Source organism: Pseudohalioglobus sediminis, from assembly GCF_008370495.1.
In the GTDB taxonomy this organism is placed as follows: Bacteria; Pseudomonadota; Gammaproteobacteria; order Pseudomonadales; family Halieaceae; genus Halioglobus.
Genome location: NZ_VTUX01000005.1, coordinates 1 through 225,809, shown reverse-complemented (window position 1 = coordinate 225,809; position 225,809 = coordinate 1). Strand labels below are relative to the sequence as shown.

The 225,809-nt window shown below is 59.4% G+C and carries 221 protein-coding genes, 1 tRNA gene and 2 pseudogenes (1 of these 224 running past the window's edge); 105 read left to right on the top strand and 119 right to left on the bottom strand.

Annotation, left to right across the window (positions count from 1 at the left end; all coding sequences use genetic code 11):
- Positions 1-85, top strand: partial view of a M90 family metallopeptidase gene (locus F0M18_RS12325; RefSeq protein ID WP_149611745.1) — the 3' end only. 737 nt of this gene lie to the left of the window's left edge; 85 of the gene's 822 nt are visible here — the last part of the coding sequence; its start codon lies beyond the left edge, outside the window; its stop codon occupies positions 83-85.
- Between the two features lie 50 nt (positions 86-135).
- Here F0M18_RS12325 and polA read toward each other — a convergent pair whose 3' ends face one another.
- Positions 136-2,850 carry a DNA polymerase I gene (gene polA, locus F0M18_RS12320; protein WP_149611744.1) on the bottom strand — a complete coding sequence of 905 codons (2,715 nt, stop codon included), beginning with the start codon at positions 2,848-2,850 and terminating at the stop codon, positions 136-138.
- 11 nt (positions 2,851-2,861) lie between these two features.
- Entirely contained in the window at positions 2,862-3,077 is a 216-nt protein-coding gene (locus tag F0M18_RS12315) for a hypothetical protein (protein WP_149611743.1), read from the bottom strand.
- A 124-nt stretch (positions 3,078-3,201) separates the two neighbouring features.
- Between F0M18_RS12315 and F0M18_RS12310 the strand changes: the two genes are divergently transcribed.
- Complete coding sequence (locus F0M18_RS12310) at positions 3,202-3,510, top strand: hypothetical protein (RefSeq protein ID WP_149611742.1); 309 nt, start codon at positions 3,202-3,204, stop codon at positions 3,508-3,510.
- A 15-nt stretch (positions 3,511-3,525) separates the two neighbouring features.
- On the opposite strand, the gene F0M18_RS12305 is transcribed toward F0M18_RS12310, so the two are convergent.
- From F0M18_RS12305 to F0M18_RS12290, 4 genes are read right to left on the bottom strand one after another with little or no spacing between them, the layout of a single operon-like run.
- Entirely contained in the window at positions 3,526-4,200 is a 675-nt protein-coding gene (locus tag F0M18_RS12305; RefSeq protein WP_149611741.1) for an SCO family protein, read from the bottom strand.
- The gene (gene cyoE, locus F0M18_RS12300; protein ID WP_149611821.1) at positions 4,197-5,096 is read right to left on the bottom strand and encodes a heme o synthase; all 900 of its coding nucleotides are present in this window, start codon (positions 5,094-5,096) and stop codon (positions 4,197-4,199) included. Before cyoE ends, F0M18_RS12305 begins: the two co-directional genes overlap by 4 nt.
- A gap of 7 nt (positions 5,097-5,103) precedes the next feature.
- Positions 5,104-5,763, bottom strand: coding sequence for a hypothetical protein (locus tag F0M18_RS12295; protein ID WP_149611740.1), 660 nt, complete (start codon positions 5,761-5,763; stop codon positions 5,104-5,106).
- Positions 5,760-6,521 carry an SURF1 family protein gene (locus F0M18_RS12290; protein ID WP_149611739.1) on the bottom strand — a complete coding sequence of 254 codons (762 nt, stop codon included), beginning with the start codon at positions 6,519-6,521 and terminating at the stop codon, positions 5,760-5,762. Before F0M18_RS12290 ends, F0M18_RS12295 begins: the two co-directional genes overlap by 4 nt.
- Before the next feature lie 84 nt (positions 6,522-6,605).
- Between F0M18_RS12290 and F0M18_RS12285 the strand changes: the two genes are divergently transcribed.
- Positions 6,606-6,860 (top strand): DUF2909 domain-containing protein, encoded by a 255-nt coding sequence (locus F0M18_RS12285; protein ID WP_149611738.1) that lies wholly within the window; start codon positions 6,606-6,608, stop codon positions 6,858-6,860.
- A 216-nt stretch (positions 6,861-7,076) separates the two neighbouring features.
- Here the strand turns inward: F0M18_RS12285 and F0M18_RS12280 are convergent, their stop codons facing one another.
- Genes F0M18_RS12280 through coxB form a run of 4 tightly spaced genes read right to left on the bottom strand, consistent with a single transcriptional unit; the run spans position 7,077 to position 11,399 of the window.
- Positions 7,077-8,045, bottom strand: a complete 969-nt coding sequence (locus tag F0M18_RS12280; protein WP_149611737.1) for a cytochrome c oxidase subunit 3 — start codon at positions 8,043-8,045, stop codon at positions 7,077-7,079.
- Positions 8,046-8,085: 40 nt separating this feature from the next.
- Positions 8,086-8,643, bottom strand: coding sequence for a cytochrome c oxidase assembly protein (locus F0M18_RS12275; RefSeq protein ID WP_149611736.1), 558 nt, complete (start codon positions 8,641-8,643; stop codon positions 8,086-8,088).
- A 14-nt stretch (positions 8,644-8,657) separates the two neighbouring features.
- Entirely contained in the window at positions 8,658-10,238 is a 1,581-nt protein-coding gene (gene ctaD / locus F0M18_RS12270) for a cytochrome c oxidase subunit I (protein ID WP_149611735.1), read from the bottom strand.
- A gap of 15 nt (positions 10,239-10,253) precedes the next feature.
- Positions 10,254-11,399, bottom strand: a complete 1,146-nt coding sequence (coxB, locus tag F0M18_RS12265) for a cytochrome c oxidase subunit II (protein ID WP_149611734.1) — start codon at positions 11,397-11,399, stop codon at positions 10,254-10,256.
- A gap of 320 nt (positions 11,400-11,719) precedes the next feature.
- Here coxB and F0M18_RS12260 point away from each other — a divergent pair, with 320 nt between their 5' ends.
- Together F0M18_RS12260 and F0M18_RS12255 are read left to right on the top strand one after the other, a co-directional pair.
- On the top strand, positions 11,720-13,054 hold the full coding sequence (locus tag F0M18_RS12260) for an MATE family efflux transporter (RefSeq protein WP_149611733.1): 1,335 nt from the start codon (positions 11,720-11,722) through the stop codon (positions 13,052-13,054).
- A gap of 90 nt (positions 13,055-13,144) precedes the next feature.
- A complete protein-coding gene (locus F0M18_RS12255) occupies positions 13,145-13,777 on the top strand; it encodes a hypothetical protein (RefSeq protein ID WP_149611732.1) in 633 nt (210 codons plus the stop codon).
- On the opposite strand, the gene F0M18_RS12250 is transcribed toward F0M18_RS12255, so the two are convergent.
- Positions 13,774-14,028, bottom strand: a complete 255-nt coding sequence (locus F0M18_RS12250; protein WP_149611731.1) for a YheV family putative zinc ribbon protein — start codon at positions 14,026-14,028, stop codon at positions 13,774-13,776. The two genes, F0M18_RS12255 and F0M18_RS12250, sit on opposite strands and share 4 nt — an antisense overlap.
- 71 nt (positions 14,029-14,099) lie before the next feature.
- Between F0M18_RS12250 and F0M18_RS12245 the strand changes: the two genes are divergently transcribed.
- Positions 14,100-14,663: a gamma carbonic anhydrase family protein gene (locus tag F0M18_RS12245; protein ID WP_149611730.1), complete on the top strand. Its 564-nt coding sequence runs from the start codon at positions 14,100-14,102 to the stop codon at positions 14,661-14,663.
- A 34-nt stretch (positions 14,664-14,697) separates the two neighbouring features.
- Here the strand turns inward: F0M18_RS12245 and aroE are convergent, their stop codons facing one another.
- The 5 genes from aroE to F0M18_RS12220 form a co-directional block, all read right to left on the bottom strand.
- On the bottom strand, positions 14,698-15,534 hold the full coding sequence (gene aroE / locus F0M18_RS12240; RefSeq protein WP_149611729.1) for a shikimate dehydrogenase: 837 nt from the start codon (positions 15,532-15,534) through the stop codon (positions 14,698-14,700).
- Positions 15,535-15,536: 2 nt separating this feature from the next.
- Complete coding sequence (gene hemF / locus F0M18_RS12235; protein WP_149611728.1) at positions 15,537-16,445, bottom strand: oxygen-dependent coproporphyrinogen oxidase; 909 nt, start codon at positions 16,443-16,445, stop codon at positions 15,537-15,539.
- A 66-nt stretch (positions 16,446-16,511) separates the two neighbouring features.
- Positions 16,512-17,051, bottom strand: a complete 540-nt coding sequence (locus F0M18_RS12230; protein WP_262500940.1) for an L-threonylcarbamoyladenylate synthase — start codon at positions 17,049-17,051, stop codon at positions 16,512-16,514.
- 115 nt (positions 17,052-17,166) lie between these two features.
- Positions 17,167-18,072 carry a DNA-processing protein DprA gene (gene dprA, locus F0M18_RS12225; protein WP_149611726.1) on the bottom strand — a complete coding sequence of 302 codons (906 nt, stop codon included), beginning with the start codon at positions 18,070-18,072 and terminating at the stop codon, positions 17,167-17,169.
- Positions 18,073-18,173: 101 nt separating this feature from the next.
- Entirely contained in the window at positions 18,174-19,205 is a 1,032-nt protein-coding gene (locus F0M18_RS12220; RefSeq protein ID WP_149611725.1) for a LysM peptidoglycan-binding domain-containing protein, read from the bottom strand.
- 275 nt (positions 19,206-19,480) lie between these two features.
- Here F0M18_RS12220 and def point away from each other — a divergent pair, with 275 nt between their 5' ends.
- The 5 genes from def (at position 19,481) to F0M18_RS12195 (ending at position 25,171) form a co-directional block, all read left to right on the top strand.
- On the top strand, positions 19,481-19,987 hold the full coding sequence (def, locus tag F0M18_RS12215; RefSeq protein ID WP_149611724.1) for a peptide deformylase: 507 nt from the start codon (positions 19,481-19,483) through the stop codon (positions 19,985-19,987).
- Between the two features lie 6 nt (positions 19,988-19,993).
- Positions 19,994-20,956, top strand: a complete 963-nt coding sequence (fmt, locus tag F0M18_RS12210; protein ID WP_149611723.1) for a methionyl-tRNA formyltransferase — start codon at positions 19,994-19,996, stop codon at positions 20,954-20,956.
- Complete coding sequence (gene rsmB / locus F0M18_RS12205) at positions 20,956-22,248, top strand: 16S rRNA (cytosine(967)-C(5))-methyltransferase RsmB (RefSeq protein WP_149611722.1); 1,293 nt, start codon at positions 20,956-20,958, stop codon at positions 22,246-22,248. Before fmt ends, rsmB begins: the two co-directional genes overlap by 1 nt.
- Positions 22,249-22,345: 97 nt before the next feature.
- A complete protein-coding gene (trkA, locus tag F0M18_RS12200) occupies positions 22,346-23,719 on the top strand; it encodes a Trk system potassium transporter TrkA (RefSeq protein WP_149611721.1) in 1,374 nt (457 codons plus the stop codon).
- A 3-nt stretch (positions 23,720-23,722) separates the two neighbouring features.
- Positions 23,723-25,171, top strand: a complete 1,449-nt coding sequence (locus F0M18_RS12195; RefSeq protein WP_149611720.1) for a TrkH family potassium uptake protein — start codon at positions 23,723-23,725, stop codon at positions 25,169-25,171.
- A 322-nt stretch (positions 25,172-25,493) separates the two neighbouring features.
- Here F0M18_RS12195 and djlA read toward each other — a convergent pair whose 3' ends face one another.
- Together djlA and F0M18_RS12185 are read right to left on the bottom strand one after the other, a co-directional pair.
- On the bottom strand, positions 25,494-26,282 hold the full coding sequence (djlA, locus tag F0M18_RS12190) for a co-chaperone DjlA (RefSeq protein WP_149611719.1): 789 nt from the start codon (positions 26,280-26,282) through the stop codon (positions 25,494-25,496).
- A gap of 75 nt (positions 26,283-26,357) precedes the next feature.
- Entirely contained in the window at positions 26,358-27,251 is an 894-nt protein-coding gene (locus tag F0M18_RS12185) for a lysophospholipid acyltransferase family protein (RefSeq protein ID WP_149611718.1), read from the bottom strand.
- 91 nt (positions 27,252-27,342) lie between these two features.
- Here F0M18_RS12185 and glyQ point away from each other — a divergent pair, with 91 nt between their 5' ends.
- From glyQ to rmuC, 4 genes are all read left to right on the top strand, one after another.
- On the top strand, positions 27,343-28,293 hold the full coding sequence (glyQ, locus tag F0M18_RS12180; protein WP_149611717.1) for a glycine--tRNA ligase subunit alpha: 951 nt from the start codon (positions 27,343-27,345) through the stop codon (positions 28,291-28,293).
- A gap of 3 nt (positions 28,294-28,296) precedes the next feature.
- Complete coding sequence (gene glyS, locus F0M18_RS12175) at positions 28,297-30,375, top strand: glycine--tRNA ligase subunit beta (RefSeq protein ID WP_149611716.1); 2,079 nt, start codon at positions 28,297-28,299, stop codon at positions 30,373-30,375.
- 2 nt (positions 30,376-30,377) lie between these two features.
- Positions 30,378-30,935: a D-glycero-beta-D-manno-heptose 1,7-bisphosphate 7-phosphatase gene (gene gmhB, locus F0M18_RS12170; RefSeq protein WP_149611715.1), complete on the top strand. Its 558-nt coding sequence runs from the start codon at positions 30,378-30,380 to the stop codon at positions 30,933-30,935.
- Positions 30,936-31,037: 102 nt separating this feature from the next.
- Positions 31,038-32,540, top strand: coding sequence for a DNA recombination protein RmuC (gene rmuC / locus F0M18_RS12165; protein ID WP_149611714.1), 1,503 nt, complete (start codon positions 31,038-31,040; stop codon positions 32,538-32,540).
- Positions 32,541-32,733: 193 nt separating this feature from the next.
- Here the strand turns inward: rmuC and F0M18_RS12160 are convergent, their stop codons facing one another.
- Positions 32,734-33,078, bottom strand: coding sequence for a UrcA family protein (locus F0M18_RS12160; protein WP_149611713.1), 345 nt, complete (start codon positions 33,076-33,078; stop codon positions 32,734-32,736).
- Between the two features lie 262 nt (positions 33,079-33,340).
- A complete protein-coding gene (locus F0M18_RS12155; protein ID WP_262500930.1) occupies positions 33,341-33,736 on the bottom strand; it encodes a DUF3127 domain-containing protein in 396 nt (131 codons plus the stop codon).
- Positions 33,737-34,101: 365 nt separating this feature from the next.
- Here F0M18_RS12155 and F0M18_RS12150 point away from each other — a divergent pair, with 365 nt between their 5' ends.
- From F0M18_RS12150 to arsJ, 4 genes are read left to right on the top strand one after another with little or no spacing between them, the layout of a single operon-like run.
- Positions 34,102-34,389, top strand: a complete 288-nt coding sequence (locus F0M18_RS12150; protein ID WP_394349406.1) for a metalloregulator ArsR/SmtB family transcription factor — start codon at positions 34,102-34,104, stop codon at positions 34,387-34,389.
- Positions 34,390-34,433: 44 nt separating this feature from the next.
- Positions 34,434-35,477, top strand: a complete 1,044-nt coding sequence (arsB, locus tag F0M18_RS12145; RefSeq protein WP_149611711.1) for an ACR3 family arsenite efflux transporter — start codon at positions 34,434-34,436, stop codon at positions 35,475-35,477.
- 1 nt (position 35,478) lies between these two features.
- Entirely contained in the window at positions 35,479-36,483 is a 1,005-nt protein-coding gene (locus tag F0M18_RS12140; protein ID WP_149611710.1) for an ArsJ-associated glyceraldehyde-3-phosphate dehydrogenase, read from the top strand.
- 9 nt (positions 36,484-36,492) lie between these two features.
- Complete coding sequence (gene arsJ / locus F0M18_RS12135; protein WP_149611709.1) at positions 36,493-37,716, top strand: organoarsenical effux MFS transporter ArsJ; 1,224 nt, start codon at positions 36,493-36,495, stop codon at positions 37,714-37,716.
- Between the two features lie 124 nt (positions 37,717-37,840).
- Here arsJ and F0M18_RS12130 read toward each other — a convergent pair whose 3' ends face one another.
- On the bottom strand, positions 37,841-38,743 hold the full coding sequence (locus tag F0M18_RS12130) for a DUF302 domain-containing protein (protein ID WP_188109700.1): 903 nt from the start codon (positions 38,741-38,743) through the stop codon (positions 37,841-37,843).
- Between the two features lie 296 nt (positions 38,744-39,039).
- On the bottom strand, positions 39,040-40,035 hold the full coding sequence (locus F0M18_RS12125; protein WP_149611707.1) for a helix-turn-helix domain-containing protein: 996 nt from the start codon (positions 40,033-40,035) through the stop codon (positions 39,040-39,042).
- Positions 40,036-40,153: 118 nt separating this feature from the next.
- Here F0M18_RS12125 and F0M18_RS12120 point away from each other — a divergent pair, with 118 nt between their 5' ends.
- The gene (locus tag F0M18_RS12120) at positions 40,154-40,993 is read left to right on the top strand and encodes a TauD/TfdA dioxygenase family protein (RefSeq protein ID WP_316838568.1); all 840 of its coding nucleotides are present in this window, start codon (positions 40,154-40,156) and stop codon (positions 40,991-40,993) included.
- On the top strand, positions 40,990-41,958 hold the full coding sequence (locus tag F0M18_RS12115; RefSeq protein ID WP_149611705.1) for a sterol desaturase family protein: 969 nt from the start codon (positions 40,990-40,992) through the stop codon (positions 41,956-41,958). The genes F0M18_RS12120 and F0M18_RS12115 overlap by 4 nt, the downstream gene beginning before the upstream one ends.
- Before the next feature lie 372 nt (positions 41,959-42,330).
- Here F0M18_RS12115 and F0M18_RS12110 read toward each other — a convergent pair whose 3' ends face one another.
- Genes F0M18_RS12110 through F0M18_RS12100 form a run of 3 tightly spaced genes read right to left on the bottom strand, consistent with a single transcriptional unit; the run spans position 42,331 to position 45,355 of the window.
- Entirely contained in the window at positions 42,331-44,151 is a 1,821-nt protein-coding gene (locus tag F0M18_RS12110; RefSeq protein WP_149611704.1) for an arylsulfatase, read from the bottom strand.
- The gene (locus F0M18_RS12105) at positions 44,151-44,540 is read right to left on the bottom strand and encodes a DUF4345 domain-containing protein (protein WP_223177976.1); all 390 of its coding nucleotides are present in this window, start codon (positions 44,538-44,540) and stop codon (positions 44,151-44,153) included. Before F0M18_RS12105 ends, F0M18_RS12110 begins: the two co-directional genes overlap by 1 nt.
- Positions 44,541-44,566: 26 nt before the next feature.
- Complete coding sequence (locus tag F0M18_RS12100) at positions 44,567-45,355, bottom strand: DUF302 domain-containing protein (RefSeq protein ID WP_188109699.1); 789 nt, start codon at positions 45,353-45,355, stop codon at positions 44,567-44,569.
- A gap of 299 nt (positions 45,356-45,654) precedes the next feature.
- On the opposite strand from F0M18_RS12100, the gene F0M18_RS12095 reads away from it, so the two are divergent.
- Positions 45,655-46,536: a LysR family transcriptional regulator gene (locus F0M18_RS12095; RefSeq protein WP_188109698.1), complete on the top strand. Its 882-nt coding sequence runs from the start codon at positions 45,655-45,657 to the stop codon at positions 46,534-46,536.
- Between the two features lie 15 nt (positions 46,537-46,551).
- On the opposite strand, the gene gyrB is transcribed toward F0M18_RS12095, so the two are convergent.
- From gyrB to dnaA, 4 genes are all read right to left on the bottom strand, one after another.
- The gene (gene gyrB / locus F0M18_RS12090) at positions 46,552-48,969 is read right to left on the bottom strand and encodes a DNA topoisomerase (ATP-hydrolyzing) subunit B (RefSeq protein ID WP_149611701.1); all 2,418 of its coding nucleotides are present in this window, start codon (positions 48,967-48,969) and stop codon (positions 46,552-46,554) included.
- Positions 48,970-49,018: 49 nt separating this feature from the next.
- Positions 49,019-50,116 carry a DNA replication/repair protein RecF gene (recF, locus tag F0M18_RS12085; protein ID WP_149611700.1) on the bottom strand — a complete coding sequence of 366 codons (1,098 nt, stop codon included), beginning with the start codon at positions 50,114-50,116 and terminating at the stop codon, positions 49,019-49,021.
- Positions 50,117-50,158: 42 nt separating this feature from the next.
- On the bottom strand, positions 50,159-51,265 hold the full coding sequence (gene dnaN / locus F0M18_RS12080; protein WP_149611699.1) for a DNA polymerase III subunit beta: 1,107 nt from the start codon (positions 51,263-51,265) through the stop codon (positions 50,159-50,161).
- An 88-nt stretch (positions 51,266-51,353) separates the two neighbouring features.
- Entirely contained in the window at positions 51,354-52,790 is a 1,437-nt protein-coding gene (gene dnaA, locus F0M18_RS12075; RefSeq protein ID WP_394349403.1) for a chromosomal replication initiator protein DnaA, read from the bottom strand.
- A gap of 555 nt (positions 52,791-53,345) precedes the next feature.
- Here dnaA and rpmH point away from each other — a divergent pair.
- The 8 genes from rpmH (at position 53,346) to F0M18_RS12035 (ending at position 60,405) form a co-directional block, all read left to right on the top strand.
- Complete coding sequence (rpmH, locus tag F0M18_RS12070; protein WP_149611697.1) at positions 53,346-53,480, top strand: 50S ribosomal protein L34; 135 nt, start codon at positions 53,346-53,348, stop codon at positions 53,478-53,480.
- 14 nt (positions 53,481-53,494) lie between these two features.
- Positions 53,495-53,878 (top strand): ribonuclease P protein component, encoded by a 384-nt coding sequence (rnpA, locus tag F0M18_RS12065; RefSeq protein ID WP_149611696.1) that lies wholly within the window; start codon positions 53,495-53,497, stop codon positions 53,876-53,878.
- Entirely contained in the window at positions 53,878-54,105 is a 228-nt protein-coding gene (gene yidD / locus F0M18_RS12060) for a membrane protein insertion efficiency factor YidD (RefSeq protein ID WP_149611695.1), read from the top strand. Before rnpA ends, yidD begins: the two co-directional genes overlap by 1 nt.
- A gap of 15 nt (positions 54,106-54,120) precedes the next feature.
- Positions 54,121-55,818 carry a membrane protein insertase YidC gene (gene yidC / locus F0M18_RS12055; RefSeq protein ID WP_149611694.1) on the top strand — a complete coding sequence of 566 codons (1,698 nt, stop codon included), beginning with the start codon at positions 54,121-54,123 and terminating at the stop codon, positions 55,816-55,818.
- 47 nt (positions 55,819-55,865) lie between these two features.
- Positions 55,866-57,248: a tRNA uridine-5-carboxymethylaminomethyl(34) synthesis GTPase MnmE gene (gene mnmE, locus F0M18_RS12050; protein WP_149611693.1), complete on the top strand. Its 1,383-nt coding sequence runs from the start codon at positions 55,866-55,868 to the stop codon at positions 57,246-57,248.
- A 458-nt stretch (positions 57,249-57,706) separates the two neighbouring features.
- A complete protein-coding gene (locus F0M18_RS12045; protein ID WP_149611692.1) occupies positions 57,707-58,723 on the top strand; it encodes an aminoglycoside phosphotransferase family protein in 1,017 nt (338 codons plus the stop codon).
- 15 nt (positions 58,724-58,738) lie between these two features.
- Positions 58,739-59,764, top strand: a complete 1,026-nt coding sequence (locus F0M18_RS12040) for a tyrosine-protein phosphatase (RefSeq protein WP_149611691.1) — start codon at positions 58,739-58,741, stop codon at positions 59,762-59,764.
- Between the two features lie 80 nt (positions 59,765-59,844).
- Entirely contained in the window at positions 59,845-60,405 is a 561-nt protein-coding gene (locus tag F0M18_RS12035) for a gamma-glutamylcyclotransferase (protein WP_149611690.1), read from the top strand.
- Here the strand turns inward: F0M18_RS12035 and trhA are convergent.
- From trhA to F0M18_RS12020, 3 genes are all read right to left on the bottom strand, one after another.
- Positions 60,393-61,022, bottom strand: coding sequence for a PAQR family membrane homeostasis protein TrhA (gene trhA, locus F0M18_RS12030; RefSeq protein ID WP_149611689.1), 630 nt, complete (start codon positions 61,020-61,022; stop codon positions 60,393-60,395). The two genes, F0M18_RS12035 and trhA, sit on opposite strands and share 13 nt — an antisense overlap.
- A 171-nt stretch (positions 61,023-61,193) precedes the next feature.
- A complete protein-coding gene (locus F0M18_RS12025) occupies positions 61,194-61,784 on the bottom strand; it encodes a DUF924 family protein (protein ID WP_149611688.1) in 591 nt (196 codons plus the stop codon).
- On the bottom strand, positions 61,785-62,510 hold the full coding sequence (locus F0M18_RS12020) for a TetR/AcrR family transcriptional regulator (protein WP_149611687.1): 726 nt from the start codon (positions 62,508-62,510) through the stop codon (positions 61,785-61,787).
- Positions 62,511-62,641: 131 nt separating this feature from the next.
- Here F0M18_RS12020 and F0M18_RS12015 point away from each other — a divergent pair, with 131 nt between their 5' ends.
- The 5 genes from F0M18_RS12015 (at position 62,642) to F0M18_RS11995 (ending at position 70,244) form a co-directional block, all read left to right on the top strand.
- Positions 62,642-64,456, top strand: a complete 1,815-nt coding sequence (locus F0M18_RS12015) for an acyclic terpene utilization AtuA family protein (RefSeq protein WP_149611686.1) — start codon at positions 62,642-62,644, stop codon at positions 64,454-64,456.
- Positions 64,457-64,480: 24 nt separating this feature from the next.
- Positions 64,481-66,103 (top strand): acyl-CoA carboxylase subunit beta, encoded by a 1,623-nt coding sequence (locus F0M18_RS12010; protein WP_149611685.1) that lies wholly within the window; start codon positions 64,481-64,483, stop codon positions 66,101-66,103.
- A gap of 48 nt (positions 66,104-66,151) precedes the next feature.
- Positions 66,152-66,958, top strand: coding sequence for an enoyl-CoA hydratase/isomerase family protein (locus F0M18_RS12005; RefSeq protein ID WP_149611684.1), 807 nt, complete (start codon positions 66,152-66,154; stop codon positions 66,956-66,958).
- Positions 66,959-67,002: 44 nt separating this feature from the next.
- Entirely contained in the window at positions 67,003-68,994 is a 1,992-nt protein-coding gene (locus tag F0M18_RS12000; protein WP_149611683.1) for an ATP-binding protein, read from the top strand.
- A 107-nt stretch (positions 68,995-69,101) separates the two neighbouring features.
- A complete protein-coding gene (locus F0M18_RS11995; RefSeq protein ID WP_149611682.1) occupies positions 69,102-70,244 on the top strand; it encodes an acyl-CoA dehydrogenase family protein in 1,143 nt (380 codons plus the stop codon).
- A 29-nt stretch (positions 70,245-70,273) separates the two neighbouring features.
- Here the strand turns inward: F0M18_RS11995 and F0M18_RS11990 are convergent, their stop codons facing one another.
- Complete coding sequence (locus F0M18_RS11990) at positions 70,274-71,425, bottom strand: acyl-CoA dehydrogenase family protein (RefSeq protein ID WP_149611681.1); 1,152 nt, start codon at positions 71,423-71,425, stop codon at positions 70,274-70,276.
- Positions 71,426-71,594: 169 nt separating this feature from the next.
- Here F0M18_RS11990 and F0M18_RS11985 point away from each other — a divergent pair, with 169 nt between their 5' ends.
- Positions 71,595-72,785, top strand: a complete 1,191-nt coding sequence (locus tag F0M18_RS11985) for a TMEM143 family protein (RefSeq protein ID WP_262500929.1) — start codon at positions 71,595-71,597, stop codon at positions 72,783-72,785.
- Positions 72,786-72,813: 28 nt separating this feature from the next.
- Positions 72,814-73,947, top strand: coding sequence for an acyl-CoA dehydrogenase family protein (locus F0M18_RS11980; RefSeq protein ID WP_149611680.1), 1,134 nt, complete (start codon positions 72,814-72,816; stop codon positions 73,945-73,947).
- A gap of 5 nt (positions 73,948-73,952) precedes the next feature.
- Here the strand turns inward: F0M18_RS11980 and F0M18_RS11975 are convergent, their stop codons facing one another.
- Both F0M18_RS11975 and F0M18_RS11970 read right to left on the bottom strand, forming a co-directional pair.
- The gene (locus F0M18_RS11975) at positions 73,953-75,794 is read right to left on the bottom strand and encodes a M2 family metallopeptidase (protein WP_149611679.1); all 1,842 of its coding nucleotides are present in this window, start codon (positions 75,792-75,794) and stop codon (positions 73,953-73,955) included.
- A 145-nt stretch (positions 75,795-75,939) separates the two neighbouring features.
- On the bottom strand, positions 75,940-77,934 hold the full coding sequence (locus tag F0M18_RS11970; protein WP_149611678.1) for a sodium-translocating pyrophosphatase: 1,995 nt from the start codon (positions 77,932-77,934) through the stop codon (positions 75,940-75,942).
- Between the two features lie 229 nt (positions 77,935-78,163).
- Between F0M18_RS11970 and F0M18_RS11965 the strand changes: the two genes are divergently transcribed.
- Positions 78,164-79,003, top strand: coding sequence for an alpha/beta hydrolase (locus F0M18_RS11965; RefSeq protein WP_149611677.1), 840 nt, complete (start codon positions 78,164-78,166; stop codon positions 79,001-79,003).
- 8 nt (positions 79,004-79,011) lie between these two features.
- Here F0M18_RS11965 and F0M18_RS11960 read toward each other — a convergent pair whose 3' ends face one another.
- Positions 79,012-80,319: an alpha/beta hydrolase gene (locus F0M18_RS11960; RefSeq protein ID WP_149611676.1), complete on the bottom strand. Its 1,308-nt coding sequence runs from the start codon at positions 80,317-80,319 to the stop codon at positions 79,012-79,014.
- A 199-nt stretch (positions 80,320-80,518) separates the two neighbouring features.
- Here F0M18_RS11960 and mnmG point away from each other — a divergent pair, with 199 nt between their 5' ends.
- The 15 genes from mnmG (at position 80,519) to F0M18_RS11885 (ending at position 95,429) form a co-directional block, all read left to right on the top strand.
- The gene (mnmG, locus tag F0M18_RS11955) at positions 80,519-82,420 is read left to right on the top strand and encodes a tRNA uridine-5-carboxymethylaminomethyl(34) synthesis enzyme MnmG (RefSeq protein WP_149611675.1); all 1,902 of its coding nucleotides are present in this window, start codon (positions 80,519-80,521) and stop codon (positions 82,418-82,420) included.
- Positions 82,401-83,051, top strand: coding sequence for a 16S rRNA (guanine(527)-N(7))-methyltransferase RsmG (gene rsmG, locus F0M18_RS11950; protein ID WP_149611674.1), 651 nt, complete (start codon positions 82,401-82,403; stop codon positions 83,049-83,051). The genes mnmG and rsmG overlap by 20 nt, the downstream gene beginning before the upstream one ends.
- A 29-nt stretch (positions 83,052-83,080) precedes the next feature.
- Positions 83,081-83,881, top strand: a complete 801-nt coding sequence (locus F0M18_RS11945; RefSeq protein WP_149611673.1) for a ParA family protein — start codon at positions 83,081-83,083, stop codon at positions 83,879-83,881.
- Positions 83,882-83,893: 12 nt separating this feature from the next.
- The gene (locus tag F0M18_RS11940) at positions 83,894-84,787 is read left to right on the top strand and encodes a ParB/RepB/Spo0J family partition protein (protein WP_149611672.1); all 894 of its coding nucleotides are present in this window, start codon (positions 83,894-83,896) and stop codon (positions 84,785-84,787) included.
- 140 nt (positions 84,788-84,927) lie between these two features.
- Positions 84,928-86,961: a TonB-dependent receptor gene (locus F0M18_RS11935; RefSeq protein ID WP_149611671.1), complete on the top strand. Its 2,034-nt coding sequence runs from the start codon at positions 84,928-84,930 to the stop codon at positions 86,959-86,961.
- Between the two features lie 274 nt (positions 86,962-87,235).
- Complete coding sequence (locus F0M18_RS11930) at positions 87,236-87,619, top strand: ATP synthase subunit I (protein WP_149611670.1); 384 nt, start codon at positions 87,236-87,238, stop codon at positions 87,617-87,619.
- A gap of 28 nt (positions 87,620-87,647) precedes the next feature.
- Complete coding sequence (atpB, locus tag F0M18_RS11925) at positions 87,648-88,532, top strand: F0F1 ATP synthase subunit A (RefSeq protein ID WP_149611669.1); 885 nt, start codon at positions 87,648-87,650, stop codon at positions 88,530-88,532.
- A gap of 49 nt (positions 88,533-88,581) precedes the next feature.
- Positions 88,582-88,809 carry a F0F1 ATP synthase subunit C gene (gene atpE, locus F0M18_RS11920; RefSeq protein WP_009020576.1) on the top strand — a complete coding sequence of 76 codons (228 nt, stop codon included), beginning with the start codon at positions 88,582-88,584 and terminating at the stop codon, positions 88,807-88,809.
- A 72-nt stretch (positions 88,810-88,881) separates the two neighbouring features.
- Positions 88,882-89,352 carry a F0F1 ATP synthase subunit B gene (locus F0M18_RS11915; RefSeq protein ID WP_149611668.1) on the top strand — a complete coding sequence of 157 codons (471 nt, stop codon included), beginning with the start codon at positions 88,882-88,884 and terminating at the stop codon, positions 89,350-89,352.
- Positions 89,353-89,365: 13 nt separating this feature from the next.
- Entirely contained in the window at positions 89,366-89,902 is a 537-nt protein-coding gene (locus F0M18_RS11910) for a F0F1 ATP synthase subunit delta (RefSeq protein WP_149611667.1), read from the top strand.
- Positions 89,903-89,924: 22 nt separating this feature from the next.
- Positions 89,925-91,469: a F0F1 ATP synthase subunit alpha gene (atpA, locus tag F0M18_RS11905; protein ID WP_149611666.1), complete on the top strand. Its 1,545-nt coding sequence runs from the start codon at positions 89,925-89,927 to the stop codon at positions 91,467-91,469.
- A gap of 6 nt (positions 91,470-91,475) precedes the next feature.
- Positions 91,476-92,339 carry a F0F1 ATP synthase subunit gamma gene (atpG, locus tag F0M18_RS11900; RefSeq protein WP_149611665.1) on the top strand — a complete coding sequence of 288 codons (864 nt, stop codon included), beginning with the start codon at positions 91,476-91,478 and terminating at the stop codon, positions 92,337-92,339.
- Between the two features lie 64 nt (positions 92,340-92,403).
- Positions 92,404-93,801 carry a F0F1 ATP synthase subunit beta gene (gene atpD / locus F0M18_RS11895; protein WP_149611664.1) on the top strand — a complete coding sequence of 466 codons (1,398 nt, stop codon included), beginning with the start codon at positions 92,404-92,406 and terminating at the stop codon, positions 93,799-93,801.
- Positions 93,802-93,830: 29 nt separating this feature from the next.
- Entirely contained in the window at positions 93,831-94,259 is a 429-nt protein-coding gene (locus F0M18_RS11890; protein ID WP_149611663.1) for a F0F1 ATP synthase subunit epsilon, read from the top strand.
- A 294-nt stretch (positions 94,260-94,553) separates the two neighbouring features.
- Positions 94,554-95,429, top strand: a complete 876-nt coding sequence (locus tag F0M18_RS11885; RefSeq protein WP_149611662.1) for a patatin-like phospholipase family protein — start codon at positions 94,554-94,556, stop codon at positions 95,427-95,429.
- Here the strand turns inward: F0M18_RS11885 and aguA are convergent.
- The 3 genes from aguA to F0M18_RS11870 all read right to left on the bottom strand — a co-directional run bounded on the left by aguA (position 95,407) and on the right by F0M18_RS11870 (position 98,211).
- Entirely contained in the window at positions 95,407-96,495 is a 1,089-nt protein-coding gene (aguA, locus tag F0M18_RS11880) for an agmatine deiminase (protein ID WP_149611661.1), read from the bottom strand. The genes F0M18_RS11885 and aguA overlap by 23 nt on opposite strands.
- Positions 96,492-97,373, bottom strand: a complete 882-nt coding sequence (gene aguB, locus F0M18_RS11875) for an N-carbamoylputrescine amidase (RefSeq protein ID WP_149611660.1) — start codon at positions 97,371-97,373, stop codon at positions 96,492-96,494. Before aguB ends, aguA begins: the two co-directional genes overlap by 4 nt.
- A gap of 97 nt (positions 97,374-97,470) precedes the next feature.
- Positions 97,471-98,211, bottom strand: a complete 741-nt coding sequence (locus F0M18_RS11870; RefSeq protein WP_149611659.1) for a TrmB family transcriptional regulator — start codon at positions 98,209-98,211, stop codon at positions 97,471-97,473.
- Positions 98,212-98,340: 129 nt separating this feature from the next.
- Between F0M18_RS11870 and glmU the strand changes: the two genes are divergently transcribed.
- Together glmU and glmS are read left to right on the top strand one after the other, a co-directional pair.
- Positions 98,341-99,711 (top strand): bifunctional UDP-N-acetylglucosamine diphosphorylase/glucosamine-1-phosphate N-acetyltransferase GlmU, encoded by a 1,371-nt coding sequence (glmU, locus tag F0M18_RS11865; protein WP_149611658.1) that lies wholly within the window; start codon positions 98,341-98,343, stop codon positions 99,709-99,711.
- Between the two features lies 1 nt (position 99,712).
- Positions 99,713-101,542 (top strand): glutamine--fructose-6-phosphate transaminase (isomerizing), encoded by a 1,830-nt coding sequence (glmS, locus tag F0M18_RS11860; protein ID WP_149611657.1) that lies wholly within the window; start codon positions 99,713-99,715, stop codon positions 101,540-101,542.
- 507 nt (positions 101,543-102,049) lie between these two features.
- On the opposite strand, the pseudogene F0M18_RS11855 reads toward glmS, so the two are convergent.
- Positions 102,050-103,195 (bottom strand): annotated as a pseudogene (locus F0M18_RS11855) (IS3 family transposase).
- Between the two features lie 798 nt (positions 103,196-103,993).
- Here F0M18_RS11855 and F0M18_RS11850 point away from each other — a divergent pair.
- From F0M18_RS11850 to F0M18_RS11830, 5 genes are read left to right on the top strand one after another with little or no spacing between them, the layout of a single operon-like run.
- Positions 103,994-104,692 (top strand): SHOCT domain-containing protein, encoded by a 699-nt coding sequence (locus F0M18_RS11850; protein WP_149611656.1) that lies wholly within the window; start codon positions 103,994-103,996, stop codon positions 104,690-104,692.
- Between the two features lie 28 nt (positions 104,693-104,720).
- Positions 104,721-105,161, top strand: a complete 441-nt coding sequence (locus F0M18_RS11845) for an excinuclease (protein ID WP_149611655.1) — start codon at positions 104,721-104,723, stop codon at positions 105,159-105,161.
- A 26-nt stretch (positions 105,162-105,187) separates the two neighbouring features.
- Positions 105,188-106,405 carry an NAD(P)/FAD-dependent oxidoreductase gene (locus tag F0M18_RS11840; protein WP_149611818.1) on the top strand — a complete coding sequence of 406 codons (1,218 nt, stop codon included), beginning with the start codon at positions 105,188-105,190 and terminating at the stop codon, positions 106,403-106,405.
- A 50-nt stretch (positions 106,406-106,455) separates the two neighbouring features.
- Positions 106,456-106,863, top strand: a complete 408-nt coding sequence (locus F0M18_RS11835; protein ID WP_149611654.1) for a hypothetical protein — start codon at positions 106,456-106,458, stop codon at positions 106,861-106,863.
- 57 nt (positions 106,864-106,920) lie between these two features.
- Entirely contained in the window at positions 106,921-107,355 is a 435-nt protein-coding gene (locus tag F0M18_RS11830; protein ID WP_149611653.1) for a hypothetical protein, read from the top strand.
- 55 nt (positions 107,356-107,410) lie between these two features.
- Here the strand turns inward: F0M18_RS11830 and F0M18_RS11825 are convergent, their stop codons facing one another.
- The 17 genes from F0M18_RS11825 to F0M18_RS11745 form a co-directional block, all read right to left on the bottom strand.
- On the bottom strand, positions 107,411-108,631 hold the full coding sequence (locus tag F0M18_RS11825; RefSeq protein ID WP_149611652.1) for a beta-ketoacyl-ACP synthase: 1,221 nt from the start codon (positions 108,629-108,631) through the stop codon (positions 107,411-107,413).
- A gap of 10 nt (positions 108,632-108,641) precedes the next feature.
- Entirely contained in the window at positions 108,642-109,370 is a 729-nt protein-coding gene (gene fabG / locus F0M18_RS11820) for a 3-oxoacyl-ACP reductase FabG (RefSeq protein WP_149611651.1), read from the bottom strand.
- Positions 109,367-109,825: an ApeP family dehydratase gene (locus F0M18_RS11815; RefSeq protein WP_149611650.1), complete on the bottom strand. Its 459-nt coding sequence runs from the start codon at positions 109,823-109,825 to the stop codon at positions 109,367-109,369. Before F0M18_RS11815 ends, fabG begins: the two co-directional genes overlap by 4 nt.
- Entirely contained in the window at positions 109,815-110,996 is a 1,182-nt protein-coding gene (locus F0M18_RS11810) for a beta-ketoacyl-ACP synthase (RefSeq protein ID WP_149611649.1), read from the bottom strand. The genes F0M18_RS11815 and F0M18_RS11810 overlap by 11 nt, the downstream gene beginning before the upstream one ends.
- Entirely contained in the window at positions 110,980-111,465 is a 486-nt protein-coding gene (locus F0M18_RS11805; RefSeq protein WP_149611648.1) for a hypothetical protein, read from the bottom strand. The genes F0M18_RS11810 and F0M18_RS11805 overlap by 17 nt, the downstream gene beginning before the upstream one ends.
- Positions 111,465-113,507: an MMPL family transporter gene (locus F0M18_RS11800; RefSeq protein WP_149611647.1), complete on the bottom strand. Its 2,043-nt coding sequence runs from the start codon at positions 113,505-113,507 to the stop codon at positions 111,465-111,467. The genes F0M18_RS11805 and F0M18_RS11800 overlap by 1 nt, the downstream gene beginning before the upstream one ends.
- A gap of 187 nt (positions 113,508-113,694) precedes the next feature.
- Positions 113,695-114,246, bottom strand: a complete 552-nt coding sequence (locus F0M18_RS11795) for a LolA family protein (RefSeq protein ID WP_149611646.1) — start codon at positions 114,244-114,246, stop codon at positions 113,695-113,697.
- Positions 114,243-114,659, bottom strand: a complete 417-nt coding sequence (locus F0M18_RS11790) for an acyl-CoA thioesterase (RefSeq protein WP_149611645.1) — start codon at positions 114,657-114,659, stop codon at positions 114,243-114,245. The genes F0M18_RS11795 and F0M18_RS11790 overlap by 4 nt, the downstream gene beginning before the upstream one ends.
- A complete protein-coding gene (locus F0M18_RS11785) occupies positions 114,652-116,202 on the bottom strand; it encodes an HAL/PAL/TAL family ammonia-lyase (protein WP_149611817.1) in 1,551 nt (516 codons plus the stop codon). Before F0M18_RS11785 ends, F0M18_RS11790 begins: the two co-directional genes overlap by 8 nt.
- Positions 116,202-117,131 carry an LpxL/LpxP family acyltransferase gene (locus F0M18_RS11780; protein ID WP_149611644.1) on the bottom strand — a complete coding sequence of 310 codons (930 nt, stop codon included), beginning with the start codon at positions 117,129-117,131 and terminating at the stop codon, positions 116,202-116,204. The genes F0M18_RS11785 and F0M18_RS11780 overlap by 1 nt, the downstream gene beginning before the upstream one ends.
- Positions 117,124-117,864, bottom strand: coding sequence for a glycosyltransferase family 2 protein (locus F0M18_RS11775; protein ID WP_149611643.1), 741 nt, complete (start codon positions 117,862-117,864; stop codon positions 117,124-117,126). The genes F0M18_RS11780 and F0M18_RS11775 overlap by 8 nt, the downstream gene beginning before the upstream one ends.
- A gap of 5 nt (positions 117,865-117,869) precedes the next feature.
- Positions 117,870-119,543, bottom strand: coding sequence for an AMP-binding protein (locus F0M18_RS11770; RefSeq protein WP_188109697.1), 1,674 nt, complete (start codon positions 119,541-119,543; stop codon positions 117,870-117,872).
- Complete coding sequence (locus F0M18_RS11765) at positions 119,518-120,099, bottom strand: COG4648 family protein (RefSeq protein ID WP_149611641.1); 582 nt, start codon at positions 120,097-120,099, stop codon at positions 119,518-119,520. Before F0M18_RS11765 ends, F0M18_RS11770 begins: the two co-directional genes overlap by 26 nt.
- On the bottom strand, positions 120,096-120,347 hold the full coding sequence (locus F0M18_RS11760; RefSeq protein ID WP_149611640.1) for an acyl carrier protein: 252 nt from the start codon (positions 120,345-120,347) through the stop codon (positions 120,096-120,098). The genes F0M18_RS11765 and F0M18_RS11760 overlap by 4 nt, the downstream gene beginning before the upstream one ends.
- Positions 120,344-120,622 (bottom strand): phosphopantetheine-binding protein, encoded by a 279-nt coding sequence (locus tag F0M18_RS11755; RefSeq protein ID WP_149611639.1) that lies wholly within the window; start codon positions 120,620-120,622, stop codon positions 120,344-120,346. The genes F0M18_RS11760 and F0M18_RS11755 overlap by 4 nt, the downstream gene beginning before the upstream one ends.
- Positions 120,619-121,386: a lysophospholipid acyltransferase family protein gene (locus F0M18_RS11750; protein WP_149611638.1), complete on the bottom strand. Its 768-nt coding sequence runs from the start codon at positions 121,384-121,386 to the stop codon at positions 120,619-120,621. The genes F0M18_RS11755 and F0M18_RS11750 overlap by 4 nt, the downstream gene beginning before the upstream one ends.
- The gene (locus F0M18_RS11745; protein ID WP_262500938.1) at positions 121,383-122,003 is read right to left on the bottom strand and encodes a beta-ketoacyl synthase chain length factor; all 621 of its coding nucleotides are present in this window, start codon (positions 122,001-122,003) and stop codon (positions 121,383-121,385) included. Before F0M18_RS11745 ends, F0M18_RS11750 begins: the two co-directional genes overlap by 4 nt.
- A gap of 246 nt (positions 122,004-122,249) precedes the next feature.
- On the opposite strand from F0M18_RS11745, the gene F0M18_RS20185 reads away from it, so the two are divergent.
- Both F0M18_RS20185 and F0M18_RS11735 read left to right on the top strand, forming a co-directional pair.
- On the top strand, positions 122,250-122,885 hold the full coding sequence (locus F0M18_RS20185; protein WP_149611636.1) for a 4'-phosphopantetheinyl transferase family protein: 636 nt from the start codon (positions 122,250-122,252) through the stop codon (positions 122,883-122,885).
- 682 nt (positions 122,886-123,567) lie between these two features.
- Positions 123,568-125,727, top strand: coding sequence for a TonB-dependent receptor (locus F0M18_RS11735; protein WP_149611635.1), 2,160 nt, complete (start codon positions 123,568-123,570; stop codon positions 125,725-125,727).
- Here the strand turns inward: F0M18_RS11735 and F0M18_RS11730 are convergent.
- On the bottom strand, positions 125,724-127,583 hold the full coding sequence (locus F0M18_RS11730; RefSeq protein WP_149611634.1) for a hypothetical protein: 1,860 nt from the start codon (positions 127,581-127,583) through the stop codon (positions 125,724-125,726). The two genes, F0M18_RS11735 and F0M18_RS11730, sit on opposite strands and share 4 nt — an antisense overlap.
- A 194-nt stretch (positions 127,584-127,777) precedes the next feature.
- Between F0M18_RS11730 and F0M18_RS11725 the strand changes: the two genes are divergently transcribed.
- The gene (locus tag F0M18_RS11725) at positions 127,778-128,176 is read left to right on the top strand and encodes a SirB2 family protein (RefSeq protein WP_149611633.1); all 399 of its coding nucleotides are present in this window, start codon (positions 127,778-127,780) and stop codon (positions 128,174-128,176) included.
- A 26-nt stretch (positions 128,177-128,202) separates the two neighbouring features.
- On the opposite strand, the gene F0M18_RS11720 is transcribed toward F0M18_RS11725, so the two are convergent.
- Both F0M18_RS11720 and F0M18_RS11715 read right to left on the bottom strand, forming a co-directional pair.
- Positions 128,203-128,562 (bottom strand): hypothetical protein, encoded by a 360-nt coding sequence (locus F0M18_RS11720; protein WP_149611632.1) that lies wholly within the window; start codon positions 128,560-128,562, stop codon positions 128,203-128,205.
- A 67-nt stretch (positions 128,563-128,629) separates the two neighbouring features.
- Positions 128,630-129,823: an SPOR domain-containing protein gene (locus tag F0M18_RS11715; RefSeq protein WP_149611631.1), complete on the bottom strand. Its 1,194-nt coding sequence runs from the start codon at positions 129,821-129,823 to the stop codon at positions 128,630-128,632.
- A gap of 171 nt (positions 129,824-129,994) precedes the next feature.
- Here F0M18_RS11715 and uvrD point away from each other — a divergent pair, with 171 nt between their 5' ends.
- Positions 129,995-132,148, top strand: coding sequence for a DNA helicase II (uvrD, locus tag F0M18_RS11710; protein ID WP_149611630.1), 2,154 nt, complete (start codon positions 129,995-129,997; stop codon positions 132,146-132,148).
- Between the two features lie 15 nt (positions 132,149-132,163).
- The gene (locus F0M18_RS11705) at positions 132,164-133,327 is read left to right on the top strand and encodes a TRAP transporter substrate-binding protein (protein WP_149611629.1); all 1,164 of its coding nucleotides are present in this window, start codon (positions 132,164-132,166) and stop codon (positions 133,325-133,327) included.
- Between the two features lie 303 nt (positions 133,328-133,630).
- Here F0M18_RS11705 and F0M18_RS11700 read toward each other — a convergent pair whose 3' ends face one another.
- The 3 genes from F0M18_RS11700 to F0M18_RS11690 are packed head-to-tail and all read right to left on the bottom strand — an operon-like array spanning position 133,631 to position 135,961.
- On the bottom strand, positions 133,631-134,023 hold the full coding sequence (locus tag F0M18_RS11700) for an acyl-CoA thioesterase (RefSeq protein ID WP_149611628.1): 393 nt from the start codon (positions 134,021-134,023) through the stop codon (positions 133,631-133,633).
- A 19-nt stretch (positions 134,024-134,042) separates the two neighbouring features.
- Positions 134,043-135,410: a TRAP transporter large permease gene (locus F0M18_RS11695; protein WP_149611627.1), complete on the bottom strand. Its 1,368-nt coding sequence runs from the start codon at positions 135,408-135,410 to the stop codon at positions 134,043-134,045.
- Positions 135,407-135,961: a TRAP transporter small permease subunit gene (locus F0M18_RS11690; RefSeq protein WP_149611626.1), complete on the bottom strand. Its 555-nt coding sequence runs from the start codon at positions 135,959-135,961 to the stop codon at positions 135,407-135,409. The genes F0M18_RS11695 and F0M18_RS11690 overlap by 4 nt, the downstream gene beginning before the upstream one ends.
- A gap of 54 nt (positions 135,962-136,015) precedes the next feature.
- Here F0M18_RS11690 and yaaA point away from each other — a divergent pair, with 54 nt between their 5' ends.
- Both yaaA and F0M18_RS11680 read left to right on the top strand, forming a co-directional pair.
- Positions 136,016-136,801 carry a peroxide stress protein YaaA gene (gene yaaA / locus F0M18_RS11685; RefSeq protein WP_149611625.1) on the top strand — a complete coding sequence of 262 codons (786 nt, stop codon included), beginning with the start codon at positions 136,016-136,018 and terminating at the stop codon, positions 136,799-136,801.
- A gap of 13 nt (positions 136,802-136,814) precedes the next feature.
- Complete coding sequence (locus F0M18_RS11680) at positions 136,815-137,411, top strand: DUF938 domain-containing protein (RefSeq protein ID WP_149611624.1); 597 nt, start codon at positions 136,815-136,817, stop codon at positions 137,409-137,411.
- A gap of 3 nt (positions 137,412-137,414) precedes the next feature.
- Here F0M18_RS11680 and F0M18_RS11675 read toward each other — a convergent pair whose 3' ends face one another.
- The 3 genes from F0M18_RS11675 to F0M18_RS11665 are packed head-to-tail and all read right to left on the bottom strand — an operon-like array spanning position 137,415 to position 140,008.
- Positions 137,415-138,554, bottom strand: a complete 1,140-nt coding sequence (locus F0M18_RS11675) for a GNAT family N-acetyltransferase (RefSeq protein ID WP_149611623.1) — start codon at positions 138,552-138,554, stop codon at positions 137,415-137,417.
- Positions 138,555-138,574: 20 nt separating this feature from the next.
- Positions 138,575-139,435: a 4-hydroxybenzoate octaprenyltransferase gene (ubiA, locus tag F0M18_RS11670; RefSeq protein WP_149611622.1), complete on the bottom strand. Its 861-nt coding sequence runs from the start codon at positions 139,433-139,435 to the stop codon at positions 138,575-138,577.
- A gap of 30 nt (positions 139,436-139,465) precedes the next feature.
- The gene (locus F0M18_RS11665) at positions 139,466-140,008 is read right to left on the bottom strand and encodes a chorismate--pyruvate lyase family protein (RefSeq protein WP_188109695.1); all 543 of its coding nucleotides are present in this window, start codon (positions 140,006-140,008) and stop codon (positions 139,466-139,468) included.
- 271 nt (positions 140,009-140,279) lie between these two features.
- On the opposite strand from F0M18_RS11665, the gene F0M18_RS11660 reads away from it, so the two are divergent.
- Both F0M18_RS11660 and F0M18_RS11655 read left to right on the top strand, forming a co-directional pair.
- Positions 140,280-141,650: an FAD-dependent oxidoreductase gene (locus tag F0M18_RS11660; RefSeq protein WP_149611620.1), complete on the top strand. Its 1,371-nt coding sequence runs from the start codon at positions 140,280-140,282 to the stop codon at positions 141,648-141,650.
- Positions 141,651-141,660: 10 nt separating this feature from the next.
- Entirely contained in the window at positions 141,661-142,212 is a 552-nt protein-coding gene (locus F0M18_RS11655) for a DUF1415 domain-containing protein (protein ID WP_149611619.1), read from the top strand.
- Here the strand turns inward: F0M18_RS11655 and recG are convergent, their stop codons facing one another.
- The 7 genes from recG to F0M18_RS11620 all read right to left on the bottom strand — a co-directional run bounded on the left by recG (position 142,213) and on the right by F0M18_RS11620 (position 149,601).
- Positions 142,213-144,279 carry an ATP-dependent DNA helicase RecG gene (gene recG / locus F0M18_RS11650; protein WP_149611618.1) on the bottom strand — a complete coding sequence of 689 codons (2,067 nt, stop codon included), beginning with the start codon at positions 144,277-144,279 and terminating at the stop codon, positions 142,213-142,215.
- Between the two features lie 7 nt (positions 144,280-144,286).
- Positions 144,287-145,186 carry a hydrogen peroxide-inducible genes activator gene (locus F0M18_RS11645; protein ID WP_149611617.1) on the bottom strand — a complete coding sequence of 300 codons (900 nt, stop codon included), beginning with the start codon at positions 145,184-145,186 and terminating at the stop codon, positions 144,287-144,289.
- Positions 145,187-145,188: 2 nt separating this feature from the next.
- The gene (locus F0M18_RS11640; protein ID WP_149611616.1) at positions 145,189-145,572 is read right to left on the bottom strand and encodes a RidA family protein; all 384 of its coding nucleotides are present in this window, start codon (positions 145,570-145,572) and stop codon (positions 145,189-145,191) included.
- Positions 145,573-145,590: 18 nt separating this feature from the next.
- Positions 145,591-147,711 carry a bifunctional GTP diphosphokinase/guanosine-3',5'-bis pyrophosphate 3'-pyrophosphohydrolase gene (gene spoT / locus F0M18_RS11635; RefSeq protein ID WP_149611615.1) on the bottom strand — a complete coding sequence of 707 codons (2,121 nt, stop codon included), beginning with the start codon at positions 147,709-147,711 and terminating at the stop codon, positions 145,591-145,593.
- Between the two features lie 29 nt (positions 147,712-147,740).
- Positions 147,741-148,007 (bottom strand): DNA-directed RNA polymerase subunit omega, encoded by a 267-nt coding sequence (rpoZ, locus tag F0M18_RS11630; protein ID WP_149611614.1) that lies wholly within the window; start codon positions 148,005-148,007, stop codon positions 147,741-147,743.
- A gap of 94 nt (positions 148,008-148,101) precedes the next feature.
- Positions 148,102-148,719 carry a guanylate kinase gene (gmk, locus tag F0M18_RS11625; RefSeq protein WP_149611613.1) on the bottom strand — a complete coding sequence of 206 codons (618 nt, stop codon included), beginning with the start codon at positions 148,717-148,719 and terminating at the stop codon, positions 148,102-148,104.
- 12 nt (positions 148,720-148,731) lie between these two features.
- Positions 148,732-149,601 carry a YicC/YloC family endoribonuclease gene (locus F0M18_RS11620; protein WP_262500927.1) on the bottom strand — a complete coding sequence of 290 codons (870 nt, stop codon included), beginning with the start codon at positions 149,599-149,601 and terminating at the stop codon, positions 148,732-148,734.
- A gap of 114 nt (positions 149,602-149,715) precedes the next feature.
- Between F0M18_RS11620 and rph the strand changes: the two genes are divergently transcribed.
- Positions 149,716-150,438, top strand: a complete 723-nt coding sequence (gene rph / locus F0M18_RS11615; RefSeq protein ID WP_149611612.1) for a ribonuclease PH — start codon at positions 149,716-149,718, stop codon at positions 150,436-150,438.
- Positions 150,439-150,568: 130 nt separating this feature from the next.
- Here rph and F0M18_RS11610 read toward each other — a convergent pair whose 3' ends face one another.
- Positions 150,569-151,333, bottom strand: a complete 765-nt coding sequence (locus tag F0M18_RS11610; protein WP_149611611.1) for an exodeoxyribonuclease III — start codon at positions 151,331-151,333, stop codon at positions 150,569-150,571.
- A 280-nt stretch (positions 151,334-151,613) separates the two neighbouring features.
- On the opposite strand from F0M18_RS11610, the gene pyrE reads away from it, so the two are divergent.
- Together pyrE and F0M18_RS11600 are read left to right on the top strand one after the other, a co-directional pair.
- Positions 151,614-152,255 carry an orotate phosphoribosyltransferase gene (pyrE, locus tag F0M18_RS11605; protein ID WP_149611610.1) on the top strand — a complete coding sequence of 214 codons (642 nt, stop codon included), beginning with the start codon at positions 151,614-151,616 and terminating at the stop codon, positions 152,253-152,255.
- Between the two features lie 36 nt (positions 152,256-152,291).
- Positions 152,292-152,990, top strand: coding sequence for a hypothetical protein (locus tag F0M18_RS11600; protein ID WP_262500926.1), 699 nt, complete (start codon positions 152,292-152,294; stop codon positions 152,988-152,990).
- Here F0M18_RS11600 and slmA read toward each other — a convergent pair whose 3' ends face one another.
- The 4 genes from slmA to coaBC all read right to left on the bottom strand — a co-directional run bounded on the left by slmA (position 152,991) and on the right by coaBC (position 158,543).
- Positions 152,991-153,638, bottom strand: a complete 648-nt coding sequence (gene slmA, locus F0M18_RS11595) for a nucleoid occlusion factor SlmA (RefSeq protein ID WP_149611609.1) — start codon at positions 153,636-153,638, stop codon at positions 152,991-152,993. It lies immediately after the preceding gene.
- Between the two features lie 104 nt (positions 153,639-153,742).
- The gene (gene argB, locus F0M18_RS11590) at positions 153,743-154,648 is read right to left on the bottom strand and encodes an acetylglutamate kinase (protein WP_149611608.1); all 906 of its coding nucleotides are present in this window, start codon (positions 154,646-154,648) and stop codon (positions 153,743-153,745) included.
- Between the two features lie 20 nt (positions 154,649-154,668).
- Entirely contained in the window at positions 154,669-157,266 is a 2,598-nt protein-coding gene (locus F0M18_RS11585) for a phosphomannomutase/phosphoglucomutase (protein ID WP_149611607.1), read from the bottom strand.
- Between the two features lie 77 nt (positions 157,267-157,343).
- Entirely contained in the window at positions 157,344-158,543 is a 1,200-nt protein-coding gene (gene coaBC, locus F0M18_RS11580) for a bifunctional phosphopantothenoylcysteine decarboxylase/phosphopantothenate--cysteine ligase CoaBC (protein WP_149611606.1), read from the bottom strand.
- Positions 158,544-158,644: 101 nt separating this feature from the next.
- Here coaBC and radC point away from each other — a divergent pair, with 101 nt between their 5' ends.
- The 5 genes from radC to F0M18_RS11555 all read left to right on the top strand — a co-directional run bounded on the left by radC (position 158,645) and on the right by F0M18_RS11555 (position 161,252).
- Positions 158,645-159,319: a RadC family protein gene (gene radC / locus F0M18_RS11575; RefSeq protein ID WP_149611605.1), complete on the top strand. Its 675-nt coding sequence runs from the start codon at positions 158,645-158,647 to the stop codon at positions 159,317-159,319.
- A gap of 207 nt (positions 159,320-159,526) precedes the next feature.
- Positions 159,527-159,763: a 50S ribosomal protein L28 gene (gene rpmB, locus F0M18_RS11570; protein WP_149611604.1), complete on the top strand. Its 237-nt coding sequence runs from the start codon at positions 159,527-159,529 to the stop codon at positions 159,761-159,763.
- An 11-nt stretch (positions 159,764-159,774) separates the two neighbouring features.
- Positions 159,775-159,930: a 50S ribosomal protein L33 gene (gene rpmG / locus F0M18_RS11565; protein ID WP_149611603.1), complete on the top strand. Its 156-nt coding sequence runs from the start codon at positions 159,775-159,777 to the stop codon at positions 159,928-159,930.
- A gap of 102 nt (positions 159,931-160,032) precedes the next feature.
- Complete coding sequence (gene mutM, locus F0M18_RS11560) at positions 160,033-160,845, top strand: bifunctional DNA-formamidopyrimidine glycosylase/DNA-(apurinic or apyrimidinic site) lyase (protein WP_149611602.1); 813 nt, start codon at positions 160,033-160,035, stop codon at positions 160,843-160,845.
- Between the two features lie 56 nt (positions 160,846-160,901).
- Positions 160,902-161,252: a hypothetical protein gene (locus F0M18_RS11555; protein ID WP_149611601.1), complete on the top strand. Its 351-nt coding sequence runs from the start codon at positions 160,902-160,904 to the stop codon at positions 161,250-161,252.
- A 14-nt stretch (positions 161,253-161,266) separates the two neighbouring features.
- Here the strand turns inward: F0M18_RS11555 and coaD are convergent, their stop codons facing one another.
- Together coaD and rsmD are read right to left on the bottom strand one after the other, a co-directional pair.
- Positions 161,267-161,752 carry a pantetheine-phosphate adenylyltransferase gene (gene coaD / locus F0M18_RS11550; protein ID WP_149611600.1) on the bottom strand — a complete coding sequence of 162 codons (486 nt, stop codon included), beginning with the start codon at positions 161,750-161,752 and terminating at the stop codon, positions 161,267-161,269.
- A gap of 41 nt (positions 161,753-161,793) precedes the next feature.
- On the bottom strand, positions 161,794-162,381 hold the full coding sequence (gene rsmD, locus F0M18_RS11545) for a 16S rRNA (guanine(966)-N(2))-methyltransferase RsmD (RefSeq protein WP_149611599.1): 588 nt from the start codon (positions 162,379-162,381) through the stop codon (positions 161,794-161,796).
- A gap of 318 nt (positions 162,382-162,699) precedes the next feature.
- Here rsmD and ftsY point away from each other — a divergent pair, with 318 nt between their 5' ends.
- The 7 genes from ftsY to trmB all read left to right on the top strand — a co-directional run bounded on the left by ftsY (position 162,700) and on the right by trmB (position 168,942).
- Entirely contained in the window at positions 162,700-163,836 is a 1,137-nt protein-coding gene (gene ftsY, locus F0M18_RS11540) for a signal recognition particle-docking protein FtsY (RefSeq protein ID WP_262500937.1), read from the top strand.
- A complete protein-coding gene (gene ftsE, locus F0M18_RS11535; protein ID WP_149611597.1) occupies positions 163,833-164,498 on the top strand; it encodes a cell division ATP-binding protein FtsE in 666 nt (221 codons plus the stop codon). The genes ftsY and ftsE overlap by 4 nt, the downstream gene beginning before the upstream one ends.
- Entirely contained in the window at positions 164,495-165,463 is a 969-nt protein-coding gene (gene ftsX, locus F0M18_RS11530; RefSeq protein WP_149611596.1) for a permease-like cell division protein FtsX, read from the top strand. Before ftsE ends, ftsX begins: the two co-directional genes overlap by 4 nt.
- Before the next feature lie 172 nt (positions 165,464-165,635).
- A complete protein-coding gene (locus F0M18_RS11525) occupies positions 165,636-166,757 on the top strand; it encodes a hypothetical protein (RefSeq protein ID WP_149611595.1) in 1,122 nt (373 codons plus the stop codon).
- A gap of 127 nt (positions 166,758-166,884) precedes the next feature.
- Complete coding sequence (rpoH, locus tag F0M18_RS11520) at positions 166,885-167,739, top strand: RNA polymerase sigma factor RpoH (protein ID WP_149611594.1); 855 nt, start codon at positions 166,885-166,887, stop codon at positions 167,737-167,739.
- A 128-nt stretch (positions 167,740-167,867) separates the two neighbouring features.
- A complete protein-coding gene (locus tag F0M18_RS11515) occupies positions 167,868-168,245 on the top strand; it encodes a DUF423 domain-containing protein (RefSeq protein ID WP_149611593.1) in 378 nt (125 codons plus the stop codon).
- A gap of 1 nt (position 168,246) precedes the next feature.
- Complete coding sequence (gene trmB / locus F0M18_RS11510) at positions 168,247-168,942, top strand: tRNA (guanosine(46)-N7)-methyltransferase TrmB (RefSeq protein ID WP_149611592.1); 696 nt, start codon at positions 168,247-168,249, stop codon at positions 168,940-168,942.
- Between the two features lie 30 nt (positions 168,943-168,972).
- Here the strand turns inward: trmB and hemW are convergent, their stop codons facing one another.
- The 8 genes from hemW to F0M18_RS11470 form a co-directional block, all read right to left on the bottom strand.
- The gene (hemW, locus tag F0M18_RS11505) at positions 168,973-170,103 is read right to left on the bottom strand and encodes a radical SAM family heme chaperone HemW (protein ID WP_149611591.1); all 1,131 of its coding nucleotides are present in this window, start codon (positions 170,101-170,103) and stop codon (positions 168,973-168,975) included.
- Positions 170,104-170,107: 4 nt separating this feature from the next.
- On the bottom strand, positions 170,108-170,704 hold the full coding sequence (gene rdgB, locus F0M18_RS11500; protein ID WP_149611590.1) for an RdgB/HAM1 family non-canonical purine NTP pyrophosphatase: 597 nt from the start codon (positions 170,702-170,704) through the stop codon (positions 170,108-170,110).
- Between the two features lie 5 nt (positions 170,705-170,709).
- A complete protein-coding gene (locus tag F0M18_RS11495) occupies positions 170,710-171,150 on the bottom strand; it encodes a DUF4426 domain-containing protein (protein ID WP_149611589.1) in 441 nt (146 codons plus the stop codon).
- A 7-nt stretch (positions 171,151-171,157) separates the two neighbouring features.
- Positions 171,158-171,748: a methionine biosynthesis protein MetW gene (metW, locus tag F0M18_RS11490; RefSeq protein WP_149611588.1), complete on the bottom strand. Its 591-nt coding sequence runs from the start codon at positions 171,746-171,748 to the stop codon at positions 171,158-171,160.
- A complete protein-coding gene (gene metX, locus F0M18_RS11485; RefSeq protein ID WP_149611587.1) occupies positions 171,748-172,896 on the bottom strand; it encodes a homoserine O-succinyltransferase MetX in 1,149 nt (382 codons plus the stop codon). The genes metW and metX overlap by 1 nt, the downstream gene beginning before the upstream one ends.
- Complete coding sequence (locus tag F0M18_RS11480; RefSeq protein WP_149611586.1) at positions 172,893-173,480, bottom strand: YggT family protein; 588 nt, start codon at positions 173,478-173,480, stop codon at positions 172,893-172,895. Before F0M18_RS11480 ends, metX begins: the two co-directional genes overlap by 4 nt.
- 5 nt (positions 173,481-173,485) lie before the next feature.
- Positions 173,486-174,307, bottom strand: coding sequence for a pyrroline-5-carboxylate reductase (proC, locus tag F0M18_RS11475; protein ID WP_149611585.1), 822 nt, complete (start codon positions 174,305-174,307; stop codon positions 173,486-173,488).
- A gap of 138 nt (positions 174,308-174,445) precedes the next feature.
- Entirely contained in the window at positions 174,446-175,138 is a 693-nt protein-coding gene (locus tag F0M18_RS11470; RefSeq protein ID WP_149611584.1) for a YggS family pyridoxal phosphate-dependent enzyme, read from the bottom strand.
- 153 nt (positions 175,139-175,291) lie between these two features.
- Between F0M18_RS11470 and F0M18_RS11465 the strand changes: the two genes are divergently transcribed.
- Positions 175,292-176,326 carry a type IV pilus twitching motility protein PilT gene (locus F0M18_RS11465; RefSeq protein WP_149611583.1) on the top strand — a complete coding sequence of 345 codons (1,035 nt, stop codon included), beginning with the start codon at positions 175,292-175,294 and terminating at the stop codon, positions 176,324-176,326.
- A 38-nt stretch (positions 176,327-176,364) separates the two neighbouring features.
- Complete coding sequence (locus tag F0M18_RS11460; RefSeq protein WP_149611582.1) at positions 176,365-177,510, top strand: PilT/PilU family type 4a pilus ATPase; 1,146 nt, start codon at positions 176,365-176,367, stop codon at positions 177,508-177,510.
- 8 nt (positions 177,511-177,518) lie between these two features.
- Here the strand turns inward: F0M18_RS11460 and ruvX are convergent, their stop codons facing one another.
- The 4 genes from ruvX to gshB all read right to left on the bottom strand — a co-directional run bounded on the left by ruvX (position 177,519) and on the right by gshB (position 180,430).
- Positions 177,519-177,923: a Holliday junction resolvase RuvX gene (gene ruvX / locus F0M18_RS11455; protein ID WP_262500925.1), complete on the bottom strand. Its 405-nt coding sequence runs from the start codon at positions 177,921-177,923 to the stop codon at positions 177,519-177,521.
- Positions 177,924-177,940: 17 nt separating this feature from the next.
- Positions 177,941-178,531, bottom strand: a complete 591-nt coding sequence (locus F0M18_RS11450) for a YqgE/AlgH family protein (RefSeq protein WP_149611580.1) — start codon at positions 178,529-178,531, stop codon at positions 177,941-177,943.
- A gap of 62 nt (positions 178,532-178,593) precedes the next feature.
- Complete coding sequence (locus F0M18_RS11445; RefSeq protein WP_149611579.1) at positions 178,594-179,460, bottom strand: energy transducer TonB; 867 nt, start codon at positions 179,458-179,460, stop codon at positions 178,594-178,596.
- A 13-nt stretch (positions 179,461-179,473) separates the two neighbouring features.
- Positions 179,474-180,430, bottom strand: a complete 957-nt coding sequence (gene gshB, locus F0M18_RS11440; protein WP_149611578.1) for a glutathione synthase — start codon at positions 180,428-180,430, stop codon at positions 179,474-179,476.
- 132 nt (positions 180,431-180,562) lie between these two features.
- Here gshB and F0M18_RS11435 point away from each other — a divergent pair, with 132 nt between their 5' ends.
- Positions 180,563-181,801 (top strand): alpha/beta hydrolase, encoded by a 1,239-nt coding sequence (locus F0M18_RS11435; RefSeq protein WP_262500936.1) that lies wholly within the window; start codon positions 180,563-180,565, stop codon positions 181,799-181,801.
- Between the two features lie 82 nt (positions 181,802-181,883).
- Here the strand turns inward: F0M18_RS11435 and F0M18_RS11430 are convergent, their stop codons facing one another.
- The 6 genes from F0M18_RS11430 to F0M18_RS11405 all read right to left on the bottom strand — a co-directional run bounded on the left by F0M18_RS11430 (position 181,884) and on the right by F0M18_RS11405 (position 187,489).
- A complete protein-coding gene (locus F0M18_RS11430) occupies positions 181,884-182,270 on the bottom strand; it encodes a VOC family protein (protein WP_149611576.1) in 387 nt (128 codons plus the stop codon).
- 1 nt (position 182,271) lies between these two features.
- A complete protein-coding gene (locus tag F0M18_RS11425; protein WP_149611575.1) occupies positions 182,272-183,003 on the bottom strand; it encodes a 16S rRNA (uracil(1498)-N(3))-methyltransferase in 732 nt (243 codons plus the stop codon).
- A gap of 12 nt (positions 183,004-183,015) precedes the next feature.
- Positions 183,016-183,849, bottom strand: coding sequence for a methylenetetrahydrofolate reductase [NAD(P)H] (gene metF / locus F0M18_RS11420; RefSeq protein ID WP_149611574.1), 834 nt, complete (start codon positions 183,847-183,849; stop codon positions 183,016-183,018).
- Between the two features lie 9 nt (positions 183,850-183,858).
- On the bottom strand, positions 183,859-185,250 hold the full coding sequence (gene ahcY / locus F0M18_RS11415) for an adenosylhomocysteinase (protein WP_149611573.1): 1,392 nt from the start codon (positions 185,248-185,250) through the stop codon (positions 183,859-183,861).
- A 103-nt stretch (positions 185,251-185,353) separates the two neighbouring features.
- Positions 185,354-186,514 carry a methionine adenosyltransferase gene (gene metK, locus F0M18_RS11410; RefSeq protein WP_149611572.1) on the bottom strand — a complete coding sequence of 387 codons (1,161 nt, stop codon included), beginning with the start codon at positions 186,512-186,514 and terminating at the stop codon, positions 185,354-185,356.
- A 15-nt stretch (positions 186,515-186,529) separates the two neighbouring features.
- Positions 186,530-187,489, bottom strand: coding sequence for an ArsR/SmtB family transcription factor (locus tag F0M18_RS11405; RefSeq protein WP_262500924.1), 960 nt, complete (start codon positions 187,487-187,489; stop codon positions 186,530-186,532).
- Between the two features lie 267 nt (positions 187,490-187,756).
- Here F0M18_RS11405 and tkt point away from each other — a divergent pair, with 267 nt between their 5' ends.
- The 5 genes from tkt (at position 187,757) to F0M18_RS11380 (ending at position 194,173) form a co-directional block, all read left to right on the top strand.
- The gene (gene tkt, locus F0M18_RS11400; RefSeq protein ID WP_149611570.1) at positions 187,757-189,760 is read left to right on the top strand and encodes a transketolase; all 2,004 of its coding nucleotides are present in this window, start codon (positions 187,757-187,759) and stop codon (positions 189,758-189,760) included.
- A 14-nt stretch (positions 189,761-189,774) separates the two neighbouring features.
- A complete protein-coding gene (locus F0M18_RS11395) occupies positions 189,775-190,785 on the top strand; it encodes a type I glyceraldehyde-3-phosphate dehydrogenase (protein WP_149611569.1) in 1,011 nt (336 codons plus the stop codon).
- 12 nt (positions 190,786-190,797) lie between these two features.
- Entirely contained in the window at positions 190,798-191,967 is a 1,170-nt protein-coding gene (locus F0M18_RS11390; protein WP_394349402.1) for a phosphoglycerate kinase, read from the top strand.
- Between the two features lie 31 nt (positions 191,968-191,998).
- Entirely contained in the window at positions 191,999-193,063 is a 1,065-nt protein-coding gene (gene fba / locus F0M18_RS11385; RefSeq protein WP_149611568.1) for a class II fructose-bisphosphate aldolase, read from the top strand.
- A 150-nt stretch (positions 193,064-193,213) separates the two neighbouring features.
- Complete coding sequence (locus F0M18_RS11380; protein WP_149611567.1) at positions 193,214-194,173, top strand: alpha/beta hydrolase; 960 nt, start codon at positions 193,214-193,216, stop codon at positions 194,171-194,173.
- On the opposite strand, the gene F0M18_RS11375 is transcribed toward F0M18_RS11380, so the two are convergent.
- The 3 genes from F0M18_RS11375 to F0M18_RS11365 all read right to left on the bottom strand — a co-directional run bounded on the left by F0M18_RS11375 (position 194,166) and on the right by F0M18_RS11365 (position 198,153).
- A complete protein-coding gene (locus tag F0M18_RS11375; RefSeq protein WP_149611566.1) occupies positions 194,166-196,418 on the bottom strand; it encodes an ammonia-forming cytochrome c nitrite reductase subunit c552 in 2,253 nt (750 codons plus the stop codon). The genes F0M18_RS11380 and F0M18_RS11375 overlap by 8 nt on opposite strands.
- Positions 196,419-196,481: 63 nt before the next feature.
- A complete protein-coding gene (locus F0M18_RS11370; protein WP_149611565.1) occupies positions 196,482-197,558 on the bottom strand; it encodes an MJ1255/VC2487 family glycosyltransferase in 1,077 nt (358 codons plus the stop codon).
- A 1-nt stretch (position 197,559) separates the two neighbouring features.
- Complete coding sequence (locus F0M18_RS11365) at positions 197,560-198,153, bottom strand: phosphatase PAP2 family protein (protein ID WP_223177974.1); 594 nt, start codon at positions 198,151-198,153, stop codon at positions 197,560-197,562.
- Positions 198,154-198,293: 140 nt separating this feature from the next.
- On the opposite strand from F0M18_RS11365, the gene F0M18_RS11360 reads away from it, so the two are divergent.
- Positions 198,294-198,995 (top strand): glutamine amidotransferase-related protein, encoded by a 702-nt coding sequence (locus F0M18_RS11360; RefSeq protein ID WP_149611564.1) that lies wholly within the window; start codon positions 198,294-198,296, stop codon positions 198,993-198,995.
- Between the two features lie 38 nt (positions 198,996-199,033).
- On the opposite strand, the gene F0M18_RS11355 is transcribed toward F0M18_RS11360, so the two are convergent.
- The 4 genes from F0M18_RS11355 to F0M18_RS11340 form a co-directional block, all read right to left on the bottom strand.
- A complete protein-coding gene (locus tag F0M18_RS11355) occupies positions 199,034-199,408 on the bottom strand; it encodes an STAS domain-containing protein (protein WP_149611563.1) in 375 nt (124 codons plus the stop codon).
- Between the two features lie 18 nt (positions 199,409-199,426).
- Entirely contained in the window at positions 199,427-201,778 is a 2,352-nt protein-coding gene (locus F0M18_RS11350; protein ID WP_188109694.1) for a SpoIIE family protein phosphatase, read from the bottom strand.
- Between the two features lie 8 nt (positions 201,779-201,786).
- Complete coding sequence (locus F0M18_RS11345; protein WP_149611561.1) at positions 201,787-202,236, bottom strand: VOC family protein; 450 nt, start codon at positions 202,234-202,236, stop codon at positions 201,787-201,789.
- 87 nt (positions 202,237-202,323) lie between these two features.
- Positions 202,324-203,814, bottom strand: coding sequence for an FAD-dependent oxidoreductase (locus tag F0M18_RS11340; protein WP_188109693.1), 1,491 nt, complete (start codon positions 203,812-203,814; stop codon positions 202,324-202,326).
- 191 nt (positions 203,815-204,005) lie between these two features.
- Between F0M18_RS11340 and rdgC the strand changes: the two genes are divergently transcribed.
- Genes rdgC through selD form a run of 3 tightly spaced genes read left to right on the top strand, consistent with a single transcriptional unit; the run spans position 204,006 to position 208,244 of the window.
- Complete coding sequence (rdgC, locus tag F0M18_RS11335; RefSeq protein ID WP_149611559.1) at positions 204,006-204,911, top strand: recombination-associated protein RdgC; 906 nt, start codon at positions 204,006-204,008, stop codon at positions 204,909-204,911.
- Positions 204,912-204,924: 13 nt separating this feature from the next.
- Positions 204,925-206,010, top strand: coding sequence for a tRNA 2-selenouridine(34) synthase MnmH (gene mnmH, locus F0M18_RS11330; RefSeq protein WP_262500935.1), 1,086 nt, complete (start codon positions 204,925-204,927; stop codon positions 206,008-206,010).
- Positions 206,010-208,244: a selenide, water dikinase SelD gene (gene selD / locus F0M18_RS11325; RefSeq protein ID WP_149611557.1), complete on the top strand. Its 2,235-nt coding sequence runs from the start codon at positions 206,010-206,012 to the stop codon at positions 208,242-208,244. Before mnmH ends, selD begins: the two co-directional genes overlap by 1 nt.
- A gap of 22 nt (positions 208,245-208,266) precedes the next feature.
- On the opposite strand, the gene F0M18_RS11320 is transcribed toward selD, so the two are convergent.
- From F0M18_RS11320 to F0M18_RS11310, 3 genes are read right to left on the bottom strand one after another with little or no spacing between them, the layout of a single operon-like run.
- Positions 208,267-208,761, bottom strand: a complete 495-nt coding sequence (locus tag F0M18_RS11320) for a GNAT family N-acetyltransferase (protein WP_149611556.1) — start codon at positions 208,759-208,761, stop codon at positions 208,267-208,269.
- Position 208,762: 1 nt separating this feature from the next.
- The gene (locus tag F0M18_RS11315) at positions 208,763-209,344 is read right to left on the bottom strand and encodes a DUF2238 domain-containing protein (protein ID WP_149611555.1); all 582 of its coding nucleotides are present in this window, start codon (positions 209,342-209,344) and stop codon (positions 208,763-208,765) included.
- Between the two features lie 4 nt (positions 209,345-209,348).
- Positions 209,349-209,774 (bottom strand): potassium channel family protein, encoded by a 426-nt coding sequence (locus tag F0M18_RS11310; RefSeq protein ID WP_149611554.1) that lies wholly within the window; start codon positions 209,772-209,774, stop codon positions 209,349-209,351.
- A 204-nt stretch (positions 209,775-209,978) separates the two neighbouring features.
- On the opposite strand from F0M18_RS11310, the gene F0M18_RS11305 reads away from it, so the two are divergent.
- On the top strand, positions 209,979-210,452 hold the full coding sequence (locus tag F0M18_RS11305; protein ID WP_149611553.1) for a hypothetical protein: 474 nt from the start codon (positions 209,979-209,981) through the stop codon (positions 210,450-210,452).
- 346 nt (positions 210,453-210,798) lie between these two features.
- Here F0M18_RS11305 and F0M18_RS11300 read toward each other — a convergent pair.
- From F0M18_RS11300 to mutY, 3 genes are all read right to left on the bottom strand, one after another.
- Positions 210,799-210,874 (bottom strand) — tRNA-Phe (locus F0M18_RS11300).
- Positions 210,875-210,970: 96 nt separating this feature from the next.
- A complete protein-coding gene (locus tag F0M18_RS11295) occupies positions 210,971-211,243 on the bottom strand; it encodes an oxidative damage protection protein (RefSeq protein ID WP_149611552.1) in 273 nt (90 codons plus the stop codon).
- Between the two features lie 4 nt (positions 211,244-211,247).
- Positions 211,248-212,309 (bottom strand): A/G-specific adenine glycosylase, encoded by a 1,062-nt coding sequence (gene mutY, locus F0M18_RS11290; protein ID WP_149611812.1) that lies wholly within the window; start codon positions 212,307-212,309, stop codon positions 211,248-211,250.
- Positions 212,310-212,466: 157 nt separating this feature from the next.
- Here mutY and hisB point away from each other — a divergent pair, with 157 nt between their 5' ends.
- Genes hisB through hisF form a run of 4 tightly spaced genes read left to right on the top strand, consistent with a single transcriptional unit; the run spans position 212,467 to position 215,230 of the window.
- On the top strand, positions 212,467-213,060 hold the full coding sequence (gene hisB, locus F0M18_RS11285; RefSeq protein WP_149611551.1) for an imidazoleglycerol-phosphate dehydratase HisB: 594 nt from the start codon (positions 212,467-212,469) through the stop codon (positions 213,058-213,060).
- Between the two features lie 9 nt (positions 213,061-213,069).
- Entirely contained in the window at positions 213,070-213,720 is a 651-nt protein-coding gene (hisH, locus tag F0M18_RS11280) for an imidazole glycerol phosphate synthase subunit HisH (RefSeq protein WP_149611550.1), read from the top strand.
- The gene (gene hisA, locus F0M18_RS11275) at positions 213,714-214,451 is read left to right on the top strand and encodes a 1-(5-phosphoribosyl)-5-[(5-phosphoribosylamino)methylideneamino]imidazole-4-carboxamide isomerase (RefSeq protein ID WP_149611549.1); all 738 of its coding nucleotides are present in this window, start codon (positions 213,714-213,716) and stop codon (positions 214,449-214,451) included. Before hisH ends, hisA begins: the two co-directional genes overlap by 7 nt.
- Positions 214,452-214,456: 5 nt before the next feature.
- Entirely contained in the window at positions 214,457-215,230 is a 774-nt protein-coding gene (hisF, locus tag F0M18_RS11270) for an imidazole glycerol phosphate synthase subunit HisF (RefSeq protein WP_149611548.1), read from the top strand.
- A gap of 75 nt (positions 215,231-215,305) precedes the next feature.
- Here the strand turns inward: hisF and F0M18_RS20115 are convergent.
- From F0M18_RS20115 to gpmI, 4 genes and pseudogenes are all read right to left on the bottom strand, one after another.
- Positions 215,306-215,932 (bottom strand): annotated as a pseudogene (locus F0M18_RS20115) (divergent polysaccharide deacetylase family protein); the annotation flags it as partial.
- A 148-nt stretch (positions 215,933-216,080) separates the two neighbouring features.
- Positions 216,081-217,397: a S41 family peptidase gene (locus F0M18_RS11260; protein ID WP_149611546.1), complete on the bottom strand. Its 1,317-nt coding sequence runs from the start codon at positions 217,395-217,397 to the stop codon at positions 216,081-216,083.
- An 89-nt stretch (positions 217,398-217,486) separates the two neighbouring features.
- The gene (locus tag F0M18_RS11255; RefSeq protein ID WP_149611545.1) at positions 217,487-218,599 is read right to left on the bottom strand and encodes a murein hydrolase activator EnvC family protein; all 1,113 of its coding nucleotides are present in this window, start codon (positions 218,597-218,599) and stop codon (positions 217,487-217,489) included.
- A gap of 56 nt (positions 218,600-218,655) precedes the next feature.
- The gene (gene gpmI / locus F0M18_RS11250) at positions 218,656-220,212 is read right to left on the bottom strand and encodes a 2,3-bisphosphoglycerate-independent phosphoglycerate mutase (protein WP_149611544.1); all 1,557 of its coding nucleotides are present in this window, start codon (positions 220,210-220,212) and stop codon (positions 218,656-218,658) included.
- A 236-nt stretch (positions 220,213-220,448) separates the two neighbouring features.
- Here gpmI and F0M18_RS11245 point away from each other — a divergent pair, with 236 nt between their 5' ends.
- Genes F0M18_RS11245 through secB form a run of 3 tightly spaced genes read left to right on the top strand, consistent with a single transcriptional unit; the run spans position 220,449 to position 221,651 of the window.
- The gene (locus tag F0M18_RS11245) at positions 220,449-220,868 is read left to right on the top strand and encodes a rhodanese-like domain-containing protein (protein ID WP_149611543.1); all 420 of its coding nucleotides are present in this window, start codon (positions 220,449-220,451) and stop codon (positions 220,866-220,868) included.
- 5 nt (positions 220,869-220,873) lie between these two features.
- A complete protein-coding gene (gene grxC, locus F0M18_RS11240) occupies positions 220,874-221,137 on the top strand; it encodes a glutaredoxin 3 (protein WP_149611542.1) in 264 nt (87 codons plus the stop codon).
- A gap of 40 nt (positions 221,138-221,177) precedes the next feature.
- Positions 221,178-221,651, top strand: coding sequence for a protein-export chaperone SecB (gene secB / locus F0M18_RS11235; protein WP_149611541.1), 474 nt, complete (start codon positions 221,178-221,180; stop codon positions 221,649-221,651).
- Between the two features lie 54 nt (positions 221,652-221,705).
- On the opposite strand, the gene trmL is transcribed toward secB, so the two are convergent.
- The 4 genes from trmL to F0M18_RS11215 form a co-directional block, all read right to left on the bottom strand.
- A complete protein-coding gene (gene trmL, locus F0M18_RS11230) occupies positions 221,706-222,170 on the bottom strand; it encodes a tRNA (uridine(34)/cytosine(34)/5-carboxymethylaminomethyluridine(34)-2'-O)-methyltransferase TrmL (RefSeq protein WP_149611540.1) in 465 nt (154 codons plus the stop codon).
- Between the two features lie 32 nt (positions 222,171-222,202).
- Entirely contained in the window at positions 222,203-223,606 is a 1,404-nt protein-coding gene (gene ntrC / locus F0M18_RS11225) for a nitrogen regulation protein NR(I) (RefSeq protein ID WP_149611539.1), read from the bottom strand.
- A complete protein-coding gene (glnL, locus tag F0M18_RS11220; RefSeq protein ID WP_149611538.1) occupies positions 223,599-224,660 on the bottom strand; it encodes a nitrogen regulation protein NR(II) in 1,062 nt (353 codons plus the stop codon). The genes ntrC and glnL overlap by 8 nt, the downstream gene beginning before the upstream one ends.
- Before the next feature lie 278 nt (positions 224,661-224,938).
- Positions 224,939-225,478 carry a DUF4124 domain-containing protein gene (locus tag F0M18_RS11215; protein WP_149611537.1) on the bottom strand — a complete coding sequence of 180 codons (540 nt, stop codon included), beginning with the start codon at positions 225,476-225,478 and terminating at the stop codon, positions 224,939-224,941.
- A 92-nt stretch (positions 225,479-225,570) separates the two neighbouring features.
- Between F0M18_RS11215 and F0M18_RS20060 the strand changes: the two genes are divergently transcribed.
- Positions 225,571-225,809, top strand: a 239-nt coding sequence (locus F0M18_RS20060) for a hypothetical protein (RefSeq protein WP_223177973.1), incomplete at its 3' end; no start/stop codon positions are given.

Genomic DNA, 225,809 nt, shown 5'->3' with positions numbered 1-225,809 from the left:
GGAGTTGCAGCGCTTGCGGCCTGAATTGTTCGAGGAGCTTGCCGAGTACTACCGGGTGGATCCCCGGAAGTGGCAGCAACAGTGAACATGCGAGCTAACAACGCGCGTCCGTTGCGTTGCGCAGTTGTTACCGGGCTAGTGCGCCTCGTCCCAGTTGTCCCCTACGCCCGCCTCCACCAGCAAGGGCACCGATAGTTCAGCCGCGTTCGACATCAGCCGGCACAATTCCCCACTGACCGCGTCGACCTCTGCGCTGGCGACTTCCAGCACCAGTTCGTCATGTACCTGCATGATCATGCGCGCGTCCGCCCCACCCTGCTCCAGCCATTCATCCACTGTCAGCATGGCGCGCTTGATGATGTCTGCTGCCGTGCCCTGCATCGGAGCATTAATCGCAGTGCGCTCTGCGGCCTGCACGCGCATCTTGTTGCGTGCATTGATTTCAGGCAGGTACAGGCGGCGGCCAAACAGGGTCTCCACGTAGCCCTGTTCTTTTGCCACGGCGCGGGTGCGATCCATGTAATCCGCAACCCCGGGATAGCGATCAAAATAACGGTCTATATATTCCTGCGCCTCGTTGCGGCCAAGGTGTAACTGTTTGGCGAGGCCGAAAGCAGACATACCGTAGATCAGGCCAAAGTTGATGGCCTTGGCCTTGCGGCGCTGCTCGGCGTTAACCTCTTCCACGTCGATTTCAAACACCTCTGCCGCCGTGGCCCGGTGCACGTCCTGGCCGCCGCGAAACGCGGTTAACAGGCCGGGGTCGTCCGACAGGTGCGCCATGATACGCAACTCAATCTGTGAATAGTCGGCGGCCACGATTCGGTAACCTTCGGGAGCAATAAACGCCTGCCGGATACGGCGCCCTTCCTGGGTGCGAATGGGAATGTTCTGCAGGTTGGGATCAGACGAGGACAAGCGGCCGGTGGCAGCCACCGCCTGGTGATAGGAGGTGTGGACGCGTCCGGTCTGCGGGTTCACCATCTCCGGCAACTTGTCGGTGTAAGTGGATTTCAGCTTTGACAGGCTGCGGTACTCAAGCAGCAGCTTGGGCAGCGGGTAATCCAGCGCCAGCTCCTGCAGTACATCCTCTGCCGTACTGGGCGCGCCTTTGGGCGTCTTCTTGATAATCGGTAGCTGCAGCTTTTCAAACAGTATTTCACCGAGCTGCTTGGGAGACCCGAGGTTGAATTCCTGGCCCGCCAGATCATAGGCCTCGGATTTAAGTTGCTCCATGCGCTGGCCCAGCTCGCCGCTCTGGCGGTGCAACAGCTCAGTGGACACCAGGGCGCCCTGTCGTTCTATTTTTGAGAGCACCGGTACCAGCGGCATTTCGATACTATCGAATACAGACACCAGGCTTGTTTCGGCGGCCAGCTTCGGCCACAGCGCCTGGTGCAGCCGCAGTGTGACATCGGCATCCTCGGCTGCGTAGGGCCCGGCCTCCTCTACCCTGACCTGGTTGAAGGTGAGCTGCTTGGCGCCCTTGCCGGCAACGTCCTCGTAATGAATGGTACCGTGGCCCAGGTACTTGAGGGCCAGGCTGTCCATGTCATGACGTGTCGCGGTGGAATCCAGCACATAAGACTCGAGCATGGTGTCAAAGCGAATGCCGCGCAGCTGGATACCATGGTTGGCCAGCACGCTGGCATCATATTTCAGGTTCTGCCCCACCTTGAACCGCTGCGGATCCTCCAGCAGCGGCTTCAGCTGGGCCAGTACCGCGTCCCGGTCCAACTGCTCCGGAGCCCCCAGGTAGTCATGGGCCAGGGGCACATAGGCCGCACTGCCCGCCTCCACCGCGAAGGACACGCCGACTATTTGCGCTTCCATGTAGTTGAGGCTGGTGGTTTCGGTGTCAAAGGCAAACAGCTCGGCCTGCTTGAGCTTTTCAAGCCAGCCATCCAGGGTGGCCTGGTCCGTGACGATGTCGTGGTCCAGCTCGGGCTGCTCCACGGACGGCGCCTCCCCCTCCCCCAGCAACTCTTCCAGCCAGCCGCGAAATTCCATGCGCGTGAACCAGTCGACAAGGGCCTGCTGGTCCGGGTCGGCGTTGGCAAGCGTGTCCGGCGCCAGCTCCAGATCCACATCGGTCTTGATGGTCGCCAACTCCTGCGACAAAAACGCATTGTCCTTCTCGGCCTCCAGTTTCGGCGCCAGGGTCTTGGCCCCGCGGAACGACAGCTCGGCCACCTTGTCGAGCGCAGCGTAGATATCATCGAGCCCACCGAGGCCCTTTATCAGGCCCAGGGCCGTCTTCTCGCCCACACCGGCAACACCGGGAATGTTGTCAGCCTTGTCCCCCATCAATGCCAGAAAGTCCACGAACAGGCGCGGCGGAAAACCGTACTTTTCCTCAACCGCCGCTTCATCCATCACCGAATCGGTCATGGTGTTGACCAGCGTGGTGTGCTTATCCACCAGCTGCACCATGTCTTTGTCACCGGTGGAGACCACCACGTCCCTGCCCTGCTCGCTGGCCTGGCGTGCGAGCGTGCCTATGACATCGTCCGCTTCGACACCTTCCACGCAAAGAAATGGCAGACCCATGGCCTGTACGATGGCGTGTATGGGTTCGATCTGCTCGCGCAGTTCATCCGGCATGGGCGGTCTGTGTGCCTTGTACTCGGGGTAGATGTCACTGCGAAAGGTTTTGCCCTTGGCATCGAATACCGCGACTACCGGCGAATCCGGATACTGGCTCACCAGCTTGCGCAGCATACTGACCACCCCGCGCACGGCCCCGGTATGGGTGCCATCGGAGGTGGTCAGCATGGGTAACGCGTGGAAAGCGCGGAAGACATAGGAGGAGCCATCGACAAGAACGATGGGCGCACTTTGCTTGGACATAGGGTCAATAATCAGAAACAGAACGGAAAGAATGCATCGCCGCCCGTGTTGGCGCCGATACCGATATACCCCGGATTAAAGCCGATCCCGCCGTAAATTGCCACGCAGCGGGCCAACTGTCGGCGGGCTGCACCGCTGTTGAAGCCCGGTGTTACCTGCACCATGCGTTCGATAATAGCGCCCCTCGACACCACGCGATAGCAACAGATAAGCGAAAAAGGCTGCACAATAGCGGTGCCTTACCAGCATTTAACGAATAGTAAGCCGCGCCCTGCCCCTCCCGAGCTGGTGAATGATCCGACTGTGTGTTACCGCCGTAACTAACGGTAACAATTTATCGGAGTACGCAAAATGAAAACGATCGCAACAACCGCCCTGGCCGCCGTTGCCCTGTCAGCCGGCCCCGCCGTCATGGCCGCCGAATACACCGGCGTTGACGCCATCGCCTCTGCGGGCGCGGAGGGTTCTGCCCTCGACAACGTGGGCTATGGCGCCAGCCAATACCAGACGCAGTACGAGATCGGCGATATCCTCAGCGCCGTGACAGAGGATATTGCCCAACAGCTGAGCGCGTTCCTCGGCCGCAACCTGTATGCCCAGGAGCCAGAGCAGACTGCGAAAAGCCTGTCCTCAGAAGATACCTTAGTAAGCGCTTACTAAGCCGTAAAGGCCCTATTATTGGGCCTTATCCCAGAGCACCCGCGCAGATCGATAGGTTACTTTCATTTTTGCCTGATCGAGCGGGGTCTTGAAAAAGCCGTGATAGTCACCTCGAGGATTAATTAGTACCACATTGGCACTGTGGTCCACCAGGTAGTTCTCATCCTGCCCCGGGACCTTGCGAAACGGCGTGTTCAGGGCTGTGGCAAAGCGGTGTATATCCAGGAATTCGCCGGTCACACCCACAAAATCAGCGTTGAAAAACGGCACATATTCGGCGAGTTTTTCCACTGTATCGCGTGCCGGATCCACCGACACCATCACCACCTGGGTGTCCTCTGCTTCCGTACCCTCCAGATCCGACATGAACTGGTCGAGGAAGGACATGGTGGTCGGGCAGATATCCGGACAGTAGGTAAATCCGAAGAACACCAGGCTCCATTGGCCTTCAAAGCGAGCGCGATCAAATAGCTTGCCATGGTGGTCTACCAGCTTTATTTCCCCGAAATTTCTCGGCGTTTCCAGCAAATAAAGGCCATTTGCCTTCATTTCAGTCACCGTCATTACTCGCGGTTGCTGGATTCGATAGACGAAACCGGCGACGATGACGGTCATAAACAGCAGGATCAGGGCGACCGTCAGCTTGATATTGCGCGACTGGCTCGCGCGCGGGTCTGTGTTGGCAGTCATAGGGTACTCACCGGAAACAGGTAGTGATCAACCAGCATGACCACGAACAGGGCCATGAGGTAAATGATGGAATACTTGAAGGTCTCCATGGGGGCACCTGGATTCTTTCCACGCATGAGTTCGATTGCCCAGTAGAGAAAGCCACCGCCGAGCACAACGGCGCCAAGCAGGTACAGTGGGCCGCTCATGCGCGTGGCGTACGGTAGCAGGGTGATCAGGAACATGATGATGGTATACAGCAGTATCTGCAGCTTGGTGAATGCCACGCCGTGGGTCACCGGCAGCATGGGTATGCCCACGGCCGCGTATTCTTCACGGCGGTGAATGGCCAGGGCCCAGAAGTGCGGCGGGGTCCAGGCGAAAATTATCAACACCAGGAGGAGGGCGTGCCCGTGGATTTCGCCGGTGACGGCGGTCCAGCCGAGCAGGGGAGGGGCCGCACCAGCGAGCCCGCCAATAACAATATTCTGCGGTGTGGCGCGCTTGAGGAACATGGTGTAAATGAAGGCGTATCCCACCAGCGACGCCAGGGTTAACCAGGCGGTAAGCGAATTGATAAACACCACCAGGATAATCATGCCCAGGCCACCCATCACCAGGGCAAATACCGCCGCATGCGCGTTGCTGACACGACCGGTCGCCACTGGTCGGTTGTGCGTCCGCGTCATTTGCTGGTCCACGCGCTGGTCAACCAGGTGATTCACGGCGGCAGCCGCCCCCGCGCACATGGCAATACCCAGGTTCCCCAGTATCAGGACATCCAGGGGCACCATCCCTGGTACCGCCATGAACATGCCGATGGCGGAGCAGAGAATCATCAGCAACACCACGTTGGGCTTGGTCAGCTCCTTGTAGTCGCGCCAGGTGGCTTTTTCGGTTTGCTGTACATCTGCCATGGCGAAATTACTCACTGGAGTTCTTCAACAGGAACTTGAGGTCGGAGATCACATCCTTGTAATGAATGTCGCCATTGTAGGACATCATCACCCAACCGGCAGGATCAATCAGGAACCAGGTGCTGTCGTCCGCCAGTTGTTCAGGAAACAGGGAAGTATAGCTGCCGGGCGCCAGGGTCAGGGCCAGCAGGCCGCGGTGCTCGATGGCGAGAAACTCGTTGAAACCGGCCGTAGCGGGGCGCTGGTCACTCATTTCCGTTACCGCCAGGCGCGAGTCCGCCGGCGCGCTCTCACTGAGATACAGCCGATCAATACGATTGAATTCCTTGCCCATGGCCATGTGGATCTGCCGGGTGAGATAAAGGTTGCGCTCACAGGCGGTGTCACAGTCGGGGCCAAGGTTGGCCACTGCCAGGGTCCACTTGCGCGGCAGGTCGGCATACTTGATCACCGCGCCTGTATCCTCGCGCAGGGCCACGTCATCCAGCTGTCGCGGCGGCTGGATCAGCGTGCCCTGGTTGGCGGTGCCGAGAGCGCCTACCAGGTCGAGGTCACCATTGATCACGAAATACCATAACCAGGTGGCCGCCAGAATCATGGTCAGCGGTATACCGGCGATCGTCAGAAGGACCAGACGATTGTTCCTGGTCTGCTTGTCATCACTCATAAATCACTCTTGCCAGAACGACTGCCCCGCAGCAGCGCCCAGATGTTGCTGCTCCTAAGCAGGTAAATCAATGCCAGTACGGCGGCCATGGTGAACCACTGCACGGCATAACCAATATGCTTCTCCGGACTGACATTGATTACCTGCCAGTCCACTGCCAGTGTCCCCGCCTGGCCCGCATCGATGCGCACGGGGTAGGGGAACAGGTCTTGCCCTTGCTGACCCAGCGCGACGGCAATTTTATCCATTTCCACGGCCTGAATCTGCTTGGGCCAGCCGGCTGCCAGCGTTTCGTCCGCCAGCAGGTAGGGGTCACCCGGCGCGACATAGACGTGCCCGGTGATACGCACTTCGCCGCCGACTTCCGGGACTTCTGTAGCCCGCTGCCGGCTGGGATCTGCCGGCACCCAGCCCCGGTTCACCAGTGCCGTGCCACCATCCACCAGGTCGAACACAGCGACTACCTGGTTGCCGTACTTACCCTGCCACATGCGGTTATCGAGCAGGAAATACTCACCGGGGCGATAACTGCCGTGCAGTTCGATCGGCCGGTAGGCGAGGGCGGCTGCGGGCTCCTCGCGGAGCACCGACGCAGGGGCAGGTGCGCGGGCCTGCTGCGACTCATAGGCCATGGCCAGCGACCGCTTGTCCTCAGCACGCTGCATCTGCCAGAAGCCGAGGGAGATCAGCAACGGCAGCATCAACAGCGTGAACAGGGTGATGCGCCATTCAAAATCAAATTCCAGACGCCGGGTCATAGACGTCCTTTTGTCGCGAGCCTGCGACCCCGGTCTGGTTTATACTGGGCCCAAGCCCGCGGGTTCAACACCAGAGGTATTCCCTTGTTAAAAGCTTTGATCGTCATCCTGATGCTGGCCCTGGTGGCCAGCCTGGGAAGCGGATTTTACTACCTGATGCTGGATCAGGGGGATAAAACCAAGCGCCGTACCTTTCATTCCCTTGGCGTGCGCCTGACGCTGGCTGTCACCCTTATGGGGCTGATCATTTACGGTGTCGCCAGCGGACAACTGGGCCACCGCAACCCGTGGGATGGCGGGCCCATACCCATGTCTGGCAAAGCACCCGAAAAAGAATAGGCATTGCACTCGCAACCGCGACCCCGCGCTATTCCCGCCGCTGACGAATCATCGCCAGCGATACACTTCCGTTACTCTCCCGGGGTCGGGCGCTAACTGCCCGAATCACCACCCCCAAGACGCGTCATCCCCGCGCAGGCGGGGATCCAGGGTGACTTTCAACGGTCACTGGATCCCCGCCTGCGCGGGGATGACGTTATCGTCTAGCCGTTACCGCTACAGAATATAAACAAACAGGAACAGGAACACCCAGACCACGTCCACAAAGTGCCAGTACCAACTCGACGCTTCGAAACCGAAGTGATCATCTGCGGTGAAATGCCCCTTCAGGCTGCGCATCAGCTGGATCGCCAGCATGGTCATACCCATGAACACGTGGAACCCGTGGAATCCTGTCAGCATGAAGAACGTCGAGCCATAGATGCCGGAGTTCAGCGTCAGGCCGAAGTGCGCATAGGCCTCGTAGTACTCATAAAACTGCACGCAAATGAAGATAAAGCCCAGGGCAACGGTGATGCCAAGCCACAGGTTGAACTTCTTCTTGTTGCCATCGAGGATACCCATATGAGCCAGGTGGCAGGTAAAGCTGGATGACAGCAGGATGATGGTGTTCCAAAGCGGCAACCACTTGTACCAGGCAGCTGCATCAGAAAAAGCCATGGTGGTTTCAGCTGAAGTGAAAGAGCCATTATTGGCAATAGGCTGGCTCGCTGCGCCCCCGACAGCCTCTTGGGGTGTCAGCGCCATGGGCCAGTTGTATTCAAACCCCTCCCAAAGCAACCCGTTCATGCGGCCGCCTTCACCTTCACCAGCAAGCCAGGGGCCTACCAGGGTGCGCACATAAAACAGGGCGCCGAAGAAAGCGAAGAAGAACATCACTTCAGAAAAGATAAACCAGAACATGCCCAGCACGTAGGACTTCTTGAGCTGGGCGCTATTCATGCCGGCGATGTTTTCCCTGATCGCCTGGCGGAACCAGGCAAACAGTACCGCCATAAACCAGAACAGGCCGACGATCAGAATGGTCCATGAACCACTGGTGATGCCGTCACCGAAAGTCTTGTCGTTCATGACGCTGGCGGCGCCAAAAATGGACAGGATCAGGCCAATGGTGGCCATTACTGCCATTTTGCTCTGCTCAGGTACGTAATACTTTTCGTACTCGGTAGAGGTCGGATTACTCATTTTATTTCTCCGTTAGTTCGCAGGCTCCCCCACCTGCGCCTCAGCGTGCGGCTACGCCGCCCACCATATCTGTTACATCAAAAATCGTGTAGGACAGCGTGATCGTGCGGATATCCCGAGGCAGGTCCTGGTCCACGATAAACTGCAGTGGCATCTCCGCTGCGCTGTCACCCTGCAGCGGTTGATGGTTGAAGCAGAAACACTCGGTCTTGTGGAAATACTCTGCAGCCCTGGCCGGAGATACGCTGGGTATCGCCTGCGCAATCATGGCATCAGGTAGCGGGTTGCGGGCGTGGAACACCGTATCGTTTACCGCTCCCGGGTGCACCTTCATCATGGTTACACTGGGGCCGAACTCCCAGGGCATACCTTCGTTGTTGGTAGCTACAAACTGGATCGTGATCTCCCGGCTCTCGTCCACCCCGGCCTGGACCGAGGTGTACGCTTCGCCGGAGGTCTTGCCGTTGATGCCCAGGGCATCGCAAAGCACATCGTACAGCGGCACCATCACCACAAATACGAACGCGAACATGCCCACCGCTACCGTCGCCAGTTTGACGACGGTATCGATGGTCGGGTTTGCGCTAAGCCGGATCACTGTCCTACCTCCTCTCAGGAATGTGCATGCGCCGGATCAATTTTCGGCGGTGTTTCAAAGGTGTGGTAGGGCGCCGGTGTCGGTACCGTCCACTCCAGGCCTTCTGCACCGTCCCATACTTTCTCTTCTGACGTCGGCTTGCCGGACACGATGGTGGCAATCACGTTGTACAGGAACAGTATCTGCGAAGCGCCATAAATGAAGGCGCCGATAGAAGACATCATATTGAAGTCTGCGAACTGCAGGGCGTAATCCGGAATACGGCGCGGCATGCCTGCCAGTCCCACAAAGTGCTGCGGGAAGAAGGTCAGGTTGAAGCCGATGAACGAGATCCAGAAGTGGGTCTTGCCCATGGTCTCGTTATACATGCGGCCACACCACTTCGGCAGCCAGTAGTACACCGCAGCCGTCATGGAGAACACCGCACCCGCAACCATTACATAGTGGAAGTGGGCAACCACGAAGTAGGAATCGTGGTACTGGAAATCAGACGGCGCAATGGACAGCATCAGCCCGGTGAAACCACCGATGGTGAACAGCACCAGGAAGCCCATGCAGAACAGCATTGGCGTCTCGAAGGTCAGGGCGCCACGCCACATGGTAGAAATCCAGTTAAACACTTTCACGCCGGTAGGCACGGCAATCAGCATGGTGGCATACATGAAGAACAGCTCACCCGCGATCGGCATACCCACGGTGTACATGTGGTGTGCCCAGACAATGAATGACAGGAACGCGATCGACGCGGTGGCATAGACCATGGAGTCGTAACCGAACAGCGGCTTGCGCGAGAAGGCCGGGATAATCTGCGAGACCACACCGAATGCGGGCAGGATGATGATGTACACCTCGGGGTGCCCGAAGAACCAGAAAATATGCTGGAACAGTACCGGGTCACCGCCACCCGCCGCGGAGAAGAAGCTGGTGCCGAAGTGAATATCCATCAGCATCATCGTAACCGCCCCGGCCAGCACCGGCATCACTGCAACCAGCAGGAAGGCAGTGATCAACCAGGTCCAGACGAACAGCGGCATCTTCATGTAGGTCATGCCCGGAGCGCGCATGTTCATCACCGTGGCGATGATATTGATAGAGCCCATGATCGAGGACAGACCCAACACGTGGATGCAGAAAATGAAGATGGTCACCGACGGCGGCGCATAGGTGGTGGACAGTGGCGCATAGAAGGTCCAGCCAAAGGCCGGCGCACCGCCTTCCATGAACAGGGTAGAGGCCAGCAGCAGGAACGCAGGTGGCAGAATCCAGAAACTCCAGTTGTTCATGCGTGGCAGGGCCATGTCCGGAGCACCGATCATCATCGGGATCATCCAGTTGGCCAGACCAACGAAGGAGGGCATGATCGCCCCGAATACCATGACCAGGCCGTGCAAGGTGGTCATCTGGTTGAAGAAGGCGGGGTCTACCAGTTGCATGCCGGGCTGGAACAGCTCGGCACGAATGATCATGGCAAAGGCGCCGCCAAGAATAAACATGGCAAACGAGAACCACAGGTACATGGTTCCGATGTCTTTATGGTTGGTGGTGAAAAGCCACCGGCTGATACCCTTCGCAGGGCCGTGATGATGATCTCCCATCGTTAACTCCTCCGATTAGCCTTTCTTGAAGTTGAATACGTCAATGGGCTGTACCATATCGCCCATATTGTTGCCGAAAGCATTGCGTTGGTAAGTGATTACCGCCGCCATATCAACGTCGTTCAACTGTCCGCCGAATGCCTGCATGGCTGTGCCGGGTACGCCGTTCACACCGATATCGAGGTGACCGCCCAGTTCGCCGGTGGCAATAGCACTGCCGGCAATCGCGGTACCCACACCGCCTTCACCGCCGGCGCCGTGGCAGGCAAGGCAATTACGGTCGTAGACCGCCTTGCCGCGCTCCATCAGCTCATCGAGTGTGAAGGTCTGCGCCATCAGCTCTTTGATCTGCGCCGCCTCGGACTGCTTGGTACCCAGCCACTCGTTGTACTCGTCCTTGCTCACCACGTTCACCACGATGGGCATGAAGCCGTGATCCTTGCCACACAGTTCGGCACACTGGCCACGGTAGACACCTTCCACGGTAGTGCGCGTCCAGGCTTCATTGATGAAACCGGGAATGGCATCTTTCTTGACCGCCAGTTCGGGCACCCACCAGGAGTGGATAACATCGTTCGCGGTTACCAGGAAGCGCACCTTGGTATCAGCGGGCAAAACCAGGGGCTCATCCACTTCCAGCAGGTAGTGTTCGCCTTTCTGCTCGGTATTGTAAATTTCGCTCTGGCTGGTGCGCAGGTTACTGAAGAAGCTGACGTTCTCGCCCTGCTCGTTCAGGTACTCGTATTTCCACTTCCACTGGTAGCCGGTGATCAACACGTCCATCTCGGCGTCGTCGTTGTCGTAGATGTCCAGCAGGGTCGACGTGGCTGGAAAAGCCATGCCGATCAGAATGAAGAAGGGGATAATAGTCCAGGCAATCTCCACCTTGGTGCTCTCGTGGAAGGTCGCGGGCTCATGGCCCCTGGACTTGCGGTGGGCGTAAATTGAGTAAAACATCACCCCGAATACGCCGATACCGATGATGGTGCAGATGCCGAGGATGATCATGTGCAGGCTGTAGATTTCCTGGCTGACCTCTGTCACGCCAGGTGACATGTTGACCTGATTGACCTCGCCGCCGGCCGCCAGGGCAACCGCACTTACCAGCATCAGCACAGGACCGAGCGCGAGCCTGAACAGCCGCTTCGCTTCAAAACACATTTCCCGTGTCTCCATTACTTTGTGATTAGATTCCCCACAGCCGGTTTTTTTATCCTCTGGCCCGCTCCCTGCTTTGGACTCTTAATCCAGCAGGAAACGCCCTGATTACCCCGGGTCGGGGAGGGCGCGCGTGCAGACAGGGTATGGATTACCGGCTGACTGTATTTGCCTGGGAGTGCGACAATCCGACGCACCCGACAAAACGCCGAAAGTATAACCGCAGTCATTGACAATTCCCAAGTATTTAGTGCCCACTGGAATGCGCTCACGCCTGTTGTGGCGCGGCCTCTCCGGCATCTCCCTGCCCAGATGATCAATATATGGAAGCCAATAAACAACTGGACCACAAAATCTGGGGCATAGCCTGGCCGGCCATTCTGGCCAATATCTCCATACCTTTATTGGGGCTGGTTGACTCAGCCATACTGGGCCACCTCGATAACAGTGTTTATCTGGGCGCGGTAGCCATCGGCGCGGCGCTGCTCTCCTTCCTCTACTGGGGATTCAGCTTTCTGCGCATGGGTACCACCGGCCTGGTGGCCCGCGCGGAGGGCGCCGGCGACGGGTATGGTTCTGTATTGGTACTCGCGCGGTCGGGAGCCCTGGCGCTGGCTATTGCCGCACTGGTGCTGCTGCTCCACCGGCCCCTGTTGCAGGCGGGACTGGCACTGATGTCGCCAGATGCCTCGTTGCAGGGACTGGCAGCGTCCTACGCCAATATCCGCATTTTCAGCGCACCTGCCGTACTGGTTACCTACACCGTCATCGGGTGGTTTATCGGCAGGCAGAACACGCGTTGGCCGATGCTGATCGTAATCACCACCAATGGCGCCAACATCCTGCTGGATTTCTGGCTGGTCATGGGGCTGGGGCTGAATAGCGACGGCGCGGCCCTGGCCACGGTCATCGCCGAGTACCTGGGCTGCGCCATCGCGCTCTTTGCCGTTTGGCGACAGCTTCCCGTGATTGATACTGCCCTTCTTGTAAGCGACTTAAACAATGTAAGTGCTTACAAACAACTGCTGCAAAGCAACCGCCATCTATTCGTGCGCACTTTGAGCCTGTTGTTCAGCCTGGCCTTTTTTACCGCCCAGAGCGAGAATTTCGGCAGCGAAACCCTGGCCGCCAATACCCTCATGATCCAGCTGCTGATGATGGCCGCCTATGGCATGGATGGCTTTGCCTTCGCCGCGGAGGGCCTGTGCGGACAAAAACTGGGAGCCCGTGACCTGGGCGGATTTTACTTCGCCGTGAGGCGCTGCGCGCTGTGGACACTGCTCGCCGCAGCGCTGATGAGCGCGGCCCTGCTGTTGCTACAGGGGCCGCTGGCAAACCTGCTCACTAGCCTGGATTCTGTTAAGGAACTTATGCTGCGATTCTTCCCGTGGCTGATCATACTGCCACTGGCGGCCGGCCCCAGTTACCTCCTGGACGGCGTTTTTATCGGCGCTTCGGAAACCCGCCACATGATGACTACCATGCTGTGCAGCGTAGTGCTGGTTTACCTGCCCCTGTGGTACGCCACCCAGGGCCTCGGCAACCATGGACTGTGGTTGGCATTTACCGCCTTCAACCTCGCCCGCGGCGTCACCCTGGGCTACTGTTTCGTGCGCCTCAGCCGGAGTCAGCAGTGGCTATCGGCCCGGGGCGAGTGAATACTCCTTGCGCCAGGCCTAGCTAATTCGCCTGTTTGTACTAGCCTGAATTCTAACCCCCAGGGCCCACCAGCCAAGCCGGGCGACAACATGACCATAGCGGGCATCAGGACAGTCATCGACGCCGCACTCGAACACGAGCGCGCAACGGGCGCCTTTCGCCAGCTACTCACCCAGCGCCTGCCAGCCTTACGGGAAAAACTGTTACTGCCAGAGCCCGACCCTGTCGACGCCCTGATGACGTTTGTCGTCAACTACACCGAAAGCGTACCCGGAAGCCTGAACCTGGTGACCGCGGTCAGCAAGCGTCTGGGATTTTTCGACTATGCCGCGCCTTTCCTGCACATGGCAGAGGACTATTTCCTGCGTCCGCCGGACGAGTTGCCAGATGACGGGGGCCTGGAAGCGCTGCTGGATGAATCATTTCTCGCCCATCGCCTGCTGGAGGAAGTAAACGATCACCATATACGCCATCTGCAACGGCCGCTACTGCCGCTGGATATGACGGAAGCCAACCTGATCGTGCACTACCTGCTGGGCGATGACTTTGCCACCCGCCTGGAGCACCTGGTGCAATTTACGGCGGCGCAGCACCTGGAAAAAGAATATGTCTGGTCGCGAGTGAAGGCGCTGCCCGGGGTGGAGTCCAGTGCAACGGCGCTGGTCTCGAGCCACTCGCTGACCGACGCCAACACGGCCATCCGGTTGCGCCTCGCCTCCTAGTCTTCCTTTTTACGGGGGTCGATCAAGGTTACCGTTTCTGCCGGGGTTTCTACACGGCGCGCTGCGGCACGGCTGACGCGCGTCGGCAACTCCTGCACGCCCCCGTCTTGCGGGCGCGCCTCACTGAAGTCACAGGCGACACATTCTCTGGTCTGGGTATCCATGTCGACGATAATCTTGTCCATCTCACCACAACGGGGACAGACAGCACCGGCGATAAACCGGCGGCGGTTTGCGGGGGGGCTTTTCATGGTCATCCGAGCTGGTCACTGGTGAACAGGATGGCTATTGTAGCAGCCTGATCTGGCATGGAGAGAAATACGTGAAGCACTACACAAAAGGCAGCCTGCGCTCCTTCGGCGCCAGCACACCACGGCTAGGTGAGCGCGTGCTGATCGACCCCAGTGCGGTGGTGCTGGGCGATGTCACCCTGGCTGACGATGTTTCCATCTGGCCACAGGTTGCCGTACGCGGCGACATGCACTGCATCACGGTAGGAGCGCGCACCAGCGTGCAGGACAACAGCGTACTGCATATTACCCACGCCGGACCCTACAACCCGGAAGGCTACCCCCTGCACATTGGCGCTGATGTCACCATCGGGCACGGTGCAATGCTGCATGGCTGTACGGTAGGGGACCGGGTGCTGGTGGGTATGGGCGCAATTGTAATGGACGGTGCCGTGGTAGAAAGTGATGTTGTTATCGCCGCGGGTGCCCTGGTGACGCCCGGCAAGCGCCTTCGCAGCGGCTACTTATACGCGGGCAGTCCCGTGCGGGAGCGACGTGAGCTGAGCCAGAAAGAGATGGATTATTTCACCTACGTAGCCGGCAACTACGTAAAACTCAAAGACCAGCATATAGCGGAACTGGAGCGTGACAGCTGACCCTGGCGCAGCTACCAGGCGTAGCGGGGCGTTATCAGGCCGACTCCATCGACTGGCGAATCCGGGCAATAACCGACTGCGTTTCCGGCCGTTGCCCACGCCAGATATAAAACGATTGCGCGGCCTGTTCTACCAGCATGCCGAGCCCATCCGACACAGCCCAGGCAGCGTGGTGGGCAGCCCAGCGCATAAAAGGGGTGGGTTCAGGGCCGTACACCATGTCGTAGCAACAACTGCGCTCGGTCAGCACAGAGCTGGGCAGGTCGGGCAGTTCCCCGGCGAGTCCGGCACCGCTGGCGTTAATCACCAGGTCAAACTGGCGCGCGCCGATAATCCCGTAGCCACCGCCCTCCACCGGACCCAGGTCTGAAAAAACCGTCGCCAGTTGCTCCGCGCGCGCCGCCGTGCGATTAACAATCACCAACAAGCCGGGGCGCTCACGCAACAATGGTTCCAGCACCCCTCGCACCGCGCCGCCAGCGCCGATAATCAGCACCTGTCGCCCCTGCACCATCCAGCCGAGGTTGGCCACCATGTCCCTGACCAGCCCGACACCATCAGTGGTGTCACCTTCGATAACGCCGTCGTCCGCCAGGGTGAGGGTATTCACCGCTCCCGCGCGCTGGGCGCGCTCGCTGAGCCGCCCGGCAAAACGGAACGCATCTTCCTTAAAGGGCATGGTGATATTGAGGCCCTTGCCGCCGCCGGCGAAAAAATTACTCGCCGCACGTTCAAAATCGCCGGTTTCCACGCGCACTGCGCGGTATTGCATCGACTGCCCACACTGGCTGGCAAACGCGGCATGAATCGCCGGTGATTTGCTGTGCTTGATGGGGTTTCCAAATACAGCGTACTTGTCCTGGCTGGTCACACTCAGGCCTCGGCCAACCAGTCACGGTCTTGCAGGTAGTACTCCGTCAACTCGGCTTCCGCCGTGCCCGAATCCGGTTGGTAGTCGTAATCCCAGCGCACCAGCGGTGGCAGGGACATCAGGATGGCTTCGGTGCGCCCGCCCGACTGCAGTCCGAACAGGGTACCGCGGTCAAACACCAGGTTGAATTCAACATAGCGACCGCGGCGGTAAAGCTGGAACTGGCGCTCGCGGTCACCGTAGGCGGTGTCTTTACGCCGGGCGACGATAGGGCGATAGGCATCGATATAGGAATCGCCCACCGCCCGCATGAATGCGAATGAGGTGTCAAAATCCCATTCGTTGAGGTCGTCAAAAAACAGGCCGCCAATGCCGCGCGGTTCCTGCCGGTGCTTAAGGTGGAAATAGTCGTCACACCAGGCCTTGAACCGGGGATAGACCTCCTCACCAAATGGGGCACAGGCGTCCCTGGCCACACGGTGCCAGTGCACGCAATCCTCGCGGTTGCCGTAGTAGGGCGTGAGGTCGTAGCCACCACCGAACCACCAGATGGGCGCTGCACCTTCTTTCTCTGCCACGAACAGTCGCACATTGGCGTGCGAGGTCGGCACGTAAGGGTTGCGCGGGTGAATGACCAGCGACACACCCATGGCCTGGTAACTGCGCCCGGCCAGTTCCGGGCGCGACGCGCTGGCAGAGGGGGGCAGGTTGGCGCCCATCACGTGAGAAAAATTCACCCCCGCTTTTTCGAACACGGCGCCGTCGCTCAGCACGCGGCTGCGGCCACCGCCGCCCTCTTCACGCTGCCATTCGTCGACAATGAAGTCTGCGCCACCGTCTTCGGCGGCGAGCGCTGTACAAATAGAGTCCTGGAGTTGTAGAAGGTAGGATTTGACCTGGTCGATCTGCATGCCGCTGCCTGTTTCATTCTCGGAGCGGCAGCATTATACGCACTCGCGCAGGCTAACAATAGGCGCTCAGGCGCGAATGACGCGCCCCGTCTTCAGGTCCCGAATCTGGCTCGGGCGGCCGGCGGCGCCCACGGCTCCGGGCAGCAGGCCATCGAGTTCACCGCCGAAATAACGCAGCACCTGAAACCCGCAGCGAGCGGGTTGCGCACCGGCCGGGTTCGCCGAAGTGGAGACCAGGGGCCCGCCGAAAGCCCGGCAAAGCGAACGTACCACAGGGTGGCTGCTCACCCTCACCGCAACGGTATCGAAGGCGCCATGAATCCACGGCTGGACACGGTTCCGGTGCGGCACCAGCCAGGTGTTGGGGCCCGGCCAGGAATCGTCAAGCAACTGCCGCTGGTCAGCGGGCAATTCGGAAATCAGGAACCCCAACTGGCTCACGCTGGCAGCAACCAGGATCAGGCCTTTCTCCACCGGACGCCCCTTGAGCTGCAGCACGCGTGCAACAGCCTCATCGTTCTCGGGATCGCAGGACAAACCCCACACCGCTTCCGTGGGACAGGCAACCACACCCCCTGCCTGCAGGGCGCTGGCGGCCGCGCGCAAACGCAAACTGGATGGTTGGTAGGCCAGGGCAAGTTCTCCTCAGGTGGCGATGCTGGCTGCTGCCGGGTCAGCGCGAATGTATACAAAGCCCCCGGGCTTGGCAAGCTGGGTTGCGCTAGCGGGTGCGGGCATAGCCGCCGGGACAACGGGCTACCAGGCCGCGCATTTCCAGCGCGGATAACTGCGCCAGCAGCTCTCCCGCCGCCACGCCGCTGGCGGCGACCAACTGGTCCACACTAACAGCCTCGTACCCGACATAGTCCAGTATCTGCGGCTGGTCCGCAGCGGGTTCCTCGTCCCCGGCCGACTCCAGCGACAATGACAATTGCAGATCGTACAGGGACTGCAGTTCTTCCAGGATGTCTTCCACACTGAGCACCATCTTGGCGCCGTCACGAATCAGCTGCAGGCACCCCGCGCCCCCCTTGTGGGCGACCGACCAGGGCAGGGCAAATACCTCCCGGCCCTGTTGCGCGCCCGTATTGGCAGTAATCAGGGAACCGCTTGGCAGCGCGGCCTCCACCACCAGCACGCCTAGGGAAAGCCCACTGATGATGCGATTGCGCTGCGGAAAGTTGGCTGGCAGGGCGGGCATACCCGGCGGAAATTCGCTGACCAGGCAGCCCCGCGCGGCAACGTCTTCCCCCAGTGACCGGTGCCGCCGTGGATAGAGCTGGTCAATGCCGGTACCCAGCACCGCAATGGTCGGCCCGCCCACCGCCAGCGCCCCCTGGTGGGCGGCGCCGTCAATTCCCAGTGCCAGGCCGCTGCAAACTCCCAGTCCGGCGCGGGCGAGGGCACTGGCAATCTCCCGCGCCAGCTTCAGGCCGACCGCGGTGGCGCGCCGCGCGCCCACCATAGCCAGCTGCGGCCTTTGCAGCAGCGAGGGGTCGCCGCGCACGTATAGCCGTTGCGGGGGATCATTTATGGTTTTCAGGAGCGGCGGATAGCGGGGGTCCGCAAGGGGAATAACATCAGCGCCGACTGCCTCCAGGGCAGCCTGTATATCGGCAACACTCATACATCATCCTTGACGTGGTGTCCGTGGGTTGCCGTCCGGGGCGACAGCAGGGCTGCCGCGCACCCGCACGGTATCGCTTCCTGCGATACCGTATTAGTGAATCAGGGGTTCTTGACCTTGTCGAGCACCTTTAACGGCCTATTTGACTTCAAAACCAGCGCGTAACTCGCCTTCTCGAAGGACTCAAATACCATCGCCAGGCCGGCGCGGACATCAGGCAACAACACGTTTTCCTGGGCCACCTGGTCGAACACCAGCTCACCTGACTGGTAGATAGCCAGCACATGGCCTACTTCCACACCATCACGCAGGCCCTTGTTGAGCACCACGATGTCGGTGGTACCGATCTGGGTGACACCGCCGTCGACAGCAATCATAAAGCCATCTTCAATCTCGACTTCCGGGGCACGTGGATGGAAGGTGGCATCGATCACGCGCTCATCCATTGGCAGCAGGCGATCCGTGACCCGTACTTCCTCGGTGACACGGTTGATCTCCAGCTCGGTTACCTTGGCCTTGTTGGAGCTGAGCAGCTTGGCGTTGCCGATATCCTGGGCCTGGTAACCCAGCAGCTCTTCGGTGATCGGGTCGCGGTAGGTGTCACCGGCGCGGTAAATGCCGTAGGTGCGCTCACCATCGGGGAAGGGTCCGCGGCCATAGACAATGTCGCCCGGGGCGCTGATCAGGTGGCCTTTGTCTCCGGAGACAATATAGGCAGAGTTGTTAATGTCATCCGCAGCCAGGATGCGGTGGCGCAACAGGAATGCCCCGATCTGGTCCAGCGGGATAAGCGGTATCGCCAGGTCAAGGGGTGTCACGCGCATGCTGGGATCAAGCTTGACGTCACGGCCACGACGCAAGCGCAGGCGTGGCTGGCCGTCCACCCAGACCAGGTACAGTTCATCACCGGGATAAATCAGGTGCGGGTTGTCTATCTGGGGGTTCACGTCCCACAGTTCAGGCCACAGCCAGGGCTCCTGCAAGTACATCCCGGAGATGCCCCAGAGGGTGTCGCCCTTCTGGACGATATATGTCTCGGGTACGTCTTCCTTGAGTGCCACCGCTGCCTGGAGGCATGCGCTGAACACCAGCGAAGCCCAAAGCAACCCGATAGAAAGTGACCTTATTTTCATTTTTCCGTCCCTGCCTGGCCATTTTTATGCGCTGCCGGCTATCTACCCGATACCGACACAAACACCCCAGTGGGCCGGCTTTAACCCGCTGGCGATGCCTGTCTGGGACAATCACCCGGGCGGCAAGCCTGCAAGCCACCACTGGGCACCCCTTATTCCCAGACAGTATAATAGCCTACAGTGTGCTGCCGCGATCTGCCGCTGGCAAGCCAAAAAGTTACTTTTCCCGCACCTGGTGGCGGCCCCTGAAACTTCTTAAAAGAGCACCGTACGACATGGCTGTACTGGACATACTGGAATTCCCCGACCCCCGGTTGCGCACCGTGGCCAAACCCGTGGCCACGGTGACAGACGCGCACCGCGCGCTCATCGATGACATGTTTGAAACCATGTACGCAGCACCCGGTATCGGCCTCGCAGCCACACAGGTCAATGTGCACGAACGCATTCTGGTGATCGACATCTCTGAACAGCACGACGAGCCGCGCGTGTTCATCAATCCGGAAGTGGAAGTGCTGGATCCGGAACTGGGGCAATACGACGAGGGCTGCCTTTCCGTGCCGGGCTTCTATGAGACAGTTGAGCGCCCCCAGCGTATCCGCGTGACCTCACTGGACCGGGCAGGGGAGAGCCGCACCGAGGAACTGGACGGCCTGCTGGCGATCTGCCTGCAACACGAGATCGATCATCTCGACGGGAAACTGTTCGTCGATTACCTGTCCCCCCTGAAGCGCAATCGTATTCGCAAGAAGCTGGAGAAAGACCAGCGCCGCAGAGCCTGATTCGCGATGCCACTAAAACTCATCTTCGCCGGCACACCCCACTTTGCCGCCACACATCTCAGCGCTCTCATTGATAGTGAGCACCAACTAGTCGGCGTCTACACGCAGCCCGACAGGCCCGCTGGCCGGGGCAAGAAACTGCAGGCCAGCCCGGTAAAGGTCATGGCGGAAGCGGCCGGCATCCCGGTATTGCAACCCGCCTCCCTGCGCGATACCGAAGCCCAGAAAGAGCTGGCCGCACTGCAGGCCGATGCACTGGTGGTCGTGGCCTATGGCCTGATCCTGCCCGCGGCCGTGCTGCAGGCGCCCCGCCTCGGGTGTATCAATGTCCACGCCTCCCTGCTGCCGCGCTGGCGCGGGGCTGCGCCGATACAACGAGCGATTGAAGCGGGTGACAGCGAATCCGGCATTACCATCATGCAGATGGATGAGGGCCTGGATACCGGAGACATGCTGGCCAGCGCGCGCTGCGAAATCGCACCGCAAACAACCAGCGCCAGCCTGCATGATACCCTGGCCGAGCTGGGCGCACCGCTGCTGTGCGAGGTACTCGCGGACCTGCCCGGCTGGCAGGCGCGGGCAGTACAGCAGGATGACGACGCGGCCACCTATGCCGACAAGATACTCAAATCAGAGGCCGCCGTAGACTGGAGCCGACCCGCAGTGGAACTGGACCGCTGTATCCGCGCCTTCAACCCTTTCCCGATCTGTTTCACCCACCTGCAGGACAAACGCGTCAAGATCTGGCGCGCCCGGCCCGCCGGCACCGCGCCGCTACCCGAACCACCCGGCACCATTCTGCAAGCCGGGCGCGACGGCATTCTGGTTAGCTGTGGCGAAGGCCAGCTACTCATCGAGCAGCTGCAACTGCCGGGGTCGAGACCAATGGAGGTCGCCGAAGTCCTCAACGGCAATGCCGACATGCTCACCCCCGGCACCCGCTTCGCCTCCCCGGTAAGCGCTGAATAATGGCGCTGGATACCCGCGCCGCCGCCGCCCGCCTGCTGGCCGAAGTCATGGCAGGCAAGTCACTGAACCAGGTACTGCCAGCCGCGCTGGACACGGTGGCAGCGCGTGATCGCGGCCTGCTGCAACAGCTGTGCTACGGAACCCTGCGCCAGGCACCCCGGTTGCAGGCCATACTGCGCCAGTTGCTGGACAAGCCACTGCGCGACAAGGACCGGGATGTACAGGGCCTGTTGTTGTGCGGCCTGTACCAGCTGGAAGACACACGCATACCGGATCACGCTGCCGTCTCGGCGACAGTAGCCGCCACCCGTGCGCTGAAAAAACCCTGGAGCAAGGGTTTGTGTAACGCGGTGTTGCGCCGCTTCCTGCGCGAACGGGACGAGCTGGTTGCCGGGCTTGACGAGGCCGCCCGTGCAGCCCACCCGGCGTGGCTGTATCGCGCTATCGGCACGCAATGGCCAGCACACCAGCAGCAGATCATTGCCGCGAACAACAGCCAGCCGCCGCTGACACTGCGTGTAAACAGCAGGCAAATCCAGCGCGAGGCCTACCTGCAATTACTGGCGGAGAAGGGTATTGAGGCCCAGGCCGGGGCGCTGTCTGCCGAGGCGGTGTACCTGCACAGGCCGATGGATGTGGCAGACATCCCGGGTTTCGGCGAAGGCCTGGCCAGCGTGCAGGACGAAGCCGCGCAGCTGGCGGCTTCCCTGCTGCCGGTGCGCCCGGGGGACCGCGTACTCGACGCCTGTGCCGCCCCGGGGGGCAAGACCTGCCATTTACTGGAGCGCTATCCTGAAGTCGGCGAAGTGGTCGCTGCGGACGTGGATGCCACGCGTTTGCAGCGCGTGCAGGAAAACCTGCAGCGACTGTCGCTGCAGGCTGAACTGCTGACCATGGACGCCGCAAGCCCGATCGCAGACCTGCCCCACGCGGGCTTTGACCATGTGCTGGTTGACGCGCCATGCAGTGCCAGTGGTGTGATCCGGCGCCATCCCGATATCAAGCTGCTGCGGCGGAAACAGGATATTGCGGCCATGGGCGCGCAGCAGGTGGACATCCTGCACGGTCTCTGGCCGCTGCTGAAACCCGGCGGCCTGCTGCTGTACGTGACCTGTTCCATACTCGAACTGGAAAACAGCGAAGCCATCGCGACCTTCCTCGGCCAGCGCGATGACGCCCTGCTGCTGGATACCGATGCGCCCTGGGGCGAGAAAGTCCGCTGCGGCAGACAGCTGCTGCCCCGCGAGGGCGGCCCCGACGGACTGTTTTTTGCCCGCCTGCAGAAACGCTGACCGGGACCGTGCTTTGTGCACTATTCCCTGCGGCGGCCCTTACAATGTGCAGGGCTTTTCTTTATTGTTTCCCGATAGTTAGCTGAGCCCGCAAGCAATGAAGATCATAATTCTGGGAGCCGGCCAGGTCGGTGGCACACTGGCCGAGCACCTGGCCAATGAGCAGAACGATATTATTGTCGTCGACACCGACGGCAGCAAACTGCGGGCCCTCCAGGACCGGCTGGATATCGGCACTGTGGCCGGTGGCGCCTCCCACCCCAACACCCTGTTCAAGGCCGGCGCCGAAGACGCCGACATGCTCATCGCGGTAACCAACTCCGATGAGATCAACATGATGGCCTGCCAGGTTGCCCACACCCTGTTCAACACACCCACGAAGATTTCGCGCGTGCGCTCGCCCAACTACCTTGCCCACCAGGAGCAGCTGTTCAACCGCGATCATGTCCCGGTGGATGTAATCATCGGCCCGGAGCAACTGGTCACCAAGAATATTGAGCAGTTGATCGCCAACCCCGGTGCACTGCAGGTCCTGGACTTCGCGGAGGGGCGGGTACAGCTGGTCGCGGTGCGGGCCTACCACGGCGGTCCCATCGTGGGGCATGAACTGCAGGAAATCCGCACGCATATGCCCAAGGTGGACACCCGGGTCGCGGCTATCTTCCGCCAGGATCGCCCGATCATCCCCGAAGGCGACACCGTGGTCGAAGTAGACGACGAGGTGTTCTTCATTGCCGCCAGGGAGAATATACGCGCGGTGATGTCCGAACTGCGCCGCGTCGACAAGCCCTACAAGCGGGTCATGATCGCCGGCGGCGGCAACATCGGCGCCACGCTGGCGCAATCGATAGAAAGCAAGTACCAGGTCAAGGTGATCGAGCAATCCTACAAGCGCTGCCGCATCCTGTCGGAACGGCTGCGCCACACCATTGTCCTGAATGGCAGCGCCTCTGAACCACAGCTGCTGGCGCAGGAGAACATCGAAGCCAACGACGTGTTCTGTGCCCTGACCAATAACGATGAATCCAACATCATGATGTCGATGCTGGCCAAGCGCATGGGCGCCAAGAAAGTGATCACGCTGATTACCAATCCGGCCTACGCCGAACTGGTTGGTGATGAAATCGATATCGCGATCTCCCCACAGCAGATCACCATCGGCAGCCTGCTGACACATGTGCGCAAAGGCGACATCAGCAATGTGCACTCACTGCGCCGGGGCGCGGCGGAGGCTATCGAGGTCACCGCCCACGGCGACCCCCATTCCTCCAAAGTGGTGGGGCGACGATTGGATGAAATCACCCTGCCGGACGGCGTGACCATTGGTGCCATCGTGCGCGGGGAAGAGGTGCTCATCGCCCACAGCCACGTCGTGGTGGAGACCGACGACCACGTTATCCTGTTCCTGGTGGACCAGCGCAAGATCAACGCGGTGGAAAAACTCTTCGCCGTGGGCTTCGGGTTCTTCTGATCGATGCATATCTCGGTCTCACTGCGCATACTTGGCATCCTGCTGATGCTGTTTTCGAGCACCATGCTGATACCGCTGGTGACGGCGCTGATCGCCGAAGACAACACGGCAGATGGCTTCCTGTCAGCCCTGGGCATTACCTTCTTCTCCGGGCTCGCCATCTGGGTACCGGTGATGCACGCCCGGCACGAGCTGCGTATTCGCGACGGATTTCTCATTACCTCCCTGTTCTGGACCGTCCTCGGTTTGTTCGGGTCACTGCCTTTCATACTCACCGAGAGCCTGCAGCTGACCACAACGGAAGCGATTTTTGAGTCTATATCCGGCCTGACCACCACCGGAGCCACGGTAATCGTGGGGCTGGATTCGCTGCCGGCGTCAATCCTGATCTACCGGCAGCTGCTGCAGTGGATGGGCGGCATCGGCATCATCGTGGTCGCTGTGGCGGTGCTGCCCATGCTGGGCATCGGCGGCATGCAGCTCTACAAGGCCGAAACACCGGGCCCATCCAAGGACAGCAAGCTGACCCCGCGCATTACCGAGACCGCCAAGGCGCTTGCCACGGTATACATCACGCTCACGGCGGTGTGCGCGCTGGCCTACTGGGCCGCAGGCATGACCCCTTTCGACGCCATTGCCCACGCCCTGTCGACAGTAGCCATTGGCGGTTTCTCCACCCACGACGCCAGCATGGGTTACTTTGACAGCAACACCATTTTGATGATTTGCAGCCTGTTCATGTATATCTCGGCGATCAACTTCGGCCTGCATTTCATTTTCTGGCGTCGGCGCAACATCGCACCCTATCGCAAGGACTCCGAGACACGGTTTTTCTCGGGCGTATTACTGATCTGTATTGCCATCACCTGTACCTACCTCATCCTCAGCGGCACGCTACAGCCGTCGGACGGCGTGGTACACGGTATTTTCCAGGCGGTTTCCATCACCACCACCACAGGGTTCGCGACCCAGGATTTCGCCCACTGGCCCTCCTTTCTCCCGGTGATGCTGCTGATGTTTTCCTTCATGGGAGGCTGCGTGGGGTCGACCGGCGGCGGCATGAAAGCCATGCGCCTGATGCTGATCTACAAGCAGGGCGTGCGCGAGCTGAAACAACTGGTGCACCCCAATGCCGTGATCCCGCTAAAGGTCGGAAGGCGCCGCGTGGAGGCGTCAGTGGTGAGCGCGGTGTGGAGTTTCTTTGCCGTATACACCACCTGTTTTATCGTCATCATGCTGCTGTTGATGGCCACCGGGCTGGACTTCACCACAGCGTTCTCTGCGGTGGCGGCATCCATCAACAACCTCGGCCCCGGCCTGGGCGAAGTGGCCGCTAACTACGCCTCTATAAGCGATACCGCAAAGGGTATTCTCTGTTTCACCATGCTGCTGGGACGCCTCGAGGTATTCACCCTGCTGGTGTTATTCACGCCGATGTTCTGGCGGATCTAGGGGGTTCTGCCAGCGCGGCCCGTGGAACTCCATTACGATGAGAGCCCATTGCCGCCAGGCTGTGCCTCACCATAGATATCGCTAACGTATGCAGGCCCTTCGCCGGGCCATGCGTTCCGGAACAATCAGGCCACCGCTGTTTGCGCAGCCGATTCGCCGGGGGCTTTCCGCCGTGGATGTCTGAGGGCGCTTAGCGGTTGCGCCCAGCAACCGCTGCCCGAGTTACGCGGCGGCCCAAGAAGCGGCGGAGCTTGTGGCCGTGCCGGAACGCATGGCCCGGTGGAGGGCCGGTTAGCTGATCCTGAAACCAGCGTGGCGCAACCTAACCACCACGCGACTTCTTGATCATTTCATAAGCCGCCTGGATCTCCTGCGAGCGCTCCGTGGCCAGTTTGACCATATCCTCGGGCACGCCCTGGGCGATCAGCTTGTCCGGGTGGTGCTCACTCATCAACTTGCGATAGGCGCGTTTCAGGCCCTTGTCGTCCACGTCCGCCGAAACCCCCAGCGCCTCGTAGGCGTCTTCCAGGCTGGTACCCGGCTGGGCGGCGTAACCGGCCGAGCCATGGAAATGATCCTGCGCCTGTGCCATGCGCAGGAACTGGGCCAGCTCGGCGGCGCTGAACCCCAGCAGGGTGGCAATGCGCTGCAGGGCGGCCTGCTCCGCATCGTCTATCCGGTGGTCCGCAAGGGCCAGGGAGATCAGGAAGAACAGCAGTGTCTGGCACAGCTGGCGCTGGCCCCTGGTTATTTCAATAAAGGCCGCTGCCGCAGGTTCCGGCTGGAAATCCGCCGCCGCGCCGCGTTGGAAAAACTCGATCGCCCGCTTGCGTTGTTCAGCGTTGAGCCCCATTTGCGTGAACACGGCTTCAGTGTGGGCAATTTCCTGTTCCGAAATCCGCCCATCCGCCTTGGCCAGGAACCCGGAGAGGAGGAACGTGGTTTCGAAAAAGCTCTGCTTGATGCGAGCGATATTCTGGGGTGACGCAAACTTCAGGGTCTGCATCAAGCCGTTATCAAACAGGTGGCCGACAATCACACCCAGGATCAGCCCGATCGGCCCGAGAACCAGCAGGCCAATAACACCGCCGATGAGTTTTCCGTAGAACAAGTGACAGCTCCTTACTGGGGCCAGCCGCACTGATGCCAGCCGCAGAGATTCAGGGTTGTGTTAACAGGCGCGCGATCACAGATCGTCGTAGACACCGGGCCCCTGCTTCGGGCGCACGCGAAAACGCTTGTACTCCCATTGGTACTGTTCCGGGCAATGCGCAACACACTGCTCAACGCCGCGATTCATGGCCGCCAGTGAAACCAGCACATCCTCGTCATAGATCGCGTCTTCGGCAGGAAAATAGCGCACTGCGAAGCCCGCACTGACGCGCTCGGCCATGCCAAAAACTGCCAGCGCCCCGGTGCGTCGAATCATGTTACTGGCGAGCGTAGGCGTAAAGCAGGGCACGTCCATAAACGGCACATTCTCGCCCGAGTTTACGTCACCCGGCGCCTGGTCCGGCAGAATGCCCGAGATGTCGCCACCCTTTACGCTCCTCAACAGGCGCACCAGGCCGCGACTGTCTGTGGGTACCAGGGTCGCACCACTGCGCTGCCGGGCGCGCTCAATCAGGGGCCCCAGGGCCTGGAGCTTCGGTGGCTCGTAGAGCGAGACTGTATTGCCCAGGATGCCCAGGTGCAGGCCGACAATCTCCCAGTTGCCGATGTGCGGCGCCAGCACAATAACACCTCGACCCTCGGCCTGTGCCGCGGTGATCAGCTCCGCACCCTCCACCGACTTTACCAGACCCTGTACATAGTCCCACGGACGCAGCCACACATGGCCCATTTCAGCAGCCAGTTCCCCGGTGGCACCGAGGCTGCGGCGGGCCAGGGCCTGCTGCTGTGCGGGCTCGAGATGGGCGAAGGCGAGTTGTATATTGCGCTCGGTAACCTTGCGGCTGCGCCCGCCGAAGGGCCAGTACAGGCGCACCGCACCGCGGCCGAGCGCCCGCGCCCAGGACAGGGGGAGCAGGGCGCAGCTATGCAGTAGCAGCTTGATAAGCGCTGCCTTGAAGCTATCCATGGGTGAAATTCACAATCAGGCCAAGCGCGTATTATGCCGCCAAAAGAGCCTGTATAATAGCCGCCCTTCGCAGCGACCGCACGGACACAACGTGGCTGATACACAGAACAAACTACTTACATTTCAGGAGCTTATCCTGAGGCTCCAGCAATTCTGGGCAGACCAGGGCTGCGTCGTCCTGCAACCCCTGGATATGGAAGTGGGCGCGGGGACATTCCACCCGGCCACTTTCCTGCGCGCGGTCGGGCCTGAAAGCTGGAATGCCGCCTATGTGCAACCCAGCCGCCGCCCGACAGACGGTCGCTACGGCGAAAACCCCAACCGGCTGCAACACTACTACCAGTTCCAGGTTGTCATGAAGCCCTCACCGGCGGACTTCCAGGAGCTCTACCTGCAGTCATTGCAGGCGCTGGGTGTTGATACCGCCATACACGATGTGCGCTTTGTCGAAGACAACTGGGAGTCACCCACACTGGGCGCATGGGGACTGGGCTGGGAGGTGTGGCTCAACGGCATGGAGGTCACCCAGTTCACCTATTTCCAGCAGGCGGGCGGCCTCGAATGCTACCCGGTCACCGGCGAAATCACCTACGGCATCGAACGTATCGCCATGTACCTGCAGGGCGCAGACAGCATCTACGACCTGGTATGGGCTGACGGGCCATCGGGCACCGTGACCTATGGCGATGTCTTCCACCAGAACGAGGTAGAGATGTCGCGCTACAACTTCGAGGAAGCGGACGTGGAGCAACTGTTCAGCTTCTTCGATCACTGCGAGAAAGAGGCTCTGCGGCTGGTAGAGAAAAACCTGCCGCTACCCGCCTATGAGATGGTGATGAAGGCTTCCCATACCTTCAACCTGCTGGATGCGCGCCACGCGATCTCGGTCACCGAGCGCCAGCGCTTCATCCTGCGGGTACGCACACTGGCGCGCGCCGTGGCCAAGGCATATTTCGATGCGCGCGCGGCCCTGGGCTTCCCACTCGCAGACGAATCACTCCGCGAAGAAGTCCTGGAGCGTATACAGGCGGAGGCCAAGTAACAGATGACTACAGAAACCCTGCTGATTGAACTGGGCACTGAAGAGCTGCCCCCAAAAGCGCTGAAGTCCCTGGGCCTGGCCTTTCGCGACGGCATTGTTACCGGTCTGGCCGGCCGCGAGCTCGGCCACGGTGAAGTGCGCTGGTTTGCCTCGCCGCGCAGGCTGGCGGTGCAGATCGCTGCCGTGCAGGTGCGCGGCGCAGACAAGGACATAGAGGTGCTGGGCCCGCCCGTGGATCGCGCCCGCGACCAGGACGGTAACTGGACGCCGGCCGCTGCCGGCTTTGCCAGGAAGCAGGGCGTGGAGGCGGACGCGCTCGAGGTTATCGATACACCCAAGGGTGCGCGACTGGGCCTGCGCAAAACCGAAGCCGGTGTAGCCACCAGCGATTGCCTGAATGACATCATCCACGAAGCCATCGCTGCACTGCCAATACCCAAGCGCATGCGCTGGGGCGCCAGCCGGGTGGAGTTTGTGCGACCGGTACACTGGGTCGTGGCGATGCTGGGAGAAAAAGCCGATCATGGCCTGGTACTGGGCCTGCCCACTGGCAACACAACGCGGGGTCACCGCTTCCACTCCAGCGGCGACATCGTGCTGGAAAAACCGGAAGACTATGAGCAGGCGCTGGCCGACGCCAAAGTGGTTGCCAGCTTTGAACAGCGCCAGCAGATGATTCGCGACCAGGTCGAGGTCGAAGCCAGCGCACTTAACGCCCGGGCGGTAATCGATCCGGACCTGCTCGACGAGGTAACCGGGCTGGTTGAGTGGCCGGTGGCGCTTACCGGCTCCTTCGAAGAACGTTTCCTGGAAGTACCAGCCGAGGCGCTGGTATCGTCCATGAAGGAACACCAGAAGTACTTCCATCTGGTCGATGAGGAAGGCAATCTCAAGCCTAACTTCATTACCCTTTGCAATATCGAGAGCGAGGACCCGGTGCAGGTCATTGCCGGCAATGAGCGGGTTATCCGTCCACGCCTGGCCGATGCCGCATTTTTCTTCGAGACCGACAAGAAAACACCGCTTTCGGCGCGCGTGCAGAAGCTCGAAAGCGTGGTGTTCCAGCAGAAGCTGGGCACTGTCGCCGACAAGACCCGGCGCGTACAGCGGCTGGCGGGGGCGCTGGCCCTGAAAATCGGCGCCCCGGTGGAGCAGGCGGAACGCGCCGCACTGCTGGCCAAGACTGACCTGGTCACGGAAATGGTGTTGGAGTTTTCCGACATGCAGGGCATCGCCGGCTCCTACTACGCACTGCACGATGGCGAGGCTGAGGACGTTGCCGCCGCTATCGCACAGCAATACTGGCCGAAGTTCGCCGGTGACCGCCTGCCCCAGAGCGGCGTGGCCTGTGCCCTCGGCCTGGCAGATCGACTCGACACGCTGGTGGGCATATTTGGTATTGGGCAACCGCCGACCGGTTCCAAGGACCCCTTCGCCCTGCGCCGGGCATCACTGGCGGTATTGCGCATCATCGTGGAGAAAGGCCTGGACCTTGATCTGCGTGATTGTCTTGAACTCGCCGCCGGCCAATACCCTGACGGCGTGCTGGCCGATGGCACGGTTGCGCAGGTTCTGGATTACATGATCGAACGCTTCCGCGCATGGTTCGAGGAAGACGGCATCGCGGTGGAAGTATTCCGCGCCGTGGCCGCCCAAAAGCTGAGCAGGCCCCTGGATATACAGCGCAGGGTCCTGGCCGTGCACGCCTTCAGCCAGTTGCCGGAGGCCACCGCTCTCGCGGCTGCCAACAAACGCGTCTCCAATATCCTGGGTAAGCTCGACCCCTCGCACCCCTTTGGCAATGTGAGTACTGACTTACTGGCTGAAGCAGCAGAGAAGGACCTGGCGGTGCAGCTTCAGTCACTGTCTGCCGTCGCCGACGGCCACCTGCAGCAGGCCGAATACCGCGAGGCACTGGCCAGCCTCGCCGCTTTGCGCGCGCCGGTAGACCAGTTTTTTGATGATGTGATGGTTAACGCCGAAGACCAGGCGCTGCGCAATAACCGGCTCAACCTGCTCAAACAGTTGCGCGACCAGTTCCTTGCAGTGGCGGACATCTCCCAGCTGGTAGTCAGCAAGTAGCCATGCCGCTGCTGATCCTGGACCGGGACGGTGTTATCAACCACGACTCGGAAAACTATATTCGCAGCCTGGCTGACTGGCAGCCTGTCAAAGGGAGTGTGGAGTCGATCGCCCGGCTGAGCCGTGCCGGCTTTAGAGTGGTCATCGCCACCAACCAGTCGGGGCTGAGCCGGGGCTACTTCACGCTTGACGACCTGGAAGCCATCCACCAGCACCTGTGCCAGTTGGTAGAAGAGCAGGGCGGTACCGTGACCGGTATTTTCTACTGCCCGCACCTGCCGGACGAGGGCTGTGCCTGCCGCAAACCCGGCACCGGCCTGCTCGATGCCATCGCCGCTGAAACCGGGGAGTCAGTCAGTGGCTGCTACTTCGTCGGCGACAGCCTGAAAGACCTGCAGGCGGCGAGGGCGCGCGATTGCCAGCCGGTTCTCGTGCTCACCGGCAAAGGCGAAGCAACCCTGCAACAGCTGCAGGCGGGAAATGCGGCACTGCGGGACCCGCAATCAGTGCCTGTCTACAATGACCTGGCCGAGTTCACCCGCGCTATTCTCAACGACTGATCCCTGCGAAAACACGACAGGTGAGCGAATGCAGCTCACTTTTATGCCGCTATGTAGCCCCGGTTTGCTTTAAACTGGCAACAACACCATACGGGGCAGGGCATGACAGACGCACAAATCCAGCAACTTCTTATTTTCGGCGCCATCGCGCTTGGCGGGTTCGTCTTCGGCCTGCTGGCTGGCATCTTGCGCGGGCAGGGCGTCAGCGAGAAATTACGCCAGCAATTCCAGCAAGACAATGAAAGCCTGCAACTCGAACTGGCCACGACCAACCGCGAAGTGACCGCCCTGGAAGTGGAACGGGAGCAACTGCGATACCGCCTGCAGGAAAAAGGGGAACAACTGCAGCGCCTGCAGGATGAGGCGGAACAGCAGAACCGGCGCTACCAGGACCTGCGCAGTGAACACGTGCGCCTGCACACGCAGCAGGAGGAGCGAGAGGAGCAACACCTGGACCAGCTCAAACTGCTGAAAGAAGCCAGGGACAACCTGAAGCAGGAATTCGAACTGCTCGCCAACCGTATTTTTGAAGACAAGGGCAAACACTTTACCGCAACCAGCAAAGACTCGCTGGAGGCCCTGCTCAAGCCCTTCCGCGAGCAGATCAGCGGCTTCCAGAGTCGTATCAACGAGGTGCATACCGAGTCGGTCAAGGGTCACAGTGCACTGGAAGCGGAAATCAAGAAGGTGCTGGAAGTTGGCCTGGAGATGAACACGCAGGCCACCAACCTCACCACGGCCCTGAAGGGCGACAAGAAAACCACCGGCAACTGGGGTGAAGCACAACTGGAGCGCACGCTGGAGCTCGCAGGTCTGTTACCGGGAGATCACTACGACGCCCAGTCCAGCTACACCGATGCGGAGGGCAAACGCCGCCTGCCTGACTTTATCATCAAGCTACCCGACAACAAGTGCCTGGTGATAGACAGCAAGGTATCCCTGGTCGACTACGAGCGCGCGATTTCCGCCGAGACAGAAGAACAGCGCGCCGACGCCCTCAAGGCCCATGCACTGGCGGTGCGTCACCACATTGATGACCTGTCCTCCAAGGACTACAGCAACCTCTCCGGGCTGGACAGCCCCGACTTCGTGCTCATGTTCATGCCGGTCGAGCCCGCCTACATCGAGGCCATGAAATACAATCGCGACCTGTTCAACTACGGCTACCAGAGGCAGGTGGTGATGGTGTCGCACACCACGTTGATGCCCATCCTGCGCACCGTTGCCAACCTGTGGATGATCGACCAGAGTAACCGTGAGGCCAGGGAAATCAGTACCCGGGCGGGCGAGATCTACAACCAGGTCTGCCTGGTTGCAGAGCGACTGCAAAAGCTGGGCAATACACTGAAGTCAGCGAACAATCACTACAACCAGACGGTAAAGGGCCTGGCCGGACAGCAGGGGCTGCATGGCAAGGTGGAGCGCTTTCGACAACTGTCCAGCAAGGCCAGCAAGAACCTGGGCGAGCTGGAACCGATACACGCCGATATCGAGCTGGAGCGGCTGGAAGCGATCGAGCTTGCACAGTCGGCGCCAGCAGAGGAAGAGGCCGCTGCCGACAAGGTAAAACTGGAAGTGATCAACAACGAGGATAGCGCATCCTAGCCTGTCGGTGAGTAGTCACACGCTATCACCCGATTGCGAGTAGCGGTAAAGCCTATCCATGAGCTGGACAGGTTTCGAAATGCTTGCAATACCCTTCAAAGCTTCAAATGGTGAACCAGGTAAAGGGGCACTGCCTCCGCAAGCAGTGCCCCGAGTTGACCACCACCAGGGGTTGTAGTGGTCGGCAAGTACATCAGTCGATACTGGCCACCTGCGCAGACTCGATCTGGCCCATGGCCTGTGCAACAGCGCGGTCATAGCACTCCCGGTTGTCCGCAGCACGACGCAGGCTGCCCAGCTTGCGGTAGTCCAGATCACCACAAACCTGTTCGGCCGCTCTTTCCACGCGTTTTACGACGGCCCTGCGACCATCTACCGTAGCCAGCTCTGAGCGGTGGAAGGTCACAGCCGCGGACGGCAGTGCCTTGCTTCGAACGATGGTTTCAGTAAGGCCATCGGCGCTGGCATGCAGGGGCGCAGCCGCTGCCATGGTCAGTACCGAAGCGGTCAGGACAGACTTGATCATGATGTTTTTCATACTATTTCTCCCTACACATATGTTGTCGGCTTCTTGCCGTGTTGTCAGCCAGCTCAGCACCCGCTGCGCCGGTGTTGGGAGTTAAGTTAGGAAAAAACGGTAAGGGGCGAAACCGTGATTCGGCCAATAGCGGGGCAGCGGCGACGAATGCACCCGCCAGTGCGACGAGTTGCTGCCACCGGCACTGGAAAAGTGCCCGCCATCGGCAAGGGGGAAGGGCTCGCCGGGTGCAAGCCGCCAGCGATCTTCAGCGGAAAGTTACTCAGAAAGGAATATCGTCGTCCGGCACGTCAGCAAGCGCAGGTCCGGGACCAGCGCCCGCCTGTTCGCCAGCGACGACCACCTTCCAGCCCTGCAGGTTGTTAAAATAGCGGCCGTTGTATTCGCGACCGCGGATATCAAACGATACCGTCACTTCCTGCCCGGGCTGCAGATTGTCCAGTAACGCGACCTTGTCCTGAACGAACTCCAGATTGATTTCCTGGGGATATTTGCCATCTTCGACAATGACCACCATTTCACGTTTGGTGAAACCGCTGTCAAAGGTTTTGGGTTCCTGGAGTAGTTTGATCTTTCCCGTCAGCTCGTATGCCAATGACTCATCCTCTGGTGCGGGCTGGCGGGCCCGGTTGATTGCAGGTTTCAGCAGCAGGCGCACGCCGGCATCCCATGGCCTGCTGTTCCAGCGATGTGGAGTGCACGTTCGCCGAAGCCAGGCGTACGCATCCGCCTTCACCGACGCCGCGCGCTACTATAACAAATACGCAGCACTGGAGGAGCACAGGGACCCGCCGCAGCCTGGCAGCAGCGTGCCGCGATCAACACGCACCGGGAGCCAGGCCGCCACTTGATATATACGGAATCTGATATATGCTCTATTCCATATATTTTTGCTCGACACCTCGCGACCAGGGAGATAATCCGCATGTGTGTATCCGCTCAGCCTCACTGGCAGGTGGTGGCCTCTTGAACCCCGTCCAGTTCTACAAGTGTCTGGCCGACGCAACCCGCTTGCGCTGCCTGATGTTGATCGAGCATGAACAGGAACTCTGCGTCTGTGAATTAACCGGGGCGCTGGACGAAATACAGCCCAAGATATCCCGTCACCTGGCGCAGCTGCGCAATTGCGGCCTGCTTGTCGACAGGCGACAGGGGCAGTGGGTGTTCTACCGCATCAACCCTGAGCTCGAGCCCTGGGCCGCTGCGGTGATCGCCGAAACCCTGGCCAGTAACAAGACAATAATTGGAGACAATCTCGCCGCGCTGGAGCGGATGGGCAGTCGCCCGGCGCGACGGGAAGCCTGCTGTTAGGCCCCACGGGGCGCGCTGTTGATTACAAAACCCGGGAGCAAGTCATGGGATTATTCGAACGCTACCTCAGTATCTGGGTAGGCCTGTGCATACTCGCGGGGGTACTGCTCGGTAATGCCGTACCCGAGGCCTTTGCAATCGTGGCACGGCTGGAATATGCCCATGTGAATCTCGTCGTCGCCGTTTTTATCTGGGTGATGATCTACCCGATGATGGTGCAGATTGATTTCAGCGCTGTCAGGGATGTCGGCAAGCGGCCCAAAGGCCTGGTGCTAACCCTGGTCATCAACTGGCTGATCAAGCCGTTTACCATGGCGGCGCTGGGCTGGTTGTTTTTCCGAGTGGTATTCGCGCCCTGGGTTGACCCACAGTCGGCCTCTGAATACATCGCCGGGATGATACTGCTCGGCGTGGCGCCATGTACTGCCATGGTCTTTGTCTGGAGCCAGCTGACGGAGGGGGATCCAAACTACACGCTGGTGCAGGTCTCGGTAAACGACATCATCATGGTGTTCGCTTTTGCGCCTATAGCCGCGTTTCTGCTTGGCGTGAGTGATATCCAGGTACCGTGGGAGACCCTGCTGCTATCGGTTGTATTGTATGTGGTGCTGCCACTGGTCGCCGGTGTTGCCACCCGCCGTTTCCTGGAACAGCGGGGCGACGGACACACTACGGAGGCGTTTGTCCGCAGGCTGAAACCCTGGTCGGTCGTCGGCCTGCTGGCAACAGTGGTACTGCTGTTTGGTTTCCAGGCAGAGAACATTATCACGCAACCCCAGACCATACTGTTGATCGCGATCCCCCTGTTGCTGCAAACCTATGGCATTTTCTTTATTGCCTACAGCGCCGCCAGGGTCCTGAAACTGCCTCACAATATCGCCGCCCCGGCCTGTCTTATCGGCACCTCGAATTTCTTTGAACTGGCGGTCGCCGTCGCCATTTCCCTGTTCGGGCTGCACTCGGGGGCAGCCCTGGCGACGGTGGTGGGGGTTCTGGTGGAAGTGCCCGTGATGCTGTCGCTGGTTGCCATCGCCAACAACAGCAGGGGCTGGTTTAACACGACGCAGCAAAACCTCCAGGAGAATTAGCATGCCGGTAAAGGTAGGAATCAACGGTTTCGGCCGCATGGGACGACTCACGCTGCGCGCTGCATGGGGCGATAGCGATTTCCAGTTTACCAGGGTGAATGACCCCGCCGGTGGCGCCGCGACCATGGCGCACCTGCTCAACTTCGACTCCGTTCACGGTAAGTGGTCAAGCGAGGCGGCGAGTGAAGGTGACACCATGTTGATCAATGGGCAGCGCATCGTCTGTAGCAGCAATCATGCAATTGCGGATACAGACTGGTCTGGCTGTGACGTGGTTATCGAGGCGTCCGGCAAGTTCAAGACTCAGGCCGCGCTACAGGATTATCTGCAGCAGGGCGTTCAACGCGTGGTGGTCACGGCGCCAATCAAGGAAGAGGGCGTGGTTGATGTGGTGATGGGCGTGAACCAGCACCTGTTCGACCCGGCGCGGCATGCCATTGTCAGCGCGGCGTCCTGTACGACCAATTGCCTGGCACCGGTGGTGAAGGTCATCCACGAGGGGCTGGGCATCAAACACGGTTCAATGACGACCATCCACGACATCACCAATACCCAGACCATACTTGATGCGCCGCATAAGGACCTGCGTCGCGCCAGGGCCTGCGGTATGAGCCTGATTCCCACCACCACCGGCTCGGCAACGGCAATAACCCATATTTTTCCTGAGCTGAAGGGCAAGCTGAACGGGCACGCCGTGCGTGTACCACTGGCGAACGCGTCGTTAACTGACTGCGTCTTTGAGGTACAGCGCAGCACCAGTGTCGAGGAGGTCAACGGCCTGCTGCAGCGTGCCGCCGAGGGAGAACTCGCCGGCATCCTCGGCTACGAGGAGAGGCCCCTGGTCTCCATCGACTATCGCACCGATCCCAGGTCCAGCGTGGTGGACGCGCTTTCCACCATGGTGGTCAATGAGACCCAGGTGAAGCTGTACCTCTGGTACGACAATGAATGGGGATACGTGAACCGGACTGTTGAACTGTTGCGGCTGGTTAGCGGTCGCGGATAAGGCCTGGCCATGAAGCGGTTCTCCTCCCTGTCACCCGATGTGCGCCAGTACCTGCTGGTGACGGGAAATTACTGGGCCTTCACCCTGACCGATGGCGCGCTGCGCATGCTGGTGGTGCTGCACTTCCACCAACTGGGGTACAGCCCACTGCAAGTGGCAATGCTGTTCCTGTTCTACGAGGTGTTCGGTGTGGTCACCAATCTCGTGGGCGGCTGGCTGGGTGCGCGTATAGGCCTGAATGCGACCATGAACACAGGCCTCGCGCTGCAGGTGATCGCACTCGCCATGCTGTTGGTTCCCGGGCCCTACCTCACGGTAACCTGGGTTATGGGCGCCCAGGCCTTGTCGGGCATCGCCAAGGACCTGAACAAGATGAGTGCCAAGAGCTTTATCAAGTTATTGGTGCCCCGGGATGCGCAGGGATCTCTGTACCGCTGGGTGGCCCTGCTGACGGGATCGAAAAATGCCTTGAAAGGGGTGGGGTTCTTTCTCGGCGGATTGATGCTGGCGTCCTGGGGGTTTCGCGGTGCCGTGTTTGCCATGGCGGCGGTGCTGGCAATGGTATGGCTTTTCAGCATGTCGGTGCTGAAAAAAGACATCGGCAGGTCTTCCGCAAAACCCAAATTCAGCCAGCTGTTCTCAAAAAGCGAAGCGGTCAACCGCTTGTCCGCTGCGCGCCTGTTCCTGTTTGCAGCCAGGGATGTCTGGTTTGTGGTGGCTTTACCCGTGTATCTATCCGCAACCATGGGCTGGGACCACTGGGCAGTTGGCGCATTTCTGGCCTGTTGGATCATCGGCTACGGTTTCGTGCAATCCCTGGCGCCGAGGTTTACCAGCGGGCCTAGCGGCAGGGTGCCCGATGGCCACACTGCCTTCTGGTGGGCGTCGGCGCTGGCACTGGCCACCGCGGCTATAGCCCTGGCCCTGTCCTTCAACTTTGGCGTTCCGCTCAGCCTGCTAGCCGGCCTGCTACTTTTCGGCGTACTGTTCGCCATCAATTCCGCCCTGCACAGCTATCTCATCGTCAGCTACGCCAGCGAGGAGGGCGTATCACTGGACGTGGGTTTCTATTACATGGCTAACGCGATGGGTCGACTATTCGGCACCGTCTTATCCGGCTGGGTGTTCCAGGTCTCAGGCCTGGCTGCGTGTTTGTGGATATCCGCCACGCTGATAGCAGTATCGGCAACGATAACATTAGTACTGCCGCGGCAACCGGTAGCGGGTGAGTGAGTGTTCGCTATCAATGTGGTTGAGAGCGCAGAGGGCAGAGCGGCCGTCTTCTCCCAAGATTGACGCGTGGCCGGCTCGAAGCGATCCCGCCATACGTGCGACCTTGTTAAGCTGCCGGCAGGTTTTACTCAATTGCAAGAGCGTCACTAAACGTCTTGGTAAGTCGATAATTGATGACGCGCAGGGCCAACGCTTTCTTTGTACCTTGCCGGTCGGCAAGCGCCAGTAAGTCGTTGAAGGAAAGCTTTATTTGTCCCGAGGCGCCCTCCCAGATCAGAAACTTCTGACAGAATCCATCGAGGCCAAGTGTCGGAGCCTCTGCCATCGCCTTGCCTCCGGGCCCGGGGGCGCCGAACAGGATCATATAGGCGGGGGCAATATCAATGCCCAGCTCACGTGCATTGGCCCGGAAATCTACCGTGCCGAAATGCACAGTATCGCTCTGCGCGTTAATTGCGGCAGTTACCCGTTCGATCGTTTCTTCGTAGCCATAGGGGCTGGTGATGGTAATGATTCCATCAGGGTCCATTGCATCGTTGGAGAATGCGGCAATAGCCTCTGGCTCAATGCCGTTGATAGCAGCATCCACATTCTCGATGTATCTGGCTTTCAGCGCCCTCGAGGAACCGGGATCGAGATGATAGCGGGACAGCAAGTAATCGAAGCTGTTGTAGATAATTTTGCTGGCGCCATCCGAAACGGCTTCAAAGGCGAGCACCCTCAGCGGTAGGTCTAAAGCCACCAGAGGGTTTTGCTGAATCAGATCAGCCTCGAGTTGCGCATCGGAGAAGATAAGCACTCTGGCCGGCGGCATGAAGGAACCTGCTTCCTGAGCCAGGCGGGAGTGGTCAATGTCGACGATTTTTGACAGCGTGGCAGAGGCTGCCAGATTTTCATCGATCCGGCTCACCAGCTGGTCGGTCTCGAGGTAACGCCCGGGTGATATCGGTTCCGGGTTACCGCAACCCGCCACGACCAAAGCAAAGCCGACTGCCAACAAAAAGCGAAGAGGCCTGTATTGACTCATATTGCAGACCTTACGCGTCAAATTGGAAATTAGCCTGGTTACGCAGCGAGAGACCGGTGAACAGTCAGGGTGACTCGTCGCAGCACTGGTGGAATTCATCATCAATCAATACAGTAAACTACCTTGGTAATTATTTTCATGGCCCTTCACCAAGTATGAGCGAGAAACGAAGAAAGCTTTTTTCTCACGGTATTTGCTCCAACCCGGAAGGTCTCAGGGTATTTGGTAAAGCAAGCTTCCAGCAAGGGTTTAGTTCAGACCATGCCCTCAACGCTAACCTTCGCCAGCAGCCGCTTTCATAGAACCGCTCTCTCCTGTTGCCTGAATCGGCCTGGTGTCATACCTGTCCAATTCCTGAACGCCCGATTGAATGCGCTTTGATCGGAGTAACCGAGTAAAAAAGGAATTTCAGACAGCATCAGTGAAGTCCGCGATAAATAGCGACGGGCGAGTTGTTCTCGAACAGCATCAACTAGTGCCTGGTAAGACAGATTATATTCCACCAGCCTGCGTTGTAAGGTTCGGGTGGACAGATTCATTCCCTTAGCAACTTTCGGCAGGGTTGCGCCACCCTCTGGAATCGACTTCAACAACACCGATTGCAGGCACTTCAGGAAAGGATCGTCGGCACCCGCCACACTGGAAAACGCGATCTGCTGTTGCTGGCGCATCGTACGGAAGTTTTCTGGCAGCCCCCCCAGGCTGGACCGGTGAATCGTATCGGCATCAAAAGTTAACCCTGGATACGTTGAGTTAAACGTGATTGGGCAGCCGAAAAATCGTTGAAAAGTAGCGATGTCGCCTGGCTCATCACCGGTCAGAGAGACAGACAAAAGGTCACAACCCCCGGGGAAGCGCTGACGAAAAAAAGTAACCAGCGCCGTCAAGCCGACTTGCACAAACGCAGCGTTATCATTGCCGAGCTGGTCAGGCCAGGCGAGCGTCCAACCCGCATCATCTCGCGATAGCTCCGCGAAATTGACACCATAAAAGTGTCGCTCACAGAGCAGGTATGTCTCCAGTGCGTCTGCAAGGTTATCACTATTGAGCAGCAGGTAACCTAGAACACCGGCATGTGTGACTTGAACTTCGGAGCCAATCTGCAGCCCCACAGGCTCGCCGGGACAAAGTTCTTCTGCCTGTTTCAGTAAATCGCGCCAGTCCTCAACACTCACAGTCTCTTGTTGCGAGGCCAGCGCCAGCCTTGTCTCCAGGCTTTCGCAGACAATCCCCCTACGCACCATCCACAGGCGAAGAATCTGGCTGAAACTACCTGATATTCGAATCACCATGTGCCCAGAGCCTACTGTCGTAATATGTATAAACAATGGCGTAGTATGTCAATCAACAGCTGTGTGGTCTACCTATCATTTGAAGTGAACGTAAAAGGAAGGGATCAATATTATGGGTATGACGATAAGACTCAGCGGCCAGGCCTTTGGCGCAACCGTAACCGGTGTGGATTTAAGCAAGCAGCTTGCGGATTCCCTTGTTACCGATATTCGCCAAGCGTGGGTTGAGCACGGTGTTCTCGCCTTTCCCAATCAGTCTCTCAGCGATGATGACCTGGAGCGCTTCACGGCTTATTTTGGCGATTTCGGTGAGGATCCTTTCGTACAACCAATACCTGGCCGAAAGCATATCATCGCCATTCAACGCAAGGCAGACGAGACATCCTCTATATTTGCGGAGGCATGGCACACCGATTGGAGCTTTCAAAGCACTCCACCTGCTGGCACCTGCCTTTACGGGATTACAATTCCCGAATCCGGCGGAGACACGCTGTTTGCCAACCAGCACATGGCGCTTGATGAAATGCCCTCGACCTTGAGGGCCAGGATTGAGGGTCGCTATGCCATCCATTCGGCCGCGGGGGGTTATGCTCCCGAGGGTTTGTACGGTAAAGCGGATGAGGGGTCGGGTCGCAGTATGCGGGTAAAAGCCTCCGAAGCTGCCAGGGACTCCCTTTTACACCCACTGATAAAGGTACACCCGGAAAGTGGCAGGGAGAGCCTGTTCGGCTGTCTCGGCTATATCGTCGGTATAGAGGGTATGGAGCAGGATGCGGCCTCAGACCTCCTGCTGGAGCTTCACCAATGGCAAACCAGCGAACACTTCCAGTACCGCCATAAGTGGTCGAGCAACATGCTGGTCATGTGGGACAACCGCAGCGTGCTTCACCGGGCAACCGGGGGATATGAAGGCTACGACCGTCTGTTACACCGCACGACCATCGGGAGCCGGCCATGATTTCGGAGCGTTTTGGCGAGGCAATGCTCACTATTCAGAATTTGGTCGCCGCCCTGCCAGCCAGCCAATTACTGACACTCTCGGCACTACCCATCATTCTGCTGCTGGCAACCGTCGAATGGTTTCATTTCCGGGAAACTGACATTTTCGAAGTTCGAGATTCAGCGGCCAGTATCGCCATGGGGGCTATGTACGTTCTGATCGCTGAAGGGGTCATGGTTGTAGCGCTGGTCTTGCCAGCCTATGAGTGGCTATATCAATTCCGGTTGCTTTCACTCGAACTGACAGCGGCCAGTTTGATGATCCTGTTCCTGTTAGTGGACTTTTGTTTCTATCTCTTCCACCTGGCCGCACACCGGGTGCGCTTCTTGTGGGGAGTACATGAAGTGCACCATGCATCGGAGCATTTCAACTATACGGTCGCTTTCCGCCAGAGTGTTCTTTACGCCGTGGTCGGTGTTTACGTCTTCTTCATCCCAGCGGTACTACTGGGGTTCACGCCTGAATCCGTATTGCTGATGTTAGCTGCAAACCTGGTATTCCAGATCTTTCCGCACACCCAATGGTTTGGGCGATTTCCAAAGCCGATCGAATGGATGTTCAACACGCCTTCCAATCACCGCGTACATCACGGCAGGAACCCTGGCTATGTGGATCGCAATATGGGGGGCGTTCTCATGATCTGGGACCACTTGTTCGGGACTTATGCCGTGGAGTCCCCCGATGAACAGGTTGAATATGGCGTCGTAAGCCTGATTAACTCAACGCCTGGGTATAACCCGATTAAACTGACATTTCGGGAATACGCCCGCATGTTCAAGGACGCATCCAGGCCAGGGCCACTAAGCCTTCGCCTGAAGCACCTTTGGGCCCCCCCGGAATGGGAAAGGCCTGCCATCGCCCCCGAGCGTGATCAACAAAACCCGGGGACACAAAGCCCCCGGCAACTGCGTCATTTATCGTGAGATGATTTTCAAATAGCGTGAGAACCAATACCACTGTTGGTTCTCATCATAAATGAAAATTTAGAAATCGCTAAGACATTGATCTTGCTACAGCTTTATCAAATTGGGGTGAGAGGAAAAAGCGGCGATTTTCTCGCGATATTTGCACCAATCCGCCCATTCTCATGCTATCTGACAAAACCTATTTAACTCAGGGAGTTACAAACGACTGCTGACTCCCCGGGAATCGGCCGTTTCACCATCTAGTCGTGGGCCTGATCGGGGATACTTACAATACCAGTACCCGACCAGGACCTCTGATCACAGCTTCCGCCACCTATCACCGCCATGCGCCCCATGGCCTCGGCGGTGATAGATTAAACAACAGAGAATTTAGTGACCCAGTTCCTTCTGCGGGTTCCAGTCTTCCCTGACGTCCTGAATTTGCCATTTCTGCGCATAGGCTTCATAAATTTCGACAAGCTCAGCCAGCTCTCCAGGCATGTCAGCTTCGAGTGGATTACTTTCAGAAGGGTCGTTTCGCAGATGGTACAGGTGCCATTTTCCATCGCCCCACATACCGGTACGCACTTTTATCGCTTTGTAATCGCCGCGAACGACATAGGCATTGCCAAATAGCTCAAAGGCAGTCCAGTCTTTAGGGCCATAGACTGTCTCAGCCTCGCCGTCTAAGTAATCGACCATGCTTTTGCCGGTTGGCGGAATGATGTCCCGACCCTTGTACCGGGTCATTGGATGCTCAACTCCTGCATACTGAAGTATGGTCATAGGTAGGTCTTTCACCGACACAAAAGTATTGGACACTTCACCCTGCCGGTTGAATTTTTCTCCGTGGGACCTGGGCGGGACCACAATCAACGGGACGCGAATGCCGCCCTCGTCGATAAACCACTTCCACCACTGAAGCGATCCAGTCGTTGCGTTAGCCCACTCTATGCCAATCTGCCAATTGGAGTTGCCGTGGCCCACATCGGCGATATCCTGGCTGAAGTGCTTTTCCATCCAGCCACTGAGGGCGGGGTTACCCAGCTCGCCAAAGGCATCAGTGCCCTCAGGGCCGTTATCCGTCATATAAACGATTAATGTATTGTCCAATTCACCCGTTTCACGCAGCCAGTCCATGACCCGGCCAATATGCCTGTCCTGCGATTCGATCATCGCGGCATAAGTCGCAAAAATCCTGGCCTGGAGTTTTTTGTCGTCATCACTGAGGCTGTCCCAGGGCCGGGTGATGGGGTTTTTGGCCGGCAATTTGCTGTCCTTGGGCAGAATACCGGCGTCAATTAGCTGCTGCATTCGCTGGGCTTTTAGTCCATCCCAGCCCAGCTCCAGGTATTGCTCGTAGTATCGCTCCGCCAGGCCGCCCGGTGCCTGAATGGGCAAATGCGCGGTGGTAAATGCCAAATAAGCGAAGAACGGCTTGCCGGCGCGGCGAGACTGTTCCATGAAACCAAGCATCTTGCCGGTATAGAGGTCGTCAGAGTAAATACCCAGGGGCCGCTCAACGGGTTTTCCGTCTTCAAAGTAGGGCATGTCAATCATGGGTGGAATCTGGCCCGCTTTGGCGGCTTTCTGCGAATCCGGGTGAGCCATATTGGGGAGCATGTCGCCGCTGTTCCAATGGTTAGAGCCGCCAGCCAGAATGCCATAACTATGGGTGAAGCCCATTTCATGTGGGCCGCGACCGCCATGCTGCCCACCCAGGTGCCACTTGCCGGTCTGGTAGGTATCGTAGCCGGCATCCCGCAACAGCTCCTGAATGGTTACCGCTTTTTCGGTCAGGTACCCTTCGTAACCCGGCTTACCTTTGGCTTCGGGGTAGACCGCGTAATCAAAGCTGGCCAGGCCAATTTCGATATTGTTATTACCGGTGAGTAGTTGCGAGCGGGTGATCGAACAAACCGGGCTCGCATGAAAGTTTGAGAACCGAACACCGTGCCTGGCCATCATATTCAATGAGGGCGTGTGAATTTCTGAGCCAAAGGGGCCGATGTCACCGAGCCCCATATCATCGCCCACCAGCAACACAATATTAGGGGGCTTGCCTGCCTCATCAGCGGCGGCAAGCGTTGCCGGCGTGGAAACAGAAAGCAATGCCACAACGCAAGCTGATGCCAGGCCGGTGTAGGTAAGGCTCTTCTTCATGTTTAGTTCCTGAGAGTTTTGTAACAGAAAATTAAGTTTTGGCAGCATTAGCCAGTGGGCAGACCCTTGGCTAGCTTGTAACCAAGCAATGCAAATCCCACTTCCAAAACGAGGTAGATCACAAGGGGGGCTGCCGGGATACCATCAACCAGCAGGCTTAGGAATCGCCCCATGGCCAAACCGCCCATGAACACGACCACGCTGCAGAGAGCGGCAAACCGGAGGGGCTCTCGAGTGGCTCCCAGGATCCAGAAAATCACCATCGCCATATACAGCCCCATCACCGCTCTGAAGATGTGGGTAATATTGACTGAATCGATCTCGACGCCGTACAGCATAGGCACCGTAGTCGCTGGTACAAGGCCATATGCAAGTGCAATCGGTGTCAGGCCGGCAGCTGCAACCAGGAGGAATACTCTTTCTTTACTGATGCTCATTACCTCTATTGGTCCACTTTCCGACACTAATTCCCCGCAAGCGCGTCACCAAACGTTTTCTTTAGTCGAAAGTTGATAACTCGCAGGGCTATCGTTTTTTTCACACCCTGCCGCTCGGCCAGGGCCAGCAAATCGTTAAATGAAAGCTTGATCTGCCCAGACGCATCCTCCCAGATCAGGAACTTCTGGCAAAAACCATCCAGGCCAAGCGTCGGCGCCTCGGCCATCGCCTTTCCACCAGGCCCTGGGCCGCCAAACATTATTAAATAGGAAGGCGCTATCTCAATGCCCAGGTCGCGGGCGTTAGCCTGGAAATCCACCGTCCCAAAGTGCATGGTGTCGCCCTGTGCGTCGATGGCTACATTGATACGTTTTACGGTTTCTTCAAAGCTATAGGGGCTCGAGATCGTAATAATTCCGTCTGGGCTCATGGTATCGCTGGGGAATGTGGATACGGCTGTCGGTGCAATACCGTTGATAACAAAATCCAGATTCGCGGAGTACCTGCCCCTGAGCTTGGCTACGGAGCCTGAATTAAGTTGATAGCGCGACTCAAGGTAGTCGAATGTGTTGTAGATGACTTTACTGGAGTTATCGCGACTATCCTCAAACGCCAGCACTCTCAAAGGTAGATCCAGAGCGACCAGTGGGCTCTGTTTTATCAACTCAGACTCTAGTTGCGGATCACTGAAAATAAGCACCCTGGCCGGGCGCATCGGTGAACCCGCTTGATGGCCAAGGCGGGAATGGTCTATATCAACCACTTTGGACACTTTTGCAGACGAGGCCACGTTCCTTTCCATCAGGCTGACCATCCGATCTGACTCTATGTAGCGTTCACCCGCTATTGGCTCTGAGTCACCACACCCGGCAACTAACAGGACAGTACCAGCCATAATGAACCAGCGAGTGGACCAACTAGTAAACCTATTAAAAATGTTCCGACTTCCTCTAAACGTTGGGGTATTGGCAGGGCGGTTCCCGTTGAACCGAAAGGTTACCGCTCTCGCCAGAGTATGCTGATGGTATCAATGAACTACAACATGGTTTCAGTAAGTGTAATATTGATTTCGTATTTTGTAACGAAAAGAGACCAATGCTATCCAGAGACACTTTGAGTGCACTTATCTCACTCGCCACTATTGGTAATTTCAAAAGCACTGCCGCTACGTTAGGCGTACCGCCGGTCAAACTAACACGACTCGTGCAGCGCGCAGAGGAAGACTGCGGCTTTCAAATATTCCACCGCAGTAGAGTTGCAACTACTCTTACGAGTAGAGGAAAAAAACTACTGGCAGCTTGCAAAGAACTGGATCTCGCTGCGGCTGACTTTGAACACAAACTTGAGCAAATCAGGGGAAAAATCAATGAGGAGCTGAAGATCTCCTGTGGACCTCTCGCTACTCATACCGTTTTGCTGCCAGTACTTCGGGCCCTTTTGAAGGACAGGCCTGATATTACCGCAACCGTGGCAGTTACTGCTCACCGCGAACCGATTCAACAGCTGCGAGCTGGGGAGATCGATCTTTTCATAGGCGACCTCACGCACACCACAGCCTTTGATGATATCGAAGTTATGGTTCTGGAGAAGCGAGAGATAATATTCGTAGCGCGGCCAGGTAACCCGGTACTCAGTGGTGGTCCCTATTCATTGGCCGAGCTGCTGCACAAATCGCTCGCTTTGCCCCATATACACCGGTACTGGCAAACTGCATTTAACGACGCCTTAAAAGAGGCGGGGGTACCCGAACTTCCGAAAGTTCCACAAATAGAGTGCGATGACTACCAGACACTGATCTCTCTGGCCGCGACCACAGATATCATAACAGCGGGCACGCAAGAACAACTGGAGGAAGCACTAGCTTCGGAAGTACTGGCTCGAATCAGCATGACAGCTAGAATTCAATACAACATTTGCTGTGCATGTCGCGACCCTCAGGCCGCCGAAGCACTGAAGCTGGCCTGGCAGGCGATCGCTGAAAATTACCAGGCATAACTCCGACTTCAATCGCTACACGTCGAGGTTTGCCACCGACAGGGCGTTCTCCTCGATAAAGTCCCGCCGCGGCTCCACATGGTCACCCATCAGGGTGGTAAAGATCTGGTCCGCGGCGATGGCGTCTTCAATTGTCACCTGCAACATACGCCGCGCATCCGGGTCCATGGTGGTTTCCCACAGCTGGTCCGGGTTCATTTCACCCAGGCCTTTGTAGCGCTGGATACTGTAGCCCTTGCGCGCCTCATTCATCAGCCAATCCAGGCCCTCGGCGAAATGCTGGGTATGCAGTGTCTTTTCGCCGCGCTGGAAATAACCTTCTTCTTCTATCAGGTTGTTGAGTGTATTGCCCAGTTCCACCAGGCTGCGGTACTCACCGGAGGAGAAGAATTCATGGTGGTATTCGGTCTCGCTTTCGACACCATGGGCCATCAACTTCACCACAGGGTAATACAACTGCCTCTCCTGGTCCTTCCGTACTACAACAGAGTAGGCGTTGGTGCTGGCCGCCGAGGTTTGTAAGCGCTCACTTAACATAGCTGCAAAGGCATCCACCCGGGTTTCGTCTTTCAGATCCTCCGCCTTGATGGAATCGCCATATACCATTTCCCAAAGTACATCCGGTGCGTACAACCGCGACAGCCGGTCAATGGTTGCAGCAACCTGCCGGTACTGCTGCACCAGGCCCTGCAGGCTTTCGCCGGAAATTGCCGGCGCATCGGGGTTAACATGGATCGAGGCACTTTCCAGCGCGGACTGGGTCAGGTACTGGTTCAGCGCCTCATCATCTTTCAGGTACTGGTGCTGCTTGCCGCGGGCGATCTTGTACAGGGGAGGCTGGGCAATATACACATGACCACGCTCTATCAATTCGCGCATCTGGCGGAAAAAGAACGTCAGCAGCAATGTGCGAATGTGTGAGCCATCCACGTCTGCGTCGGTCATGATGATGATGCTGTGGTAACGGAGCTTGTCCGGATCGAACTCCTCCTTGCCGATGCCACAGCCCAGGGCCGTAACGATGGTACCCACCTCGGCAGAGCCCAGCATCTTGTCGAAGCGGGCTTTCTCAACGTTCAGGATTTTACCCTTCAGCGGCAAGATCGCCTGGAACTTCCGGTTGCGACCCTGCTTCGCGGAACCGCCCGCGGAATCACCCTCTACCAGGAATAGCTCAGACAGGGCAGGGTCCTTTTCCTGGCAGTCCGCCAGTTTGCCCGGGAGCCCGGCAATATCGAGTGCGCCTTTGCGACGGGTCATCTCCCGTGCCTTGCGCGCAGCCTCGCGTGCCCTGGCCGCGTCCAGCATTTTGCCTACAACCGATTTCGCTTCCTGCGGATTCTCCAGCAGATAGTCACTGAAGCGCTTGTTCATAGCCTGCTCTACCGCAGTCTTTACCTCGGACGAGACCAGTTTGTCCTTGGTCTGGCTGGAGAATTTGGGATCAGGCACTTTCACCGAGATGATGGCGGTGAGACCCTCGCGGGCATCATCGCCCGTGGTGGAAACCGCTGCTTTCTTGGCCAGGCCCTCGCGCTCAATATAGCTGTTGAGGTTACGGGTCAGTGCCGCACGAAACCCTGCCAGGTGCGTGCCGCCATCGCGTTGGGGGATATTGTTGGTATAGCAAAGGATGTTTTCCTGGAATGAGTCATTCCACTGCAGGGCCACCTCAACACCGATGCCTTCTTCGGTATCTAACTGAAAATAAAAGGGTTTATTAACGACTGTCTTGTTCTGGTTGAGAAAATCGACAAAGGCATTCAAACCGCCCTCGTAGTTGTACAGCTCTTCCTGTCCGGAGCGTTCATCTTTCAGCGCAATACACACTCCTGAATTCAGGAATGCCAGCTCTCGCAGCCTCTTGGCCAGTTGATCGAAGTGAAACTCGATATTGGTAAAGGTTTCAGCAGAGGGATGAAAGCGCACGGAGGTGCCAGAGGTTTCGGTTTCACCAATTACAGCCAGTGGGGCGTCAGGGACGCCGTGCCGATACACCTGCTCATAGAGCTTACCTTCGCGACGAATGGTCAGCGTCAGCTCAGAGGACAGGGCGTTGACCACGGATACACCCACACCGTGCAAACCGCCGGAAACCTTGTAGGTATTATCGTCAAACTTACCGCCCGCATGAAGAACCGTCATAATCACTTCAGCGGCTGAAACCCCCTCATCGTGCATCTCCGTAGGGATTCCGCGGCCGTCATCACCCACAGTAACGGACTCATCCGGGTGAATAACGATATCGATACGGCTACAGTGACCCGCGAGGGCCTCATCTATAGAGTTATCCACCAGTTCGAACACCATGTGGTGCAGCCCTGTGCCGTCGTCGGTGTCGCCGATATACATACCGGGCCGTTTGCGAACGGCATCCAGGCCCTTGAGCACCTTGATGCTGGATGAATCATAGTTCTGTTCTGTATCGCTCATGAATAACTCTCGTATTCGCTTTTATTGATAGGCAGGTCGTCTCACAGACCTAAGGTTGTGAGACGCTGCCATGTTCCACGTGAAACATCGCCGTTTCCGACAAATCCTGCTCTGGCCATACGGCCTCGATATCCCGCTGGTGCACACACGTGATAAAGACAGACGCCTTCATTGATGCGAGCAGTTTGCACACCAGTGCGCTGTGCTCGCCATCCAGTTCCGATGGCAGGTCGTCAACCAGGTAGGTACAACGACCCCGATCAGCTTCCGACATCAGTTGGCCCTGGGCTAACTTCAAGCCACACACCACCAGCTTCTGTTGACCCCTGGATAATGTCTCCGACGCCAGGTGACCATCTATCTGTATCCGCACATCAGCGCGCTGTGGGCCCACGTGGGTATATCCCTGCTCCAGATCCACGGCCAGGCTGTTATCCAGGGCGCCCTGAAAATCCAGGCTTTTGTCCCAACCGCGCCGAAAACGTAATTCCAGACCAGTGAGAGAGGGCGCCAATTGGCTCATAATCGCCTTGAATCGCGGCGTCAGTAGCTTGAAATAGGCTTCCCGGTACTTACTCAGGGCCTCGCCGGAACGCGCTAACTCGCGCGTCCAGACAGGCAGATCGTCAGTGGGCATTTTATCACGGCGTAGCAGCTTGTTGCGCTGTTTTATGCTGCGCTGAAAACGCTGCCATTGCTCAAAGAAGCGATGTTCCACGTGGAACACGCCCCAGTCGAGATACTGCCTGCGCGCACCCGGTGACCCGGTCAAAAGGTCAAAACTGTCTGCGTTAATGACCTGCAGGGGCAGGTATTCCACCAGTTCAGCAACTGTCCTGACGGGCGCGCCGGCAACCTTGATCTTCACGTCTCCGGATCGACTCCGTTGCACACCCAGCGTGGTGTTGCCCGGCGCCAGCGCACCGAACACCGTACAATCCTGCTCACCATGCGTAATGAGTGCTTTAGCCCCGCCCCGAAATGAACGGGCCATTCCCAATAGGTGTATGCTTTCCAGGATGCTGGTTTTGCCACTGCCATTCGCGCCATGGAAGACGTTTACCCGCTTCAGCTGGTCGAGCCTGACACGGTGTAAGTTGCGGACATTGTTAATATGCAGCCGCGATAGGCTGGCTTCAGATGACATCAGCGCAAGTGTCGGTGCAGCTCAAAGCCTGGACGCCCCTGTTCAGAGGCGCATTGGCATCACTACGTACACGGAATCTCCTTCATCGGATTCTTCCAGAAGGGCGCTGCTGTTAGGATCAGATAAAGACAACTTGATCTGCTCACCGCTCAAAACCGCCAGCACATCCAGCAGGTAGCTGACGTTGAAGCCGATTTCCAGCGACTCACCCTGGTACTCTACCGGTACCGTTTCCTCGGCCTCTTCCTGTTCCGGGTTATTCGCCACTATATCCAGGCTGTTATCCGTCAATTTCAGGCGCACACCACGATATTTCTCATTAGAGAGGATCGCGGCACGGGTGAATGCCTGACGCAGCTCAAGGCGTGACCCCACCACGATCTTGTTGGGTGCACGAGGCAGCACGCGTTGGTAATCGGGGAATTTTCCATCTACCAGCTTGGAGGTGAAAGTAAACTCATTTGTGGTCGCGCGGATGTGGTTGCTGCCAATGACAATGGCAATATCGTCTTCCTCGTCCATCAGCAGGCGCGCCAGCTCCAGCACCCCTTTCCTCGGCAGGATAACCTGGGTGTCACCGTTAACATCCACCTTCTCGGGAAGGGTGCAAAGCGCCAGGCGGTGGCCATCGGTGGCGACCACTCGCAGCTGCTTATCCTTCAGCTCCCACAGCATCCCGTTCAGGTAATACCTGACATCCTGCTGGGCCATGGCAAAACCGGTTCGATCAATAAGCCGTTTCAGCTGACCCTGCTTGATAACAAGCTGGTGTGTGCCCATGGAGTCTTCAACGTTGGGAAATTCACGTGCGGGCAGGGTAGAGAGGGTGAAGCGGCTGCGGCCTGACCTGACGGTGACTTTGCCATCTTCCGCTGCGAAGCTTATTTCACTGCCCTCGGGCAATGACTTGCAAATATCGACGAGCTTGCGTGCAGGCACCGTCAACTCGCCCGACTCGCCAGCGCCGTCTTGCAGTTGCACCCGTCCTACCAGTTCGACTTCAAGATCGGTCCCTGTGAGGGATAAGCGGTCACCATCGAGTACCATCAACACGTTGGCCAGTATAGGCAGGGTCTGGCGGCGTTCGACCACCCCGGCAACCAGATTCAGGGGCTTGAGTAGTGCGTCCCGCGAAACAGTGAACTTCATATGCGTTGTTATCCCTCAACACGAGCAAGAGCACCCCGTTGGAGCACCCTGGTAAATAAAACAAAAACTCCTTTCCCCCAACTAACCCTCAGGTAGTGAGTGATCGCAGCAGATTCTTGTAATCTTCGCGAATATCCGAGTTGGTTTCACGAAGTTCCTTGATTTTACGACATGCGTGAAGAACTGTCGTGTGATCTCTTCCCCCAAAGCTATCACCGATCTCAGGCAGACTGTGATTGGTCAATTCCTTGGCCAATGCCATGGCCACCTGGCGGGGACGCGCCACCGATCGGCTGCGGCGCCGGGACATCAGGTCCGCGACCTTGATCTTGTAATACTCGGCGACGGTACGCTGGATGTTGTCCAGGCTAACCTGCTTGTCCTGCAGCGCTAGCAGGTCCTTGAGACTCTCCTTGATCAGCTCTATGTCAATTTCCTTGCTCGTGAAGTGAGCGCTTGCTATCACTCTCTTCAAGGCGCCCTCGAGCTCGCGAACATTTGACCGGATGCGCTGGGCAATAAAGAAGGCCGCGTCAGGCGGCAGGTTAATACGCGCCTGGGTCGCTTTCTTCATGAGGATAGCGACTCGGGTCTCCAACTCAGGCGGCTCCACAGCCACGGTGAGGCCCCAACCAAACCGTGACTTCAGCCGCTCTTCAAGACCATCGATTTCTTTTGGATAGCGGTCACAGGTCAGGATCATCTGCTGGCCGCCTTCAAGCAGCGCATTGAACGTGTGGAAGAACTCTTCCTGCGAGCGATCTTTCTTGGCAAAAAATTGGATGTCATCGATCAACAGCGCATCAACAGAACGGTAGTAGCGCTTGAAGTCACTGATAGCATTCAGTTGCAGAGCCTTGACCATATCGGCCACAAAGCGTTCTGAATGCAGATACACAATCTTGGCATCGGGTTTCTGAGCCTTCAGGGCGTTCCCCACCGCGTGCATCAGGTGGGTCTTACCCAGACCCACCCCGCCGTACAAGAACAGCGGGTTGTAGGAATCACCGGGATTCTCCGCCACCTGCCGGGCAGCAGCGAGCGCCAACTGGTTGGACTTACCCTCCACAAAATTATCAAATGTATAGCTGTCTACCAGGTTCTGCTGATGTTGCAGCGAGCCATCTATTTCAGCCTGCCGGCGAGGGTTGGCAACTGCAGCCGGGCGCGCTGGAGCTGGCTGGCTGGCTGCCAGGTGCTGTGTACGCCTGTACTGACCCACCGCGGTGCCGGATACCGCAGGCGGCATGTCCGTTGGCGGTGGCGAAGAAATGGCCTGCGCAGCTGGTGGCGAAAAAGCAGGCTGCGCTGCACCATTATGCTGGCCGATCTCCAATACCACTTCTACCGGTTGACCGGGCTCAAGTTCAGCCATCAGTTCGTTGATACGTGCGGCGAACTTGTCAGAGACAAAATCCTTGATAAAGCGGTTGGGTGCAAACAGCGTCAGAGAGTGGCCGTTTGCCTGTGCCTGTAATGGCCTTATCCAGGTGTTGAATTGTTGAGAAGGCAGTTCATCCTGCAATCTATCGATACAGTGCTGCCAAGATACGCCAGGCAAAATTTTCCCCTCAAGACAGGTTTGGAGGCCTGCCTTTTACTCATTTCGTCTGCAATGAAGTTATTGTTTCCACCAGCCAGGTACTTTCTTGACCGGAGGCAAGATAATACCCTCGCTCAGGCTACTTATCCACAAATATTTTAGCGCGCACCTTTTCATTATTTATTATATATTTCAATATGTTATCTATTAGATGTTCGTTTTCTATCCAGCCCGGTGAAATCTTTTTGGGATAAGATTTTCTGTGGATATCCTGTACATAAATTATGCAGAATATGTGGGGCGATGGCGCCAGGCCAGGCGCAGCAAGGCGTTGCTCTGATCCGGCCCCTGGCGCAGTGCGTCTCGTGTTCAATACCCGGGTCGAGGCGCAAAACTACCGTAATCAATGGCGAAAAAGGTCGCACCCAGATTGAATTACTCTCGACGTTTCAATAGAATACCTCACCTTTTTTTGGCCGGGGAGCTTTCCACAGCGGAAACCTCTGGCCCAGACAGTCAACTATTTGGAATATCGTCATGAAAAGAACATTTCAGCCCAGCGTGCTCAAGCGCAAGCGCACTCACGGTTTTCGCTCTCGCATGTCCACCAAAGGTGGCCGCGCCGTACTCAACCGTCGTCGGGCCAAAGGCCGCAAGGTCCTGTCCGCTTAAGGAAGCTGCCCTGGGTGAGCGCCGACGCAAGTTTTGGCAAAGCCAGGCGCTTGCTCAACGCGAAAGACTACAGCCGTGTATTTGACGGCGCCGAGGCCAAGGCCTCGCATCAGCATCTCCTGCTACTGGCACGCTGCAACGACGAACCCGGGCACCGCCTGGGTTTAGTAATAGCCAAGAAAAACGTCCGTTTAGCCGTGCAGCGCAACAGGGTGAAACGGGTAGCGCGGGAAGTTTTCCGGCAGTTGCCCGACTCCGAACCCCACCTGGACGTGGTTTTACTCGCCCGCCGCGGCCTCGATCAGTTGGATAATGCTCAGCTATCAACTATATTGCGGCAGCAGTGGCAGAAACTGACTCGCCACGTCGCCCAACCCAGCCAGGACAACTTACCCTGATGCGTCGCTTCTTTATATTCCTGATTACCTGCTACAAGGTACTGCTGAGCCCTTTTCTGGGTAACAACTGCCGCTTCTACCCCAGTTGTTCCAGCTATGCCCAGGAAGCGATCGCGACACACGGTGTTATAAAAGGTAGCTGGTTAGCAACCAGGCGCCTGTCAAAATGCCACCCCTGGCACGAAGGGGGTGCGGACCCGGTCCCCCCCTGCAGCCACTCACACTAAGCCACAGATATCACTATGGATTTGCAACGCTCATTGCTTATTGGCGCTATCGTCTTACTGTCCTTCATGCTGCTCACCGAGTGGGTAGCCTTCAAGGACGAAAAGTCTGCGGCTACGGAACAACAGGCCACGCGACTGATCAACGCTGACCAGCCCCAGGCAGAAACAATAGAACTGCCAGACACAGCCGATATACCGCCGGCGGCAACCGAGGATATCCCCAGCGTCCCCGGCGCAGCAGACCAGGACAATGAAGTCGCCAGCGTCCCGACCGCGAGTAGCCGCCTGGTAGAGGTCTTTACTGACAGCCTGCAACTGGCGATCGACCTGCAGGGCGGGGATATCATCGAACTGGCTTTACCGCGTCACCTGGCTGAGTTAGACACACCCGATGTGCCTTTCGTATTACTGGAGCAAAACCAGACCCGTACCTACATCGCACAAAGTGGACTGATAGGCCCCGATGGCATAGACGGACAGCAACGCGCTACCTTTACCAGTGCAACCAGCCGCTACAGCATGCAAGAGGGCGAAGACACATTGGTTGTCGATCTGCTCTGGGAAGGCGACACCGGCGTCAAAGTGACCAAGCGCTTCACCTTTACCCGCGGTGACTATCTTATAGAGATCGATTACCTGGTAGAAAACAACAGCGCTGAGCGTTGGCAGGCTAACCTGTTCGGCCAGATCAAGCGCGACAGCACCGTGGCCCCCGCAGGCGATTCCGGCATGGGCATACAGCCCTTCCTGGGCGCAGCCATCACGCAGCCGGACGAACGCTTCACCAAGTTCAGCTTTGAAGACATGCGCGAAGAGCCATTCAAGGAACAGTTGCCCGGCGGCTGGATTGCGATGCTGCAACACTATTTCCTGAGTGCCTGGATTCCCAAGGCAGAGCAAACCCACACCTATAGCACGCGGGTGACCAGTTCCGGTTTCAATATTGCCGGCTTCACCAGCCCCGCGCTGGTTCTTGACCCCGGCCAGTCTGGCAAAACCGGCGCGGCATTCTATGCCGGACCCAAGGACCAGTACCGTCTTGCGGAAATCTCGCCCTACCTGGACCTGGTGGTCGATTACGGCTGGTTGTGGTGGATCGCCCAGCCCCTGTTCTGGTTGCTGAACAAGATCTTCGCGCTGGTCGGCAACTGGGGGGTCGCTATCATCCTGTTGACGGTGGTCGTCAAGGCCGCCTTCTTCAAGCTGTCGGCTACCAGCTACCGCTCCATGGCGCGTATGCGCAAGGTGCAACCCAAGATGCTGGAGATCCGCGAGGAATACGCGGATGACAAGCAGAAGCAGTCACAAGCCATGATGGAGCTCTACCGCAAGGAAAAGGTCAATCCCATGGGAGGTTGTCTGCCTATCCTGGTGCAGATGCCCGTCTTTATCGCCCTGTACTGGGTACTGATGGAGAGCGTTGAATTGCGCCACGCTCCCTTCATGCTATGGATCGATGACCTCTCGGTGATGGATCCGTATTTTGTATTGCCGGTATTGATGGGCGCCAGCATGTGGTTCATGCAAAAGCTCAATCCCCCCCCCACAGACCCGATGCAGGCCAAGATCATGCAATGGCTGCCCATCGTGTTTACCTTTTTCTTCCTCTGGTTCCCGTCGGGCCTGGTGCTGTACTGGGTGGTGAACAACCTGCTGTCCATGGCACAGCAATATGTGATTACCCGGCAGATCGAGAAAGGCGAGGTAGCCTGATAACCATGCCCCGTTTCCCAATGTAAACGGGGCGCTATACTGGCGCCATGCAAACCTCTACGGCCCTGGACACAGATACCATTGTTGCGATCGCCACCGCGCCTGGCCGGGGCGGTGTTGGTATTCTCAGGCTATCTGGAGAGCAAGCACTTACTATTGGTGAAAGCATTTGTAAAAAGGGCCTTTCGCCAAGGCACGCGCACTTCAGCCAGTTCCACAATGCGCATGGCGAGCCACTGGACTCGGGTATAGCCCTGTATTTTCCAGCCCCCAATTCCTTCACCGGAGAAGAGGTTGTAGAACTTCAGGGTCACGGCGGGCCAGTCATCCTCGACCTGCTGCTGAAGGTCTGCACCGAGCATGGCGCCCGGCAGGCGCGCCCCGGTGAATTCTCCGAACGCGCTTACCTCAATGACAAGCTGGACCTGGCCCAGGCGGAGGCCATCGCCGACCTCATCAACAGCACCACGGAGCACGCCGCTTTAAACGCGAGCCGTTCCCTGCAGGGTGCCTTCTCTAAAAAGATTGATGAACTGGTAGCGCAGGTCACTCGCCTGCGCGTGTACGTGGAGGCGGCGATCGATTTCCCGGAAGAAGAGATCGACTTTATTGGTGATGGCGCGGTGCGCTCCCAGTTGCTGGGCATCATGGAACAGCTGCAGGCTGTCACCAGAGAAGCTCGCCAGGGCACGTTGATACAGGAGGGTATGAAACTGGTGATCGCCGGGCGCCCCAATGCGGGTAAATCCAGCCTGCTCAACGCCCTGTCCGGGCAGGACACGGCTATCGTGACTGCCATTGAGGGCACCACCCGCGATGTATTGCGCGAGCATATCCAAATAGATGGCCTGCCCCTGCATATCGTTGATACAGCAGGGCTGCGCGACAGTGGCGATGTGGTTGAGCAGGAAGGTATTCGTCGCGCATGGCAGGAAATCGTGTCTGCTGACCATATCCTGCTGGTTGTCGACGGCTCCACCAATGACCAGGCGCAGGCGGAGCCCGACGTTATCTGGCCCGAGTTCCGCCACCAGCTGACGCGGGATATACCGCTTACCATCGTCAGGAATAAATGTGATATCAACGGCAAAAAACCCTCTATTGAGGAACGCGACAACAGCTGCGTAATAGACCTGTCGGCGAAGACGGGCGCAGGTATGGCGCTGTTGAAACAGCATCTCAAGCAATGCATGGGATACAGCGAGAGCACTGAGAGCCAGTTCAGTGCACGCCGGCGTCACCTGCTGTCGCTGGAGAAAGCTGGAACTTCCCTGGAAGCGGGCAGGGCACAACTGGAGAACGCCGGCGCCGGCGAACTCCTGGCGGAAGACCTGCGAGACTGTCAGCAACACCTCGGTGAGATCACCGGCGCCGTGAGCTCAGACCAGTTACTCGGGGAAATCTTTTCCAGTTTCTGTATCGGTAAATGAGCTATCGGGTATAAACAGGGCACCCACGGTTTTTCCACAGGCTGCTCGATCAGTTCAGCTCCACCCACACCTTATCAATACCCTGTGTACAGGCAGCAGGCTCTTCAGCGTATGCCTGCAGTAGCTACTGTGTTTGACATGCACAACGCGGGGGCAAGTCGTGGGTAAACTGGGGCTGAAACAGGGGGCTCAAGCAGCCAGCTTATGGAGCCTAAAGTTATCTCCAATTAATACAGGCTGGCCACAGTGCTTTTCAACGTCAGGCCAAGGCTTTATATGCCTGCTTATACTTCACGCAAATAATTGATTTGATAAGGAATAGTTGGCTTTCCCACAGGCAATGGCGCCCCTAATAATTACAACAACAATAATCCTTATATACATACATAATATATATTTACTTAATTACTTATATTAAACAGCAACAAGACGCTGCCACCGGTAACAGGGCTGAACCATTGTTAACTCCGCTTGATGACCACCAAGAACACCTGGGCAAGATCTGTGAGCACTTTTCCCTGGGAGAGCCGCAACAGGCGCTTGAATCTGTGGCCGGGGGATTCCACCACCGGATGTGGCAGTTACAAACCGACCTGGACACCTTCGCTATCAAGCAGCTGGCTGATGACATAGACCTGGAAGACGCCAACGCCATACGCCAGTTTGAATTGACAGAGTCAGTAGCCGAGGCCTGCTCCAGTCACGATGTACCCGCGGTGTTTGCGCGCAAGGTGGATGGCCAGTATCTCCTCAAGCTCCAGGACCAGGCCTATCTCGTGTACCCATGGGTCACGGCAAGTGCGCTGGCGCGAGAGGACATAACACCCGGCCATGTTGACCAGGTAGCGGCAATTTTTGCCAGGATACATCGAGCCGACCTGCAGGTACCCGGACTCGTTGCAGAGCAGAAAGAACTGCATGAACAGGAAAAAATAGAAGCGCTGGTAGAGTTTGCTCGCAGCAGAAACTCCAGTCGCAGCAGCGAATTGCAGGAATACCTGTCCCTGTTCAAGAACCTGGTTGCCCGCCATAACGTGGCCGTGGATGCGCTATCGAACCACACTGTCGTCAGCCACGGCGACCTCGATCACAAAAACATTCTATGGATATCTTCTGACGAGCCATTGCTGATAGACTGGGAATCCGCCAGACCGCTTAACCCGACCCACGAAGTTATCCTGGAGGCGCTGGATTGGAGCGGCATCACCATGGACTTCAATGAATCACTTTTTGACGGTTTTATCCGTTCCTACCTTCGCGCCGGCGGCGATGGGCGTTTCAACGAGGTGGAAGCCGCTTTCGACTGTGTGCTGGGGGACTGGGTGAACTGGCTCATGTACAACGTGGGTCGTTCCATAGAACTAAGCGACGCAGCACAGCGCCAACTCGGACAGGAACAGGTAGATCTCGCCCTTGCCACGATCCTGCGCCTGGAAAAGCTGGTGCCAAGACTGCTGCGTAAACTCAGAAACTAAGCACGCACCGACACCATGTTTGACCTGAATGCCTGTCACGTTGAGCGCAATCTCGATGGAGACTACGAGATTCGCTGGGCGACCAAGGCGCCCGGCCAGCGCGTGTCTGTCTACATGAGCGATGATGCCGAGTTTTTTTACCGTGGTGAGCACCCCGGCGCCCCGGTGCTGCAAACCAGCGACCAGCACGCATTGTTATCCAATCCGGATAAGTCAGTGCGTCACTACTTTTACCTCGAGGCGGAGAACGGCGACGGTGCCATCCTTGCAGAAAGAAAACTCAGTCTCTCGGGCACGCCGAATTTTCGAGACCTCGGTGGTTATGAAGCGGCCTGCGGTCGCCGGTTGAAATGGGGAAAACTCTACCGCTCCAGCAAGCTGTCCACCCTGACCGAAGCAGACATGCACTACGTTCGCAGGCTGGGTCTCACCCTGGTTTGCGATTTTCGCCAGATTGTTGAGCAGGAACTTGACCCCACCTTCCTGGGACACGACAGTGCACATGACTACGCCAGCCTCCCGGTCACGCCGGGTAGTCGCAGTAATTTCATGGAAAACCTGCACCAGGGCATTATTGCGGTCGATGACGCGGCCGAATTTATGCAGGAGATGAATCGAGACCTGGTGGCCAACCAGATGCCGCAGTACGCGGAAATGTTTCGCCTTATCCTTGCCGGTGATCGACCGACGCTGATCCACTGTGCTTCAGGGAAAGACCGCACCGGCTTTGGCGCCGCCCTGATCCTGGATGTGCTGGGCGTCGATGAAGACGCCATCGTGGAGGATTATCTGCTCACCAATCGCTACCTGCCCATCGATCAGGAGGTAGAACGCCTGGCCAGCGAATTTACCGACCAGGCCGGAGAGGGGGTGCCCGCAGAGGTGCTGCGCTCACTGATGGAGGTGCGCCCGGAGTACCTGCATGCCTGCTTTGCAGAGATTCGTAAACACTACCGATCAAAAGAACACTTTTACTCCACTGCCCTGGACCTGGATGAGGCCAAACGCGACCTGCTCAAGCAGCGCTACCTTCACCAGTGATTTTCCGGAACCGCCCTGGCGATAGTGGCGCGCGTTATCAAGGCCGCGATGGTAGAGACCCGCACAGGAGATAGCCCCCAATGACGTTAAAGGTGAAACCACAGCGCAGCCTCTCCGAACCGACCTGGGTGTTTGGGTATGGTTCGCTGATATACAAAGTCGACTTCCCCTATCTGCGACGGGAAGTTGCCAGCATTCGCGGTTGGAAGCGCCGTTTCTGGCAAGGCTCTCACGACCACCGCGGTACACCTGAATCCCCCGGTCGCGTGGTTACCCTGATTCCTTCTCCCGGCGTTATTTGCAGGGGCGTCGCCTACCTGGTGGAACACCGGGTCTTTGAACACCTGGATTATCGGGAAAAGAACGGTTACCAGCGTGAACCCGTTACCATTACCCTGGCAGCTGAATCCTTACAGGTACCGGGCATGCTGTATGTCGCCGACCAGGATAACCCCGCTTTTCTCGGACCGGCGACGATGCCGCAACTGGCTCAACATATTGCTGCCGCCCATGGCCCCAGTGGCAGTAACCGTGATTATGTACTGCAACTGGCTGATGCGCTCAATGAACTGGGGGACGATGACCCTCATGTCCATGAACTGGCGCTGCTTCTCGCCGCAACACCGTGTCACCTCAGGTAGCCAACGACAGCAACAAAGTGGCATGCGGAACCCACCAGCACAAACAGATGCCAGATTCCGTGCGCGTGATTGAGCCAATTCACTTTGTCCAGTAGATAAAAAATAATACCTGTTGTGTACGCCATGCCCCCCACAAACAGCCACCAGAACCCGGCTGTCGGAAGCAAAGACCTGAGACTGGCCATGTCGAGCGTGCACGCCCAACCCATACCCAGATAAATGATAACCTGGATGATCTTGACGACTCTCCCAGAAAACACCAGTTCAGAGATGATGCCGACAATAGCCAGGGTCCACACCAGTGAAAGAATCAACTGGCCGCTACCGCTGCGCATGCTGACAAGCATAAACGGCGTATAGGTGCCCGCGATTAGAAGATAGATCGAAACATGATCCAGTACCTGGAATACGTTCTTCAGTCGAGGCCCCTGGAAACTGTGGTACAGCGTCGACATGGTATACAGCAAAACCAGTGTCAGTCCGAAGGTAGTGAAGCCTACGATGATTCTGGGATCACGTGTCTGGATCCCCGTGGCCAGTAGCGCACCCAGAGCGATCAGGGCCAGTACGGCGCCGACCAGATGACTGATGCTGTTCAGTCTCTCACCGTAGTACATACAGAGCGCACTCCCGTTTACGCGTTTAGGCAGAACTTAGTACATGCAGAGAGAATACAGCAATTGCCGGCAACGAAACCCGCACCAGCACGGGCAGTATTCCTGGCTCGTGCCTGGATTGATAAAAATACCTGGTGTCAGTTGGGGTGCCGGGTTCTCGCGGATACTGTGTCAGCCGAACTCGCAGCCGGTGCCGACGACAAAGTAGGCTTCACCCGGTGTGCTGCTGCGTCCGAGGACAGTGTTGCGCAGGGGGAAGCGCCCGAACTGGCGAATAATCTCCCGGCGACGTTCAGCGATGTCGCGAAATGCTTGCAGCAATTCGCGTTCGTCGTCCCCGTTCTCGGTTTCAGCCTGTGTAAACCAGGCCAGGGCGGCATCGTGCCAGGACAGTTCTTCTGTGTTGCCGAGCGTCATAGCCAGTGCAATCTGTTCGATGAGTTGTAATTGCCTGCGCTTGTCACTGACCAGCACCGGGCCAGCTATCTGCGCTGCAGCCTGGTGCGCGGCATAGGTCCGGGTGCTGTGTCCGAACAGTTTGCGGGTGATCTGGTCCAGCACGATCACGGTGGCGGCCGTGTTAGGCATATCGCGTGCGCCGTCCGGCTGTTCCAGCAGGGTTTCCACCAGGTCGCCGAAGCGTTCGGCCAGTGTGCCATCGTCCACCTGGTACCAGGCGTTGAATCGCGCCGCAGCGGGCAGGTCGGGTTGATCGATGTGTTGATGCCAGTAAGGCAGTATTTCAGCGAGGTATGCAGACATTCAGGGCACCGCTTTTTCCAGACGCATGGCGACAGCTTCGAGTCGTTCCAGTGTGTCATGCAGGGGTTTATCTGCAACCATATCACCTGCCGTACCCGTGCCGACCTGCATGCTTTGCCATAACGGTTCAACGATCGCCTCAACATAGGCGGCGACCTGGTTGTTGTTGTATTTCCGACCCATCAGCGTACGCATGCCGTATTCCAGGCCCCCGAAGAAGAGGTCGCGTATGGCGGACAGTTCCAGGTCGGGGCGGATGTAGCCCCGCTCCATACCTTCACGAATAACGTTGTCAAAGACCCGGGTGTAACGGTAGTTAAACTCATGAATAGGAGAATTACGGTAGTCCTTGTAGTAGTTCCTGTCCACGGCCAGGTACACCTGTATCAGGCGCATCATCAGCGCCTGGTTTTCCATCAGCGCGCGCAGGTGATTCTTGGCCAGCAGCAGCAGGCGCTCCCGGGTGCCCATGACTTCGTCGGTGACGGTTCTCGCCGATGCTGTCAGCTGCTCGTAAAACTCGTCGAGTATGGCCAGCAGCAGTGCGTTCTTGGTGCTGAAATAATGGAACAGGGTACCCTCGGAGACACCGGCCGCTGCGGCAATCTTGCGAGTGGAGGTGCCGTGGAAGCCTTCCTCCGCAAACAGGCTGGTGGCCGCATCAATGATGTCGGCCTCACGCTGTTCGAGCCGGGTACGTGACTTGTTCTTATCCGCTTTCTGCATGAGCACCCTGTCAGGCTTTTTCGGACGGCCTGGAAATTATTTGAGCGTTACTTGATAATAATATAGTATCGCAATAGCTTTCAATGGGCGACGGTTTTTCACCCTCGCTGTTCACAGTAAAGGTTGGGTCTATGCAAGATAGCATCTGTGTCGGCGGTGCATCCGGTTTTTGGGGTGACGCGGCCCTTGCCACGCCGCAACTGCTGGCATCCGCTGAACTGGACTATCTGGTTTACGATTACCTGGCCGAAATTACCATGTCGATTATGGCGCGCGCGCGGGCGGCGGACGGCAATATGGGTTACGCCACCGATTTCATAACCGCGGTACTGAAACCCAACCTGAAACAGATCGCTGACCAGGGCGTGAAGGTGATTGCCAATGCCGGAGGCGTCAATCCCCGTTCCTGCGCCGAGGCGGCGAGGGCACTGATCAGGGAGCAGGGCCTCGATCTCAGCGTTGCGGTAGTGTTGGGTGATGACCTCACGCACCGGGCCGAACAGTTCGCTGCCGGCAACGCAGTGGAGATGTTTTCCGGTGATGACTTCCCCGACCCTGAAAAAATCGCCAGCATCAACGCTTACCTGGGCGCCTTCCCGATAGCCCGGGCGCTGGATACGGGCGCGGATATTGTTATTACCGGCCGCTGTGTTGACAGCGCCGTGACGCTGGGCGCCTGTATCCATGCTTTTGGCTGGCAGCGGGATGACTACAACAAACTGGCCCAGGGCAGCCTGGCCGGCCACCTGCTGGAATGCGGCACCCAGGCAACCGGCGGCAACTTCACTGACTGGGAAACGGTTATCGACAGCCTCTCCGAGGCCGGTTACCCCATGGCGGAGATCGATGCGGCGGCGAACGTGGTGATTACCAAGCCGCAGGGAACCGGCGGGGCGGTGACTGTGGGCACCGTGGCGGAGCAGATGCTCTACGAGATCGGCAATCCGCAGGCTTACCAGTTACCGGACGTGGTCTGCGACTTCAGCCAGGTCGAATTGCGCCAGCTGGCAGCAGACCGTGTAGCGGTGTCCGGTGCCCGCGGTCTCGGGGCGCCTGCAGATTACAAAGTCAGCGCGACCTTCGCAGACGGTTTTCGCGCCGGCAACGTCTGGACCATGTATGGTCGCGATGCGGATACCAAGGCACAGCGATTTGCCGAGTCCGTGTTCGATCGCTCCCGGGCGATACTCGCCCGCGCGGGCCTCGACGATTTTACGGAGACATCCATAGAAGTGATTGGCGCCGAATCCCACTTCGGTGCAGCGCGTCAGGTCGGGCGTGTGCGTGAGGTGGATGTCAAAATTGCGGCCAGGCATGCCAGCCCTAAGGGTGTGGCGATCCTGCTTAAGGAGATGGTGGGTATGGCGCTGACCGCGCCACCCGGACTGACCGCTTTCGCCGGCGCCCGGCCAAAGCCTTCGCCGGTGGTACGCCTGTTTTCCATGTTGTTACCAAGGCGTGAAATCGCCGTCACAGTGGAAACCGAAACATCAAGTATCGTCGTTGATGAATCTGAAGTAAGTATTTACAAACATCAGGAAGCCCTGCATGAGGCACCTGAAGCTCTCACAGGTGACGATGCTGTGAGTGTCAGCCTGGAAGCGCTGGCATGGGGTCGCAGCGGCGATAAAGGCAGTAAGGCCAATATCGGGATCATCGCCCGCCACCCGGAATTCGTGCCCTATATTGCTGCGCAATTGCCGGCGCAGCGTGTGGCCGAATACTTCAGCCATTTCCTGGCGCCGGGCCAGGGCACGCCGGTGGAGCGTTTCTTCCTGCCGGGCAGCCATGCCTTCAACTTCCTGCTGCACGACGTGCTGGGGGGTGGCGGCATCGCCAGCCTGCGCACTGACGCCCAGGGCAAGGGTTATGCCCAGTTGTTGCTGACGGAGCCGGTACAGGTACCGGCCGAGCTGGCCCACCGATTCAACCTGAACACCCTCTGAAACGGGGCCCTTGAGGACGATTCCATGACGCAATTCCAATCCCGCGTAAACCCGAATTCCGAGGCCTTCCGCAGGAACCGTGCGGACATGCTCGACGCGATTGGGACCCTGCAGGATGTGGTCGGGCGGGCCGCAGCCCTGTCGGACAAAAGCCTGCCGCGGTTTGAGAAGCGGGGACAACTACTGCCGCGCGAGCGGCTGGTACGCATACTGGACCCGGGTATGCCGTTCCTGGAACTGATGAACATGGCCGGTTTTACCGTGGACACAGCCGACCGGGAGCAGTCGATTCCCGGCTCCAGCACCATTGTCGGTATCGGTTATGTGGGCGGTGCCCGCTGCATGGTGATGGTGGATGACTCCGGTATCAATGCCGGGGCCATGACCGCCCTGTCCACCAAGAAGGCCAACCGGGCCATGGATATCGCGCGCGAGAAAAAACTGCCCTTTATCCACCTGGTGGAAAGTGCGGGTGCCAACCTGCTCGAATACGAGGTGGAAATGTGGATTGATGGCGGTGGCGTCTTTGCTCGGCTGGCGCGGCTGAGTGCCGCCGGCGTGCCCACGTTTGTTGTCCTGCATGGTGCCTCCGCCGCCGGTGGCGCTTACATGCCGGGCATGAGTGACTACGTGATCGGCGTGAAGGGTAACGGCAAGGCCTACCTGGCCGGCCCGGCACTGTTGAAAGCCGCCACCGGGGAAGAAGCCAATGACGAGGAACTCGGTGGAGCGGAGATGCATTCCAGGGTATCCGGGCTGGTGGAGTATCTGGCCGAGGACGACGCTCACGGCATCGCCATCTGTCGGGAACTCGTCGATCGACTGGAGTGGAACCGCCTGTGTCCGCAGCTACCACCACAGGATTTTGCCGAACCTGTTTACGATATCGACGAACTGGCTGGTGTCGTGCCTGCAGACTACCGCCAGCCCTACGATGTGCGGGAAGTGGTTGCACGCGTGGTCGACGGCTCCGATATCCTGGATTTCAAGCCGGGTTATGGTCCGGCCACGGTGTGCATGCAGGCAAAAGTGTACGGTATGCCGGTCGGCATCATCGGCAACAACGGCCCCATCGACAATGCCGGCGCCACCAAAACAGCCCAGTTTATCCAGCTTTGCGACCAGGCCGACATACCGCTGGTGTTCCTGCAGAACATCACCGGCTACATGGTGGGCACCGAGGTGGAGCAGGGCGGCATGATCAAGCACGGCGCTAAAATGATACAGGCGGTTACCAATACCCGGGTGCCGCGCATTACCTTCATGATCGGCGCCAGTTTCGGCGCCGGAAACTACGGTATGTGCGGACAGGGCTACAACCCGGATTTCATTTTCAGCTGGCCCAACATCAATGTCGGGGTGATGGGGGGCGAATCCGCTGCCAGGACCATGTCCCAGGTGATGCTGGCAGGCGCAAAGCGCAAGGGCATCGAGATTCCCGATGAGGTCATCGAACAGCAGGAAGCGCAGATCATTGCCCATTTTGACAAGCAGTCCGATGCGTTCTACACCTCCGGTCGCATGCTCGATGACGGCATTATCGACCCACGCGATACCCGTAAAGTGCTCGGTTTTGTGCTGCAGACCTGCTGGGAAGCGCGCCAGCGCAAAACCCATCCCAACACCTTTGGTGTCGGTCGCATGTAGCCGGGCCCGGCCACTCGCCTGAACCGAAAACCCGCCACGAGGAGCGCTATGCTACCCAACGTCAACCATATCCTGCTGCAACAGGATGCCGATACCCTCACTATCTGGTTCAACCGGCCGGAGGTTCGCAACGCCTTGTCAGCGGAGGTCGCTGACGACCTGGCCCGGGTGCTGGAGGCCCTGCCCGGCGAGGCGGATATTCGCTTCGTAATCCTGCGCGGCAAGGGCGGGGTGTTCTGTGCCGGTGGTGATTTGAAGATGTTCAAAACCGTGTTCCAGGGCGAGTCCTCGCGCGAGGATATCGTGCGTTTCAACGCCGACTTTGGTCGCCTGATGAAGGCGATCCATACCCTGCCCCAGTTGTTTATCGTGTTGATCGAGGGTGCTGCAATGGCCGGAGGTCTTGGTCTGTCCTGCCTGGCAGACGTGGTGGTGACCACCGCTGATGCCCGGTATGCCCTGAGCGAGGTAACTCTGGGTATTCCGCCGGCACAGATCACCCCGGTCGTCATCAAGCGCATTGGTGAATCGGAGGCACGGCGGCTGTTGCTCACCGCGGCGTCCTTCGATGGTGAGGAAGCCGGGCGCCTGGGGTTTGCCCACTTTGTGGTCGACGATACTGCCGCGCTGGATGCCAGGGCGGCGGAACTACTGGCCCAGGCCCGCCGCGGCGCGCCGGCCGCGATCGCCGCCACCAAGAAAATCATCAATGCCACCGCGCAACTGGATGGCGACGCGCTGGTGCGTTTCGCTGCCGAACAGTTCGCCGATTGCATGCTGGGAGATGAAGCGAAGGAAGGGCTGAGCGCATTCGCGGAAAAGCGCAGGCCCGAGTGGAGCGTTCAGGAGCGATAAAAAAGCACCGGTTCCCCGCTGCGCGGGGACGAAGAGGAAAGACTATGCAACATTTCGACAGCATCCTGGTGGCCAACCGCGGTGAAATTGCCGTGCGGGTGATACGCAGTGCACAGCAGCAGGGCTACCGGGCCATCGCCGTATATTCCGAGGCAGACGCCACAGCGGCACACGTACAGATGGCCGATGAGGCGGTGCTGATTGGTCCCGCTCCCGTCCGGGAATCCTACCTGGATATGGACAGGATTCTCAGTGCCGCCCGCGCCACGGGTGCGCAGGCGATTCACCCGGGGTACGGGTTCCTGTCCGAGAATGCGGCCTTCGCGCAGGCCTGCGCCGATGCAGGCATGGTGTTCATTGGCCCAACAGCGGCGTCAATTGAAATAATGGGCAACAAGGCCGCCTCCAAGCGGCGCATGCTCGAGGCGGACGTACCCTGCGTTCCCGGTTACCAGGATCCGGACCAGTCTGACCAGGCCCTGATTGCCGCCGCCCATGACATTGGTGTGCCGATCATGGTCAAGGCGGCGGCCGGCGGCGGTGGCCGCGGCATGCGCCTGGTCGAAGACCTGGACGAGCTTCCGGTCGCGATTGCTTCCGCCCGGTCCGAGGCGGAGAGTGCATTCGGCTCCGGAGAACTGATTCTTGAGAGAGCGGTACTGCGCCCGCGCCACGTCGAGATCCAGGTGTTCGGTGATCAGCATGGCAATGTGATTCACCTGGGTGAGCGGGACTGTTCCGTGCAACGGCGTCACCAGAAGGTGGTCGAGGAGGCGCCCTGCCCGGTGATGACCCCGGCCCTGCGTGACGCCATGGGGCAGGCGGCGGTCAACGCCGCCAGGAGCATTGACTATGTTGGCGCCGGAACCGTGGAATTCCTCCTTGATGCCGAGGGTCAGTTCTACTTCCTGGAGATGAACACGCGCCTGCAGGTGGAACACCCGGTAACGGAGATGGTCACGGGCCAGGACCTGGTGGCGATGCAATTTCACGTCGCCCAGGGTTATCCCCTGCCACTGGCCCAGGAGGAGGTCACGCTTGCCGGCCATGCCATCGAGGTGCGCCTGTACGCCGAGGACAGCAGTAACGATTTCCTGCCCGCGACTGGTAAGGCCCATGTATGGTCACCGCCGGTCGGTGAGGGCATTCGCGTGGATCACGGCCTGGTACAGGGCCAGGACATCTCGCCATTTTATGACCCCATGGTGGCCAAGATTATTGCCTGGGGTGAGGACAGGCACATTGCGCGCCGCCGTCTGCTGCGCGCCCTGCAGGCCACTACCTTGTTCGGCCCAGCCAGCAACCGTCAGTTTTTAATTGATGTTCTGGGTAAGCAAGTATTCGCTAACGGTGAAGCTACCACTGCATTTATCGGCGAGAATTTTTCCGCAGAGACGCTCGCGGCACCCGCTGCCTGTGCCCGGCAACAGGCGATCGCCGCCTGCCTGATGTACAGGGCGGCGCAGGAACGTTCCGCTGGTGCCGCCTTGTCCTGCCTGCCTGATGCCAGGGGCTTCAGCGGCCTGCGCGCATTGCGTAATCACTTCCGTTTTGATGTGGCGGGCAGCGATGTAGACCTCTTCGTTGAGGAAGTGGCAGCGGATGACTACCGCGTCGAAGCCGGTGGTGAGCAAGTGGAAGTGGCCTGGCTGAAGCAGGAGGACAACAGGGTACGGCTGCGCCTGGACGGCGTGGAACTGACGGTGCCCTACTGTCTGCCGGAGACCGGCGTTGCCATCGTGCAATTGCGGGGTCGTGAAGTGCAACTGACCAACCAACTGGCTTTCTCCCGGGCCGATGAGAGCACCGGCGGCAGCGGGCTGATAACCGCCCCCATGCACGGCAACCTGCTGCAGGTGCTGGTAAGTCCCGGGGACCGGGTGGAGGCTGGCCAGGATGTGGCGGTGATGGAGGCCATGAAGATGGAGCACCGGCTGAATACACCGGTTACCGGTGAGGTGGTTGCGGTGCACGCCAACACTGGCGCCCAGCTTGCCACGGGTGCGGTGGTGTTGGAAATAAGCGCTGAACAATGAACCCGGTTTCGGCGGCAGTCTTCCCGGGATGACCCGGGCTGCTGACCTGATAGCAGCTGCCCCGGTGCCGCTGGACAGGCAGGCCCGGCAACAAGGAAAAAACCAGCATGCAAAACCCTTTTGAAACGGAAGAGCGCCGCGCTTTTCGCGAGACCATCAGGCGCTACGTGGAGGCCGAGGTCAAACCCCATGCGGACGAATGGGACGAGGCCGGTGATTTTCCCTGGCGGGTTCACGAGGAACTGGGGGCGTTGGGCTATTTTGGGTTTGGCATCTCGGATGAGTACGGTGGACTGGGTTTTGACGACGCCTTTATGCGAGCGGCAGCAGCCGAAGAACTGGCGCGCTGTGGTGCCACCGGGATCTGGGCCGGGGTAGGTGGTCGCAGTATTTCGCTGGGGCCCTTACAGTCGCTCGCCAGCGAAGAAATCCGCTCGCGTCTGCTTGAGGATATTGTGCTCGGTCGCAAGGGCTCGGCCCTGGCTATTACCGAGCCCGGTGGAGGTTCGGATGTTGCCAACCTGCAGACGACAGCCACCCGCGATGGCGATGAATATGTACTCAACGGATCCAAGACCTTCATTACCGGCGGGATGAAGGGGGACTATTTCGTGGTGGGCGCCCGCACCGGCGACGCCGGCCTGCTGGGCATTTCACTGTTCTTCGTAGAGTGGGGCACGCCGGGGTTCAGCCGCACATCACTGGATCGCAAGATGGGTTGGTGGGCTTCCGACCAGGCGACGCTGTATTTCGACGACTGCCGCGTGCCCGCCGCCAACCTGATGGGCGCGGAAAACCGGGGCTTCGTGGCCATCATGGAAAACTTCAATTTCGAACGCCTGTCACTGGTGGCGGGTGCAGTCGGCATGATGAAGACCTGCCTGGAGGAATCCATTGCCTACGCCCGCGATCGACACACCTTCGGCAAACCCTTGCTCGAGCACCAGGTGATTCGTCACAAGATCGCCGATATGTCAGCGAGGGTTGACCAGGTCGAATCCTATATGAACATGATCTGCTGGCAGATCAACGAGGGGGCCATGCCGGTGGCGGAAATCTGCAAGGCCAAGTTTGCCGCCACCAGGGCGCTGGAATTTTGCGCCTCTGAAGCGATGCAGATTTTCGGTGGTGCGGGCTACCTGCGCGGTAACCCGGTTGAGCGCATTTATCGTGAGGTAAAAGTGTTCGCCATTGGCGGTGGTTCAGAAGAAATCATGCGCGACCTCGCGGTGCGCCAGATGGGGCTCTGACGGCGCTACCCTGCCACCGCGGCCGCCGGCTAGCGCTTCGCGGTGATGCCCATGGTCTTGCCGATAATATTGAGCATAACCTCGTCGGCGCCACCGCCGATTGAGGTCAGGCGCATATCGCGCATGGCGCGGCTGACCGGGTTCTCCCACATGTAACCCTGCCCGCCCCAGAACTGCAGGCAGTCACTGGGTATGGTGCGGGTGAGCTGCCCACACTTGAGCTTGGCGTATGACGCCTGCAGGGTGGGGTCCTCGCCGTTGACGTACATCTCGCAGGCGCGATAGGTCATGGCGCGCAGCGCTTCCACCTCCATCTGCATTTCCGCCAGGCGCATGTAGATGTACTGGTTATCCAGCAGCGGCTTTCCGAAAGCCTCGCGCTGGCTGGTGTACTCCACGGTCTGGTTGATACATTGCTCCAGACCCTTGATGGTCATGGCCGCTCCGCAGATGCGCTCCTCCTGGAACTGCATCATCTGGTAGGTGAAGCCCTTGCCCTCCTCGCCAATACGGTAGGATTGCGGCACCACCACGTCGTCAAAGAAAAGCTGTGCGGTGTCTGAGCTGCGCATGCCCAGCTTGTTCAGCCGCGGCGAGTGCGAAAACCCGGGGGTGTCAGTGGGCACCACGATGAGGCTTTTGTTCTGGTGCTTCTGGTCATCCGAGGTGTTGGCAAGCAGCACGATGAAGTCCGCCTGGGTGGAGTTGGTTATCCACATCTTGGTGCCGTTGATCACGTAGTCGTCGCCGCGTTTGCGGGCAGTGGTCTTGATTGCCGCTACATCCGAGCCCGCATGGGGTTCGCTGACACCGATGCTGCAAACCATGTCGCCGGCCACGGCGGGCGCCAGGAATTGCTGCTTGAGTTCCTCTGAGCCGAAGCGCGCCAGCGCCGGCGTCGCCATATCGGTTTGCACACCGACGGCCATGGGGATAGACCCGCAGCCGGTCAGGCCCCACTCTTCCATTGCTACCAGGCTGTAGCTGTAGTCCAGGCCCAGGCCGCCGTACTCGGCCGGTTTGTTGATACCCAGCAGGCCGAGGTCGCCGGCTTTCTTGAACAGTTCATGCGCAGGGAAGATACCTTCCTCTTCCCATTGGTCCACGTGGGGATTGACCTCTTTCTCCACGAACTGTTGTACGGTGCGGCGGATCTCGTTGTGCTGGTCAGTGAACTGCATGAACTGGCAACCTCTGTTTCCCTGTTGAATACGATGCGAATCTGGCCACTGAGTATAACCAAGCTATTCTTGAGTAGCACTTTAATTTACCCCGGGGTGACGACATAATAGGTGCAGAATCCCCCGCGGGCTTCTACTCTTCTGGTCACCCCATCACCGGCGGTTATCCATGGCAGAATTTCCCAGGCTGCGTTTTATTCCCTTTCGTCGCTCTGACCTGTTACAGATGTGTCTGGCCGATGGGGCACTGGATAAAGGCAAAGCTGAGCAGTTCAGACAGGCCAGCGAGCGAATCGAGGGCCACTTCCAGCGCGAATTCCATGGCATCAAGCAACAACTCAAGGACGCGTACGGGCCGCTGGATCCAGATGCTGACACCCGCACGGTGCAGGGCTTTCGCGACCAACAGGCGGTAGACCGGCTTGGTGAAACCCTTGAGCGGGTGCTGGACCGGGCCAACTACGAAAAAGTGAGCCGCGAACAACTACAGCGTGCATTTGACAGCGCTTCCCTGTTCCAGCTGAAACTCTATGTGGACCTCGATGATTTCGAGGAAGCCCTGCTGTATACCCGTGGTGCCACGCCCAGCGAGGAAGAGGTGAAACACTTTTTCGGGCTCTGGCGCAAAACAGTAAAGTTCATCAAGTTCGAGCGCGTGGTGCTGTTTATCCGCTTTCGGGACGACGTGGATACGGAGAGCACGCTGGGGGGATGCCAGCCCGGCTCAACCATGCTCAAGCTGTTCCAGAATGTACCCGGTGCAGATGTGGAGATGCTGTTTCCCAATACCCGTGTGGGTATGCGGTTGATAGACAAGCTGCTCATTGGTGTGCCCGCGCTGGTCAGTGGTGGCGTGGTGATGACGACCAAGCTGGGCGCGACACTGGTGCTGCTGGGTTCCCTGTTCGGCTTCTGGCTGGGTATGCATTCAGACCCGGTAAGGCTCGACAAGGCCGCGGTGCTGGCCCTGCTGGCCGGTCTCGGCGCGCTCGGGGGTTACCTGTGGAAACAGTATTCCAACTTTCGCAATCGCAAGTTGCGTTTCACCCAGGCGTTAACGGAAAACCTGTACTTCAAGCTGCTGGACAACAACGCCGGGGTGATTTTCCGGGTACTCGATGAAGCCGAGGAATCCGAGTGCAAGGAGAGCCTGCTGGCCTACCGCTTCCTGCTGGCAGGTGACGGGCCTGTGTCCGCAGCAGAGCTCGATGCGTCGATAGAAAACTGGTTGCTACAAAACTGGCAGTGCCGACTCGACTTCGAGATAGATGATGCGCTGAATAAACTTGAATACCTGGGGCTGGCATGCCGCAGGGGCGATGTCTGGCAGGCCATGCCTGCAGACAGCAGCGCTGCCTAGTGCGAACCCCGAACCGATTGGAGAAAGCATGAACGAAGAACTGCAGCTGTTTCGTGAAAATGTGCAACGTTTTGTCACCGAGGAAATCTGCCCTGACTATGCGCGCTGGGAGCGCGATGAGATAACGCCCCGCGAGATATGGAACAGGCTGGGTGACCAGGGCCTGCTTTGTGTCGACATACCCGAGGCCCACGGTGGCGTGGATGCGGACTTTCATTTCTCGGCGGTAATCATGGAGGAGTTTTGCCGGGCCAATGTCGGCGGCATTGGTGGGTCCATGGCGGTGCACTCCGATATCGTGGCGCACTACCTGCTCAATAACGGTACCGAGGCACAAAAGCAGCGCTACCTGCCAGCGATGGTGAGTGGAGCATGCGTCGGCGCCGTGGCCATGACGGAACCCGGTGCCGGCAGTGATTTGCAGGGTGTGCGCACCAGCGCTCGCCGTGACGGCGACGACTACATCATCAACGGTTCCAAAACCTTCATCACCAATGGCCAGCATTGCGACATGGTGATAGTGGTGGCGCGGACCAACCTGGACGTGCCCGGCGCAAAAGGCACTACATTGTTTATCGTCGATGCAGATACCCCGGGGTTCCAGCGCGGGCGCAACCTGGAAAAGATCGGCCTGCACGCCAGCGATACCTCCGAACTGTTTTTTGAAGACGTGCGCGTGCCGTCCAGTGCCATCCTCGGTGAGCTGGATCGCGGTTTTATGGTGCTGATGGGCGAACTGCAGCGCGAGCGCCTGATCCTGGCTATCGGCGCGGTCGCCGCGGCCGAGGGGGTGTTGGCGGAAACCACAGAATACGTGAAGCAGCGCGAGGCCTTCGGTGCGCCCATCGCCAGGATGCAGACGATTCGCCATAAACTGGCGGAAATCGCTACCGATATTCGCGTGAACCGCGCTTTCGTTGACGAATGTATCGAGCTGTTCAGGCAGGGCCGGCTTGATCCCGCCACCGCCAGCATGGCCAAGCTGTCGACCACGGAGATGCAGTGCAGGGTGGCTGACAGCTGCCTGCAGCTGCATGGTGGCTTTGGCTACATGCGGGAGTACGGCGTGTCGCGCGCCTTCGTCGATGCCCGGGTGCAGCGAATCTATGGCGGTACCAGTGAGATCATGAAAGAACTGATCAGTCGCTCGGTGCTGGAGTAAGCATTTCAGGGCCCCGGTGATGGACGCGCTGTCGCCGCTTGCTGCCATCCGCACTGGCGCCCTTTGTTCTGTTCATCCAGCCAGGTCTTGAGTGGCGCAAAATAGTTGAGCATGGCCCGGGGATCGACATCCCGCTCGCCGGTGAAGGCCTCCAGCGTATCCTGCCAGGGGCGACTGGTGCCCGCTGCCAACATCTTGTTCAGTGTGTCACCCGCAGCCTGGCTGCCGTAAATGCTGCACTGGTGCAGGGGGCCTGCGAAGCCCGCCAGTTCGCACAGGCGCTCATGGAACTGGAATTGCAACAGGTGCGCCAGGAAATAACGACTGTAGCTGGTATTGCCGGGAATGTGGTATTTCGCCCCGGGGTCAAAGTTGGCCTCGCTGCGGGCGACGGGGGCGGAAACGCCCTGGTACTGGCGGCGCAGCTGCCACCAGGCTGAGTTGTATTCCTCGCCGCCGACCTCGCCCGAGAACACCTGCCAGCGCCACTTGTCCACGACCAGCGCAAAGGGCAGGAAGGCGACCTTGTCCAGCGCCATTTTCATCAGCGCGGCGATCTGAGTCTGCTTGTCGGCCTTGGGCGCAGAATCGAGCAGGCCGATCTGGTGCAGGTAGGTGCCGTTGATCGAAAGCGCAATTGCATCGCCCAGGGCCTCATGGAACCCGGGATTGGCGGCGCCACGATGGAAATAGTTCAGGTCCTTGTAGGCGCGCTGGTAATAGTTGTGGCCCAGTTCATGGTGCACGACTTTTACTTCGTCTTCGGTGAGCTGGATACACATCTTGATGCGCAGGTCATCCTGCATATCCACGTTCCAGGCGCTGGCATGGCACACGACCTCCCGGTCTGCCGGCCGGGTAAACATGGAGCGCTCCCAGAAAGTGTCCGGCAGAGGCTCCAGTCCCAGGGAAACGAAGAAGCCCTCGGCCATTTTGACGATGTCGATTGCATCCATCTCACGCTCGGCGAGAATGGCTGTCAGGTCGAAGGGCGCTGCAGTTTGGCTACCCATAACGATGTCTTCGATACCCGACCAGTTCTGTGCCCACATATTGCCGGTGAGGTGCGCGGGGATGGTGCCATCCCCAGGTGTGTTTTCTGCACCATAGTATTCCGTGAGTCGGGCCTGCACGTGACACTGCAGGGCCTCGTACAGCGGTTTGGCCTGTTGCCAGTAGCGTTCTATCGCGGCCGCGAAGTCGTCGCCGCTCATGTCGTAGCGCGAGCGCCAGTAGTCGCCGAGGTCGTCGAAACCGAGATCGCTGGCGCCGGCGTTAGCCAGCTCTACCTGCTCACGGTAGAGCTGGCGCATGGGTGGTGACACCTCGCGCCAACCCTGCCACAGCGCCAGCTGCTCGGCGGGGTCGCGGCTGCTACGCAGGATCCGCTCCATCTCGCGCAGGGACAGGCACTCGCCGTTGTTATCGCAGTAACTGCCTGTGGCGTAGAGGTTTTTCAACTCGGCCCCGATTTCCAGCAGCCTTGCAGTGGCGGCGGGGTCCGCAGGCGAGGGCAGGTTGGCGGTCTGCCGTACTTTGTTGAGATCACGTCGGGTGCTGTCGCTCAGCCCCGGTTTGCCCAGCAGTGCATGAGCCTGTCGGGCCTGCGCCACCCTGGTGAGTTCACGTTGCTTGCCGGTCTCGATCACCATTTGCTGGGTATCGTGGGTAATGTAGGTATTGAAGATCCACCGGGCGCGTGCGGCCGGCAAGGCCACAGCGGTGGCTTCATCCCTGGCCTCCAGAAAGAATGCGCGCGCCTCCGCTTCGTGCTGGTTGGCGGCCAGGGCGAGTGGCGCACCGGCAGACAGCGTGACAACGGCCAGTGCGGTTCTGAACAGGTACATTGCGGGTCTCCGTGGATGCTGTGGCCGTTACAGATGCGTAACCGGGCCGGATACGGGTAGAACGCACAACCGGCCAAAAGCCTCAGCGCCCGGCGAGACTTACCGCCGGCATAGCGGGGCGGCAGCTTCGCTGCGCCCGCTGCGGTTACAGCATGGGGGCGATAACCAGGCTGACGATGGCCATCACGTTGATCAGGATATTCATCGACGGGCCGGAGGTATCCTTGAACGGGTCACCGACGGTATCGCCCACTACCGTGGCCGCGTGGGTGTCGGAGCCCTTGCCGCCGAAGTTGCCTTTCTCGACGAACTTCTTGGCGTTGTCCCAGGCGCCGCCGGCGTTGGCCATCATCAACGCCATCAGTACGCAGCCCAGCAAGGCCCCGCCGAGCATGCCGCCCAGCGCCTGCGCGCCGAGGCCAAAACCGACGATGACCGGGGTGACCACGGCGATGGCACCGGGCAGGATCATGCGCCTGAGCGCAGCGGAGGTGGCGATGTCGACACAGCGCGCGGTATCCGGCTCCGCTTTCCCCTCGAGCAACCCGGGTATCTCCCGGAACTGGCGACGGATCTCGGTGATCATGTCAAAGGCGGCCTCGCCCACAGCGGTCATGGTGATGGAGGCGATAAGAAAGGGCACGGTGCCACCGATAAACATACCCACCAGTACGATAGGGTCGGAGATCTCCAGGCTGAAGCCCGGATTGTTGACCTCTACGGTCTCGACAAAGGCGGCAATGATCGCCAGCGCCGCCAGCGCGGCAGCGCCAATGGCAAAGCCCTTGCCGATGGCTGCGGTGGTGTTGCCGACCTCGTCGAGGCCATCAGTAATCTTGCGGGTCTCCTCACCCATGCCGGCCATTTCCGCGATGCCGCCAGCGTTATCGGCGACCGGCCCGTAGGCGTCAATAGCCATGGTGATGCCCACGGTGGCCAGCATGCCCACGGCGGCAATGCCTACGCCGTAAAGCCCGGACAGGGAAGTGGAAACGAAGATGATGGCCGCCAGGAACAGGATCGGCAGCACCACGGACTGCATGCCGACGGCCAGGCCGGTGATCATTACCGTGGCCGGGCCGGTCTCTCCGGACTTGGCGATCTTCTGCACCGGTGATGACCCGGTGTAGTACTCGGTGATAAGGCCGATCAGCACACCGCCGACGGCGCCACTGACCACGGACCACCAGATATGGGCCTCAAGCCCCATCCCCCCGATCAGGAACCAGGCCATGGCCACGAAGATCACGGGCGCCGCCAGGGTGCCGGTGCGCAGGGCGGTTTCCGGCGCCGCATTGCTGCGGGCGCGAACGATGCCGATGCCGAACAGTGAGGCGATAAGCCCGATGCTGGCCAGCGACAGCGGCAGGAACATCATTGCGCCCTGTTCCTCTGCACTGATGGCCATGGTGGAAGCGATGGCAATACAGGCGATCATTGAGCCACAGTAGGACTCAAAAATATCAGACCCCATGCCGGCGATATCACCGACATTGTCGCCCACGTTGTCTGCGATCACGCCGGGGTTGCGCGGGTCGTCTTCAGGTATGCCTGCTTCGACCTTACCCACCAGGTCTGCGCCGACGTCGGCGCTCTTGGTGAAGATACCGCCGCCCACGCGGGAGAACAGGGCCACTACCGAGGCGCCCATGCCGAAACCGTGAATGGCGTGCGCCGTATGCGGGTCGCCGCCAAAGTACCAGTACAGCGTTCCCAGCCCGACCAGCCCCAGTGACGCCACGCACAGGCCCATGATGGAGCCGCCGTAGAACGAGATGGAGAGGGCCAGGTCCTGGCCGTGGTTGTGTGCCGCCACGGCGGTGCGCACATTGGCCTTGGTGGCGGCGAACATGCCCAGGAATCCGGCCGTGGCTGAAGACAGGGCGCCGGCGAGGAAAGCAATGGCCGTGTTGATTCCCAGCGGCGATATCACAATGCAGGCCAGCAGCACCGAGGCAAAAATACCGAGCATCTTGTATTCACGCTGCATGAAGACCATGGCGCCCAGGTGAATCTGGTCGCCGATGTGTTTGACTGCCCCGTCGCCGTGATTGTGGCGAATCATGATGTGATAGATGACGAAGGCGACGACCAGACCGGCCAGGCCAAGCAAGGGGGGTACCACATGATACTCAGACATAAGCTGACTCCATGTTGATTATTATTTGATCTTGCTGCTGCCATGCTACAGGGGAAGTCCTCACCCTGACAAGCGGCCGGGAAGCTACTCTTCGCTACAGTTTTGCCGCGGGTGTTGCTGTGCAGCCTGTGTACGTGGTTTCCGCACGTCAGTTGCACTATGCTGGGCCGGTCGCTGATTGCGGCGGTGATGCGCCGGCAGTTTGCGGCCCGGGACGAGGAGAGTAACGATGCAGCATAAAGATGGCAGTTTTGAGGGCGCGGCCGGACATTCGATCTATTACCAGCAGTGGACACCGGACACGGCACCGAAAGCGGTGCTGCTCATCGTGCATGGGGCGGGAGAGCACAGTGGCCGCTATGCAGGCCTGGCTGCGCATTGCTGCGCCGCCGGCTATGCGGTGGTAGCCCAGGACCACATTGGCCATGGCAAATCCGATGGCAGCTATGGCCACATGGAGGAGTTCCAGCACCATATGGAAACGCTGGAGATGTTTCGCCAGCGTATGGCGGAACAGTTCCCGGAGCTGCCCGTGATCCTGCTCGGCCACAGTATGGGAGGGCTGATCAGCGCCTGTTTCCTGCTTTCCCACCAGCGTGAATTTGCCGGTTGTGTATTGTCCGGCCCCGCCATCAAGACGGAGATGGAACCCGGGCTCATACAGAGGTTGCTGATTCAGCTGCTGTCCCGGTTGACACCCTCGATGGGGGTGATGCAGCTGGATCCGGCCGGGGTCAGCCGCGACCCGGCCGTGGTCAAGGCCTATTGTGAAGATCCGCTGGTGAATCACGGGAAGATGTCGGCGCGTTTTGTCTCGGAGCTGTTCGCCGCGATGGCGGAAATCCAGGCCAGGGCCGCGGAGATTGAACTGCCGATATTGATCATGCACGGTGCCGCAGATGTCATGACCGCGCCGGACGGATCCAGGTTCCTGTATGACGCAGTGAGCTCAAGTGACAAGACACTCAAGCTGTATCCCGGCCTGTACCACGAGATTTTTGCGGAACCGGAACGCGAGGAGATCTACGCCGAGCTCACTGACTGGTGTGATCGACGCCTCGGCGGTTGAACGCCGACTCAGTCGGTGCTGGTTTCTCCTGCGTTTGCCTGCTCCGGGTCCTGGTCCGTGTCCTGGGTCTTCCCGGCCCGGTGTTCGGCCAGCGCCCACTCCAGGAAGCGGTGCACCCCGTCTATGGTGTGCTCGGTGCGCAAAGAGTGAAAGATTTCCCAGGCGTGTTCGGCGCCCGGCATTTCCACGTAGACCACCGCCTGTTCCGAGGTCTCCCTGAGCTTGTCGGCAAATACTCGCGCATCCATCACCGCAGCCAGGGTATCGTGCGTGCCGTGTAGCAACATGAAGGGCGGTGCCTCCTGGTGGATCTGGGCAACCGGTGAAGCCAGGTCCCAGAGCGCCGGATTGTCTTCCAGCGTTTCATGCAGCACCTTGCCGCTGAGGAATTTCTGGTAGATCTCCTTGTTGGGGTGCTGGTTGTAGCGCACGAGGAAATCGTAAACACCGTAAAAAGGTACGGCTGCCTGCAGCGAGGTATCCGTGTCCGGGTGATCTTCCTGCAACTCCTTGCGGTTTGCAGTCAACCCCATAAGGGCAGTCAAGTGGCCCCCGGCTGAGCCGCCGGTGACGGCCACGAAGTCCGTATCCATGCCGTATTCGGCACCGTTTTCACGAATCCAGCACAGGGCCTTCTTGCAGTCGGTGAGGTGGGTGGGGAAGGAAACGCTGGGGCTCAGCCGGTAATTCGCCGCCACACAGATCCAGCCCTTGCTGGCCAGGTGATACATCAGCGGCAGGGCCTGGCTGCCCTTGTCCCCTATCATCCAGGCGCCGCCGTGGATTTGCAGTAGTACCGGGCAGCCACCTTCCGGCAGCACACGCGGGCGGTAGATGTCCAGTTGTTGACGCACGCCGGCCGGGCCATACGGAATGTGCTTGATGACCTCGACATCCGGGTGCCCCCAGCCAACCGGGTTGCGCCAGTCGCTGAAGGTAACCCTGTTGCGGAATTCCTCGCGCCGCTCGGCGGGTACCGCTGCCCGGTAGTCGTGGCCGAGGCCACTGACCAGGGCGGACTCAACCGTGGCCTCGGCCTTGGTTGACTTCCATATCGCCCAGACCAGGCCGGCCCAGGTGATCAGCAGCACCGTCAGCGCCAGGTTGCCCAGTGTTGAATCCAGGGCACCTCCAAGGCAGAACAGTAGCGCCAACAAGGCCTGGAACGGCAGCCATATCCAGGCCAGTTCCGTTGCCAGCAACGCGGTACCGAAAGTGACCCAGGGCACGGCCTTGCGCGGCACTGCCCGCGGCGCGAAGACCGTAATCATTGAAACGAGGTTGAAGATCGCCAGAAGAGCCAGCAGCCAATCCATAGCAGTATTACCTTAAGTGGGTATGCGAGCGAGGCCGCGGGCTTGCACTCCCGCGGCTGTCGCCACTGTACACAAGGCGGCGGGCGCTTGTCCAAAACCCACGCGGTGGCATTTTTGCGGGTGAACATTTTTTGAACACCGCCCCGGCCGCACGTATAATCGCCCACCCAAATTCGTGCCGGCAGGTGAGGCCAGTACCGTGGAATTCAAACAGCAGTTCGATGTAATCGTAGTCGGTGGCGGACATGCCGGTACCGAGGCCTGCCTGGCGGCGGCTCGCATGGGTTGTCGCACCCTGCTGTTGACTCACAGCGTGGATACGCTGGGCCAGATGTCCTGCAACCCGGCCATCGGCGGTATTGGCAAGAGCCACCTGGTGAAGGAGGTGGATGCCCTGGGGGGCGCCATGGCGCGGGCCACGGATCGCGCCGGTATTCAGTTCCGGGTCCTCAACTCGCGCAAGGGACCGGCGGTGCGTGCCACCCGGGCGCAGGCCGATCGCGTGCTGTACCGCAATGCTATCCGCGAGATCCTGGAGCGCCAGGAAAACCTCTTCATCTTCCAGCAGCCTGTGGACGACCTGCTCATTGAAAATGGCGTGATTGCCGGCGCGATCACCCAGATGGGGGTGATATTCCGGGCGCCGCGGGTGGTGCTGACCACCGGGACCTTCCTCGGTGGCAAACTGCACATCGGTATGGAAAACAGCGCCGGCGGGCGCGCCGGTGACCCGCCCTCCATAGCCCTGGCCTCGCTGCTGCGGGAAATGCCGTTTCGCGTGGAGCGGCTGAAAACCGGGACACCACCGCGCATTGACGCGCGCAGCGTGGATTTCACCGGGCTGCAGGAGCAGTGGGGTGACGAACCCATCCCGGTGATGTCCTTCCTGGGCAGCGCAGAGGAACATCCGGAGCAGCGTTGCTGCTGGATTACCCACACCAACGAGCGCACGCATGACATCATTCGCGCGGGCCTCGATCGCTCGCCACTGTTTTCCGGGGTTATTGAGGGTGTCGGCCCGCGTTACTGCCCCAGTGTCGAGGACAAGATACACCGCTTCGCTGACAAGAATTCACACCAGGTGTTTATCGAGCCCGAGGGCCTGAGCACCCCGGAGCTGTATCCCAACGGCATCTCTACCAGCCTGCCCTTCGACGTGCAGATCGACCTGGTGCACTCGATCAAGGGCTTCGAGAACGCCCACATTACCCGCCCGGGTTACGCTATCGAATACGATTTCTTCGACCCCCGTGACCTGCAGTATTCGCTGGAGACCAAAGCCCTGCCCGGCCTTTACTTTGCCGGCCAGATAAACGGCACCACGGGTTACGAGGAGGCGGCTGCGCAGGGCCTGCTGGCCGGCCTGAACGCAGCTTTGGCGGTCAAGGGCGAGCAACCCTGGTGCCCGCGCCGTGATGAAGCCTACATCGGGGTGCTGGTCGATGACCTGATCACCATGGGTACCATCGAGCCCTACCGGATGTTCACCTCCCGTGCCGAACACCGGCTGTTGCTGCGTGAAGACAACGCCGACCTGCGCCTGACCGAAACCGGCAGGGCACTCGGCCTGGTCGGGGATGCGCGCTGGCGCCGCTTCGAGGCAAAGCGCGAGGCCATTGCCCGCGAGACGGAGCGCCTGGCCGCGACCTGGATTCACCCCGGCAGCCCGGAAGCGAAGGCACTGGAACCCAGGCTGACCAGTCCGATGAGCCGCGAATACTCGCTGGCGGACCTGCTCAAACGTCCCGAGCTGGAATATGGCGACATCGCCTCCCTCAAGGGCGCCCCGGTGGACGATGAGCAGGCGGCCCAGCAGGTCGCGATCCAGGCCAAGTATGCCGGCTATATTGACCGGCAGCAGGATGAGATCGAGCGCCTGCGGCGTCATGAAAACACACCATTGCCCACCGACCTCGACTATGCGCAGGTCGACGGGCTGTCCAATGAGGTCAGGCAGAAACTGGCCGAGGCGCGACCGGACACGCTGGCCCGCGCGAGCCGAATCCCGGGTGTCACCGCCGCTGCTATCTCCCTGCTGCTGATCTATCTGAAGAAGCGCGGGGCCCTGTCGTCGTCGGGCGATGCACGCAAGCTGGCCTGAGTTGGACACAACATGCGAAGAACAGTTGGCGAGCGGCTGCGCCCGGCTTGGCCTGGAGCTTCCTGCCGACACGCGGGCGCGCCTGCTCGACTACCTGCAGATGATGGTGAAATGGAATCGGGCCTACAACCTCACGGCGGTGCGTGATCCCGAACAGATGGTAACGCGCCACCTGCTGGACAGCCTGGCGATCGCGCCTTACCTGCGTGGCCAGCGCCTGCTCGACGTGGGTACCGGTGGCGGCCTGCCCGGCGTGCCCATGGCCATCGTCTTTCCGCAGCGCGAATTTCACCTGCTGGACAGCAATGGCAAGAAAACACGCTTCCTGTTTCAGGTGAAAACTGCGCTTGGCTTGGCTAATATGACGGTCCACCAGGCGCGTGTGGAGTCATTCCAAAGCGACGCGCCATTCGACGCGGTGCTCTCGCGGGCATTTGCCTCGCTGGCAGACATGGTTTCCGGCTGCCGCCACCTGCTAGCGGATACAGGGCACTTTTTCGCCATGAAGGGTGCGTATCCGGAAGCGGAGCTGGCCGCGATCGCAGAGCTGTGTTCTGTGGAGGCGATACACCGCCTGCAGGTGCCGGGGCTGGACGAGCAGCGTCACCTGGTGGATATGACATTGCGCTGATTGGCGCAGCAAGCTGACCAGGGGAAATTGTGGCAAGAATCATCGCAATCGCGAACCAGAAGGGCGGGGTCGGCAAGACGACCACCTGCGTGAACCTTGCCGCCTCCCTTGCCGCGATGAAGAAGCGCGTGCTGCTGGTTGATCTCGACCCACAGGGTAACGCCACCATGGGCAGCGGCATCGACAAGTACGGCGTCGACCGCAGTATCTACGATGTGCTGGTGCACCGCGCCCCCGTTACCGAGGTCATTCTGCGCGCCGGCGACAGCAATTTTGATGTGCTGCCGTCGAACAGCGACCTCACCGCGGCAGAAGTCGAACTGATAGAGGTGGAGCACAAGGAGCGCCGTCTGCGGGCTGCGCTGATCGAGGCATCCGCACAATACGACTACGTGCTTATCGATTGCCCGCCCTCGTTGAACATGCTCACACTGAACGCACTGGTGGCAGCGGATGGCGTAATTATCACCATGCAGTGTGAGTATTTCGCGCTGGAAGGCTTGTCCGACCTGGTGCGAACCATCGGCCAGATAGCCGAATCGGTGAATGCCGGGTTACAGATCGAGGGCATCCTGCGCACCATGTACGACCCGCGCAACAGCCTCACCAATGAGGTCTCCAACCAGTTGCACAGTCATTTCGGCGACAAGGTCTACCGCACTGTGGTGCCGCGCAATGTGCGCCTCGCAGAGGCACCCAGTCATGGCGTACCGGCCATGTACTACGACAAATACTCCCGCGGCGCCAAGGCATACATGGCCCTGGCGGGGGAGATTATCCGGCGGGAGGAAAAACTCGCGCAGCAGGCGGCCCCCGTGGCCGTGGAATAAGGGAGAGCCAATATGTCCAAGAAACGTTCCCTGGGCCGCGGGCTGGATGCGCTGCTGGGCGCCAGTGCTGCCGCCAGCCAGGCGGCGGAGGCATCTGAAGCGACCGTGGCAGAGGCTGCCTCCGACCCGGATAAAGTGCTCAAGGAGCTGGCCGTGGACTTGATCCAGCGCGGCAAGTACCAGCCGCGCAGGGACATCGAGCCGGAATCGCTGCAGGAACTGGCAAACAGCATCAAGGCGCAGGGGGTGATGCAACCCATCGTGGTGCGCCCTGTTTCCGATCGCAAGTACGAGATTATTGCCGGTGAGCGTCGCTGGCGAGCCACACAGCTGGCCGGCCTGGACAGCATCCCGGCGGTGATCCGCGATGTGCCGGATGAGGCCGCCATCGCTATGGCCCTGATAGAGAACATACAGCGCGAGGACCTCAACCCGATTGAGGAGGCCGTGGCACTGCAGCGACTGCAACAGGAATTCGAGTTGACCCAGCAGGAGGTCGCGGATGCGGTAGGAAAATCACGCTCCACGGTAACCAACCTGTTGCGCCTGATGAGCCTGCAGGAGGACGTGCGGCGGCTGGTCGAGCACGGCGACCTGGAGATGGGGCATGCGCGTGCCCTGCTGGCCCTGGACGGAGGTGAGCAGTCCCTTGCCGCCGGCCAGGTCGTGGGCAGGGGCATGTCGGTACGCCAGACAGAAGCGCTGGTGCGGAACCTGCTCGCCGCCAAGGACAAGCCCAGGGAACAGAAGACACTGGATCCCAACATACGCCACCTGCAGGATGACCTGTCGCAGCGCCTGGGCACTAAAGTGCAGATCCAGCATTCGGCCAAGGGCAAGGGTAAGTTGGTGCTTGCTTACTCCTCGCTGGATGAACTGGACGGCATCCTGGCCCATATCAAGTAGAGCGGGCGGCAGAGCCCCACGCTGCGATCTGGCTCCCGGCCTGGGGGCATTGGCAGGCGGGCCATGAGCAGCGCCATCCAATACGCTGGTCCGGGATCAGCAAAACCAACTCCAACTACAAATACAGACGCAGTAACCTGATGAATCGATCTACCCCCCTGTTCTTGGTCCTTGTCGCCACAGCGGCACAGGTAAACGTGAGTGCCCATGAGTTGGAGGAAGTGGTCGTGCAGGGCAGGAGCCTGGTCCTGATCAACCAGGCGCGCAGCGCGTCCGAGGGCAGGGTGGGTCAGGCCGACCTGGAAATACGCCCGCTGTTGCGTACGGGCGATGTGCTGGAAGCCGTGCCCGGTATGGTCGTCACCCAGCACAGCGGCTCGGGGAAATCCAACCAGATGTTCCTGCGTGGTTTCAACCTTGATCACGGTACCGACTTTGCGACCTGGGTAGACGGTATGCCGGTCAATATGCGCTCGCATGGCCATGGCCAGGGCTATACCGATATCAACTTCCTGATCCCGGAAACCATCCGCACCGTGGATTTCGTCAAAGGGCCGTACCACGCAGAACTGGGTGACTTTTCATCGGCAGGCGGTGCCCATATCCGCACTGCCCAACGCCTCAGTGATGTCGAGGCCAGGGTGCAGGTGGGAGAGAATGGTTTCCAGCGCCTGCTGGCCATGGGCGGGCTCGATCTGGGTGCCGGCAGCCTGAGCGCCGCACTGGAGGGCCAGGCCTACGATGGTCCGTGGACGGATATCGAAGAGGACGTGAGTAAAGTCAACGGCTTGCTGCGTTACTACGAGGGCGATGACAGCAACAACTGGTTCGTCACCCTGATGGGCTACGACAACAGCTGGAATTCAGCAGACCAGATTCCCCGGCGCGCAGTGAACTCGGGCCTGATCGATGAATATGGGTCGCTGGACGATACCCTGGGCGGGGAATCGAGCCGTTACAGCCTGTCTGCCGGGCTGCAGCGCCAGACGGCCGGGGGCAGCCAGCAGTTGTCTGCCTACGCCATCGATTACCGCATGCAGCTCTGGTCCAATTTCACCTATCTGCTGGACGACCCGGAACGGGGCGACCAGTTCGAGCAACTGGATGACCGCCGTATCTACGGCGCGACATGGCACCAGCACTGGGGCAGCGGATCCTTACTGCAGCACCGCGCCGGCGCCCAGCTGCGCCACGACGACATCAACGAGGTCGCCCTGTTTCACACCGATCGCCGTCAGCGTCTCGGCACTACCCGGCGTGATGCGGTGGAGGAAACCAGCCTCGGGCTCTACTACGAACTGGACTGGGCGCTGGCTGAGCGCTGGCGGCTGGTCAGCGGCCTGCGTGGGGACTACTACCACTTCGACGTGGATTCCGACCTGGCCGCCAACAGCGGGTCTGATTCGGATAGCATACTCAGCCCCAAGGCCAGCCTGATCTATACGCCCGACGACACTCGCGAATACTATCTCAGCGGGGGGTTGGGCTTTCATTCCAACGATGCCCGCGGCACCACCATCAGTATCGATCCCGCTTCCGGGGAAGCGGTGGCGCCGGTGGACCCGCTGGTGCGCTCGCGCGGCGCCGAGTTCGGTTTGCGCAACGACTGGTGGGGCGCGGGCAACAGCGCACTTGCCGTCTGGTACCTGGAGCTGGACTCGGAGCTGCTGTTCGTGGGGGATGCCGGCACTACCGAGGCCAGCCGCCCGAGCCGTCGCTGGGGGCTGGAGCTGACGAACTTCTGGCGTATCAACGCGGTCTGGCAGCTCGAGCTCGACCTGGCCTGGACGCACGCCCGCTTCGACGATAGCGCGCCCGAGGGCGATTACATTCCCGGCGCCGTGCAATGGGTTGCCAGCGGGGCACTCAGTGCGCGCTATCCTGCAGGCTGGTTTGGCTCATTGCGACTGCGCCAGTTCAGTGGTGCGCCGCTGATAGAGGACAACAGTGTGGAGTCGGATGGCTCCGCGCTCGCCAGTCTCGCCCTGGGCTGGGAAGGCCAGCGCCTGCGCGTGCAGCTCGATGCGTTGAACCTGTTTGATTCCGACGACCACGATATCGACTACTACTACGCTTCGCGGCTGCCCGGTGAGCCCGCGACGGGGGCGGAAGACGTGCACTATCACGTATTCGAGCCGCGCCAGCTCCGCCTTTCCGTGGGCTATCGTTTCTAGGTGCGGCGCGCCTGCCAGTCACTGGCCGGGGCGCCGCAGGTACATTATCTAGTGGCTAAAAAACAGCCAGCCACTAAATAGGCGATTGCCGTGGCAAAGCGAGGCAAAAAGCGCAAAAACTGCAGTGATCGTGCGGGTAAATGCGGCGTATTTCTTCGCTGGATAACGACCATAGTCTGGTTGAACCTGCCCACTATTGCCCCTATAATGCGCGCGCCCTGATCGAGGATGAAACCCGTGAGGCTATTGGATAGGGGAGTAAGACGAGGCTGTCATGCCCGGTGCTGAGATAGCACGACCTCCAGTCCACCGCATCACCCTGGCGCAACTGGTGCTTCTTGTTGGTATATGCCTGCCACTGTTTGCATATGACAAGGTAGTGGCCTGGTCACTGGGAGCGGGGGCGTTAATCGCCATCATTCCTCAGGCCTATTTTGCGCAGCTGGCTTTCCGCTGGCGTGGCGCAAAATCAGCCAGGGCTATAGCCCGGTCCAGCTACGCTGGGGAAATTGGCAAGTTTTTGCTGAGTATCGCCGGGTTTGCCGTTGTCTTTGCGACGGTTCGGCCCATAGACGGCCTGGCAGTATTCATCGGTTACCTGGTGATGCTGGTTATTCAGATTTTTGGTAGCTGGTTGTTGCTCACGCGCAACCAGTGAAAGCAACATAGACGCAAGAGTTCTATAGATGGCAGCTTCAGGCGAAACCCAGACAATCTCCGAATACATTGTCCACCACCTGACTAACCTGACGTACGGCAAGCTTCCGGGCGGTTTTGAGCGCTATGACGGCTCCATTGTGCCGGACGGCGGCGTTTGGACCATGGCCCATGGCGGCGCCGAGGCGGCGGCCATGGGGTTCAATGCCATCCACGTTGATTCCATGATGTGGTCTATCGGCCTTGGCATCGTTTTCTGCCTGCTGTTCCGATCGGTCGCCAAGAAAGCCGAAGCCGGCGTTCCCAGCGGGCTGGTCAATGCAGTAGAGATGATCGTCGACTTCGTAGACGGCACCGTCAAGGATACCTTCCACGGCCACAACAAGCTGGTCGCGCCTCTGGCCCTGACAATCTTCGTCTGGGTCTTCCTGATGAACCTGATGGACCTGGTGCCGGTTGACCTGGTGCCGCATACCCTGATGTTGCTGGGTGTCGAATACCAGAAAATCGTGCCATCCACCGACCCCAACATCACCATGGGCATGGCCGTGGGTGTGTTCATCCTGATGCTGTATTACTCGATCAAGGTAAAGGGATTCGGTTTCGTGAAAGAACTGACCCTGAATCCCTTCAATCACTGGATCTTCATTCCTGTGAACCTGTTCATGGAAGTGGTTGGCCTGCTGGCCAAGCCCTTCTCACTCGGCCTGCGTCTGTTCGGAAACATGTACGCCGGCGAGATGATCTTCATTCTGATTGCAGCCCTGTTCAGTGCCGGTATTGCCTGGATGGCACCCGCGGGTCTGCTGCAGATTGGCTGGGCGATTTTCCATATCCTGGTAATCACCCTGCAAGCATTTATCTTCATGGTGCTGACGATTGTGTATCTCAGCATGGCTCATGAAGATCATTAATTAACTGTAACTCAACCTTTTGGTTCTTTACTTACTCTAGGAGAAACTCATGGAACTGATCTACGTTGCTGCCGCCATCATGATGGGACTGGGTGGTCTTGGTGCCGCTATCGGTGTTGGCCTGTTGGGCGGAAAGCTGATCGAAGGCTCTGCTCGCCAGCCTGAACTGGCGCCGAAACTGCAGGTAACCTTCTTCCTGGGCGCTGGCCTGGTAGACGCGATCCCCATCATCGGTGTTGGTATCGCCATGTACCTGATCTTCGTTGTTGCAGGTTAATAGAGACATTGTTTAACGGAGCCCTGCCACCGCAGATGGCTCCCAACAACAACAACCTGTGAGGAGAAGAGCGTGAATATAAATCTTACGCTTATCGGGCAAATGATCGCGTTTGTCGGCTTCGTGTGGTTTTGCATGAAGTATGTATGGCCGCCGATTATGGCCGCCATGGAAGAGCGCGAGCAAAAAATCGCTGATGGCCTGGCTGCCGCTGACCGCGCCAGTCACGACCTCGAACTGGCCAAGGAAAAGGCGGTAGAACGCCTGAAGGAAGCCAAGGAAGAGGCCGCTGGCATCATCGACGCCGCCAACAAGCGTGCCAACCAGTTGGTAGAAGAAGCCAAGGAAGCTGCGGTTGCGGAAGCAGACCGGGTCAAGGCTTCTGCGCAGGCTGAGATTGAGCAGGAGACCAACCGCGCGCGTGAAGCATTGCGCAGCGAAGTTGCCACCCTTTCTCTTGTCGGTGCCGAAAAGGTCCTGGGTGCTTCGATCGACCGTGAAGCACACAAAGAGCTGGTAGACCAGCTGGCCGCAGAGCTGTAATCGCGAGGGAGCTATGGCTGAACTAAGCACACTGGCACGCCCCTACGCCAGGGCAGCTTTCGAGTATGCCCGCGAGCACAATTCGCTGGCGCAATGGCTGGAGCAACTGGGTACGGCTGCGGCCGTGACCCAAGCTGAAGGCATGGAGTCTGTGCTGGACAATCCGTCCATCACCGATGAAAGGCAGGCACAGATCGTCAACGACGTCTGTGGTGACGCCATCGGCGCCGAGGTAAAGAACTTCATTACGATTCTTTCCTCCAACAAGCGCCTGTCGCTATTGCCGGAAATTCATGCCCAGTTTGACCTGCTCAAGTCCAGCCAGGAAAAGTCCGTGGATGTCGAGGTGATTTCCGCCTTTGACCTGGACGACGCCACCGCAGAGCGGTTGGCGGCAGCACTGGGCAAGAAACTCGAGCGCGAGGTGAAGGTGAGCACATCCACCGACAACAACCTTCTGGGTGGCGTATTAATCAGGGCCGGTGATCTGGTGATCGATGGCTCCTTGCGCGGCAGGCTGAACAAGCTGGCCGAAGCAATGAATTCCTAGAATTAGGATTGAGGAACAGAGCATGCAGCAACTGAATCCATCTGAGATTAGCGAGATCATCAAGTCGCGCATCGATTCGCTCGATGTGTCTTCTGAGGCTCGCAACGAAGGCACCGTGGTTTCCGTATCCGACGGTATCATTCGTATCCATGGTCTCGCCGAAGTGATGTACGGTGAGATGATCGAATTTGAGGGCGGCATCTACGGTATGGCGCTCAACCTGGAGCGTGACTCCGTTGGCGCGGTAATACTGGGTGACTACAAGAGCCTGGCCGAAGGCCAGAGCTGTCGCTGTACCGGCCGTATCCTGGAAGTACCGGTCGGCCCGGAACTGCAGGGCCGCGTGGTAGACGCACTGGGTAACCCCATCGACGGCAAGGGCCCGGTCAACGCATCCCTGACCGACGCCCTGGAAAAAGTGGCGCCGGGCGTTATCGCCCGTCAATCGGTTGACCAGCCGGTGCAGATCGGCCTCAAGGCCGTTGACTCCATGGTGCCCATCGGTCGCGGCCAGCGTGAGCTGATCATTGGTGACCGCCAGATCGGTAAAACTGCGATCGCGGTTGACGCGATCATCAACCAGAAAGACTCCGGCATTAAGTGTATCTACGTGGCGGTAGGCCAGAAGGCCTCCTCCGTTGCCGCGGTAGTGCGCAAGCTGGAAGAGCACGGCGCCATGGACCACACCATTGTGGTCGCTGCGACTGCTTCCGATCCCGCTGCCATGCAGTACCTGGCACCGTTTGCCGGTTGCACCATGGGCGAGTACTACCGCGATCGCGGTGAAGATGCCCTGATCATTTACGATGACCTGACCAAGCAGGCCTGGGCCTATCGCCAGATCTCCCTGCTGCTGCGTCGTCCTCCCGGTCGTGAAGCTTACCCCGGTGACGTGTTCTACCTGCACTCCCGTCTGCTGGAGCGCGCGGCCCGTGTTAACGCTGATTACGTCGAGAAATTCACCAACGGTGAAGTGAAAGGCCAAACCGGTTCACTCACAGCACTGCCGGTTATTGAAACCCAGGCTGGTGACGTGTCTGCCTTCGTACCGACCAACGTGATCTCCATTACCGACGGTCAGATCTTCCTTGAGGCCGACATGTTCAACGCGGGTATTCGCCCGGCAATGAACGCCGGTATCTCCGTATCGCGTGTAGGTGGTGCGGCCCAGACCAAGATCATGAAGAAGCTGTCCGGTGGTATTCGTACCGCACTGGCGCAGTACCGTGAACTGGCGGCGTTCTCGCAGTTTGCTTCCGATCTCGATGATGCCACCAGGGCCCAGCTGGACCTCGGTGAGCGAGTTACCGAGCTGATGAAGCAGAAGCAGTATTCACCCCAGTCCATCGCCGAGATGGGCCTGGTGCTCTACGCTGCCAACGAAGGCTATCTCGAGGACGTGGAAGTGGCCAAGATCGGTGACTTCGAGGATGCGCTGTTGTCCTACATGCACGCAGAGCACGGCGACCTGATGAAGAGCATCGTGGAAAGCGGTGATTACAACGACGAGATAGAAGGCACCTTCAAGTCTGCTATCGAGAAGTTCAAGTCGACTCAAACCTGGTAAATCGTTATGGCAGCCGGAAAAGAAATCCGCACCAAGATCTCGAGTATCCAGAGCACGCAGAAGATCACCAGCGCCATGGAAATGGTGGCGGCGTCGAAAATGCGCAAGGCTCAGGAACGTATGCAGCTGGGTAAGCCCTACGCCCGCCGTATGCGCTCCGTGGTTGGTCACATCGCGAACGCTGCACCTGAGTACCAGCACATGTACATGGAGCAGCGTGAAATCAAGCGTGTTGGCTACATCGTTATATCCACCGACCGCGGCCTCTGTGGCGGCCTGAACATCAACCTGTTCAAGGCAACCGTGAAGTCCATGAAGCAGTGGAACGACCAGGGCATTGATATCGACCTGTCACTGGTCGGCGCGAAAGCCACCGCATTCTTCAACAGCTATGGTGGTAACGTCACCGCGGCTGTGCGTGACCTCGGGGAAGAGCCCTCGGTCTCGGATCTTATCGGTGGCGTCAAAGCCATGCTGGACTCTTACGAGGAAGGCAAGATCGATCGCCTGTTCCTGGTAAGCAACCATTTCGTCAATACCATGACTCAGGAGCCGACAGTTGAGCAGTTGCTGCCGCTGGAAGCAAAAGAGTCCGACGATATGAAGCACCACTGGGATTACATTTACGAGCCCGACGCCAAGGAGTTGCTGGAAGGCCTGCTGACCCGTTATATCGAGTCCCAGGTTTACCAGGCGGTAGTGGAAAACGGTGCCTGTGAACAGGCGGCACGGATGATGGCAATGAAGAACGCCACTGAGAATGCCGGCGAACTGATCGACGACCTGCAGCTTATTTACAACAAAGCGCGCCAGGCGGCGATTACCCAGGAGCTGTCCGAAATTGTTGGCGGTGCCGCGGCGATCAGCTAAGCGGTACTGATTGGGCCCCGCGGGGTCAGTGAAAGAATTTGATTTTGAAATAGAGGATCCGAACATGAGTAGCGGACGAGTCGTACAAATCATCGGCGCGGTAATCGACGTGGAATTCCCACGTGACGCCGTACCGCAGGTATACGATGCACTGAAGATCACCGAGAAAGATACCACTCTGGAAGTACAGCAGCAGCTGGGCGATGGTGTGGTGCGTGCAATTGCACTGGGTTCTTCAGAAGGTCTTTCCCGCGGTCTCGCGGTAGAGAACACCGGCGCACCGATTTCCGTGCCTGTCGGCCAGGAAACACTGGGTCGCATCATGGACGTGCTGGGCAACCCCATTGACGAGTGTGGCCCCATTGGTGAGCAAGAGCGCGCGCCGATTCACCGCGATGCTCCTGCCTACGATGAGCTGGCTGCAGCGGAAGAACTGCTGGAGACCGGCATCAAGGTGATCGACCTGGTATGTCCTTTTGCCAAGGGCGGCAAGATCGGCCTGTTCGGCGGTGCCGGTGTTGGTAAGACCGTTAACATGATGGAGCTGATCAACAACATTGCGATTCAGCACTCCGGACTGTCGGTTTTTGCCGGTGTAGGTGAGCGTACTCGTGAGGGTAACGACTTCTACTACGAGATGCAGGAATCCGGCGTTGTTAACGTCGAGACCTTCAGCGAATCCAAAGTGGCCATGGTATACGGCCAGATGAATGAGCCCCCCGGCAACCGTCTGCGTGTGGCCCTGACCGGCCTGACCATGGCTGAGAAGTTCCGTGATGAAGGTCGTGACGTACTGCTGTTCGTTGACAACATCTACCGTTACACCCTGGCGGGAACCGAGGTATCGGCACTGCTGGGTCGTATGCCTTCCGCGGTGGGCTACCAGCCTACACTGGCGGAAGAAATGGGTGTACTGCAGGAACGTATTACTTCGACCAAGGTTGGTTCCATCACCTCGATCCAGGCGGTATACGTGCCGGCGGACGACCTGACCGACCCGTCACCGGCAACAACCTTCGCCCACCTTGACGCCACCGTGGTACTGTCTCGTGATATCGCCGCGAAAGGTATCTACCCTGCGGTTGATCCACTGGACTCTACCTCCCGTCAGCTGGACCCGCTGCTGATCGGCAACGAGCACTACGACACCGCGCGCGGTGTACAGAACGTGCTGCAGCGCTACAAGGAACTGAAGGACATCATCGCCATCCTGGGTATGGACGAACTGTCCGAGGAAGACAAGCAGACTGTGGACCGCGCACGTAAAATTGAGCGTTTCCTGTCCCAGCCCTTCCACGTGGCGGAAGTATTTACCGGCTCCCCCGGTAAGTATGTGTCCCTGAAAGACACCATTGCCGGCTTCAAGGGCATCCTCGCCGGTGAATATGATCATCTGCCGGAGCAGGCTTTCTACATGGTTGGCAGCATTGAAGAAGCTGTCGAGAAAGCCAAGAGCCTGTAAGTCAGCAGTCGTAGAGAGAGGCCAGAAATATGGCAATGACAATTCACTGCGACATCGTGAGTGCCGAAGAGGAAATCTTCTCCGGCCTGGTGGAAACGCTGGTCGCCACGGGTAGCGAAGGCGAACTGGGCGTCAGTTACGGCCACGCGCCGCTGCTGACCGGCCTGGTGCCGGGCCCGGTGCGTATCGTCACACAGGATGGAAACGAAGAGGTCTACTATGTCTCTGGCGGTTTCCTCGAAGTGCAGCCGGGTGTGGTTTCGATCCTGGCGGATACGGCTATTCGCGCCCACGATGTAGATGAAGCGGCAGCAGAGGAAGCACGTAAGGAGGCCGAGCATGCACTGGCGAACCAGTCAGGCGAGTTCGACTACGGTCGTGCCTCCGCGCAGCTGGCCGAAGCAGCAGCCCAGCTGGCCACCCTGCGCAAGATGAAGAACCGGGCGGGGCGCGGTTAAGCCCACTCCGCACCGGACTGTCGGCAGTGACCCCGGTTGCCACCGACACCAGCAAAAGCCCCGGTTTTACCACCGGGGCTTTTTCGTATGCGGTTGCGGGAAGCGTTTCTTCCCGTTGCGTGCCGGGGCAGGTCCCGCCTGGCGCGCCCTGTAAAATGGGTTAGCGTCTGGGCGATTGAACAGGGTGTTTTTTATTGTGCGAAAGCAAATGATTCCAGCCGCCTGCCTGTTGCCGGAGAGTAGTGCCAACCCGGCGCTGTTTCCAGCAACATTGCGGCAGTCGGCGCGCTGAACATGACGTTTCGTAATGCCATTTTCGCCGGCGGTGGCAGTCGTTGCCTCTGGCAACTGGGCTTTTGGGACGGCGCCAACAGCGCCGGCCTCGCGCTCAATCGTTCGGTTCGCTATGCCGCCAGCACCAGTGCCGGTAGCGCCATGGCCACGGCGGCGCTGCTGGATCGCGCACCCGAGGCCCTGGAACTGTTCAAGCGCCTGACTGCCGACAATCCGCGCAATATCCACTGGCAAAACCTCAGGCCCGGCACGGGCAAACCCCTGCTGCCGCACATGGACATGTACCGGCGGGCGCTGGAGGAATTTCTGGTCGAGGACGATCTGGTGGCGCTGCAGGACCGGCGCCTGGAATTTCTGATGGCGCGCTTTCCGCGCTATCTGCCGACCACACCGGGCACCCTGCTTGCGTTCAGCCTGTACGGTGTCGAAAAACACCTGACCGGCGTGTTGCACCCGAGCTGGACCCGGCGACTGGGTTTCGAGCAACTGGTGCAGGGCAACCACGACGTGGACAGCGTCGAAGAGCTGATCGAGATTATCCTGGCGTCTTCCTGCGTACCGCCGGTATTGCCGGGAAACGGCTATCGCGGCCAACGTGTGCTGGACGGCGGCATCATCGACAACGTTCCCGCCCACCTGGCGGATGGCCTCGAGGGCAGGACACTGGTACTGCTCAGCAAGCGCTACCCCCGACCACTGCCAGAACCGGGACGGCGCGTTTATGTGCAACCGTCGCAACCGGTGCGCATCGACAAGTTCGATTACGCCAACCCAGAAGGTTTACAGGAAACCTATGACCTGGGCCGGCGTGACGGGCAAGCGTTCGCCGACGGCCTCAGCGCGCAGGAGTCGCTCAGAGGGGTATCTGCTGGGTAATGCAGTGGATGTTGCCGCCACCGAGCAGGATTTCCCGGCCCGGTACGCCGACTACCTGGTGCTGCGGAAACACAGCTTGCAGGATGTCGCGGGCGTCGTCGTCGTGGCGCGGATCCAGCAGCGGGAATACCACGCGCTGGTTGGTGATAAGAAAATTGGCGTAGGAACCCGCCAGGCGCTCGCCTGCCATTCTCGACATGCCGCCGGAAGGGGCTATGCCGGCGGCTTCTTCCGGCTGCAGCAGCAGCGGCCCGGGCATGGGCAATTTGTGCACGGTAAACCGGCGACCGCGGGCATCGGTCTCCAGTTCCAGGGCGGCAAGGCACTCCCGGCAGATCTCGAAGACCGGGTCAACGGGGTCGTCGCACCAGGTCAGCAATACCTCCCCAGGGCCGGCAATGTGCAGGATGTTGTCCACATGGCCATCGGTTTCGTCATTGTGCAGGCCCCGCGGCAGCCAGATGATCTTGTCGACATTCAGGTAGTCCTTTAACAACGCGCCTATCGCGGACTGGTCAAGTTGTGGGTTGCGACCGGGGTGCAGCAGGCATTCTGCGGTGGTGATACAGGTGCCCTGCCCGTCCACGTGGATGGAGCCACCCTCGAGTACCAAGGGCGCCCGGTAGCGGCCCTCGCCGCGCGCCGCCAGCACGCTGGCGGCCATGGCCGCATCCAGCGACCAGTCCGGATACAGGCCGTTGACCTCGCCACCCCAGGCATTGAAACCCCAGTCGATGCCGCGTTTCTCGCCCTGCGAATTCACCACGTAGGTGGGCCCGATATCCCGCATCCAGCTGTCGTTACAGGGAATTTCCAGAAGCGTTACCCCGGCGGGCAGCAGCGCCCTGGCGCTCTCGCGCTGTGCAGCGCTGATGCACATGATGACAGGCGTGGCTGCTGCGATGGCGGCGGCCACAGCAGCAAACGCGCGCTGGGCCGGTCCGGCTGCCTCGCGCCAGTTGTCGGCGCGTTCCGGCCAGGCCATCAACACGGCCTGTTGTGGTTCGTGCTCGCCGGGCATGCGGAAGCCGTCCGCCCGGGGTGTGCCTGGCAGTGAACTGCTCATGCGTCCGCTGGCCCGCATGCGTGTTGCGCCAGCGGCTGGTACAGTTCCGGCCGCCGGTCCCGGAACAGGCCCCAGGCGCGACGATATTCGGCGACCGCGTCCAGGTCGATCGAAGCCAGCAGGATTTTGTCATCGTCGCGACCGGCTTCAGCAATTTTCTCGCCGGTATGGTCAGTGATAAAGGAGGAGCCATAGAACGTGGTGGTGATGCCGTCATCTTCCTCCACGCCGGTGCGATTTGAAGCGATGACGGGCAGCACGTTGGCCGCCGCGTGACCCTGCATGACGCGCTGCCAGTGATCACGTGAGTCCAGTTCGTTGTCCTGGGGTTCAGAGCCGATCGCGGTGGGGAAAAACATGGCTTCCGCGCCCATCAAAGCGCAACAGCGAGCCGTTTCCGGGAACCACTGGTCCCAGCAGATACCTGCGCCGAAGACACCGTAGCGCGTGCGCCAGACCTTGAATCCGGTGTCTCCCGGGGTGAAGTAGAATTTCTCGCAATAACCCGGCCCGTCGGGGATGTGTGTCTTGCGATAGTTTTCCAGCACGGTGCCATCGGCGTCGATCATCACCAGTGAATTGAAGAACGTATTGGTGTCACGCTCGTAGTAGCTCAGTGGCAGCACTACCTCGAGCTCTCGGGCCAGCAGCGCAAAGCGCTCAATCAGTGGATGGCCTTCCCGCGGTGCAGCCAGATCCAGGTAGCGGTACTGTTGCGTCTTGCAAAAGTAGGGTGTGGCAAACAGCTCCTGTAGCAGGATCACCTGGGCGCCGGCGGCGTGCGCCTCGCGCACGGCGTTCTCGGCCTTGTCCTGGTTGGCGTCAAGGTCCCAATCGATGGCGAGTTGGGTGGCGGCGAAAGTCACGGTGCGGCTCATGGCTGGCATTTCTCCGGTGCGAGCAGGGTGTGCAGTTCAGTGCCTCAGGATAGAACACCTGGTCAGAATATGGTCTACCACCTTCGGGTAAGGGCGCTCAGAGTAATTGCCACAGCGTGTCGAAAAGGATTTGCTGCGTGGAGGCGATGGCGGCGGAATCTATGATCACCACCACCGGGAAATTTTCCTCCGCCAGGGTAATCATCGCCACTTTTGGCGGGTAGATGGCAATGTACGAGGCATCAGCGGCGGCTGCCGCCGGTAGCCACTTGCGCTCTGCGTACTCGGCTTCATCCCCGCCTTCTCCGACGGCAATCACCCGCACGCGGATGCCCCGGCTCTCCCGCTGCCGGGTAAAATTCGGGAACGGGCGGTAAAGGTGTTCGCGCAGTGTCTTGGTGGATATCACCGCATAGCCCCGCTCCGGGTCCTTGGCGGTGCTGTTGAGAATGTCCCGCAGCACCAGTTCCACGCCATCGTCGCCTTCGTAAAAGCGCACATTCCCGGGGCTGAACACCGCGCGGCTCTGCTTGAGCTCGGGTATGACTTCCGTGCGTAGCTGCTCTACCGCCTGGTTCAGGGCCTGCTGTTTGCGCTCTGCCAGGTGCAGCAACTGGTCCGGATCCTCGGCCTGGAACACGCGCCGTTTACCGCGTGGGAAATAGTTGACCACACCCTTGGTGGCCAGTTGCTTGAGTGTTTCATAGGTGGTGCCGCGGTTGATGCCGGCTGCCGCCGCCACATCGCGAATAGACGCCGGCCCCAGTCGCAGCAATGCGCGATAGACTTTGATTTCGCGGTCGTCCAGACCCAGCTGATGTAGGCTTTCGAGTTTCACTTGTTGTCAATTTTTATGTGACAAAAAACGTTGTATTGATTTATCGCAGCATTAATATGCGCTTAACGAACTAACTCTGTCAAAAAAAAACTGACAGTGAGCCTGACAACCTCGCTGGGAACGCGCCAGATGAACCTCGAAATCATTATTCTTGCCGCGGGCCAGGGCACCCGCATGAAGTCCGCATTGCCCAAAGTCCTGCACCCCGTGGCGGGCGTACCCATGTTGCAGCATGTGCTGAATACGGCCCGGGAGCTGGAGCCGCGTGCCGTGCACGTGGTTGTCGGTCATGGCGCTGAAGCTGTGCGCGAGGCCATCGCCGACCCGGATATCAACTGGGTGGTGCAGGAGCAGCGGCTGGGCACCGGGCACGCCGTGCTCCAGGCCATGCCGTCGGTGGCGGCAGACAGCATTGTACTGGTGCTGTACGGTGATGTGCCCCTGATCACTGCTGCAACCCTGCGCGCCCTGGTCGCACGGGTAAGCGCTGCTCCGGCGCTGCTCACAGCCCATGTGGCGAACCCGGCCGGCTACGGGCGCGTGCTGCGCGATGAGTGGGGCAATGTACGCGGTGTGGTTGAGCACAAGGACGCCGGAGCTGAAGAGTTACTGATCGATGAGATCAACACCGGCGTGCTCGCCGCACCGGCCGCCGACCTGAACAACTACCTGCCCGAAGTGGGTAACGGTAACAGCCAGGGCGAGTATTACCTGCCGGATGTGCTGGCGATGGCGGTAGCAGATGGCAAGGCCGTGCCCGCGCAGGTCGCGCCCTCGGAGCTGGAGATACAGGGCGTCAATGATCGCTTGCAACTCAGCGCTGTGGAGCGGGAATTCCAGCTGCGACAGGCCCGGGAGCTGATGCGAGAGGGTGTCAGCCTGGCGGACCCGGCCCGGCTGGACATCCGTGGCCAGTTGACCTGTGGCGACGACGTGGTGATTGACGTCAATGTCGTAATCGAGGGGACAGTGACCCTCGGCAATGGCGTGCGTATCGGCCCCAACTGTGTGCTCAGGAACGTGCAGATAGCAGACCACGCCAGCGTGCACGCGATGTGTCACCTAGAGGACGCTAGCGTCGGCCCCGATGCCAATGTCGGACCCTATGCGCGCCTGCGTCCGGGCACCGAGTTGGCGGCAGGAGCCCGCATTGGCAACTTCGTGGAAACCAAGAATGCCCGCATCGGCCCCGGCAGTAAGGTCAATCACCTTACCTATATCGGTGACTGTGACATGGGCGAGGGCGTCAATGTGGGTGCCGGCACCATCACCTGCAACTATGACGGCATCAACAAACACAAGACCGCGATAGGTGATGGGGTCTTTATCGGATCAAACAGTACGCTGGTGGCACCCATAGACATCGCCGCTGGCGGTTTCGTTGCGGCGGGTTCCACGCTGACCAAGCCGGTCGGCGGTGACGAACTGGCGGTAAGCCGTGCGAAGCAGCGCAACATCCAGGGCTGGCAGCGGCCGGGTAAACAGGACGGGGACAAGTAGTATGTGTGGCATTGTAGCGGCGGCGGCCAGGCGCGAGGTTTCGGAGATATTGCTGGAGGGGCTGCGGCGGCTCGAATACCGCGGTTATGACTCCGCCGGCATGGCGTTGCTGGATAACGAAGGCAACCTGCTGCTGCACAAGCAACTGGGTAAAGTCAGTGAACTGGAGCGGGTGCAGGCCTTGCAGCCGCACTATGGCTGCACCGGCATCGCGCATACGCGCTGGGCCACGCACGGCGAGCCCTCCGCCGCCAATGCCCACCCTCATATTTCGGGAGATCGCCTGGCCCTGGTGCACAACGGCATTATCGAGAATCACGCCACTTTGCGTGATGAACTGAAGGCAGCGGGTTACGATTTTGCCTCCTCCACTGATACCGAGGTCATAGTGCACTTGCTGCATTACTACCTGCAGCAGGGCCTGGATCTGCTGGAAGCCCTGCGCCAGGCAGTGGCCAGGCTCGAGGGCGCCTATGCCATTGCCGCGGTTGATGCCGACCACCCGGACCAGGTCGTGGCTGCGCGCCAGGGCAGCCCCCTGGTGATCGGCGTCGGTATCGGTGAGAATTTCCTCGCCTCCGACCAGATGGCCCTGCGTCAGGTCACTGACCGCTTTATCTATCTTGAGGAGGGTGACATGGCGTTGATTTCCCCCTCCTCCCTGCAGGTATTTGACCAGCAGGGTGAGGCCGTTAGTCGCGAACAGACCCGCATCGACGAGGTGGTCGAGTCGGTTGATCTCGGTGGCTACGATCACTATATGCTCAAGGAAATCTACGAGCAGCCCCGCGCGCTGGCGGCCACGTTCAGCGCCGGTGCCGGCCTGCTCAGCGACGACGCCTGTTTCGGTGACAACGCTGCGGATATTTTCGACCGCGTCCGCAATGTGCAGATTGTCGCCTGCGGTACCAGCTATCACGCCGGTATGGTAGGCCGCTACTGGCTTGAGGAGTTGGCGGGAATCCCCTGTGAAGTCGAAGTTGCTTCTGAATTTCGATATCGCAAGCGGGTGCAGCACGAGGGCACCCTGCTGCTGACCATTTCGCAGTCCGGTGAGACCGCAGATACGCTGGCGGCGCTGCGCAACGCCGCTCCCGGTGAGTTCGTCGGCTCGATGGTCATTGCCAATGTGGATAACAGCTCACTGGTGCGCGAGAGTGACCTGGTGTTTCTTACCCGGGCCGGGGCGGAGATAGGCGTTGCCTCCACCAAGGCATTCACCACGCAACTGGTCGCCCTGCTGATGCTGACAATTGCCCTGGGCAGGCGCGGCGGGATGGAGCCGGAGACACAGCGTGAGCTGGTCAACGCCCTGCAGCGTTTACCCGATTACGTGCAGGAGACGCTGGAACTTGATACCAACATAGAGGCCCTTTCCGAGGCATTTATACCCAAGCACCACGCGCTGTTTCTCGGCCGCGGCATACAGTATCCGATCGCCATGGAAGGGGCGCTGAAGCTCAAGGAAATCTCGTACATACACGCTGAGGCATACCCCGCCGGCGAATTGAAGCATGGACCGCTGGCGCTGGTGGACGACGACATGCCGGTGATCGCCGTGGCGCCGGGGGATGAACTGTTGGAGAAATTGAAGTCCAACCTGGAGGAGGTGCGCTCCCGTGGCGGCGAACTTTTCGTGTTTGCCGATCGGGCAGCGGGTTTTGAGAGCGAGCCTCGCGTCCGGGTATTGAACATGCCGCACTGTCCCGAGGCCATGAAGCCGGTGATATACACGGTGGCCCTGCAACTGCTCTCCTACCATGTTGCGGTGCAAAAAGGCACGGATGTGGACAAGCCGCGCAACCTTGCCAAGTCGGTGACGGTGGAATAGCGGCCGTCGGGCCCCGCAGCCAGTGTGCAGAACTAAAAATTCTTGAACATAAAAGAATAATTAATGCGCACTGACAGAAAAATTGCCAACTCAATAAATAAAAATTAGTAAATATAACGTTTATGTTCCTTTTTGGCCGGCTTTAGTCTTGCACTCGATGTTTTTTCCTCATGATCGGGAATCCTTCCTTAGTATCGTAATAAGACGTAGGTTGTTGGCGGGAGTTAAGTTAACACCCTCTAATCTCTTTGGAGTTTATAGAAGGGCTGTACGACTTATTCCAACACAGTTCGATGTAATCAATGAACAGTTGGGCATTGATGGTAGCGCTGCTATAAGAAGACATAACCTAGCCCCACTTATAGATTTTCTTGATGGGTCTAGCTGCTATTCTGAATGGTTTCTAACTGAGTTCAAAAATAAGAATCCGCGGAAGGAACGGGCGAGGCCCGAAGTAGATTATCGGGTTTTCGGGCACTGCCAGGTAGACTTGTAAGTATCCCCTGATTAGCTCCACGCATTACTAGAGTTTTCCGCCTGTTTGGCGGCCACCAAATACTCGATTGGAGTCAGGTCTCAGAGCGAGTCATGAGGCCGCTGTTCGTTGTACTTCCTCATCCATTCGTTGGTGAGAGTCCTCACCTCCGTCAGTGAACTGAACAGGTACAGATCCAGGATCTCGTCCCTGTAGGTTCGGTTAAAGCGTTCAACGTACGAGTTCTGGGTAGGCTTGCCTGGCTTGATAAAGTCCAGGTGTATGCCGTGATTCTCTGCCCAACCTGCCAACGCGATGGACACAAATTTCGGCCCGTTGTCGCAGCGCATTTTCTCTGGAAAGCCCTTTTGCTCAGCAATCCGATCCAGTACTCGGATGACCCTGGCTGCTGGCAAATTCAGGTCTATCTCTATCGCGAGGATTTCCCGATTGAAACCCTCCAGGACATTGAAGGTGCGGAACCGACGACCATCGCGTAGGGTGTCGCTCATGAAGTCCATCGACCAGCACTGATTGGCCATGCTCGGTACCGCCAGTGGCTCTGGATTACGGGTTGGCAGCCTGCGCTTGCCTTTGCGCCGCTTGTTTAGCCGCAGGAGGCAATAAACGCGATGCACGCGTTTATGGTTCCAGCCGTATCCACGCCGCCTCAGCGTCTTGTACACCTTGGGAAAGCCCCAGCCAGGGAATTCCTCAACGACCGCATGAATAGCTTCAATCACGGGCGTATCCTTGGCCGTGTCTGGCCGTGTCTGGCCGGTAGCGGTAGACAGAGCGGCTGAGGTTCAGTATCTGGCATGCTGCCCTGAGGCTCAGCCCGTGCATCTGACTGGCGAAGTCGACGAGCTCGCGCTTCGCTGCCGGCCTTAAAACTTTTTTTCAACGATATCCTTAAGGGCTTCATGCTTGAGACTGAGATCGGCGAACATCCGTTTGAGCCGGCCGTTCTCCTCTTCAAGCTCCTTCAGTCGCCGTATATCGGATACCTCCATGCCGCCGTATTTGGCTTTCCAGTTGTAGTAGGTCGCATCTGAAATGCCGTACTCGCGGCAGACTTCCATCACCTGTCTACCGCCTTCGACTTCCTTCAGCACCTTCACAATCTGGGATTCAGCGAATCGGGATTTACGCCTTGTCGTTCTCCTTGCCTCATTGATTATGGCTGAGAACTCCAGATTTGCGCGGGACTATTGGATAGGGTATTTACAAAACTGTTCCCTTAAATCAACCACGCCTTGTTGATACTCGAAGTACGGAAAGCAATTTTTTTCGATATCTGATAGCAAGTGATGCTGACGACATGTTTTAACTCCAAACGGCTTGGAAGATCGCCCAGAGTTACCAGGAACATCCTGGACTCTAAACCAGGGCTGATAACTATCCATTGTTCCCGTCCCCACGCCCTTTCTCAGGTTGCGGTCGTAATCCTGTATTGACTGATAGCGCCCTCCTCTTGCCATATTTACCCCTTTAGGTGGATATGATGACAGACAATACTGTATATAAATACATATGACAATCATAACATATTGATATATATAGTATTTATTTGGTTTTCTGTGCATTCCCCGTCGTATTTGTTGTTTTTCATGACGATCTTGTCATTAGAGAGTTGGGGGCTTAAATTCGTAGTTAAATTGCGCAAAAATGTTGATAACACATTGTTTTATCGGGGAATTAACTTCATTTTCTGGCTCGGGTGTCAGCTAAAAAGACACATTTTTACTGGCCAGTAGTTATTCGATTTGTGTGTTTTATATGCTGAGCGGAAGCCTGCGCACCAGAGGTATCGTCTACCGGCTCTTACTCGGTGTGAGGTCCTGCGTAGTTAAATGCCAGACATTGCATATCTCCGGGCCTATTGGTGAGTCCCCATAAACTGACTGAAATCAGGAAAGGGATTTCGGATTTATGATAATCTGCCGCTCTCAAATATTGGGTGATGGACCATCTATATGCTTAGACTTTTTTCCCGGCTCTCTTTTACCTTCACGATTCTGATTTTCATTTCCGCGTGCTCTACACATCAAACAGTTGTTGAGTACGAGGGCTCAGGAATTGCAGCACCTGAAGCTGGTCCGACAATTAACTCTATTGTGGTATCTGATGACCGAGGCACAGAAAGTAACTGGCTTGGTGCTATCCGTGGTGGTTATGGCAATGTATTGAAGACTCTTCAAACAGAGCAATCTACGGACATCATCGTCGATCAAATGTACACAGCCGCTTTGGGGCAGAGTGGGATCTATAGTACGGATATTGATGGGCCTTATAGTCTGAAAGTATCCATATCGAAATTTGACTGTAGTTACTATTTCAACAGAGAAGCACATGCCCATGTACGCATATCGTTAATTGAAAACGAGAGCAGAAATGCGGTGTTTGAGAAGTCATATAAGACTGATGAAACTGAAAGTGGGGTAGGAGCAGGCGTTTTTGGCGATGTCGATACCTTGCGCGATCTCGCTGAATTAGCCATGAACAAGACAATAGATAAAATGCTATCGGATGATGAGTTCATTCTAGCGGCTACTAAACAGTCCGAAACTGCAGTTGGTATTAGGATTAAAAAGCTAGAGTCTCTGTATCGAGAGGATTTGATTACAGAAAAAGAATATCTAGATAAGCGAGAGAAGATACTCTCGGAAATATGAATCGATATTAAAAAATAGGTATCAATTAATGAAGCACCTGGTCCTATCGGCTCTCATGATCTCAATATTTCTCTCGGCTAGTGTGTACGCACGTGATGATAGAAATCGTTACTCGATCAGTGAAGCCATGAATATTAGCGCGGCCAAAGAAAAGCTCAACAAGGGATACACTTATCTATTTGGATCGGCTGCCCACGCATCGGTAGAGGATAGTCACGGTGAGTTCATGTCCAACAAGAAAACAAATGCGGTCGGTAAGTCGGATGAGTTTGCTTGTCAGTGGGCTTTCTTGTCAGCGATGCTCAGTTTCCAAGACCGTATAGCCAAAGAGGGTGGCAACGCCGTCATTAACATTAAGAGTTACTACAAAAAGAACGAGTTTGTGAGTGAAACTGAGTTTGAGTGCGGCAATGGAGCCATCATGGCCGGTGTGACATTTGTGGGCGATGTCGTAACCTTGAAAGAATAGAATCCACCCGCTGATCTACCTTGGAAATGTACGACGTTATTGTTATCGGCGCGGGGCCTTCAGGAGCAGTAGCATCCGCTCTATTGGTCCAAAAAGGCTACTCAGTCATTGTTTTAGAAAAGGATAACTTCCCGCGCTTTTCGATTGGCGAAAGCCTCTTGCCCCACTGTATGGAGTTTATTGAGGAAGCCGGGATGACCGCAGCGGTTGAATCAGGCGGGTTCCAGAAGAAAAACGGCGCTGTTTTCCAGCGCCAAGGGGCCTACAGTAGCTTTGATTTTCGAGAAAAGTTTACTGCTGGGCCTGGAGAAACATTTCAGGTCAAGAGGGCGGAGTTTGACCGGATTTTGGCGAATGAAGCTGAGAGACTTGGTGCCGATATACGCTACCAACATAAGATAGAAAATGTTGAGATCGATGATTCATCGGTAACGGTAACCTGTATTACACCCGATCAAACAGTTGTAGAGTTGGGAGCGAGATTTGTTCTTGATGCCAGTGGTTTTGGCAGGGTGCTGCCAAGGCTATTTGATCTGGAGCACCCCTCAGATTTTCCTGTGCGTTCATCGTTGTTCTGTCATATAGAAGATCGTATTACAAACAGTAAATTCGATCGAAATAAGATTCTTATCACCGTACATCCTGCTCACAAGGATGTCTGGTATTGGTTGATACCATTTAGCGATGGCCGTTGCTCGATTGGCGTAGTAGCAGAACCTGAGTTTTTAGATCAATACCCAGATGATTTGGATGTGAGATTACGCTCTATCGTTGTAGAAGATCCGGAGCTCAATCAGCTATTGTGTGAGGCGCAGTGGGATACTGAAGTCCGGCAGATAACGGGCTATTCTGCGGATGTTAGTACGCTGGCAACAGCATCTTGGGCCTTGTTAGGGAATGCAGGTGAATTCCTAGATCCGGTTTTTTCTTCGGGTGTAACCATCGCCTTACACTCCGCCAGCTTAGCGGCGAAAATTCTAGACCGCCAGCTTCAGGGAACTAATGTAGATTGGCAGGTAGAGTATGCCGAGCCACTGAAGCAGGGGGTGGACACCTTCAGGGCATTCGTAACGGCTTGGTATGATGGCCGTTTCCAGGATGTAATATTTTATGAGCAGCAGTCTGAAGAAATACGCAATATGATTTCGTCTATTCTGGCAGGCTATGCTTGGGATATAGAAAACCCATACGTTGCCAATCCTGAAAGGCGATTGAACGCGCTGTGGCGTTACTGTAGTAATTAGCGATAATCAAAGTGATTCTAGGTTTTATCATGCACCGATGGAGTGGCTTCGTGTTCAAAAAATTGGCTCTGATTTCAATTTTATTCTCATTGTTGAGTGCTTGTAGTACGCAACAACCAATCCACAATGTACAAGACTCACTGGTTCCACCGAAGCACGATGGAACACTTTTAACAAAACAAGAAGTAAACCAAGCTATTGTTAAAGCTGCGACATTCAAGCGTTGGAAGGCATCCAATCTAGATGAGGATACTGTCCAAGCAAAAATTACAGTGCGTGGTCGTCACCATGCCACAGTCTTTATAGATTACTCAGAACTTAGCTACAACATTACGCTTCAAAGTAGCGATGGTTTGGATGAAAAGAATGGAAAAATCCATCGCAACTATAATAAGTGGATAATATTACTCGATGAGCAAATTCAAGCTGAATTGCTTGAAGCTTCGTCCGGTGGTTAGTTGTTTGTCTTTGTGCTCGGCGTGTTTGATATAACTGGTTGAAAAGGAATAGATTTGATGACAAGGATTTTTTTGGCATTAACTTTGGTTGTTCTCTCTCTGAGCGGGTGTGTCTCCAGTCAGCATGGTCAAAAGCTACCATCAGAAGCTTACGATAAGGTTTTTTATGTCGAGAGACAGCCGAAAGATGAGCGCAACTTGGCTAGCAATATTTCTAACATACTCAATGAGCGAGGATTCAACGCTACTCACGGCGAAAGGGGAAGTGTTCCTGAAGACGCCACGCACATAGTCAGTTATGTTGACAACTGGTATTGGGATATGCGGATGTACTTACTGAACTTGAAGATTGAGGTTAGAGATAGAAAGTCTAACTACATTATCGCTTACGGTGAATCTCATCAGACATCACTTGCAGCGATGGGCAAGACGCATGATGACATAATTAACCTGGCGTTGGACGAAATGATATCTAGGGGCAGGGTAGACTAGAGCAGAACTTGGCTTTGGTTTCCTAAGTTTGATGGCTAACTCATAACTGGATTTACTAGTACTTCCTAAATATTAAGGATGTATTAATTCCTCCGAAAGCGAAATTATTGCTCATGGCGATATCGCAACTCATCCGTCGACCAGGGCCAGTGATGTAATCTAGCTCGGCGCAGCGCTCATCGACATTGTCGAGATTGACTGTTGGATGAAACCAGCCCTCGCGCATCATGTTCAGAGTTACCCAGGCTTCCAAAGAGCCACAAGCTCCTAAAGTATGTCCTGTGTAACTCTTAAGCGCACTAATCGGTACATTTTTCCCCAGAACATCGTGAGTAGCCCGACTTTCAATAATATCGCCTTTGTCGGTGGCAGTGCCGTGAGCACTGACATACTGAACTTCCTCAGCAGCAATTCCCGCATCTTCGAGTGCCAGGTTTAGTACACGACAAATGGATTCGTGATCAGGCTGCGTCACGTGAAGGCCGTCGCTATTTGTACCGAAGCCGATGATTTCTCCGTATATGGTGGCGCCCCGTGCTAAAGCATGGTCGAGGTTTTCCAGCACTAGAGAACAGGCTCCCTCTCCTATTACCAAACCATCTCGATCACGATCGAAAGGTCTAGGTGTCAAAGATGGCTCCTTGTTCCTAGTCGAAGTGGCGTATAGGGTATCAAAGACTGCGGCCTCCGTGGCACAAAGCTCTTCTGCCCCGCCACAGAGCATGACGGTTTGAAGCCCATTACGAATGGCTTCATAACCGTAACCAATACCTTGACTAGAAGATGTGCAGGCGCTGGAAGTGGTGTAAATTCGGCCCTTTATTCCGAAGTAGACGCCTATATTGACTGGGGCGGTATGGCTCATCATGCGGATATAGCTGGTAGCATTTAGGCCATCTGTACGCTCGTTGAGCAGCATGTTACCGAACTCGCCCAACGCCGCAGTGCTTCCGGCCGAGGAGCCATACGATATGCCCATATCGCCACTGCCTAGAATTTGATCTCCTGTTAGACCTGCCTCTTCAATCGCATCCGCAGAGGCCGATACAGCCATCATGGCTATACGACCCATTGACCGAACGACTCTCCGAGACCACTCTGCAGGCCGCTCCCATGCAACCGGGCCACCAAGGCGTGTGAACAAGCCCTCGTACCTGTCCCAGTCCTCTATATACTGAATCTTATTAGCGGCCTTTTGTAGGCGGGGATATACTTCAACCCAATTGGTCCCGAGGGATGAGACACATCCTGTGCCAGTTACAACTACTCTATTCATTTGGTATCTATCAGCACAGACCGCCGTTGACGGAGATTACCTGTCTGGTGATGTATCCTGCCTCATCGCTGAGGAGAAACTTTACAGTGGCGGCTACTTCCTTGGTCTCGCCAAGCCGTCGCATGGGTATTGTGCGGGTGATTTCCTCTATGGGGGCGCCTTCGATCATATCGGTATCGATTAGCCCAGGCGCTACACAGTTCACAGTAATTTTCCGTTTGGCCAGTTCCAAGGCCAATGCTTTAGTGGCGCCAATTATACCAGCCTTGGCTGCAGAATAATTGACCTGACCACGGTTACCAATCAATCCGGATACGGACGCCAGAGTTACAATTCGACCGGGCGCGCGGCGTCGGATCATGGGCATCACTAATGGGTTGAGTACATTGTAAAAACCATCCAAGTTCGTGTGCACAACCGTGTCCCAGTCATCGCCTGATAGCGCAGGAAATGCATTGTCACGGGCCAGACCTGCATTGCACACAACGCCATAGTAAGCTTCATGTAACTCAAGATCTTGTTCTAGGACGGCTGCAACTTGGGTGCGATTGGCTATATCAAACTGAAGAAGGCGAGCAGAGCCCCCCTGTTCCTCGATCTCGTGCACGGTTTCCTTAGCGGATTCCAGGCCAGAGCGATAATGAACGACAATACTATAACCCGCTTTGGCGAGTTCCTTGGCGATGGCCTTACCAATTCCGCGACTGGAGCCAGTCACCAGCACAGTTTTTTTTGTCATGCCTGTTCTCCTGAAATCATGGATACGGCATCTGCTTCCGTGGGCTCGTAGACCGAGAGGGTGGCGTGCTGGTTTACACCTTCCCCTCGCACCGAGCAATCGAAGGCCGCCATCCCATTGCTGCCCTGGATGACGCGCTCGGCGGTGATTTCTAGTCGTTGGTCTACCCTAAACGTGTCTGTGTCTGTATTAAAGCGCCGGGTACCCAGCAGAAACCCGACCTTGATGGCCTGACCCTGACGCCAGTTTTCCAGGCCGGTGAACGCTGCCACGGCCTGTGCCATATATTCGATTCCAAGCCAGGACGGTACGGTGCCGTCTTTATCAAAGAGTTGATCTGCCCGCACCGTCAGGGCGCAGGTAATGCTTTCTGTTGAGTCAGCCAGAACTTCGTCCAGCAGAACCATGGGTGGTGCATGCGGTAGGATCTCGGCTATGTCTGGCTTATCTTTCATCGAGTCTCCCGATAATCAGTGAAACATTGCTTCCGCCAAATGCGAATGAATTACTCAGGCAATAAGCTGGAGTTGCCTCCATCGCCTCGGCGTTGGCCAGGTGTAGCAGGGGTAGAGCGGGGTCGACCTCTTCTTGATACAAGGCAGGCGGCAAGCGTGTGGGGCCGTCAGTTTGAAGCAGAAGCCAGCAAAAACCCAATTCCAGGGCGCCGGCGGCACCGAGTGTGTGCCCGGTCATCGATTTGCTGGAACTGCAGGGCACTGATTTAGGGAAAAGCCGGGACACGGCTTTGCTCTCCATGCTGTCATTTTGTCTGGTCGCTGTGCCGTGAAGATTGATATAGCCGATCTGTTCTGGTGCCAGACCTGCATCTCGCAACGCGCCGGACATCGCTTGGTAGGCCCCATCTCCCTCGGGGTGCGGTGCAGATATATGGTGAGCGTCGGAGCTGGCACAGCCACCTGCGAGGACAGGGCCCTTGGCCTCGCTGCTCATCAGGAAGATAGCTGCGGCTTCGCCGATATTAATACCGTCGCGATTGACGCTAAGCGGCATGTTCAGATGGGCCGACTGTGCTTCCAGGGATCCGAATCCTTGCAGGGTCATTTCACATAAACTGTCGACACCGCCGAAAACGACAGCATCACATAAGCCCGCTGTAAGCAGCCGTCGGGCGCTGAGAGCTGCGTTGGCAGACGAAGAACAGGCCGTGGAAATGGTGTACGTGGGTCCGGTCAACCCTAGATAGTTGGCGCTGAAATCCCCCAGACCCCCGAGCATGCCTTGGTAAGCGTGATAGCTGTCGGGATGGCTGCCCGCTTCCAGGACTCGTAGCACCGCTTCCTCTGTCGCATGAATGCCACTGGTACTGGTCGCCATGACCACACCCACCCGATCGCGGCCCCATTTATTCGCCGCGCGGTCTACTGCGGGCCGGATTTGATCGAGGGCGGTTGCTGCAAGACGATTATTCCGACAGTTATAATTTGCCAGTTGCGTGGGCAGTTTCGTCAGACGTGTATGGATTTGACCGACGCGGTAGGACCCTCGGGAGGCGAACAGGGTCTCCGGCTCGGGCACTGGATTTTCGGAGTCTAGCAGGCTCGCGGCAACTTCGGCCGGGGAAGATCCCAGCGTGCAGAGCATCCCCAGATCATTCAGGTGATACATTTTGCCATTCCATGGTGTGTATTCTGATTTCGATATTGTACTTCATGTCCTGCACAACGATATTGTCATACCACGGTGCAGAACCGTGGCGTGTTACGTTTATCCGTGAATCGTAAGATGTCCTGCTGAATGCTAGTCCGAGATAGGAAAGCAATTCGCCGGGACCGGGGTAGCCCTCCAGCCCCAACTGTTTTTGAATTCTGGTTCGCGTATCCTGCTCCACAGCCGAAAACAGAGGCATGCCATGGCCTGTAAGCAGAGCCATTTGCCCCTGGCCTTGTGAGGTGTTGAGCGCCACCAGATACGAGGTTACCTTATCGCTCTGCTGAATCTCGAGTTTTCCGCTCCACTGGTAATTTGTCGGCAATTCATTGAAAAACGCTGCATAGGGCACTGGGCCTGTGGAGTGATATATGCCGGAACAGCTCCAGAGCAGGCTGGCAAAAAGCAGGCTAACCAGCGCGCGCATCAGTTCGCCTCCTCGTTATCTTCTGTTGCCAGCAGCAGCGAGAGTAGCCAGGCGAAGAGTAGCCCGCTACCTATGCTAATACCGAACGCGGCAATCACTGGCGTGGCTGACAGTGATAGTGTGCCGAAAGCCAGTAGCGTGGAAGTTGCCGATAATGCGATCGCCAGTCGGGTTGCCGGGCGTGAGGATTTGGTGGCCAACTGGAGGAAGATGCCGAAATCAAGCGCCATCCCGCCCACGATAAACAGGGCGAGAACACTTACAATACTGAAACCACTGTGTAGGTATCCCAGCAGGGCAAGGCTGAGCAGTGAGGCGCCAACGGGCAGTAACATTATGAGCCCAGCCCTGACTGTATCGGTGAGAATAGCAAGGAATACGAAGACCAGTAGTGCCGCTGCCACTAGAAAATAGCTGGCCGACACCCGATACTTTTCAACAACGGCATTCACCTGGGCTACAGTGTCTATCAATGACACCCCGGTATTGCCGGTTATAGAGCGGGCTAGAGCGGAGGCATCTTCGCGGCCAGTCAACGCTAACCAGCTGGCACAGGTTTCTCCTGCACAGCCCAGGTAGCCACCGAGCCCCAGGGGAAGATCTATTCCTTCGAGGTGGTCCGGGCGCAGCGGGTCGGCGGGTCTAGCGATGGTCTCAAGATATGCTGTCGTTGTTTCCTCAGCCAAACCGAGCAATGCCATATGCCTCTGGATGAGCCCCTTCCTAGCCATTTCTTCCAGCACCTGGTGTTGGTGGGCCTGCTGGTGTTCACTGGGCACTATGGCCGAAAGACCTGGCCGTAGACCGCTTACTTCTGCGACAAGTCGCTCCTCCAGCTGCAGGAGCGACTCTGGATTTTCCGCCTTAAGCAGCAGGAAGCGACTTTCATTCGAGGTGTCCAAGGCGGTAGCAATGGCTTCCCTGCCCTTCTCGAGCAGTTCGGGTGCGGCGTAGAAGTCCCTTACCTCGTCCCGCGGGGAGAGCTGTATCAGACCGGGTACCGATATTGCTATGAGTAACAGGACGAGCGGCATTGGCCCCAGGCTAAGCCACGATGTGTCGTCCTGTTGTTGGGCGACACGAAGTGAGCCCGCTGCGCCCTTGCGATACAGCAGCGGAAACAGGAGACAGACCGTAGCGAAGCTACACGTGAGCCCCGCAGCCATAAACAAGCCGATCTGCTGTAGGCCAGGAAATGGAATAAGTGTGAGCGCTAGAAAAGCCACGGCAGTGGACACCACGCTCAGGCTTAGTCCGCGCAGCACCCCGGCCAGTGCTTTGTCCGGTGTCCAATCTACCAATTTTGAGTGGCACAGGTAATGAAAGGCATAGTCGGCGGCGATGCCAATAAGGGTGCTGCTAAAGACCAGAGCGATAATGTGGACCTGCTGGTATGTGACCAGTGTGATAGCGAATCCGCCGGCGACTCCCGCCATCACCGAGATGCCTGTGACGAAAAGCCCCATCGGGCTGCGCAGTACGATCGTTAGTAGCACGACCAGGGCCGAGATCGAGATGAGCCCCACGGTAGAGATTTCACTGCGCCCGCTCGCCACGCCATAGGAGGTATACAGAGGTGCGCCCAGTGCGTGGTAGGTGAGTTTGCGGTGTGAAGCATCCAAAACCAGGTCTTCGTGCACGGGATATAGACCAGCGAGCGCATTAAAGCCTGTGATGTCTGCAGGGATCTGTACTACCCTGAATTCTGTATCCTGCCCCCCGGTGAATCCCTCGACGGCGCTTGCCGAGAGAAAGTTTTGCAATAGCCCTAAAGGATCTTTTGGCAGGTTGACCAACCACTGGCCGCCCAGGGGGCTGTATAGCGCAGCGCGGAACTGGTCTAGATAGGCCTCTGGGTCATTGGCCAGCAGGCTGTAGTCAGACCGGGACATCAGCCCGGGAGCGAACGGTCCAAGCCGTTCGGCCAGAGCGGACCATCGTCTCGCTTGTTGTGCCTCGAAGTCCTGATCGACATAACCTGCCTGAGTCAGCTGTTCCACGGCGTGGTGTAAAAATATGCCAGCCTCCTCACCCTGCGCCATTAACACCAGCTGGCGGTTATACCGATGACTCGCGCGGGCGGCTGCCTGTTGTTGCCAGGGGTCAGTGTCAGATACGGGCAGGAGTTGCTGGAAATCTGTTGTCAGCCAAGCCTTCTCGGGCCACCTCAGCAGGAGCGTTGCGGCGATGACTGTGGCCAGCAGGCACCAGGCCGCCAAGGGCCTGATCTTAGTCACTTTCCTGGATCCCGGTAAGAGTCATCACGGTATAGTTGCCGGACTTCTCGCGTACCACGATAGAGCTGAGGGTGTGTGTCCCAGAAACTTCGATTGTGCTTAGGACCTGAGAAAGCAAAGGGTTTGCCGGGCGCATGTCCAGCTTCCAGGGCTCACGAGCAAAATCACCGGTTAGGTGGAAGTCCTGTTCCAGAGACTCTAGGTCGCCATTCATAAATCCTTTCATTATCCTGGCCATGATTGTACCCACACCGGGGTCTCTCACCCGTTTCCCGTCCAAGATCACGCCCTGCTTCGTTACGATCATCAAGGATTCTAGAGGGCTGGTGACATGCCACTGCAAACCTTGTTCGAGAGTGGCAGTGAAGTTCCCGCTGGACACGAATGGGGTGTCCATGAAAGAAAGGTGCTTCTCCTGCTGAAAGTACCCAGTTACACCATCATAGATCGCTAGCCTTTTTCTGAGCTCTTCGATAATTTCGGCTTCACCTGTATGGGCCTGGCTTGCAATAAACAGCAAGGCCAGAAGCAGGCATCGTTTCATAACAGGCTCAATCTTTCCTTCAGCACGGCTGGGCTGGCAAACAACATTTCACCTGAGGCGATGTCGAGGGCTACCTGTACTGTGTGGGCCCGCGTGAGCCGCCTGCCGGTTTGCTGGTCGGATATTTCATAGTTTATCTTGAGGCGGTTCTCGAACTCCGCAAGTCGCGCGCGGACACGGATTTTTTGACGATAGTTTAGAGGCCTTGCATAGCGAATATGGAGCTCGATTACTGGCCAGGCATAGCCTGAGGCCTTCATTTGCTCGATGTCGTAATCGATGTTGTTGAGCAGTTCGGTGCGGGCCAGCTCCAAGTACTTGGCGTAGTGTCCATGCCAGGCAATCCCCATCACATCGATATCATGGAAGGGAACTTCGACAGTTATTTCGCCTTCTGCGTAGCACTTAGGCATACAGCACCCAATGCTTCTCGCGTATGGCCTCAACCAGCCGTCGAAGGTCTTGCTCAAGCGGTCGGTCCTCCGTGAGGAAGGTCAGCAGTTGGGCCGTCCTCTCCAGATCCTGCTGCAGGGCAGGCTGCAGGTCTTGCAGGGTCAGCTGTCCGTCGCGGATGCGCAATGCAACGCCCTGGCAACTGATAGCGATACCTGCGGCAAGAACCTGCTCTACCAGTTCCAACACCCGAGTGCAGTCCCTTGCTGCAATTGTTCCCATACTCACTTTGTCTTGGTTATGGCACTCGGTGGAGCGAGAGAATATGCTGGCGGGCAAAGTGCCCTTGAGGGCTTCGGCAGTCCATGCAGATGCCGCGATCTGTACAGCCTTAAAGCCGTGGTTTATGGCGGCCTGTGTGCCAGTGGCGCCCGACAGGTTAGCTGGAAGCCCGTGGTTGAACTTGGGGTCAACGGTCTGGGCAATCTGGCGATCTACCAGGTCGGCCACATTGGCAAGAGCTGCTTTCAGGCTGTCCATGGCGTGGGCGATATGACCACCATAGAAGTGGCCCCCGTGGAGTACGTGCTCTCCTTCTGCGTCGATAATAGGGTTGTCGTTTGCGCTATTGAGCTCCCGTTCCACGAACGCAACGGTTGTGGGCAGCATGTCCTGCAACACCCCGATAACATGTGGAGCACAGCGCAATGAGTATCTGTCCTGTAGTCGGTTGCTGTTGCGCGGCACCTCACCGGTATGAAGATCGTCGTGAATCCATGCGGCAATCTGTTGCTGCCCCGGATGTGGCTTCACTGAGAAGAGCATGGGGTCGAAGTGGAAATCGTTGCCCTCTACCGCCACCGAGCATAGGCTGGTAATGCGCGTGGCGAGGCGTACCACGTACTGGGCTCGAGTGACCGCAAGACAGGCGATACCCGTCATAGCAGCAGTGCCATTCATAATGGCGAGTGCTTCTTTTGGTCGAAGTGATATCGGTTCTATGCCTTCTGCGGAATACACCTCGGCAGTCGTGAGTTGCTCGCCCCGGTACCACACCTCGCGATGCCCTTCGAGCACAGCAGCCAGGTAAGATAGGGGCGTCAGGTCGCCGCTCGCCCCGACAGACCCTTCCTGTGGGATGATCGGGATGATATCGCGTATTAATAATGTACTGATCTGCTCCAACAGCCTATAGCGAACCCCGGAATAGCCTTGGCAGAGACTTGCCAGCCGGGCAGCCAGTATTGCCCTGCTCTCCTCGAGTGAAAAGGCTTCACCCATACCACAGCCGTGGAAAGTGTAGAGGTGACGAGGTAATTCGTAGACCAGTTCCGGGGGTACGCTAACGCTGCAGGAGTCACCATATCCGGTGGTCACACCATAGATAACGCCGTCTTCGCGCAGTAACTTTTCCAGGAATTCAGCCCCGCGGTCTATGCGTGCTCTGAATTCGTCGGAAGTGTCCAGTTTCACCTTCGCCTTGCCGGCCGCGAGTGCTGCTACTTGGATGACAGTAAGTGGGGTGCCATCGAAAACGACTGTCTGTGAATTTTTCTGTACCATCATTCCTGATCCCAAAAGGGATAGAAGTTGAACCATTGCAGGGGAGCGTGGCGAAGGTTTTGTTCCAGTGCCCTGGAGTAGCGTTCGCTGTATCCCGTTACTGCTTGCTTCCTGCTAGACCGGGGAAGTTTTATGTCATCGGCGAATTTCTGGCAGCGGATTTTATAGCCTCTGCCCTCCCGGGTACAGAACAGGGTGTAAACGGGGCATTTTAGCAGCGAAGCCAGTATAAATGGGCCGTCGGGAAACTTGGCCTGCTTACCTAGGAACATTTGCTCGCTACAGCGCTCGCTGCTACTGGCCGGCACCCGGTCTGCTAGGATAGCGACAAATTCGCCGCGATCTACTCTTCCCTGTAACTCTATTGCTGTGGCCGGGCTCAGGTCACTGACTTCGATCAGGGTAATAGCTGTTTCGCCCACGACTTCACGTAGTAGCCGATTGAACATGTCGGCATGTTGGGTATGAACCAGAATATTCAGTTTCAGATCCGGGTTGCGTGTCGACAGGCCGCGACAGATTTCCATATTGCCAATATGAGCACCAAGAAGAACCGCCCCCCTACCGGTGGCGATCTGTTCCAGCAGGATAGGCCGGTCGGGAAAGCTGATCCGGTCCAGGATGCTGGAATTCGCCCACACAGCCAGGCGGTCCAGCGAGGCATTGGCAAAGGCATTGAAATGGCGATAGGCATTCCACCAGCCCGGTGCCGGCGTGTTGTCGTCAGGAAAAGTGGCCTGCAACCTGCCCAGGTACTCCAGCGAAGCGTCGCGCGCGAGTTTGTTTCGTAGGAAGTAGAACAAAAGTACCGGCTGGAGAATGATTCGGAAGGCCAGGAACCCTCCCAGTCGATACACCAGAAACAGGAACCGCATGCCCGTGAGAAAGCCATTCTCACGAATCTCTGACCAGCGCTGACTGTCAGCCACGGTGTTGCCACTTACGCTGGAGAATAAAGGGTAGCCGGAGACACATGCCGAAAAACATACGCGTATGAGCCCAGCTGATCAGCATATTGTCCTGCAGTGCCTTGAAGTGAGAAATACCGTCCTGAGGGTAGTGCACGGGCGTACGGAACTGAATTACCTGAACTCCCGCCCAGTGCAGCCGAACAAGTATTTCGGGGTCGAAATCCATCCGGTCGCCTGTTGCTGACGTGTCAATGACTCCTAGCGTACTCGCCAAGGGGTAGGCCCTGAAACCGCACATGGAATCTTCGATATCCAGGGAGAGTGTGTTGATCCATACCCAGAAGTGTGTGAGGTAGCGCCCGTAGTACCTGATAGCCGGCACATCGCGGTAATCAGGTGCGCCAGAGATAACGGCTTCGGGTGCACCACGTGACAGCGATAGCAGTTTACTTAAGTCGCCGAGCTCGTGTTGCCCATCGGCGTCGACTTGCAGTGCATGGGTATAGCCCTGCTGCGCGGCTTCGCGCAATCCGGCTTTCACAGCAGCACCCTTGCCGCCATTGTTCTCTCGCTCGATTAGCGAAGCCCAGCTAAATTCCCGGTCCAGCGCGCGCAGTGTTTCCGTACAGGTGGTGTCGGAACCGTCGTTAACCAGAATCACCGGGAGTTTGTAGGCTTCCAGTTGCAATAGTAGTGGGCGCACCGTGGTAGGGTGGTTGTATACGGGAATGACTATCGCAGGACGGTACATCTGGACTAAAACAGCAGCCGGCCCTGGCTGTGCACCTTCCCTGCAGAGGAGAAGCGAAACTCCAGGCCACCCCGCCCGGTATCCCAATCCAACTCCAGGTCGAGCATGGAGTTGGGCCTGACGATTTCCTTGAACTTGAGCGCCTGCATCCCCGCAAAGGTGCCACTGATATCGAGATGGCGGCGTGCGTAGGCCTCAGCCCAGGTAACCTGAACCACTCCGGGGAGTACAGGCCCTTGGGGGAAGTGCCCCTCAAAATAACGGCAGTTCTGGTCAACCCAGACCTTCAGGGTGCATCCGTTCTCCCGGGTGGTCTGGGCCACTGCCGGCGGTAGTCGGTCGTCCTCGAACCAGGGCGTCAAGCTGTCGGCCCCCAGTTTACCCTGGGTATTGCGCGGTAAACCTGGGCAGAAGCGCCAGACACGGGGTACTCCCAATGGTGGCAGCGACGGAATCGCGGCCTGCCGCAGCGTCTTATTAAACCTAGCCAGCCCAAGCTCTGTGATCGCAGCAATGCCTTCATCGCTCAGGCTGAGTAGTGCGCCCACGACCTCGCGATGGCGCTCTACAACCAGCGCATAGGCTTCGTGGATAAACGGGTGCGATTCTAGTGTGCTCTCAACCTCAACCAGGGAAATCCGCTTGCCCTCTATCTTGGCGATGCGGTCGCTGCGCTTACCCAAGTGGAAACCCTCGGACGTTACCTCCAGGAGTATGTCCCCAGTTTCAAACCAATCGTCGCCGGGCAAAAACGGCGACCGTACCTGGAGGTTGCCGGTTTCGCTGGCAGCGATCTTCACACACGGCAGCGGAGTCCATGGCGTGCCGGGCTCACGTTGTTGACGGTGTGCGATACCGCCGGTTTCCGAGCTCCCCAGTACCTCGTGGGGGTAGTCACCCAGACCTTCGAACACCTCCTGAGCGGCAATTGTATTTAGCGGGCCACCGGAGGAAAACACCGCACGCGTGGCCTGTCGCGCCTGGTCCCAGGGCAGGTCCTGGCCAAGGCGGTGCAGGTGGCCGGGGCTTGATATCCAGATAGCTTCTGACGACTGGTTTGCCGTGCGCGCTAGAATCGATGGATCGATAAACGGGTGGCGCCAGAAAGCGCGCCCACTGCTCAGCGGCCAGCAAAAACCGAACAAAAGGCCATACAGATGCTGGTGGCTCACGCCACTGTAGACGTCACTATCTGCGATATCGCTGCCAAAGCACGCTTCGAGGGCTAGTAGCTCAGCGTCAATTTGCGCGAGGGTCTTGTCGATGGCTTTCGGGGTGCCCGTGGAGCCTGAAGTGTATACCGTCACCAGGCCGCTGAGTTGGATAGGATTGGCGGGTGCGGTGGCGGGATTTTCGTCAAGGGCGATGGTGTTCCTCTCGGGCCAGTTACCCACAAGCGTTATGGACTGTGACTCAAGGGTTGATGCCATGGCTTGGTGATTTTCACCGGGTAGGAAAATCCGCTTTCCTTCTGCCAGGAGAGCGAGCATTGCCGCTCCGAAACGGTAGGTGTCGTTATCGAATAGGGCAACCTCGTCTGACTCCAGATGACTCAGCCTGGCGCGCAAGCAATCTATCTCGGCTAAAAAATCGGTCCAGTTTAGAGCCCCGGAGTGAGCCAGGGCCACCACGTGATCGGGATTGAAACTTTCCCTATTGAGTTCGCTGAGGAGTCGCATCCACCCTCCTTCGGACATACCTGCGCACCAGCCATTCTAGCGAGAAAAGTACGGCCATTAGGATGTAGGCGAGAAAGCCGTTGTAATAGGCCCAGGCTTCGAAACTGGCAAACGCTGCTGTGTACAATGCGATGGTGCCATTGAACAGAAAGAATACACACCAGAGGATGGTTACCTTGCGTGTATAAACCACGGCTTGCTGCGGCAAGTGTGGCTCGGTTAACCGGGCCAACCGTTCGACGACCGGAGGGCCTTTGATCAGTGAGGCGAAAAATGCCGATAGAAAAACTATGTTGACCACCACCGGGTAGTAGCGAAACCCGTTCGGGCTCTCTGCAACCAGGGTGAAGGCCGCAATTACCAGAAGCACGGCTGCGAGTACCAATTGCGCTCCCCTACCGCCAGGTGATGCACGTAGGCTTGCCATGCGTAACAAGGCCATGGCCAGCAGCATTCCGGCCATGTGTGCTGGCTCCATGACCTGCAGGCCAAAGAAGATCAATAGTGGGTAGAGCGCCAGCACCAGCCCGGTCATCACCTGGAGGACTCGGTTCATTCGATGCCCAGAATACCTACCACGGTAGATACGACATCGTCGACGGTGCGTACCGAATTGAATTCATCGGGGTCGATCTGCTTGCCAGTGATACTCTTTAGCTCCACCACGAGGTCGACAGCATCAATACTGTCCACATCAAGGTCTTCATAGAGATTGGCGCTGCCGGAGATATCGTCCGCTTCTACCTCGAACATATTTACCAATAGGTCGCAGAGAACCCCGTAGACTTCTTCACGTGTTTTCATGCCGTCTCTCCCTGGGTACCGGTGCTAGCTGAGTGAACAAACTTCGCTAGGTTGGTCACAGATTGGAAATGCTCTTTGGTGCTCTTATCTTCTGCATCAATGGTCACACCAAATTTTTGCTGTAGTGCCATGCCCAATTCGAGGGCGTCGATCGAATCCAGGCCCAGTCCGCTTTCAAACAGCGGATCGTCGGAAATGATATCCGCCGCTGTGATGTCCTCCAGATCGAGGGCGTCAATGATCAGCTGTTTTATCTGCTGTTCGAGATCGTTCATGTTGTCAGTTCCTGCTGAAAATATTCTTGCCATTGCCGATTGATAGAGCGTGCGTCATCCCCTGCGTCTGGGACGGGCTGTAGCAACGTAGTTTCGCCAGCCCGACGAACCTTCAGACTGTAGTGAAAACGCTGCCTCGGAATTTTATACCAAGGCGTGTTCTTAGCCAGTGTGGGTGGCTCAGAGTTCAGTGTGGCTAGCGCCAGATCGCAGTTGAAACGGAGCCATATGTAGGCCGCCCCTCGCCTGAATTTATGCAGTCTGCCTTCTATAGAGCGAGTGCCCTCTGGGAATATGACCAGGTTGGCTCCCTCTTCTAGTTGGCGCTGGCAGTTTTCGAATAGTTCTTCGGGCTCTGTATTCGGAATATACCCAGCCCACGACACGGGGCCCCGGGTGAAGGGGTTCTGGAACAAGCCTGCTTTGACAATACAGCTTGCATTCGGAATCTGGGCAACCAGGAAGATCACGTCTATCAGCGTTGGATGGTTTGCTATCACCAGCACACCCTCACCGCGCAAGGATTCTTCCCCGTCCAGGGAGTAGGTTAGTAAACCCAGCGAATGGATGAGCTTGATAAACAGGCGGAACGCGTGGTGAATCACCAGGCGACAGCGACGGGTTCGAACCCGCGGATCCCTGGAGAATAGCGCTAGAATCGGGAACAATACCAGCCCCATAAGTAGCCCACCGACGCCAAAAAGGGTGAAGCAGATTCCGGTGGCGAGTACCCGCCAATAGTAGAAGTCTTGGCGCTCGTTCATGCTGTTATCCGAAGGTCCCAGCTGGAACTACGGTCGCTGAACTGCACTTGCGAAGACTTTTTCATCAACAGCTCTGCCAAGGGAGTGAAACCCGTGGTCTCTCTGCCCGAGTATGTCTCCAGTGGTTTGAGTTCAAGGGTTGTTTCTCTGCAATCGAGCACCAATTGCAGGGCGAGCGCTGTTGGTGCCTGGGGGCCATGGATATAGGGTTGATAAAACTCGGGGTAGTTCTCTTCAAAGCAGACCACGGCAATCCGGTCGGTTTCGCCGCTGATCAGGTGTGCGTACGCTTCCAGCAGTGCGGGAACAGGGCCCCCATTTCCGGGAGCCAGGGCCAGCAGTGGTTGGCGTACTTTGTGAATTAGTGACCATTGCCCCGCAATTGCATTGTGTACCGACAAACTGAAGTCAGCGGGTGATACGGCATGTTGACTTGCTATTGCTTCCAGGATGGATTGAGTCCGCTGAATTTCACCCATGCGTGAACTAAAGATGACTACTTGATCACTGATATCGCCCATAGCCTCTTCGAGCACATGAAAGACAACCCTGGCTAACTTCCCCAGACGGCGCCGTTGTATGGGTGGGATGCTTTTAAGGGAGGGCTTTTCCAACATAACTGTGGAGGGACAAGCGGCACCTCGGAAAGTAGTGCAGATCGCATGTTCGCCACTAGGGGTCCAGCTGCTCCAGCCGGCAATTCCAAGATGAATTTTGCTACTGTCCACGTCCAGGTGTGACTTGGCTTTCGGTTGATACCTCGATTATATAGAAAGCGGATATTCACGGATATTTATTTGTCGGATAATTAGGTCATTAAAGTAACCTCTCAGGGTTATATAACCGAATGATTTTATTGATAAATGTTTGATGGTCTCGCGGTTTTTAGCCGCCACTGTGCTGGCCGATGTAGAGCTGAGGCCAGCCATGCTGGGCGCAGGCTTTTGGAAGATGCACTTGCTGCGCTCCAGGTTCGGCCGACTTTTCTGGATTTTGATGCGCCTTTTAGGCCGCTAGCCGACCAATTAAGAGCAGGTACCGGCTTGCATCTCTCAATATCTCACAGTCGGGGCACGGTCGCATTGGCTCTCGCATCAGGCCCCGTTGGTATTGACGTTGAGGTCTTAGATCAGGACCGAAATTGGTCTGGGATAGCCGACCAATTTTTTTCTGATGCAGAGGCTATCGCTCTTAGGCAAATTGAACCAGGAGCTCGCCGACGGCACTTTTTGCAGTCTTGGGTTATGAAAGAGGCTTACCTCAAGACATTTCATGGCAGTGTTTTTGGCGATCTTAATCGTGCTGTTCTGACACGGGGCGAACTTCTGGTTACAAATATGCCAGGATGCATTGATAGACCACCAATAGCTCACCTATGTGAAACCAGTGAACACGTGTACGGTTTGATCGGTTGTGTTCCTACGCCAGGTCTTATCAAGACATCTCTCGGTCATACTCTCAGTTGGCGAACTCTTCCCGTCACTTTTTTGCCGCCGTGAAAAGGGGCAGTTGGTATCGGTGCCTGTAGTGATCACCTATCTACGGGAATTTATCTGACACATCATAGGCCTAAAGAAAGTAGTTTTGTGAATAAGGAAAATTCGCGCAGAGGTTTCGGCGGGCGGTAGCCATCACTGCTGGTGCATCCGCAGGTGCCTCGGTTGATGGGGGGCTTCATTAAGTGCCAGTGGGAACGCTGATAGCGCCGCTACTGCTGCTGGATATGCTAATGGTATTGCTGTCCTCACTGTGGCAAAGGGTGGATTGATGTATTCAGCCGCAGTTGGCGGTCAGAAGTTCAAATACTCGCCAAAATAGAGGGCGAATACACAGTATTTCCGTCGCTGGTCGGCGGCGGGAGTACGCGAAACCGTAACTCTGCTTCGGAGTCTAATTCTGATTGATTCTGATCGTGTATCGAAGCGGCAATACATACTGATGACCTTGTAACCGGATAATGCGATCAAGATGTGTTAATTTTTTCGTGTTTTGTTAATGATTGATATCTTGAATGTGTACTAATTATTTTCGCTTGCAGTTACCAATTATTTTGCGTGCACACCAGCCTTATTCGTAGGCTAAAAAATCCGCGGCGGAGATGCTGCGATAGAGTATGATTCTGGTGCTGTGCCCGCGAGACGGGCAATTTCAATTCAAGTTTTTCATAAGGGCAACCGAGCGTTGAACAAAGCTGTTTGTGGCCTGACCCTGTGTTTTGTGGCCGGGTCCGGGTTGGCCAGGGAATCCGTTCTGGAGGAGGTGCTGGTCACGGCGCAGAAACGGGAGCAGAACGTGCAGGATATCCCGGTGACCATTAACGTGGTCAGCGCGGAGACCATCGACAACTTCTCGATTCGAAACACCGCTGACCTCGCCGATTCTGTGCCGGGCCTGGTTATTCAACCCACACCGCAGAATCTCGCACAGGTCACCATGCGCGGGCTGGGCACGGGTTCAGCCAGTGAGAGCCTGGACCAGTCGGTGGGGCTGTTTATCGATGGGGTTTGGAGCGGTCGCGTGCGCGATTTCCAGAGCGCCCTGTTCGATATTGAGCGTGTCGAAGTGATCAAGGGCACGCAGAATACGCTGCTTGGCAAGAACACCAGCCTCGGTGCCCTGAGTATTGTCACCCGTCGCCCTGGAGAGGAGTGGTCCGGCTACATCCAGGGCGACTACGAAACCCGGTTTGACAGCGCTTACCTCTCCGGCGCGCTCAATATGCCCACCGCCTTCGGTGCGTATCGCCTGGCTTTCAATGCCGTTGACGAGGGGGGCTACGTCGACAACCGGGCCACGGGTAACGAAGTGCCGGAGCGCGAGCAGAATACGCTGCGCCTCTCCGCCCGCTATGACGTGCTGGAGACCGGTTTGTTGGATCTGAGTTTCGAGTACGACGATCTGCGCATTCGTGGCGATACCTTCCAGCCCGACGCGGATACCCTGGGCTTCATGCAGGCCATGGACCCCACCGCGGATATCGGCCTCGATGGAAATAAAAACGCGTTTACTTCCTACAGCAGCGCGGGTGATGCCGATGATGAACAGACCTCACGGCGCGCGCTGGCACAATATGAGCAGCTGCTGGGCGGGCACACGCTGACCCTGTTGACCGGCTGGTCCATGTTCGACAACGACCGCCTGACGGATACCGATTTTCTTTCCGTAGACTACCTGACTTCGATTTTTTCCAGTGACTATGAGCAGTTCACCCAGGAGCTGCGTATTGCGTCACCCGTTGGCGATAAACTGGACTACATAGTGGGCGTTTACTACCACGACAGTGACCTTGATTACGCCAACATCACCGACTCTTCCTTCCCGCCGCCGTTCACGATCGGGCCGCTGCCCGTGGATTCCTCCAGCCTGCTGACCTACCAGCAGGACACCAGGATATTGTCCACCTTCGGCAAGGCCGACGTTTACCTGGGCGCGAACTGGCAACTGGCACTGGGACTGCGGTACACGGAGGAAGACAAGGACGCCCTGTGGGGGCGAGAGCGGCTGCGCAGTGGGGGACCAGCAGCAGACATTCTTGCCAACCTGTTCAGTCCCGAGGTAGCGCCCACTGACCTGCACCGGTCGGAGCACAACCTCGATGGCTCGGTCAGCCTGCAATTCGACTGGTCCGATGGACTGACCCAATATGCCTCCTGGGCGTCCGGCAGCAAGAGCGGCGGCTTTACCAACAACGTGGCAAGGCCGGAAGACGCAGAGTTTGAAACCGAAAAGGCAGAGACGCTGGAACTGGGGGTGAAATGGCGCCTGGGGCAGGGCAAGGGCCTGCTCAACGCGGCGCTGTATCACACTGATATAGATGATTTCCAGGTCGTCTCATTCGTTGGCACAGGCTTCCTGACATCCACCGTGCCCGCACGCAGTCGCGGGGTGGAGCTGGAAACGCGATGGCTGGTTTCGCCGGGCCTTGAGCTGGGTGCGAGTGCGACCTATGCCGATGCGCGCGAGAAAGATACCGACCTGCGCCTGCCCTACGCACCGGAGTGGTCTGCATCCGCGGATGTGTCATGGCTGCTGCCCGTGCAGGCCTGGGGGCTGGCGTGGCGGCTGGAGGGCGCACTCAATTACCGCGACGAGCAATTCCAGCAGCGCCTGGAAACCAGCCCGGACAACGCCCTCACCCTGCTCGATCTGCGACTGGGCCTGGGACGTCCGGATGGCCGCTGGGAGGTGGCGCTGATAGGTCGCAACCTGCTGGATGAATCGAGTTCCTTTGGTTTCGACTTCCCATTCTTTGGCGGCCAGGTGCTGCCAGCGGGCAGCACCACGATTGGCAGCGTGAGCCGCCCGCGCACCCTGGCTGTGCAGGGCCGTTACCGCTTCTAGCGCACGTCGCGAACAATGCGGCCCCGGCCGACCTGACCGCGCATCTTGCGGTGCGTGTCGACCTGTATAGCGCGCACGCGCGCGAGTTCCGCAGGGGATATGAACTTGCCCGGAGGTGCCGCGTTCACGCTGGGCAGCCGCGGCAGGCTTTCACACAGGCCGATGCCGCGCTGCAAGGCCTCGGTGTCAGGCACCGAATCCAGGTAGGTGGAGACATCCGCCTCATCGAGAATTTCCCTTAACACAAGCTCCGCCCTGGCCCGCACGCGGGGCGTGGCCACACGATTGCGCACACCCCAGCGCACCGTAAACTCGGTGCACGAAGGTTCTTCCGATGCCGGCACCTCGAGGAAAGAGGCCACGCGATCTACACCGAAGTAATAGCGGGTCAGTACTTCCTCCACCAGCATGGCAGTGTCTTCATAGCTGGTTGAATAGCCATACAGGGCGTTGGCATCGTCGGCGGCAAATTCCAGGCCAACCGCTCTCGGTGTCAGCGATTGTATGAGCGCACTGGCCGGAAAGCCCTGGAACAGCACCTTACCCAGCTCGGCGAGCAGTTCCGAACGCAGGGGCATGGTATTTGCCAGCAGCGTACTGGCGGCATTTGCATCAAAACGGAAGATCGCATCCAGCGGCGTCTCTTCAGACGACACCAGCGGCAGGAACGCGGGCGGCATGGCGTCATTGGCGTGGGTGAGCTCGTGGATCAGCAGGTTGGCCAGCGGGCGCACGATGTCGCTTACGCGCCGGCTTTCCCACTCTTCATACTGGGATGAGTAGAACCAGGCCAACTGGTTGCCGTCGACATAGACATCGGCGGAAATGAAACCCAATGCACTGCCGAAGCCACTGCGATAGTCCGGTTCCCAGTTGATTGTTGCGCGCTCTGTGGGGTTCAACCAGAGGTCTTGCGGGTCCAGGTAAATGGCTCCGGACGTCGCGATGTAGAAGGCGGGGCGCACGCGCGAACTGATCACCACTGCGGTAACACCGCGAAACAGTTTCAGCATATCCGGTGGCAGCCGATTCAGCACTTCGGCAAAACGCAGCCCCATCCAGCCGTGGGTAACCACCGTGCGTTGCAACACGTCAGAGACACTGGGGTTTGTGGACTCGCTGCCGAGGAAGGGCAGGGTTTCCAGCGTACACAGTTCGAAAGGGTTGTTGGCGCTGACGCAACGGGAGAGCACATCAGCATAGGGTGAGCGCTTGCTGTGAGGCTTCAATTCGTCTTGCCTGATCTGCTCATCCAGGCCGAACTCGATAGAGATACTGGCGATCACGCCGTCGCTGTCGGTGGCCGAGACAAACAGCCAGTAGTCGTCGACGCTGTAGGTATTGTTCTGTATCTGGAACCGGTAATCGCTGCCCACTCGCCTGGCAGGAATGACGTCTTCCATATCCATGCTGGCCATGAACAGCCGTGGCTCGTCGTCCGCGTGGACACCATCCACGACAAGGCTGCTCACGGGGATGCTCAGGGTGCGTGTGGCGGCATTCCAGTACAGGTCATAGTCAACGAGGCTCAGTGGCCCCCGGTAGTCTGGTCGAAAGCGGGTTGCCAGGGGAATCTCCACATCCTCCTGCCAGAACTTGCGTGTCAGCGCCAGTTCACAGGGACCATAAGTGCGATTGCAGATCTGCGTCCAGCCACTGAAACTGTGCCCCGGCGCCGGCACCGGCCAGAACACTTCCTCAAAGTCCTCTTCGATGTCGAACATATAGCCGTCAACATAGACGGCGCGGGCCTGTTCACCGAATACGAAACCTTTGCCGGAGATCTCTACCGGCATGCGACAGGCGCTCAACACCAGGACACAAACAAGGGGTAACAGGCGGAAACGGCGTAACATATCAATACAGCTCTCGATTCTTGACAGCGCGACTATATCAAGCGTGAAACGAACGCGGCCAGTACAAACTAGGGAAAATAAGGGTTTGCTGTACCCTTCCAGACCGTATATGAAAGTGGCCCTTTATCACCTTTTGGGGCCGGCAGTTGCTTTACCGGACGTCAGGCTCGATAAAGCGCTGTTAAACTGGCGCCATGACCGCCTTTACCCTGCTAAAAACCTTGCACGTGACCTGTGCGCTGATTTCCGTTCTCGGCTTTGCCCTGCGGGGCTACTGGGCCCTGAATGACAATCCCTTGCGACTGACACGCTGGGCACGCGTTGCGCCGCACACTGTAGATACCGTCCTGCTGGGCTCTGCGCTGGGTATGCTGTGGCTCTGGGGTGTATCACCACTGCAACTGGATTGGGTAAGCGCCAAGATCCTGGCGCTGCTGTGTTACATCGCTATGGGGATGGTGGCACTGAGGTTCGGCAGCAGTCGGCGCGGACGCGCGCTCGCGTACATAGCGGCGCTGTGTATTGCCGCGTACATTTTTGCTGTGGCGCTCACCCACTCACCCTGGGGACCCCTGTATGCAGGGGCCGCTTAGGCAGGCAGAGAGCGCTGCCTTTGTGGCTACTGCGGATTGGCCGCCTTGTACTCGCGGATTTCCGTATTGAATTGCCCTGCCACCGCTTCTTCGGCGGAAACCGCAGCGTTGTAGGTGTCCTGGGCGCTCTGGTAGGCCTCTGCTGCGCCTTCTTCACCGGCCTTCACCGCGGCTTCGGCTTCTGCCAATGCCGGCTCCAGGCACTTCATGTATTCCAGGTTGGCAGTCTGGAAGGTTTTCACTGCTTTCTGGCCCGCCAGCATGTCTTCCATGCTGGAGCTTGCTCCGTCGGGAAGCTCGGGTGCCGCGGGCGCGACACAGTCGCCGGCAAATGCGTTGGTGCTGCCGATGGCGAGCGCCAGGGAGAAGTACTTGATAGCTTTCATATCTTGGTTTCCTGTCACCAATCTGTCACAAACAAAAACATTAGCAGGCAAGTCCGGTGCTGCCAAGTCAGTCAGCACGTCCTACCCAGAGCTTGCCGGTTTTGAAATCCCGTTGCAATTGGGCTGCCACAGTTTCTGCCGCTGCCTTGTCGGGCAGATTGATCACGCGCACGCGATAAACATTCTTGCCGTTGCTTTGTGCGGCGGCGACCACGACCCGGCCCTGTTGCGGTTTGAGCTTGCCGGCCCAGGTGTCTGCCGCGCCGCGCTGGCTGTAGGAACTGAAGTTCACAAACCATCCGCTGGCGGCGGTCTCGGTGGTTTTAGCCACGGGTGCCGGCGCTACGCTGGCCCTGGGTGCGGGTTTTTCCGCCACCGGCTGCGGTGCTGGCGCGGCCTTTTTGGGTGCTGGCTCAGGGGCAGGTGCGGCCTTCTCAACCTGCTTCTCGAGTGCCACCTGTTGCGCTGTCAGCTGTGATTCCAGCCCCGATATGATCGCCTGCAGGCTGCGATTCTCCCGGCCCAGCTCCTGCACCTGTTCCTGCAGCCTGGCGTTGCGCTCATTGGCTGCTGCAGCAGCATACAGCGTTTCCTTTACCTCGGCGGGCGGTGCTGATGTGGCGAGGTCGGCCTGCAGGCGTCTAATCTCCTCCTGCAGGTTGGCGCGCTCCTCGACAATGCCGTACCCGCCAGCACCCAGCAGTATCAGGGCAAATACCGCCACCACGATCATGCCGAGGGAGATATTCAGTTCGCGTTCTTCCTCTTCCTCGTATTCTTCCTCTTCCTCGACGTCTTCCCAGGGCTCGGCCCGGTCGAGCGTGCTGCGCCTGCTCACGGGTGGCAGGGGCACCGGCTCCGGGTTTTCCTCGGGTGGGTCATCGTCAAACGAGCCCCGCGGGTTCAGGTCCGTATCCCACAGGTCCGGCTCGTCATCCCGCCGGCCTGCCTTTGCCTGCGTGGCGGCATCCGGGTCCCAGGGCGAGCTGTCTTCATAGTCATCGTCAGATTCATCGTCCAGGTCATCGTCGACCGGACCCCACTCATCATCGGTGTCGTCGGTGATGTCCAGGTCGGCTTCTTCTTCCTCTTCGATCTCGGTGTACATGGCGTCGAAATCGCTGTCGCGATCGGACTCCTCGAACTCCTCCTCGTCGTCGAAGTCGGTGAACAGGCTCTCTCGCCGGCGTCCGGCCAGGTCGTCGTCATCGGCTGCGTGCCCGGTGCCCTTGCCCGGCTTGTCGTCGTCCCTGTCTTTCATTATTCGCTACCGCGTTATCTGCCCCTTCAGCGGCCGATAGTAGCAAACCCGCAGGGCTTTTGTCGTACTGATGCGGGTAGATTATTGCCTGTATCCGCCAGACCGGGTCGCCTCATCGCCCGCGTGTAAAAAATCGAGCGAGGTACGCGGGCACTCGGTTAAAATACCGCGATGGATGTATCCGATATTCTCTCCCCCCTCAACGAAGCCCAGCGCGATGCGGTAGCGGCCGAAAGTCAGAACATGCTGGTGCTGGCGGGCGCCGGCAGTGGCAAGACCCGTGTTCTGGTGCATCGTATCGCCTGGCTGATCCGCGCCGAGGGCTTCTCCCCCTGGTCCATTCTCGCAGTGACGTTTACCAACAAGGCGGCACGGGAAATGCGCTCGCGCATCGAGGAGATGTTACAGGTGCCGGGCCACGGAATGTGGGTGGGCACCTTTCACGGCCTGGCGCATCGCCTGTTGAAGGCGCACTGGCAGGAAGCCGGTTTGCCACAGAATTTCCAGATACTCGACAGCGATGACCAGCTGCGCCTGGTCAAGCGGGTCTGCCGCGAACTCGAACTGGACGAGGGGCGTTGGCCACCCAAGCAGGCCATGTGGTATATCAATTCGCAGAAAGACGAGGGTCTGCGCTCACGGCATATAGAGGCACCGCACGGTGACATGTATGCACAGGTAATGTTGCAGGTTTATCGCGCCTACGAGGAAGCCTGTGACCGCGGCGGCATGGTGGACTTTGCCGAGCTGTTGCTGCGGGCGCATGAACTCTGGCTGAAGAATCCTGACGTGCTCGCGCACTACCAGGGTCGCTTCCGGCAAATTCTGGTGGACGAATTCCAGGACACCAACACGATACAGTATGCATGGCTGCGCGTGCTGGCCGGCAAGCACATCCCGGTCATGGCCGTCGGTGACGACGACCAGTCCATCTATGGCTGGCGCGGGGCGAAAATAGAAAACATCCAGCGCTTCGCCGATGATTTCAGTGACACCCGCACTGTGCGCCTGGAGCAGAATTACCGCTCTACACAGACCATACTGCAGGCCGCGAACGGGGTCATCGCGTTTAACTTTGGTCGTCTGGGCAAGGAGTTGTGGACCTCAGGCGAGCAGGGCGAACCGATAACGCTGTACGCCGGTTTTAATGAGCACGATGAAGCCCGCTTTATAGTCGAACAGATAGAGCAGTGGATCCAGGACGGGCAGACACGCGCGTCTGTGGCGATCCTGTATCGCTCCAATGCCCAGTCCCGCGTGCTGGAAGAGGCACTGATTCGTGCCGGTATGCCCTATCGCATTTATGGCGGCCAGCGCTTCTACGAGCGCCTGGAGATTCGCAACGCGCTGGCCTACCTGCGCCTGTTGCAAAGCCGCGGCGATGATGCGGCCGTGGAGCGGGTTATCAACACGCCACCGCGCGGTATTGGCAGCAAGACCCTGGACGTGGTGCGCGATTGCGCCCGCAACCGGGAGATACCCCTGTGGCAGGCCATTGAAGCGGTGGTGACGGAAAAACTGTTGCCGGCGCGGGCGCTGTCCGCACTGGAAGGATTCAGGGTTCTGATCAACGAGCTGGATTCAGGCAGTGATGAACTTGCCCTGGAAGAGCTGGTCGAGCACTGCATCCAGCATTCCGGCCTGATCGATTACCACCAGAAAGAAAAAGGCGAGAAAGGCCAGGCCCGGGTCGAGAACCTGGAGGAACTGGTCAGTGCCGCCAAGCAGTTTGTTGCCGACGATGCAGACGAGGCCTCACCCTTGCAGCAGTTCCTCGATAATGCCGCGCTCGATGCCGGCGATGCCCAGGCTGACGAGCACGAAGACAGTGTGCAACTGATGACGCTGCACTCAGCCAAGGGCCTGGAGTTCCCGCTGGTATTTCTTGCCGGCATGGAAGAAAACCTGTTTCCGCACCGCATGTCGGTGGAGGAGCCCGGCCGCCTCGAGGAAGAGCGCCGCCTTTGCTATGTTGGGATCACCCGTGCGATGGAGCGCCTGATGATAACCTACGCTGAGTCCCGCCGCCTGCACGGCAGCGAAAGCTTCAATACACCGTCGCGCTTTATCCGGGAAATCCCCGCCGAGTTGTTGCAGGAGGTGCGCTTGAATTCCACGGTGGCGCGGCCGGTAAGCAGCTTTGCCCAGGCGACCGTGCCAGACACGGAGTTGGGCCTTGGCCAGAGGGTCTATCACCAGATTTTCGGGGAAGGTACGGTGTTAAACTTCGAAGGTCGTGGCAGCAGCGCCAGGGTAGAAGTCAATTTCGATAACGAAGGCAGTAAGTGGCTGGTACTGCAGTACGCTAATCTGCAATTACTATAAGAGAAGGGTGGGGCAATGGCGACACAACAAGGATTCGAGAAACGCTACTCCCCGCTGATCATCCTGCTGCTGGTAGCGGCGCTGGTAGCCGTGATAGCGCTATGGGCGCGCGATAAGGCGGCCACTGGGAAATCCGCATCCGTGGCCGGGGTTGCTGCGGATGACACCAGCTACGAGTGGAAGCTGGTCACCACCTGGCCAAAGAACTTCCCCGGGCTCGGCAGTGCCGCTGAAAACCTCTCGCGCATGGTCGATGAGATGAGCAATGGCCGCCTGAAAATCAAGGTCTACGGCGGCGGTGAAATCGTGCCGGCGCTGGGTGTCTTTGACGCGGTGTCCCAGGGTGTTGCCGACGCGGGCCATGGCGCAGCCTACTACTGGAAGGGCAAGGTGCCCTCGTCGGTATTTTTTACTGCGGTGCCCTTCGGCCTGAATGCGCAGGAAATGTATGGCTGGCTGCACTACGGTGGCGGGCTTGAGTTGTACGAGGAAGCCTATGCGCCGTTCAACCTTGTTCCCATGGCCGGTGGCAGCACGGGTGTGCAGATGGGTGGCTGGTTCAACAAGGAAATCAACTCCATAGACGACCTCAGGGGCCTGAAGATGCGCATTCCGGGCATGGCCGGCGAGGTATTCACCGCCGCGGGCGGCACCTCAGTGACCCTGCCGGGCAGTGAGTTATACACATCCCTGCAGACCGGCGTTATCGACGCGCTGGAGTGGGTGGGGCCCTACAACGACCGCATACTCGGTTTCCATGAAGTCGCCCGCTACTACTATTACCCCGGCTGGCACGAACCCGGCTCTATCCTTGAGTTCATCATCAACAAGGACTCCATGGCCGAGTTGCCGGCAGACTTGCAGGCAATCGTGCGGCAGGCGGCGCGGGCATCGAGCCAGGACATGCTCGATGAATACACGGCGCGCAATAACGAAGCCCTGCGCGAGCTCATTGAGGAACACGATGTGCAACTGCGCCGTTTCCCCGACGATGTGCTCAGGGCCCTGTGGCAGGGCACCCGTCAGGCGCTGGATGACCTCGTGGCCCGGGACCCGATGTCGGCAAAGGTCTACGCCTCCTACAGCGAGTTCTACAAGGGCGTGCGCAACTACCACCATATTTCCGAGCAGGCGTATATCAATCTGCGGGATGTGGTGCTGGGGGATGAGGATTACTGATCTTCGTCAGCGTCTGTCGTCAGGCGGCCCAGTGACCACCTGACTCGCAGCGTACAGGCTATTGGAGCGCAACAAATGATCTTTGGATTATTGAATGTTTTGTATGCGACAGCACATTTTCATGGCTAGGGGACTTGACGAGCCCGCGAGGTGGCAGTTTGCCGCTCAGGGATGTCAGCGGCCAGGGATGGCCGCTGTCAAGCCTGTCATGGATGACGCTGTTTGGCGGTCCCGGAGCGGCAAACTGCCACCTCGCGGGCGGTATGAGGCGCAAAGGATAAGGGATAACATTCAAACAAGTATCTACCGCTGAATAGCCCGAGTACGCCCGTTGTCGTCGATCGCCACGAACACGAACTCGCCCTCGGTCACCTTGATCGGTTCCCCATCGTGCTTGGAGTTGATCCACACCTCGACGATGATGCGAATGGAGCTGCGCCCGATTTCCAGCACATCGCAGTAGCAGGACACCACGGCGCCCACGTGAACCGGCGTCAGGAAAGCCATGGCATCGATAGCGACCGTGGCTACGCGACCGCCTGCGACTTCGCCAGCGGTGACCATGCCGGCAATGTCCATCTGTGACATCAGCCAGCCGCCGAAGATGTCGCCGTTGGGGTTGGTGTCTTTGGGCATAGCCACGGTCTGCAGTGCCAGATCGCCGTGAGGTACCGGAGTGCTGTCGATATCATTCATGAGAGTGCCTGGTTTTACGTTATTGTTTGAACTGCTCGGGCAGCCAGGTGGCCATTTCAGGCCAGAACCAGAGTGCCACGATCAGCAGGAGCTGGATGATTATAAAGGGAATGACACCACGATAAATAGCGCTGGTGGGCACTTCCTCCGGGGCAACACCGCGGAGATAGAACAGTGCGAAACCGAACGGCGGGGTGAGGAACGAGGTCTGCAGGTTCAGCGCAATCATGATGCCAAGCCAGATCGGGTCCAGGCCCATGGCCAGCAGCACCGGGCCCACGATGGGGACCACCACGAAGGTGATTTCAATAAAGTCCAGAATGAAGCCCAGCAGGAAGATAACCAGCATCACCACCAGCGTCGCCCCCATGGCGCCGCCGGGCATGTTCTGGAAATAGCCGTGTATCAGCTCTTCCCCGCCGAATCCGCGGAACACCAGGGAGAATACCGCGGCGCCGATCAGGATCATGAACACCATGCAGGTGACGCCCAGGGTGTCGATAACCGCTTCACGCAGTCGCTGTACCGACATCTGTCTTCGCGCCAAAGCCAGTGCCAGCGCGCCCACGGCACCGAAGCCAGCGGCCTCTGTGGGTGTTGCTGCGCCAACCAGGATCGAACCGAGCACCAGGAAAATCAGCAGCAGTGGTGGCAGCAGGCCGCGCATCAATTCGCCGAGCGATACTGTGCCCTGGTCGACCGGTGGTGCGGCTTGCGGCTTCAGGCGTGTATAGACAGTCAGGTAAAGAATGTACATACCAACCAGCAATAGCCCGGGGATCAGCGCGCCCACGAACAGATCGCCCACCGAGACGGTCTTGGGTGAGAACACATTCATCTGCAGCTGCGCCTGCTGGTAGGCATTGGCGAGAATATCGCCCAGCAGGACCAGTGCTATAGAGGGCGGGATGATCTGCCCCAGGGTTCCGGTGGCGCATATGGTTCCCGTTGCGAGTGCGGGGCTGTATCCGGCGCGCAGCATGCTGGGGAGAGAGAGCAGGCCCATGGTCACCACGGTGGCGCCGACGATGCCGGTGCTGGCTGCCAGGAACATGCCTACGATGACCACCGAGATGCCGAGGCCGCCCCTGACACCACTGAACACTCGCGCCATACTGCCAAGCAGTTCTTCAGCAATACGTGATTTTTCCAGAATGGTGCCCATGAGGATAAACAGGGGCACAGCGATCAGGGTGGTGTTGTTCATGGTGCCAAACACCCGCCCCGGCAGGGCGGACAGGAAGCCGGCGTCAAATACGCCGGCGAGGATGCCGCCGGCGGCGAAAGCGAGGGCGGTTCCTGCCAGGGTGAACGCCACCGGGTAGCCCAGCATCAGCAGCGCGCATACCGCCAGGAACAGGAAAAGGGGCAGGAATTCGGCGCTCATGGTGCGTCGTTCACCAGTACCAGGGCACTGCGCAGGGTCTCGGCCAGGCCTTGCAATAGCAGGTTGATCGCCATCACCGGAATCAAGGTCTTGAGCAGGAAGACGGCCTGGATACCACCCTGTTCCGTAGACACCTCGCGCATGTGCCAGGATTCCGCCACGTAGTTCCAGCTGACGCCAACAATGAAGAGGCACAGGGGAATCAGAAATACCACGCCTCCCAGGGCATTGACCCAGGCCCGGCCGCGCTCACCGAAGCCGCGGTAGAATATATCCACGCGAACATGCGCACCTGTTTTCAGTGCATAGGCGGCACCCAGCATGAACAGGCTGGCGTGCATGTAGGTAACCAGTTCCTGGGCGAATATGGATCCGGTGTTGAAACCGTAGCGCATGACCACGATGACGGTCGTCAGCAGCGCCATGGCCAGGGCCAGCCAGGCGAGCAGGCGGCCGCTGCGATCGGTGAAGGTATCAATGTAATTCACCAGGCTGTGCAACAGGGTCATGGTGAGCAGGTCTTTTTTATTGGTCGAGTGGCAGAGTATCATAGCCCCCTCGCAAAAGTGGATTCCACCTCATTTCCAACACACAGGCACAACGTAATGCTTACAGTAATATCCCCGGCGAAGACCCTGGATTTCGATACGCCACCGACGACTCGCAAGGCCACGCAACCGCAATTCCTTGAGCGCGCCTCGGAACTGGTCGAGGATGCGCGCGAGATGAGCCCACAGGATATCCGCGCCTTGATGGGGGTCAGCGAAAGCATTGCCGAGCTGAATCACACGCGCTTTATGAACTGGTCAGCGCCATTCAGCCTGGACAATGCCAAGCAGGCCCTGCTGGCATTCAAGGGCGATGTGTATACCGGGCTGGAGGCAGAGACCCTGACCACGGCGCAGCTGGGCTTTGCGCAGAAGCACCTGGTGATCCTGTCAGGCCTCTATGGTTTGCTGCGCCCCCTGGACCTGATGCAGCCCTACCGCCTGGAGATGGGGCTCAAGTTCGCCAATCGCGGCGGCAAGAACCTGTACGAATTCTGGGGCGATGACATCACCAGGGCGATGAACAGGCAATTGAAGAAGTCAGGCTCCCCGGTGCTGGTCAACCTGGCGTCAAATGAGTATTTCAAATCGGTACAGGCGAAGCAGCTGGAAGCCGACATCGTCACGCCCGTGTTCAAGGACCTCAAGGGTGACAAGTACAAGGTGATCAGTTTCTATGCCAAAAAAGCGCGCGGACAAATGGCGCGCTTCATTATTGATGGGGAGCTGAACGATCCCAGGGGGCTGGAGAAGTTTCGCACCGACGGCTACCGCTACAACAAGGCCGAATCCACCGCGCGTGAGCTGGTGTTCACCCGCGACCAGCCGCCATCGGCAAAATAGCCACGCGCACAACATGCCACAGCTGCCGTTCTCGCAGGCCTGCGAAAACAACAAGGGCCACATTCTGTTGCAACTGCAGCGCCTGTTGGCACAGCGTGAACAGGTGCTGGAAATAGGTTCCGGTACCGGGCAGCACGCCACCTGGTTCGCCGCGCACCTGCCACACCTGCGCTGGCAACCCACGGATATGCAGGAAAACCTCGGCGTATTGCGCCCTCGCTGCAATGAATACCAGGGGGAAAACCTGTTACCGCCGCTGGCGCTGGATGTGCGCGCTCGACCCTGGCCGATCCCGGTGCTGGCCGATACCCTGTTCACAGCCAACAGCCTGCATATCATGCCCTGGGGTGCCGTCGAAGAGCTGTTTGCAGAGCTGGCAGCCCGGGCGGCTCCGGAGACGCTGCTGGTGTATGGCCCTTTTAACTACGCTGGCCGCTATACTTCCGAGAGCAATGCGCGTTTCGACCAGTGGCTGGCTGAGCAGTCCGCGCACAGCGCCATCCGCGATTTCGAGCAGGTCGACGCACTGGCGCGGGCGGCGGGGTTTCAGCTGCGCGAAGACAACGCCATGCCGGCCAATAATCGCCTGCTGGTATGGGGTCGCGATTAGGGCCTAGTTCTCCTGTCGGAAAGGCAATAGCGTTGCAGTGTCTTCCAGGTAACGCTGGATATGCGGCCCCTCCCGGAGGGTGAAGTCGCCCACGGCTGCGGACAGGCGCGGGTCGGCAATCCAGTGATTGGAGAAGGTCTGCACCGGCCTGAAACCGCGCTGGATCTTGTGCTCACCCTGTGCACCCGGGTCGAAGCGCCCTATGCCCTCGTCGATACAGTACTCGATGCCGCGGTAGTAGCAGGCCTCGAAATGCAGTGCGTCGAACTCCCTGGTGCAGCCCCAGTAGCGCCCATACAGGGTATCGTCGCCACGGAAGTACAGGGCCGCGGCAACAGGTTCGCCCTGGTGTCTTGCCACGACCATCACCACCCTGTCGCCCATGCCCGCGGCGACCTCGGTAAAGAACGCCCGTGACAGGTAACCCCCGTGGCCGCTGCGTTTGGCATAGGTGAACTGGTAGAAGCGGTAGAAGCGCTCCCAGTCATCGGTGCTGATAGCGTCCCCCACCAGCGTTTCCAGTACCAGGTCCTGTTCCTGTATGCGGCGCCGTTCCCGTTTCAGCGATTTCCGTTTGCGGCTGTTGAAGGTGCCAAGAAAGTCGTCGAATGACGCATAGCCCGCGTTGAACCAGTGGAACTGCACCGCCCTGCGCTGGTGGATACCACGCTGTCGTAAAGCCTCCGAGGTCCTCTCGTCAGGGAACAGCAGGTGCCAGCTGGACAGTTGTTGCTGGCGGCAGAACTGCTCCAGGGCGTCGGTGGCAGCATCCCAGGCACTGCCGGGGGGCAGCTCGGGCAGGTGGCAGAGACGCGGGCCGGTTGCGGGGGTGAACGGGATGGCGCTGACCAGCTTGGGGTAATACTCCAGGCCCTGTTGTTGCCAGGCACTGGCCCAGGACCAGTCGAACACATACTCACCGTATGAATGACCCTTGAGATACAAGGGCATCACCGCTGCGATGCGCGAGCCGTCGCGCAGGACCATATGGCAGGGCTGCCAGCCATTATCCGCCGTGGTACATTCGGTCTGCTCCAACCCCAGCAGGAACCGGTGACTGAGGAAGGGATACTCCGTGCCGCAGAGTGTGTCCCACTCCGCGGCAGCGATTTGCTGAATGCTGGTAACAAACTCTGCTTGCACGTGGTCTCCGGCTGTTGGCGTCAGCTGGCGTAGTCCAGTACTACGCCCAGGAATATCACCGCGCCCACCCAGTTGTTGTGCAGGAAGGCCTTGAAACAGGCAGTGGGGTCCCGTTCCCGAATCAAGTACTGGTGGTATACGCACAGGCCCGCGGCTGCGATCAACCCCAGGTAGTAGAAGTGCCCCAGTTCGAAGGCAAAGCCGGCGACTACCATCAGCCCCAGGAACGCCAGCTGCAGGATGCCGACGATCAGCCGGTCGTGGCGACCGAACAGGATAGCGGACGACTTGATACCCACGACCAGGTCGTCCTCGCGATCAACCATCGCGTACTTGGTGTCGTAGGCCACGGTCCACAGCAGGTTGCCGCCGTAGATCAGCCACAGGGCTGCTGGCAGTTCACCTGTCTGCGCCGCGAACGCCATGGGGATGCCCCAGGAGAACGCTGCCCCGAGAACCAGCTGCGGCATATGGGTGAAGCGCTTCATAAAAGGGTAGGTCGAAGCCAGCGCCACTGCCGCGAAGGAGAGTTTAATGGTCAGCGGATTGGTTAACAGGACCAGCATGAACGCCGCGATCAGCAGGGCGAGAAATAACAGGCGGGCCTCTTGCACGCTAACGGCCCCGGTGACCAGTGGTCGCCCGCTGGTACGGTTAACCTCTCCATCCCAGTGCCGGTCTGCCAGGTCATTGACGACGCAACCCGCCGAGCGCATCAGCAGGGTGCCCAGGCAAAAAATGAACAGCAGATCCAGGTCGGGCATTCCGCCAGCTGCGATCCACAGCGCCCAGAGGGTGGGCCACAGCAACAGCAGCGTGCCGATGGGCTTGTCGAACCGCATCAGTTGGAGCAGGGCATTGAATTTGGAATCGCCGGACATGTGCTGATCTACTGGGTGTCTAGCGCAAGCTTACTTTGTCGGGCGAATAATTGCAGCGCCGCGCTGTGCCCGTTGCAAGCCGTGTGTCTGCGGCCACGGCCGAAACGCCTGCAGAAATACCTCGCTCACCATTAACGGCTGTCCGTAAACCTCGAAGCGGGAACGCCTGCCCCAGACCGGCCCCTGCAGATCGATATCCGGGGGCAAGTAAGTGCAGCGTTGGTCGATGAGTGCCAGCTCAAAGGGGTTCCGTTGCATACCCGCAGTATTGAAAAGAATGGCTCCCAGCGGTTTGTTGCCGAGCCTTCTGAGGTGGGCGAGTTTCCCCTCGAGGCTACTGGCGGGAAGCACACTGCGAGCGAAAACCACCTCATTCGGCCCCTGTTGCAGGATCACCTCGCGAATAATGGCGCGCTGGCGGGGCAGCATGTGCAATAAGCGCTGCTCCGAGGGTAACGGCACGCGCCAGTCCTGGCGCAGCAGCTGGACACTGAAATGGCCACGTTGCTGATCGATAAGGCGTTGGGTCAGGGAGCCCTGGTCCAGCAGCCAGCGCCGAACTGAAGGGGTCAACTCAGGCGACGGAAAACGCGCGGCTGGATACCAGTGCGGTTCGCGCCTCCCAGCGTGCGATGAGCCCGGTGTCTTTCCTGCCGATGATTTCATGGGGCAGGGAGCTTGCGTGATATACCCCGGTTTCGCAAGAGACTGGCACAACATCCGCGACCGCCTGCGGTGAATCTGCCCTTGCAGATTCTGGTGACGACTCTATAGTGTTGAACCCGGTATTAACCTCATGTCCCGGTTTCCCCGGAAGAGAAATCAGCAGAGAGCGAGCGCAATAATGAGTAGATGGGAATGTATCGTCTGTGGCCTGGTGTACGATGAAAAAGAGGGCTGGCCCGATGATGGCATTGCCCCTGGCACCAAGTGGGAGGATGTTCCCGAGGACTGGCTGTGCCCGGATTGCGGTGTTGGCAAGGAAGACTTCGAACTGCTGGAAGAGTCTCCGGTAGACGACACGCCCCATCACGAGGAACCGGTGGTGGATACGGTCCACGCCCCCGTGGTGATTCTTGGCACCGGCCTGGCCGGATATGGACTGGCCAAGGAATTTCGCAAACATGACCAGGATACCCCGCTCATACTGATCACGGCCGATGATGGCAGATCCTACTCCAAGCCGATGCTATCCACCGGGTTTACCAAGGATATGTCCGCCGACGACCTGGCGCAGATGGATGCCGGCAGTATGGGCCGCATGCTCAAGGCCAGCGTATGGACCATGACCAAGGTGGGCGAGATCGATACCGCCAACCAGCTGATCAAGGTCGGTGATGCGCAAACCGCTGTGCACTACTCCAAGCTGGTGCTGGCGCTGGGCGCCGACGTTATCCGCCCGCCCATAGAAGGGGACGGGCTGGACAAGGTCTATTCGGTCAATGACCTTATGGACTACGACGATTTTCGTACCGCGATCAAAAAGAACGAGGTCAGGAAGGTTTGCCTGATCGGTGGTGGCCTGATTGGCTGTGAATACACCAACGACCTTATCAACGGTGGTTTTGAGACCGAGACCGTGGACCCCCTCGGGCATTGCCTGCCCACCCTCCTGCCGGAGCCCGCGGGCAGGGCGGTGCAGTCGGCACTGGAGGAAAAGGGCGCCAGGTTCCATTTCGGGCCGCTGGTGACCGCGGTAAACAACACCGACGGCGGCCTGGCTGTCACTCTCAACAATGGCGAGACCATCGCTGCTGACCTGGTTGTCTCAGCCGTCGGAGTGCGCCCACGCATCGATCTTGCGCAGGCCTCCGGCATCGATACCAACCGCGGGATAACCACCAATCGACTGCTGGAAACCAGCGCGCCCAATGTCTATGCCATGGGTGACTGTGCCGAGGTTAACGGCCACGTACTGGTGTATGTGGCCCCATTGATGGCCCAGGCCCGCGCCCTCGCCAAAACCCTTAGCGGTGAACCGACCGAGGTGAGCTATCCGGCGATGCCTGTGACCATCAAGACGCCGGCCTGCCCGGTAACCGTGGCACCGCCGCCGCAGGGCGCAGCGGGAGAGTGGTCGTTCGAGATCGACGGGAACAACGTCAAGGGCGAATACCGCGATGCGGCAGGAACGCTGCTGGGCTTTGCGCTGACCGGTGATACCACGCGACAGAAGATGGCGCTGCAGAAGGAACTGCCCGCGATCATGCCCTGAGGCTGGCAGCATGCCCGCAGCCGCGCGAGCCGAGGACCAGACTCGCCGCTGGTTGGCCGAATTTGTTGTCGGCCTCAACCTGTGCCCGTTTGCGCGACCGTTGCTGGATAACCCGCAGCTGCGTATTGCGGTGTCAGACGTTCAGGATGAGGCGGCCCTGTTTCGCTTTTTCCTGCGCGAGCTCGACCTGCTGCAATCCACACCGGAAGCAGATGTGGCGACCAGTCTGCTGGTGTTTACCGGGGCGCTCGGCGACTTCGATGAATACCTGGATTTCCTGCACCAGGGGCGGGAACTGCTGGTCGAAGCGGGCCTCGAAGGGCTGGTGCAGCTGGCCAGTTTTCATCCGCGGTATCAATTTGACGGCGAGCCCGCCGATGCCGTCAGCCACTTCAGCAACCGCTCGCCCTGGCCGACGATCCACCTCATTCGCGAGGATATGCTGTCGCGCGTTCTCGGCGATTTCCCAGACCCGGAGGCCATTCCGGGACGCAATATCGAAACCCTGGAGTCGATCGGAAGCGCCGCGATAAAGGCCCGATGGCAACGACTGTTGGCGTGATTACACCTTGGCAAACTCCCGCGCTGTCCCGGTCCAGCGCTGGATTAAAGGTTCTGCCAGCTCGGGGTAATCGGATTGGATTTGCGCGGACAGCGCCTGCACCGTATCGAGCAAATGGTTGTGCTCCGGCAGCCGGGCCACCCGAAATGCCATCAGTCCCGTTTGCCGCGTTCCCAGCACTTCACCGGGGCCGCGCAGTTCGAGGTCTTTCTCGGCGATGTAGAAGCCGTCGTTACTCTCACGCATTGCCGTAAGCCGTTGCTTGCCGTTGGCGGACAGCGGGCTCTGGTAGAGCAACACGCAGTGGCTGGCGGTGGTACCCCGACCCACGCGACCACGCAACTGGTGTAACTGCGCCAGGCCCAGTCGCTCCGGGTTTTCGATGATCATTAGGCTGGCGTTGGGCACGTCCACCCCCACCTCGATCACCGTGGTGGCCACCAGCAAGTCCAGCTCACCGGCTTTGAACGCCGCCATCACCGCATCTTTCTGTGCCGGCTTCAGGCGCCCGTGCACCAGTCCTATGTTCAGGTCTGGCAGCGCAAGTTGCAGCTCGTCTGCGGTGGCCTCCGCGGCCTGGGCCTGTAGCACGTCGCTTTCTTCCACCAGCGTGCACACCCAGTAGGCCTGGCGGCCGCCGGCACAGGCACCGGCGACGCGCGCGACGATCTGCTGGCGCCTGACGTTATCAATAAGCACGGTCTCCACGGGCTGCCTGCCCGGCGGCAGCTCGTCGATGATGGAGCAATCCAGGTCTGCATAGGCCACCATGGAGAGCGTCCGCGGGATCGGCGTTGCCGTCATCACCAGTTGGTGCGGACGGCCCACATCCGGTGCCGATTTCTCGGTTAGGGAAAGGCGCTGGTGCACGCCGAAGCGATGTTGCTCATCCACCACAACGAGGCCAAGTCGCTGAAAGGCTACGTCCTGCTGGAACAGTGCATGGGTGCCCACCACAAGCCCCGCGTGGCCGCCAGCGATACGCTGCAGGGCCTCGCTACGGGCCTTGCCCTTGCTGCGCCCGCTCAGCCAGGCGATCTCAATATCCAGCCCGGCGAACCAGCCCTGGAAGTTCAGCCGGTGTTGCTCTGCCAGGATTTCCGTGGGCGCCATGATGGCAGCCTGGTAGCCGCCAGCAATCGCCTGCAAGGCTGCCGTGGCCGCGACCAGGGTCTTGCCGGAACCCACATCGCCCTGAACCAGTCGCATCATGGGGTGGGGTCGGGCCAGGTCCGCGCTGATTTCGGCCATTACCCGCGTTTGCGCTGTGGTGGGCTGGAATGGCAGTGCGGAGAGGAAGCGCTGCATCAGTGTGCTGTTTCCAGGAATTGGAGGCGCGCCATCCTTTTGCTGCTCCTGGCGCAGCCCCTGCAGGGTCAGGTTGTGTGCAACCAGTTCTTCTGCCGCCAGGCGCAATTGCGCCGGGTGCTCGCCATCGCGCAACATCTCCTGGGGGGCATCCGGCGGGGGGGCGTGCAGGTAAATCAACGCTTCCGCGAGGCCGAAGCGCAGCGCTTGCCCGGCGGGTAACAGTTCCCGGGGCGCGCTGTGCCGCAGCCTGGACACAGCCTGTTCGCAGAGGCTGCGCCACTGGTTCTGGCCGATGCCGTTGATGGTCGGATAAACCGGTGTCAGGGCCTCTTCCACGGGTGTTTCGCCCGACTCCAGTTTGCGGTATTCGGGGTGATACATCTCCAGGCCGCTGGCGCCGCGTCGCACCTGGCCGAAGCAGCGCAGGCGCGTGCCGGGACGCAGGTTGTTTTTCTGGGCGGCGGAGAAGTGGAAAAAGCGCAGGCTGAGGGTTCCGGTGCCATCCTGGAGCCGCACCACCAGGCTGCGTCGCCGGCCAAAGGCGATGTCCGCCACCCTCACCTCGCCCTCGATCACCACGTCGGCGCCGTCTGCGGCGGCGCCGATTGGTGTTACCCGGGTCCTGTCCTGGTAGCGCAGGGGCAGGTGAAACAGCAGGTCCTCCACCCGGTAGATACCCGCCTCAGCCAGTTTTGCGCCCAGCTTCGGGCCCACGCCGCGCAGCTGGGTAACAGGATCACTGGCGATGCCTGCCATCAGGGAACTAGTCTTTCAGGGCCTCGGCCAACACGTCGATGGCCTGGTGACGCGGGTAGCTTACGCGCCAGGCCAGTGCGATGGTGCGGTAAGGCGCGGGGTCATTGAATGGGCGTACCAGCAGTTCACCGTCGCCGTAGAGCGCGGTACTGGCCGCAGACTCAGGCAGCACGGTGATCCCCATGCCGCTGGCAACCATGTGCTTGAGTGTTTCCAGTGAGCTGCCTTCCACCACCGAGTGGTCGCGGTTGCTGTGCTCGATCATTGATTCCTGCAGCCCGGGACAGGCCTGCAGGACCTGGTCGCGAAAACAGTGGCCCTCTCCCATGAGCAGGACCTTGTGCCGGGCGAGTTCGGCGGGGTCGATAGACTGTTGCTGTGCCAGCGGATGGTCCTCTCGCAACAGCACCACGAATGGCTCATCGAACAGGGGCTTGGTCACGACATCGGGTTCGGTAAAGGGCAGGGCGACGAAAATTGCGTCCAGTACGCCGCTGCTGAGTTTTACCCGCAGGTCAGCGGTATAGCTCTCCTCGATATACATGGGCATTTCCGGCGCCAGCTGTTTCATGCGCGGCACCAGCCGCGGGAACAGGTACGGCCCCACGGTGAAAATGGCGCCCACCGACAGCACGCTGCCAAGAGGGTCCTTGCCCTGCTCCGCGAGGCTGACCAGGTTGCTGATTTCCTGCAGCACGGTGCGCGCCTGGGCGACTATTCTCTCGCCTATTGGCGTGGGGGAGACCTTGTGCCTGGCGCGTTCAAACAGGCTGATTCCCAGCTCTTCCTCGAGCTTCTTGATGGCGATGCTCAGGGTAGGCTGGCTCACATTGCAGGCGTCTGCGGCCTTGCGAAAGTGTCCTGCTTCGGACAGTGCCACCAGGTAGCGTAGTTCGGTCAGCGTCATGATCAGGTTGCCAGTATCGCCTCGACTTCGATGTCTACGGCCTTCGGCAGTGCCGCTACCTGCACGCATGCCCTGGCGGGATAGGGCTCATTGAAGAACTCGGCCATGACCTCGTTGACGGCAGCGAAGTCGGCCAGGTCGGTGAGCGAGATATTGATCTTCACCGCATTGTCCAGACTGCCACCGGCTGCGTTGGCAATTGCCTGCAGATTCTGAAATACCTGAGTGGCCTGGGCCTTGATGTCACCCTTCACCAGTTCCATGGAATCTGGTACCAGCGGTATCTGGCCGGAGATCCACACAGTGCCGCCGACCTTGACGGCTTGGGAGTAGGGGCCTATCGCCGCGGGGGCTTCGGGCGTGGAAATGATGGCTCGGTTGGTCAAGGTATTGCTCCTGCTGGATTAGTTTTTGACGCGGGTTACTTTGCGGACCGAATTGGTGCTGCGCAGCCGTTTCATGATTCGCGCCAGATGCACCCGATTCTGCACCAGTAGCTCCAAATCGACATAGGTAAACTGGTAGTCCTTGTCTTCGGTAGTGATCTTCTCGATGTTCACACCCATGGCATTGATCCGTGTAGCGATGACGGCGATCATGCCGCGCCGGTTTTCCACTTCGATACGCAGGTCGACCGCATACTCGCCCTCGACCTGGTCGTCCCAGCGCAGGGCCACCAGGCGCTCGCTGTTCTCGCGCATCTCGTTGAGATTGTGGCAACGCTCGCGGTGGACCACCACGCCTTTTTCGGAGCTGAGATAGCCCTCGATGGGATCGCCCGGAATCGGGTGGCAGCACTTGGCATAGGTGAGCATGAAGCCCTCGGTGCCGCGTATTGCCACGGGGTGATTGTGCTGCGGCTCCAGCTGTTCGTCGCCGGCCACGCCGAGCATCTGCTGTGCGGTGATGGCGGGGAGGCGGTTGCCACGGGCGATGTCTTCGAGCAGCCTGTCCAGGCTCGCGTACTGGTGTTCCTCGAGAAACGCCTGCTGCTCATCCTCGGGAATAGTCTCCAGGCTGCTGTCGAGGGTGGCGAGAGCGCGATCAAGGAGCCGCCGTCCGAGTGCCACCGAGTCATCGCGGGTCTGGTTCTTGAGGAAATGGCGAATATTGGTACGCGCCTTGGCCGTTACCGCGTAGTTGAACCAGGAGGGGTTCGGGCTGGCGCCCTGGGCGGTGAGGATTTCAACCGTCTGCCCGCTCTGTAACGGTTCCGACAGGGGCGCCAGGCGGCGGTTAATGCGACAGGCGACACAGCTGTTGCCGACATCGGTGTGCACGGCATAGGCGAAATCCACAGCGGTTGCACCGCGCGGCAGTTCCATGATGCGGCCCTTGGGGGAGAACACGTAAATCTCGTCCGGGAACAGGTCGATTTTTACGCTCTCGATGAACTCCAGGGAGTTGCCCGCTCGCTGCTGCATTTCCAGCAGACCCTGTACCCATTCCCTGGCGCGCGCGTGACTGCCGTTACTGGTTTGGCTGTCGCTCTTGTAGAGCCAGTGGGCAGCGATACCGTTGTTGGCCATATCCTCCATTTCGCGGGTGCGTATCTGGATTTCGATGGGCACGCCGTGCATGCCCATCAATACTGTATGCAGCGACTGGTAGCCGTTGGCCTTGGGGATTGCGATGTAATCCTTGAATTCGCCCGGTACCGGCTTGTAGAGGCTGTGCACACAGCCCAGCACGCGGTAACAGGTATCCACCGAGTCGACGATGATGCGAAAGGCGTAGATGTCCATGATTTCGGAGAACGACTTGCGCTTGGACTTCATCTTTTTATAGATGCTGTAGAGGTGTTTCTCACGACCCACCACCTCGGCTTCGTGACCCTCCTGCAACAGTGTGGCCCCGATCTGCTGGCGGATTTTCTCGACCAGTTCCTTGCGGTGGCCGCGGGCGTTGCGTCTGGCGGCTTCGATGCGGCGCGCGCGCATGGGGTGCAACGCGGAAAAGCCCAGGTCTTCAAACTCCATGCGCACATTGTTCATGCCCAGGCGCATGGCGATCGGCGCGTAAATCTCCAGCGTTTCCCTGGCGATGCGTTTGGCCTTGCTGGTTTGCAGCACACCCAGTGTGCGCATGTTATGCAGGCGGTCGGCGAGCTTCACCAGTATCACGCGGATGTCGCGCGCCATGGCCAGGGCCATTTTCTGGAAGTTCTCCGCCTGCTTCTCTTCCAGCGACTCGAATTCCATCTGCGTCAGCTTGCTGACGCCATCCACCAGTTCGGCCACGGCCGCACCGAACTGCTCGCCAATGGCGGATTTCGGGATGCCGGTATCTTCTATGACATCGTGCAGCATGGCCGCGATCAGGCTCTGGTGGTCCATGTGCATGTCCGCCAGGATGCCGGCCACGGCAAGGGGGTGGGTAACGTAGGGCTCGCCACTGCGCCGAAGCTGCCCGAAATGGGCCTGCTCGGCGAAATAGTAGGCGCGTTTTACGCTGCTGCTCTGCTCCGGGGTGAGATAGGTATGGAGCGTTCTGGTCAGGGCATCGATGGATTGTACGGCGTTCATATCCTTGCCTTGCGGCGATGCCCCGGGGCTTACAGGGCCTCGTTGCCGGCTTCGGCCATTACCTCAGCCAGTTCTTCCTCGGCCTCCAGTTCATCTTCGCGGGTGAGGATGTCGGGTGTGACCAGGCCTTCCGCTATCTCGCGCAGGGCAATTACGGTGGGCTTGTCGGACTCCTCCTCGACCAGTGGATCCTTGCCGCCGGTGGCCATCTGCCGCGCGCGCTTGCTGGCTACCATCACCAGTTCAAAGCGATTGGCGACGTTATCCAGGCAATCTTCAACAGTTACTCGTGCCATTTAAGTCAGTCTCATGTTCAGCGTTAACGAAGAACCGGAAATTATACCCTGTGCGGCGGCCTTGCTCCAGCGTGAAAAATTACCCTGGTTGCCATCAGGAGAGCAGCTGTTGCAATAGCGGCGCCAGGCTTTCGCGCTGCTTGGCGGTTGCCAGGCGGTGTGCTGAAACAATCGTCTTCAACTCAGCCAGTGCCTGCTCAAAGTCGTCATTCACCACCAGGAAGTCGCTTTCGACATAGTGCGACATCTCTTCCACGGCTTCGGCCATGCGCCGATCGATGATGTCCTGGCCATCCTGTCCTCTGCCGGTCAGCCGCTGCAGCAGGGTTTCCCGGGACGGGGGCAGTATGAAAATCGAGCGCGTTGCCGGCTGCAGGCGCTTGACCTGCTGGGCGCCCTGCCAGTCTATCTCCAGAATGACATCGGTGCCTGACCCCAGTTGCTCCTCCACCCACAGTTGTGAGGTACCGTAGAGATTGCCGAAGACGCGGGCATGCTCCAGGAACTCCGCGCGCTCGAGCATGGCCAGGAACGTCTGCTCTTCCACGAAATGGTAATTGACACCATCCTGCTCTCCCGGGCGCATGGCCCGGGTGGTATGTGAGACCGAGACGCGCAGGTCCGGGCTGCTCTCCACGAGGGCGGCGACGAGGCTGGTTTTGCCCGCCCCCGAGGGGGCGGAAACGGTGTACAGGGTTCCGGTACGACTCATTGATTGACGCTCTTATTCGATATTCTGAATCTGTTCGCGCATCTGCTCGATCAGCACCTTCAGTTCTACCGAGCTCTGGGTGGTGCTGCTGGAGGTGGATTTCGACGACAGCGTATTGGCTTCCCGGTTGAGCTCCTGCATCAGGAAATCCAGGCGCCGGCCACAGGGGCCGCCCTTGTCCAGGATCCTGCGCACCTCGGTGACGTGCGCATCCAGCCGGTCCAGTTCTTCGTCAACATCCGACTTCTGCGCCATGTAAACCAGCTCCTGCTCCAGTCGGCCCTGGTCCACGTCGGCATCCAGATCCTCGATGCGGGCTATGACCTTGTCGCGCTGCTGTTGCTGCAGTACCGGGATGCGCTCGCGTGTTACCGCAACCTCCTTCGCTACCTGGTCGATGCGCTCGCGAATCAGGCTGGCCAGTTTCTCGCCCTCGCGTGCGCGATTGGCTGCCAGCGTATCCAGGGCGGCGCTGTAGAGTTCAGTCACGGCGCGTTGCAGCGCCTCTTCCGATTGCTCGGGTGGGCTGCACACGCCCGGGAAATGCAGTACATCCAGGGCGGTGGGCTGGTTGACCTCGAATACCGCGGCAACCTGCCTGCTGGCATCTGCCAACGCCTTGAGGTTATCTTCATTGATGCTCAGCGTGGTACCGCGTTCGGGACCCTGCTGGACGCGAACAAAGCAATCGACTTTTCCTCTCGCCAGCTTCTTGCCCGCCCTTTCGCGAAGGTTGGGTTCCAGTGCGCGCAGGCTGTCTGGCAGCTTGAAGGTGCAGTCGAGGTAGCGGTGGTTGACGGTGCGCAGTTCAACGGTCAGCGTGCCCTGCTCGGTGTTACTGCTCTCCCGGGCGAAGGCCGTCATGCTGTGTAATTTACCCAAATCTGCGCTCTCTCTGGTTGGTGACTGCGACAGCCACGAGTGTATCAGCTTGCCATAACTGCTCACAGTGCGTCGCAGCGAGTATACTGCTGCTTTTTCGCTTTGGAGAGTGTTATGCCAAGACCCAGTGGGCGCCGTCCTGACCAGCTCAGGGACATTTCTATTACCCGCAATTTTACCTGCCATGCGGAGGGCTCCGTGCTGGTCAGTTTCGGCGCCACCAGGGTCATTTGCACCGCCTCGGTGGAGGAGGGCGTGCCCCGTTTCCTGCGCGGCGAGGGCCGTGGCTGGGTTACCGCGGAGTACGGCATGCTGCCAAGGTCGACGGGCACGCGCATGGGGCGCGAGGCCGCGCGCGGCAAGCAGGGCGGCAGGACGGTGGAAATCCAGCGTTTGATCGGGCGCTCATTGCGAGCGGCGGTAGACCTGAAATTACTCGGCGAAAACACCATCAATATCGATTGCGATGTGATCCAGGCTGACGGTGGTACGCGCACCGCATCCATCACCGGCGCCTGTGTAGCCCTCGTGGATGCGCTCAACCACTTGCAGCGCCGCAAGATTATCAACACCGATCCGCTGTCGCAGATGATTGCTTCCGTTTCGGTGGGAATGTACGAAGGCGAGCCAGTGCTTGACCTCGACTACCCGGAGGACTTCGCCGCCGACACGGATATGAACGTGGTGATGGGTGAGTCAGGCGGGTTCATTGAAGTACAGGGCACCGCCGAGGGCGCGCATTTTGCGCGCGAAGAGCTCAACGCCATGCTCGACCTCGCCAGTTCAGGAATTCTCGAGCTCATAGAGAAACAGAAGGCGGCCCTGGCTGAGGGGTAGTTGCGGGCCCGTACGCACAGACCCCGCCATCGATCCAGTTCTGACATCAGCTGATGCGCGTGGTGCTGGCGTGCAGGGCAGCATGCCTGAAGGGTTGCTGGTCGAGCGCGGGGCTCACGGCGCCCGCTGACTACAGCTCGATATCGTAGTCCATGATGATGGGCGCATGGGTGGAGAACTCACGGCTCTTGTAGATGGCTCCGTAGTCCACGGAATACTGCAGCCCCTTGGACACCACATGGAAATCCGTGCGCCAGCCATTGCTGCTGCGATCGCCATCCGGCCACCAGCTGAACTCGTCCTGGTCTGAGTTGATCTCCCGGAAGGCGTCTACGTAGCCCTCCTGGAACAGTTCATTCATCCACTGGCGTTCTTCTGCGAGGAATCCGGATACGGTGCTATTGCGTTCGGTGTCCTGCACGTCACCCGGGGTGTGGGCAACATGCCAGTTGCCGCAGATGATGAACTCGCGGCGTTTGTTGCGCACCTTTTGCAGGTGATTGCCCAGCAGTTCATAAAACTCGTTTTTGCGCGCCTGTTGTTCGGCATTACCGGGCTCGGCCACCGGGGCGAGCAGGCTGGCCACGCTGATGTTTTCGTAGTCTGCCTGGATGTAGCGGCCTTCCATGTCGAAATCAGCAAATCCCAGCCCGGTCATGATGGCTTTCGGCAGTTGACGACAATAAATGGCGACACCGTTGGCCTTGCCATCGACGTCGTCGAAGAAATACGGGTTGTAGTCCTCAGGAAAGTAGAGGTTGTCCTGGAGATCGTATTCGGAGCACTGCAAATCCTGGATGCACACGAAATCGGCATCCTGCTCTTTCAGCCAGTCGTAAAATCCTTTCTCAGCGGCGTTCTTGATGCCGTCTGCGCTGAAACTGATGATCCGCATTCATAGCCCCTTGAAATGAGAGCGTGTATCATATCGCCAGTCCGGGCCAGGGTGATCCTTAACCAACGGTCCGGGCAATCAACTACTCGTTATCCGATTGTTATTAACTATTGGCCTGGCCGTGTTCGGTTTTCGACGTTGGCCGCGGATTGGGTCCGCAGACAGGCAGGCAGAGAGTACCGGATAGCGGAGCATTCTATCGGGGAATGTCCTGATAACAAAGTGGCCAGTGCAATAATCGCTTGTGAATTGTGGCCAATATTGGAAGGTTTTCATTCTTATGCACGCTTACCAGAATGCATTTATCGAGCTTGCGAGGGAGTACGAAGTACTCAAGTTCGGCGAATTCACCCTGAAGTCCGGCCGCGTCAGCCCTTATTTCTTCAATGCAGGCGCGTTTTCCAGCGGCCGCGCGCTGGCGGCACTGGGGCGTTGCTATGCCAACCGAATAGTTGAATCCGGCGTGCAGTTCGATGTCCTGCTGGGCCCCGCCTACAAGGGCATTCCGCTGGCGGCAGCAACGGCGATCGCGCTGTCTGACGACCACGGTATCGACGTGCCCTTTGCCTATAATCGCAAGGAGGCAAAATCCCATGGTGAGGGCGGCATGCTGGTAGGCGCCCCGCTTTCGGGGCGGGTGCTGGTGATCGATGATGTCATCACCGCAGGTACGGCTGTGCGCGAGGTTATCGCGATGATTGGCAGCGCCGGCGCGACGCTGGCCGGTGTGGCGATCGGTCTCAACCGCCAGGAGCGCGGCGAGGGCGAGCTGTCCGCAATTCAGGAACTGGAGCAGGAATACGGTATTCCCGTGCTCAGCATAGTGGATATGAACCACCTCATAGAGTACCTGCGCGACGCCGGCGATGCCGACGCCGCCCTCGACGCAATGCAGGAATACCGAGATCGCTACGGCGTTTGACTTGTTCCGGAACCGGTCAGCACCTATATTGACCCCATGAATATGAAGCGCTTCTTCTGTTGCGGTGTCCTGTCGCCCCTGTTGCTGCTGGCTTTTTCGATGCCGGCGGCGGCGGTGAAGCTGTACCGGTATACCAATGATGAGGGCAACCTGGTTATTGATTACCAGGTGCCGCCCGAGCACGTGAAGAAAGGCTATGAGGTGCTCAATGACAAGGGTGTGGTGACCAAGGTTGTGCCCCGCGAGTTGACCGAGGAAGAACAGAAGGAAGCAGACGCACAGGCGCGCCTGGAGGCTGAGGCGCTGGCAGAGCAGCGACGTTTGCAGGAGTGGGACGAGTCACTGTTACTGCGCTACAGCACTATAGAAGATATTGAAGCTGCCCAGGAGCGTGCGCTGATGGATCTGCGTATTCGCGTCAGCATCCTCAAGAGTAACAAGCATTCACTCAAGCAGAAGGTCGAGAATTACCAGGCGCAAGCAGCTGATCTCGAGCGCATGGGTAAGAAAGTGGACGTCGAACGCCTGCAGGCGATCGAGGACCTGCAGGCGGAAATTGCCGCTACCGATCGCGCAATAGCGGACCGCAATGTAGAAATCGACGAGGTGAATGCGGCCTTCCAGTCAGATATCGACCGTTTCACTGTGCTGTTGGAGATGGTGGAGTTCCGGCGCACCATGATGGCGCAGAAACGGGCCGAAGAGCAGGAAAAACGGGTAGACCCGCGCCGCTAGTCAGCCCTGACCGAGTGGCTGGGCAAAACCCGGTTGCCCCGGCAATGGCTTGCTCACTGCCGGCTTGAAAAATCCCGCCATGAGCAACTCCCACTGCAATTTCCAGTCTTCCGTCGGCGAGCGCTTGAATCCGGAGCGGACATACTGTGATATGCGCCCCTCTGCCGTGGCCATCAGCAGGTTTGCCGCGGCCGGAAGCGGAATAGCAGGACGCAGCCCCTCGCGCATTTCCGCCTCGCGTATGACTTGTTTCAGCTGTGTCTCAAAGCGATCGAACAATTGCGCCACCCGCATGTGCAGGCGCTCTGTCTCGCCGGCGAGCGCGTCGCCGGTGAGGATTCGTGTGATCCCGGGGTTGCGCTCGGTGAAGGCCAGCAACAGCATGAGCATCTTTTCACAGCGCGCTGCCGCTCCCGGTTCCTCGTTGAGGATAAGCTTGATACGGCTGAACAGGGTGTCTTCGATGAACTCAATCAAGCCCTCGAACATTTTCGATTTGCTGGGGAAGTGCCGATACAGGGCCGCTTCGGACACGCCAACCTGTCGGGCCAGCCCGGCAGTTGTAATCCTGTTGCCCGGGTTGGCTTCCAGCATCTGGGCCAGGGCTTCGAGGATGTCTTGGCGCCGTTGCGACTTTCTGGGGGGCATGGCAATTCTTATCAGACCGTTTCGCTTCCATGCTAGCGATTACCTGTAAGCCCTGCAATAAGCAGCGGCTAAATTTGCCTGATAAATAAGGGCTAATCCGTGTTTCAGCTGCCGCGTCGATTGGTTATGAGGGTGCCGATACCCTCGTTGGTGAATATCTCCAGCAGCACCGCATGCGGAACCCTGCCATCAATAATGTGCGAACTGGCGACGCCACTCTTCACCGCATCCAGGGCGCAGCCGATTTTTGGCAGCATGCCGCCGTGAATCGTGCCGTCAGCAATCAGGGCGTCGACTTCTTCGGTGCTCAGTCCGGTAAGAATCTGGCCTTCCTTATCCAGTAGCCCGGCCACGTTGGTCAGCAGCATGAGCTTTTCGGCCTGCATCACCTCGGCCAGCTTGCCGGCGACGAGATCTGCGTTGATGTTGTAGCTGCTGCCGTGGCTATCCACCCCGATCGGGGCAATCACGGGAATGAAGTTGCTCTCCAGAATGACGTTGATGACTTCGGTATCGATCTGGTCGACCTCGCCAACGTGCCCGATGTCGATTATCTCGGGCGCCTGCAACTCGGGGCTGTGGCGCGAGACCTTGAGCTTCCGGGCGCGAATCAGCTGGCCATCCTTGCCGCTGATGCCGATAGCCTTGCCGCCATTGCGGTTTATCGAGGATACAATTTCCTTGTTGACGCTGCCGCCCAGGACCATCTCCACCACGTCCATGGTCTGGGCGTCGGTGACGCGCATACCCTCGACAAACTCCGTGTGAATATTGAGCTTCTCCAGCAACGAGCCGATCTGGGGCCCGCCGCCGTGCACCACAACAGGGTTCATGCCCACCAGCTTCATCAGCACCACATCGCGTGCGAAGCTTTCGTGGAGTTCGGGGTCGACCATGGCGTTGCCGCCAAACTTGACCACGATGGTCTTGCCGGTGAAACGCTGGATGTAGGGTAGCGCCTCGGTAAGAACCTTGGCGATATTGAGGGCGGCATCGCGTTCGAGTGACATGTATTACAACCTGTAAGGGTCTAGAAGTTCAGTTCAAGGGATGAATCAACCAGGGCGATCTGCTCACGGAACTCACTGATAATCATATCCAGCGCTTCCTGCGTGTTGGCCTCGAAGCGGGCGGTCAGTGCCGGGGTAGTATTGGAAGCGCGAACCAGGCCCCAGCCGTCGGCGAAGTCAACACGTATGCCGTCCATGGTGTTGACCTTGCCATAGGAAAAATCGGTGTTGCGCACGATCCGGTCCATGAGCGGATACTTTTCATGCTCGGGTACGGGGATCAGGATTTCAGGCGTGTTCACCGTGGCCGGGAACACATCGATCATGTCATCCAGGCTGTCTCCCTGGGTGCTCATGATCTCTGCAAGCCTGGCGGCAGCGTACATGCCGTCATCGAAGCCAAACCAGCGCTCACCAAAGAACATGTGGCCGGAAAACTCACCGCCGAGCAGCGCGCCTGTTTCCGCCATTTTCTCTTTCATGAAGGCATGGCCGGTTTTCCACAGTACCGGGCGGCCACCGTTACGGGTGATCAGCTCGGTGAGATTGCGGCTGCATTTCACGTCAAATACCACGTCTGCACCCGGGTTGCGTGACACCACGTCCTGGGCAAAGATCATCAGCAGGATATCGGAGCGCACGATGCGCCCGCTGCCGGTAACGACTGCCAGGCGGTCTCCGTCGCCGTCGAAGGCCACGCCGAAGTCTGCTTCCTCGCGGGTTACGGCGTCACAGAGGGCCCGCAGGTTTACCTCATTGGAGGTGTCAGGCGGATGGTTGGGGAAGGTGCCGTCGACGCTGCAGAACATGGGCACCACCTCGCAGCCGAGCTCTTCGAAGAGCATCGGGGCCACATCACTGGTGGCGCCGTTGCCGCAATCGATCACCACTTTCAGCGGCACGGCAATCGCCACGTCCTGCACGATTTCATCGATATAGGCCTCGATCACGTTTTCCTTGATCATACGGCCGTTGCCACTGCTGAACTGGCCTTCCAGGACCCGGTTGCGGATATCTTCGATACCGCCGGCGTGAATCGTCTGCTGATTGAGCACGATCTTCAATCCGTTGTCGGTCTTGGGATTGTGGCTGCCGGTGATCATCAGGCCGGACCGGCGATCCAGGTGACGGGTGGCAAAATACAGTACCGGGGTGGGTACCAGGCCGATGTCGATCACATCGCGGCCGGACTCCATCAGTGCGCGAATCAATACCGCTTTCAGTGCCGGGCTTGAGGAGCGCCCATCCGCACCTACCAGCAGTGCCTGTTCGCCCATTTCACCGGCGATACTGCCCACCGCCAGGCCAATCTGTGCCATCAACTCCTCGGTCAGCTCTTTTTCCGCGTTTCCGCGAATGTCATAGGCCCGGAATATGTGCGCCGGGAAATTGGCGGGGATGGCGGGCGCGAGATCGGGGACTTCATCCACGGCCAGGTCGAGTTCCAGTACCTCATCCAGCTCCGCTGCCGAGGGCACACTTTCCACCGAATCGAGCGTTTCCACCTCCATATTCGGCAGCGGTGCATGGCTCTGGCTGCCGCCATCGCTCTGGCGCAGTGCGCGCAGCGTGGCGCGACGCAATTGCCTGGCAACGGTCACCAGCTCGGGAATGCTCAGTTTCAGTTCGGACTTGCGATCCGAGGCAGAGATCATGCGGTTGACGTCTTCCTCTATGATCTTCGGCATGCGCAGTGCAACCACGGCAAAGCCTGCCAGTGTCGCCAGTATGCACAGGGCCAGAGCCGCATACAGCGGAGCGGGCTGCGCTCCCAGTGACGTCATCAACTCTGCCGACGGCGTAAACGCAACGCGCCAGTTAGTATCGGGAATGACGGCAAAACGCCGGTATTTGTCACGATCACCGCGGCCGACACTGGCAATGACCGTGGTGCGGGTCTTGCCGTCCCTCGAGGTGTGCACTTGTTCCAGCTCGTATTTGCCAGTACCCGGGTTGAGCGCCTGCAACTGTTCGGCGAGGGTTTTGTTGTCGATGGTGGCGACGAGTACAGCGGTACGATCGCCCATCCTCGGATGCTGCACCAGCTCGGCAATGGTGGTTAGCCAGCGGTCCTCGAATTTGAAGGCCTCCGGCAGGGTTTCTTTGCCGCTGGCTGTGCGCCTTACCATGTCTACTTCGATATGGTTGCGCAGGCCCTGGTCACCGCTTTCAAATACGGCGGTGCCCATATCGCCCACCGGCACCAGGCGCATGCTGATGAGGTCGGGAAAGTAATCCAGCACGGCCTGTTCCACCAGTTCAATGTCCTGCTGTGAGCGGCTGGCGATAGCAGAGAGCGCCAGCGGCGACCGCGCCGCGCTCTGCAGTCGCTGGCGCAACAGCTGCACCCTGGCGTTGATGTTGGTGGCCTGCTGTGTGGCGAAGGCACCCGCCACGCGATCCGCCTGGCCGGCCTTGATGCCCGGCTCCCGGACCAGCAGCAGATAGGCGAAACAGCCTGCTATCACCAGCAGGGTAACGACCAGCCCGGTAAATGCGACCTTATAGGTGGCGTTACCATCTGCACCGATTCCCTGTGGATTGCTCGCAGCCTGTCGTGGCCGGGCTTTCTTTGGCGCAGCTTCCTTCTGCTTTTTTTGCTTTAGTTTTTTCAGCATACTCTCTGGCCGATCCCGCTTCTGCCTGAATGATATTACGCCAACGCCTGAGCGTGAACGCGCTTTGTGTATTTTCCTCAGTTTTCCCGGTACACCCGGGCGATCTCCTCGAGGATCTCGCGCGCTATGTTGAACTTGGTCGCCCGGGCCAGGGTGCGTTGGCCTGATTCGTGCAGGATGGTGACGGCATTTTCTTCGCTGTTGAAGCCTATGCCCTGCTCGGAGACATCGTTGGCGACGATCATGTCGAGGTGCTTGCGCTGCATCTTGTCGCGAGCGTAGGCCAGCACATCCTGGGTTTCCGCGGCGAAGCCCACGGTGAATGGAGGCTTTTCGACGGCTGCGATTGTGGCGACGATATCCGGGTTCCTGACCAGCGGCAGGGAGATTTCTTCTGCGCCTTTCTTGATTTTCTGGCCCTGCACCTGTGCCGGTCGGTAGTCGGCAACGGCAGCACAGGCAATGAAGATGTCACACTCGGCGACCTGGTCCAGGCAGGCGGCGAGCATGTCCCGGGCACTCTCCACGGGGTGGAATGCCACGTGATCAGGTACCGGCAATGTGACGGGGCCGCTGATCAGCGTGGTGCGCGCGCCCGCCGCGACAGCCGCTGCGGCCAGGGCATAACCCATTTTTCCGGAGCTGTGGTTGGATATATAACGTACCGGGTCCAGTGCTTCGCGCGTGGGGCCGGCGGTGATGACCACCCGCTTGCCGGCGAGCAGGCCGCTCTCGAACAGGGCGGCCGCGGCGGACGCTATCTGGTCCGGCTGCTCCATCCGCCCGGGGCCAGTATCGCCGCAAGCCTGGATGCCTTCTGCCGGTCCGATGAAATGGACGCCGCGGTCGCGCAGCGTCTCGGCATTGGCCGCCGTGGCAGCGTCTCGCCACATCTGCTGGTTCATGGCCGGTGCCAGTAACACCGGTGCGGGCGTGGCCAGGACCACTGTGGTGAGCAGGTCGTCGGCGCGACCAGCCGCCAATCGCGCCATCAGGTCGGCGGTGGCGGGCGCCAGCAACAGCAGGTCCGCCCAGCGCGCCAATTCGATATGGCCCATGCCCTGCTCCGCTTGCTCGTCCAGCAGCTCGGTGTGCACGGGCTTGCCGGAGAGTGCCTGCAAGGTAAGGGGAGTGATGAACTCGCGCGCGCCCCGGGTCATGATGACGCGCACCTCTGCACCGAGCTCCTGTAACTGGCGTACCAGTTCCGCCGACTTGTAGGCGGCAATACCCCCGCTCACGCCAAGCAGGACATTGCGATTAAATAGATGTGCCATCCGAGCGCCCAAGTTGCCACAATGAATGTCGAGGCGGGGAACGATACCATCTGGCCCCGCCAGATGACACTGCGGGGCAGTCATGCTCAGGGAGGAGCACAATGGGCGCGAGCCGCTGGGAGCCGGGGGAAGGGCCCCGAGATCGCCTGCTGGCCAGGGGGCCGCAGTCGCTTTCCGACGCCGAGGTGCTGGCGGTTTTGTTGCAGACAGGCTCCCGGCAATACAACGCGGTGCAGCTGGCGGGCGAACTGCTGAGTCAGTTTGGCGGCCTGGTTGGGGTCATGCGCACCGACGCATCGCGCCTGCTGGCGTTCGCGGGCGTGGGCCGGGCCAAGTACGCGGTACTGCAAGCGGCGCTGGAGTTGGCCCGGCGCCAGGCGCTGCAGGAGTTGGAGGCGGAGAGCGTGCTGTCCAGCCCGGGGCAGACGCGCCGGTTCCTGCAGCACCATCTCGGCTCCCAGGTGCGGGAAGTCTTCAGTGTGATCTTCATGGACAACCAGCATCGGGTAATACGCTGTGAAGACCTTTTCCTGGGAACGATTGATGGCGCGGCAGTGTACCCGCGGGAGGTCGCGGTGCGGGCACTGCAGTACCGCGCCGCCGCCGTCATCCTGGCACATAATCACCCTTCAGGTGTGGCGGAACCCAGCAGTGCAGACCGGCGCATTACCGAGAGGTTGTGCTCGGCGCTGGCGCTGCTGGATATCCGGGTGTTGGACCACATTATTGTCGGTCGGGGCAGGGAGTTCTCATTCGCCGAGGAAGGCCTGCTCTGACATCCGGGCCCAGGCCGCTTGATGGCAGTAGCGTGGCAGGAGGCCGCGACGAGTGGCCGGCGGGGTTGCGCTCCGTGTCGGTCCCGGAGTTGCTATACGCAAGGTGTTCTGGTATAAAGTCGCGCTCCGCGCGGCCGGGGTCCCGTTTTTGGGCTCTGAAAGGCCTCAGTTTTCATCAACTTCCCGCGATTTGGGAGAGACAGCATCATGGCAAGAGTATGTCAGGTCACCGGCAAGCGCCCGGTCACCGGAAACAACGTATCACACGCGAAAAACCGCACCCGTCGCCGTTTTTTGCCCAATCTCCACCAGCACCGTTTCTGGGTGGAATCCGAGAAACGCTTCGTGAGCCTGCGGGTATCCTCCAAAGGCATGCGCATTATCGACAAGAAAGGCATCGAGACCGTTCTTGAAGACATTCGCGCCCGCGGCGAGAAGGTATAAGGAGAAGCAGCATGAGAGACAAGATTCGCATGAACTCCACAGCGGGTACCGGTCATTTCTACACGACTGACAAGAACAAGCGCACTACGCCTGACAAACTGGAGATGAAAAAGTACGATCCGGTTGCACGCAAGCACGTGATCTACAAGGAAGCGAAGATCAAGTAAGCCCGATCGCGCTGAACCCAGGAAACCCCGGCCCAGTCCGGGGTTTTTTGTGCCTGCAAGAGCGGTACCATTGCCCTCTCTTGAAAAGAAGTGTGCTTTTATATGCCTGAGCTACCCGAAGTAGAAACAACACGGCGGGGTGTCGAGCCCCACGTGATTGGTCGCAAGGTGACACGACTGCTGGTGCGTGAACCGCGCTTGCGCTGGCCTATTCCCCCGCAACTCCCCAGGCTCCTGCAGGGCCAGCCCATAGAGGCGGTGGAGCGGCGCGCAAAGTACCTCTTATTCCACACCCCGGTGGGCATGATGATGATCCACCTCGGAATGTCCGGCTCCCTGCGGGTGCTCACGGCAGGCGAAGCACCGGCGCGTCACGATCATTTTGATATCGAGCTGAGCGATGGCGGCGTACTGCGCTACAACGACCCGCGCCGTTTTGGCTGTTGTCTGTGGATTGGCCCGGGCCAGTCCCATACCCTGTTGAGCAACCTGGGCCCGGAGCCGCTGCGGGAGGAGTTTGACGGCGCCTGGCTGCACAGGCTCTCCAGGAAGCGCAAAACACCGGTAAAGGTGTTCCTTATGGACCAGAGGATCGTAGTGGGCGTCGGTAATATTTACGCCAACGAGGCGCTATTTCTCGCCGGGATTCGCCCTGATCGCGCCGCAGGACGCGTATCGCTGGCTCGCTACGAGGCCCTGGCTTCACTCATAAAGCAAGTGCTTACTTCGGCCATAGAGCAGGGAGGAACTACGCTGAGAGATTTCGTTGGCGGTGATGGCAAGCCTGGTTATTTCGCCCAGCAGCTCTATGTCTACGGCCGTGAAGGCCTGCCTTGCAAGCGTTGCGGCAGGCCTTTGCGCGAATTGCGAATAAGTCAACGAAGTTCCATTTACTGCGTGGCCTGCCAGCGGTGAACAGGCTAAACTGAAATTTCCAAAGGGGACGGGGATGGAACCCGGGAGTTAAAAAAATGAAAAAAATAACTGGCGTGCGTCGCATCGCTTCAGCACTTGTAATTGCTTGCCTGGTAATGCCACAGGCGGTCCTGGCAGAGTCTGCTATCGACGAAAGCCCCAACGAGTGGGCCATGGTGGGTGATTTACTGGTTGCCCGGCCGGCGGGCCTGGTGTTGACGGCTGGCGGTGCAGCGGTCTGGTTGGTGAGCCTGCCTTTCACCCTGCTGGCAGGTCATGCCGGCGAGGCGGCAGAAACCCTGGTGCTGGGTCCGGGTGAGTCAACTTTCATGCGTTGCCTGGGCTGCCGCAACACCGGCTATACCAACAAGGATGTCGAAGCCATCAGGGAAGCCCGGGAAGACTAGCCCGCCAGCCGGATCTAGTCTGCGAAACGCTTCTGTAGTGCTGCCGCCACGTGCGGCGGCACGAAGGGCGTGATATCGCCCTGCAGGCTGGCAATTTCCCTGACCAGGGACGAGGAAATAAACGACAGGTGCTCTGAGGGCGTCAGGAAAATGCTCTCGAACTCCGGGAACATCGCCCGGTTCATATTAGCCAGCTGAAATTCGTATTCGAAGTCGGCGACAGCACGCAATCCGCGCAAGACGCAACGCGCATCCTGGCTTTTTGCGAAATCGGTAAGCAGATTACTGAAACCCGTCACCTCCACATTATCCAGGTGCGACACGGCGGCCTCACACAGTTCCACGCGCTGGGCGAGGTTGAACAACGGCGTTTTCTTTTCACTGTGCGCGATAGCCAGCACCACCCGATCGAATAGTCTGGCGGCCCTTTCCGTGAGGTCCACGTGTCCGTTGGTGATGGGATCAAACGTGCCGGGATAGATGACCGTGTTGGTGCGCATGTAGTTAACCCCTGTTGCAGTGCCGGCGATGGTAACCCGATTCAGCGTTCGCTCACAATGAACAGGCGATAACAGACGTCGCCGGCGCGCTTTTCACGGTAAGTCTCCCATTCGCCTGGTAAGGCAGGTAGTGACTCATCCGCCCCGCTCTCAACGTACACCATGGCACCGGGTGCCAGTGCCCCGCTGCTTTGCAGCAATGCACAACAGGGTTCAACCAATGCTTTGCCGAAAGGCGGGTCGATAAACACGATATCCCAGGGGCCACGCTGGCCTTTCAGGAAATCCAGCGCTGCCAGGGTGCGGCAGTGCCCGCGCTGTGTTGCGTCGAGGGTTTGCAGGTGGTCCTGAATCTGCCTGGTGGCTTGTGCGGCGCTGTCGACAAATGTGCAGCTATCCGCGCCCCGTGACAGCGCCTCCAGGCCGAGCGCTCCGCTGCCGGCGAACAGGTCGAGACAGCGTGCTGCGTGGAGGTGAGGAGCCAGCCAGTTAAATACCGTCTCACGCACGCGGTCGGTGGTCGGTCGCAGGCCCTCGATATCCGGAAACGCCAGCTTGCGCCCCCGCCACTGCCCGCCAATGATTCGCAGTTGACCGCGTCCACGGCGCGCTTTTGCCGCTCTCGACATTTATTCACTCTATACAGGGATGGTAGGATAGGCGCTGTCGCGGCCGCCCCTCTGGTGACTGCAAACTCTAACACGACCGATATGAAATTTTTCAAGCGTAAAAAGAAACCGGAGACCAGCCCGTCTGCGGAAGAGGCGACTGCATCGTCGCCGGAACTCTCGGACGAGAGTGTCGCCGAGGCAGAGCAGGGGGCAGACAACGAGCCCGAAGCAGCGGTCGCTGACCCGGGCGCAGCATCCGCGGCCGCGCCTGAGCAGCAAACTCCCGCCGAGAGCAGCGAGTCGCAGGCTGCGGACGCCGGCAGCGACAGTGTCGAACTGGGGGAATCTACGGTTGCCCCTGCCGGGGAAACCCTCGCCGTCGCTGCGGAACCTGAGCCTGAGAGCGATACCGGTCAGCCCCCACAGCTTGAACCCGCCACTGCGCCGGTCCCAGCTGCCGCCAGCGATGTAGAGGCTGACACAGGGACTGCGGCAACGTCACCGCAGCCGCAGCCGCAGCCGCAGCCGCAGCCGCAGGACAAGCCCGGTTTTCTCTCGCGACTGCGCCGTGGCCTGAGCCGAACCAGTGACAATCTGGTCCAGGGACTGGGCAACCTGTTCCTGGGGCGCAAGGAAATCGACGCGGAATTGCTGGAAGAGCTTGAGTCCAGGCTGTTGTTGGCAGATGTGGGCGTCGACGCCACGCTGGATATCATAGGCCGCCTCACGCAGCGGGTTTCGCGCAAGGAGCTGACCAACCCTGAGGCCTTGCAGGGTGCGCTGCAGGAAGAACTGCTTGCGCTTCTCAAACCCTGTGAACAGCCATTGGAAGTGAGTGGTCACAAACCCTACGTGATACTCATGGTGGGGGTAAATGGCGTTGGCAAGACCACGACCATCGGCAAGCTGGCAAAGCGATTGCAGGCGGATGGCCGCACGGTAATGCTGGCGGCGGGTGACACTTTCCGCGCTGCCGCCGTTGAGCAATTACAGGTCTGGGGCGAGCGGAACAACGTCCCCGTGGTGGCGCAGCATACCGGGGCGGATAGTGCCTCGGTGGTATACGATGCGCTGCAGGCCGCGCGCGCGCGCGAGGTGGATGTACTGATAGCTGACACGGCGGGCCGCCTGCACAACAAGGACAACCTTATGGAAGAATTGAAGAAGGTGGTCCGGGTCATGGGCAAGCTGGACGACAGTGCGCCACACGAGGTGATGCTGGTACTGGACGCGGGCACCGGCCAGAACGCGCTGGCACAGGCAGACCATTTCCGCCAGTGGGTGGGCGTTTCCGGTATCACCCTGACCAAGCTCGACGGCACCGCCAAGGGCGGTGTGATCTTCGCCATTGCCAAGAAACTGGGCTTGCCCATTCGCTTTATCGGGATTGGCGAATCCGCGGACGACTTGCGGCCATTTCAGGCCGAGCCGTTTATAGAAGCGCTCTTCGCCACGGATAAAGCGGCCGAATGATCAGCTTCCAGCGCGTCAGCAAACGCTACGCGGAGGGCCACGACGCCCTGCGTGAGGTCAGCTTTGATATTGCCAAGGATGACCTGGTCTTTCTCACCGGGCATTCGGGCGCCGGCAAGAGCACCCTGATGCGGCTGATAATGCTGATGGACCGGGCTACCCGCGGCAAGGTGTTGGTGGATGGCGTCGACCTGGCGACTGTGGGCAAACGCGGCATCCCGGGCCATCGCCGCAACATTGGTGTGGTGTTCCAGAACCACCAGCTGCTCTTTGATCGCCCCGTCTTTGACAACGTCGCCCTGCCGCTGGTTATCGGTGGCTATGACTACCGTGAAGTGGGGCGCCGGGTCCGTGCCGCACTCGACAAGGTCGGCCTGCTGAGCAAAGAACGCGCCATGCCGCTGACCCTGTCCGGCGGTGAGCAGCAGCGGGTGGGCATCGCCAGGGCCGTGGTGTGTCGCCCCAGGATACTGCTCGCTGACGAGCCCACCGGCAATCTCGACCCGGAACTTTCTGCGGAGATCATGCGCTTGTTCGAGGATTTCAACCAGGTAGGTGTGACGGTGCTGATTGCCAGCCACGATCTCGCCCTGATTTCGCGACTGCGCCACCGCATCCTGACACTCAAGGAAGGGCGGCTGGTGAATGGGGGTGTGGCATGACAGCTGCGCGACGCGAGGGGGCGCGACAGAGCCGGGCCAGCATCGCCAACCGCTACGACGCCTGGTTGCGCCACCACCGGCTGTCCGCCGCGGACAGCCTGCATCGCGTGTTGACCAACAAGCTGTCTACGCTGATGACGTTTATGGTGATAGGCATTGCCCTGGCGCTTCCCGTGGGCCTGAACGTGGCGCTCGATAATGCGCGCGAACTGAGTGCGGGATGGGAGAGCCCTTCCCAGATATCACTGTTCCTCGAGGAGCAATTATCTGCCGCCGAGGGCCAGGAACTGGCAGCGGCACTTGAGCAGCGCGATGATGTGGCAACGGTTGAGTTCGTGTCCCGACAGGACGCCCTGGCCGAGTTCAGCGCTCTGTCCGGGTTTGCTGACGTGCTGTCCAGCCTGGAGGACAATCCGCTCCCGGACCTGCTGTTAGTCTCCCCCGCCAGCGGCCTTGCCGAGGACGCGGTTGTTACGCTCAAGGGCGAACTGGCCGACCGTGAAGGGGTCGCGGAAGCCGTGCTGGACATGGAGTGGTTACAACGCCTCAACAGTATTATGGAGTTGAGCCAGCGCCTGGTGCTGGCTCTGGGCGTACTGCTGGTATTCGGTGTCGTGCTGATTCTGGGTAATACCATCAAGCTGGCGATTGAAAGCCGCCGGGAAGAAATCGTTATCGTCAAGCTGGTGGGGGGTAGCAATCCCTTTGTGCGTCGCCCCTTCCTTTACACCGGGCTCTGGTATGGATTCGGCGGCGGTCTGGTCGCAGCACTGCTGGTGAGTGCCTCCCTCTGGTACCTGGGCAAGCCGGTGGCACGACTCGCTGCACTCTACAGTAGTGATTTCTCACTGGACGGGCTCGGCGTCATGGGCGCGCTTAATCTGTTGGTGCTGGGCGGATTGCTTGGACTCGCCGGCGCCTGGCTTGCCGTGACGCGCCATCTTGCCGAAATCGAGCCGCGCTAACGCGCTACGGGGCCTGCTGCCGGGGCAGTACCGAATTAACGCAACATTTCCGTATGAAATTCTTGGCAGCGCAGCGGTCGACATTTATTATCTCCCCAAAATTCTATAACCGGGCGCGTTAATAGCTTTTTGGCATAAACCGCCCCCGTTTTTTTGCAGGAGTGTGCTGCTAGTGCGTTGGTTGTCATTGTTTCCCATGGTGCTCGCCGTATCGGCCTGCAAAGTTGCGGTTAACCCTCCTGAGGGGGGCCACGTTGAGTCTGTTTCCGGCGCTTACACCTGTACAGCGGAGCAGCCCTGCCTGATCGATGTTGTCGATACCTATTTCGAAGATGTGTTCCTGCCACGTGCTGAACAGGGCTACGCATTCGCTGGCTGGGAGGCGGGTGAAGACGCGCTTTGTGGTGGCTCCCACGATGACTGCCGCCTCAGCACCCGCGGGTTCGAAGCCAGCAGCGAGCTGATGCGCAGGTTGCAACGCGATGACACCTACCGCCTGGCGCCAACATTCCTGCCGCACCAGCGAGAGGCGTTCGACGGCCAGTGGTACGGCGAACTGCTCGGCAGCATCGCGTACCGGACTACTGAGCACGAGGCCGTCCAGATTTCAGTGCTCGGTAGTGAAATCCGCATCGTAGAGCAGCGTTTTTCAGAGCGCGTGGTCTGTGAGTACAGCGGTCAGTTCGCGGTCAGTGACGCCTCCGCGATGCGCGCCAGGGAAGCTTTTACGGGCGACTACGCCTGTACCGGGGGCAGCGTCAGCAACGGTCAATTCGCAGGCTTTATCTATGCCGTGACGGATCACCAGATCGCCATCGAGATGGAGGTAAATCCGGAGGAGGGCGAGCGGCGCGAAACGGTATCCGTGCTGCATCGCGACGAATTCAGGCTGGAGGATGCGGTCGCGCGGGCAGCAGAGCTGCCGGGCAGGGAGTTCACCGAGGAGGACCTCGGTAGCTACGAGGCCAACCAGGTCATGGGCGGCCCGAAATGTGCGGCATTTCCCGCCGAGGACAGCCACGCCGAATTTGCTATCACCGGCCCCTTGAACGACCTCACCATCAGCACCCGAGTGCTGGGCAGTGAAGACTGCCTCTTTGAGCAAAATGACCATTCGCGCCTGTTTGGCAGCTATACCTGCAGCAACGGCGATCAGGGTCTCTGGGAGTCAGAGGGCATCAGGGTCCACAAAACCCCGCAGGGCGAGCTGGTCAGCATGGAGCTGACCCGATTCGGGCACTTCTGTTCGGTTCTGCACCTCGCCGGCTGGCGCAGCGGCACGTATAATCCTTAAGCACGGCCATAACTATTTGTTTTCAATGCAGAAAAGGGGTCTATTCAGGGGTCTCGAGGGAACTTTCCCGAAATTAGCACTCTAATATAAGGAGTGCTAATATTGCGGGATGAATGGAGAAACCAAGATGACTAAAAGCTTACAACCTGTAGACCAGATGGTACCGGGAGCCAATCTCGCAGCCTACGTTCAGGCGGTGAGCAGCATCCCGATACTGAGCCCGGAACGCGAACGTGAGCTGGCCGAGGACCTGTACTACAACGGCAACCTGGACGCGGCCCGCGAACTGGTCATGTCGCACCTGCGTTTTGTGGTGCACATCGCGCGCAGCTATTCCGGTTACGGTTTGGCTGAGGGTGACCTGATCCAGGAAGGTAATGTTGGCCTGATGAAGGCCGTGAAGCGTTTTGACCCCGAAAAAGGGGTGCGTCTGGTGTCTTTCGCAGTGCACTGGATCAAGGCGGAGATGCACGAGTTCATCCTGCGCAACTGGCGTATCGTCAAGGTGGCGACAACCAAGGCCCAGCGCAAGTTGTTCTTCAACCTGCGCAGCCAGAAAAAGAGCCTGTCATGGTTGAGCGCAGACGAGGCGCAGGCTGTGGCCGATGATCTCGGCGTTGATGTCAAGGAAGTGCAACGCATGGAAGGTCGGCTGACCAGTCGCGATGTGGCTTACGACCTGCCGGTAGACGGCGATGATGATGAGGGCTGGCACGCGCCCCAGTACTACCTCGAGGACGGCAACGCCGACCCCGCTGTAGAGGTAGAAGAGGGCGACTGGCAGGCCAATTCTGAAGCGCGCCTGCACCAGGCCCTCGCTGGCCTGGATGAGCGCAGCCGCGATATTCTCGCCCAGCGTTGGCTCGCAGAAGAGAAAGCCACTCTGCACGAGCTTGCTGACCGGTACGGTGTTTCCGCTGAGCGAATTCGCCAGCTGGAGGCAAATGCGATGAAAAAGCTGAAGGCGGCCATAGCCGCCTGAGCGCAGGCACAGCTCGTTCCCGCAGGGTCCAGACGAATCCAATAGCCCACCCCGCACACCAGCGCGGTGGGTTTTTTTTGTTCAGGGGTGATTGCCCCGATCACTGACGACTGGGTTACACTTCTCTCATGGCCAAGCTGTTCATCACACTTGCATCACTCAGCGGCATGTTCGCTGTGGCTTTTGGTGCCTTTGGCGCGCATGCCCTGCGCGGCAAACTCGACGATTACCTGACCGGGGTTTTTGAAACGGCGGTTCAGTATCACTTTTACCACTCCCTGGCCCTGCTGGCGGTGGGCATTATTGCACTCAGCCAGCCGCAAACGGTGATGTTGAAAAGCGCCGGCTGGTTGTTTTTTATGGGCATCCTGATCTTCTCTGGCAGCCTGTATCTGCTCGCCCTCACCGATACCAGGTGGTTGGGTGCGGTGACACCGATAGGCGGTCTCTCCTTCATCGCCGGTTGGGCCTGTCTGGCTGCCGTGGGCTGGAAACTGCTGGCCTGAGATGGTGAACAGCGAGAAACATCGTCCTATACGCAGCTATGTGCTGCGTACCGGCCGCATGACGCCGGGCCAGCAGCGTGCCTTTGAGCAGAACTGGTCCCGCTGGGGTCTCGAGCACGCATCCGGTCCGCTGGATTTCGATGCGGTGTTTGGCCGGCCTGGGCCGCGCGTGCTGGAAATCGGTTTTGGTATGGGGCAGTCCCTGGTGGCGATGGCCAGGGCCGCTCCGGACACCAACTTTGTGGGCATCGAAGTGCACAAGCCGGGTGTGGGCAGGCTGTTGCACGCCATGGCGGAAGAAAATGTCAGCAATATTCGTGTTTACTGCCACGACGCCGTGGAGGTGCTGCGCGATTGCATAGCGGAGTCGTCACTGGATACGGTGCAGATCTTCTTCCCCGATCCCTGGCACAAGAAGCGGCACCACAAGCGGCGGCTGATCCAGCCACAATTCGTCGAGGCGCTGCGCTCGAGGCTCAAACCGGGCGGTACGCTGCACCTGGCGACTGACTGGGAAAATTACGCCGAGCAGATGATGGAAGTGCTATCCGCGGCTGAGGGTTACACCAATACCTGCGCCCCGGGCGAATACGCGCCGCGCCCGGCACACCGTCCGCTGACCAAGTTTGAAGCGCGCGGTGAGCGTCTTGGGCATGGCGTCTGGGATCTCGTATTTGTGAGGTCAACACAGTCCTGAAGTGCCGGCGCAGGCTGCTTGAAGCGGAGCTCAGCTGATGAACTCGGCTATGACCGTGTCGAGAAACCGGCGGCCGAGATCGCTGGCCTGTATGTGCCTGCCCTGCTGCAGCAGCAGCCCTTTCCCTGCCAGTATTGACAGCTTTTGCTCGATCACATCGGGTTGCAGACCTGTCATCGAGGTGAATGTATCGAGGGTGAAACCCCGGTTCAGGCGCAGGGCAAACATCATGAACTCTTCTATTATCTCGCCGGGCGCCAGTGTGCGCTGCTGCGCGGTGTATTGCTGCCCGGAGAGGTAGTCTGCGGGTGCCCGGGTTTTGGCATAGCGGGTAATGCGGCCGGCGGCATCCGTGATCTTGCCATGTGCACCGGCGCCAATCGCGAGATAGTCACCGAAGGACCAGTAGTTCAGGTTATGTCGGCACTCCATGCCGGGCCGGCTGTAAGCGGAGATTTCATATTGCAGGTACCCGCTTGCAGCCAGCAGTTCTTCCCCCCTGTCCTGGATGTCGCCCAGGGCGTCTTCCACAGGCAGCGACGGCGGTCGCGTGTAGAACACGGTATTGGGCTCTATTGTGAGCTGGTACCAGGACAGGTGCGCGGGCTGCATGTCGATGGCCGTGGCGAGGTCTGCCATGGCGTCGTCCGGGCTTTGCCCGGGCAGGCCGTGCATCAGGTCGAGATTGAAATTGTCGAAGCCTGCTGCAATGGCAAGGTCGATTGCGGCGCGCGCCTGGGCGCCGGAATGTACGCGTCCCAGGGCCTGTAGTTTCTCTTCCTGGAAGCTCTGCACCCCCAGGGAGAGGCGATTGATCCCCGCCTGCCGGTAGCCCTTGAAGCGGGCGGCCTCGGCACTGCCGGGATTGGCCTCCATGGTAGCCTCAAGCCTGTCAGCAAGGCTGAGCTTGCCGGCGACAGCATCCATGAGCCGGGCAATGGCGTCGGCGCTGAACAGGCTGGGGGTTCCGCCGCCAATGAACAGGGTCTGCACAGTGCGGCCGGCGGCCAGGTGAAGATCTCTTTCCAGGTCGGCAAGCAGTGCCTCGATGTATTGCGCTTCGGGGATGCGGCTGGCTTCGTGCGAATTAAAGTCGCAGTAGGGGCACTTGCGTTCGCACCAGGGCAGATGAACGTACAGGCTGAGTGGCGGGAGCGGCATGTGTTCAGCGGCTGTGTGTCAGCGCCTCCAGTAACCTGGCGCTGGCGTGTGCCCGGTGGCTTATCCGGTTCTTCACGGCGGCATCCAGTTGCGCAGCACTGCACTGTTGCTCGGGCACATAAAACAGGGGGTCATAGCCAAAACCCTGGTCGCCCTGCGGGGCCTCAAGAATGCGACCCTCCCAGCTGCCGGCGCAGACGATCGGCATTGGGTCCAGCTCATGGCGCATATAGACCAGGACGCACCTGAAACGCGCAGTTCGCTCTGGTTGGGGTACATTCTGCAACTCGCGCAGCAGTTTCTGGTTGTTGCCCGCATCGCCGCTGCCAGAATAGCGGGCCGAGTGAATACCGGGGGCACCTTTCAGGTAGTCCACCTCGAGACCGGAATCGTCGGCAATCGCCGGCAGCCCCGTATGCCGGCAGGCTGCCCGCGCCTTGATGATGGCGTTCTCCACAAAACTCAGGCCGTCCTCGGGAACCTCCGGCACCGCGTACTGGGCCTGTGAGTGCAGCTGCAGGCCCAGTGGCGCGAGAATCCGCTCGAGCTCTCGTAACTTGCCTGCGTTGCCACTGGCCAGTACCACCACCTGCTCGCTCATCGTGTTCAGTCCTTGTACATCTGGTGTTTGAGCCTGAAGGTATAGGTCTCATCAGCGCCCTCAGGGCGGAAGTGCACCTCGAAATGGCGCCACTCCTTGTCCAGGAACTCGACCTCGGCAATATAGTAGATGGCCGGGCCTTCACGCACTTCCTGGAATGCCAGCTGGTCTGTTTTCTGGATCAGGTCCCAACTGCGGCCCTTGAGCTGCATGGGGCGCGCCACGGTGTTGCCGTCGGCAACATGCTCTCGCACTGCGAGGTTGAGTATGGCGCGCTTTTCACCGCGCACCAGGTTGTAGGTGGCGGCAACCTCGGGCTCGATGAATGTGGTATTGACCACACTGTAGTGCAATTCATAGGGCCCAAACATTTCCGACTGCTGGGCAATGGCGGGGTGGGCCTGCCACAGCGCAGCCAGGAGCAGGGTAATCGCAGCGTTCTTCATTTTTGCCTCAACGTGTGATGTGGTAGATGGCCGTGGTCGCGAACAGGTTGGGCCAGGTCGTGGCAAGCAAGGGTTCCCTGTCGGTATTGCCGACAAAATCCCGGGCCAGGATACGGATATTGCGTTCGCTGCACAGCGCTTCAAAGTCGCGTACCGTACAGAAGTGAATGTTCGGCGTGTCATACCAACTGTGCGGCATAAACTTCGACACCGGCATACGACCGCGAGTTCCGAGATAGAGCCGGCATCGCCAGTGGCCAAAATTCGGGAATGTCACGATGCACTGGCGCCCGATCCGCAACATTTCCTCAAGTACCTTGTCCGGATAGTGCACTGCCTGCAGCGCGTGAGCCATTACTACCGTGTCAAAACTCTGGTCGCGAAAATTGGCGAGGCCCCCATCCATGTTCTGCTCAATGATGTTGAGCCCCCGGGCTATAGCAGCATTGATATTGTCTTCATCAATTTCAATGCCTGTGCCGCGCACCGACCGTTCCCGCTGCAGCGTTTCAAGGAACTCGCCGCTGCCGCAGCCGAGGTCCAGCACGCGGGAGCCGGGCTCGATCCAGCGCTGGATATGCGTGAGGTCCAGTCGCATCAGTCGTCACCTCCAACACGTTGCATATAGGCCGAGAATGTCCTGAGGTAACGCGGAATCGGCATCAGGAAGGCATCATGACCCTCGTCCGCTTCAATTTCGGCATAGGTGACCGGGCGATCGGCGGCGATCAATGCGTCTACTATCTCCTGGGAACGTGTCGGTGAAAAGCGCCAGTCAGTCGAAAATGAAATCACCAGAAAGCTGCAGCGGGCATGGCTGAAAGCCTTTACCGGATCGTTGTCATATTCCCGTGCGAGATCGAAATAGTCCAGCGCACGTGTCATCAGCACATAGGTATTGGCATCGAACTGCGAAGAGAACTGGCTGCCCTGGTAGCGGAGGTAGCTCTGTACCTGGAACTCGATGTCGTCCTCGTTGCCCATCTCGAGGCTGCCGGCCCGCAGTTCGCGCCCGAACTTGTTGGCCATGGCTTCATCTGACAGATAGGTAACGTGGCCCACCATGCGGGCGAGCGCCAGTCCCCGTGCGGGAATCTCGTCACGATAAATGTAATTGCCGTCGTCGAAGACCGGGTCCGAAAAAATTGCCTGGCGGGCCAGTTCGTTGAAAGCGAGGTTCTGCGCGCTCAGTTTCATCGCCGCGGCAATGACCACGCAATGTTTCAGCCGGTCCGGGTATTCCAGTGACCAGCGCATGGCCTGCATGCCGCCAAGGCTGCCGCCAATTACGGCGGCCCAGCAATCGATACCGAGGTAGTCTGCTAACCGTGCCTGGCTGTGGACCCAGTCCCGGGCGCGCAGCGGCGGAAAATCAGGGCCCCAGGGCTTGCCTGTTTCTGGATTAATAGACGTGGGGCCGGTAGAGCCATGGCAGCCGCCGATGTTGTTCAGGCTGACAACGAAGAAACGCCGGGTATCAATCGGTTTGCCCGGGCCGATGCACTCGTCCCACCAGCCAGGTTTACGCTCGTCCTCGTGGTGATAGCCGGCGGCGTGATGGTGACCGGACAGGGCGTGGCAGATCAGAATCGCGTTGCTGCGTTGTGGATTGAGTTCGCCGTAGGTTTCGTAAACCAGTTCCACATCCGGCAGTTCGCGCCCGCAAGCCAGCAGTAAAGGCTGGTCGAAACGTACCGTTCGGGGCGTAACGATGCCTACCGAACCGCTGTCCAGGGTAGTCGTCACAGGCCTATCACAAGCGCCGGGTGCAGTCCGACGCCCGTTGCCATGTGACGCAGCGCGATCTGCAATACGTTAATAAGTATGAAAACAAGGATCGGAGAAAAATCCATTCCCCCCATGGGCGGCAACAGTTTGCGAAACGGCGCCATGACCGGCTCGGTAATCTGGTACAACAGGTGCACGGCCGGATTACCCGAACCGGGCGCTATCCAGCTGAGGATGATCGTCGCCAGCAGCGCGAAAAAGTAGATATTCACCAGCAGGCCCACCACTCCTAGCGCAGCCCAGAGTAGCAGCAGGCCGATATTCGGCATGCCCAGCCCGTAAAGGGCCATGAGCACCACAATAGCCACTGCCTGCAACAGCAACGTCAGCAGCAGTGATGCCAGGTCAATACCCCCGAAACCCGGAATGATCCGGCGCAGTGGTATTACCAGTGGATTGGTGACTTTGACCAGGAACTGGCTGATAGGGTTGTAGAAGTCAGCACGCACCACCTGCAGCAGAAACCGCAAGAGCATGGCGATCATGTACAGCGTGAGTGCGGTCTGTATCAGGTAGATAAAAATTTCGTTCACTGCGCCCATCGGTACTATCCCATCTCCTTGGCCATTGCGCGGGCGCGATCTGCGGCTGCCTGCATGGCACTGCCAACCAGGTCTCGCAACCCGCTGCTTTCGAAACTTTCCACCGCAGCCTGGGTCGTTCCCCCCGGGCTGGTCACCCTTCGCCGCAACTCTGCGAGGTCCACCTCATTCTCCAGTGCCATGCGTGAGGCGCCCAGGCAGGTCTGCAGGGTTAACCGCGTCGCCGTGTCCCGCGGCAGGCCCTGTTCAACGGCGGCGTCGATCATTGCTTCCATGAACAGGAAAAAATAAGCGGGCCCGCTGCCGGACAGTGCCGTTACCGGGTCCAGATCGGCCTCGCTCTCCACCCATTCGGTGATACCCACGGCGTCAAGAATTGACGCGGCCCATTCCTGTTGCTGCGCGCTCACCTGTGCGCTGGCATACAGTGCGCTGGCGCCGCAGCCCAGCAAGGCGGGCGTGTTGGGCATGCAGCGAACAATGGCCGTGGTTTCTCCCAGCCAGCCCTGCATACTCTCTAGCGTGATACCCGCGGCGATGGATATTACCAGTGTATTGCCGTTCGCCAGTGCCGGTGCAATGTCGGCGCACACGGTAGCCATGACCTGGGGTTTGACCGCCAGGATAACAACGTCAGCCCCGGCGACGGCTTCATTGTTGTCGCCGCAGGCAATGACTGGCGCTGTGGCGGACAGCCGTTGCAGGGTTTCGGCATGGGGATCTGCGGCGCGTATACGCTGTGCCGGATGGCCGGCGTCGACCAGGCCGCCAATAATACTGGCGGCCATGTTGCCAGCGCCGACAAATGCTATAACAGGTGTGCTCAATACGGTGTTCCCCGGTTCTCTTGCGGTGTCACCTGTGAGGCGCCCATCCGCGGTTACATCGGCCATTCGTGCCGCAGAGCGCGGCCGGCCAGGCTCAGCCACCAAACATGGCAGTATAGCGCTACAGCGTGGCCAAGATCACCCTCGCCGGGGGCCGAAGATAGCCGTGCCGATGCGCACCAGCGTGGAGCCCTCAGCGATGGCCGCTTCCAGGTCCCGGGACATGCCCATTGACAAGGTATCCATTTGCGGGTGGTGGCGGCGCAGTGACTCAAACTCCCTGCGCAGCCCGGCAAATGCCTCTCGCTGTGCGGCCACATCGTCGGTTGCGGCGGGAATGGCCATCAGCCCGCGGAGCGTGAGGCGCGGCAGTGACGCTACCGCAGCCGCCAAATCCGACGCCGCATCCGGAGCGACGCCCGACTTGCTGTGCTCACCCGATATATTGACCTGCATGCATACCTGCAGTGGCGCCAGTTCCTGCGGCCTCTGCTCACTCAGGCGCCGGGCTGTTTTTTCCCGCTCCACGCTGTGTACCCAGTGAAACTGTTCTGCAACAGCCCTTGTCTTGTTGGACTGCAGAGGACCGATGAAATGCCAGGTCAGGGGCAGGTCTGCAAGCGCCTCGATCTTGGCGCTGGCCTCCTGCACGTAGCTTTCACCAAAGTGACTCAGTCCACAGGCATAGGCCGCCCTGATGGCCGCCGCTGGCTGTGTTTTGCTCACTGCCAACAGCAAAATATCGCTTTCTGCCCGATCGTACTTTTGTGCACTCTGTCGTAGCCTAAGGCGGAGCTTTGCGATATGGTTTTCAAGCAAGGTGTCAGTCATGGCGCGGATATTAGCCGATTGTGGGCCTCCGTAGCCATACGATGAACTGCACGCAAGTAAAAACAACAATACGGCGGTTGGCCGTGGGGTCGGTGCCTCAAGGGAATCCTGCAGTCGCGGGACAGGCGCCCGGCCAGAGGGGAAACACAATATATGGATATCACAGAGCTGCTCGCGTTCAGCGCCAAACAGGGAGCGTCTGACCTTCATCTCTCAGCTGGACTGCCTCCCATGATCCGGGTGGACGGCGATATACGCCGTATTAATCTGCCGCCGATGGAGCACAAGCAGGTTCATGAGTTGATTTACGACATCATGAACGACAAACAACGCAAGGACTATGAAGAGTTCTTGGAGACGGACTTTTCCTTTGAAGTGCCTGGCGTTGCGCGTTTCAGGGTAAATGCTTTCAACCAGAACCGTGGCTCCGGCGCGGTATTCCGTACCATTCCTTCCAAGGTGCTCACCATGGAAGATCTGGGCATGGGGCAGGTGTTTCGCGATATTTCCATGATGCCCCGGGGCCTGGTGCTGGTAACCGGGCCAACGGGCTCGGGTAAGTCCACTACCCTCGCGGCGATGGTGGATTTTATTAATGACAACAAGTACGAGCACATCCTCACGATTGAGGACCCGATTGAATTCGTGCATGAATCCAAGAAGTGCCTGGTCAACCAGCGGGAAGTGCACAAGGATACGCTGGGATTTGCCGAGGCGCTGCGGTCCGCGCTGCGTGAAGACCCGGACATCATCCTCGTTGGTGAGATGCGCGACCTGGAGACGATCCGGCTGGCGCTGACCGCAGCGGAAACCGGTCACCTCGTGTTCGGCACGCTGCACACCACATCGGCGGCCAAGACCATTGACCGGGTTATCGACGTGTTCCCGGCCGCGGAAAAAGACATGGTGCGCTCGATGCTCTCGGAGTCACTGCAGGCCGTGATTTCGCAGACCCTGCTCAAGCGAGCGAGCGGGGGGCGGGTCGCGGCACATGAAATCATGCGCGGTACATCGGCGATCCGCAACCTGATTCGCGAAGACAAGGTGGCACAGATGTATTCCGCCATCCAGACGGGCCAGGCCATTGGCATGCAGACCATGGACCAGTGCCTGCATGAACTGGTAGACAAGCGCACCATTACCCGGGATGTGGCCCGGGAGAAGGCGCGTATGCCGGAGAATTTCTAACCCGGCATACACCGGGTGAATAATATGGGGGTGGTGGCATGAATATCGATGAGTTGTTGCAACGCGTGGTGGAAGAGGGGGCATCGGACGGATTCATTTCAGCCGGTGCCTGCCCCAGCATCAAGGTAGACGGTTCCCTGCACCCGGTTCGTCAGCAGCCTCTGAGTGCGGAAGAGGCGAGAGAGCTGGTGCTGTCCACGATGGATGAGGAACAGCAGTCCTACTTCATGAAGCACCACGAGTACAACTTTGCCATCGGCCGGGAGGGCCTCGGGCGCTTCCGTGTCAGCTGCTTTCAGCAGCGCGGCGAGTGCGGCCTGGTGTTGCGCCGCATCGTGACTGAAATACCGACCATCGACGAGCTGGGCCTGCCCCCGATCATCAAGGACCTGTCCATGACCAAGCGGGGCCTGGTCGTTTTCGTGGGCGCGACCGGTACCGGTAAGTCCACCTCCTTGGCCTCCATGGTCGGCTATCGCAACCAGAACAGTCGCGGGCATATCATCACCATCGAAGATCCCATTGAATACATGCACAATCACGGCAACTGTATTGTTACCCAGCGTGAAGTCGGTGTGGATACTGAATCTTTCGACGTGGCGTTGAAGAACACACTGCGCCAGGCGCCGGATGTGATTATGATCGGTGAGGTTCGCACCGCCGAAACCATGATGCAGGCGCTGACTTTTGCCGAGACCGGTCACTTGTGTCTCTGTACGCTGCACGCGAACAACGCCAACCAGGCGCTGGATCGTATCCAGAGTTTCTTCCCGCCAGAGCACCACGCCCAGGTGTGGATGGACCTCTCCCTCAACCTGAAATCGATGGTGGCGCAACAGCTGTTGCCGCGTAAGGATGGCAACGGACGCACACCCGTGGTGGAAGTGCTGTTGAACACGCCACTGGTGGCGGATTACATTCGCAAGGGCGAAGTACACCTGATCAAGGACCTTATGGCCAAGTCTACCGAGCTGGGCATGCAGACGCTGGACCAGTCGCTGACCAAGGCGTACAAGGAAGGCCTCATTACCAAGGAAGACGCCATCCGCTACGCCGACTCCGCCAACGATGTGCGCCTCGCGATCAAGATGTTCGAGCGCGGGCAATTTGGCGGTAACTCGGATGAGTTTTCCCTGTCCTTCGAAGACCGGGACGAGAGCGGGCAGTTCATGGGGCGCAGCTGAGGTCGGCCTCAGCTGGCCTGGGCCAACCAGGTCTCCAGGATCAGTTGCGCGGCGAGGCTGTCCACCGGGTCGCAATTGTAGTCACCCCTGTGGCCCCGCTCCCGGCTTATCGTCTTGGCCTCGAAGCTGCTCAAACGCTCATCCACCATGGTAACTTCCAGCCCCAGGCGGCCGTTGAGTCGGCGGGCGAATTTTCTGGCGCGCCGCGCCAGTTCGCTTTCGCTGCCGTCCATATTCAGCGGATCGCCCACTACCAGTAGCTGTGGCCCCCATTCCCTGATCAATTCTTCAACGTCGCGCCAGTTTGGAATGCCGTCTTTGGCCTTGATAATCGGCAGCGTCTGCGTAGTGCCCAGGAGGGTATTGCCCACCGCCACGCCAATCTGGCGCAGGCCAAAATCAAAGGCAATCACTGTGTGAACGGCTGAATTCAGGCGTGTCCCGCCTCGCCGGAGATAAGGTTCATATCGATCCCCAGCTGGGCGGCGGCGCGCGAGAGGCGCTGTGCCGTGGGGGTGTTGAAAATGATGTCGCTGTCAGCGGGCAGGGTCAGCCAGCTGTTTTCAGCCAGTTCCTGTTCCAGTTGCCCGGCGGACCAGCCCGCATAACCCAGTGCGATGAGATGCTCCTTTGGGCCGGTACCGTGGGCGATGGCGCGCAGTATGTCGCGGGATGTGGTCAGGGTAATTTCCCCTGTGACCTTCAGGCTTGCCTCCCACTTTTCGGCGCAACCACGGTGCAGTACGAAGCCGTGATCTATTTGTACCGGCCCACCGGCCATAACCGGGTGGTCAATGAAATCGTCGACGCAGTCGATCTGCAGGTGCTCGAAGATCTCGCAAACGGTCAAATCCAGTGGCTGGTTGATGACAATGCCCATGGCGCCGCTCTCGCCATGTTCGCAGATGTAGGTGATGCTATGGGAAAATATGCCTTCCGTCAGGTTCGGCATCGCCAGCAGGAAATGATCTCGCAAACTATCACTGCTACGTGCGGTAGTGGCGTGGATTTTACCTGGCATGCTTGCAGCAATGACCTCTCTTCGTACTTCGTATTGCTCGAATGGCAGGACTCTGCCCGGGTTCAATTGGAGCCTAGCTCATTCTCCTGAAATTGCCACGTGCGAATGATCTCCAGCTTGTCGGTGGTGGCGGCCAGCTCCGGCGGGAACGGGGAGTAGGGCGCCCCCATGCGCACGATCTTGATAGCGGCCTCATCCAGTACCGCATAACCGGAGGATTTGAGCACCTGTATGTCTTCAAGGCTGCCGTCCTTGCGGATCACGACCAGCAGTCGCAAGTCACCATAGAGCCCGTAGCGCACAGACGCCTCCGGGTAGTACTTGTTGCCCACCGCCTCGAGGCGGCGGCGCCAGTCCAGCAGGTAGGCGGCGTCGGCTGCCTGCTTGGCCGATGTGGACGTCAGGCGACGCACCCTGGGTCGCTTGGAATACGCCTGCGTCTGCTCGTGCAGTTCCGCTTCAAGCGAAGCCAGTTGCTGGTTGAGCCGATCTATTTCCGGGTTGATACCCGGCGCGGGATTCTCCCGTGATGCCTCGCGGGCCTGTTCCAGGCTTACCAGGCGCTGGGCGGCCGCCACGGTAGAGAGTAGCTCGCTGTCAGCGCGCGTATTGGCCTCCCGCTGAGCGGGAGCTGCCTGTTGCGGTACTTCGGCCTGCATGGGCAGCTCATTGTTGCGCGATGTCACCGCGTCGAACTCCGCCTGCTGCCCGCTGCCTTCCTGGTTGCTCTGGGCAATTCGCTGCGCGTCGTCGGGAGCGGCCTGGCTCGGCCGCATAGCCAGGGTCACCTCGATCTGGGGGCTGTGGTGTGGCGTGCCCTGGCCTGTGAACGATACGCCAAAGGCGAGCAGAACGTGGGCCGCGGCAGCCGCCAGCACCGCGTTCCGCATTCGCTTGTGATCACCCTGGGGGTTTTCGAGGTAGTACATGCCGCGACTGGGGTCAGCGCTTTTGCGCCAGTTTCTCAGCGATGCAGTCCATCAGCTCACCGGCGATATCGGTATCGTACCCTGCGTCTATCTCGCGGATGCAGGTCGGGCTGGTCACGTTGATCTCGGTGAGGTAGTCGCCGATCACGTCGAGCCCGGCGAACAGAATGCCGTGCTCGCGCAGGAACGGTGCGACCTGTTCCACGATAAAGCGATCCCGGTCGGTGAGCGGCTGCGGTCGACCGGAGCCACCCGCGGCCAGGTTGCCGCGGGATTCACCTGCCAGTGGCACCCTGGCCAGGCAGTAGGGTACGGCCTCACCGTCAATGACCAGGATGCGCTTGTCGCCGTCGACAATCTCGGGGATATAACGCTGCGCCATGATCGTGCGTGAACCGTGCTCGGTCAGGGTTTCGAGGATTACGCTGAGGTTGGCATCGTCCGCCTTGACGCGGAAAATCGCGCTGCCCCCCATCCCGTCCAGCGGCTTGTAAATCACATCGTCGTGCTTGCCGTGGAAATCCCGCAGGCGCTGCATGTCGCGGCTCACCAGCAGCGGCGGGCAACATTGCGGGAACTGTGTGGCGAACAGTTTCTCGTTGTTGTCGCGCAGGCCCTGGCAGCGGTTTACCACCAGGGTGCCTTGTCGCTCGGCGTACTCCAGCAGGTGCGTGGTGTACAGAAACTCGTTGTCAAAGGGCGGATCCTTGCGCATCAGGATCACATCCAGGTCAGCCAGCGGCCGATCTTCGGCCGGCTTCATTTCGTACCAGGCTTCCGGGTCGCGAAAAACCGTGGTGGGCGCCATGCTCGCGCGTGCTTCACCGGCCTGGAGGTAGAGGTCTTTCTGCTCCATATAATAGATATGCCAGTCCCGCGCCTGCGCTGCCCACAGCATGGCCAGGGTGGTGTCTTTCTTGTAATTGATGTCGGCAATGGGATCCATTACCACACCGAGCTTGATTGTCATCGCGGACTCCGCATATTCAGTGATTGGTTACGTTACGCAAAGGGTAATACCTGCGCAAGCGACGGCGAGGTCGAATTGCACTAAAATAGTCGCCTTTCACCGGCGGCATCGGAGTAGCGCACTGTGAGTGGTATGTATTTTTTCCTTGGCCTGGTCTCATTCGCCTGCACCTGCACCGCGTTGGTACAGGCCAGAAGGCTGTACTGGGCAGCGCCGCTGTACTTTTTTGCGGCCTGGCTGTCTGGCGAACTGGCCATGATTCACCTGCTCTGGCAGGTGGCCCTGACCGCGGCGCTGGCGTTTTTCGGTGTGTTGGATGACCGCCTCGCCCAGGCCGGCCTGGGCCTGTTTGCGTTGTCCTGGATGGGCCTGGTATACCTCCACATACAGGCCATGGACACGCAGCGCATACTGCGCCGGGCCTTGCGCCGTGGACTGGGCATTGACTACCGCTGCACCCTCAGCAGCGAGCGACAGCGGGTGCTGGAGGACGGCGTGCGCGCGTCCAGCTGGATGAAGCCGTTTTCCATGTACCGGGACGGTGTCCGGGTGCACTCGCATATCTCCTATGCAGACGGCGGTAAGCGCAACCTGCTGGATATCTATCACCCCCAGGAGCCTCGCGAGGGGGGCTTCCCGGTGCTGTTGCAGGTGCATGGCGGCGGCTGGATGATTGGCGAGAAGGAACAGCAGGCGAAACCGCTTATGTACCACCTCGCCCAGCGCGGCTGGCTCTGTGTGGCGATCAACTACCGCTTGAGTCCGCTGGCTGCGTTCCCGGCGCATATCATCGACGTCAAAAAGTCGATTGCCTGGATCCGTGAGAATATCAGTCAGTATGGCGGTAACCCTGACTTTATCGCCATCACCGGCGGTTCCGCCGGTGGCCATCTCAGTTCGCTGGCGGCTTTGACCCCAAATCACGCCGACTTCCAGCCCGGCTTCGAGGACGCCGATACAGCAGTGCAGGCCGCCGTGCCCTTCTACGGCGTTTATGACCTGCTCGACCGCTATGAAATCCGGCCGGAGATGTCGATGGAAAAAATGCTCTCCGACCGGGTGATGCAGTGCACGCGTGAACAGAACCCCGAGCTCTGGGAAAGCAGCTCTCCGTTGGCACATGTGCACGAGGACTCGCCACCCATGTTCGTCATCCACGGCACTCACGACACCCTGGTATGGGTAGAAGAGGCGCGCACGTTTGTCTCCGCCTTGCAGAAAGTCGCAAAAGAGCCGGTGGTTTATGGCGAGCTTCCCGGCGCCCAGCACGCTTTCGAGGTGTTCCACTCAGTACGCACGGATCATACCGTCAACGCGGTAACCGATTTCCTCGAGTGGACACATGCGCGCTGGCTGGCAGGCAGGGCCTGAAGGCGGGACGACCGGGGCTGGGAAGAGCGCTCACGCGATCCGGATGGGTGCTACAGGCGATAGCTAGCCCGGGGGCCGGGTATCAGCCGGCAAAGTTCAATTCAACGCCCAGGCCAACCGGGTCGGAGAGGAACAACTGCGTGAGCTGGAATGATGGGTGCTCGGCTTTTTTATAGGCGACACCCAGGGCAGCGAGGTGCTTTTCCGTGTCAGCCAGGTCGGTACAGGTGAAAGCGACGTGATCGAGATGACCCGTGGCGGGCGCGTCCGCGGGTGGCGCTGCACTGGTCCCCCCCGCCATCAGGTGTACCACGGCACGTTCGCCCGCATACAGCCAGTAACCGGGAAAGCCAAAGTCGGGCCGCCAGCCCTCCTGTAGCCCTATCACGTCGACATAGAAATCCCTGACTTCCCGCATCAGCGCTTCCGGAGCGATGATATTGAAATGATCCAGACCTGCTGTCGCCATATTAAAGACCCATATCTCCCCATCGGGATTGCAGTATAGCCAATGCCGCGATGGGTGCCGTTTCCGTGCGCAGCACCCGGCGCCCCAGGCTGACTGATCGAAAGCCTGCCTGTTCCGCTGCGGTGATCTCGTCATCGCTGAGTCCGCCCTCAGGCCCGATTAGCAGGGCCAGCGTGGCGGGCCTGCCGGCGGGGGCGTCAACGCTGCTCGCCCGGTGGTGCAGTACCAGTTTCTGCTCTGCGTCTACCGAGCCAAGCCAGTCGCCGGATGCTGTCAGCGTGGCGACCCGGGGCACGGTATTGCGGCCACTTTGCTCGCATGCGCTGACAACGACCTGTTGCCAGTGGGCGACCTTCCGCGCCAGGCGCTCTCCGGAAAGTCGGACTTCGGTGCGTTCAGTGAGCAGCGGGGTGATTGCGCCCACGCCCAGCTCTGTCGCCTTTTGCACCACCCAGTCCATGCGATCACCGCGTGAGACGGCGATGCCCAGGTGAATAGAGAGCGGGGACTCCACGTCGCGCGCCTCGTGTGCGCTGGTAAGGACAGTAACCTGTTTTTTGCTGATGGCGTCGATGGTCGCCCGGTATTCACCGCCGCGACCGTCAAACAGGGTCAATAGATCTCCCACCTGCATGCGCAGGGCGCGGGCGAGGTGTTGGCTGGGGCCCGGCTCCAGGTCGTAACGGGAGCCGGCCTGCAGTACCTGCCCCGTGAATATCCGGGGAATGCGCATAGCGGGATACTACTACAGGCCCAGGTTGTTGTAGATCTGCCGGGTCGGCTCCACCTGGTTCATCGTGTAGAAGTGAATGCCCGGGCAGCCTGACTCAATTAGGGTCTGGCAGAGTTGGGTGACCACTTCCAGCCCGAACTGGCGAACGGACTCCTGGTCGTCACCGAAATCCTCCATGCGTTTACAGATCCAGCGAGGTATCTCGGCACCGCAGTTGCGCGAGAACCTTGCCAGGTTCTGGAAATTGGTGATCGGCATAATGCCGGCATAGACAGGCTTGTCTATGCCCATTGCCGCGCATTGGTCGAGGAAGTAGAAGTACGCTTCGACGTTGTAGAAGTACTGGGTGATGGCACTGTTCGCGCCCGCATCCAGTTTGCGCTTCAGGAACTCGACGTCACTCTGGTAGCTTCGGGACTCCGGGTGGATCTCGGGGTAGGCAGCCACATGTATCTGGAAATGGTCGCCGGTGCGCTGGCGGATGAAGTCCACCAGCTCGTTGGCGTACACCAGTTGCATTGCCGCCCCCATGCCCGAGGGCATGTCACCCCGCAAGGCCACCAGGCGCGTGATGCCCCGGGCTTTGTAGGTCTCCAGCAGCTGCGCCACGGTTTCCTCGTCATCGCCACCAAAGCTCAGGTGCGGGGCGACGTCGATACCCGTCTCGCGAATGGCTGACACCACCCCCAGGGTGGTATCACGGGTGGCACCGCCGGCGCCGTAGGTCACGGAAAAGAATTCCGGACCCAGCGCGTTCAGGGCCGGCGTGGTTTCATTGAGCAGCTTGTCCTTGCCCGCCGGCGTTTTCGGCGGGAAGAATTCGAAGCTGATACGCGGTTTGGCCACGGTATTTCCTTAGTACTTGTAGCTGTCGGGCTTGAAGGGGCCGTCCTGCTTCACGTTGATGTAGTCGGCCTGCTCCGGGGTCAGGCGCGTGAGTGTGGCGTCGAAGCCACCGATCATGTGCGCGGCCACTTCCTCATCCAGTTTCTTGGGCAGCACTTCCACCGACAGCGCGGCCGGCTTCATGTTGTCCTCGAGGTCGGCGAACTTGCGCTCGTACAGGTAAATCTGCGCCAGTACCTGGTTGGCGAAGGAACCGTCCATGATGCGAGAGGGGTGCCCGGTGGCATTGCCCAGGTTGACCAGTCGCCCCTCCGACAGCAGCAGCAGATGGTCGTTGCTGGCCTGGTCACGGTAAACCTTGTGCACCTGCGGCTTGACCTCTTCCCATTCCCAGTTGCGGCGCATGTAAGCGGTATCGATCTCGTTGTCGAAGTGGCCGATGTTGCAAACCACGGCCCCGGACTTCAGTGCGCGCAGCATATACTCGTCGCAGACGTTGTAGTTGCCGGTGGTGGTCACCACCAGGTCAGTGCCTTGCAGCAGGTCGCGGTCGATACACTCATCGTTGCCGAGGTTGTTGCCGTCGATGTAGGGAGAGACGACTTCAAAGCCGTCCATGCACGCCTGCATCGCACAGATGGGGTCGATTTCGGAAATACGTACGATCATGCCTTCCTGGCGCAGTGATTGTGCCGAACCCTTACCCACGTCGCCGTAGCCGATGACCAGGGCTTTCTTGCCGGCGAGCAAATGATCCGTGGCGCGTTTGATGGCGTCATTGAGCGAGTGGCGGCAACCGTACTTGTTGTCGTTCTTCGACTTGGTGACCGAATCATTGACGTTGACCGCGGGCACTTTCAGCGTGCCTGCTTCCAGCATTTCCTGCAGGCGATGGACGCCGGTGGTGGTTTCCTCGGTGATGCCATGGATGTTATCCAGCATCTCAGGATAGTTCTCGTGCAGCATGGCAGTCAGGTCGCCGCCGTCGTCGAGAATCATGTTGGCGTCCCAGGGTTTGCCATCCTTGAGAATTGTCTGCTCGATACACCAGTCATATTCTTCCTCGGTTTCACCCTTCCAGGCGAAAACCGGGATGCCGGCGGCGGCGATGGCCGCCGCTGCGTGATCCTGCGTGGAAAAAATATTGCAGGAAGACCAGCGTACCTCGGCGCCCAGCTCGATCAGCGTTTCGATCAGTACGCCGGTCTGGATGGTCATGTGAATGCAACCCAGTATTTTCGCTCCCGCCAGCGGCTTGCTTTCGGCATATTTGGCGCGCATCGCCATCAGTGCGGGCATCTCGCCCTCGGCGATGTCGAGTTCGCGACGGCCCCATTCGGCCAATGCGATGTCTGCGACCTTGTAATCCTGCTTGGTTTCCAGTTGTTCTGCTGTGCTCATGTCAAGTTACCTTTTCCAATGACTGTCATCCCGCAATGGCGGACCACCGCCTGCGCGGGAATGACGGCGGTGATTGTATTCTCGTGTTGTTACATCAATGCCTTCAAAGCACCGCCTTCAGCGCCTCTGCCTTGTCTGTTCTCTCCCAGGTGAAGTCCTCGTCCTCGCGTCCGAAGTGACCGTATGCAGCGGTTTTACGGTAGATCGGCCGTTTCAGATCCAACATCTCGATCAGGCCGCGGGGGCGCAGGTCGAAGTGCTCGCGCACCAGGTCGGCAATGTGCGTGTCGCTGAGCTTGCCGGTGCCAAAGGTATTGATGGCGATGGATGTTGGCTCAGCCACACCGATCGCGTAGGACACCTGGATTTCACAGCGGTCGGCCAGGCCCGCGGCGACCACGTTCTTGGCCACGTAACGGCCGGCGTACGCGGCGGAGCGGTCGACCTTGGAGGGATCCTTGCCGGAGAACGCGCCGCCGCCATGGCGGGCCATGCCGCCGTAGGTGTCGACGATGATCTTGCGCCCGGTGAGTCCGCAGTCGCCAACCGGACCGCCGATGATGAACTGGCCGGTGGGATTGATGTGGTACTGGGTGCCCGCGTGCAGCCACTCGGCGGGCAGGGTTTCCTTGATGATCAAATCCATCACCGCTTCATGGATGTCCGCCTGGGCGATATCCGCGTCGTGCTGGGTGGACAGCACCACCGCGTCGATTGCCACGGGCTTGCCGTCCTCGTAGCGCAGTGAGACCTGGCTCTTGGCGTCGGGGCGAAGCCAGGGCAGCGTGCGGTGCTTGCGCAGCTCGGCCTGCTTTTCTACCAGGCGATGGGAATAGTAGATCGGTGCCGGCATCAGCACGTCTGTTTCGTTGGTGGCGTAACCGAACATCAGGCCCTGGTCGCCGGCGCCCTGTTCCAGGTGCGCGCCCTCGCCCTCGTTGACGCCCATGGCGATGTCGTGGGACTGTTTGCCGATGGCATTCAGTACGGCGCAAGAGGCGCCGTCGAAGCCGACGTCGGAGCTGTTGTAGCCGATGTCCAGGATGACCTGGCGAACCACGTCTTCAAGGTCGACATACGTGGATGTGGTGACCTCGCCGGCGATTACCGCCATGCCCGTCTTGACCATCGTTTCCACGGCGACGCGGGCGTCCTTGTCGTCAGCCAGGATGGCGTCGAGGATGGCGTCAGAAATCTGGTCCGCCATTTTGTCAGGGTGGCCCTCGGAGACTGATTCCGAGGTAAAAAGTGCATATTCACTCATGCTGTCGTTCCTTGCTCATTGGCGGTGGCCGAAGAGGCGCACCTGTACTTGAAATCCGTTGCGTTGCGCCAGGTAAACGCTGGCGATGTCACTCAATCCGGCCTCCGCGGCCCAGTTGGTCAGGTCTGCAGGGTCAAAACCGAGCCAGAGGTCGCCGCAGTTTTCCCGCGCCCAGCCCTGGTCGTGCCGGCACAGGTCTGTGACCAGTACCACGCCCTCGGCGGCCAGGCAGTTGGCGGCATCCCGCAATATCTGACCGGGGTCAGGGGTGTGGTGCAATACCATGTTGATTACCACGCAGTCGGCCGAGAATTGCTGCAGGCGCGGGTCCGAGGTGTCGCCGTGCAGGAATTCGATATTCGACACGCCTGCGGCGTCGGCCCTGGCCATGGCCTGTTCCAGCATGGCCTGTTCGATGTCCAGTGCGATCACGCGGCGAAACCCCGGCGCCAGTTCCAGCAGGAAGCTGCCATCTCCGGGCCCAACTTCCAGGGCGGTGTCCCGCTGCTGCAACGGCGCTTCGCGCAATACATCAGCCACCGTGCCGGCGTACTGTTCATAGCTGGCGATCAGGTCCTGCTGCTGCCTGAACTTGTTCGCGTTGTCCCGGAAAAAATTACGTGAGTTCTGCTCGCGCTGGCGATACAGGGCTTCCAGGCCCTGCTCGACGGCCGCGGGTAGCTCGATGGCGTCCACCGCGGCAAACAGCTGCGTCTGCAGCCCTTCCAGCTCTGCCCGCTGGCCCAGTTGGGCGCGGCGATAGAATATCGAGTTACCTTCCCTGCGAGTGGCCACCAGTGACGCACCGGCAAGCACTTTCAAGTGGTGACTTAACGCCGGCTGGCGAATGCCAAAAATCGCACACAGCTCAGACACGCCGAACGAGTCCTCGCGCAGCACGCGCAGAACCTGCAGGCGCAGCGGGTCGGCACTGGCTTTGCAGAGTGCGGCCAGGTCGGTGGCGAGTGACGGCAAAATAGCCGACTCGCCCTCTGCTGATGCTTTCGTCGGAGACAACATGGCGCAGGAGTCTAACAGGGTGGCACACCTATATCAAAATATTTTGATATAGGTGCTGCGTTGGCGGTGTGAATGCGTGACCGGGCACTGTTCATCGGGGCCCGTCTCCGGTACAGGGCCGCATCCAGGCCCCGAATGGGGGCGATTTTCGTTGCCGTTAGCCGCTCGTTACGCGAAAATAGCGGCCCATTTTCCCCTGCTCCCCCGATTCTGGAGATGCTGATGTCATCCAACCGCACCCTACTTGCCAACGCTATTCGAGTTCTCGCTATGGATGCGGTCCAAAAAGCCAACTCCGGTCACCCCGGGGCACCCATGGGGATGGCGGATATTGCAGAAGTGTTGTGGAACGATTACCTGCGGCACAATCCCCGCAATCCGCAGTGGCCCAACCGCGATCGCTTCGTCCTCTCCAATGGCCACGGCTCCATGCTGATCTATGCGCTGCTGCATCTCACCGGTTATGACCTGCCGATGGCGGAGCTGGAAAACTTCCGCCAGCTGCACAGCAAGACGCCCGGGCACCCGGAGTACGGTTACACACCGGGCATCGAGACCACAACCGGCCCGCTGGGGCAGGGCGTGAGCAACGCGGTGGGGATGGCTATTGCAGAGAAAGTGCTGGCAGCCCAGTTCAATCGCAACGGCCACGAGGTGATCGACCATTACACCTATACCTTCCTTGGCGACGGCTGCCTGATGGAAGGCATTTCGCATGAAGTGTGCTCACTGGCAGGTACCCTGGGCCTGGGCAAGCTGATCGCATTCTACGACGACAACGGTATTTCCATCGACGGTGAAGTGGAGGGCTGGTTCAGCGACGATACCCCTGCACGTTTCCACAGTTACGGCTGGCAAGTGATCAATGACGTCAATGGACACAACCCGTCCGAGGTCAAGGCTGCCATCGAGGCCGCCCGCCATGACCGCAGCCGCCCGACGCTGATCTGTTGCAAGACCGTTATCGGCAAGGGATCCCCCGGCAAGCAGGGCAGCGAATCCTGCCACGGCGCCCCCCTCGGTGGTGATGAAGTCGCAGCGACCCGTGTCGCTCTCGATTGGCAGCATGCCCCGTTCGAGATACCGGAGGAGGTATACGCGGGCTGGAATGCACACGAAAAGGGCGCGGCGGCAGAGCAGGCCTGGACCGAGCGCATGGACGCATACGCCGCGGCGCATCCGGAGCTGGCGGCCGAACTGAAGCGTCGCCTGGCAGGTGAACTGCCCGCCGAATTCAGCAGCCAGGCTGCGGCCTACATCGAGCAGTGCCAGCAGGAGGGCGAGAGCATTGCCTCGCGCAAGGCGTCCCAGAACTGTCTCAACGCTTTCGGGCCGCACCTTCCCGAGCTGCTTGGCGGCTCGGCAGACCTGGCCGGCTCCAACCTGACTTTGTGGGCTGGTGCAAAGGGGATCAGCAGCGAAGACGCCAACGGCAACTACATCTACTACGGTGTGCGTGAGTTCGGGATGGCTGCCATCATGAACGGTATCGCTTTGCACGGGGGCTTCATCAACTACGGCGCCACCTTCCTGGTGTTCATGGAGTACATGCGCAACGCCGTGCGCATGGCGGCACTTATGAAGCAGCAGTCCATTTTTGTCTTCACCCACGATTCCATAGGCCTGGGAGAGGATGGGCCCACTCACCAGCCGGTGGAGCAGGTGGCCTCCCTGCGCAATACGCCAAACCTGCACACCTGGCGCCCCTGCGACACCGTCGAATCCGCAGTGGCGTGGAAGTCGGCTATTGAGCGCTGTGATGGTCCCACGGCACTGGTGTTCTCGCGCCAGGGCCTGCCCCACCAGGATCGCGATGCGCAACAGCTTGGCGACATCGCCCGCGGTGGCTACATACTCAAGAACTGCGCTGGCCAGCCCGATGCCATCCTGATTGCCACCGGTTCGGAGGTGCATCTGGCCATGGAAGCGGCGGAGCGGCTTGAGACCGCGGGAAAAAAGGTACGCGTGGTCTCCATGCCCTGTACCGAGTTGTTTGAAGCCCAGGACGCCGCCTACCGCGAGTCGGTGCTGCCTTCCGATGTGCTGGCGCGCGTGGCGGTGGAAGCACTGCATGCGGACTACTGGTACAAATACGTGGGCCTGGACGGGCGTATCGTGGGCATGACCAGTTTCGGTGAGTCGGCTCCCGCGGGAGAACTCTTCCGCGAGTTTGGTTTCACCGTGGACAACGTGGTGAACGCAGTTGACGAGGTGTTGCTCGACTAGGCTGGCACTGCCGCATGATCAGACTGGCGATTAATGGTTACGGCCGCATCGGCCGCTGCGTGCTGCGGGCCTTGCAGGAGAGCCCTTTGCAGTCCCGCCTGCAGGTGGTGGCGATTAACGAACTGGCAGACGCCCGCACCGTACTGCACCTGACCCGCTACGATTCCACGCACGGGAAATTTCGCGGAGAGCTGGGCGGGGATGACAATCAACTGCTGGTCAACGGCCAGCCTGTCGCGTTGTTGCGCCATGACGATATCAGCGGCCTGCCCTGGGGTGACCTGGGCATTGACCTGGTGCTGGAGTGCACCGGGGCATTCAGTGATCGCGCCACTGCGGAGCAGCACTTGCACCAGGGCGCACCCCGGGTGCTGTTTTCCCAGCCTGCGCAAGCCGATGTCGATGCCACCATCGTGTATGGCGTCAACGAGCACGAGTTGCGCGCACAGCACCGTATCGTTTCGGCCGGGTCCTGCACCACCAACGGTATCGTGCCGGTTATCCAGGCACTGGCAGACACCGTAGGCATAGACAGCGGCACTATTACGACCATTCACTCGGCCATGAATGATCAGCCGGTGCTGGATGCCTACCACCACACGGACCTGCGCAAGACCCGCGCAGCTTCGCACTCGATTATTCCCATCGATACCGGTCTCGCCCGCGGCGTAGAACGCGTGCTGCCGGCAATGCGCGGGCGTTTCAGTGCCCAGGCCCTGCGCGTTCCCACGCTCAATGTGTCGGCCATGGATCTCACCGTGCAGACCCGGGTGGATACCGATATCGCGGCCATTAATCGGGCTTTGTATGACGCAGCGCAATCCCGGTTTGGTGGCGTGCTGGGCTATACTGAAGAGCCGTTGGCGTCCTGTGATTTCAATCACGACACGCACTCCAGCATTATTGATGCCAGCCAGACCAGGGTGAGCGGTAAACGGTTGGTCAAGGTGCTGACCTGGTTCGATAACGAGTGGGCCTATGCCAACCGCATGCTCGATGTCGCCAGTTACTGGACAAATTTATAGGAGACCGTGCCCATGGGCCTGAATGTGAAGCTGATGACGGACCTGGATCTCGCTGGCAAGCGGGTGCTGATCAGGGAGGACCTGAATGTGCCAGTGAAGGAGGGTGCGGTGACCTCCGATGCGCGTATCCGTGCGGCGCTGCCTACCATTCAGGCGGCCTGCGATGCGGGTGCCAAAGTTATCCTCATGTCCCACCTCGGCCGCCCCACGGAGGGTGAGTATGACCCCCAGTTTTCGATGGTGCCGGTAGCGGAACACCTGGCCTCGCTGTTGGGGCGTAAGGTCACCCTGGTGCAGGACTGGAAGCTGGGCGTGGAGTTGGCTGACGGAGAGGTCGCACTGCTGGAGAATGTGCGCTTCAATCCGGGTGAGAAAAAAGACGACGAAACCCTGGCCAGAGCTTATGCCGGACTCTGTGAGATATTCGTGATGGACGCCTTTGGCACGGCACATCGCGCCCAGGCCTCTACCCATGGGGTGGCAAAATATGCCCCGGTAGCCTGTGCCGGGCCGCTGCTGGCAAAAGAGCTGAATGCTCTGGAGCAGGCGCTGTCGGCTCCTGCGCGTCCCATGGTTGCCATTGTCGGCGGCTCCAAGGTGTCGACCAAACTCACCGTGCTGGAGACCCTGTCGGAAAAGGTAGACCAGCTGATCGTCGGGGGTGGTATCGCCAATACCTTCCTGGCTGCCGCCGGCAAGCCCGTTGGCAAGTCGCTGTGCGAACATGAGCTGATACCCGCGGCCAGTGCGCTGATGCAGAAGACCAGCATACCCCTGCCCGAGGATGTGGTAACGGGTAAGGAGTTTTCCGAATCTGCAACCGCGGAAACCAAGTCTGCCGACGCGGTCGCCGCAGACGATATGATTTTTGATATCGGGCCCAACGCGGCAGACGCTATCGCCGCTATACTGCACCAGGCCGGTACCATTCTCTGGAACGGCCCGGTGGGTGTATTCGAGTTTGACCAGTTCGGCGGCGGTACGGAAGTTCTGGCGCGTGCGATAGCCGAATCCCCCGCATTCTCACTGGCCGGTGGCGGCGACACCCTGGCGGCGATCGACAAGTACGCTATCGCTGATCGGGTTTCATACATCTCCACGGGAGGCGGTGCCTTCCTGGAATACGTGGAAGGCAAGGTTCTTCCCGCGGTGGCCGTGCTGCAGGCACGTGCGGCCGATTAACTGACAACTAGCAAGCGCAGAGGTAAATACCATGGCATTAATCAGCATGCGACAGCTGCTGGACCACGCCGCTGAACACGGCTACGGCGTTCCGGCCTTCAACGTTAACAACCTGGAACAGACCCGCGCGATTATGGAGGCGGCGAGCCAGACCAATTCACCGGTGATCATGCAGGCCAGTGCAGGCGCTCGCAAATACGCCGGGGCGCCGTTCCTGCGCGCCATGATGGAAGCGGCAATGCACGAATTCCCCGACATTCCCGTGGTCGTGCACCAGGATCATGGCACTTCCCCCGCTGTGTGCCAGCGCTCGATCCAGCTGGGCTTTTCCTCGGTCATGATGGACGGTTCCCTGGGTACCGATGGCAAGACCCCGATGGACTATGACTATAACGTGTCGGTCACCCGCCAGGCAGTGGAAATGGCGCATGCCTGTGGTGTGTCGGTGGAGGGTGAGCTGGGTTGCCTGGGCTCGCTGGAGACCGGTGAAGCGGGCGAGGAGGACGGCATCGGTGCTGCCGGGAAGCTCACCCACGACCAGATGCTTACCGACCCCGAGGAAGCCGCGGCCTTCGTTAAGGCAACGGAAGTCGACGCCCTGGCCATCGCCTGTGGCACCAGCCACGGCGCCTACAAGTTTACGCGCCCACCTACGGGCGATATCCTGGCTATTGACCGCATCAAGGAAATCAACGCCCGCATCCCCAATACTCACCTGGTGATGCACGGCTCTTCCTCGGTACCCCAGGACTGGCTGGCGGTAATCAATGAGTTCGGCGGTGAGATCCCGGAGACCTATGGGGTGCCGGTCGAGCAGATCCAGGAAGGCATCCGCCACGGTGTCCGCAAGGTCAACATTGACACCGATCTGCGCCTGGCCTCTACTGGCGCGATACGCCGGTTCCTGGCCGAGAACACGGCCGAGTTTGACCCGCGCAAGTACCTGGCCAAGACGATAGAAGCCATGCGCGATATCTGTGTCGCTCGTTACGAGGCGTTTGGCACTGCCGGCAACGCCGACAAGATCAAGGTCAAGTCACTGGAGCGGATGTACGTGATGTATGAAGCTGGTGAACTGGCCCCGAAGGTAAACTGAGCGCTTACGCTTTTTCAATTTGCCGGTTAACCAGTCCGTTTTCCGGCATCAGCCGCTCGCGCAACACAGGGCTGGCCAGGGCCGGTATTTGGTCAAGGGCCTGAATCTGCCATCCTCGCCCGCGGGGATGGTGTTGGGAGGCAGTGACATGTGGATTCCCGTCGTCCGGTCAAACCCGCCGGTATCATGACGCCCAACAAGCTGCACAAGCTCCGCTCCGCTTTACCCTCTTTTGCAGAGGGTGCGGCAGGCGCGCTGTTGCGTCAGTACCTGGCGTTCTACCAGCTCGATTTCAGCAAGACCTACCCGCTGGCCGATTACCGTGGCGGCTTGATCCCCTCAGGCCGGTACCAGCTGATGGCCCAGCGCTGGCTGCTGCCCGATGCGCGGGCCAACCTCCTGCTGGTGCACGGCTATTTCGATCATGCCGGTCTCTACGACAAGCTGGTTGATTACGGTCTTTCCCGGCAATGCAACGTACTGATTTTTGATCTTCCCGGCCATGGCCTGTCCTCCGGCGACCCTTGCGTCATCGAGGATTTCGCTGACTATGCCGCCGCGGTGCTGGATGTGCTCTCTGGCGCTGAGATGCCCGACCTGCCCACGCATGTGCTCGCCCAGAGCACGGGTTGCGCTGCGTTGACCGAGTGCGCTCGCCAGCAACAGTGGCCGTATGAACGCGCCGTCTTCCTGGCGCCGCTGGTGCGTCCCGCGGGCTGGTTGGGTGTGCGCGCCGGCTACCTGTTGCTGCATCGCTTCACTGACAGCGTGGCGCGAAAATTCAACAGGAATTCCGCGGATGAAGACTTTCTGGAGTTTGTCCGCCGCGACCCGCTGCAGTTTCGGCGGGTGCCATTGGCATGGATTGGTGCGCTGCAGCGCTGGCTGGATGAACTCGACGTGGACGATCTCGGTGTCGGGCCGGTGCAGGTAATACAGGGCCGCCGCGACGGCACCGTCGACTGGCGCTACAACGTGGGCGCGATGCAGGCGATGTTCCCGGAGACCTCCGTGCACTACCTGCCCGATGCGGGCCACCAGCTGGCCAATGAATCCCGGGCGATTCGCGAGGCCTACTATCCGGTGATGGATCAGTACCTGTTCAATTAGCGGTGGATAGCTTCTGCAACAGCTGCTGGTAGTTGGGGTTGCGTGGAGCCAGGCGCACCAGCTGCTGGGCCCATTGCCTGGCCCGGGCCTGTTCGCCCAGTTCGGTGTTGTAATTCACCAGTGCCAGTAGCACCTGTTCATCGTTTGGATAGGCGCGATTCAGCTTGCCCAGTTCCGCCACAGCTTCGCGCGGTTTACCCAGGTCATGCAGGGCAATGGCATACACAAAGCGATGCCGAACCCCCTGGGTTTCCAGCTCTGCGGCCCGGCGCAGGTACTCCAATGCCTTGTCAGGCTGGTCGGATCGGGTCTCCAGTAAGCCGAGGGCGTGCAGGGTATTACCGTTTTCGGGTGCTACTTCCAGGCTCGTAAGTAACAGCTGACGCGCGTCATCGTCACGCCCCTGGGCGCGCAGCAGGTCGGCAAGGTTGAGGTATCCGGCAACCAGCTGCGGGTTCAGTGCCAGCGCTTCGCGATAGTCCGCCTCCGCAGCAGGGAGGTCCCCTCGATTGGCGCGAAACAGGCCCAGCTGCATCAGCGCGGAGGGCATATCCGCATGTTGCTCCATTACCTGCGCGTATTCCTGGAACAGGCCGCGCAAGCGCTCCGCATCCGCGGCCGGGACCTGGTCCAACGGCACGCCTGCCAGCGCTGATGCGACCTCCATCCGCACAGCGAGAATGTCATCATCAACCAGTGGCATGAGCAACTGATAGCGCTGTTGCAGTGATATGAAGTCAAGTGCACGGACGGTACTGGTGCGAATGATGGAGTCATCGTCGTACAGCAGCGCGGCCATGGTCTGGGTGGCTTCCCGGCCACCGACCTGGCCCAGGGCCTCCATGGCAGTGGCGCGCCAGATAGGGGGCGCGGTGGCGTCATTGGCCAGTTGTGCCAGGGTCGGCAGGGCGCGGGTATCGCCCTGGGCCAGGCGCGCGAAAGCGCGGGAAAAATGACTGCCGGTGTCGCGGTAAACCACGCCCTTTTCGCGCAGGGCGTCTACCGCCCATTGGGCATCCCGGTCGCTGTGGCATTGGTTACAGGCGTTGGGTACTCCCATTACCACGGACAGGTCCGGGCGCGGTATTCGCATGCTGTGATCGCGGCGGGGGTCCACACCCATGTAGGTGGTCTCCGGCATGTGGCAGTCGGCGCAGCTGGCGCCGGCGCTGTCTGCCGGGTGAAAGTGGTGCTCCGGGGTGTCGTAGGTTGCGGGCTTATGGCACTGCGCGCAGATGGCGTTGCCGCTGGCACGCAACTCGGCGCTGTGGGGCTCGTGGCAATTGCTGCAGACCACCCCGGCCTGGTGCATTTTGCTCTGCACGAATGAGCCATAAACGTAAACCTCGTCGAGAATCTGGCCGTCATGGTGATAGAGGGGGGAGTGCAGGACCGAGAGCCGGTGCGTATCGAGCAGGTCAGCGCCGTAGTGATAGTCTCCCAGCGTGCCGCGGCGGCTGTGGCAGCGACCGCAGTTGTCGATTTGTTCCCTGGACTCGAGTGTTTCCGAGCGCCTGGCGATGTCGGCGCCTTCGGGGAAGAACCACTCCCCGCGCTGGGCGAGGTCGGTGGCAAAACCGCCTCCATGAACGTCGCCCAACTGGTCGCTGGCAGCCAGTTCCAGGTGCTTGCTGCCCGGGCCATGGCAGGCTTCACAGCTCACGTCGATTTCCTTGTACGAGGTGTCGAAGCTACGGGTACTGCGCTCGTAGTTCTTTTGCAGGTCGGTGCTGTGACATTCGGCGCAGCGGGTATTCCAGTTGTGGTAGGGGCCAGTCCAGTGCAGTGGATCCGCGAAGTCGATGGGTTCATCGGGGAACAGGTGGTACCAGCGCTGGCCACCCTGTTCCCGGGGCCGCGCGTCCCAGGCGATGGTCAGTGCCTGCAGGCGCCCCCGCGAGAGTGGCAACAGGTACTGCTGCAAGGGGTAGACACCAAACACGTAGGCCACCTCGAAGTCGGTGAGCTTGCCGTCCTCACCGTCGGTACGCACCATGAACTTTTCACCGTTGCGGTAAAAGCGGCTGGTAACGCCGTTGTAGGTGAAAGAGGCGTCATTGAAATCACCCAGTACGGTCTCTGCCGTGGGTAACTGCATGGCCAGGTCATGATGAGATCCCTGCCAGTTGGCGTATTCGCTGGCGTGGCAGGTCTGGCAGCTTGCAGAGCCAGTAAACTGGCTTTCTGAGGTATAGCCGGGGCTGCTGAGAAGTATCAGCGCGAGGGCGAGAAATCGAAACAACAAGGCGGTGACCTGGCGGAAAAGCTCACAGCCTAACGCAAAAGCGGTTCCCGCCCAAGCGCGGTTTCAGGCGCTGGCGATGGCGCCGTAGCGGCCTGGCCGGGGAACGGGAATCCGGTCCGTAACCGTCTCCGCCCAGAGGCGTTCCCCGAGGCTGGCGGTGTCAGCATAGGCACCGGTTGCCAGCCAGCGTGCCAGCGCCCCGGCGACGTCCGGGAATGTGATGCGATGGCATCGGCCGGGGTTGTCCAGCCAGGCCGCCACGCCGTCTGTATCGAAGCGGTGAATACTTGTCGCGTAGCCCAGTTGCTGCAACGCGTGTGCGTTGGACAGTTGTTCCATCTGTCCGTGCAGTGGCTTGGTGAGCACAGGTTTGCGCCATTGCAGGCACTCGCTTACCAGCTCGAAACCGCTGTTGCAGATCACGCCGGCACTGCTAGCCAGGTCCCGCTTGAAGCCAGCGACGTTGGCCTTGCGACGTTCAACGTTCGCGCAGTTGCTGTCGCTCACTGCTGCCGAATACTGCAGGAAGCGCTGTTCGGGAAAGCGCTGCAGCAGTCGCGTCACGGCCTGCTGGTCTTCGAACGGCATATAGACCACGATATGTTCTCCCTTGTGCACAGGATGTGCGGGCAGGTCGAGGATGGGTGGCAGTATGTTGTCTGCATAGCGATGCCAGTGCAGCCCCACCGGCGTATCGACGGGCGCAAAGCGGGACATGATCTGGCGCTGCAGGAAAGAGGCACCCGCGGTGGGCGTTTTCCTGCCAAATGCGTACTGGTGGCCTATGCCGATAAGGCTGCGCTGCTGTTTGCGCGCCGCCAGGGCCAGCACCGGCTCGTAGTCGCACACCAACAGGTCATAGGAGGAGAGGTCCAGTTGGCTGGCGTCGCGCATACACTGGCGAAAACGGTTGTTCCTGAGTGTGGCGGCATACTGCATTTGCCCGTCGCGGACCGTAAAAGACAGGCCGGTGCGATACAGGTAGTCGCCAAAAACGCTCATGTCGAACAACTGTTCCCGCGGGCGGCCGGAGAACAACCAGGTTACATCTACCGGCCAATGCGCGAGAGCCCTGGCCATGGCGCGTGCCCTGCTCAGGTGGCCTTCACCTGTGCCCTGAACACCGTAGAGGATCTTCATTTCAGTTTGCTCCCAAGTGTGTGGCAACGCTTATGACGACAAAGCTTCCCATCAGGGCGCCGGCGAGGGTGTCGCCGGGATAATGAACGCCCAGCAGGACTCGCGATAGCGCCACCGCCAGCGCCCACAGCAGCAGCGGGGCTGCCAGGGGCCCGTAGACGATCACCAGTGCCGTAGCCAGCAGGAACGCCCCGGAGCTGTGCCCGGAGGGAAAGCTGAACTGGTCGCCGGCGGTGATCAGGCTGCGAAAACCGGGCACCGCGTCGGCCGGTCGTGGGCGGCGCAGTGCGTTCTTGATTAGCCAGTAGGCGATGCGTTCCAACAACAGGGAGATGATCAGCAACGGCAGCAGGCGCTCCAGTCCCGCCGGGTCCAGCAACCAGGCCAGCAGCGGCGTCAGCAGGTGCAGGTAGCCGTCTCCGGACCGCGAGATGGCGCGAGCCATGGGTATTACCATGCGTTTCTCAGTCTGGCTGAAAACGCGCCTGAGCAGCCGCAGCTCGAATTCCCTGATTGGCATCAATATCTGCATGGTGCCCAGCGTGACGTTGCCGCGTGGCATTAGTATGACAGTGTGATGTTGTTTTGATGACATCGGCGGGCATTCCGCGGCATGGGCGCCGGGGCAAATCAAAGGTGCCACCTGCCCAATGGTGGTATGGACAGGCCGCGTTCTCCTTTCCTATGATGCATGGCGCCAGGGTCGCCCCAGACCGTATATCCGTAAGGAATAGCATGAAGATTGGAATCCTGAAGACTGATGCGGTACGCCCCGAGTGGGTGCCGGATTTCGGTGAGTACCCGGACATGTTTATTGCGTTGCTCGCCAGGGAAGATCCCGGCCTGGAATTCGCCGTCTACGATGTGGAGGAGGGCATTTACCCGCAGGATATAGACGAGGTAGATGCCTACCTGATCACCGGCAGTAAGTCCTCAGTGTATGAAGACAAGGCCTGGATAAAGCAGTTGATGGTCTTCGTACGTGAATTGCACGCGCGCAAGAAAAAGCTGGTCGGCATCTGCTTCGGCCACCAGATCGTGGCCCAGGCGCTAGGCGGCAAAACCGAAAAATCGACCAAGGGCTGGGGCCAGGGCCTGCATACGCATACTTTCGTGGAAACACCGCCCTGGCATGATGGCGGCTCGCCTGAACTGCAAATTCTTGTCAGCCACCAGGACCAGGTGGTGAAGAATGCCGACGGTGCACGTGTGCTTGCCGCGAGTGAGTTTTGCGAAAACGCCGTGGTGCAGATCGGGGAGCATATCCTTACCTTCCAGGGGCACCCGGAATTCGTACCCGGCTATTCCAGTGAAATAATGGATTACCGGCGCGAAATGATTGGTGATGAGGTATACGAGACGGGCATGGCATCATTGCAGGAAAGCCACGAAGGCGATCGCGTTGCGCGCTGGATATTGAATTTCCTGAAGCAGTAACAGGGCCCGTCAGACCCGTTAACGACGGCGTTGGCAGCTTACTCGTCCAGGGCCCGCCGCTGCATGCTGTCGAGGTAATCGTCCAGCTCCTGTTCGTTGGCGAATACCGCCATATCAGGCAGCGCCTTGAGGATCTCGAAGACCTTGTCGATGTGAGGTTTACGATTGGCCGCGGCGAGTTTATTGCCCTGGCTACGGGTTTGCTTGGCGGCCTTGAAAATCACTCGCAGGCCCGCCGAACTGATGTAATCCAGGTCCTTCATATCCAGCACGGTGAGTGCAAAGCGTTTGTCGACCACGTCCTGTAGCCGCTGTTCGAAAGCAGGCGCGGTGTCGGTGTTGAGGGCACCATCCAGCGCTACCCTGGCAACAGAATTTTCTTCGTCAATGGATACGGTAGTCGTCAGGTCCATGTTTGTGTCGGCCTCGTGTTAGGGCTGTTGCCCGGACTGATCCGGTAAATCCCGCTCCACCCGCAGGATATTGTATTCACCATCGCGGCGATAGCGCTGGCGGTCGGTGAGCTGAACGATCAAGTGTACACCAAGGCCCCCGATTTCAGCAGCGTCAATGTCGGCGCCGAGGGGTGCACGCTTGCCCTCGCTGAGCGGATTGAACGCGACGCCGCGGTCCCTGGCTTTGAGGACCAGGGCATTGTCCCGAAGTATCAGCATCAGCTCCAGGCGATCTTCTGCGCTGAGACCGGCGTACTTCTGTGTGTTGGAAGCGATCTCCTCTGCCACCAGGCAGAGTTCGGTTATCAATGTCGAGGGCAGGTCCCAGCCCCGCATTACATCCTGCAGCCACTGCTGTACTCGCGTGGTCAGCGCGCTGCCAAGGTGAAAGCTCTCGCTGCTCATGGGTTCGTCCCCGCCCGCATACTGCACCAGTAACAGGGTAATGTCGTCGGACTGGGCGCGGGTCCCGGCATGCTCGGCCACGGCGTCGAATACCGCAGCGCCCGCCTGCGCAACAGGCGACTGTGCCTGCGCCAGCAACTCCGCATTGAAGCGCGCCGTTCCGAACATCTCCTCCTCCGGGCTGAAGGCCTCGTCGATACCGTCGGTGTACACGGCCAGTCGATCACCCGGCAGCAACTGCAGGGTATTCCCGGGGTAGTCCTGGTCTGCGGCCAGACCCAGCGCCGGCCCGGTGTCCTGTGCCACCACCTGCACACTGCCATCGCGCAGCAGGCTGGGGGCCGTGTGACCCGCAGAGGCAAAACGCAGGGCGCCGTCACGCAGGTTCAGTACACCCAGGAACAGGGTGACGAACATGCAGTTCTGGTTGTTGCGTTCCAGCGCATTGTTCAGTTCCGCCATGGTGCGCTCAGGGGAGGACATGGTCAGCGACAATTGCTGGATAAGGCTGATCGCGCGCGCCATGAACAGGGCAGCGGGCACGCCCTTGTCCGAGACATCACCGACCGCGAAGTAAAACTGCTCCCCCTGCCTGAACAGGGTGTAAAGGTCACCGCCTACCGTTCTCGCCGGCGTCACACGGGCCCAGAGCTCGAAGCCTGGCTCGGTCAGCAGGATGTCGCCGTCCCCGGGCAGCATGGACATCTGGATCTCCCGCGCCGCTGCCAGCTCACCCTCGATTCTTGAGCGGCTCGCTGTCGCCGCCGCCAGGTCGTCGATATAACCCTTAAGTGAGCGGTTCATGGTGCTGAAGGACTCCACCAGCCTGGCGACTTCGTCCTCCCCCTGTGCTTTGGGCAGCGGTGTGTCCAGGTTGCCGCGCGCGATCTGCTCCGTTGCCCGGGTCAGTTCCTGCAGCGGCCGGGTCAGTCGCGAGGTCAGCAGGTAAACCACCAACGCCAGCAGCAGCAAGGTCACGGCACTGATGGCCAGGGTCTTCAGGGTATAGGTATGCAGGGGTGACAGCACCTCCTGCTGCCGAAAGCTTACCCCGATGGGCCAGCCGGTGGTCTGCAGTTGGCCGAGACGAATAGTGCAGCGGTCCTCCGACTCGGGGCAGGGGAAATCCATCGTGCTGGTCTGCCCTTGCAGCGCGCGCTGGAAAATACGCCGCCAGCTGTCCAGGTCCAGTCCCTTGTAGTGCAGGTCGGTATAGTGCTGCATGATGCTGCGCCCGCTGCCAGTGCTCATCACCATGCCCTCGCGGCTGAACAGCAGACCGTAGCTGCTGGCGCCCAGGTGCAACTGTTGCAGCACGGCGTGCAGGGCATCGAGGGTGACATCGGCGGTCACTACCCCGTAAATCTGGCGGCGGCCTTCGCTGTCCACTCGGTAGACCGGCACCGAAAACGTGGTCATGTTGACTTCGCCACCGCCGGTATCGAAGTAGGGCTCGCTCCACAGCGCTTCCCCGCGCTCCAGGGGCACGGTAAACCATGGCTGTTCGGTGTAGCGTGCCTGCCGGTTGGCGAGATCGGTGAAATGGACCTGGCCGTCGCGACTGTAGTAGTAGGGCGCAAACGGGCGACCCCCGCTGGCCAGGTCAGGGTTGAGCGCGATAGCGGCGCCGAAAATTTCATCGTTGTTGGCGACCACATCCCGCAGCATGTCCTTGAGCCCGTTGCGGCTGTACTCACGCTGTTCGAGAATGCGCGCCATGAGACGCGTTGTTGCCTCGATACCGTTGAGCCAGTTCTCCATGTCCCTGACTACTACCTCGGTCTCGACGACTGCCTGCTCACTCAGGCGCTGCAGGATTTCCTCGCGCGAAACACGGTAGTCCAGCAGCATGCCAGTGCCGATGATCAGCGCTGCAGACAGGGTCAGCAGGGCGATCAGCCGGGTGGCGATGCTCTTGCCCATGAGCGCGCTTACCAGCTGCCGGTATTCTCCATCGAGGCCCATGGCTCGCGGGCGGGTAGTGACTCGCCTGCCTGCAGCAGTTCGATGGAAATTCCGTCGGGAGAGCGCACAAAGGCCATATGGCCATCCCGCGGCGGCCGATTGATAGTGACACCGGCCTCCATCAGTCGCCGGCAAATGTCGTAGATGTTGTCTACCTCGTAGGCGAGGTGACCGAAATTGCGACCACCGGTGTACTCCTCGGGGTCCCAGTTCCAGGTGATTTCGATGCACGGGCTGAGGCGACCCAGGCCGCCCTCGCCGGTGACGCCATCACCGGGTGCCGCCAGGAAGACCAGGGTGAAGCGCCCGGCCTCACTGTCGTGGCGTTTCACCTCTACCAGGCCGAGCTTGTTGCAGTAAAAGTCCAGGGTTTCGTCAAGGTCGCGTGCGCGTACCATGGTGTGCAGGTATTTCATTGCCTCGCCTCAATAGGGAACAGGACCGGGGGCTGGCCCCGTGCCGGCTATGGTAGAAGCGTGGTGTCGGGCTTACAAGCCCGTGGCTCAATCGGGTTGGCGGGCTGCCGCCTGCCTGCCGGCCATGCGCCCCGAGAATGTGGCGTCGCCTACCGACATGCCGCTGGAGTAACCCTCCGCGCGCCGCACGATACCGCAGGCGGTGCGCCCGGCGGCAAACAGGCCGGGAATCACGTTTCTCTGCGGGTCCACGACTTCACCTGTAGTCAGGGTATCCAGGCCGCCCAGGGTGAAGTAGGGCACAAACACACCGCGTCCCGGCGTGATGTCGAGTGCTACCAGGGGTGGTTCCATTTTTTGCAGCCACTCAGGCGCCTTGTGGTACTGCGAATCCTCGCCCGCTTCGCAGTCCTCGTTATAGATGCGCAAGGTCCCCTCCAGCGTGCCCCTGCGCAAGCCCAGCTCCTGTTCCAGCTCGTCCACGGTTTCGCCGGTACCGGCAATGCCCGCGCCCATGAAATTGAATTTTTCGTAGTCACCATACTGTTCGACGGTGAGAATGAAGTAGAACCGGTCACCGGGCTGGTCCAGTACGGCCTGGCCGAGGCGGGCGTGGTAGACGTCCTCGTTGATGAAGCGCTGCCCCTTGTCATTGATTGCAATGCCGTAGGTGATGCTCGCAGGCGGGTAGTAAGGGATGCTGATGAAGCCCTCGTGCATGTTGATCGCCGCTCCGCCAACGGCCATGCCCATCATGATGCCGGTGCCCGTATCGCCCGGGTTGCCGATGGGTTCGTTGCCAGCCAGCAGCTTGGGCGCGTACTTCTGCACCATTTCCTCGTTCATGTTGAAGCCGCCAGCGCAGAGAATGACGCCCTTGCGTGCCCGCACATTCAGTTCCTGGTTGCCCTGGCGCACCACTATGCCGACTACCGTGTCTTCATCATCGACGATGAGGGTGAGTGCGCGTGTCTCGTAGTGCACGGTGATGGCATCGCGACTGGCCACGTTTTCGTTGATGATTTTCATGAACAATGGGCCACCGTTGTCGCCCTCGATGTAGAGGTTGTGGCCGCGGGGACAGGGCTTTGCCTGCTGTCGGAACGGGTAGGCCTTCTCACTGCCGGTATACAACAGGCCGTCATCAGTGAGGCACATGATGGCGCGCTCCTCGTGAAAGCTGTCCTTGAACGGCACGCCGAGATTGCAGAGCCAGTCGAAGTGTTCGACGCTGTTTTCACAGTAGTTCCGGATCTTGGCCTCATCTGCCTGCGGGCCCGCGGACATCATCATGTAGGTGACCATGTCCTCGGTGCTGTCCTCGAAGCCGCAGGCGCGCTGCACCCGGGTGCCGCCGCTGCCGCCCATGTAGATCTCCGCGCTGGACATGGCGGTGGAACCGCCGCTGGCGCTGGCCAGCTCAAACAGCAACACTTCCGCGCCGGCATCCGCTGCTTCGATGGCGGCACAGCCGCCGGCGCCGCCGAAACCGATAATGGCCACGTCGGTTTGCAAATCCCAGTTTGTGACGTCGCGGGCATGGCGCGGGTGCGATGGATTGGCTTTGCTTGTGCTCATAATGACTCTCTATAGCGGCGTTCGCCCGCCGGGGGCGGACGTGGCAGAAAATTAAAACGCGCCGACTGCCCGCTGACAACGGCGTTGCGGCGGGACGGGGCCAACATTTTGTACGTGTCCTGTGTTTTTCTTCCATGAGCTCTGCCGGGCTGGGTTACAATCTGCCGCTTTTGCCAGGGTCGGTGTTTGTTATGTGGTTCAAGAATATTCGCGCTTATAGGCTGAGCAGTCCTTTCGAGCTGAGTGCTGAACAGTTGGGGGAGCAGCTCGGCGCCCGGGCTTTCGAGCCCTGCGGCAAGAGCCAGGCGCTTGCCCTTGGCTGGGTGTCGCCGCTGGGGGATGAGTCGGGTGAGCTGGCTCATGCAGCCGCTGGCCGGCTGCTGCTGAAGCTGAAGCGTGAGGAAAAGCTGTTGCCGGCGACGGTCGTGCGCGAGCAGCTGGAGGAAAAAGTCGCGCTTATCGAGTCTGAGCAGGCGCGCAAGGTGTACCGCAAGGAGCGGCTGACGCTGAAGGACGAGATTGTCCAGGATTGCCTGCCCCGGGCCTTCACCCGCTCCAGCGCGGTTTATGCCTACATCGATACGCGCAATAACTGGATTTTCGTGGATGCGGCCAGCGCCGCGCGGGCAGAGGAACTGCTCAACCTGCTGCGTGAATGTATTGGCAGTTTCCCGGTGGTGCTGCCGCAGGTGAATAACGCGCCCTCGGCCACGATGACCGGCTGGCTGGCCCACCAGAGCCTGCCTGATGATTTTGCGCTGGGTGAGGAGTGTGAGCTGCGTGAACTCGGCGAGGAGGGTGGTGTGGTGCGCTGCCGCGGCGTTGATTTGTTGAGTGAAGAGGTGGAAACTCATCTCAATGCGGGCAAGCAGGTCGCCCGACTGGCTTTGTGCTGGGACGAGCGGGTAAAGCTGGTTCTGGCAGAGGATTTGTGCCTGCGCCGGTTGAAATTTAGCGAAGAGCTGATGAAAGAAAACGAGGATATCCCCGAGGCTGACAACGCCGCGCGCCTGGATGCGGACTTCGCGCTGATGTCCGACGCCGTGACGGCGCTGCAAGAGCGGGTTATTGCGATCTTCGGCGGCGAGGCGGAGTAGCGCGATTTTGCCGGTGCGCCACGACACCGACGATTACCGCACCTTGTTCCTCACGGGCGCGCCAATGATGGACATGCGCGCCCCGCTGGAGTTTGCCCGGGGCGCTTTCCCGAGTGCCACAAGCCTGCCGCTGATGAGTGATGAGGAGCGCGCGCAGGTCGGAACCTGCTACAAGCAGCGGGGGCAGCAGGCGGCCATCGACCTGGGCCACCGGCTGGTCAGTGGTGCGACCCGGGAACGGCGTCTCGCCGCGTGGCGCGAATTCGCCCGGCAACATCCCGATGGTTACCTCTACTGCTTTCGCGGCGGCCTGCGCTCGCAAACGGTGCAGCAGTGGCTGCGCGACGAGGGTTGCGACTACCCACTGGTGAGGGGCGGTTACAAGGCAATGCGCCGTTTCCTCATCGATGAACTGGCTAACAGCGTCGATGCAGCGCAATTCATACTGGTCAGTGGCAAGACCGGCACCGGAAAGACCCGGGTGATACAGGGTCTCGCCCGCTGTGTCGATCTGGAGGGCCTGGCCCGCCATCGCGGTTCCAGTTTTGGTCAGCTGCCCGACCCCCAGCCCAGCCAGATCGACTTTGAAAACAGCCTGAGCATAGCCCTGCTCAAGTTGCGCACCGAGGCGGCGGGGCCTGTCTTCCTCGAAGATGAGGGGCGCCTGATAGGCCGCCTCTCACTGCCCGACGTGTTGCGGGCAAAGATGGCTGTTGCCCCCATGGTCGTGGTTGAGCAGAGCCTGGAGGAGCGAGTGGATGTGGTGATCGAGGACTACATCATCGATCTCGGCCGGCGTTACCAGGCGCTGCACGGGGATGCAGGGCACAAGCAGCACGCCCAGAAGATGCAGGCTGACCTCGGGCGCATACGTAAACGCCTTGGCGGGGACCGGTATCAGCAGGTCAGCCGCCTGATGGCAGAAGCGTTCGCGCTGCAACAGCGATCCGGCGATGTCGGCGGGCACCGGGCCTGGATCGCCTTCCTGCTGGGCGAGTATTACGATCCCATGTACGAATACCAGCTCGAGCAGCGCAAAGGCACCGTGTTGTTCAGCGGTGACCGCTCCTCGGTGCTGGCCTGGGCGACAGCGGGCTGATGCGGGACCAGCCGAGCTTACAACGGGACCTGGTATTTGTCGGCGGTGGGCATGCCCATGCACTGGTCCTGCGCATGCTGGCAATGAAGCCGATCGCCGGGTTGCGCACCACCCTCATCTCCCCCGCCAGTCACACCCCTTATTCCGGTATGTTGCCCGGCCTGGTGGCCGGTCACTACAGTTTCGAAGAGACCCATATAGACCTGGCGCGCTTGTGTCAGTGGGCCGGGGTGCGATTTATTGAGGCGGAAGTGGTGGCCATAGAGCCCCAGCACAGGCGTCTTGCCCTGGCCGATCGGCCCGCTGTTGAGTACGACGTGGTCAGCATTGATATCGGCTCGCAACCGGAGCTGGATTCCGTGCCCGGCGCCCGCGAACACGCCGTACCGGTCAAGCCTGTTGCCGGCTTGTGGCAGCGGTGGAATGCGCTGGCGCGGCGCCTCGACCGGGGCGAAAGCGGTCATCGCGTGGCGGTGGTAGGCGGCGGCGCGGGCAGCGTGGAGCTGGCCCTGGCCATGGCACATGCGCGCGGCAACGCGGCCGTCGAGATCGCACTGTACTGCGGTGGGGAAGAAATACTGCAGCAATACAACACCGGCGCGCGCAGGGCAGGCATGGCGGCGTTGCAGCGCTACGGGATCGGTGTCCATGTGGACAGTCGCGTGGTCGAGGTGAACCGGGACACACTGCTACTGGAGAATGGCACGCAGGCCACTTTTGATGAGCTGTTCTGGTGTACAGGTGCTGCCGCCGCGCCCTGGTTGGCGTCCAGCGGCCTTGCGTGTGACGCGCGCGGCTTCCTGCAGGTCGATGACGGACTGCAGGTACTGCACCAGGACAAAGTGTTTGCCGCCGGTGATATCGCCACGCAGGTCAATCATCCACGGCCCAAGGCCGGCGTTTACGCTGTGCGCCAGGCCCCGGTGCTGGCACATAACCTGCGCGCGGCATTATTGAACACGGCGCCCCGGCAGCATCGCCCGCAGCGCCGTTTCCTGTCCCTGGTCTCGCTTGGCGACCAATACGCGGTCGCCGACAAAGGGCCCCTGCATGCCACCGGCAGGTGGGTCTGGCACTGGAAGGACCGGATTGACCGGAAATTCATGCGGCAATTTGAAGTGCTGCCCGCGCGCGGCGATATGCAAGGGCAGGATCGCATCAGCGACCATAGCGGCGCGGCCGATGCACAAGACGAAATGATCTGCGGTGGTTGTGGGGCCAAGGTCGGGGCCCGGGGCCTCGCGGCGGTGCTGGCTGACCTGCACGGTGCGTTCCCGGACAGTTGCCAGCCCCCCGGGCAGGGCGACGATGCCGCAAGCATTCCCGGTTCGGGTAGCGCTGAGCTGGTACAGAGCCTGGATGTTCTGCGGGAACTGGTGGGTGATCCCTGGTTGATGGGGCGAATAGCCGCCAACCATGCCCTCAGCGACCTGTATGCCTGCGGTGCGCAGCCTGTTTCCGCGTTGGCTGCGGTTACCCTGCCTTTTGCCGGTGAAAGTTTGTTGCAGCGTGAATTGATGCAACTGCTGTCCGGTGCGCTGCATGAATTTTCTGCCGTGAATTGCTGCCTGCGCGGCGGGCACAGCCTGCAGGGTCCGGAACTGCAGGTCGGGTTCGCAGTAAATGGCGTGCCGATGGATGCCCGGCGCGGGTTGCTGGCCAAGCGGGGTGCGGGTGCCGGTGATGTCCTGGTGCTGACCAAGCCTCTTGGCACCGGCGTGTTGTTCGCCGCGCACAGGCGCCAGCTGGCCGATGGCCGGGACATCGCCGCAGCGATTGCCGCGATGCTGCAAAGCAACCGGCACGCGGCGCACCTGGCGCTGGCGCATGGCGCATCGGCCTGCACTGACATCACCGGTTTCGGCCTGCTGGGCCACCTGCTGGAGATGCTGGGCACAGGCCAGCGTGCGCGGCTGGACGTGGCTGCTGTTCCTGCTCTTGCTGGCGCCATGTCGCTGCTGCGTGGCGGCCAGCGCAGCAGCATGCACGAAAGCAACGATGCGCTGCTGGACAGGCTGGAGGCGAAGAGCCCCGCTGCTACAGAATTACTGGCCCTGCTGTGTGATCCACAGACCAGCGGCGGCCTGTTGATCGCCATTCCCGCCGAGCGGGCCACGGACTTGCGCACGGAGCTGCAACAGGCGGGTTACACGCAGGCCACAGCCGTGGGGGAGGTGGTGGCGGCATCGAGTGTAACGCATACCCCTTCGGTCGAGTTGGTGTCGCTGCTGTAGGTTTGCAGCCGGGCAGGGTTTGTCAGGGAGGGCCTGGCTCGGTGGCAAAGCGCTGCAGGGCGTCGCCCTCCAGTCGGTAGCCTTCCCACTCGCTCATCGCCACCGCGCCGCAGGCTTCGTAGAATCGGATCGCCGGTTCATTCCAGTCCAGCACATTCCACTCGAAGCGTCCACATCCCTCGGCGACTGCCTGTTGCGCCAGGTAGCGCAGCAGCGCCTTGCCGGCGCCCTGGCCGCGATGGTCAGGAGACACGTAAAGGTCCTCCAGGAACAGACCGTATTTGCCCAGCCAGGTAGAGAAACTGTAAAAGTAGATGGCAAAGCCCGCGGGTTCGTTGTCGATGTCACAGATCAGCGAAAAGGCGCGCGGTTGCTCGCCGAACAACGCCTCGCGCAGCATGGCCGGCGTGGCGGTCACCTCGTTGCGAGCCCGTTCGTATACAGCCAGTTCGCAGATGTAGTGGAAGATCAGGTCGCTGTCTTCGGGGGCGCCTGCCCGTATGCGGATGACGCCCATGTCAGCGCTCCTGTAGTTGTTTGTCGTGGTAGTGTCCCAGCGTGACCAGGGCCACGGCCGCGCCCAGCAGGGCGAAGGCCATATCGGACTGCGTGTCCCAGTCATAGCCCTGGGTGCCCAGGAAGGCCTCCGCAGATCCCCCCATCAACAGCGCCGCCCACCACTCGATGAGTTCGTAAAACGCCGAGAAGGCCAGGCAGAAACACAATATGAAGAAATTGCGCCAGGAAGCGGAGGACACAATCTGTTTGCGGATCAGCAGCTCCCTGGCGATCATCGCCGGAACAAAGCCCTGGGTAAAGTGGCCCAGCTTGTCGTAATTGTTCCGCTCGGCTCCAAGCAGGCCCTCGAAAAATGGCACCTCTGCGTAGGTATAGTGCCCGCCGATCATCAGCACAACGCAATGGAAAAGGATCAGCGTATACAGCAGGGGGGTGAGCGGAAAACGCCTGCGCGTCACGGCCAGGACAATGAGCCCTGCGACAGCGGGCGCAACTTCCAGTACCCAGGTAGCGTAATCCCGGGGATTGATCGCGGACCAGGTAAGCGTAAGCAGGAAAATCGCCAGCCACAGGTAAACCATGGTTTCAGTCCCGGCCCCAGTAGCGTGTCATTTCCAGATACAGGAAGGACGCGCTCCAGGTGATCAGGACCAGCCCGGTCAGCGCCTCCAGCCCGGTGAGGTAACGCAGGTTGCCAATGGGTTCGATATCCCCGAAGCCCAGCGTGGTGAAGGTCGTGAAAGAGAAGTAGATACAATCCCAGACGCTGCCACTGAAGTTGCCCTCGAAATAGCCCCAGCCTGGTTGATGGTGCATCCAGTAATACAGGAAGCCAAAGATCCACACCTCCACCGCATGCGCGGTGAGTGCCGCGAAGATGCCAAGTACGATACGAAAGCGGTTGCGTACCTTGAGCCGTGGCATGAACAGGGTAAAACGGTATAGAAACTCGTAGTGAATCATCACCACCGCGCCGATGACGACGATGTTGACGAGAAATACGGTCAGCAATGTCCGGCTCCGTTTTGCTTCCGGTAGGTGCAACTGTACATTTATTTACTACATGAAAGTAGCGCCCGGGGTACACCATTCACCGGGGAGCGACCGGGTGACGCGCTTTACTTCGCCATGGGCCGTGTATACTCTGTAGTCAGCCGTCCCATTGGGTAGGCGGGTAGTAACAACTAACATAGACGGATTTGCGTAGGGGGTTGTATGAATATCCAGAAACTGTTTGCCGCGGCGTTCGCGGCGGTACTGGCGCTGTCACTGGCAGCGTGTAGCAAGGAAGATGTAGAAGCAGCGAAGACTTCGGTACAGGAAACCGCTGAAAGTGTTGCTGACAAGACCGGCGAAGCAATGGACAAGGCTGGCGAGATGGCAAGTGATGCTGCAGAAGCCACCAAGGAAACCATGGCAGATGCCGGAGAGGCCATTGGTGACGCGGCAGATGCTACTGGCGACGCGATTTCGGATGCTGCAGACGCGACTGGTGACGCAGTGGACGACGCAGTAGATGCGGCGAGCGATATGGCAGATGACGCCATGGACTCCGCGAAAGACATGGCAGACGAAGCAGGCGACATGGCCGATGATGCTGGCGACGCAGTGCAGGATGCAGCCGACGATGCAGCTGATGCCGCTTCCGATGCAGCTGACGAAGCCAAGGACGCCATGGGCCAGGGCTGACACCCGGTTCCAGACCCATGCAAGGGCCCTCTGTTGAGGGCCTTTTTTTTGTCTCTCATTTGCTCAAGACACAGAACAATCTGTCCCCGATTTTTCGAGGGGCGGACACCCGCCGGGGCGATGCCAGTGAGCAGGCTGATTGTCGGCGGGCATCGCTATCACGTGAAATACGCTTAGGACACAAGCAAAAAAGCCCCGCCGTTACTGGCGAGGCTTTCTGGGTTTTATGGTGCCCGGAGACAGAATAGATCCGGCGGGCGTTCCGGCGGCCGGCGCCCCGGTGCCGACACACGGTGGCGGCATTTACAAAAAAGCCCCGTCATTGCTGACGAGGCTTTTCATATTTTGGTGCCCGGAGACAGAATCGAACTGCCGACACGGGGATTTTCAATCCCCTGCTCTACCAACTGAGCTATCCGGGCGGATTTTCGGGTCGCTGTTGCAGGCCGCGAAAGGCGCGTATTAAACCCGTATGCCACTCGCTAGTCAAGGGTGTGGCCATGCTGGATTGCGGCCAGTCAACTGCTCGGTGGGACGTAGCCCTCGGCTTTGTCGTACTCCTCGCCGGCAAGGAATTTGTCCATTTCCTGCTGCAGGTATTTCCGGGACTCGGGATCCGCGAGGGAGAGGTGCTTTTCATTGATCAGCATGGTCTGGTGTGCCTGCCATTCTTCCCAGGCCTGCTTCGACACGTTGTCGAATATCTCCTGTCCCTTGGGCCCCGGGTAGGGTGGTGCGTCGAGCCCTTCCAGTTCTTGTTCGTACTTCTTGCAGAAAACAGTTCGTGGCATGGTGTTACTCCTTTGCCTGCCCGTGTCGGGCCAGTTGCGCCAGCAGGCCCACTACCGGGGCTGCCAGGCCTATTTGTGGCGGTTGGCGCAAGTTATACCAGAGCTGCCGGTCGGCATCCATCACCAGGCCTGTTTCGCCAGCGAACTCCACCAGCAGGGGTTCGATATCAAGATGATAGTGGCTGAAGGTGTGGCGAAATCCCGGCCATGGCTCAACTTTCGCGGGGGCATGGCCGGTGAGATCAAGGCAGGCGGTTTCCGGGGCCAGGCTGGCGGCTTCGGGAAAGCACCAGAGGCCGCCCCAGATGCCTGAAGCAGGCCGCTTTTCCAGCAGTAGATCGCCGCGAGCGTCGCGAATCATCAGCAAGCGTGTTTCCTTAACCGGCAGGGTTTTGCGTGGTTTCCTGCCAGGGAAGTCGCGTTGGGTTCCGCTGGACCGGGCTGCGCAATCGGCCTGTAGCGGGCAGTCTTCACAGCGCGGGGCGGCGCGTGTGCACAACGTCGCACCGAGATCCATCATCGCCTGGGTGTAGTCTGCACAGCGATGTGCCGGTGTGTACTGTTCGGCGATGTCCCAGAGCCGGTCGTGTACCGCGCGCTGGCCGGGCCATCCCTCCACGGCGTGGAAGCGTGCCAGCACCCGTTTGACGTTGCCGTCGAGAATGCTGGCGCGCTGGCCGTGGGCGATGCTGAGGATAGCGCCTGCGGTGGAGCGCCCGACGCCGGGCAGCTCCTGCAGTGCCTCCAAGGAGTCGGGAAACACCCCGGACAGCTGCTCACTGACGTATTTTGCCGCCTTGTGCAGGTTGCGCGCCCTGGCGTAGTAGCCGAGCCCCGTCCACAGATGCAGTACCTCGTCCTCGGTCGCCGCCGCCAGTTCATGTACCGTGGGGAAGGCGTTGAGGAAGCGCTGGTAGTAGGGGATGACGGTCTTCACCTGCGTTTGCTGCAGCATGATTTCCGAAACCCATACACGGTAGGGCGAAGTGTCCTGTTGCCAGGGCAAGTCATGGCGCCCGTGATGGTCGAACCAGTCAAGGATTCTGCTGGCAAAGTCTGTCGTCATTATCGCGGTGCAGTGAACCTGGAAGTGAAGCCGGCGTGGGAAAAACGAGCCCACAGGGTAATAGCCGGGGCGCAATTCTGCCAGTGAATTCAGCCTGACCTTCACTTATAATGTGCGCCTTTTCCGGGGGCAGACCCCGCAAGCATGGAGTTACCCCATGGCTGAGCGCAAGGCCACAGTTGAACGCAATACGCTGGAGACCCAGATCACCGCCGCGGTGAACCTCGACGGCACCGGTGCGGCGAGCCTGGATACCGGCATACCGTTTCTGGAGCACATGCTGGACCAGATCGCGCGTCATGGCCTGATCGACCTGGATATCAAGGCCACGGGTGACCTGCACATTGACGACCACCATACCGTTGAAGACATCGGCATCACTCTCGGGCAGGCCTTCCACAAGGCGGTCGGCGACAAAAAAGGCATCATGCGCTATGGCCATGCCTATTGTCCGCTGGATGAAGCGCTGTCTCGCGTGGTGATCGACTTCTCCGGCCGACCGGGCCTGACCTTCAACGTGGAGTTTACCCGTGCGGCTGTCGGCGGCTTCGATGTGGACCTGTTCATGGAGTTCTTCCAGGGCTTCGTTAACCATGCCCAGGTCACGCTGCATGTAGACAACCTGCGCGGCGACAATACCCATCACCAGGCCGAAACCGTGTTCAAGGCATTTGGTCGCGCCATGCGTATGGCACTCAGCGAGGATCCACGCATGGCGGGGGTGACACCCTCCACCAAGGGCGTGCTCTAGGAAGCGAATATGACTAGCGTGGTTGCCGTAATCGATTACGGTATGGGCAATTTGCATTCTGTTGCCAGTGCGCTGGAGCACGCCGGTGCCGATAAAGTGCTGGTGACGCATGACGCGGCACAGATTCGCGCAGCCGATCGCGTGGTGTTTCCCGGCGTCGGCGCCATGCGCGATTGTATGGCGGAAATCCGTCGCCTGGGCTGCGACCAGTTGCTCGCCGACGCGCTGGTGGAACAGCACAAGCCGGTACTGGCCATTTGTGTTGGCATGCAGGCACTGATGACGCATTCACAGGAAAATGGCGGCGTGGATTGCCTGAACCTGATTCCCGGCGAGGTGCGTTTCTTTGGCAACCCGCTCACTGACGGTGATGGCAATCGTCTGAAAGTACCGCACATGGGCTGGAACCAGGTGCGCCAGGTGCGCGACCACCCGCTCTGGCACGGCATCGACGACGGCACCCGTTTTTATTTTGTACACAGCTATTACGTGGATGCGCAAGACCGTGACCTGGTTGCCGGGGCCCTGGACTACGGGGTCCGGGCCGATGCCGCGCTGGCGCGCGACAATCTCTTCGCGACCCAGTTTCACCCCGAAAAGAGCCACACCGCGGGCCTGCAGCTACTGAAAAACTTTCTAGGATGGAACGGCCAATGCTGATAATCCCCGCTATTGATCTGAAGGACGGCGAGTGCGTGCGCCTGCGCCAGGGCCTGATGGATGACAGTACTGTGTTTTCCGACGACCCGGTCGCCGTGGCAAGCCGTTGGGTGGAGGCGGGTTGCCGACGCCTGCACCTGGTGGATCTTAACGGCGCCTTCGCCGGCGAGCCGGTCAACGGCGGCGTGGTTACGGCCATTGCTGCAGCCTACCCTGAACTGCCGATCCAGATTGGCGGCGGTATTCGCAGCCTGGAAACCATTGAACACTATGTGCGTGCAGGCGTGGGCTTTGTCATCATTGGCACCAAGGCGGTAAAAGAGCCGGAATTCGTGGCCGAGGCCTGCCGCGCTTTCCCGGGCAAGGTGATCGTCGGCCTCGATGCGAAAGACGGTCTCGTCGCCACTGACGGTTGGGCAGAGGTCTCAACCCTGCAGGCAACGGATCTCGCCAAACGTTTCGAGTCAGACGGGGTTGCCGCCATCGTCTACACCGATATTGCCCGCGACGGCATGATGCAGGGCGTCAACGTCGCCGCCACGGTCGCCATGGCCAGGGCCTCCTCCATTCCCGTCATTGCTTCTGGCGGTATCACGGACATCGAGGATATTCGCGCACTCAATGCTGTTGCCCACGAGGGCATATGCGGCGCGATTACCGGCCGCGCCATCTATGAGGGTACGCTCGATGTTGCCGAGGCCCAGCGTCTTTGCGACGCAGCGCAAGCGTAAACCGCATGGGACTGGCCAAACGCATTATTCCCTGTCTTGACGTCGAGAACGGACGCGTGGTCAAGGGCGTCAACTTCGTGGATATCCGCGATGCCGGCGACCCGGTGGAAATTGCCATCCGCTACAACGAGCAGGGTGCCGACGAGATCACCTTTCTCGATATCACCGCGAGCCACGAGGGCCGCGAGACTACGGTGCATACGGTAGAACAGATCGCAGAGAACGTCTTCATCCCGCTCACGGTAGGTGGCGGTATTCGCACGGTCGAGGATATTCGCACCATGCTCAACGCCGGTGCCGACAAGGTCAGCATCAATACCGCAGCGATCCATAACCCGGAGTTGGTGCGCCAGTCCGCAGAGCGCTTTGGTTCCCAGTGCATCGTTGTCGCCATCGACGCCAAGCGCGTGGACGATGTAGACGGTGCACCCCGTTACGAAATATTCACCCATGGTGGTCGCAAGCCCACAGGCATCGACGCGGTGGCGTGGGCGCGCAAGATGGCGGAGTTGGGTGCGGGGGAAGTTTTGTTGACCAGTATGGACCGCGATGGCACCCGCGACGGTTTTGAACTGGGGGTGACGCGCGCCATCACCGATGCGGTAGAGATACCGGTGATTGCCTCAGGGGGAGTGGGTAACCTGCAGCATCTGGTAGAAGGTATCACCCTGGGCGGTGCCGACGCGGTGCTCGCCGCGAGTATTTTTCACTTCGGGGAATACACTGTTCCCGAGGCCAAGGCCTATATGGCTGAACGCGGCATCGAAGTCCGGCTCTGAGGCCGGGCTGTAATCATCCATGGGCGGGGAAGCGGTATCCGGCAGGCTGCCCGATTCGCGCAACACCTCTGACACCAGTGCCAGCCGCACACCGCGGCATCGCAACGCGGGCAGCGCCTGCTGTAGGTAGCGTGCGGTTTCCGGGTAGGGGTGACCGATACCGACAGCAAGGCCTTTTTTCTCGGCGCGCCTCACCAGTTGCCGGAATTGCCTGTCGATTGCCACCGCGGTGGCTTCGTTATCCAGGAACACCGAGCGCGACAGGTGTGGCACCGCAAAGCTTGCTGCCGTCTTGCCTGCCACCGTGGACGGGCTGGTGCGCGAGTCAACGAAGTACAGGTCCCGGCGCAGCAGGGTTTCCATGACCCAGGCCATCTGGGTGGGCATGGTGGTCAGCTCGCTGCCCATGTGATTATTGATGCCACGCACGTGAGGAATGGCGTTGATGTTGCCCTCCAGGACGTTATCAAAACTTTCCCTGGAGAGTTCCGGCGTCAGGCCACCGCGGCCCAGCGGCATGCCGCCAGAGTTGCTCATGGGCGCGTGCAGCATGATTTCCTTGCCGGCCTCGTGACCTGCCTGCGCCAGTCGTTCTGCGTAGGGGGTGTGGGGTAGCACTGCCAGGTTCACTTTGCCCGGCAGTTGCACCATATCCATGCCGACACTGTGGCGATGACCGAGGTCGTCGATGATCAGTACCACGGTGCCGCGTGGCTCCGGCGCGGCGAGACTCGCAGGGGGTGACTGCTCGCAGGACTGCGTCCAGTGATTTGCTGCACTGGCCCCGCCGGGCAGGGTCAGTAACAGAAGCCAGGCCAGCAGGCCCGACAGATAACGGCTTTGCCCGCGCTCAGGAGTCGCCCTGAGCCTGTGCCCCGGTTGTATTGGTCTTTTTATCACGCATCCCCAGTACGTTCAGGCCCTTGAGCAAGGTCAGGGCCTCGTACAGTTGGTTGTCCCTGCTCAGCAAGCTGCTGGCGGGTTTCTTTTCTTTTCTGGCGCTGTCGCCATTGACGTTGTCCAGGTGCCCCGAAAGATCGGCCTCGGTCACGCCACGCCGGTTATCGTAAGCGGTTACGCGCGCGCGTTCCACTTCTATATCGGGCTCGATTCCCTCCGCCTGGATGGAGCGACCTTTCGGGGTGAAATACAGCGCTGTGGTGAGTTTGACCGCGCGCGATTCCGAAATGGGCAGCACGGTCTGCACCGAACCCTTACCAAAACTGCGTGTGCCCATGATGACGGCGCGCCCGTGGTCCTGCAGGGCACCGGCAACAATCTCCGACGCGCTGGCGGATCCCGAGTTGATCAGCACTACCAGGGGTGTTCCCGCTGTGGCGTCATCCGGCTCGGCCTCGAACTCCATATCGGAATTGGGCAGTCGACCCTCGGTGTAGACCACCTGGCCGCCGTCCATGAACAGGCTGGCCACGTCAACGCTCGAACGCAGCACACCTCCCGGGTTGTTGCGCAGGTCCAGCACCAGGCCCTTCAGGGGTTGTTCCCGCATGAGTTCGTCCAGCGCACCGGTGACGTCTTCACCCGTGGCGCTCTGGAACTGGGCGATACGGATGTAGCCGTAGCCGGGTTCCAGCCAGCGCTGGCGCACACTGGCGACCTTTATCACGTCCCGTGTCAGCGTCACCTCGAAGGGCTGGCTTTCCCCGGGGCGCCCTACGGTAAGCTGTATTTCACTGCCGACCGGGCCGCGCATCTTGTCGATGGCTTCGTTCAGGCTCATGCCCTTTACCGGGGCGCTGCCCAGTTTGAGGATGACGTCACCGCTCTGCAGTCCAGCCCGGGCTGCCGGTGAGCCGTCTATCGGCGCAATGATTTTGACGTAGCCGTCTTCCATGCCCACTTCCAGCCCCAGGCCGCTGAACTCCCCGCTGGTCACCTCCTGCAGGCCTTCAAACGCATCCTTGGTGAGGTAGACCGAATGCGGGTCCAGTCCCATCAGCATGCCCTGGATGGCGTATTCCAGCAGGGTGCTGTCGTCGATGTCCTCAACGTAGCCAGCGCGTATCTGGTTGTAGACGTCGGCAAAAGTCCGCAGTTCGTCCAGGGGCAACTGACCCTGCTCTTCAAGGGCGGCCTGCGCCGGCAGGGCAAGGTATGCCGCCGCTGCGAGGGGAGCCAGTAATCGGGTCATAGGGAAACGAGGCATGGGTGCGGCCAACTGGTCAGGAACAGTGCGAAATCATCATTCTGCAAGTGTAACGCAAAGCGCGTGGCGGTGGTCAAACCCGCCGGGCCCTAGCGGCGGCACCATTTTGCCGGGTTCACGGGTTTGCCTTTTTCCCGCACCTCGAAGTAGAGCGCCGGGCGAGTCTGGCCACCGGTATCGCCCACGGTGGCAATCTGGGTGCCGGCTGTGACCCATTCGCCTACTTCGCGCACCAGGCTCTCGTTGTGTGCGTACAGGCTCATGTAGCCCTCACCGTGATCGATGATCAGTAGCAGGCCCATGCCGCGCAACCAGTCGGCATAGACTACCCGTCCATGGTGTATCGCCTTGACCGGTGTGCCCGCAGCAGCGGGTATGGTCACGCCCTGCCAGCGCATCTTGCCCTGGTTGCGCGGATTGCCGAAGCGGGCGCTGGCACGCCCCGGCACGGGCCAGGGCATATCTCCCCGGGCCGCCTTGAACGGCTGCACGTTATCCGGGACCTGCAGGTTCACCACCGCTTCCCGGATTGCATCGAGGAGTTCCTGCAGCTCTTTCTGGTCTGCCTGCAGTTTCTTCAACTCGGCATCCTTGCCCTTGATGCTCTCACTGAGCCGGGCCACCGCCAGTTGCCGCTGGCGCTGCGCTGTGACCAGCTTCTGCTGCTTGGCAGCCAGGGACTGTTCCCGCTCCTCCAGTTCACGCAGGGTTACAGCGATACGCTCCTGGTTCCGTGCCAGTTTGTCCAGGGTCTCGCGAAATTCAGCGAGCATCTCGTTGCGGGCGCGAAAGAAATACCGGTAGTACGCCATGACCCTGGCCACGGTATCGGGGCTTTCCTGGTTCAGCAGCACCCGGAGTTGGCCCTGCTGGCCCATTTGCCAGGCGGTGCGCAGTTCCACCGCGATACGGGCCTGCTGTTCGTCGCGTTCCGACTCGAGGCGGGCGCGCTCCGACTCAAGCTTCTTGAGTTCGACGCGTTGGTTGGTGCTGGCCTTGCGGGCGCGGTCGATATCCCGGGCAATACGCGCGGTCTCTACTTCTGCCTGTCGCAACTGGGCCTGCAGTGAGTCGCGGCGCTTGCTGGCAGTGGTGATTTCCCGGTTGATACGCGCGATGTCCGCCTTCAGCTCGGCCAGTTCGGCGCGCGCTTTTTCCTCGTCGGACTGCGCCTGTGCGGGCAGCGGCGCGAGACCTGCCACGGGCAGTGCCAGGGCCAGTGCCAGCGCGGCGGCCCGGGTTAAAAGGCCTGGCTGTTTCAGGGGGCGTTGCCAGCCAGGTTGCGGCCGGTCATCTCTTCGGGTTGCGGCAAGCCCATCAGGCCCAGGAGGGTGGGGGCGATATCAGCGAGTATGCCGCCGCCCGGGTCCAGGTTGAGAGGCTCGGTACCGATATACACCAGGGGCACAAGTTCGGTGGTGTGCTGGGTATGGTGCTGCCCTGAGTCATAGTCCAACATCTGCTCACAGTTGCCGTGGTCTGCCGTGACCAGGGCCTGCCCTCCCGCGGCGAGCACGGCTTCCTCGACGCGCCCGAGGCAGGCATCAAGGGTTTCTACCGCTTTAATCGCGGCGCTGTACACGCCGGTATGGCCGACCATGTCGCCGTTGGCATAATTGCAGACAATCAGGTCGTACTTTCCCGAGCCGATTGCCGCGACCAGCCTGTCAGTGACTTCAGGGGCGCTCATTTCCGGTTTCAGGTCGTAGGTGGCAACGTCCGGTGACGGGATCAGCTCCCGGTCCTCGCCGGGGAACAGTTCTTCACGGCCGCCGCTGAAAAAGAAGGTGACATGGGCGTATTTCTCGGTTTCCGCGATGCGCAACTGTGTCATGTCGTGCTGCGCCAGGTAGTCCCCAAGCACATTCACCAGTGCCTCTGGCGGAAATGCGCAGTTTGCGTCGATGTCGGCGGCGTACTCGGTGGTGGTCACAAAGTCGGCCAGTTGCGGTCGCACCGCGCGTTCAAAGCCATCGAAGTCGTCGTCGACAAAGGCGCGGGTGATTTCCCGGGCGCGGTCGGCACGAAAGTTCATGAACAGTACCGTGTCGCCATCTGCCACCACCGCCGGTGCCTCACCTGGTGCATGAATGGCAGTGGCCTGCACGAATTCGTCGTTCTCCCCGCGCTCGTAGGCTGCGGCCAGTGCGTCAGCGGCAGTCTCTGCGTGATACTCGGCCTCGCCGCCGGTGAGCAGGCGATAGGCGGGTTCGACGCGCTCCCAGCGGTTGTCCCGGTCCATGGCAAAGTAACGGCCGCAAATGCTGGCCACGCGGCCGCATTCAAGGCTTGCGAACAATTGCGTTGCCTTTTCCAGCGAAGGCCCGGCGCTGCGCGGCGGTGTATCGCGGCCATCCAGGAACGCATGCAGGTAGACGCGCTGGGCCCCGCGCATGGCAGCCAGGCGAACGGCGGCGAAAATCTGATCTTCGTGACTGTGCACGCCACCCGGTGAAAGCAGCCCGAATACGTGCACGGCACCACCGGCGGCGATGGCCTTGTCGATTGCGCCGGTGTAGGCGGGATTCTGATCGAAGCTGCCGTCGGCGATGGCCTGGTCGATGCGGGTGATGCTCTGGTAGATAACGCGCCCCGAACCCAGGCTCATGTGGCCTACCTCGGAGTTGCCCATCTGGCCGGCGGGCAAGCCGACATCGAGCCCCGAGCCGGAGACCAGGGTACGCGGCGCTTCCCGCCAGAGCCGATCCCATACCGGCGTGGACGCATTGGCAATGGCATTGTCGCGGGTTTCCTCGCGGTGGCCCCAGCCGTCAAGAATAATCAATACGGTGGGTCGTTTCGGGCTGTCGTTCATAGGGTTTCCAGTTATCCGCCAGGGTAGGGCCGGGGGGCATTTTACCCTGTCTGGCGAGCCCTTGCATGGATGGACGGGCGCGCGGCCGGACTCGCTGTCGACCGGCCTTGCGGGGCTGGTTGCCAGACCCCTGAAACGGTATACTTGCGCCCCTTTGGCAGCACCCGCCGGCACAGAAATGCCGGTGGCTTCGCAATATACCCCGGTGGCCCGGCCGCCCAGAGAACGACAAAATCATGGCGCTACTTTTCGAATTCCTCGCCCAGCAGTGGCTATTGGCAGCGGCACTGCTTGCTATGGTCATTATGCTGTTCATGCATGAGACCCGTAAGTCCGGTACGTCGCTGAGCCCGCAGCAAGCCATTAACCTGGTGAATGCGGAGGAAGGCATATTCGTGGATCTGCGTGACACTGCGGATTTTCGCGCCGGGCATATTGCCGATGCCATGCACATTCCCACTACCAAGCTCATGAATAACACCGGGTTGCTGGAGAACTATCGGGACAAGCCAATTGTGCTGGTGTGCAAAATGGGCCAGTCCGCCGGTGCTATCGGCAAAAAGCTCAATGCAGACGGTTATGGCAACGTCAACATCATGCGCGGCGGCATGATGGAGTGGAAGAGTTTACAGCTGCCGGTCGTGAATAACGGGTGATGGCGATGAGCGCACCGGTAATCATGTACTCGACACGCTTCTGCCCTTACTGCATGCGTGCGCGCTTCCTGCTGGACAGCAAGAACGTGGAGTACCGGGATATCGCCGTGGATGCGCGTCCGGAACTGCGCCGGGAAATGATGGAGAAAAGTGGCCGGCGCACGGTACCCCAGATCTGGATCGGGGAGCGTCACGTGGGCGGCTATGATGACCTGGCACGCCTGGAGCAGGCCGGGGAACTGGACGAGTTACTCAAACAGGTGTCCTGAGCGGACGCCGAATCAATCAAGACCAATGGAGGACGGCATCATGGCCGACGAACAGGTACAACAACAGTTTGCGATGCAACGCATTTACACCAAGGACATTTCCTTTGAGTCGCCGGCGACGCCGAATATTTTCAAGAAGCAGTGGCAGCCCGCTGTCAATGTGGACCTGAATACCAAGAGCGACAAGATCGACGATTCCGGCAACTACGAGGTGGTGCTTTCCATTACCATCACCGCCAAGGTCGAGGATGAAACCGCTTTTCTCGTGGAAGTACAGCAGGCAGGTATTTTCCTCATTACCGGTATTGAGGGCGACGACCTGCGTCGCGTGCTCGGCACCGCGGCGCCCAATATCCTCTTCCCCTACGCCCGCGAGTCCATCGATACTCTCTGTGTCAAAGGCGGCTTCCCGGCGATCATGCTGGCACCGGTAAACTTCGACGCCCTGTACCAGCAGGCCCTGGCGCAGGCGCAGGCACAGCCCTCAGGCGAAGGCGAGCCGGCCCAGCACTAAGCTCGACGGGCGCACCAGGAGGGGAGCCCGGCTCCCCTTTTTTGTGGCCGCAGTTCAGCCCAGCCCGGGAAAGCCCAGCTGGCGCAGCGCCTCGTAGGTGACAATCGCGGCGGCGTTGCTCAGGTTAAGGCTGCGACTGTCCTGGCGCATTGGAATGCGCAGCCGCGCCGTGGGCGGCAGCTGTTCCAGTACGGCCCGGGGCAGGCCGCGGGTTTCCGGGCCAAACAGCAAAGCGTCGCCGGTTTGATAATGCACATCGCTGTGTGGCGTTGCGCCACGGGTGGTCAGTGCGAGCAGGCGCGAACCCGTGTGCTGGCGCTGGAATGTCTCAAGGTCCGGGTACAGCTGCACCGAGGCGAAATCGCGGTAATCCAGCCCGGCGCGGCGCAGTTTCTTTTCTTCCAGGTCAAAGCCGAGCGGTTCAATCAGGTGCAGGGAGCAGCCGGTGTTGGCACACAGGCGCATGATGTTGCCGGTGTTAGGTGGTATTTCCGGCTGGTACAGGACGATTTTCAGCATGGCCGCATGGTACCCGGCGGCCCGGGCGCCCGCTACATCTCCAGCTCTTTCATTTTTCGCGTGAGGGTGTTGCGCCCCCAGCCGAGTAAATCGGCCGCGTCGCGTTTCCGCCCCCTGGAGTGTTCAAGCGCCGCATCAATCATCACACGTTCAAAGGCGGGCACGGCCTGCTCCAGAATCTGGCTCCTGCCCTGGGCCAGTTCACTCCTCGCCCAGCGCTGCAATGGTGTGCGCCAGTCGTCAACGGCCTGGGTCGGCCCCGATACGCTATCGCGCTGCAGTTCAGGTGGCAGGTCGGTCAGGTGGACTTCGCGACCGGAGGCCATCACGGTAATCCAGCGACAGGTGTTCTCCAGTTGGCGCACGTTGCCGGGCCACTCCAGGTTGGCCAGGAAGTCCTCGGTCTCCGGCAGCAGGATTTTTGGCTCGCCGCCCAGTTCATCCGCAGCACGCTGGAAAAAATGCTGCATCAGCCGGGGTATGTCTTCGCGTCTTTCACTGAGTTTGGGTATGTGGATGCGAATGACGTTCAGGCGGTGGAACAGGTCCTCGCGGAAATCGCCCTGGCGCACCAGTTCTTCAAGATCCTGGTGGGTCGCAGCGATGATGCGCACATCGACCTGCACCGGGGTCGCGCCGCCGACCCGGTAAAATTCACCATCGGCCAGCACCCGCAGCAGGCGCGTTTGCGTCTCTGCGGGCATGTCGCCTATTTCATCCAGGAACAGGGTGCCGCCGTCAGCCTGCTCGAAGCGACCCTGTCGCTTCGCGTTGGCGCCGGTGAAAGCCCCCTTTTCATGGCCGAACAGCTCGGATTCCATCAGGTCTCGTGGAATGGCAGCCATATTCAGGGCGATAAAAGGACTGGCAGCGCGGGGGCTGTGGCGATGTAGCGCATGGGCTACCAGCTCCTTCCCGGTGCCGGATTCGCCATTAATCAGCACGGTGATGTTGCTGTGCGCCAGCCGTCCGATAGCGCGGAACACCTCCTGCATGGCCGGTGCTTCGCCAATGATCTCGGTTTGCGGCAATTGTTCTGGCGCCGGCAGGTCCTGCTTGCGCTCCCGTGCCTGGGCAAGGGCGCGTTCGGTGATGGCCACGACCTCGTCCAGGTCAAAGGGCTTGGGAAGGTACTCAAAAGCCCCCTGTTGGTAGGAGGCCACCGCGCTGTCCAGGTCGGAGTGTGCGGTGGTGATTATCACTGGCAACTGGGGGTGCGTTTCGCTGATGCGGGCCAGTAACTGCAGGCCGTCGGTACCCGGCATGCGAATGTCACTGATGATCACGTCAGGCGTATCGATCTCGATGCGCTGTAACAACTCATCGCCATCGGCGAAGCTGTCGTTGTCAATACCAGCCTGGTTGAGCGTGCGCTCCAGTACCCAGCGAATCGAGCTGTCGTCGTCTACGATCCAGACTTTTGCCGGTTTATGCATGATTTGAATCCACTGGTAAATAGAATGTGAAACAGGTGCAGCCGGGTTCGCTGGAACACTCCAGCATGCCGCCGTGGCGAGCGATGATTGACTGCGCGATCGTTAGTCCCAGCCCCGTACCCTCGGCCCGGCCCGTGACCATGGGCATAAAGATAGAGGTCAGCATTTCTGCGGGAATGCCGGGCCCGTTGTCCTGGATGTCGACACGACAGACCAGGCGATGTCGCGTGTTGCCGATAGTGAACTGCCGCAGGGCACGGCTGCGCAGCGTGATCTCACACTCCGCAGCGCTGGGCGCAGCCTGGAGGGCGTTGCGGAAGATATTCAGTACCGCCTGTATCAGCTGGCCGCGATCGCCATGCAGCAGCGGTATGCTGGGGTCGTAGTCGCGCACCAGGGTAATCTGGTTGTCGGCTTCTGCGCTAATCAGTTCACGGACGTGCTCCAGCACTTCGTGAATGTTCAGGTCAGAGCTGTCCAGCACCCGGTGGGTGCCCAGCATCCTGTCTACCAGATCGCGCAGGCGGTCGGCCTCGCGAATAATGATATTGGTGTACTCGCTGAGCTCTTCGTTGGGCAGTTCCCTGGCCAGCAGCTGGGCCGCGCCGCGCACGCCCCCAAGAGGATTCTTGATCTCGTGGGCAAGCCCGCGAATCATCGCGCGTGCGCTCTCCTGGGCGTTGTAAAGGCTCTCCTCGCGGCTGATCTTGAGTAGCCGATCCACAGCCTGCAGTTCCATGAGCACGCTGATCCCGTGCTCGGAGTTGCTCACAGGGGTGATCATAAGGTCAACGTGTATAGCGCGTCCGGACAGCAGGGTGAGAGGCATGCCGCGCCGCGCTATAGGGCTGCGGGTAGCACGCACCTGCTTCAGTTCCTGCACCAGCGTCTCCGGTTTGGCTACGAGTTTGCGTGCCGGCCTTCCCAGGCAGCGTTGCTCCGAAGTCTCCAGCAGGTCCTGGCCGGAAACGTTGATGCTGACCACGCGCAGCTCGGAATCGAGGGCGACGATGGCGGTGCTGATATTATCGAGTATGTCCCGATCCTGGTGCATGCGAGGGTTAACCTGTGCAGTTCCGGCAGATTGCGGCGTTTATCTCCGGTACCCAAAGCAAAATTGAAGCCAACGCGTAAGAATTCGTTTACTTTTGGTCAGGAAGGATCAATCAAGCGCCCTTTAGAGATAGCGAGCGCTTACTTTTTGCCTGCCTGGGGCAGCCAGCCTGGCTGTTCAGCCGCAAAGGCGGGGCCACGTGATAAGCGAGAGAAGGTAACGCACCATAATGGTGCGTCATGCCGGGGTATTTGTCCAGCGCGGAGGTGGGGGCGCTGTCAGTTCACTGAGGGTCGCATCACGTAGACGCGCACCGGTTCGGAAGTGGCCACGATCTCCCCGTCCTGGTTCAGGACCTGGACGACAAGGTCGTGGGCCCCGCGGAATACGTTCTCGAGGTTCCAGCTGCCGGACTGCTGGGGATCACTGTAGGCAATCCCATCCATCAGCAATTGCAGTGTCTGGCCGTCGCCGGAGCCACCGTTGACGTCCGCTGTCACTGTGAAGTTGCCGCCGGCACCCATGGGGATGGTGGTTTCATCGGCGGGTGAGGTGATGTTCACCGCTATCGGAGCTGCTTCGGCCTCGGCGTCGACCTGCCCTGCACTGTCGCGTGGCAGGGGTGCCACCACCGGCGGTGGTGGCGTGGTATTGGTTCGCGGCAGGTCCAGGGTCTCGGCCTTGGCGCCACTAGCGGGCGGCTTGTCACTGAAAACCACGTTGCCCTGTTCGTCAGTACTCTTGTAAATCTGTGCCGCTGCAGGCAGCGCCAGCATGATCGCCGCGCCCAGTAGCGCAGTCCGTGGTAGTTTGCCCATTTTCAGTTCCCCTCAAATCCCTGTGGATTACCCTATCAGAAAATAAGCCTGGACGAGAGTTCCGGCTAATCGTACTTTTTGACGTTTGTTTGATGGCCGGTAGTTATCCCCGGCAGCGCCAGCAGGCTGCGGACAGCCTCGACATTGCCCGCCCGGGTCCGAATCCGCAGGCAAAAAAAAGCCCGCCTTACGGAGACTGTGTAAAAACACGCTCTAGCGGCCTTGAACTAAAAAGCCCAGCTGATTTCAGCTGGGCTTTTCTCTTTTCGGTACCTGATTCTCAGGGGGTGTATTACCTCATCGCCGCCAGCAACCTCGGCACACCCACCTC

What these genes read in the sequence shown, in the direction of transcription:
- polA (WP_149611744.1), bottom strand. Translation starts at nt 2,850, where the DNA reads ATGTCCAAGCAAAGTGCGCCCATCGTTCTTGTCGATGGCTCCTCCTAT.
- F0M18_RS12310 (WP_149611742.1), top strand. Translation starts at nt 3,202, where the DNA reads ATGAAAACGATCGCAACAACCGCCCTGGCCGCCGTTGCCCTGTCAGCC.
- F0M18_RS12305 (WP_149611741.1), bottom strand. Translation starts at nt 4,200, where the DNA reads ATGACTGCCAACACAGACCCGCGCGCGAGCCAGTCGCGCAATATCAAG.
- cyoE (WP_149611821.1), bottom strand. Translation starts at nt 5,096, where the DNA reads ATGGCAGATGTACAGCAAACCGAAAAAGCCACCTGGCGCGACTACAAG.
- F0M18_RS12295 (WP_149611740.1), bottom strand. Translation starts at nt 5,763, where the DNA reads ATGAGTGATGACAAGCAGACCAGGAACAATCGTCTGGTCCTTCTGACG.
- F0M18_RS12290 (WP_149611739.1), bottom strand. Translation starts at nt 6,521, where the DNA reads ATGACCCGGCGTCTGGAATTTGATTTTGAATGGCGCATCACCCTGTTC.
- F0M18_RS12280 (WP_149611737.1), bottom strand. Translation starts at nt 8,045, where the DNA reads ATGAGTAATCCGACCTCTACCGAGTACGAAAAGTATTACGTACCTGAG.
- ctaD (WP_149611735.1), bottom strand. Translation starts at nt 10,238, where the DNA reads ATGGGAGATCATCATCACGGCCCTGCGAAGGGTATCAGCCGGTGGCTT.
- coxB (WP_149611734.1), bottom strand. Translation starts at nt 11,399, where the DNA reads ATGTGTTTTGAAGCGAAGCGGCTGTTCAGGCTCGCGCTCGGTCCTGTG.
- F0M18_RS12260 (WP_149611733.1), top strand. Translation starts at nt 11,720, where the DNA reads ATGGAAGCCAATAAACAACTGGACCACAAAATCTGGGGCATAGCCTGG.
- F0M18_RS12255 (WP_149611732.1), top strand. Translation starts at nt 13,145, where the DNA reads ATGACCATAGCGGGCATCAGGACAGTCATCGACGCCGCACTCGAACAC.
- F0M18_RS12250 (WP_149611731.1), bottom strand. Translation starts at nt 14,028, where the DNA reads ATGAAAAGCCCCCCCGCAAACCGCCGCCGGTTTATCGCCGGTGCTGTC.
- hemF (WP_149611728.1), bottom strand. Translation starts at nt 16,445, where the DNA reads ATGCAGATCGACCAGGTCAAATCCTACCTTCTACAACTCCAGGACTCT.
- dprA (WP_149611726.1), bottom strand. Translation starts at nt 18,072, where the DNA reads ATGAGTGTTGCCGATATACAGGCTGCCCTGGAGGCAGTCGGCGCTGAT.
- F0M18_RS12220 (WP_149611725.1), bottom strand. Translation starts at nt 19,205, where the DNA reads ATGAAAATAAGGTCACTTTCTATCGGGTTGCTTTGGGCTTCGCTGGTG.
- def (WP_149611724.1), top strand. Translation starts at nt 19,481, where the DNA reads ATGGCTGTACTGGACATACTGGAATTCCCCGACCCCCGGTTGCGCACC.
- fmt (WP_149611723.1), top strand. Translation starts at nt 19,994, where the DNA reads ATGCCACTAAAACTCATCTTCGCCGGCACACCCCACTTTGCCGCCACA.
- rsmB (WP_149611722.1), top strand. Translation starts at nt 20,956, where the DNA reads ATGGCGCTGGATACCCGCGCCGCCGCCGCCCGCCTGCTGGCCGAAGTC.
- trkA (WP_149611721.1), top strand. Translation starts at nt 22,346, where the DNA reads ATGAAGATCATAATTCTGGGAGCCGGCCAGGTCGGTGGCACACTGGCC.
- F0M18_RS12195 (WP_149611720.1), top strand. Translation starts at nt 23,723, where the DNA reads ATGCATATCTCGGTCTCACTGCGCATACTTGGCATCCTGCTGATGCTG.
- F0M18_RS12185 (WP_149611718.1), bottom strand. Translation starts at nt 27,251, where the DNA reads ATGGATAGCTTCAAGGCAGCGCTTATCAAGCTGCTACTGCATAGCTGC.
- glyS (WP_149611716.1), top strand. Translation starts at nt 28,297, where the DNA reads ATGACTACAGAAACCCTGCTGATTGAACTGGGCACTGAAGAGCTGCCC.
- gmhB (WP_149611715.1), top strand. Translation starts at nt 30,378, where the DNA reads ATGCCGCTGCTGATCCTGGACCGGGACGGTGTTATCAACCACGACTCG.
- rmuC (WP_149611714.1), top strand. Translation starts at nt 31,038, where the DNA reads ATGACAGACGCACAAATCCAGCAACTTCTTATTTTCGGCGCCATCGCG.
- F0M18_RS12160 (WP_149611713.1), bottom strand. Translation starts at nt 33,078, where the DNA reads ATGAAAAACATCATGATCAAGTCTGTCCTGACCGCTTCGGTACTGACC.
- F0M18_RS12150 (WP_394349406.1), top strand. Translation starts at nt 34,102, where the DNA reads ATGTTGATCGAGCATGAACAGGAACTCTGCGTCTGTGAATTAACCGGG.
- arsB (WP_149611711.1), top strand. Translation starts at nt 34,434, where the DNA reads ATGGGATTATTCGAACGCTACCTCAGTATCTGGGTAGGCCTGTGCATA.
- F0M18_RS12140 (WP_149611710.1), top strand. Translation starts at nt 35,479, where the DNA reads ATGCCGGTAAAGGTAGGAATCAACGGTTTCGGCCGCATGGGACGACTC.
- arsJ (WP_149611709.1), top strand. Translation starts at nt 36,493, where the DNA reads ATGAAGCGGTTCTCCTCCCTGTCACCCGATGTGCGCCAGTACCTGCTG.
- F0M18_RS12130 (WP_188109700.1), bottom strand. Translation starts at nt 38,743, where the DNA reads ATGAGTCAATACAGGCCTCTTCGCTTTTTGTTGGCAGTCGGCTTTGCT.
- F0M18_RS12125 (WP_149611707.1), bottom strand. Translation starts at nt 40,035, where the DNA reads ATGGTGATTCGAATATCAGGTAGTTTCAGCCAGATTCTTCGCCTGTGG.
- F0M18_RS12120 (WP_316838568.1), top strand. Translation starts at nt 40,154, where the DNA reads ATGACGATAAGACTCAGCGGCCAGGCCTTTGGCGCAACCGTAACCGGT.
- F0M18_RS12115 (WP_149611705.1), top strand. Translation starts at nt 40,990, where the DNA reads ATGATTTCGGAGCGTTTTGGCGAGGCAATGCTCACTATTCAGAATTTG.
- F0M18_RS12110 (WP_149611704.1), bottom strand. Translation starts at nt 44,151, where the DNA reads ATGCTGCCAAAACTTAATTTTCTGTTACAAAACTCTCAGGAACTAAAC.
- F0M18_RS12105 (WP_223177976.1), bottom strand. Translation starts at nt 44,540, where the DNA reads ATGAGCATCAGTAAAGAAAGAGTATTCCTCCTGGTTGCAGCTGCCGGC.
- F0M18_RS12100 (WP_188109699.1), bottom strand. Translation starts at nt 45,355, where the DNA reads ATGGTCAGCCTGATGGAAAGGAACGTGGCCTCGTCTGCAAAAGTGTCC.
- gyrB (WP_149611701.1), bottom strand. Translation starts at nt 48,969, where the DNA reads ATGAGCGATACAGAACAGAACTATGATTCATCCAGCATCAAGGTGCTC.
- recF (WP_149611700.1), bottom strand. Translation starts at nt 50,116, where the DNA reads ATGTCATCTGAAGCCAGCCTATCGCGGCTGCATATTAACAATGTCCGC.
- dnaN (WP_149611699.1), bottom strand. Translation starts at nt 51,265, where the DNA reads ATGAAGTTCACTGTTTCGCGGGACGCACTACTCAAGCCCCTGAATCTG.
- rpmH (WP_149611697.1), top strand. Translation starts at nt 53,346, where the DNA reads ATGAAAAGAACATTTCAGCCCAGCGTGCTCAAGCGCAAGCGCACTCAC.
- yidD (WP_149611695.1), top strand. Translation starts at nt 53,878, where the DNA reads ATGCGTCGCTTCTTTATATTCCTGATTACCTGCTACAAGGTACTGCTG.
- yidC (WP_149611694.1), top strand. Translation starts at nt 54,121, where the DNA reads ATGGATTTGCAACGCTCATTGCTTATTGGCGCTATCGTCTTACTGTCC.
- mnmE (WP_149611693.1), top strand. Translation starts at nt 55,866, where the DNA reads ATGCAAACCTCTACGGCCCTGGACACAGATACCATTGTTGCGATCGCC.
- F0M18_RS12040 (WP_149611691.1), top strand. Translation starts at nt 58,739, where the DNA reads ATGTTTGACCTGAATGCCTGTCACGTTGAGCGCAATCTCGATGGAGAC.
- F0M18_RS12035 (WP_149611690.1), top strand. Translation starts at nt 59,845, where the DNA reads ATGACGTTAAAGGTGAAACCACAGCGCAGCCTCTCCGAACCGACCTGG.
- trhA (WP_149611689.1), bottom strand. Translation starts at nt 61,022, where the DNA reads ATGTACTACGGTGAGAGACTGAACAGCATCAGTCATCTGGTCGGCGCC.
- F0M18_RS12025 (WP_149611688.1), bottom strand. Translation starts at nt 61,784, where the DNA reads ATGTCTGCATACCTCGCTGAAATACTGCCTTACTGGCATCAACACATC.
- F0M18_RS12020 (WP_149611687.1), bottom strand. Translation starts at nt 62,510, where the DNA reads ATGCAGAAAGCGGATAAGAACAAGTCACGTACCCGGCTCGAACAGCGT.
- F0M18_RS12015 (WP_149611686.1), top strand. Translation starts at nt 62,642, where the DNA reads ATGCAAGATAGCATCTGTGTCGGCGGTGCATCCGGTTTTTGGGGTGAC.
- F0M18_RS12010 (WP_149611685.1), top strand. Translation starts at nt 64,481, where the DNA reads ATGACGCAATTCCAATCCCGCGTAAACCCGAATTCCGAGGCCTTCCGC.
- F0M18_RS12005 (WP_149611684.1), top strand. Translation starts at nt 66,152, where the DNA reads ATGCTACCCAACGTCAACCATATCCTGCTGCAACAGGATGCCGATACC.
- F0M18_RS12000 (WP_149611683.1), top strand. Translation starts at nt 67,003, where the DNA reads ATGCAACATTTCGACAGCATCCTGGTGGCCAACCGCGGTGAAATTGCC.
- F0M18_RS11995 (WP_149611682.1), top strand. Translation starts at nt 69,102, where the DNA reads ATGCAAAACCCTTTTGAAACGGAAGAGCGCCGCGCTTTTCGCGAGACC.
- F0M18_RS11990 (WP_149611681.1), bottom strand. Translation starts at nt 71,425, where the DNA reads ATGCAGTTCACTGACCAGCACAACGAGATCCGCCGCACCGTACAACAG.
- F0M18_RS11985 (WP_262500929.1), top strand. Translation starts at nt 71,595, where the DNA reads ATGGCAGAATTTCCCAGGCTGCGTTTTATTCCCTTTCGTCGCTCTGAC.
- F0M18_RS11980 (WP_149611680.1), top strand. Translation starts at nt 72,814, where the DNA reads ATGAACGAAGAACTGCAGCTGTTTCGTGAAAATGTGCAACGTTTTGTC.
- F0M18_RS11975 (WP_149611679.1), bottom strand. Translation starts at nt 75,794, where the DNA reads ATGTACCTGTTCAGAACCGCACTGGCCGTTGTCACGCTGTCTGCCGGT.
- F0M18_RS11970 (WP_149611678.1), bottom strand. Translation starts at nt 77,934, where the DNA reads ATGTCTGAGTATCATGTGGTACCCCCCTTGCTTGGCCTGGCCGGTCTG.
- F0M18_RS11965 (WP_149611677.1), top strand. Translation starts at nt 78,164, where the DNA reads ATGCAGCATAAAGATGGCAGTTTTGAGGGCGCGGCCGGACATTCGATC.
- F0M18_RS11960 (WP_149611676.1), bottom strand. Translation starts at nt 80,319, where the DNA reads ATGGATTGGCTGCTGGCTCTTCTGGCGATCTTCAACCTCGTTTCAATG.
- rsmG (WP_149611674.1), top strand. Translation starts at nt 82,401, where the DNA reads ATGCACGCAAGCTGGCCTGAGTTGGACACAACATGCGAAGAACAGTTG.
- F0M18_RS11940 (WP_149611672.1), top strand. Translation starts at nt 83,894, where the DNA reads ATGTCCAAGAAACGTTCCCTGGGCCGCGGGCTGGATGCGCTGCTGGGC.
- F0M18_RS11935 (WP_149611671.1), top strand. Translation starts at nt 84,928, where the DNA reads ATGAATCGATCTACCCCCCTGTTCTTGGTCCTTGTCGCCACAGCGGCA.
- F0M18_RS11930 (WP_149611670.1), top strand. Translation starts at nt 87,236, where the DNA reads ATGCCCGGTGCTGAGATAGCACGACCTCCAGTCCACCGCATCACCCTG.
- atpB (WP_149611669.1), top strand. Translation starts at nt 87,648, where the DNA reads ATGGCAGCTTCAGGCGAAACCCAGACAATCTCCGAATACATTGTCCAC.
- atpE (WP_009020576.1), top strand. Translation starts at nt 88,582, where the DNA reads ATGGAACTGATCTACGTTGCTGCCGCCATCATGATGGGACTGGGTGGT.
- F0M18_RS11910 (WP_149611667.1), top strand. Translation starts at nt 89,366, where the DNA reads ATGGCTGAACTAAGCACACTGGCACGCCCCTACGCCAGGGCAGCTTTC.
- atpA (WP_149611666.1), top strand. Translation starts at nt 89,925, where the DNA reads ATGCAGCAACTGAATCCATCTGAGATTAGCGAGATCATCAAGTCGCGC.
- atpG (WP_149611665.1), top strand. Translation starts at nt 91,476, where the DNA reads ATGGCAGCCGGAAAAGAAATCCGCACCAAGATCTCGAGTATCCAGAGC.
- atpD (WP_149611664.1), top strand. Translation starts at nt 92,404, where the DNA reads ATGAGTAGCGGACGAGTCGTACAAATCATCGGCGCGGTAATCGACGTG.
- F0M18_RS11890 (WP_149611663.1), top strand. Translation starts at nt 93,831, where the DNA reads ATGGCAATGACAATTCACTGCGACATCGTGAGTGCCGAAGAGGAAATC.
- F0M18_RS11885 (WP_149611662.1), top strand. Translation starts at nt 94,554, where the DNA reads ATGACGTTTCGTAATGCCATTTTCGCCGGCGGTGGCAGTCGTTGCCTC.
- aguA (WP_149611661.1), bottom strand. Translation starts at nt 96,495, where the DNA reads ATGAGCAGTTCACTGCCAGGCACACCCCGGGCGGACGGCTTCCGCATG.
- aguB (WP_149611660.1), bottom strand. Translation starts at nt 97,373, where the DNA reads ATGAGCCGCACCGTGACTTTCGCCGCCACCCAACTCGCCATCGATTGG.
- glmU (WP_149611658.1), top strand. Translation starts at nt 98,341, where the DNA reads ATGAACCTCGAAATCATTATTCTTGCCGCGGGCCAGGGCACCCGCATG.
- glmS (WP_149611657.1), top strand. Translation starts at nt 99,713, where the DNA reads ATGTGTGGCATTGTAGCGGCGGCGGCCAGGCGCGAGGTTTCGGAGATA.
- F0M18_RS11850 (WP_149611656.1), top strand. Translation starts at nt 103,994, where the DNA reads ATGCTTAGACTTTTTTCCCGGCTCTCTTTTACCTTCACGATTCTGATT.
- F0M18_RS11845 (WP_149611655.1), top strand. Translation starts at nt 104,721, where the DNA reads ATGAAGCACCTGGTCCTATCGGCTCTCATGATCTCAATATTTCTCTCG.
- F0M18_RS11840 (WP_149611818.1), top strand. Translation starts at nt 105,188, where the DNA reads ATGTACGACGTTATTGTTATCGGCGCGGGGCCTTCAGGAGCAGTAGCA.
- F0M18_RS11830 (WP_149611653.1), top strand. Translation starts at nt 106,921, where the DNA reads ATGACAAGGATTTTTTTGGCATTAACTTTGGTTGTTCTCTCTCTGAGC.
- F0M18_RS11825 (WP_149611652.1), bottom strand. Translation starts at nt 108,631, where the DNA reads ATGAATAGAGTAGTTGTAACTGGCACAGGATGTGTCTCATCCCTCGGG.
- fabG (WP_149611651.1), bottom strand. Translation starts at nt 109,370, where the DNA reads ATGACAAAAAAAACTGTGCTGGTGACTGGCTCCAGTCGCGGAATTGGT.
- F0M18_RS11815 (WP_149611650.1), bottom strand. Translation starts at nt 109,825, where the DNA reads ATGAAAGATAAGCCAGACATAGCCGAGATCCTACCGCATGCACCACCC.
- F0M18_RS11810 (WP_149611649.1), bottom strand. Translation starts at nt 110,996, where the DNA reads ATGTATCACCTGAATGATCTGGGGATGCTCTGCACGCTGGGATCTTCC.
- F0M18_RS11805 (WP_149611648.1), bottom strand. Translation starts at nt 111,465, where the DNA reads ATGCGCGCGCTGGTTAGCCTGCTTTTTGCCAGCCTGCTCTGGAGCTGT.
- F0M18_RS11800 (WP_149611647.1), bottom strand. Translation starts at nt 113,507, where the DNA reads ATGGCGCAGGGTGAGGAGGCTGGCATATTTTTACACCACGCCGTGGAA.
- F0M18_RS11795 (WP_149611646.1), bottom strand. Translation starts at nt 114,246, where the DNA reads ATGAAACGATGCCTGCTTCTGGCCTTGCTGTTTATTGCAAGCCAGGCC.
- F0M18_RS11790 (WP_149611645.1), bottom strand. Translation starts at nt 114,659, where the DNA reads ATGCCTAAGTGCTACGCAGAAGGCGAAATAACTGTCGAAGTTCCCTTC.
- F0M18_RS11785 (WP_149611817.1), bottom strand. Translation starts at nt 116,202, where the DNA reads ATGGTACAGAAAAATTCACAGACAGTCGTTTTCGATGGCACCCCACTT.
- F0M18_RS11775 (WP_149611643.1), bottom strand. Translation starts at nt 117,864, where the DNA reads ATGTACCGTCCTGCGATAGTCATTCCCGTATACAACCACCCTACCACG.
- F0M18_RS11770 (WP_188109697.1), bottom strand. Translation starts at nt 119,543, where the DNA reads ATGCGACTCCTCAGCGAACTCAATAGGGAAAGTTTCAATCCCGATCAC.
- F0M18_RS11765 (WP_149611641.1), bottom strand. Translation starts at nt 120,099, where the DNA reads ATGAACCGAGTCCTCCAGGTGATGACCGGGCTGGTGCTGGCGCTCTAC.
- F0M18_RS11760 (WP_149611640.1), bottom strand. Translation starts at nt 120,347, where the DNA reads ATGAAAACACGTGAAGAAGTCTACGGGGTTCTCTGCGACCTATTGGTA.
- F0M18_RS11755 (WP_149611639.1), bottom strand. Translation starts at nt 120,622, where the DNA reads ATGAACGATCTCGAACAGCAGATAAAACAGCTGATCATTGACGCCCTC.
- F0M18_RS11750 (WP_149611638.1), bottom strand. Translation starts at nt 121,386, where the DNA reads ATGAACGAGCGCCAAGACTTCTACTATTGGCGGGTACTCGCCACCGGA.
- F0M18_RS11745 (WP_262500938.1), bottom strand. Translation starts at nt 122,003, where the DNA reads ATGTTGGAAAAGCCCTCCCTTAAAAGCATCCCACCCATACAACGGCGC.
- F0M18_RS20185 (WP_149611636.1), top strand. Translation starts at nt 122,250, where the DNA reads ATGTTTGATGGTCTCGCGGTTTTTAGCCGCCACTGTGCTGGCCGATGT.
- F0M18_RS11730 (WP_149611634.1), bottom strand. Translation starts at nt 127,583, where the DNA reads ATGTTACGCCGTTTCCGCCTGTTACCCCTTGTTTGTGTCCTGGTGTTG.
- F0M18_RS11725 (WP_149611633.1), top strand. Translation starts at nt 127,778, where the DNA reads ATGACCGCCTTTACCCTGCTAAAAACCTTGCACGTGACCTGTGCGCTG.
- F0M18_RS11720 (WP_149611632.1), bottom strand. Translation starts at nt 128,562, where the DNA reads ATGAAAGCTATCAAGTACTTCTCCCTGGCGCTCGCCATCGGCAGCACC.
- F0M18_RS11715 (WP_149611631.1), bottom strand. Translation starts at nt 129,823, where the DNA reads ATGAAAGACAGGGACGACGACAAGCCGGGCAAGGGCACCGGGCACGCA.
- uvrD (WP_149611630.1), top strand. Translation starts at nt 129,995, where the DNA reads ATGGATGTATCCGATATTCTCTCCCCCCTCAACGAAGCCCAGCGCGAT.
- F0M18_RS11705 (WP_149611629.1), top strand. Translation starts at nt 132,164, where the DNA reads ATGGCGACACAACAAGGATTCGAGAAACGCTACTCCCCGCTGATCATC.
- F0M18_RS11700 (WP_149611628.1), bottom strand. Translation starts at nt 134,023, where the DNA reads ATGAATGATATCGACAGCACTCCGGTACCTCACGGCGATCTGGCACTG.
- F0M18_RS11695 (WP_149611627.1), bottom strand. Translation starts at nt 135,410, where the DNA reads ATGAGCGCCGAATTCCTGCCCCTTTTCCTGTTCCTGGCGGTATGCGCG.
- F0M18_RS11690 (WP_149611626.1), bottom strand. Translation starts at nt 135,961, where the DNA reads ATGATACTCTGCCACTCGACCAATAAAAAAGACCTGCTCACCATGACC.
- yaaA (WP_149611625.1), top strand. Translation starts at nt 136,016, where the DNA reads ATGCTTACAGTAATATCCCCGGCGAAGACCCTGGATTTCGATACGCCA.
- F0M18_RS11680 (WP_149611624.1), top strand. Translation starts at nt 136,815, where the DNA reads ATGCCACAGCTGCCGTTCTCGCAGGCCTGCGAAAACAACAAGGGCCAC.
- ubiA (WP_149611622.1), bottom strand. Translation starts at nt 139,435, where the DNA reads ATGTCCGGCGATTCCAAATTCAATGCCCTGCTCCAACTGATGCGGTTC.
- F0M18_RS11660 (WP_149611620.1), top strand. Translation starts at nt 140,280, where the DNA reads ATGAGTAGATGGGAATGTATCGTCTGTGGCCTGGTGTACGATGAAAAA.
- F0M18_RS11655 (WP_149611619.1), top strand. Translation starts at nt 141,661, where the DNA reads ATGCCCGCAGCCGCGCGAGCCGAGGACCAGACTCGCCGCTGGTTGGCC.
- recG (WP_149611618.1), bottom strand. Translation starts at nt 144,279, where the DNA reads ATGGCAGGCATCGCCAGTGATCCTGTTACCCAGCTGCGCGGCGTGGGC.
- F0M18_RS11645 (WP_149611617.1), bottom strand. Translation starts at nt 145,186, where the DNA reads ATGACGCTGACCGAACTACGCTACCTGGTGGCACTGTCCGAAGCAGGA.
- spoT (WP_149611615.1), bottom strand. Translation starts at nt 147,711, where the DNA reads ATGAACGCCGTACAATCCATCGATGCCCTGACCAGAACGCTCCATACC.
- rpoZ (WP_149611614.1), bottom strand. Translation starts at nt 148,007, where the DNA reads ATGGCACGAGTAACTGTTGAAGATTGCCTGGATAACGTCGCCAATCGC.
- gmk (WP_149611613.1), bottom strand. Translation starts at nt 148,719, where the DNA reads ATGAGTCGTACCGGAACCCTGTACACCGTTTCCGCCCCCTCGGGGGCG.
- rph (WP_149611612.1), top strand. Translation starts at nt 149,716, where the DNA reads ATGCCAAGACCCAGTGGGCGCCGTCCTGACCAGCTCAGGGACATTTCT.
- F0M18_RS11610 (WP_149611611.1), bottom strand. Translation starts at nt 151,333, where the DNA reads ATGCGGATCATCAGTTTCAGCGCAGACGGCATCAAGAACGCCGCTGAG.
- pyrE (WP_149611610.1), top strand. Translation starts at nt 151,614, where the DNA reads ATGCACGCTTACCAGAATGCATTTATCGAGCTTGCGAGGGAGTACGAA.
- F0M18_RS11600 (WP_262500926.1), top strand. Translation starts at nt 152,292, where the DNA reads ATGAATATGAAGCGCTTCTTCTGTTGCGGTGTCCTGTCGCCCCTGTTG.
- slmA (WP_149611609.1), bottom strand. Translation starts at nt 153,638, where the DNA reads ATGCCCCCCAGAAAGTCGCAACGGCGCCAAGACATCCTCGAAGCCCTG.
- argB (WP_149611608.1), bottom strand. Translation starts at nt 154,648, where the DNA reads ATGTCACTCGAACGCGATGCCGCCCTCAATATCGCCAAGGTTCTTACC.
- F0M18_RS11585 (WP_149611607.1), bottom strand. Translation starts at nt 157,266, where the DNA reads ATGCTGAAAAAACTAAAGCAAAAAAAGCAGAAGGAAGCTGCGCCAAAG.
- coaBC (WP_149611606.1), bottom strand. Translation starts at nt 158,543, where the DNA reads ATGGCACATCTATTTAATCGCAATGTCCTGCTTGGCGTGAGCGGGGGT.
- radC (WP_149611605.1), top strand. Translation starts at nt 158,645, where the DNA reads ATGGGCGCGAGCCGCTGGGAGCCGGGGGAAGGGCCCCGAGATCGCCTG.
- rpmB (WP_149611604.1), top strand. Translation starts at nt 159,527, where the DNA reads ATGGCAAGAGTATGTCAGGTCACCGGCAAGCGCCCGGTCACCGGAAAC.
- rpmG (WP_149611603.1), top strand. Translation starts at nt 159,775, where the DNA reads ATGAGAGACAAGATTCGCATGAACTCCACAGCGGGTACCGGTCATTTC.
- mutM (WP_149611602.1), top strand. Translation starts at nt 160,033, where the DNA reads ATGCCTGAGCTACCCGAAGTAGAAACAACACGGCGGGGTGTCGAGCCC.
- F0M18_RS11555 (WP_149611601.1), top strand. Translation starts at nt 160,902, where the DNA reads ATGAAAAAAATAACTGGCGTGCGTCGCATCGCTTCAGCACTTGTAATT.
- coaD (WP_149611600.1), bottom strand. Translation starts at nt 161,752, where the DNA reads ATGCGCACCAACACGGTCATCTATCCCGGCACGTTTGATCCCATCACC.
- rsmD (WP_149611599.1), bottom strand. Translation starts at nt 162,381, where the DNA reads ATGTCGAGAGCGGCAAAAGCGCGCCGTGGACGCGGTCAACTGCGAATC.
- ftsE (WP_149611597.1), top strand. Translation starts at nt 163,833, where the DNA reads ATGATCAGCTTCCAGCGCGTCAGCAAACGCTACGCGGAGGGCCACGAC.
- ftsX (WP_149611596.1), top strand. Translation starts at nt 164,495, where the DNA reads ATGACAGCTGCGCGACGCGAGGGGGCGCGACAGAGCCGGGCCAGCATC.
- rpoH (WP_149611594.1), top strand. Translation starts at nt 166,885, where the DNA reads ATGACTAAAAGCTTACAACCTGTAGACCAGATGGTACCGGGAGCCAAT.
- F0M18_RS11515 (WP_149611593.1), top strand. Translation starts at nt 167,868, where the DNA reads ATGGCCAAGCTGTTCATCACACTTGCATCACTCAGCGGCATGTTCGCT.
- trmB (WP_149611592.1), top strand. Translation starts at nt 168,247, where the DNA reads ATGGTGAACAGCGAGAAACATCGTCCTATACGCAGCTATGTGCTGCGT.
- hemW (WP_149611591.1), bottom strand. Translation starts at nt 170,103, where the DNA reads ATGCCGCTCCCGCCACTCAGCCTGTACGTTCATCTGCCCTGGTGCGAA.
- rdgB (WP_149611590.1), bottom strand. Translation starts at nt 170,704, where the DNA reads ATGAGCGAGCAGGTGGTGGTACTGGCCAGTGGCAACGCAGGCAAGTTA.
- F0M18_RS11495 (WP_149611589.1), bottom strand. Translation starts at nt 171,150, where the DNA reads ATGAAGAACGCTGCGATTACCCTGCTCCTGGCTGCGCTGTGGCAGGCC.
- metW (WP_149611588.1), bottom strand. Translation starts at nt 171,748, where the DNA reads ATGCGACTGGACCTCACGCATATCCAGCGCTGGATCGAGCCCGGCTCC.
- F0M18_RS11480 (WP_149611586.1), bottom strand. Translation starts at nt 173,480, where the DNA reads ATGGGCGCAGTGAACGAAATTTTTATCTACCTGATACAGACCGCACTC.
- F0M18_RS11470 (WP_149611584.1), bottom strand. Translation starts at nt 175,138, where the DNA reads ATGACTGACACCTTGCTTGAAAACCATATCGCAAAGCTCCGCCTTAGG.
- F0M18_RS11465 (WP_149611583.1), top strand. Translation starts at nt 175,292, where the DNA reads ATGGATATCACAGAGCTGCTCGCGTTCAGCGCCAAACAGGGAGCGTCT.
- F0M18_RS11460 (WP_149611582.1), top strand. Translation starts at nt 176,365, where the DNA reads ATGAATATCGATGAGTTGTTGCAACGCGTGGTGGAAGAGGGGGCATCG.
- F0M18_RS11450 (WP_149611580.1), bottom strand. Translation starts at nt 178,531, where the DNA reads ATGCCAGGTAAAATCCACGCCACTACCGCACGTAGCAGTGATAGTTTG.
- F0M18_RS11445 (WP_149611579.1), bottom strand. Translation starts at nt 179,460, where the DNA reads ATGTACTACCTCGAAAACCCCCAGGGTGATCACAAGCGAATGCGGAAC.
- gshB (WP_149611578.1), bottom strand. Translation starts at nt 180,430, where the DNA reads ATGACAATCAAGCTCGGTGTGGTAATGGATCCCATTGCCGACATCAAT.
- F0M18_RS11435 (WP_262500936.1), top strand. Translation starts at nt 180,563, where the DNA reads ATGTATTTTTTCCTTGGCCTGGTCTCATTCGCCTGCACCTGCACCGCG.
- F0M18_RS11430 (WP_149611576.1), bottom strand. Translation starts at nt 182,270, where the DNA reads ATGGCGACAGCAGGTCTGGATCATTTCAATATCATCGCTCCGGAAGCG.
- F0M18_RS11425 (WP_149611575.1), bottom strand. Translation starts at nt 183,003, where the DNA reads ATGCGCATTCCCCGGATATTCACGGGGCAGGTACTGCAGGCCGGCTCC.
- ahcY (WP_149611573.1), bottom strand. Translation starts at nt 185,250, where the DNA reads ATGAGCACAGCAGAACAACTGGAAACCAAGCAGGATTACAAGGTCGCA.
- metK (WP_149611572.1), bottom strand. Translation starts at nt 186,514, where the DNA reads ATGAGTGAATATGCACTTTTTACCTCGGAATCAGTCTCCGAGGGCCAC.
- tkt (WP_149611570.1), top strand. Translation starts at nt 187,757, where the DNA reads ATGTCATCCAACCGCACCCTACTTGCCAACGCTATTCGAGTTCTCGCT.
- F0M18_RS11395 (WP_149611569.1), top strand. Translation starts at nt 189,775, where the DNA reads ATGATCAGACTGGCGATTAATGGTTACGGCCGCATCGGCCGCTGCGTG.
- F0M18_RS11390 (WP_394349402.1), top strand. Translation starts at nt 190,798, where the DNA reads ATGGGCCTGAATGTGAAGCTGATGACGGACCTGGATCTCGCTGGCAAG.
- fba (WP_149611568.1), top strand. Translation starts at nt 191,999, where the DNA reads ATGGCATTAATCAGCATGCGACAGCTGCTGGACCACGCCGCTGAACAC.
- F0M18_RS11370 (WP_149611565.1), bottom strand. Translation starts at nt 197,558, where the DNA reads ATGAAGATCCTCTACGGTGTTCAGGGCACAGGTGAAGGCCACCTGAGC.
- F0M18_RS11365 (WP_223177974.1), bottom strand. Translation starts at nt 198,153, where the DNA reads ATGTCATCAAAACAACATCACACTGTCATACTAATGCCACGCGGCAAC.
- F0M18_RS11360 (WP_149611564.1), top strand. Translation starts at nt 198,294, where the DNA reads ATGAAGATTGGAATCCTGAAGACTGATGCGGTACGCCCCGAGTGGGTG.
- F0M18_RS11355 (WP_149611563.1), bottom strand. Translation starts at nt 199,408, where the DNA reads ATGGACCTGACGACTACCGTATCCATTGACGAAGAAAATTCTGTTGCC.
- F0M18_RS11350 (WP_188109694.1), bottom strand. Translation starts at nt 201,778, where the DNA reads ATGGGCAAGAGCATCGCCACCCGGCTGATCGCCCTGCTGACCCTGTCT.
- F0M18_RS11345 (WP_149611561.1), bottom strand. Translation starts at nt 202,236, where the DNA reads ATGAAATACCTGCACACCATGGTACGCGCACGCGACCTTGACGAAACC.
- F0M18_RS11340 (WP_188109693.1), bottom strand. Translation starts at nt 203,814, where the DNA reads ATGAGCACAAGCAAAGCCAATCCATCGCACCCGCGCCATGCCCGCGAC.
- rdgC (WP_149611559.1), top strand. Translation starts at nt 204,006, where the DNA reads ATGTGGTTCAAGAATATTCGCGCTTATAGGCTGAGCAGTCCTTTCGAG.
- selD (WP_149611557.1), top strand. Translation starts at nt 206,010, where the DNA reads ATGCGGGACCAGCCGAGCTTACAACGGGACCTGGTATTTGTCGGCGGT.
- F0M18_RS11320 (WP_149611556.1), bottom strand. Translation starts at nt 208,761, where the DNA reads ATGGGCGTCATCCGCATACGGGCAGGCGCCCCCGAAGACAGCGACCTG.
- F0M18_RS11315 (WP_149611555.1), bottom strand. Translation starts at nt 209,344, where the DNA reads ATGGTTTACCTGTGGCTGGCGATTTTCCTGCTTACGCTTACCTGGTCC.
- F0M18_RS11305 (WP_149611553.1), top strand. Translation starts at nt 209,979, where the DNA reads ATGAATATCCAGAAACTGTTTGCCGCGGCGTTCGCGGCGGTACTGGCG.
- F0M18_RS11295 (WP_149611552.1), bottom strand. Translation starts at nt 211,243, where the DNA reads ATGCCACGAACTGTTTTCTGCAAGAAGTACGAACAAGAACTGGAAGGG.
- mutY (WP_149611812.1), bottom strand. Translation starts at nt 212,309, where the DNA reads ATGACGACAGACTTTGCCAGCAGAATCCTTGACTGGTTCGACCATCAC.
- hisB (WP_149611551.1), top strand. Translation starts at nt 212,467, where the DNA reads ATGGCTGAGCGCAAGGCCACAGTTGAACGCAATACGCTGGAGACCCAG.
- hisH (WP_149611550.1), top strand. Translation starts at nt 213,070, where the DNA reads ATGACTAGCGTGGTTGCCGTAATCGATTACGGTATGGGCAATTTGCAT.
- hisA (WP_149611549.1), top strand. Translation starts at nt 213,714, where the DNA reads ATGCTGATAATCCCCGCTATTGATCTGAAGGACGGCGAGTGCGTGCGC.
- hisF (WP_149611548.1), top strand. Translation starts at nt 214,457, where the DNA reads ATGGGACTGGCCAAACGCATTATTCCCTGTCTTGACGTCGAGAACGGA.
- F0M18_RS11260 (WP_149611546.1), bottom strand. Translation starts at nt 217,397, where the DNA reads ATGCCTCGTTTCCCTATGACCCGATTACTGGCTCCCCTCGCAGCGGCG.
- gpmI (WP_149611544.1), bottom strand. Translation starts at nt 220,212, where the DNA reads ATGAACGACAGCCCGAAACGACCCACCGTATTGATTATTCTTGACGGC.
- F0M18_RS11245 (WP_149611543.1), top strand. Translation starts at nt 220,449, where the DNA reads ATGGCGCTACTTTTCGAATTCCTCGCCCAGCAGTGGCTATTGGCAGCG.
- grxC (WP_149611542.1), top strand. Translation starts at nt 220,874, where the DNA reads ATGAGCGCACCGGTAATCATGTACTCGACACGCTTCTGCCCTTACTGC.
- secB (WP_149611541.1), top strand. Translation starts at nt 221,178, where the DNA reads ATGGCCGACGAACAGGTACAACAACAGTTTGCGATGCAACGCATTTAC.
- trmL (WP_149611540.1), bottom strand. Translation starts at nt 222,170, where the DNA reads ATGCTGAAAATCGTCCTGTACCAGCCGGAAATACCACCTAACACCGGC.
- ntrC (WP_149611539.1), bottom strand. Translation starts at nt 223,606, where the DNA reads ATGCATAAACCGGCAAAAGTCTGGATCGTAGACGACGACAGCTCGATT.
- glnL (WP_149611538.1), bottom strand. Translation starts at nt 224,660, where the DNA reads ATGCACCAGGATCGGGACATACTCGATAATATCAGCACCGCCATCGTC.
- F0M18_RS11215 (WP_149611537.1), bottom strand. Translation starts at nt 225,478, where the DNA reads ATGGGCAAACTACCACGGACTGCGCTACTGGGCGCGGCGATCATGCTG.